This is a genomic window from Necropsobacter rosorum (genome assembly GCF_964241405.1).
Classification (GTDB): domain Bacteria; phylum Pseudomonadota; class Gammaproteobacteria; order Enterobacterales; family Pasteurellaceae; genus Necropsobacter; species Necropsobacter rosorum.
The window spans coordinates 326,489-557,174 of the sequence record NZ_CAXSXF010000001.1; the positions used below are offsets into that span (position 1 = coordinate 326,489).

The 230,686-nt window shown below is 48.9% G+C and carries 214 protein-coding genes, 1 tRNA gene and 3 pseudogenes (1 of these 218 only partly in view); 95 read left to right on the forward strand and 123 right to left on the reverse strand.

Features of this window, described 5'->3' with window-relative positions; translation table 11 throughout:
* Window positions 1-282 (reverse strand): annotated as a pseudogene (locus ACESOH_RS01530) (signal recognition particle-docking protein FtsY); the annotation flags it as partial.
* 98 nt (window positions 283-380) lie between these two features.
* Between ACESOH_RS01530 and rsmD the strand changes: the two are divergent.
* On the forward strand, window positions 381-995 hold the full coding sequence (rsmD, locus tag ACESOH_RS01535; RefSeq protein ID WP_373099234.1) for a 16S rRNA (guanine(966)-N(2))-methyltransferase RsmD: 615 nt from the start codon (window positions 381-383) through the stop codon (window positions 993-995).
* On the opposite strand, the gene dprA is transcribed toward rsmD, so the two are convergent.
* From dprA to priA, 9 genes are all read right to left on the reverse strand, one after another.
* A complete protein-coding gene (gene dprA, locus ACESOH_RS01540) occupies window positions 978-2,099 on the reverse strand; it encodes a DNA-processing protein DprA (RefSeq protein ID WP_373099856.1) in 1,122 nt (373 codons plus the stop codon). The two genes, rsmD and dprA, sit on opposite strands and share 18 nt — an antisense overlap.
* Before the next feature lie 172 nt (window positions 2,100-2,271).
* On the reverse strand, window positions 2,272-2,688 hold the full coding sequence (locus ACESOH_RS01545; RefSeq protein ID WP_032093467.1) for a DUF2251 domain-containing protein: 417 nt from the start codon (window positions 2,686-2,688) through the stop codon (window positions 2,272-2,274).
* A 95-nt stretch (window positions 2,689-2,783) separates the two neighbouring features.
* Window positions 2,784-4,085 carry a phosphopyruvate hydratase gene (gene eno, locus ACESOH_RS01550; protein WP_032093454.1) on the reverse strand — a complete coding sequence of 434 codons (1,302 nt, stop codon included), beginning with the start codon at window positions 4,083-4,085 and terminating at the stop codon, window positions 2,784-2,786.
* Between the two features lie 121 nt (window positions 4,086-4,206).
* On the reverse strand, window positions 4,207-5,835 hold the full coding sequence (pyrG, locus tag ACESOH_RS01555) for a glutamine hydrolyzing CTP synthase (protein ID WP_032093453.1): 1,629 nt from the start codon (window positions 5,833-5,835) through the stop codon (window positions 4,207-4,209).
* A 227-nt stretch (window positions 5,836-6,062) separates the two neighbouring features.
* A complete protein-coding gene (acrB, locus tag ACESOH_RS01560; RefSeq protein ID WP_032093452.1) occupies window positions 6,063-9,161 on the reverse strand; it encodes a multidrug efflux RND transporter permease subunit AcrB in 3,099 nt (1,032 codons plus the stop codon).
* Window positions 9,162-9,183: 22 nt separating this feature from the next.
* On the reverse strand, window positions 9,184-10,401 hold the full coding sequence (acrA, locus tag ACESOH_RS01565; RefSeq protein ID WP_032093451.1) for a multidrug efflux RND transporter periplasmic adaptor subunit AcrA: 1,218 nt from the start codon (window positions 10,399-10,401) through the stop codon (window positions 9,184-9,186).
* A gap of 42 nt (window positions 10,402-10,443) precedes the next feature.
* Window positions 10,444-11,010 (reverse strand): TetR/AcrR family transcriptional regulator, encoded by a 567-nt coding sequence (locus tag ACESOH_RS01570; RefSeq protein WP_373099237.1) that lies wholly within the window; start codon window positions 11,008-11,010, stop codon window positions 10,444-10,446.
* A 350-nt stretch (window positions 11,011-11,360) separates the two neighbouring features.
* Window positions 11,361-12,140, reverse strand: coding sequence for a cell division protein FtsN (gene ftsN, locus ACESOH_RS01575; RefSeq protein ID WP_373099239.1), 780 nt, complete (start codon window positions 12,138-12,140; stop codon window positions 11,361-11,363).
* Window positions 12,141-12,342: 202 nt separating this feature from the next.
* Window positions 12,343-14,550: a primosomal protein N' gene (gene priA, locus ACESOH_RS01580; RefSeq protein ID WP_373099240.1), complete on the reverse strand. Its 2,208-nt coding sequence runs from the start codon at window positions 14,548-14,550 to the stop codon at window positions 12,343-12,345.
* A gap of 182 nt (window positions 14,551-14,732) precedes the next feature.
* On the opposite strand from priA, the gene rpmE reads away from it, so the two are divergent.
* Window positions 14,733-14,945, forward strand: coding sequence for a 50S ribosomal protein L31 (rpmE, locus tag ACESOH_RS01585; protein WP_032093447.1), 213 nt, complete (start codon window positions 14,733-14,735; stop codon window positions 14,943-14,945).
* A gap of 90 nt (window positions 14,946-15,035) precedes the next feature.
* Here the strand turns inward: rpmE and ACESOH_RS01590 are convergent, their stop codons facing one another.
* Window positions 15,036-15,878, reverse strand: coding sequence for a glycosyltransferase family protein (locus tag ACESOH_RS01590; RefSeq protein ID WP_373099242.1), 843 nt, complete (start codon window positions 15,876-15,878; stop codon window positions 15,036-15,038).
* A 9-nt stretch (window positions 15,879-15,887) separates the two neighbouring features.
* Window positions 15,888-16,970: a glycosyltransferase family 9 protein gene (locus ACESOH_RS01595; RefSeq protein WP_373099243.1), complete on the reverse strand. Its 1,083-nt coding sequence runs from the start codon at window positions 16,968-16,970 to the stop codon at window positions 15,888-15,890.
* Window positions 16,971-17,086: 116 nt separating this feature from the next.
* On the opposite strand from ACESOH_RS01595, the gene ACESOH_RS01600 reads away from it, so the two are divergent.
* From ACESOH_RS01600 to ACESOH_RS01610, 3 genes are read left to right on the forward strand one after another with little or no spacing between them, the layout of a single operon-like run.
* Window positions 17,087-18,151: a glycosyltransferase family 9 protein gene (locus ACESOH_RS01600; protein WP_373099245.1), complete on the forward strand. Its 1,065-nt coding sequence runs from the start codon at window positions 17,087-17,089 to the stop codon at window positions 18,149-18,151.
* Window positions 18,148-19,014: a hypothetical protein gene (locus tag ACESOH_RS01605; protein ID WP_373099246.1), complete on the forward strand. Its 867-nt coding sequence runs from the start codon at window positions 18,148-18,150 to the stop codon at window positions 19,012-19,014. Before ACESOH_RS01600 ends, ACESOH_RS01605 begins: the two co-directional genes overlap by 4 nt.
* Before the next feature lie 36 nt (window positions 19,015-19,050).
* Complete coding sequence (locus ACESOH_RS01610; protein WP_373099247.1) at window positions 19,051-19,773, forward strand: DUF554 domain-containing protein; 723 nt, start codon at window positions 19,051-19,053, stop codon at window positions 19,771-19,773.
* A 43-nt stretch (window positions 19,774-19,816) separates the two neighbouring features.
* Here the strand turns inward: ACESOH_RS01610 and paeA are convergent, their stop codons facing one another.
* The 22 genes from paeA to rpmH form a co-directional block, all read right to left on the reverse strand.
* A complete protein-coding gene (paeA, locus tag ACESOH_RS01615) occupies window positions 19,817-21,106 on the reverse strand; it encodes a polyamine export protein PaeA (RefSeq protein ID WP_373099249.1) in 1,290 nt (429 codons plus the stop codon).
* Window positions 21,107-21,197: 91 nt separating this feature from the next.
* Window positions 21,198-21,725: a DUF1523 family protein gene (locus ACESOH_RS01620; protein WP_032093442.1), complete on the reverse strand. Its 528-nt coding sequence runs from the start codon at window positions 21,723-21,725 to the stop codon at window positions 21,198-21,200.
* Window positions 21,726-21,757: 32 nt separating this feature from the next.
* Window positions 21,758-22,537 carry a YchF/TatD family DNA exonuclease gene (locus ACESOH_RS01625; protein ID WP_373099251.1) on the reverse strand — a complete coding sequence of 260 codons (780 nt, stop codon included), beginning with the start codon at window positions 22,535-22,537 and terminating at the stop codon, window positions 21,758-21,760.
* A 56-nt stretch (window positions 22,538-22,593) separates the two neighbouring features.
* A complete protein-coding gene (locus tag ACESOH_RS01630; protein ID WP_373099857.1) occupies window positions 22,594-23,577 on the reverse strand; it encodes a DNA polymerase III subunit delta' in 984 nt (327 codons plus the stop codon).
* A gap of 4 nt (window positions 23,578-23,581) precedes the next feature.
* Window positions 23,582-24,211, reverse strand: a complete 630-nt coding sequence (tmk, locus tag ACESOH_RS01635; RefSeq protein ID WP_373099253.1) for a dTMP kinase — start codon at window positions 24,209-24,211, stop codon at window positions 23,582-23,584.
* 11 nt (window positions 24,212-24,222) lie between these two features.
* Complete coding sequence (mltG, locus tag ACESOH_RS01640) at window positions 24,223-25,263, reverse strand: endolytic transglycosylase MltG (protein ID WP_373099257.1); 1,041 nt, start codon at window positions 25,261-25,263, stop codon at window positions 24,223-24,225.
* 136 nt (window positions 25,264-25,399) lie between these two features.
* Window positions 25,400-26,632, reverse strand: a complete 1,233-nt coding sequence (gene serA, locus ACESOH_RS01645; RefSeq protein WP_032093437.1) for a phosphoglycerate dehydrogenase — start codon at window positions 26,630-26,632, stop codon at window positions 25,400-25,402.
* A gap of 21 nt (window positions 26,633-26,653) precedes the next feature.
* The gene (rpiA, locus tag ACESOH_RS01650; RefSeq protein WP_032093436.1) at window positions 26,654-27,313 is read right to left on the reverse strand and encodes a ribose-5-phosphate isomerase RpiA; all 660 of its coding nucleotides are present in this window, start codon (window positions 27,311-27,313) and stop codon (window positions 26,654-26,656) included.
* A 99-nt stretch (window positions 27,314-27,412) separates the two neighbouring features.
* The gene (gene hemW, locus ACESOH_RS01655; RefSeq protein ID WP_373099259.1) at window positions 27,413-28,561 is read right to left on the reverse strand and encodes a radical SAM family heme chaperone HemW; all 1,149 of its coding nucleotides are present in this window, start codon (window positions 28,559-28,561) and stop codon (window positions 27,413-27,415) included.
* Window positions 28,561-29,157 carry an RdgB/HAM1 family non-canonical purine NTP pyrophosphatase gene (gene rdgB, locus ACESOH_RS01660; RefSeq protein WP_373099261.1) on the reverse strand — a complete coding sequence of 199 codons (597 nt, stop codon included), beginning with the start codon at window positions 29,155-29,157 and terminating at the stop codon, window positions 28,561-28,563. The genes hemW and rdgB overlap by 1 nt, the downstream gene beginning before the upstream one ends.
* Before the next feature lie 102 nt (window positions 29,158-29,259).
* Entirely contained in the window at window positions 29,260-29,592 is a 333-nt protein-coding gene (locus tag ACESOH_RS01665; protein ID WP_032093433.1) for a ComEA family DNA-binding protein, read from the reverse strand.
* Window positions 29,593-29,791: 199 nt separating this feature from the next.
* Window positions 29,792-30,736 carry a 4-hydroxy-3-methylbut-2-enyl diphosphate reductase gene (ispH, locus tag ACESOH_RS01670; RefSeq protein ID WP_032093432.1) on the reverse strand — a complete coding sequence of 315 codons (945 nt, stop codon included), beginning with the start codon at window positions 30,734-30,736 and terminating at the stop codon, window positions 29,792-29,794.
* On the reverse strand, window positions 30,733-31,230 hold the full coding sequence (gene lspA, locus ACESOH_RS01675; RefSeq protein WP_032093431.1) for a signal peptidase II: 498 nt from the start codon (window positions 31,228-31,230) through the stop codon (window positions 30,733-30,735). The genes ispH and lspA overlap by 4 nt, the downstream gene beginning before the upstream one ends.
* A 62-nt stretch (window positions 31,231-31,292) precedes the next feature.
* Window positions 31,293-34,100, reverse strand: coding sequence for an isoleucine--tRNA ligase (gene ileS, locus ACESOH_RS01680; protein ID WP_373099262.1), 2,808 nt, complete (start codon window positions 34,098-34,100; stop codon window positions 31,293-31,295).
* Window positions 34,101-34,231: 131 nt separating this feature from the next.
* Entirely contained in the window at window positions 34,232-35,107 is an 876-nt protein-coding gene (locus ACESOH_RS01685; protein WP_032093429.1) for a DMT family transporter, read from the reverse strand.
* Window positions 35,095-36,048, reverse strand: coding sequence for a bifunctional riboflavin kinase/FAD synthetase (gene ribF, locus ACESOH_RS01690; protein WP_032093428.1), 954 nt, complete (start codon window positions 36,046-36,048; stop codon window positions 35,095-35,097). The genes ACESOH_RS01685 and ribF overlap by 13 nt, the downstream gene beginning before the upstream one ends.
* A gap of 99 nt (window positions 36,049-36,147) precedes the next feature.
* Window positions 36,148-36,708, reverse strand: a complete 561-nt coding sequence (locus tag ACESOH_RS01695; RefSeq protein WP_373099263.1) for a manganese efflux pump MntP — start codon at window positions 36,706-36,708, stop codon at window positions 36,148-36,150.
* Window positions 36,709-36,834: 126 nt separating this feature from the next.
* Complete coding sequence (mnmE, locus tag ACESOH_RS01700; RefSeq protein WP_373099264.1) at window positions 36,835-38,190, reverse strand: tRNA uridine-5-carboxymethylaminomethyl(34) synthesis GTPase MnmE; 1,356 nt, start codon at window positions 38,188-38,190, stop codon at window positions 36,835-36,837.
* A gap of 136 nt (window positions 38,191-38,326) precedes the next feature.
* Window positions 38,327-39,949, reverse strand: a complete 1,623-nt coding sequence (gene yidC / locus ACESOH_RS01705) for a membrane protein insertase YidC (protein ID WP_373099266.1) — start codon at window positions 39,947-39,949, stop codon at window positions 38,327-38,329.
* On the reverse strand, window positions 39,949-40,209 hold the full coding sequence (gene yidD / locus ACESOH_RS01710; RefSeq protein ID WP_032093424.1) for a membrane protein insertion efficiency factor YidD: 261 nt from the start codon (window positions 40,207-40,209) through the stop codon (window positions 39,949-39,951). Before yidD ends, yidC begins: the two co-directional genes overlap by 1 nt.
* A complete protein-coding gene (gene rnpA, locus ACESOH_RS01715; protein WP_032093423.1) occupies window positions 40,173-40,532 on the reverse strand; it encodes a ribonuclease P protein component in 360 nt (119 codons plus the stop codon). The genes yidD and rnpA overlap by 37 nt, the downstream gene beginning before the upstream one ends.
* Window positions 40,533-40,549: 17 nt before the next feature.
* Window positions 40,550-40,684, reverse strand: a complete 135-nt coding sequence (rpmH, locus tag ACESOH_RS01720) for a 50S ribosomal protein L34 (protein ID WP_005539760.1) — start codon at window positions 40,682-40,684, stop codon at window positions 40,550-40,552.
* Window positions 40,685-41,044: 360 nt separating this feature from the next.
* Between rpmH and dnaA the strand changes: the two genes are divergently transcribed.
* From dnaA to ACESOH_RS01775, 11 genes are all read left to right on the forward strand, one after another.
* Window positions 41,045-42,403 carry a chromosomal replication initiator protein DnaA gene (gene dnaA / locus ACESOH_RS01725; RefSeq protein WP_373099269.1) on the forward strand — a complete coding sequence of 453 codons (1,359 nt, stop codon included), beginning with the start codon at window positions 41,045-41,047 and terminating at the stop codon, window positions 42,401-42,403.
* Between the two features lie 11 nt (window positions 42,404-42,414).
* Window positions 42,415-43,515, forward strand: a complete 1,101-nt coding sequence (gene dnaN / locus ACESOH_RS01730; protein WP_373099271.1) for a DNA polymerase III subunit beta — start codon at window positions 42,415-42,417, stop codon at window positions 43,513-43,515.
* 8 nt (window positions 43,516-43,523) lie between these two features.
* Complete coding sequence (recF, locus tag ACESOH_RS01735) at window positions 43,524-44,603, forward strand: DNA replication/repair protein RecF (RefSeq protein WP_373099273.1); 1,080 nt, start codon at window positions 43,524-43,526, stop codon at window positions 44,601-44,603.
* A gap of 121 nt (window positions 44,604-44,724) precedes the next feature.
* Entirely contained in the window at window positions 44,725-45,438 is a 714-nt protein-coding gene (locus tag ACESOH_RS01740; protein WP_373099275.1) for a 7-cyano-7-deazaguanine/7-aminomethyl-7-deazaguanine transporter, read from the forward strand.
* Between the two features lie 23 nt (window positions 45,439-45,461).
* Window positions 45,462-46,769, forward strand: coding sequence for an MFS transporter (locus ACESOH_RS01745; RefSeq protein ID WP_373099859.1), 1,308 nt, complete (start codon window positions 45,462-45,464; stop codon window positions 46,767-46,769).
* Between the two features lie 330 nt (window positions 46,770-47,099).
* The gene (rbsD, locus tag ACESOH_RS01750) at window positions 47,100-47,519 is read left to right on the forward strand and encodes a D-ribose pyranase (protein WP_373099277.1); all 420 of its coding nucleotides are present in this window, start codon (window positions 47,100-47,102) and stop codon (window positions 47,517-47,519) included.
* Between the two features lie 15 nt (window positions 47,520-47,534).
* Window positions 47,535-49,031, forward strand: a complete 1,497-nt coding sequence (gene rbsA, locus ACESOH_RS01755; RefSeq protein ID WP_373099278.1) for a ribose ABC transporter ATP-binding protein RbsA — start codon at window positions 47,535-47,537, stop codon at window positions 49,029-49,031.
* A gap of 12 nt (window positions 49,032-49,043) precedes the next feature.
* On the forward strand, window positions 49,044-50,018 hold the full coding sequence (gene rbsC / locus ACESOH_RS01760; protein ID WP_373099279.1) for a ribose ABC transporter permease: 975 nt from the start codon (window positions 49,044-49,046) through the stop codon (window positions 50,016-50,018).
* Between the two features lie 29 nt (window positions 50,019-50,047).
* Window positions 50,048-50,926: a ribose ABC transporter substrate-binding protein RbsB gene (gene rbsB, locus ACESOH_RS01765; protein WP_373099861.1), complete on the forward strand. Its 879-nt coding sequence runs from the start codon at window positions 50,048-50,050 to the stop codon at window positions 50,924-50,926.
* A gap of 64 nt (window positions 50,927-50,990) precedes the next feature.
* Complete coding sequence (gene rbsK / locus ACESOH_RS01770) at window positions 50,991-51,911, forward strand: ribokinase (protein ID WP_373099281.1); 921 nt, start codon at window positions 50,991-50,993, stop codon at window positions 51,909-51,911.
* A gap of 22 nt (window positions 51,912-51,933) precedes the next feature.
* The gene (locus ACESOH_RS01775) at window positions 51,934-52,935 is read left to right on the forward strand and encodes a substrate-binding domain-containing protein (RefSeq protein ID WP_373099282.1); all 1,002 of its coding nucleotides are present in this window, start codon (window positions 51,934-51,936) and stop codon (window positions 52,933-52,935) included.
* 55 nt (window positions 52,936-52,990) lie between these two features.
* Here ACESOH_RS01775 and cpxA read toward each other — a convergent pair whose 3' ends face one another.
* From cpxA to yejK, 4 genes are all read right to left on the reverse strand, one after another.
* Window positions 52,991-54,388 (reverse strand): envelope stress sensor histidine kinase CpxA, encoded by a 1,398-nt coding sequence (cpxA, locus tag ACESOH_RS01780; protein WP_373099283.1) that lies wholly within the window; start codon window positions 54,386-54,388, stop codon window positions 52,991-52,993.
* A gap of 31 nt (window positions 54,389-54,419) precedes the next feature.
* Window positions 54,420-55,127 carry an envelope stress response regulator transcription factor CpxR gene (cpxR, locus tag ACESOH_RS01785; RefSeq protein WP_373099285.1) on the reverse strand — a complete coding sequence of 236 codons (708 nt, stop codon included), beginning with the start codon at window positions 55,125-55,127 and terminating at the stop codon, window positions 54,420-54,422.
* A gap of 71 nt (window positions 55,128-55,198) precedes the next feature.
* Window positions 55,199-55,612, reverse strand: a complete 414-nt coding sequence (bamE, locus tag ACESOH_RS01790) for an outer membrane protein assembly factor BamE (RefSeq protein WP_032093410.1) — start codon at window positions 55,610-55,612, stop codon at window positions 55,199-55,201.
* Window positions 55,613-55,678: 66 nt separating this feature from the next.
* Window positions 55,679-56,698: a nucleoid-associated protein YejK gene (yejK, locus tag ACESOH_RS01795; RefSeq protein ID WP_373099287.1), complete on the reverse strand. Its 1,020-nt coding sequence runs from the start codon at window positions 56,696-56,698 to the stop codon at window positions 55,679-55,681.
* Window positions 56,699-56,864: 166 nt separating this feature from the next.
* Between yejK and ACESOH_RS01800 the strand changes: the two genes are divergently transcribed.
* The 3 genes from ACESOH_RS01800 to ACESOH_RS01810 all read left to right on the forward strand — a co-directional run bounded on the left by ACESOH_RS01800 (window position 56,865) and on the right by ACESOH_RS01810 (window position 60,134).
* The gene (locus ACESOH_RS01800; protein ID WP_373099289.1) at window positions 56,865-57,086 is read left to right on the forward strand and encodes a YejL family protein; all 222 of its coding nucleotides are present in this window, start codon (window positions 56,865-56,867) and stop codon (window positions 57,084-57,086) included.
* A 5-nt stretch (window positions 57,087-57,091) separates the two neighbouring features.
* Complete coding sequence (locus tag ACESOH_RS01805; RefSeq protein WP_373099290.1) at window positions 57,092-58,840, forward strand: DUF3413 domain-containing protein; 1,749 nt, start codon at window positions 57,092-57,094, stop codon at window positions 58,838-58,840.
* Window positions 58,841-59,147: 307 nt separating this feature from the next.
* Entirely contained in the window at window positions 59,148-60,134 is a 987-nt protein-coding gene (locus ACESOH_RS01810) for an amidohydrolase family protein (protein WP_032093406.1), read from the forward strand.
* Between the two features lie 96 nt (window positions 60,135-60,230).
* On the opposite strand, the gene yjjG is transcribed toward ACESOH_RS01810, so the two are convergent.
* From yjjG to rph, 6 genes are all read right to left on the reverse strand, one after another.
* The gene (gene yjjG / locus ACESOH_RS01815) at window positions 60,231-60,908 is read right to left on the reverse strand and encodes a pyrimidine 5'-nucleotidase (RefSeq protein ID WP_373099292.1); all 678 of its coding nucleotides are present in this window, start codon (window positions 60,906-60,908) and stop codon (window positions 60,231-60,233) included.
* On the reverse strand, window positions 60,905-61,849 hold the full coding sequence (gene dusC, locus ACESOH_RS01820; protein ID WP_032093462.1) for a tRNA dihydrouridine(16) synthase DusC: 945 nt from the start codon (window positions 61,847-61,849) through the stop codon (window positions 60,905-60,907). The genes yjjG and dusC overlap by 4 nt, the downstream gene beginning before the upstream one ends.
* A gap of 2 nt (window positions 61,850-61,851) precedes the next feature.
* Complete coding sequence (locus ACESOH_RS01825; RefSeq protein WP_373099293.1) at window positions 61,852-62,475, reverse strand: DUF2238 domain-containing protein; 624 nt, start codon at window positions 62,473-62,475, stop codon at window positions 61,852-61,854.
* Window positions 62,475-63,350 (reverse strand): co-chaperone DjlA, encoded by an 876-nt coding sequence (gene djlA, locus ACESOH_RS01830; protein WP_032093403.1) that lies wholly within the window; start codon window positions 63,348-63,350, stop codon window positions 62,475-62,477. The genes ACESOH_RS01825 and djlA overlap by 1 nt, the downstream gene beginning before the upstream one ends.
* A gap of 118 nt (window positions 63,351-63,468) precedes the next feature.
* Window positions 63,469-64,110 (reverse strand): orotate phosphoribosyltransferase, encoded by a 642-nt coding sequence (gene pyrE, locus ACESOH_RS01835; protein ID WP_032093402.1) that lies wholly within the window; start codon window positions 64,108-64,110, stop codon window positions 63,469-63,471.
* Window positions 64,111-64,118: 8 nt separating this feature from the next.
* Entirely contained in the window at window positions 64,119-64,835 is a 717-nt protein-coding gene (gene rph / locus ACESOH_RS01840; RefSeq protein ID WP_373099863.1) for a ribonuclease PH, read from the reverse strand.
* A 253-nt stretch (window positions 64,836-65,088) separates the two neighbouring features.
* Here rph and ACESOH_RS01845 point away from each other — a divergent pair, with 253 nt between their 5' ends.
* Together ACESOH_RS01845 and ygfZ are read left to right on the forward strand one after the other, a co-directional pair.
* Window positions 65,089-65,952, forward strand: coding sequence for a YicC/YloC family endoribonuclease (locus tag ACESOH_RS01845; RefSeq protein WP_373099296.1), 864 nt, complete (start codon window positions 65,089-65,091; stop codon window positions 65,950-65,952).
* A 9-nt stretch (window positions 65,953-65,961) separates the two neighbouring features.
* Complete coding sequence (gene ygfZ, locus ACESOH_RS01850; RefSeq protein WP_373099298.1) at window positions 65,962-66,801, forward strand: CAF17-like 4Fe-4S cluster assembly/insertion protein YgfZ; 840 nt, start codon at window positions 65,962-65,964, stop codon at window positions 66,799-66,801.
* 58 nt (window positions 66,802-66,859) lie between these two features.
* Here ygfZ and murJ read toward each other — a convergent pair whose 3' ends face one another.
* Window positions 66,860-68,431, reverse strand: a complete 1,572-nt coding sequence (gene murJ / locus ACESOH_RS01855; RefSeq protein WP_373099299.1) for a murein biosynthesis integral membrane protein MurJ — start codon at window positions 68,429-68,431, stop codon at window positions 66,860-66,862.
* Window positions 68,432-68,710: 279 nt separating this feature from the next.
* Here murJ and rpsT point away from each other — a divergent pair, with 279 nt between their 5' ends.
* The 5 genes and pseudogenes from rpsT to ACESOH_RS01880 all read left to right on the forward strand — a co-directional run bounded on the left by rpsT (window position 68,711) and on the right by ACESOH_RS01880 (window position 72,322).
* The gene (gene rpsT / locus ACESOH_RS01860) at window positions 68,711-68,974 is read left to right on the forward strand and encodes a 30S ribosomal protein S20 (RefSeq protein ID WP_032093397.1); all 264 of its coding nucleotides are present in this window, start codon (window positions 68,711-68,713) and stop codon (window positions 68,972-68,974) included.
* A 220-nt stretch (window positions 68,975-69,194) separates the two neighbouring features.
* A complete protein-coding gene (gene dhaK, locus ACESOH_RS01865; RefSeq protein WP_373099301.1) occupies window positions 69,195-70,259 on the forward strand; it encodes a dihydroxyacetone kinase subunit DhaK in 1,065 nt (354 codons plus the stop codon).
* 79 nt (window positions 70,260-70,338) lie between these two features.
* Window positions 70,339-70,947: a dihydroxyacetone kinase subunit DhaL gene (gene dhaL / locus ACESOH_RS01870; RefSeq protein WP_373099303.1), complete on the forward strand. Its 609-nt coding sequence runs from the start codon at window positions 70,339-70,341 to the stop codon at window positions 70,945-70,947.
* Window positions 70,940-71,335, forward strand: a pseudogene (gene dhaM, locus ACESOH_RS01875) (dihydroxyacetone kinase phosphoryl donor subunit DhaM); the annotation flags it as partial. The gene dhaL and the pseudogene dhaM, both read left to right, overlap by 8 nt.
* A 78-nt stretch (window positions 71,336-71,413) precedes the next feature.
* Complete coding sequence (locus ACESOH_RS01880; protein ID WP_373099865.1) at window positions 71,414-72,322, forward strand: HPr family phosphocarrier protein; 909 nt, start codon at window positions 71,414-71,416, stop codon at window positions 72,320-72,322.
* A gap of 47 nt (window positions 72,323-72,369) precedes the next feature.
* On the opposite strand, the gene ACESOH_RS01885 is transcribed toward ACESOH_RS01880, so the two are convergent.
* Window positions 72,370-73,047 (reverse strand): YtjB family periplasmic protein, encoded by a 678-nt coding sequence (locus ACESOH_RS01885; protein ID WP_373099305.1) that lies wholly within the window; start codon window positions 73,045-73,047, stop codon window positions 72,370-72,372.
* A gap of 67 nt (window positions 73,048-73,114) precedes the next feature.
* Between ACESOH_RS01885 and serB the strand changes: the two genes are divergently transcribed.
* Together serB and ACESOH_RS01895 are read left to right on the forward strand one after the other, a co-directional pair.
* The gene (gene serB, locus ACESOH_RS01890) at window positions 73,115-74,068 is read left to right on the forward strand and encodes a phosphoserine phosphatase (RefSeq protein ID WP_373099307.1); all 954 of its coding nucleotides are present in this window, start codon (window positions 73,115-73,117) and stop codon (window positions 74,066-74,068) included.
* A gap of 8 nt (window positions 74,069-74,076) precedes the next feature.
* A complete protein-coding gene (locus ACESOH_RS01895) occupies window positions 74,077-74,568 on the forward strand; it encodes a YajQ family cyclic di-GMP-binding protein (protein ID WP_032093391.1) in 492 nt (163 codons plus the stop codon).
* 258 nt (window positions 74,569-74,826) lie between these two features.
* Here the strand turns inward: ACESOH_RS01895 and ACESOH_RS01900 are convergent, their stop codons facing one another.
* Window positions 74,827-75,684, reverse strand: coding sequence for an SDR family oxidoreductase (locus tag ACESOH_RS01900; RefSeq protein WP_373099309.1), 858 nt, complete (start codon window positions 75,682-75,684; stop codon window positions 74,827-74,829).
* Between the two features lie 172 nt (window positions 75,685-75,856).
* A complete protein-coding gene (locus tag ACESOH_RS01905; RefSeq protein WP_373099310.1) occupies window positions 75,857-76,747 on the reverse strand; it encodes a LysR family transcriptional regulator in 891 nt (296 codons plus the stop codon).
* Between the two features lie 140 nt (window positions 76,748-76,887).
* Here ACESOH_RS01905 and ACESOH_RS01910 point away from each other — a divergent pair, with 140 nt between their 5' ends.
* Window positions 76,888-77,547: an NAD(P)-dependent oxidoreductase gene (locus tag ACESOH_RS01910; RefSeq protein ID WP_373099312.1), complete on the forward strand. Its 660-nt coding sequence runs from the start codon at window positions 76,888-76,890 to the stop codon at window positions 77,545-77,547.
* A 211-nt stretch (window positions 77,548-77,758) separates the two neighbouring features.
* On the opposite strand, the gene ACESOH_RS01915 is transcribed toward ACESOH_RS01910, so the two are convergent.
* Window positions 77,759-78,190 carry an organic hydroperoxide resistance protein gene (locus ACESOH_RS01915; RefSeq protein ID WP_373099867.1) on the reverse strand — a complete coding sequence of 144 codons (432 nt, stop codon included), beginning with the start codon at window positions 78,188-78,190 and terminating at the stop codon, window positions 77,759-77,761.
* Between the two features lie 189 nt (window positions 78,191-78,379).
* Here ACESOH_RS01915 and ACESOH_RS01920 point away from each other — a divergent pair, with 189 nt between their 5' ends.
* Window positions 78,380-79,078, forward strand: a complete 699-nt coding sequence (locus ACESOH_RS01920) for a GNAT family N-acetyltransferase (RefSeq protein ID WP_373099314.1) — start codon at window positions 78,380-78,382, stop codon at window positions 79,076-79,078.
* Window positions 79,079-79,205: 127 nt separating this feature from the next.
* On the opposite strand, the gene ACESOH_RS01925 is transcribed toward ACESOH_RS01920, so the two are convergent.
* The 15 genes and pseudogenes from ACESOH_RS01925 to ACESOH_RS01995 form a co-directional block, all read right to left on the reverse strand.
* The gene (locus ACESOH_RS01925; protein ID WP_373099316.1) at window positions 79,206-79,742 is read right to left on the reverse strand and encodes a DUF6803 family protein; all 537 of its coding nucleotides are present in this window, start codon (window positions 79,740-79,742) and stop codon (window positions 79,206-79,208) included.
* A 508-nt stretch (window positions 79,743-80,250) separates the two neighbouring features.
* Entirely contained in the window at window positions 80,251-80,541 is a 291-nt protein-coding gene (locus ACESOH_RS01930; protein WP_373099317.1) for a hypothetical protein, read from the reverse strand.
* A gap of 185 nt (window positions 80,542-80,726) precedes the next feature.
* On the reverse strand, window positions 80,727-81,092 hold the full coding sequence (locus ACESOH_RS01935; protein ID WP_373099319.1) for a hypothetical protein: 366 nt from the start codon (window positions 81,090-81,092) through the stop codon (window positions 80,727-80,729).
* Window position 81,093: 1 nt separating this feature from the next.
* A complete protein-coding gene (locus tag ACESOH_RS01940; RefSeq protein ID WP_373099320.1) occupies window positions 81,094-81,531 on the reverse strand; it encodes a hypothetical protein in 438 nt (145 codons plus the stop codon).
* A 183-nt stretch (window positions 81,532-81,714) separates the two neighbouring features.
* Window positions 81,715-82,104 (reverse strand): hypothetical protein, encoded by a 390-nt coding sequence (locus ACESOH_RS01945; RefSeq protein ID WP_373099322.1) that lies wholly within the window; start codon window positions 82,102-82,104, stop codon window positions 81,715-81,717.
* Window positions 82,105-82,577: 473 nt separating this feature from the next.
* Window positions 82,578-82,847, reverse strand: coding sequence for a hypothetical protein (locus tag ACESOH_RS01950; protein ID WP_373099883.1), 270 nt, complete (start codon window positions 82,845-82,847; stop codon window positions 82,578-82,580).
* Window positions 82,783-83,133, reverse strand: coding sequence for a hypothetical protein (locus tag ACESOH_RS01955; protein WP_373099323.1), 351 nt, complete (start codon window positions 83,131-83,133; stop codon window positions 82,783-82,785). Before ACESOH_RS01955 ends, ACESOH_RS01950 begins: the two co-directional genes overlap by 65 nt.
* An 11-nt stretch (window positions 83,134-83,144) precedes the next feature.
* A complete protein-coding gene (locus ACESOH_RS01960; protein ID WP_373099324.1) occupies window positions 83,145-87,002 on the reverse strand; it encodes a hemagglutinin repeat-containing protein in 3,858 nt (1,285 codons plus the stop codon).
* A complete protein-coding gene (locus ACESOH_RS01965) occupies window positions 86,975-87,355 on the reverse strand; it encodes a hypothetical protein (RefSeq protein WP_373099326.1) in 381 nt (126 codons plus the stop codon). The genes ACESOH_RS01960 and ACESOH_RS01965 overlap by 28 nt, the downstream gene beginning before the upstream one ends.
* Window positions 87,352-87,543: a hypothetical protein gene (locus tag ACESOH_RS01970; protein ID WP_373099328.1), complete on the reverse strand. Its 192-nt coding sequence runs from the start codon at window positions 87,541-87,543 to the stop codon at window positions 87,352-87,354. Before ACESOH_RS01970 ends, ACESOH_RS01965 begins: the two co-directional genes overlap by 4 nt.
* Before the next feature lie 95 nt (window positions 87,544-87,638).
* Window positions 87,639-88,001, reverse strand: a complete 363-nt coding sequence (locus tag ACESOH_RS01975; RefSeq protein ID WP_373099329.1) for a hypothetical protein — start codon at window positions 87,999-88,001, stop codon at window positions 87,639-87,641.
* Window positions 88,001-95,638, reverse strand: coding sequence for a hemagglutinin repeat-containing protein (locus tag ACESOH_RS01980; RefSeq protein ID WP_373099331.1), 7,638 nt, complete (start codon window positions 95,636-95,638; stop codon window positions 88,001-88,003). Before ACESOH_RS01980 ends, ACESOH_RS01975 begins: the two co-directional genes overlap by 1 nt.
* Window positions 95,639-95,884: 246 nt before the next feature.
* Window positions 95,885-95,983 (reverse strand): annotated as a pseudogene (locus ACESOH_RS01985) (hypothetical protein); the annotation flags it as partial.
* Window positions 95,941-97,929 carry a two-partner secretion domain-containing protein gene (locus ACESOH_RS01990; RefSeq protein WP_373099333.1) on the reverse strand — a complete coding sequence of 663 codons (1,989 nt, stop codon included), beginning with the start codon at window positions 97,927-97,929 and terminating at the stop codon, window positions 95,941-95,943. The gene ACESOH_RS01990 and the pseudogene ACESOH_RS01985, both read right to left, overlap by 43 nt.
* 44 nt (window positions 97,930-97,973) lie before the next feature.
* Entirely contained in the window at window positions 97,974-99,722 is a 1,749-nt protein-coding gene (locus tag ACESOH_RS01995; protein ID WP_373099869.1) for a ShlB/FhaC/HecB family hemolysin secretion/activation protein, read from the reverse strand.
* A 717-nt stretch (window positions 99,723-100,439) separates the two neighbouring features.
* On the opposite strand from ACESOH_RS01995, the gene ACESOH_RS02000 reads away from it, so the two are divergent.
* From ACESOH_RS02000 to ACESOH_RS02085, 18 genes are all read left to right on the forward strand, one after another.
* Window positions 100,440-101,624: a phage major capsid protein gene (locus ACESOH_RS02000; protein WP_373099335.1), complete on the forward strand. Its 1,185-nt coding sequence runs from the start codon at window positions 100,440-100,442 to the stop codon at window positions 101,622-101,624.
* A 53-nt stretch (window positions 101,625-101,677) separates the two neighbouring features.
* Entirely contained in the window at window positions 101,678-102,247 is a 570-nt protein-coding gene (locus tag ACESOH_RS02005; RefSeq protein ID WP_373099337.1) for an HK97 family phage prohead protease, read from the forward strand.
* Entirely contained in the window at window positions 102,247-103,479 is a 1,233-nt protein-coding gene (locus tag ACESOH_RS02010; protein WP_373099339.1) for a phage portal protein, read from the forward strand. The genes ACESOH_RS02005 and ACESOH_RS02010 overlap by 1 nt, the downstream gene beginning before the upstream one ends.
* Window positions 103,463-103,807 (forward strand): phage head closure protein, encoded by a 345-nt coding sequence (locus ACESOH_RS02015; RefSeq protein ID WP_032093382.1) that lies wholly within the window; start codon window positions 103,463-103,465, stop codon window positions 103,805-103,807. Before ACESOH_RS02010 ends, ACESOH_RS02015 begins: the two co-directional genes overlap by 17 nt.
* Window positions 103,794-104,108 carry a head-tail connector protein gene (locus ACESOH_RS02020; protein ID WP_373099340.1) on the forward strand — a complete coding sequence of 105 codons (315 nt, stop codon included), beginning with the start codon at window positions 103,794-103,796 and terminating at the stop codon, window positions 104,106-104,108. The genes ACESOH_RS02015 and ACESOH_RS02020 overlap by 14 nt, the downstream gene beginning before the upstream one ends.
* Window positions 104,109-104,115: 7 nt before the next feature.
* The gene (locus ACESOH_RS02025; protein ID WP_032093380.1) at window positions 104,116-104,472 is read left to right on the forward strand and encodes an HNH endonuclease signature motif containing protein; all 357 of its coding nucleotides are present in this window, start codon (window positions 104,116-104,118) and stop codon (window positions 104,470-104,472) included.
* A gap of 257 nt (window positions 104,473-104,729) precedes the next feature.
* Window positions 104,730-105,104, forward strand: coding sequence for a phage terminase small subunit P27 family (locus tag ACESOH_RS02030; protein WP_077552166.1), 375 nt, complete (start codon window positions 104,730-104,732; stop codon window positions 105,102-105,104).
* A 7-nt stretch (window positions 105,105-105,111) separates the two neighbouring features.
* A complete protein-coding gene (locus ACESOH_RS02035; RefSeq protein ID WP_373099343.1) occupies window positions 105,112-106,779 on the forward strand; it encodes a terminase large subunit in 1,668 nt (555 codons plus the stop codon).
* Window positions 106,780-106,869: 90 nt separating this feature from the next.
* Window positions 106,870-107,232 carry a hypothetical protein gene (locus ACESOH_RS02040; RefSeq protein WP_032093377.1) on the forward strand — a complete coding sequence of 121 codons (363 nt, stop codon included), beginning with the start codon at window positions 106,870-106,872 and terminating at the stop codon, window positions 107,230-107,232.
* 95 nt (window positions 107,233-107,327) lie between these two features.
* On the forward strand, window positions 107,328-108,371 hold the full coding sequence (locus ACESOH_RS02045) for a hypothetical protein (protein WP_032093376.1): 1,044 nt from the start codon (window positions 107,328-107,330) through the stop codon (window positions 108,369-108,371).
* A 157-nt stretch (window positions 108,372-108,528) separates the two neighbouring features.
* Complete coding sequence (locus ACESOH_RS02050; protein WP_032093375.1) at window positions 108,529-108,732, forward strand: helix-turn-helix transcriptional regulator; 204 nt, start codon at window positions 108,529-108,531, stop codon at window positions 108,730-108,732.
* A gap of 10 nt (window positions 108,733-108,742) precedes the next feature.
* Window positions 108,743-109,498: an antA/AntB antirepressor family protein gene (locus ACESOH_RS02055; protein ID WP_032093374.1), complete on the forward strand. Its 756-nt coding sequence runs from the start codon at window positions 108,743-108,745 to the stop codon at window positions 109,496-109,498.
* 176 nt (window positions 109,499-109,674) lie between these two features.
* Window positions 109,675-110,247: an ash family protein gene (locus ACESOH_RS02060; RefSeq protein ID WP_373099345.1), complete on the forward strand. Its 573-nt coding sequence runs from the start codon at window positions 109,675-109,677 to the stop codon at window positions 110,245-110,247.
* Entirely contained in the window at window positions 110,240-110,437 is a 198-nt protein-coding gene (locus ACESOH_RS02065; protein ID WP_032092582.1) for a hypothetical protein, read from the forward strand. Before ACESOH_RS02060 ends, ACESOH_RS02065 begins: the two co-directional genes overlap by 8 nt.
* On the forward strand, window positions 110,430-110,684 hold the full coding sequence (locus ACESOH_RS02070; protein ID WP_032093373.1) for a hypothetical protein: 255 nt from the start codon (window positions 110,430-110,432) through the stop codon (window positions 110,682-110,684). The genes ACESOH_RS02065 and ACESOH_RS02070 overlap by 8 nt, the downstream gene beginning before the upstream one ends.
* Window positions 110,677-110,859, forward strand: a complete 183-nt coding sequence (locus ACESOH_RS02075; protein ID WP_373099347.1) for a hypothetical protein — start codon at window positions 110,677-110,679, stop codon at window positions 110,857-110,859. Before ACESOH_RS02070 ends, ACESOH_RS02075 begins: the two co-directional genes overlap by 8 nt.
* On the forward strand, window positions 110,852-111,289 hold the full coding sequence (locus tag ACESOH_RS02080; protein WP_373099349.1) for a hypothetical protein: 438 nt from the start codon (window positions 110,852-110,854) through the stop codon (window positions 111,287-111,289). Before ACESOH_RS02075 ends, ACESOH_RS02080 begins: the two co-directional genes overlap by 8 nt.
* A complete protein-coding gene (locus tag ACESOH_RS02085) occupies window positions 111,273-113,063 on the forward strand; it encodes a DNA primase family protein (protein ID WP_373099351.1) in 1,791 nt (596 codons plus the stop codon). The genes ACESOH_RS02080 and ACESOH_RS02085 overlap by 17 nt, the downstream gene beginning before the upstream one ends.
* A 163-nt stretch (window positions 113,064-113,226) precedes the next feature.
* Here the strand turns inward: ACESOH_RS02085 and ACESOH_RS02090 are convergent, their stop codons facing one another.
* The 5 genes from ACESOH_RS02090 to rpsU form a co-directional block, all read right to left on the reverse strand.
* Window positions 113,227-114,423 (reverse strand): tyrosine-type recombinase/integrase, encoded by a 1,197-nt coding sequence (locus ACESOH_RS02090; RefSeq protein WP_373099353.1) that lies wholly within the window; start codon window positions 114,421-114,423, stop codon window positions 113,227-113,229.
* Between the two features lie 198 nt (window positions 114,424-114,621).
* Window positions 114,622-114,698, reverse strand: a tRNA-Ile gene (locus ACESOH_RS02095).
* 114 nt (window positions 114,699-114,812) lie between these two features.
* Window positions 114,813-116,684: an RNA polymerase sigma factor RpoD gene (rpoD, locus tag ACESOH_RS02100; protein ID WP_032093369.1), complete on the reverse strand. Its 1,872-nt coding sequence runs from the start codon at window positions 116,682-116,684 to the stop codon at window positions 114,813-114,815.
* Between the two features lie 74 nt (window positions 116,685-116,758).
* Window positions 116,759-118,516 (reverse strand): DNA primase, encoded by a 1,758-nt coding sequence (dnaG, locus tag ACESOH_RS02105; RefSeq protein ID WP_373099355.1) that lies wholly within the window; start codon window positions 118,514-118,516, stop codon window positions 116,759-116,761.
* Between the two features lie 134 nt (window positions 118,517-118,650).
* Entirely contained in the window at window positions 118,651-118,866 is a 216-nt protein-coding gene (rpsU, locus tag ACESOH_RS02110) for a 30S ribosomal protein S21 (protein WP_005717672.1), read from the reverse strand.
* A gap of 220 nt (window positions 118,867-119,086) precedes the next feature.
* Between rpsU and tsaD the strand changes: the two genes are divergently transcribed.
* Window positions 119,087-120,124, forward strand: a complete 1,038-nt coding sequence (tsaD, locus tag ACESOH_RS02115; RefSeq protein ID WP_373099359.1) for a tRNA (adenosine(37)-N6)-threonylcarbamoyltransferase complex transferase subunit TsaD — start codon at window positions 119,087-119,089, stop codon at window positions 120,122-120,124.
* 25 nt (window positions 120,125-120,149) lie between these two features.
* Entirely contained in the window at window positions 120,150-120,728 is a 579-nt protein-coding gene (locus ACESOH_RS02120) for a thymidine kinase (RefSeq protein ID WP_032093366.1), read from the forward strand.
* 116 nt (window positions 120,729-120,844) lie between these two features.
* On the opposite strand, the gene ACESOH_RS02125 is transcribed toward ACESOH_RS02120, so the two are convergent.
* The 9 genes from ACESOH_RS02125 to ACESOH_RS02165 all read right to left on the reverse strand — a co-directional run bounded on the left by ACESOH_RS02125 (window position 120,845) and on the right by ACESOH_RS02165 (window position 131,809).
* A complete protein-coding gene (locus ACESOH_RS02125) occupies window positions 120,845-122,701 on the reverse strand; it encodes a DEAD/DEAH box helicase (protein ID WP_373099361.1) in 1,857 nt (618 codons plus the stop codon).
* A 197-nt stretch (window positions 122,702-122,898) separates the two neighbouring features.
* The gene (nlpI, locus tag ACESOH_RS02130) at window positions 122,899-123,801 is read right to left on the reverse strand and encodes a lipoprotein NlpI (protein ID WP_373099363.1); all 903 of its coding nucleotides are present in this window, start codon (window positions 123,799-123,801) and stop codon (window positions 122,899-122,901) included.
* A 116-nt stretch (window positions 123,802-123,917) separates the two neighbouring features.
* Window positions 123,918-126,050 (reverse strand): polyribonucleotide nucleotidyltransferase, encoded by a 2,133-nt coding sequence (pnp, locus tag ACESOH_RS02135; protein WP_373099364.1) that lies wholly within the window; start codon window positions 126,048-126,050, stop codon window positions 123,918-123,920.
* A gap of 237 nt (window positions 126,051-126,287) precedes the next feature.
* On the reverse strand, window positions 126,288-126,875 hold the full coding sequence (locus tag ACESOH_RS02140) for a cytochrome c3 family protein (protein ID WP_032093362.1): 588 nt from the start codon (window positions 126,873-126,875) through the stop codon (window positions 126,288-126,290).
* 11 nt (window positions 126,876-126,886) lie between these two features.
* Entirely contained in the window at window positions 126,887-127,312 is a 426-nt protein-coding gene (locus ACESOH_RS02145) for a nitrate reductase cytochrome c-type subunit (RefSeq protein WP_032093361.1), read from the reverse strand.
* A 1-nt stretch (window position 127,313) separates the two neighbouring features.
* Window positions 127,314-128,177 (reverse strand): quinol dehydrogenase ferredoxin subunit NapH, encoded by an 864-nt coding sequence (gene napH / locus ACESOH_RS02150; protein ID WP_373099365.1) that lies wholly within the window; start codon window positions 128,175-128,177, stop codon window positions 127,314-127,316.
* Complete coding sequence (gene napG, locus ACESOH_RS02155) at window positions 128,177-128,929, reverse strand: ferredoxin-type protein NapG (protein ID WP_032093459.1); 753 nt, start codon at window positions 128,927-128,929, stop codon at window positions 128,177-128,179. Before napG ends, napH begins: the two co-directional genes overlap by 1 nt.
* Before the next feature lie 36 nt (window positions 128,930-128,965).
* On the reverse strand, window positions 128,966-131,443 hold the full coding sequence (napA, locus tag ACESOH_RS02160) for a nitrate reductase catalytic subunit NapA (RefSeq protein WP_032093359.1): 2,478 nt from the start codon (window positions 131,441-131,443) through the stop codon (window positions 128,966-128,968).
* A gap of 75 nt (window positions 131,444-131,518) precedes the next feature.
* Window positions 131,519-131,809 carry a chaperone NapD gene (locus ACESOH_RS02165; RefSeq protein ID WP_032093358.1) on the reverse strand — a complete coding sequence of 97 codons (291 nt, stop codon included), beginning with the start codon at window positions 131,807-131,809 and terminating at the stop codon, window positions 131,519-131,521.
* 242 nt (window positions 131,810-132,051) lie between these two features.
* On the opposite strand from ACESOH_RS02165, the gene narQ reads away from it, so the two are divergent.
* The 4 genes from narQ to rpoH all read left to right on the forward strand — a co-directional run bounded on the left by narQ (window position 132,052) and on the right by rpoH (window position 136,112).
* The gene (narQ, locus tag ACESOH_RS02170) at window positions 132,052-133,764 is read left to right on the forward strand and encodes a nitrate/nitrite two-component system sensor histidine kinase NarQ (protein ID WP_373099368.1); all 1,713 of its coding nucleotides are present in this window, start codon (window positions 132,052-132,054) and stop codon (window positions 133,762-133,764) included.
* Between the two features lie 3 nt (window positions 133,765-133,767).
* Window positions 133,768-134,793, forward strand: coding sequence for a UDP-N-acetylmuramate dehydrogenase (murB, locus tag ACESOH_RS02175; protein ID WP_373099370.1), 1,026 nt, complete (start codon window positions 133,768-133,770; stop codon window positions 134,791-134,793).
* Window positions 134,774-135,121, forward strand: a complete 348-nt coding sequence (locus ACESOH_RS02180) for a DUF2322 family protein (protein WP_373099372.1) — start codon at window positions 134,774-134,776, stop codon at window positions 135,119-135,121. The genes murB and ACESOH_RS02180 overlap by 20 nt, the downstream gene beginning before the upstream one ends.
* Before the next feature lie 142 nt (window positions 135,122-135,263).
* Window positions 135,264-136,112 carry an RNA polymerase sigma factor RpoH gene (gene rpoH, locus ACESOH_RS02185; protein ID WP_032093355.1) on the forward strand — a complete coding sequence of 283 codons (849 nt, stop codon included), beginning with the start codon at window positions 135,264-135,266 and terminating at the stop codon, window positions 136,110-136,112.
* A gap of 51 nt (window positions 136,113-136,163) precedes the next feature.
* Here the strand turns inward: rpoH and araD (ACESOH_RS02190) are convergent, their stop codons facing one another.
* The 8 genes from araD (ACESOH_RS02190) to yiaK form a co-directional block, all read right to left on the reverse strand.
* Complete coding sequence (araD, locus tag ACESOH_RS02190; protein WP_373099375.1) at window positions 136,164-136,856, reverse strand: L-ribulose-5-phosphate 4-epimerase; 693 nt, start codon at window positions 136,854-136,856, stop codon at window positions 136,164-136,166.
* A complete protein-coding gene (locus tag ACESOH_RS02195) occupies window positions 136,850-137,710 on the reverse strand; it encodes an L-ribulose-5-phosphate 3-epimerase (protein WP_373099377.1) in 861 nt (286 codons plus the stop codon). The genes araD (ACESOH_RS02190) and ACESOH_RS02195 overlap by 7 nt, the downstream gene beginning before the upstream one ends.
* 24 nt (window positions 137,711-137,734) lie before the next feature.
* Window positions 137,735-139,183 (reverse strand): FGGY-family carbohydrate kinase, encoded by a 1,449-nt coding sequence (locus tag ACESOH_RS02200; protein ID WP_373099379.1) that lies wholly within the window; start codon window positions 139,181-139,183, stop codon window positions 137,735-137,737.
* Window positions 139,184-139,248: 65 nt separating this feature from the next.
* A complete protein-coding gene (locus ACESOH_RS02205; RefSeq protein WP_032094055.1) occupies window positions 139,249-140,235 on the reverse strand; it encodes a TRAP transporter substrate-binding protein in 987 nt (328 codons plus the stop codon).
* Between the two features lie 52 nt (window positions 140,236-140,287).
* The gene (locus ACESOH_RS02210) at window positions 140,288-141,568 is read right to left on the reverse strand and encodes a TRAP transporter large permease subunit (RefSeq protein ID WP_373099381.1); all 1,281 of its coding nucleotides are present in this window, start codon (window positions 141,566-141,568) and stop codon (window positions 140,288-140,290) included.
* A complete protein-coding gene (locus tag ACESOH_RS02215) occupies window positions 141,565-142,047 on the reverse strand; it encodes a TRAP transporter small permease subunit (protein ID WP_373099383.1) in 483 nt (160 codons plus the stop codon). Before ACESOH_RS02215 ends, ACESOH_RS02210 begins: the two co-directional genes overlap by 4 nt.
* Complete coding sequence (locus ACESOH_RS02220; protein ID WP_032094058.1) at window positions 142,044-142,520, reverse strand: NanQ anomerase/TabA/YiaL family protein; 477 nt, start codon at window positions 142,518-142,520, stop codon at window positions 142,044-142,046. The genes ACESOH_RS02215 and ACESOH_RS02220 overlap by 4 nt, the downstream gene beginning before the upstream one ends.
* A gap of 8 nt (window positions 142,521-142,528) precedes the next feature.
* Window positions 142,529-143,527, reverse strand: a complete 999-nt coding sequence (yiaK, locus tag ACESOH_RS02225) for a 3-dehydro-L-gulonate 2-dehydrogenase (RefSeq protein ID WP_373099385.1) — start codon at window positions 143,525-143,527, stop codon at window positions 142,529-142,531.
* Window positions 143,528-143,769: 242 nt separating this feature from the next.
* On the opposite strand from yiaK, the gene ACESOH_RS02230 reads away from it, so the two are divergent.
* Entirely contained in the window at window positions 143,770-144,573 is an 804-nt protein-coding gene (locus tag ACESOH_RS02230; RefSeq protein WP_032094060.1) for an IclR family transcriptional regulator, read from the forward strand.
* Window positions 144,574-144,634: 61 nt separating this feature from the next.
* On the opposite strand, the gene ACESOH_RS02235 is transcribed toward ACESOH_RS02230, so the two are convergent.
* Genes ACESOH_RS02235 through ACESOH_RS02245 form a run of 3 tightly spaced genes read right to left on the reverse strand, consistent with a single transcriptional unit; the run spans window position 144,635 to window position 147,666 of the window.
* Window positions 144,635-145,309 (reverse strand): 3-keto-L-gulonate-6-phosphate decarboxylase UlaD, encoded by a 675-nt coding sequence (locus tag ACESOH_RS02235; protein ID WP_032094061.1) that lies wholly within the window; start codon window positions 145,307-145,309, stop codon window positions 144,635-144,637.
* A gap of 44 nt (window positions 145,310-145,353) precedes the next feature.
* On the reverse strand, window positions 145,354-145,821 hold the full coding sequence (locus ACESOH_RS02240) for a PTS sugar transporter subunit IIA (protein ID WP_373099387.1): 468 nt from the start codon (window positions 145,819-145,821) through the stop codon (window positions 145,354-145,356).
* Window positions 145,822-145,869: 48 nt separating this feature from the next.
* Window positions 145,870-147,666, reverse strand: a complete 1,797-nt coding sequence (locus ACESOH_RS02245) for a PTS ascorbate-specific subunit IIBC (RefSeq protein WP_373099389.1) — start codon at window positions 147,664-147,666, stop codon at window positions 145,870-145,872.
* 331 nt (window positions 147,667-147,997) lie between these two features.
* Between ACESOH_RS02245 and ulaG the strand changes: the two genes are divergently transcribed.
* The 5 genes from ulaG to tkt all read left to right on the forward strand — a co-directional run bounded on the left by ulaG (window position 147,998) and on the right by tkt (window position 153,720).
* Window positions 147,998-149,089, forward strand: a complete 1,092-nt coding sequence (gene ulaG, locus ACESOH_RS02250; RefSeq protein ID WP_032094064.1) for an L-ascorbate 6-phosphate lactonase — start codon at window positions 147,998-148,000, stop codon at window positions 149,087-149,089.
* Window positions 149,090-149,200: 111 nt separating this feature from the next.
* Window positions 149,201-149,944 (forward strand): HTH-type transcriptional regulator UlaR, encoded by a 744-nt coding sequence (ulaR, locus tag ACESOH_RS02255; protein WP_032094065.1) that lies wholly within the window; start codon window positions 149,201-149,203, stop codon window positions 149,942-149,944.
* Between the two features lie 17 nt (window positions 149,945-149,961).
* On the forward strand, window positions 149,962-150,822 hold the full coding sequence (locus tag ACESOH_RS02260; protein ID WP_373099390.1) for an L-ribulose-5-phosphate 3-epimerase: 861 nt from the start codon (window positions 149,962-149,964) through the stop codon (window positions 150,820-150,822).
* Window positions 150,816-151,508, forward strand: coding sequence for an L-ribulose-5-phosphate 4-epimerase (gene araD / locus ACESOH_RS02265; protein WP_373099392.1), 693 nt, complete (start codon window positions 150,816-150,818; stop codon window positions 151,506-151,508). The genes ACESOH_RS02260 and araD (ACESOH_RS02265) overlap by 7 nt, the downstream gene beginning before the upstream one ends.
* Window positions 151,509-151,713: 205 nt before the next feature.
* On the forward strand, window positions 151,714-153,720 hold the full coding sequence (tkt, locus tag ACESOH_RS02270) for a transketolase (RefSeq protein WP_373099394.1): 2,007 nt from the start codon (window positions 151,714-151,716) through the stop codon (window positions 153,718-153,720).
* Between the two features lie 85 nt (window positions 153,721-153,805).
* Here the strand turns inward: tkt and ACESOH_RS02275 are convergent, their stop codons facing one another.
* From ACESOH_RS02275 to carA, 6 genes are all read right to left on the reverse strand, one after another.
* The gene (locus ACESOH_RS02275) at window positions 153,806-155,113 is read right to left on the reverse strand and encodes a TRAP transporter large permease (RefSeq protein WP_032093562.1); all 1,308 of its coding nucleotides are present in this window, start codon (window positions 155,111-155,113) and stop codon (window positions 153,806-153,808) included.
* Window positions 155,114-155,120: 7 nt separating this feature from the next.
* The gene (locus tag ACESOH_RS02280; RefSeq protein ID WP_051977459.1) at window positions 155,121-155,639 is read right to left on the reverse strand and encodes a TRAP transporter small permease; all 519 of its coding nucleotides are present in this window, start codon (window positions 155,637-155,639) and stop codon (window positions 155,121-155,123) included.
* A 63-nt stretch (window positions 155,640-155,702) separates the two neighbouring features.
* Complete coding sequence (locus tag ACESOH_RS02285) at window positions 155,703-156,743, reverse strand: TRAP transporter substrate-binding protein (RefSeq protein WP_373099396.1); 1,041 nt, start codon at window positions 156,741-156,743, stop codon at window positions 155,703-155,705.
* Window positions 156,730-157,566: a 5-dehydro-4-deoxy-D-glucuronate isomerase gene (gene kduI / locus ACESOH_RS02290; RefSeq protein ID WP_373099397.1), complete on the reverse strand. Its 837-nt coding sequence runs from the start codon at window positions 157,564-157,566 to the stop codon at window positions 156,730-156,732. Before kduI ends, ACESOH_RS02285 begins: the two co-directional genes overlap by 14 nt.
* 257 nt (window positions 157,567-157,823) lie before the next feature.
* Window positions 157,824-161,033, reverse strand: coding sequence for a carbamoyl-phosphate synthase large subunit (gene carB, locus ACESOH_RS02295; RefSeq protein ID WP_373099399.1), 3,210 nt, complete (start codon window positions 161,031-161,033; stop codon window positions 157,824-157,826).
* A 43-nt stretch (window positions 161,034-161,076) separates the two neighbouring features.
* Entirely contained in the window at window positions 161,077-162,204 is a 1,128-nt protein-coding gene (gene carA, locus ACESOH_RS02300) for a glutamine-hydrolyzing carbamoyl-phosphate synthase small subunit (protein ID WP_373099401.1), read from the reverse strand.
* Between the two features lie 335 nt (window positions 162,205-162,539).
* On the opposite strand from carA, the gene ACESOH_RS02305 reads away from it, so the two are divergent.
* On the forward strand, window positions 162,540-163,289 hold the full coding sequence (locus tag ACESOH_RS02305) for an MlaA family lipoprotein (protein ID WP_032093565.1): 750 nt from the start codon (window positions 162,540-162,542) through the stop codon (window positions 163,287-163,289).
* Between the two features lie 12 nt (window positions 163,290-163,301).
* A complete protein-coding gene (locus ACESOH_RS02310) occupies window positions 163,302-163,796 on the forward strand; it encodes a YfbU family protein (protein ID WP_032093557.1) in 495 nt (164 codons plus the stop codon).
* Window positions 163,797-163,960: 164 nt separating this feature from the next.
* On the opposite strand, the gene tuf is transcribed toward ACESOH_RS02310, so the two are convergent.
* The 4 genes from tuf to rpsL all read right to left on the reverse strand — a co-directional run bounded on the left by tuf (window position 163,961) and on the right by rpsL (window position 168,370).
* Window positions 163,961-165,145, reverse strand: coding sequence for an elongation factor Tu (gene tuf / locus ACESOH_RS02315; protein WP_040976866.1), 1,185 nt, complete (start codon window positions 165,143-165,145; stop codon window positions 163,961-163,963).
* A gap of 63 nt (window positions 165,146-165,208) precedes the next feature.
* Complete coding sequence (gene fusA / locus ACESOH_RS02320; protein WP_032093896.1) at window positions 165,209-167,311, reverse strand: elongation factor G; 2,103 nt, start codon at window positions 167,309-167,311, stop codon at window positions 165,209-165,211.
* 107 nt (window positions 167,312-167,418) lie between these two features.
* Window positions 167,419-167,889, reverse strand: coding sequence for a 30S ribosomal protein S7 (gene rpsG / locus ACESOH_RS02325; protein WP_032093897.1), 471 nt, complete (start codon window positions 167,887-167,889; stop codon window positions 167,419-167,421).
* A 106-nt stretch (window positions 167,890-167,995) separates the two neighbouring features.
* Entirely contained in the window at window positions 167,996-168,370 is a 375-nt protein-coding gene (gene rpsL / locus ACESOH_RS02330; RefSeq protein ID WP_013745731.1) for a 30S ribosomal protein S12, read from the reverse strand.
* A gap of 249 nt (window positions 168,371-168,619) precedes the next feature.
* Here rpsL and ACESOH_RS02335 point away from each other — a divergent pair, with 249 nt between their 5' ends.
* From ACESOH_RS02335 to ACESOH_RS02350, 4 genes are read left to right on the forward strand one after another with little or no spacing between them, the layout of a single operon-like run.
* On the forward strand, window positions 168,620-169,279 hold the full coding sequence (locus ACESOH_RS02335) for an amino acid ABC transporter permease (protein ID WP_373099407.1): 660 nt from the start codon (window positions 168,620-168,622) through the stop codon (window positions 169,277-169,279).
* Window positions 169,269-169,937 carry an amino acid ABC transporter permease gene (locus tag ACESOH_RS02340; protein WP_373099409.1) on the forward strand — a complete coding sequence of 223 codons (669 nt, stop codon included), beginning with the start codon at window positions 169,269-169,271 and terminating at the stop codon, window positions 169,935-169,937. Before ACESOH_RS02335 ends, ACESOH_RS02340 begins: the two co-directional genes overlap by 11 nt.
* A 10-nt stretch (window positions 169,938-169,947) precedes the next feature.
* Window positions 169,948-170,712 carry an amino acid ABC transporter ATP-binding protein gene (locus ACESOH_RS02345; RefSeq protein WP_373099411.1) on the forward strand — a complete coding sequence of 255 codons (765 nt, stop codon included), beginning with the start codon at window positions 169,948-169,950 and terminating at the stop codon, window positions 170,710-170,712.
* Window positions 170,696-171,553, forward strand: coding sequence for a cysteine ABC transporter substrate-binding protein (locus ACESOH_RS02350; RefSeq protein WP_373099413.1), 858 nt, complete (start codon window positions 170,696-170,698; stop codon window positions 171,551-171,553). The genes ACESOH_RS02345 and ACESOH_RS02350 overlap by 17 nt, the downstream gene beginning before the upstream one ends.
* A 102-nt stretch (window positions 171,554-171,655) precedes the next feature.
* On the opposite strand, the gene ACESOH_RS02355 is transcribed toward ACESOH_RS02350, so the two are convergent.
* The 5 genes from ACESOH_RS02355 to ACESOH_RS02375 form a co-directional block, all read right to left on the reverse strand.
* Window positions 171,656-171,937 (reverse strand): DsrH/TusB family sulfur relay protein, encoded by a 282-nt coding sequence (locus ACESOH_RS02355; protein ID WP_373099414.1) that lies wholly within the window; start codon window positions 171,935-171,937, stop codon window positions 171,656-171,658.
* Window positions 171,938-171,947: 10 nt separating this feature from the next.
* On the reverse strand, window positions 171,948-172,310 hold the full coding sequence (gene tusC / locus ACESOH_RS02360; RefSeq protein ID WP_373099416.1) for a sulfurtransferase complex subunit TusC: 363 nt from the start codon (window positions 172,308-172,310) through the stop codon (window positions 171,948-171,950).
* Window positions 172,307-172,687 carry a sulfurtransferase complex subunit TusD gene (gene tusD / locus ACESOH_RS02365; protein WP_373099417.1) on the reverse strand — a complete coding sequence of 127 codons (381 nt, stop codon included), beginning with the start codon at window positions 172,685-172,687 and terminating at the stop codon, window positions 172,307-172,309. The genes tusC and tusD overlap by 4 nt, the downstream gene beginning before the upstream one ends.
* Window positions 172,688-173,359 carry a helix-turn-helix transcriptional regulator gene (locus ACESOH_RS02370; protein WP_373099419.1) on the reverse strand — a complete coding sequence of 224 codons (672 nt, stop codon included), beginning with the start codon at window positions 173,357-173,359 and terminating at the stop codon, window positions 172,688-172,690. It abuts the gene before it with no gap.
* A 77-nt stretch (window positions 173,360-173,436) separates the two neighbouring features.
* A complete protein-coding gene (locus tag ACESOH_RS02375; RefSeq protein WP_051977477.1) occupies window positions 173,437-174,171 on the reverse strand; it encodes an FKBP-type peptidyl-prolyl cis-trans isomerase in 735 nt (244 codons plus the stop codon).
* 91 nt (window positions 174,172-174,262) lie between these two features.
* On the opposite strand from ACESOH_RS02375, the gene ACESOH_RS02380 reads away from it, so the two are divergent.
* Window positions 174,263-174,484 carry a SlyX family protein gene (locus tag ACESOH_RS02380; protein ID WP_032093906.1) on the forward strand — a complete coding sequence of 74 codons (222 nt, stop codon included), beginning with the start codon at window positions 174,263-174,265 and terminating at the stop codon, window positions 174,482-174,484.
* A 57-nt stretch (window positions 174,485-174,541) separates the two neighbouring features.
* Here ACESOH_RS02380 and ACESOH_RS02385 read toward each other — a convergent pair whose 3' ends face one another.
* Entirely contained in the window at window positions 174,542-175,267 is a 726-nt protein-coding gene (locus ACESOH_RS02385) for a redoxin family protein (protein WP_373099421.1), read from the reverse strand.
* A 121-nt stretch (window positions 175,268-175,388) separates the two neighbouring features.
* Here ACESOH_RS02385 and oxyR point away from each other — a divergent pair, with 121 nt between their 5' ends.
* Both oxyR and fabR read left to right on the forward strand, forming a co-directional pair.
* Window positions 175,389-176,285, forward strand: coding sequence for a DNA-binding transcriptional regulator OxyR (gene oxyR / locus ACESOH_RS02390; protein ID WP_032093908.1), 897 nt, complete (start codon window positions 175,389-175,391; stop codon window positions 176,283-176,285).
* Between the two features lie 12 nt (window positions 176,286-176,297).
* A complete protein-coding gene (fabR, locus tag ACESOH_RS02395; protein WP_032093909.1) occupies window positions 176,298-176,918 on the forward strand; it encodes an HTH-type transcriptional repressor FabR in 621 nt (206 codons plus the stop codon).
* 68 nt (window positions 176,919-176,986) lie between these two features.
* On the opposite strand, the gene fucO is transcribed toward fabR, so the two are convergent.
* The 3 genes from fucO to ACESOH_RS02410 all read right to left on the reverse strand — a co-directional run bounded on the left by fucO (window position 176,987) and on the right by ACESOH_RS02410 (window position 179,605).
* Window positions 176,987-178,138: a lactaldehyde reductase gene (gene fucO / locus ACESOH_RS02400; RefSeq protein ID WP_373099423.1), complete on the reverse strand. Its 1,152-nt coding sequence runs from the start codon at window positions 178,136-178,138 to the stop codon at window positions 176,987-176,989.
* Window positions 178,139-178,213: 75 nt separating this feature from the next.
* On the reverse strand, window positions 178,214-178,651 hold the full coding sequence (gene fucU / locus ACESOH_RS02405; protein ID WP_373099425.1) for an L-fucose mutarotase: 438 nt from the start codon (window positions 178,649-178,651) through the stop codon (window positions 178,214-178,216).
* 201 nt (window positions 178,652-178,852) lie between these two features.
* Complete coding sequence (locus ACESOH_RS02410; protein WP_032093912.1) at window positions 178,853-179,605, reverse strand: DeoR/GlpR family DNA-binding transcription regulator; 753 nt, start codon at window positions 179,603-179,605, stop codon at window positions 178,853-178,855.
* Between the two features lie 181 nt (window positions 179,606-179,786).
* On the opposite strand from ACESOH_RS02410, the gene rfaD reads away from it, so the two are divergent.
* From rfaD to ACESOH_RS02435, 5 genes are all read left to right on the forward strand, one after another.
* Window positions 179,787-180,713 carry an ADP-glyceromanno-heptose 6-epimerase gene (rfaD, locus tag ACESOH_RS02415; protein WP_373099427.1) on the forward strand — a complete coding sequence of 309 codons (927 nt, stop codon included), beginning with the start codon at window positions 179,787-179,789 and terminating at the stop codon, window positions 180,711-180,713.
* A gap of 70 nt (window positions 180,714-180,783) precedes the next feature.
* Window positions 180,784-181,827 (forward strand): lipopolysaccharide heptosyltransferase II, encoded by a 1,044-nt coding sequence (gene waaF / locus ACESOH_RS02420; protein ID WP_373099429.1) that lies wholly within the window; start codon window positions 180,784-180,786, stop codon window positions 181,825-181,827.
* Window positions 181,824-182,792, forward strand: coding sequence for a lipopolysaccharide heptosyltransferase RfaC (gene rfaC, locus ACESOH_RS02425; protein WP_373099431.1), 969 nt, complete (start codon window positions 181,824-181,826; stop codon window positions 182,790-182,792). The genes waaF and rfaC overlap by 4 nt, the downstream gene beginning before the upstream one ends.
* 9 nt (window positions 182,793-182,801) lie before the next feature.
* Complete coding sequence (locus ACESOH_RS02430) at window positions 182,802-183,209, forward strand: nucleotidyltransferase substrate binding protein (protein WP_373099433.1); 408 nt, start codon at window positions 182,802-182,804, stop codon at window positions 183,207-183,209.
* A complete protein-coding gene (locus ACESOH_RS02435; RefSeq protein WP_373099434.1) occupies window positions 183,202-183,525 on the forward strand; it encodes a nucleotidyltransferase family protein in 324 nt (107 codons plus the stop codon). The genes ACESOH_RS02430 and ACESOH_RS02435 overlap by 8 nt, the downstream gene beginning before the upstream one ends.
* A gap of 31 nt (window positions 183,526-183,556) precedes the next feature.
* Here ACESOH_RS02435 and ytfE read toward each other — a convergent pair whose 3' ends face one another.
* The 3 genes from ytfE to ACESOH_RS02450 form a co-directional block, all read right to left on the reverse strand.
* A complete protein-coding gene (gene ytfE, locus ACESOH_RS02440; RefSeq protein WP_373099436.1) occupies window positions 183,557-184,231 on the reverse strand; it encodes an iron-sulfur cluster repair protein YtfE in 675 nt (224 codons plus the stop codon).
* A gap of 104 nt (window positions 184,232-184,335) precedes the next feature.
* A complete protein-coding gene (gene murQ, locus ACESOH_RS02445) occupies window positions 184,336-185,250 on the reverse strand; it encodes an N-acetylmuramic acid 6-phosphate etherase (RefSeq protein ID WP_373099438.1) in 915 nt (304 codons plus the stop codon).
* A gap of 28 nt (window positions 185,251-185,278) precedes the next feature.
* A complete protein-coding gene (locus ACESOH_RS02450; protein WP_373099439.1) occupies window positions 185,279-186,394 on the reverse strand; it encodes an anhydro-N-acetylmuramic acid kinase in 1,116 nt (371 codons plus the stop codon).
* 105 nt (window positions 186,395-186,499) lie between these two features.
* Here ACESOH_RS02450 and glmU point away from each other — a divergent pair, with 105 nt between their 5' ends.
* Both glmU and ACESOH_RS02460 read left to right on the forward strand, forming a co-directional pair.
* Complete coding sequence (glmU, locus tag ACESOH_RS02455) at window positions 186,500-187,864, forward strand: bifunctional UDP-N-acetylglucosamine diphosphorylase/glucosamine-1-phosphate N-acetyltransferase GlmU (RefSeq protein WP_373099441.1); 1,365 nt, start codon at window positions 186,500-186,502, stop codon at window positions 187,862-187,864.
* Between the two features lie 134 nt (window positions 187,865-187,998).
* Window positions 187,999-188,904 (forward strand): mechanosensitive ion channel family protein, encoded by a 906-nt coding sequence (locus tag ACESOH_RS02460; protein ID WP_373099443.1) that lies wholly within the window; start codon window positions 187,999-188,001, stop codon window positions 188,902-188,904.
* A gap of 77 nt (window positions 188,905-188,981) precedes the next feature.
* Here the strand turns inward: ACESOH_RS02460 and ppx are convergent, their stop codons facing one another.
* From ppx to ACESOH_RS02485, 5 genes are all read right to left on the reverse strand, one after another.
* Window positions 188,982-190,526 carry an exopolyphosphatase gene (gene ppx / locus ACESOH_RS02465; RefSeq protein ID WP_373099445.1) on the reverse strand — a complete coding sequence of 515 codons (1,545 nt, stop codon included), beginning with the start codon at window positions 190,524-190,526 and terminating at the stop codon, window positions 188,982-188,984.
* A gap of 8 nt (window positions 190,527-190,534) precedes the next feature.
* Entirely contained in the window at window positions 190,535-194,476 is a 3,942-nt protein-coding gene (gene tamB / locus ACESOH_RS02470) for an autotransporter assembly complex protein TamB (protein ID WP_373099447.1), read from the reverse strand.
* A gap of 12 nt (window positions 194,477-194,488) precedes the next feature.
* The gene (gene tamA, locus ACESOH_RS02475; RefSeq protein ID WP_373099449.1) at window positions 194,489-196,246 is read right to left on the reverse strand and encodes an autotransporter assembly complex protein TamA; all 1,758 of its coding nucleotides are present in this window, start codon (window positions 196,244-196,246) and stop codon (window positions 194,489-194,491) included.
* A 134-nt stretch (window positions 196,247-196,380) separates the two neighbouring features.
* A complete protein-coding gene (locus tag ACESOH_RS02480) occupies window positions 196,381-197,010 on the reverse strand; it encodes a response regulator (RefSeq protein ID WP_373099450.1) in 630 nt (209 codons plus the stop codon).
* Between the two features lie 11 nt (window positions 197,011-197,021).
* On the reverse strand, window positions 197,022-199,532 hold the full coding sequence (locus ACESOH_RS02485; RefSeq protein ID WP_032093057.1) for a class I adenylate cyclase: 2,511 nt from the start codon (window positions 199,530-199,532) through the stop codon (window positions 197,022-197,024).
* Between the two features lie 216 nt (window positions 199,533-199,748).
* Between ACESOH_RS02485 and hemC the strand changes: the two genes are divergently transcribed.
* The 6 genes from hemC to ACESOH_RS02515 all read left to right on the forward strand — a co-directional run bounded on the left by hemC (window position 199,749) and on the right by ACESOH_RS02515 (window position 206,441).
* Window positions 199,749-200,681 (forward strand): hydroxymethylbilane synthase, encoded by a 933-nt coding sequence (hemC, locus tag ACESOH_RS02490; protein ID WP_373099452.1) that lies wholly within the window; start codon window positions 199,749-199,751, stop codon window positions 200,679-200,681.
* A gap of 16 nt (window positions 200,682-200,697) precedes the next feature.
* A complete protein-coding gene (locus ACESOH_RS02495; protein WP_373099454.1) occupies window positions 200,698-201,444 on the forward strand; it encodes a uroporphyrinogen-III synthase in 747 nt (248 codons plus the stop codon).
* 37 nt (window positions 201,445-201,481) lie between these two features.
* Entirely contained in the window at window positions 201,482-202,882 is a 1,401-nt protein-coding gene (locus ACESOH_RS02500; RefSeq protein ID WP_373099456.1) for a uroporphyrinogen-III C-methyltransferase, read from the forward strand.
* Window positions 202,883-202,894: 12 nt separating this feature from the next.
* On the forward strand, window positions 202,895-204,172 hold the full coding sequence (locus ACESOH_RS02505) for a heme biosynthesis HemY N-terminal domain-containing protein (protein ID WP_373099457.1): 1,278 nt from the start codon (window positions 202,895-202,897) through the stop codon (window positions 204,170-204,172).
* Window positions 204,173-204,749: 577 nt separating this feature from the next.
* Window positions 204,750-204,944 carry a hypothetical protein gene (locus ACESOH_RS02510; protein WP_373099459.1) on the forward strand — a complete coding sequence of 65 codons (195 nt, stop codon included), beginning with the start codon at window positions 204,750-204,752 and terminating at the stop codon, window positions 204,942-204,944.
* Window positions 204,945-205,097: 153 nt separating this feature from the next.
* On the forward strand, window positions 205,098-206,441 hold the full coding sequence (locus ACESOH_RS02515) for a YadA-like family protein (RefSeq protein ID WP_373099461.1): 1,344 nt from the start codon (window positions 205,098-205,100) through the stop codon (window positions 206,439-206,441).
* A 173-nt stretch (window positions 206,442-206,614) separates the two neighbouring features.
* Here ACESOH_RS02515 and nfuA read toward each other — a convergent pair whose 3' ends face one another.
* Both nfuA and ACESOH_RS02525 read right to left on the reverse strand, forming a co-directional pair.
* On the reverse strand, window positions 206,615-207,199 hold the full coding sequence (gene nfuA / locus ACESOH_RS02520) for a Fe-S biogenesis protein NfuA (RefSeq protein ID WP_032093061.1): 585 nt from the start codon (window positions 207,197-207,199) through the stop codon (window positions 206,615-206,617).
* Between the two features lie 77 nt (window positions 207,200-207,276).
* Window positions 207,277-207,963 (reverse strand): amidophosphoribosyltransferase, encoded by a 687-nt coding sequence (locus ACESOH_RS02525; RefSeq protein ID WP_373099463.1) that lies wholly within the window; start codon window positions 207,961-207,963, stop codon window positions 207,277-207,279.
* 146 nt (window positions 207,964-208,109) lie between these two features.
* On the opposite strand from ACESOH_RS02525, the gene ACESOH_RS02530 reads away from it, so the two are divergent.
* Entirely contained in the window at window positions 208,110-208,922 is an 813-nt protein-coding gene (locus ACESOH_RS02530) for a Cof-type HAD-IIB family hydrolase (RefSeq protein ID WP_373099464.1), read from the forward strand.
* 36 nt (window positions 208,923-208,958) lie between these two features.
* On the opposite strand, the gene ACESOH_RS02535 is transcribed toward ACESOH_RS02530, so the two are convergent.
* A complete protein-coding gene (locus ACESOH_RS02535; protein WP_373099873.1) occupies window positions 208,959-209,672 on the reverse strand; it encodes a tRNA1(Val) (adenine(37)-N6)-methyltransferase in 714 nt (237 codons plus the stop codon).
* A gap of 83 nt (window positions 209,673-209,755) precedes the next feature.
* On the opposite strand from ACESOH_RS02535, the gene srmB reads away from it, so the two are divergent.
* Together srmB and ACESOH_RS02545 are read left to right on the forward strand one after the other, a co-directional pair.
* Complete coding sequence (gene srmB / locus ACESOH_RS02540; RefSeq protein ID WP_373099466.1) at window positions 209,756-211,099, forward strand: ATP-dependent RNA helicase SrmB; 1,344 nt, start codon at window positions 209,756-209,758, stop codon at window positions 211,097-211,099.
* Window positions 211,100-211,450: 351 nt separating this feature from the next.
* Window positions 211,451-213,124, forward strand: a complete 1,674-nt coding sequence (locus ACESOH_RS02545) for a solute:sodium symporter family transporter (protein ID WP_373099468.1) — start codon at window positions 211,451-211,453, stop codon at window positions 213,122-213,124.
* A 76-nt stretch (window positions 213,125-213,200) separates the two neighbouring features.
* On the opposite strand, the gene ACESOH_RS02550 is transcribed toward ACESOH_RS02545, so the two are convergent.
* From ACESOH_RS02550 to ACESOH_RS02560, 3 genes are all read right to left on the reverse strand, one after another.
* Window positions 213,201-213,926: a 3'-5' exonuclease gene (locus ACESOH_RS02550; protein ID WP_373099470.1), complete on the reverse strand. Its 726-nt coding sequence runs from the start codon at window positions 213,924-213,926 to the stop codon at window positions 213,201-213,203.
* Window positions 213,923-215,806, reverse strand: a complete 1,884-nt coding sequence (locus ACESOH_RS02555) for a DUF294 nucleotidyltransferase-like domain-containing protein (RefSeq protein ID WP_373099471.1) — start codon at window positions 215,804-215,806, stop codon at window positions 213,923-213,925. Before ACESOH_RS02555 ends, ACESOH_RS02550 begins: the two co-directional genes overlap by 4 nt.
* 105 nt (window positions 215,807-215,911) lie before the next feature.
* Window positions 215,912-217,825, reverse strand: a complete 1,914-nt coding sequence (locus ACESOH_RS02560) for a bifunctional 5-dehydro-2-deoxygluconokinase/5-dehydro-2-deoxyphosphogluconate aldolase (RefSeq protein WP_373099473.1) — start codon at window positions 217,823-217,825, stop codon at window positions 215,912-215,914.
* Between the two features lie 324 nt (window positions 217,826-218,149).
* Between ACESOH_RS02560 and ACESOH_RS02565 the strand changes: the two genes are divergently transcribed.
* Window positions 218,150-218,989, forward strand: coding sequence for a MurR/RpiR family transcriptional regulator (locus ACESOH_RS02565; RefSeq protein ID WP_373099474.1), 840 nt, complete (start codon window positions 218,150-218,152; stop codon window positions 218,987-218,989).
* Window positions 218,990-219,068: 79 nt separating this feature from the next.
* On the opposite strand, the gene iolB is transcribed toward ACESOH_RS02565, so the two are convergent.
* Window positions 219,069-219,896: a 5-deoxy-glucuronate isomerase gene (gene iolB / locus ACESOH_RS02570; protein ID WP_373099476.1), complete on the reverse strand. Its 828-nt coding sequence runs from the start codon at window positions 219,894-219,896 to the stop codon at window positions 219,069-219,071.
* 186 nt (window positions 219,897-220,082) lie between these two features.
* Here iolB and ACESOH_RS02575 point away from each other — a divergent pair, with 186 nt between their 5' ends.
* The 9 genes from ACESOH_RS02575 to ACESOH_RS02615 form a co-directional block, all read left to right on the forward strand.
* Window positions 220,083-220,877, forward strand: coding sequence for an inositol monophosphatase family protein (locus tag ACESOH_RS02575; RefSeq protein WP_373099478.1), 795 nt, complete (start codon window positions 220,083-220,085; stop codon window positions 220,875-220,877).
* 14 nt (window positions 220,878-220,891) lie between these two features.
* Window positions 220,892-222,283, forward strand: a complete 1,392-nt coding sequence (locus ACESOH_RS02580; RefSeq protein WP_373099479.1) for an MFS transporter — start codon at window positions 220,892-220,894, stop codon at window positions 222,281-222,283.
* A gap of 11 nt (window positions 222,284-222,294) precedes the next feature.
* Window positions 222,295-223,140: a phosphoinositide-specific phospholipase C-related protein gene (locus tag ACESOH_RS02585; RefSeq protein ID WP_373099481.1), complete on the forward strand. Its 846-nt coding sequence runs from the start codon at window positions 222,295-222,297 to the stop codon at window positions 223,138-223,140.
* Window positions 223,141-223,320: 180 nt separating this feature from the next.
* Window positions 223,321-224,829, forward strand: coding sequence for a CoA-acylating methylmalonate-semialdehyde dehydrogenase (locus tag ACESOH_RS02590; protein WP_373099483.1), 1,509 nt, complete (start codon window positions 223,321-223,323; stop codon window positions 224,827-224,829).
* Between the two features lie 71 nt (window positions 224,830-224,900).
* A complete protein-coding gene (locus ACESOH_RS02595; RefSeq protein ID WP_373099484.1) occupies window positions 224,901-226,037 on the forward strand; it encodes a Gfo/Idh/MocA family protein in 1,137 nt (378 codons plus the stop codon).
* 295 nt (window positions 226,038-226,332) lie between these two features.
* Window positions 226,333-227,268: a sugar ABC transporter substrate-binding protein gene (locus ACESOH_RS02600; protein WP_373099486.1), complete on the forward strand. Its 936-nt coding sequence runs from the start codon at window positions 226,333-226,335 to the stop codon at window positions 227,266-227,268.
* Between the two features lie 136 nt (window positions 227,269-227,404).
* Window positions 227,405-228,922, forward strand: a complete 1,518-nt coding sequence (locus ACESOH_RS02605; protein WP_373099487.1) for a sugar ABC transporter ATP-binding protein — start codon at window positions 227,405-227,407, stop codon at window positions 228,920-228,922.
* 48 nt (window positions 228,923-228,970) lie between these two features.
* Window positions 228,971-229,927 carry an ABC transporter permease gene (locus ACESOH_RS02610; RefSeq protein WP_373099488.1) on the forward strand — a complete coding sequence of 319 codons (957 nt, stop codon included), beginning with the start codon at window positions 228,971-228,973 and terminating at the stop codon, window positions 229,925-229,927.
* 179 nt (window positions 229,928-230,106) lie between these two features.
* Window positions 230,107-230,686: the 5' portion of a helix-turn-helix transcriptional regulator gene (locus ACESOH_RS02615; RefSeq protein WP_373099490.1), read on the forward strand. It continues 203 nt past the right edge of the window; the window shows 580 of its 783 coding nt (coding positions 1-580); it begins with the start codon at window positions 230,107-230,109; its stop codon lies off the right edge, out of view.

A 230,686-nucleotide genomic window follows, 5' to 3' on the forward strand; every position in this document is an offset into this window, starting at 1 on the left:
TTCCGGCGTTATGCTAACCGTGCCATGTTGTGATTCAAGCGCTGATGAAGTCGGTTGTATAACCGATTCGGTAAATTGCGAAACTGTTTGAATTTCTACCGCACTTTGCGGGCTGATATCCGCCTCTTTGTGAGATTGCGCCTCACTTTCCGGCTTATCCGAGGCCGGTTCATTATCCTGTGCGGCGGTATTTTCCTGCGACGGCTGCGGGGAGGATTGTGGGTTCTTTTTCCCCCTGCCGAACCAAGACCAGAAACCGCCTTTTTTATTCTCTTCTGACATAAATCGCTCGCTATTTTCTGAAAAAATTACTGGTTTTGCCGATTTTGTACTACACTAAGCAAAATTTTGCCTAGTTTATCATAATTTATATTCTCTCTATGAAAAAAAATCCTCTCCGACAGGGCGCGCAGCGGCCCGATAATAAAGGTGAAGTGCGGATTATCGCCGGGCTTTGGCGCGGGCGGAAATTGCCGGTGCTGAATGCACTGGGACTGCGGCCGACCGGCGATCGGATTAAAGAAACGCTGTTTAACTGGTTGATGCCTTATATTGTCGATGCCCGTTGTCTGGATTGCTTTGCCGGCAGTGGTTCGCTCGGGTTTGAGGCACTTTCCCGCCGTGCAAAGCGGGTGACGTTTTTAGAGCGGGAGAGTGCCGTCGCCGCGCAATTGCATAACAACCTGCTCAGGCTGAAATGCCCTCCGCAGCAGGCGCAGATCATCAATCAGGACAGTCTGCAATATCTCAATCAGGCGCAAAACACACCGTACTTTGATCTGGTTTTTCTCGATCCGCCCTTTCATTTTAATCTGGCGGAAAAAGCGATAGCCCTATTGCATCAGCACAATTGGCTGTCTCCCGAGGCATTGATTTATGTGGAAACGGAAAAAGATAAACCGTTGCCTGTGCCCGCCGGCTGGCAATTATTGAAAGAAAAAAGCACAGGTCAGGTCAGCTATCGGCTGTACCGCCATTCAGGTGCGCCGGTATAGACCATTTTCCTGCATAATCAATTCCTGTAATTCCAGCTCCAGCAGCTGAATCAGCAGGTTCTGTGCGGATAATCCCGATTGCGCCGCCAGTTCATCCAGACTGAGCGGCCGATAACCGATACGGGCATAAAGTTCGGGATAGGCGGGATTTTCCGGTAATTTGCAGGAATTCGGAGGAATCTGCTCCCGTTCGGCGGGAAACCTTTCCTCTTTCGGTGCGTGATAACTGCCGTAAGACAGTGCGGGCAGATTTTCCACAATATCCCGCACGTTTTCCACCAGCATTGCCCCTTGTTTAATCAGTTTATGGCAACCCTGACTGAATTCATTCTGTACATTGCCGGGCAGGGCGAACACTTCCCGATTCTGCTCCAGCGCATACCGGGCGGTAATTAAAGAGCCGCTGCGTTCCGTCGCCTCCACCACCAGCGTCGCTAAAGACAAACCGCTGATAATGCGGTTACGGCGCGGAAAATTTTCCGCCACCGGCGGCTGATGAGGCAAAAATTCGGAAACCAGCAGGCCGCCGTTATCGGTAATCTGCCCTGCCAGCCGACGATGTTTCGCCGGATATACCTTTTCCAGCCCGCTGCCAAGCACGGCGATGGTTTGCCCGTTGAGATCCACCACCGCCTGGTGACAAAAGCCGTCGATGCCCAATGCCAGCCCGCTGGTGATCACAAAACCGGCGGAACATAATTCGACCGCAAAATGCTTGGCCCAATATTCGCCGTAATGCGAACACTGCCGGCTGCCGACCATCGCGATCTGCGGTCGCGAAAGTGCGGTCGGATTTCCGCGCAAAAACAGCAACGGCGGCGCACCGCTAATTTGCTGCAATAAATAAGGATAATCTTCATGATAAAAATCTATCAGTTGATTGCCGTTTTGGGTCGCCCAGAGTAAAGCGGGTTCAATATATTTCATTTCCGGTTTAAACCAGCGGCGAATTTGTTCCGGCTTCCAGCCCATTTGGCGAAAAGCCGTTTCGTCATAATTCAGCAGATCCGTCAACTTGACGGTATTGAGAATGTGATGAATTCTGCCGCTGCCTAATCGAGGAATCTGCAAAAGGCGGAGGAAAATTGCGCTGCGCTGCATAATGACTCGCTGCTCCTGATAAATAAAACGGCATTATTCACCGGATAAGCGCAAAGCTCGAGGATTTCGTTGATTTTAATCGCCGTTTTGCGAGACGGATCGAAAAAACGGAAAAATTATCCGACAAAAAAGCCTGCCGATGACGATCCGCAGGCTCAAAATGCGGGGAACCGCACTATTTCCCCAACAGCCACTTATCCACCAGCTCTTGGGTGGTTTCTTTGTGCGTCCACATGCTGCCCAGTTCAGGCGGCGGGAATTTGCTGTGGTTGTAACCGACAAAGCCGCTGAAATCAAACACCGCATGCGGATAACCGTTAATCAGCAAAAAGGCTTTATAGCCGTCTTCCGACCAGGCGATTTGCAGCTTGCGCGGTTCATGCAAAGAATGGGCTTCAATATCCTGAACCGAATACACGAACAGGCTGTCCACAACCGGCTGTTCGCGCTGGTGTAAATCCATGGCATAGAAATACCCCGTCTCGCCGTCATCTTCAAAAATCACCACCAGATGCTCGTGCTGTGTGGAATGCGCGCCGCAGCGGTAGGCTTCACCCAGCAGGATCTGCTCGTCAAGTACCGTATAGATCATATTTTCTCCCATCGCTTCGGTTAATAAAACAAAATCTCTGTGACAAAAAAGCCACCAAGTTCGTCTTGGTGGCTGTGATTAGCGTCAAAGCAGAATTACGCTTGACCTTTTACCGCTTTTAAGCCTAAGAACGGTGCTTTATCACCTAAGGCTTCTTCGATACGGATTAACTGGTTGTATTTCGCGATACGGTCGGAACGGCTCATCGAACCGGTTTTGATCTGACCTGCCGCAGTACCTACCGCCAAATCGGCGATAGTCGCATCTTCGGTTTCGCCGCTGCGGTGTGAAATCACAGCAGTATAACCGGCTGCTTTCGCCATGCGGATAGCCGCTAAGGTTTCGGATAACGAACCGATTTGGTTGAATTTGATTAAGATGGAATTCGCAATCCCTTTTTCGATACCTTCTTTCAGAATTTTGGTATTGGTAACGAATAAGTCGTCACCGACTAATTGAATTTTGTCGCCCAATACTTTGGTCTGATACGCAAAGCCTTCCCAGTCGGATTCGTCCTGACCGTCTTCAATGGATTTGATCGGGTATTCTTTGCATAATTCTTCCAAATAATGGGTGAATTCCTGAGAAGTGAAAGATTTACCTTCCCCTTTCATTTCATATAAGCCGTTTTCTTTGTTATAGAATTCGGAAGAGGCGCAGTCCATCGCTAAAGTGACGTCTTTACCCAACACATAACCGGCTTTTTCCACCGCTTCTTTGATACAAGCCAGTGCTGCGGCATTGGATTCAAGATTCGGCGCAAAACCGCCTTCGTCACCAACTGCGGTGCTTAAACCTTTGGATTTCAATACTTTAGCCAGATTATGGAATACTTCCGCACCGATACGCAGCGCTTCGCGTAATGTTTTCGCCCCAATCGGCTGAATCATAAATTCCTGAATATCCACGTTATTGTCGGCGTGTTCGCCACCGTTGATGATGTTCATCATCGGCAACGGCATGGAATAAAGCCCCGGTGTGCCGTTAAGATCCGCGATCCACTCATAAAGCGGTTTGCCTTGTGCGGCGGCGGCGGCTTTGGCATTGGCTAAAGAAACCGCTAAGATGGCGTTCGCACCGAATTTGGATTTGTTTTCAGTGCCGTCCAGCTCAATCATAATGCGGTCGATTTCTTCCTGATTCAACGCATCTTTACCCACTACGGCCTGAGCGATTTCATTATTCACGGCAGAAACCGCTTTTAATACACCTTTACCTAAGAAACGTGATTTATCACCGTCGCGTAATTCCAATGCTTCGCGGGAACCCGTAGATGCACCGGATGGTGCGGCCGCCATACCGACGAAACCGCCTTCCAGATGAACTTCGGCTTCAACGGTCGGATTACCGCGTGAGTCAATGATTTCACGGCCGATTACTTTAACGATTTTTGCCATTTTAATTTTCCTCTTTTAAGTTAATTCAAACGAATTCTTACAAACGGCAAATATAGTAAAGCGTTTTTCACCGTTTGTCTTGCTAAAAATCATGCTTATTTGATCAAACACAGCTTTTAGCTTATTTTTTCTGATTTTCCTTCGCCGCTTTAATAAAGCCCGCAAACAACGGATGACCGTCACGCGGCGTCGAGGTAAATTCAGGGTGGAACTGACAGGCTACGAACCACGGATGATTCGGCACTTCAATAATTTCCACCAGCTTTTTATCCGCCGACAATCCGGTCACTTTTAAGCCGGCTTTTTCGATTTGCGGCAATAGCACATTATTCACTTCATAACGGTGACGATGGCGTTCTTCAATGGTTTCCGCGCCGTACAGCTCGCGTGCCAGACTGCCCGGCAGTAAATGGCACTGCTGGGCGCCGAGACGCATCGTTCCGCCTAAGTCGGATTTATCGCTGCGCGTTTCAATGTTGCCGTCGGCATCCTGCCACTCGGTGATCAGACCGATGACCGGCTGCGGGCAGTTTTTATCAAATTCGGAAGAATTGGCCTGCTCCATACCCGCCACATGCCGGGCATATTCGATCAACGCCACCTGCATCCCCAGACAAATGCCTAAATACGGAATTTTATTTTCCCGCGCGTATTGTGCGGTTAAAATTTTGCCTTCCACCCCGCGATAGCCGAAGCCGCCCGGCACCAGAATACCGTCCAGCCCTTTCAGAATATCGGTGCCTTTGGTTTCCACATCCTGCGAATCAATATATTTAATCTGCACGCTTAAGCGGTTTTTCAGCCCGCCGTGTTTTAACGCTTCATTGACGGATTTATAGGCATCCGGCAGTTCGGTATATTTGCCCACCATGCCGATCGTCACTTCGCCGGTCGGATTGGCTTCCTGATAAAGCACCTGCTCCCATTCGGACAGATCCGCCTGCGGGCAATCCAAATGGAAACGCTGGCAAATAAAATCATCCAGCCCCTGCGATTTCAGCAGCGCCGGAATCTGATAAATGGAATTCACATCTTTCAGCGAAATCACCGCTCTTTCCGGCACATTACAGAATAACGCGATTTTCGCCCGTTCATTCGGCGGCACCATACGATCGGAGCGGCAAATCAGCACATCCGGCTGGATACCGATCGATAACAGTTCTTTGACCGAATGCTGAGTCGGTTTGGTTTTGACTTCACCGGCGGTCGGAATATAAGGCACCAAAGTCAGGTGCATGAAAATGGTACGTTCCCGCCCCACCTGTACCGCCAGCTGGCGCAGCGCTTCCAAAAACGGCAACGATTCGATATCGCCGACCGTACCGCCGACCTCGACAATCGCCACATCATGCCCGGCCGCGCCGTCAATCACCCGCGCTTTGATTTCGTTGGTAATGTGCGGAATCACCTGAATGGTGGCGCCCAGATAATCGCCGCGGCGCTCTTTGCGCAGCACCTCGGAATAAATTTTGCCGGTGGTAAAGTTATTGCGTTTGGTCATTTTGGTGCGGATAAAACGCTCATAATGGCCCAGATCCAAATCCGTTTCCGCCCCGTCTTGGGTGACGAATACTTCACCGTGCTGCGTCGGACTCATGGTACCCGGATCAACGTTAATATAAGGGTCAAGCTTCATGATAGTCACGTTAAGACCACGCGCTTCCAGAATCGCCGCTAAAGAGGCTGCGGCAATGCCTTTCCCCAGAGAAGATACTACACCGCCTGTGACAAAAATATAATTGGTAGCCATATTAAACCTATGTATTTGGAATGAAAAAGTATGCGAATAAATGCAATAAGACGGGATGGCAGTTTACAGGAAAAGCCGCTTTAACTCAATCGCTGCGCGAATAATTTGTGCCGCCCCTCCCCCGCTTCGGTTTTCGCGCAGCCCAAAAGTGCGGTGCTTTTTTGCCGAGTTTTCGGTAAAAAAGAAGGCTGTCTTCACAGCCTTCTCTCAGTCAATTATCCGATGATTTAATCGCGCGTATCGCTTTCAATCGGTTTAATACTTTCATCAAACACCGGTAACGGTTTATGTTCGCTGGCGATATAGGTATAAATCACCGGCAGAACAAACAGGGTGAACAATGTGCCGATCGCCAGCCCCGCCACAATCACGATACCGATACTGAAACGGGATACCGCACCCGCACCGGAGGCGTATAACAGCGGTACCAGACCGGCGATCATCGCCGCGGTAGTCATCAGAATCGGACGCAACCGCACTTTCGCCGCATGAGTAATCGCATCGATACGATTACTGCCGTGATTGAGCTGTTCTTCTTTCGCCACTTCACACATTAAAATACCGTGTTTGGTAATCAGCCCCACCAAGGTAATCAGCCCGACTTCCGAATAAATGTTCAGCGTCGTGCCCGCCACACCGAAGAAGCTGAAGAAATTCAGCGCCAGCAATGCGCCGCTCACCGCTAACGGTACGGAAATCATAATCACCAACGGATCGCGGATAGATTCGAACTGAATCGCCAACACCAGGAAAATAATCACGACCGCCAAGGCGAAAGTTACGGTCAGCGAGCTGCCTTCCTGCACTAACTGACGGGCTTCGCTCTTGAAGTCATAGTTATAGCCCTGCGGCAGTTCCGTCGCGGCGGTATCTTTCAGCCATTGCACCGCATCGCCGATACTGCTGGACGGTGACGGTACCGCCTGGATAATGGCGGAATTCAGCTGGTTAAAGCGCGGTAACGAACTCGGCTGCGATTCCAGCGTGACATGTAGCAGGCTGCTTAACGGTACGGACTGTCCGTTGCCGGCTTCAACAAAGTAGTTGTCCATGCTTTCCGGCGACAGACGATCTTTGCGTTTTACCTGCGAAATCACTTTATAGGCACGGCCGTCAATATCCACGCGAGTAATGGTTGCCGCAGACAAATAGCTACCCAGCGTGTTACTGATCTGGCTCATGGAAATTCCGTAAGAACCGGCTTTTTCCTTATCGACGGTAATTTTCATCTGCGCCGTGTCGAATTTCAGATCCAGCGAGGTATAAATGAATTGCCCCGAACTTTGCATCGCCTGCAAAAACTTACCGGCGACATTGGCTAAATTACTATAGTCATTAGCCGTGCTGATCACAAAACCGATCGGCGGTCCCTGTTCACCGGTATTAATTTCCGGGAACGCGAAACCACTGACCGAAATTTCCGGAATGGCTTTCGCTTGACTGTTCAGATCCGCCAGAATTTCACTTTGTTTGCGTTTCCGCTCGTTCCAGTCTTTCAACGAAATGACGTTTAAGGACTGATTGGTACTCGGCGCACCGGAAATCACCATGGAGAACTGCACTTCTTCGGTGTTATGCAGAATCTTTTCATACTCTTTCATCGCACCTTGCACATAATCGATATTCACATTGGACGGCGCGGTCCCTATGGCAATAAATGCGCCCTTATCCTCCGCCGGGGTTAATTCGCTGGACAGCGAATTAAACAGCATCGGCAAGGTAGTGAAAATAATCGCCGCGAACGCCAGCATACATCTGCGGCTTGCCATAACCAGCCCGAGGGCATAGGCGTAACCGCGGTTGAGCTTGCCGAGAGTGCGTTCGATCATTTCTTCCAGTTTAGACGGATTGGTATGCGCCTTTAACAGCTTACTGCTCATCATCGGCGACAGGGTCAACGCCACAATCCCCGAAATAAACACCGCACCTGCCAGCGTTAAGGCGAATTCTTTAAACAACGAACCGGTGATCCCGCCCATTAACGCCATCGGTGAATACACCGCCACCAGCGCGATAGTCATGGAAATAACCGGCACCGCAATTTCACGGGTACCGATAATGGCCGCCCGGAACGGCGTCTCGCCCAGTTTAATATGACGGTCCACATTTTCCAGCACCACAATCGCATCGTCCACCACCAGCCCGATGGCCAAAATCAGCGCCAGCAAGGTCATCAGATTAATGGAGAAATCGAAGGTTTGCAGCATCATAATCACCCCGATTAAGGAAATCGGAATGGTAATGATCGGAATCAGAATCGCACGGAACGAACCGATAAACAAGGTAATCACCACCAGCACGATCACCGTCGCCTCTAAAATGGTATGAATTACTTCGTTAATCGAACTGTTAATGGCGATCGTCGTATCATACAGAATATCGGTTTCCATACTGTCCGGTAAACTTTTCTTGATACTCTCGTATAACGGACGCACATTTTCCGCTACCGTCAGCGGGTTGGCGGTGGAGGTCGGATCAATGGCCAGCACCACGGAGTCGGAACCGTTCGCCACCGCGCGGCTGTCGTCATCTTCTTTATTCAGTTCCACATCGGCAATATCGCGCAAACGTACCAGCTTATCGCCGTCGGAATACACAATCAGATTCTGTAGCTGCTCAATTGTGGTGGTTGTGGTTTCGACTTTGTTTTTATATACCGTGAAATAGCCGTTATCGTTCCCCGCCGCCGTCTGAATATTGTTAGCGGATAAGGCGGAAGCCACTTCCGTCGCGGATAAGTTTTGCGACGCCATTTTCTGCGGATCCAACCAAATGCGCATAGCATACTGAGAGGCCCCGTAAATGGTCACTTTCGCCACCCCTTCAACGGTAAAGAACTGCGGTTTCACCACGCGTTCAATATAGTCGGTCACCTGACTGGCATCCAGTTTATTGGAACGGAAGCTGATGTACATAATCGCCGAACCGCCGGTTGAGGAGGTAATGGTCGGATCATCAATACCGCTCGGTAATTCCGAACGTACCGAATTGACCTTCGCCAGAATATCCGCCAAGGCGGCATTCGGATCAGTGTTCAGTTTCATTTTCACCGTAATCGAGGACGAACTCGGCCGGCTGGAAGAGGACATATAGTCAATATTGTCCGCCTGCGCAATGGCTTCTTCCAGCTTGGAGGTGACGAAAGCCTGAATCAGACTGGCGTCGGCACCGGCATAAGTCGTACTCACACTGATTACAGTGGTCGTCATTTTAGGATATTCACGCACCGTCAGCTTTGAAATCGCCTGTAAACCGAGAATAATGATCAACAGGCTGATCGAAACCGCCAAAACCGGACGACGAATAAATATATCTGTAAATTTCATTCGTTTATATTCCTAACCGTAATTAAAGATTGGTTTTTTGTGCCGGTTCGGAAGTTCCTACACCGTCTTTATCCGCAACAATCACTAAACTGCCGTTGCTGAGATTCTGCTGACCGCCGGTCACCAGTTGATCGCCGACTTTCACCTCATCCCCTGTTAACTGCGCATAAATGCCCTGACGATCTTTGGTGAAAACGGTAATCTGTTTAACACGATACACTTTGTCAATATTATCTTTATGCGGGAAATTATCATTATCCATCAGCTTGTTTCTCTCCTCTTCGGCAAGCGGCACCAACAGATAGGCGATTTCACCGTACATGTTGTAACTGACCGCCACCTGAGGCACGACAACCTGATTGTTTTCGGTCGGCAACGCGATACGCAAACGGGTAAACATACCGGATAGCAGCTTGCGCCCGTCTTCCGGCTCGAAAGTCGCCTGTAAATCAATTAAACCGGTGGACGAACTGATCGCCGGCTCAATGGCGGTGACTTTCGCGGCGAAGGTTTCACCTAAACGGGCATCGGCGGTCGCGGTGACTTTCTGTCCCACATGCAGACGCTCCAGCAGATTCTGCGCCACGGAAAAATCGATTTTCATCGAACTGGTGTCTTCCACCCGCACGATCTCGGTACCGGTGGTGACATACTGCCCGGCGTTCACCTTGACGATACCGGCAACGCCGTCAAACGGCGCGGTAATCTGACGCCGCTCAATGCTCGCCTTTAACGACGCGATACTGGCGACCAACGCATCATAACTGGCTTTGGCATCGTCCAAATCCTGCTGCGAAATGCTTTGGGTTTTAAACAATGACAGATAGCGCTGATAGGTTTGTTTGGTTGACGGTAATTTCGCCACCGACGCCTGCAAGGTCGCCTGTTCCACCGAACTGTCCAGTTCCACCAGCAATTCGCCTTTTTTCACCGCCTGACCGGATTGCACCAAGACCTTAGCGACCGCGCCGGCTTCCTGTGCGCTTAACATCGCACCCTGATTAGGACGTACCAGACCGGTGGTTTCAATCACCGGCGTCCACTGGCGGGCTTCCACCTTCATCGCCGTGACCGGATTGGCGGTTTCAGGCAACCCCGCCATATATTTGCCGACCATGATGCCTTTGATAATATTCGCACCGATCATCGCGACAAACACCAATACCAGCGCACCTAATATCACTTTCATCATAAAAGCATGAGAGCGTTTCGGTCTCGAATGTTGAGCTTGATTACTCATAAAAAAACTCCGTAAAAAAGATAGAGATAAAACAAATACAAATTATTTCTGAATCGCACGCCATGTTCTTTCGATCACGGCTTCCAGCATTTCATCAGATAATTCCTGTTTAAAAAAGATCCGATCAAAAGCTAAATTTATTGCACTGCCCAGCCCCAGCGAAAACAAAATCTGAACCGGCAAATCCGCCAAAACCACGGCTTGAATGCCTTTCTGGCAAAAACGGTTCCACAGGCTCTTGTGTTCCAGTTCGGTGCAGATTTCGTGAAAGTGCGGTAAAGACTGATACTGACTCATGTTCAGCACCGTTCTCGGATTATTTTGCAAAAACAGCCAGATATTCCACCACATTTGCCGGTATTGGGCAAAATAAGAGCGGGTTTCATCATAGTGTCGTTCCAGTTCGACGGAAAACAGCGAAAACAGCCGCCGGGCGAACTGCTCCAGCAGCTCATCCTTGCTTTTAAAATAAATATAAATGGTACCGGGAGAAATCTTGGCTTCTTTCGCAATTTTGTGCATAGACAGGTTGTGCAATCCCTTTTCGGCCATTAAACGTTCCGTCGCGGCAAAAATCTGCTCGGCCATGTCTGTTTCTAGTTGACGCATAATAATTAAAATAAGTAATGAAATTAAAGAAAAAGTCGCATACAGTAAGTCAGGCGGTTTATTAGTCAATAAGCGTCCGGACGAAGGGACTGAATGAACGTTCGTTCATTTTAATGATTTTTTTCGCTTTAGCAAGCAATAAATCAGAAACCCGCCATATTATACAGCTGCCGCACAAGGCATGTGCCGCGCCGTAACGGGCAAATCCGCAACGGCGTGTCTTTAAAACCGCAGGCAAAAAACGCGGCCAAAAACCACCGCACTTTCACGCTGATTTCCCGTCCCAAAACAACAAAAACAAAAAAGAGCTGTAAATCACAGTTCTTTGACATCAATTTTAAGTCAGCGCGCTACATCCCGATCACCACACAAGCGGCGATGGATTTCGCCTGTTCCAAGGCGCGGTTGGCGGCGGCGCGATCGCCCACCGGGCCGACCACAACGCGGTTCCAGTCCGCACTGGTATTCACCCGGGCATTAAATCCCGCCATGGCTAAACGCGCCTGCATATTCTCAGCCTGTTGCTGATTTTTAAACGCTCCGCATTGCAGCCCGAATTTTTTCTCCGCCGCGCCGCTTTGTGCCGTTGCACTTTCCGCTTTTTTAGGCGGTTCTTTCGCGGGTTCGGCCGGCTTTTTGACTTCCGTTTTTTTCACTTCAGTCACCGCTTTTGCCGCCTGAACGGGTTTTGCTTCGGCGATTTTAATTGCCTCTTTCAACCCCTCTTCCTCGGCTTTTTTACGTTCTTCCGCCTGCTGGCGGGCGCTTTCCGCCGCTTTTTGTTCCTGTTCCATCGCCAGCAGCACTTTTTTCTGTTCTTCCGTCAGACGCATATTCTTTTCCAGTGACTGCGGATTATCATCCACCGGCACGGTGCGGGTTTCCAGCGCCTTAATATAGCTCCACACTTCTTCCGGCGGCGTCGGCAGGATGCTTTTCGGCATTTTCTTGTCCGTCGATTCCGCCACCGGCGCCATATCGGCCGATTTTTCCTTTAAGATATACAGTCCGCCGGCAAAAATCACCAGCACCGCCAAAGCAATCATCACCAACAATGATTTCGTTGTTTTTTTCGTCTGTTTCTTTTTTTTCTTTGAGCCGCTGCGGGCGACATAGTCACGTTGAGCCACAATAAAACCTGTTCTGTTCCAAAGTTATACTTCAACACGGTGCGGCAGGCACGGTGTTTGCAAAATCCCGCCCATTATTTTCTCTTCCCTTCTCTCCCCAAAGGACAATAGCTAATCAGCAAGGATAAGGAAATGTCAGTAAAGGCGTGAATACATAAAAAATCACGCCAATTCTACTGAAAAACCGCGTTTTTTTCCAGCGCTAAGTTAAATCCAGCGGATCCACATCCAAAACCCACCGCACTTGCCCTGCCTGCGGCGGCTCCTGCTGCCGAAACCGGCTCAAAATTCGCTGTAGTGCCGCGCGGGAATCATGCTGCAACAACAACTGCCAGCGGTAATAACCGGCTTTTTTACTGAACGGCGCCGGCATCGGGCCTAAAATCTGCAAGCCATCAAGCTGTTCATGCTGCGCCGCTTGCCGCAACATCGCGGCAATCTGTTGCAATAGCTGTTCCGCCTCGTTGCTGTGCCTGCCGTGCGCTTTAAACAACGCCTGCGAGCTGAAAGGCGGTAAATCCATACTACGCCGGAATGTCAACGCCTGTGCGGCGAATGCGCGATAACCTTCGGTCAGCAGGCTGCGCAGCAGCGGATGCTCGGGATAATGGGTCTGCAACACCACTTCACCGCGCTTTGCCGCCCGCCCGGCACGACCCGAAACCTGTATATAAAGCTGCGCCAGACGCTCCTCCGCACGAAAATCCGGTGAAAACAGCGCACTGTCCACATTTAATAATGCAACCAAGGTCACATCAGGAAAATGATGACCTTTCGCCAGCATTTGCGTGCCAATCAGAATCCGGCTTTTACCTTGCCGAATATCCTGCAAATGGCTTTCCAGTTTGCCTTTACGCGCCGTACTGTCGCGATCGATACGGGTGATATGATAATGCGGAAAACGCTGACGCAATGTTTCTTCCAACTGCTCGGTGCCTAATCCCGTGGTCATCAAATGGGTCGAACCGCACTCGGCGCACTGCATCGGTACCGGCGCCTGCGCAGCACAATGATGACAGCGCAGCACCCGCGACTGACGGTGATAGGTATAGGGTTTGTCGCAATGCCGACATTGGGCGATCCAGCCGCATTCATGACAGAACAGTACCGGTGCAAAGCCGCGCCGGTTTAGAAACAGCAGCACCTGATTGCCCTGTTGTAAGTGTTCGTTCATTTTCGCCAGCAACGCATCGGACAGGCCGTGCTGTACCCGCTGCTGTTTCAAATCGATGACAAAATGGCGCAATGCTCCGCCGCTGCCGGCACGTTCGGATAATAAAAGATGGCGGTATTTGCCGCTTTGCACGTTATTCAGGCTTTCCAGACTCGGCGTGGCGGAACCGAGCAGCACCGGAATGTCCAGCTGTTTGGCATACACCACCGCCAGATCCCGCGCATGATAACGCCAGCCGTCCTGCTGTTTAAACGAGGGATCATGTTCCTCATCGATCACAATCAAACCTAAATCCGCAAACTGGGTGAACAAAGCGGAACGGGTGCCGATAACCACCGCACTTTGCCCGCTGCGCGCCCGCTGCCACACCTGCAAGCGCTGCGTATCATTCACATCGGAGTGCAGCACATCAATCGCCACCTGAAAGCGCGCCTTAAAACGCTGCACCGTCTGCGGAGTCAGCCCGATTTCCGGCACCAAGACCAGCACCTGCCGACCCTTTTCCAGCACCGCCTCGATAAATTGCAGATAAATTTCCGTTTTGCCGGAACCGGTAACTCCGTCCAGCAGCCAAGCGGCAAAGCCCTGCTGAAACACCAGCTGACTTAACGCCAGCGCCTGCTGTCGATTCAGCGTCAGTTTATCCTGCCGACAGACAATCGGATTCTCGCCCAACGCCTGCCGCCAGCTTACTGACTGCGGCGCCGTTTCCGCTTCCGCCACATAACCTTTTTCCCACAGGGTCGACCAAATCGCGGCACTAAAGCCGTTATTGCCTTTTTCCAACGGCGATGATGACAGCGCCGTTAATGCCTCCGCCTGTTTTTTGGCTCGCTTCAGTGCGTCATTTTCCAGCGCCTGACGCCCAAGTGCGGTCAATTTAAAGCAAACTTTGTTTTTTTCCACCGCACTTTCGCCCTGCCGCAATCTGACCGGCAAGGCCTGTAGCAGCACCTCGCCCAACGGCGCCTGATAATAACCCGCCGCCCAATCCAGCAGCCGTCGCATGTTTCGGTTAAACACCGGTTGTTCGTCCAAACAGGCAATTACCGCTTTAAGCCGCTCGGGCGGTACATCCGTGCAAGCGGGGAAATCCAGCACAATGCCCACCCGCCGTTGTCTGCCGAACGGCACCAGAACCCGCGTACCGATTTGCGGCTGCAGCATCTCTTCGCTCAGAATATAATCGAAAAAACTAAAAAGCGGCACGGCCAATGTAATGCGGACAAGTCTCATAAATAACCCGGATAATACAACTTGCCGTTATTATAACGAATTTATCCACCCCCTTGAATATTCCTTTTTTTCCGGTATAATCTGCCTCCTTACAAAAGCTGCCGTCGTACGGCGTAATATTAACCACACTCGGTGCCGAATTCAGTTTCGGAAAGCGGAGTGGCTTCAGATTGAGGTTTTCTATGAAACAAGGTATTCATCCGGAATATAAAGAAATTACTGCGACCTGTTCCTGCGGTAATGTCATCAAAACACGCTCTACAGTAGGCAAAGATTTAAATCTGGACGTTTGTGGCAAATGCCACCCGTTCTACACCGGTAAACAACGTGTCGTTGACACCGGCGGCCGTGTTGAACGTTTCAACAGCCGTTTCAAAATCCCGGGTACAAAATAAGCCGGATTATCGAAAAAACCTCGCTCAAGCGAGGTTTTATTTTAAGTGCCATTTCCGTTTTGCCGCACTGTTACGGCATCGGCATCAAGTTCAGCGTTTATTGCTTAGTTTGCTTATCGCCCGTTTTAAATATTGCTTCGTCAAACGACGCCACAAGATCCGCAACATGGATTTGTTTTCTCTGACCGAACAGACTTTATCCACATCATGAAAAGCCGCTCCCTGCTGCGCAATATAAGCCAAACGCCGTGCATGCATACCGTCGCGCGGATCCAGCGCATAATAAACCGTCGGCATGCCAGTTTCGCCGTAGGGTCGATGTGCTAATTTTTCAAAAATTAAACGATCTTCCGCATCCCCGTTTTCATTCGGCGAATCGGCCCATAGGTGCAAAATATCCGCTGCTTTCAGTTTATTGATCAGCATGCCCGAAGGACGGACGAACCCGCCCTGTTCAACAAAAACGCCTTTTCCCGGCCCGACGCTTTCCAAATAATCGGGACATAATCCGACGCCTTTATTGCCATTGGCATAAATACAGTATGAAAACGCCCAGGTTTTATGTTCTATGGCCTGAACGATCAGCCTGCAATGTTGCGGTGCCAGCCAGTCGTCGTCATCCAGATACATCACCAACGGCGAGTCGGCGGCAAAAGACAAAACGGTTCTTAACGAGCCGCCAAAGGTGCATTTATGCACACCGCCATGACGCACCGAAGTGGAATAGCCGGGATCAAACCACAGCAAAGTACAATTGTCCGGCAAAGCCTGTTCCAAGGTCTGACGGAATTCGGCAGATTTTCCGGTCAAGTCTTTATCCACCCCGACCAGAATCTGAATTCTCCCTTTAAAATCCTGCCGATAAACGGATGTGACCGCCCGCAGCAACGAGCGGCGACAAACCGTCGGCACAACAACAGCAATATCGTGCATAAGTTTCTCTTAATCGTTATTGTTATTACCTGCCGAACATACGGCGAGCTGCGCATTCAGCCATGCAGCGGCCTGCTGCGCATCAAAATTCTGCGTGGCGTCGGAATTCGCCGCCGCACCTTGCCCCACCAGCATGTTAACTTTTGTGCTATCGCGCGCATGAGGATACCATTTCGCGATATTGGTGGGAAAATTCGCATAAAATGCCAGCAACGGCTTATCAAAAGCGCACGCCACATGCACGGTGCCGCTGTCCACCGCCAGCACAATATCGGCGGAATTCACCAACGCCAGATATTGTTCCACCGTGGTTTTTCGCGCCTCACGCATTGCCGGCAAAGCGCCGAATGTTTTCAGTTCCGCCAGATACGCCGGATTCTGCGCACTATAACCCAATTGAATCTCTATTTTATCGATAAAGTGCGGTTGAATTTGCGCCAGAATTGCAGCGCACTCCTGCGCCGGCAAGCGGCGTCTGACTACACTGCCCTGCGGACACAACAGCATACGGATTTTGCCTGCCGTCCATTGTTTTTCCGCCTGCGCTTTAACCGCCTCAGCAAGCTGCAGTTGGTAAAACCATTCCGGTTGCTGCGCAATATAAGGGGCTAACGCACTGTTTTGCAAATAATCTTTAAAATGCGTTTGCGGCGGCAGCGGCATATAGAAATCATAATTATGAATATTTTCCAGCGAATAATATTTTTTTGCGGTTTTCACAAAAATCATCACCCGCTGAGGTGCAAGTATTTTATCTAAAATCAGGCCTTTAGAATTAAACCGGGTGGTGAAATCAAGATACAGATCCCATTTTTTCCGTTGTTTGACATATTCCGCCGCCTGCAGCGGAATCAGCTCGTCCACCACCCCGCTTGCGGCGAATACCGCCCGGTTACGTTCGGTCACGAACACACCGACTTTTAACTGCGGATAGGATTTTTTTAACTGACGCAAATGCAGCCCGTGTGCGACCGCATCGCCGATGGCATCACCGACCGGATTCAGCAAGACGGAATCAATCCGACTGAGGTCAGTGTTTTTTGTCGGTTGACGAGAACCGAAAATTTTAGCAATGACTCTTTTTATAAGCATATAACCTCATAATAAAAACAACCGGGCCGGCATTGCCCGGGTGGTTCAAACACATATAATTCGTTATAATAACCGGCACGCCATTTCATCTGATAAACCATGCCGAGTTTGAATTTATGAGTATAAAAAGTACCCTGAGAAAAATCCGCATTCATCTGGGTAAGTTGCTGATCGATATCCGGAAAACTCATCCTGCCAAGGCGACGAATATCAATAAAATCCTCTTTCTCCGCCAAGACGGTAAAATCGGGGATTATATTGTCAGTTCGTTTGTTTTTCGTGAATTGAAAAAACAACGTCCCGATATTTTTATCGCTGTCGTCTGCACCAAAAACAACGCCTATTTATTTACCGGCAACCCCTATATTGATCAACTTTTTTTTGTTAACAAACGCAGTATTATCGATCGCATAAAGTGCGGTCTGAATTTAAGAAAATTACACCTTGATGCGCTGGTTGATCCGACCGTCGTACTGCGCAATCGGGATCTGCTTTTTATCCGTTTAATTAACGCCCGTATCAATTTAGGCTATCTGAAATCCGACTATCGGCTTTTCAATCTGAATATTACCGATCCGAATCTGCATTTCGCCGCTATTTACCAAACGGCACTAGAACAACTCGGCTTTCATTCCATTAATACCCAATATGATCTGCCTTCAGATAGACAAGCAAATCGCGATATAGTTTCTTTTCTGCGTCATCACGGGCTGACCGAATTCCTCTGCGTCAATTTTTTCGGCCACGGTTCCGCCCGTCGTTTCAAGGCGCAAAATATTGCCGTAATATTAAAATATTTACTCGAAAATACAACACGCTCGCTGGTTTTATTAACCTATCCCGATGTAACCGAACAATTAAAACACATCATCGCCTGCGATGATCAGCTGGCACAGGCGACCGATAAGATTTTTATTTATGAAAATACCACCACGATCTTTCATAATATTGAACTGATTCGGTATGCCAGTCTGCTGATTTCACCGGATACGGCAACAGTGCATATCGCCGCAGGATTAAATAAACCGCTTATCGCCTTTTATAGCCAGGATCAGCAAAACTTCCTGCATTGGCATCCGAACAACCGCAACACCACCCACATTTTACGCTATGCCGACAATGTCAATGAGATTCGGCCCGCACAGATTTTAGCGCAATGGTTAAACGAGGAAGCCGCATGAACCTGATTTTCCTCACTTTCGGCGAACGGCTGGAAAACCATTATCAGGCGGTGTTTTCCGCCCTGACTTATCTGAAAGATCCGTTGCTTAAACGGGTGTTAATCGTTACCGATCAGCCGGCGTTTTATACCTGGCTACAGGATCGGGCGCAGGTGCTTGCGATTGATGCGCAGACTTTGCGCGACTGGCAGGGTGAGCAGCAATTTTTCTGGCGGGTAAAAATCAAAGCGCTGGAATGGGTGCAGGCACAGTATCCCGCCGATCATTTACTGTATGCGGACAGCGATACGTTTTTGGCGCGCGATCTGTCCGCCGCCCAACGTGCGCTGGCGCAAGGCAATATGTTGATGCACAAGCCGGAATGTCGGCTGGATGCCGGCTGCGATAAAACACTGCGCAAAATGCACCGCACTTTATGCGGCAAAACCGTAGCCGGAATTGCCATTCACCCTCAAACGATGATGTGGAATGCCGGTGTCATCGCGCTGCCGGCGCACCGTGCCCGCGAAGTGATCCGTTTGACTTTGCGCGCCTGCGATGAAATGTGCGCCACCGGCTGCACCCGACGTCTGCTTGAACAATTCGCCTTTTCCATTGCCCTGAACCATGCCGGCGAGTTGCAGGCTTGTGACAAGGAAATCGGGCATTATTGGGGCAATAAAGGGGAATGGAACGGTCTGATTGCCGAGTTTCTGATTAATGCACGGCTGAAAAATCTGACCGTGGCACAGTGCATTGCGTCATTACAATCCGTGGACTGGAGCGCCATTCCTTTAGCCAAAAAGCAGCGCAGTACCAATGAGAAATTAAAAAGACTGGTTGACAGTCTGTTCAAACCGAAAAATATCCGTTATTTTTCTTAATCCGCCAGACCGACTGGCACTTAACAGGAACACACGATGACCGTTATCGGACCTTATATCAACGGCGCCGCCATTGTGCTCGGCGCATTTATCGGCGCGGTATTGGGCGGACGCGTGCCCGAACAGCTGCGCCACAATCTGACCTTAATGTTCGGATTAAGCTCCATGGGCATGGGAATCACCATGATCGCCAAAGTAAACGCCATGCCGGCGATGATTATCTCTGTACTGCTCGGCACGCTTATCGGTGAGATTATTTTGCTGGAAAACGGCATTAATAAACTCGCCTCGTCGGCCAAAGGACTGATTGAAAAAATCCTGCCGCAGAAGTCGAAAGGTGCTCCGTCTCAGGAAGAATTTTTAGCCAAATTTGTGGCGATCACCATTTTGTTTTCTTTCAGCGGCACGGGGATTTTCGGTGCCATGAACGAAGGCATGAGCGGCGATGCCAGTATTCTGATCGTAAAAGCCTTGCTGGATTTTTTCACCGCGATAATCTTTGCCACCACATTGGGCATTGCCGTCGCCACGATTTTTGTGCCGCAAACCTTGTTGCAGCTTATATTGGCTTACGGCGCGGTAGTGATTATTCCGTTAGTGACGCCGGAAATGCGGGCGGATTTCGGCGCGGTAGGCGGCATGCTGATGGTTGCGGCGGGCTTGCGTATCTGCGGTATCGCCATGTTTCGCGTAGCCAATATGCTGCCGGCATTATTCCTTGCCATGCCGGTTTCCGCCTTGTGGGGCGCGTTGTTCTGAGGCGCTCAATGCAACAGGGCGGAGTATAATCCGCCCCGTTTTGTTATAAATCCACCCGCAGCGATACCAGCAGCTGATCGATTTTGAAGTTCTCGGTATCGATAATTTCGAACTTATATTTATCATACAGTACAAAATCTGTTTTTTTCGGAATTTTACGCAGCATATACATCATAAAACCGCCCACGGTTTCATAATTTTCCTCACCGGGAAAAGAGGCAATATCCAGCGCGCGCATCACATCTTCCAGCGGCGTGGCGCCGTCAATCAGCCAGGAGCTTTCGTCACGGCGCACAATCTGTTCCTCCTCGCTGGACACTAACTCCCCCATTACGATGCTCATCACATCTTTCAGGGTAACGATGCCCACCACTAACGCATATTCGTTGACGATCACCGCGAAATCCTCACCGGCCGATTTAAACAGCTCCAGCACCTCAAACAGCGACAGCGTATCCGGGATAAACAGCGATTTACGCAGCACCCGCTGATCGGTCAGCGCCACTTTTTGCTCCTGCAAATAGAGGGTCAGCAGCGAATGGGATTCCACATAACCCAGAATTTTATCCAGCCCCTGATCACAAATCAGCAGCTTGGAATGCGGGTTATCTTTGATCGTCGCCAGCACTTTATCGCGGGCAAAAGTGCGGTCTAAAAATACAATGTTTTCGCGCGTGGTCATGGTCGAAGTGACGGTACGTTCCTGCATATCGAAAATATTTTCGATCAGATAATGTTCCTGCGCTTTTAATACGCCCGCCTCCGCACCGGCATCCACCAGCGCGACAATATCCTCGGAGGTCAGATTATCTTCCCGCTCGGTGGAAATTTTAAACAGCCGAAAAACGTTGTTGGCAATCGTATCAAATAACCAGACCAGCGGTTTAAACACCAGCATACTGAATTTCATCACCCGTACCGTACGCACCGCTACGGCTTCCGGACTGGTCATCGCCAACCGTTTCGGGATTAAATCCGCCAGTAAAATAAATGCCACGGTCACCAACACGAAAGACAACCAAGAGGCCACCGATTCCACCGCCTGCAGCGCGGTATAGCGGGCTAGCACGCTTTGCAAAAACGGACTGATGGCGCTTTCGCCGATCATCCCGCCCAAAATCGCCACCATATTCAGCCCGATTTGCACCACCGTAATAAAACGTCCCGGCTGCGCCTGTAGTTGCAGCACCATTTCCGCCCGTTCATCGCCTTCATGCGCCAGACTCTGCAATTTCAGTTTGCGCGCGCCGGCAAGCGAAATTTCAGCCGAAGAAATGACCGCACTAATCGCAATTAACAGAATTAAAATTAAAATCGCTTCCAATAAACCCATAATCTCGACTCTATCCGATTAACTAAAAACGACACTGGTGCGTAAACCCGCACCAGCCAACGGTATCAGGGCCTGACGCCCTTTGATGAGGTTATTTTTCGCTGTCGAACCAGCCGCGCACGAACTGCACGGAGAAAAACAGCGTAATCAGCAGGAAGAAATAGAAAATATAGGCCAGAATCGGGTGCGAGGCGCCCTCATCCAACGTCACTTCCTTAATTGAGGTGGCATTGCGGAACTCGTCAAACATCACGATACGCCAGCCGTAATATTTCACTTGAACCAGTTTATGCTCCACCGAAAAACTTTGCGCTTTGGCCTGCAAATCCGCCGATCCGAATTTGAAATAGAACGGAAATCCCCAGCGGGTATCTTCGTTTCGATAGACCATCACTTTACTTTCATTCGGTTTTTGGGTGTAAATGTAATACACATCACGGGTCGGGCCGTCCGCCGGGTTTGATTTGGTAATCGGGCCGTCTTTGTCCACCCGTTTAACTTCCACGCCGGTCACACGGGTAATTTCATAATGCGGCATCACATAGCTTATCACCGCAAATAAAAAACCGTGAAACGCCAAAATGGCGGCAAGGAAAAAATACTTTAAAAATTTTCTCATGTTGCTTTCCTTCGTTAAGCTGCGTTGATTTATTATACATTAATTTTAAACAAACGCTCGAAATTTTGTGTGGTGATCTGCGCAAACGCCTCGGCCGACAGCCCTTTCAGGCTCGCCGTATATTCGCACACCTCGCGCACATAAGCCGGTTGGTTCTGTTTACCGCGGTAAGGCACCGGCGCCAGATACGGGCTGTCGGTCTCCACCAACAGGCGATCCGACGGCACCTTGCGCACCACGTCGCGCAACGCCTGCGCATTTTTAAAGGTGATAATGCCCGATATGGAAATATACCATCCCATATCCAGCGCCTGTTTCGCCATTTCCCAGTTTTCGGTAAAACAGTGCAGCACGCCGCCGCACTTTTGCGCCTGATGCGCCTTCAGCAGCGCTAGCGTATCGTCCCGCGCACAGCGGGTATGCACGATAAGCGGTTTATTAAGCTGATTGGCGATCTCAATCTGCTGGGCAAACACCGCTTGCTGCACGGCTTTATTTTCCGCGCTGTAATAATAATCCAGCCCGGTTTCACCAATCGCCACCACTTTATCATCCGCCGCCAGACGCAATAGGCGTTCGGGGTCAAAGGCTTCGTCTTCCAAATCCAGCGGATGCACGCCGCAAGCCAGAGAAACGTTATCAAAACCGCGCAGGCTGGGGTACATTTGCTCAAAACGGCTTAGAGTAACACCCACCGCCAGCAAATGTTTCACCTCCCGCTGTGCCGCTTTCGCCACCACATCGGCAACGTTTTTATGTAAATTTTCATAATCCAGCGCATCCAAATGGCAATGGCTATCTACGATAAACATCGGTATTCCTTATTGATTGAATTTAAATTCCGGCGCGATAAGGCGTTCATTCAGCCTCAGGCGGCAAACACGTCGGTGATCAAGCGGGTTAAGCCGTCGAGCAGAATCAGTTCCTGATTGACCGCATTAATCTGCAATAAATCCGACCGCACTTTCTGCACAATATCATTGGCTTTCACTAAGCCCGGCGCGGTTTGTTGTCGGCTGAATTGTTCGATGCCGCGCGCCAGATCCGCGTTCATCCAACCCTGATGCACACCCAGTTTCGCTTTCAGACTGTCGGCTAAAAAGGACGCCAGCCAGTCCAGCTGTAGAAAAATCCGTTCCTTGTCAAAATAAGGCAATAATTCCAGCGGCGAACGGCGGGTATAAAACAGCCAGAACTGGCGCAGAAAAACCTTGCGGGTTTCCAGTAAGCCCTGCGCCAGCACATCCCGCGCCGCTAACGGACGCCCGTAACTGATGCGAAGTGCGGTGCGAATATCCTCAATTTCCGCCGCCTGTTGTTGCTGTAGCCAAGCCTGCGCGATTTCCGCCGCCGGCACCGCAATCAGCCATGCCTGACAGCGGCTGTAAATAGTCGGCAACAATGGCGCGGACAAATCCGCCTGCAATAAAAAATAGGTATTCGGGCGCGGCTCTTCCAGCGTTTTCAGCAAAGCGTTCGCCGCCGCTTCGGTCAGCCGTTCCGCGGCGATGATATACACCACTTTATTGCCGTTTTGCTGCGCATGCTGCATGACTTTTTCATTGACTTCGCGCACCTGCTCAATGCCGATATCTTTATTGTCAATGGATTCAAGACGGTAAAAATCCGGGTGATTGCTGGCATGAAACAAACGGCAGCCGTGGCATTGTCCGCAAGCCCGTAACGCCTGCGGCGCCTGACACATCAGCCACGCGGCGATATCCGAAATCAGCTGCTCCGTCCCCAATCCCGGATCGGCGCGAAACAGCAGCGCATGGTGGCCATGCCCCTGTCGAAAGGCGTTGATAATGTCGGCATAACGCTCGCTAAGCCAAGGATAATGTGCGTCCATATTATCAATTGTTTTCCACAAACTGTCTGACCGCCGCCTGAATATCGGCGCTGACCGGCCCGATTTGCCGTCCGGCATCAATCAGCACCGCTTTCGGGTCGGCAGCCACCAGCTCCAGATAACGCGCTCTGGTACGTTGAAAAAAATCCAGCTGCTGATTTTCGATCCGATCCAGCTCGCCGCGACCTCTGGCACGCGCCAGCCCGACGGTGGGATCAATATCCAGATACAGGGTAAAATCCGGTTCAAAATCCTTTAATACAGCGTGTTTTAAGGTGTGCAGCAGCTCCTGATCAATCCGGCGGCCGCCGCCCTGATAAGCCTGTGAAGACAGATCATGGCGATCACCGATGACCCATTTGCCCTGCGCCAGCGCCGGTTTAATCACATTTTCCACCAGCTGCACCCGCGCCGCATACAACATCAGCAGTTCCGCCTTGTCAGTGATCGGCTCTTCCGTTTCATATTTGATCAGCTGACGCAGTTTCTCCGCCAGCGGCGTGCCGCCCGGTTCGCGGGTAAACACCAACTCCGTCACGCCTGCGGCATGCAGGGTTTGCACCACCGTCTGCAGTGCGGTGGTTTTGCCCGCGCCTTCCAGCCCTTCGATCACAATAAACTTGCCCGCTGTCATAAACTATCCTGTTATTTCGGTTTCTGTTGCGAACGATACCAGCGCAAATATTGCTGTACCGCCCGATTATGTTCCGCCAGCGTACGGCTGAACTGATGTCCGCCGCTGCCATCCGCCACAAAATAAAGAAAATCGTGTTTTTCCGGTTGTGCCGCCGCCATTAAGGCGCTTTCGCTCGGCATGGCAATCGGCGTCGGCGGCAAACCGTCTATCACATAAGTATTGTAAGGGGTCGGCGCCTCTAAATCCTTGCGCCGTATATTGCCGTCATACTGCTCGCCCATGCCGTAAATGACGGTCGGATCCGTCTGCAATTTCATATGCTTATTCAAACGGTTGATAAAAACGCCGGCCACTTTGCCACGCTCCGCCGCCAGCGCCGTTTCCTTTTCCACAATTGAGGCCAGAATCAGCAGCTGATAAGGATTTTCCAGCGGGAGATCGGCAGCACGCTGCGACCATGCCTGCGCCAGCACGTTGCTCATGTGTGCCGAGGCGCGCTGCAACAGCTCAAGATCCGTCGAACCCGGCGTGTAGTGATAAGTATCGGGATACAGCCAGCCCTCAATTTTGGCCGGCGCGGCAGCATCCTGCGGCAATGCCAGCAGGCTATAAATTTCCGCCTCGCTTTTGCCCTGCAGGGTTTGTGTTAAGTGCGGTGCGTTTTCCACCTTTTTACGCCAGCTTTTAAAAGTATCACCCTCAATAAACTGAACGCTGAACTGCGCTTCTTTCCCGGCGTTCAGCACCTGTAGCAGATCGCCGACGGTATGCACGCCGTTGAGGGAATAGGTTCCCGCTTTGATTTTATTCAGCTGCGGTTGTAATTTCAGCAGCCAAGGCAGCAGTCGGGCATCTTGCAGCAAGCCTTCCCGCTCCAGCAACGCCGCCAGTTTGCCGCCGGTGGTGCCGCGTTCCAGCGTCAGCAATTGATCCTGACCTTGCACGGAAACCGGTTGTTCGACAAAGTGCGAAACCTGTTGATAGCCCCAAAACACCACACCGCCGGCGATAATCAACAAGCACAAACCGACCCAAAAACACTTCTTCATACAAACAGTTAATCATTCATTAAAAAAATTAACGGCAAGTTTAACACAGGACAACCAAAAAGTGCGGTCAATTTTTTAGCGAAAAAATCGACCGCACTTTAGTCTGCAAGACGGCGGACAAAAGCCGCCGGGCGGATTAGAACAATACGCGGGCGCGGATGGTGCCGTCGATGGCGCGTAACTGTTGCAGCAATTCGCTGCTGTCTTCGGTTTCCACATCAATCACCACATAGCCGATTTTCGGATCGGTCTGCAAATATTGCGCCGCCACGTTAATATTGGCATCGACAAACAACTGGTTGATTTTATTAAGAATACCCGGACGATTTTGATGAATATGCAGCAGGCGTTTGGCGGTGCTGTGTTCCGGCAAGGACACTTCAGGGAAATTCACCGCCGATAAGGTGGAACCGTTATCGGAATATTTGACGAATTTGGTCGCCACTTCGGTACCGATATTTTCCTGTGCTTCCGCGGTGGAACCGCCGATATGCGGAGTCAACAGCACGTTATCGAATTCACGCAGCGGGGAAACGAATTCTTCGTTAATTGAGGCCGGCTCCTGCGGGAATACGTCAATCGCCGCGCCGCGGATTCGCCCGGCTTTCAGCGCCTGTGCCAGCGCATCGATATCTACCACGGTACCGCGCGCCGCATTGATAAAAATACAATCCTGTTTTAACTGCGCGATGCGTTCGGCGCTCATTAAATTTTTGGTCGAGGCATTTTCCGGCACATGCAGCGAAATCACATCACAGCCGGATAACAATTCTTCCAGCGTACTGACCTGCTGCGCGTTGCCGAGCGGCAATTTGGTTTCCAGATCATAGAAAAAGACGTTCATCCCCAACGATTCGGCCACAATACTCAATTGCGAACCGATATGCCCGTAACCGACGATGCCCAGTTTTTTACCGCGCACTTCATGCGATCCGACGGCGGATTTATTCCATACGCCGCGATGCACCTGCGCATTCGCCTGCGGAATATTGCGCATTAACAGCAAAATTTCGCCCAACACCAGCTCCGCCACCGAACGGGTATTGGAAAACGGCGCATTAAATACCGGAATACCGCGCGCTTTTGCCGCTTCCAGATCCACCTGATTGGTGCCGATACAAAAACAGCCGATAGCAATCAGCTTGCCGGCATGCTCCAGAATTTCAGCGGTCAGATGCGTGCGCGAGCGCAACCCGACGAAGTGCGCATCCTTAATCGCCTCTTTTAATTCCGCCGGCTCCAGCGCTTTTTTGTGATATTCGATATTGGTGTAACCTGCCGCGTGTAATACGTCCAACGCGTTTTGGTGTACGCCTTCCAAAAGTAAAAACTTAATTTTTGATTTATCCAGCGATACTTTGGCTGTCATGTTTGCTCTCCGTTGTTATGATTATTCAATAATTTTGCTGCCGTCGGGCGTCCCGACAATAATAATATCCGCCGCGCGCAGGGCAAAAATCCCGTTAGTGACTACGCCGGCGACATTATTTAAGGTTTTTTCCATTTCCACCGGATTCATGATTTTAAAATTATATACATCTAAAATCACATTGCCGTTATCGGTCACGACGCCCTCACGGTATTCCGGCGAACCGCCTAATGCAACCAGTTTGCGCGCCACTTGCGAGCGCGCCATAGGAATCACTTCCACCGGCAAGGCGAATGTAGAGCCTAACACATCTACCTGTTTGCTGCTATCCACGATGCAGATGAATTTTTTTGCTAATGCGGCCACAATTTTTTCACGTGTCAGCGCCGCACCGCCGCCTTTAATCATCATTTTCTGCGGATTGACCTCATCGGCGCCGTCCACATAAATGTCCAGACTGGAAACATCATTGGCGCTGAATACCTCAATGCCTTGTTTTCGCAATAATTCTTCCGAGTGTTTGGAGGCCGCCACCGCACCTTTGATTTGATTTTTCATCGTGCCGAGCGCATCGATAAAACAGTTTACCGTCGAACCGCTGCCGACGCCGACAATCGTATCCGCTTTCACATAGGCCAACGCCGCCTGCGCCGCCTGTTTTTTCATTGTTAATTGATCCATATATCATCCTTTATGCAGGCGGAACATAAGCTGCCGCCCGAAGTAAACGTTTGCCTGTAACCGCCATACTTTAATGCTATTGCAGGGGATAAACAAGCCCTATTCCGGTAAAAAGCCGGCCAACAGTTCGTTTAAAAACAACTTGCCCCGTTCCGTCACCTGCCAAGTGCGGTCGGTTTGCGTAATATATTGCTGCGCCAACGCCCAATCCGTCTGCTTGCGCACCGTTTCAATCGGCAGCCCGGTCAGCCGGATAAAATCCTGTTTCGGTACGGGTTCCAGCAGGCGAAAGCGGTTCATAAAAAATTCAAAGGGACGATCCGCCGCCTCCACCGCCTTTTCTTCATAGCGATAGTCGCCGCGCAAATAACCTTGCGGGTGTTTGGTTTTGGAAAAGCGGATGATGTTGCCGTCGGCAAAACTCAGCTTCCCGTGCGCGCCACAGCCGATCGCCAGATAATCGCCGAAACGCCAGTAATTCAGATTATGCCGGCACTGATAGCCGGGCTTGGCATAAGCGGAAGTTTCGTATTGCCGGTATCCTGCCTGCGTCAGTAAACGGTGTCCTTGCTCGAAAATCGTCCATAGCTCATCGTCATCGGGCAGCCGCGGCGGCCGGGAAGCAAACAGGGTATTCGGTTCAATCGTCAGCTGATACCAGGATAAATGCGGCGGTGCCAGCGCAATCGCCTGACGCAAATCGGCCAGCGCCTGCGCCGTATTTTGCTGCGGCAGTCCGTGCATCAGATCCAGATTGAAAGATGTTACTCCGCAAACGCGGGCAAAACCGACCGCACTTTTGGCCTCTTCGGCATTGTGAATCCGCCCCAAACTTTGCAGTTTTTCATCGTCAAAACTTTGAATGCCCATGGAAATGCGGTTGACACCGCCCTCGACATAACCGATAAAACGCTGCGCTTCCGCCGTGCCGGGATTGGCTTCCAGCGTAATTTCAATCTCGGCGTCGAAGGCAATACGCTGCCGGATGCCGTGTAATAAACAAGCGATGCCGTCGGCGGAAAACAGGCTCGGCGTGCCGCCGCCGATAAAAATGGAATGCAGCGGCCGTTGCCCGACGCTGTCACGGTAACGCGCCAGATCCTGATCCAGATCCGCCAGCAAATGGCGCAGATAATCCCGTTCGGGAATCGCGCCTTTTTGCGCATGAGAATTAAAATCGCAATAGGGGCATTTCTGTACGCACCAGGGAATATGAATATACAGACTTAACGGCGGCAAGCTCAGCATTATTTCAGGCGCTCTTTCAGTACCGCCAGCGCTCTGGCGCGGTGAGAGACGGTTTTCTTCTCCGCACTTTCCAGCTCGGCAAAGGTGGCGTTTTTAGGCGGGTAGAAAAACAGGCTGTCATAACCGAAGCCGTTCGTGCCTTTTTCCTCGAAAGTAATATGGCCGTGGCATTCGCCCTCGGCAATAATCGGCGACGGATCGCCTGCATGTTGCAACAGCACAATGCAGCTGACAAATTTTGCCTGCCGTTTGTCCGCCGCGATGTGCGCCAGATTCGCCAGCAGTTTGCGCCGGTTTTCCCGATCGGCATGTTCGCCCTCCACGCCGGCATAACGGGCGGAATATAATCCCGGCTCACCGCCCAGCGCCGACACCACCAGCCCGCTGTCGTCGGCTATCGCCGGCAGACCGGACATTTTTGCCGCGTGGCGCGCTTTTAAAATGGCGTTTTCCACGAAGGTCAGGCCGGTTTCCTGCGGGCTTTCAATGCCCAGATCCGATTGTGCGATCACCTCGAAACCGAAGTTTTCCAGCACGTCGGCCATTTCTTTCACTTTGCCTTGATTGCCGGTGGCAAGTACGATTTTTTGCGTCATGTTCGCTCCTTGAGTCATTTAAAGTGCGGTTAATTATACGCTTAAAATAACAAAAGCCGAATACCCGAAGGTTCCGGCTTTGTAAACTATTTCAGACTGCGATTACTGCAAGCTGATGCGCCCTTTATTTTTGTCTAAAGTAGCCTTACCGATGCCTTGTACCTCCAGCAATTGTTCAAGCGCGGTAAAGTTACCGTGTTTTTCGCGATACTCGACCACCGCCTGTGCTTTCTTCGCCCCGATACCGAGCAGGGATGTTTCGATCTCTTGCGCGCTCGCCGTGTTGATATTCAGCTTATCGCCGACCACAACCTCCGTGCTCTGCCGCCCGTCGGACACATCTTCTGCCGGCGATACCTGTTGCGCCGACGCCGTCCCGCTGCACAGGGCGACTAAGAAAAATATTGCGCTGAAAAGCGCGTTAACTGATTTCATATACTGTCCTTTTGTCAAGTTAAGCCGTCGTTGGGATTACGCCAACGGGCGTTACTCTGTGCCAAAGGACAACAATCTGCAATCGGCGCCGCACGGTTTTACGATCCGGATCGCAAAGCGGAGAAAAAGTGCGGTAAAAAAGCACGTTGTTTTTCCGCTCCCGATTCCGATTGACACGGCAGGCGCGCCGCATAAACCGTTAGCCGACCGCTTGCACGCGCAGTTCTTTCGGCACTTCAAATACGGTATTTTCTTCGCAGCCCTGCAACTCCTCCACCGTTTCCACGCCCAGCGCTTTCAAGCGTGCAATCACCGACTGCACCAGCACTTCGGGTGCCGAGGCGCCGGCGGTGACGCCGATAACCTCAACCTGATTGAGCCACTGCGGATCAATATCACCGGCTTCATCAATCAGCTTGGCGGTCACGCCCATCCGGGAGGCCAGTTCCGCCAGCCGGTTGGAGTTGGACGAATTTTTCGAACCGACCACAATCACCAGATCCGATTGTTTCGCCAGTTCGCGCACCGCTTGCTGCCGGTTGGTGGTGGCATAGCAAATATCGTTTTTACGCGGCCCCTGAATGGCAGGGTATTTTTGCTTCAGCGCGTCAATCACCTCGCTGGTGTCGTCAATCGACAGCGTGGTCTGGGTCATAAAGGTGATGTCTTCATCATTGCGCAGAGACAATTTAGCGATATCCTGCACGTCTTCCACCAGATAAATTCCGCCCTCGCGGTTATCGTACTGCCCCATCGTGCCTTCCACTTCCGGGTGGCCTTCGTGTCCGATCAGAATCGCTTTGGTGCCTTTGCGACTGGCGCGCGCCACCTGCATATGCACCTTGGTGACCAGCGGGCAGGTAGCGTCGAACACTTTCAGTTCGCGCCGTTTGGCTTCCTGACGTACCGCCTGCGAGACGCCGTGGGCGGAAAAAATCACAATCGCACCGTCCGGCACTTCGTCCAGTTCTTCCACAAACACCGCACCGCGCTCACGCAATCCGTTCACCACAAAACGGTTATGCACCACTTCATGCCGCACATAAATCGGGGCGCCGTGAATTTCCAGCGCCAGCTCCACGATACTGATGGCACGATCCACGCCGGCGCAGAATCCGCGCGGATTGGCTAAAATAATCTTCATGCTTGCTCGCTCTTTGCTTTATCGCCGTTTTTCAGCGCGTCCAGCGCCAGCAACGCGGCGCCGACGCAAATGGCGATGTCCGCCACATTAAAGACCGGATAATGCCAGTCCCGCCAGTAAAAATCCAGAAAATCCACCACGAAACCGTGATAAGCGCGATCCGCCATATTCGCCAGCGCACCGCCGATAATCAGCGCATAGGCACTGTTTTGTAAGCGTTGGCATGCGTCGTTTTTATACAGGAAATACACCAGCATCAGCGAAATCGCGATCGCCAGTAAAATAAAGAAGTATTGCTGCCAGCCGGAATGGGTGGCTAAAAAACTGAACGCCGCGCCGGGATTGCGCACATAAGTCAGATTAAATAGCGGCAGAACAGGCACGCTTTCGTATAACTCAAAACGGGTGACGACCAGATATTTGCTCGCCAGATCGGCAATAAAGGCGATGAGGCTCAGCCATAAAAATGAAAGTCCGGTTTTGTTGCTGGACATAAATGTTCCTACTTATGAAAAGTGCGGTCAAATTAACCGCACTTTTTTGACTTTGATACGGATTAGGCGAATCGTCTGACTTCGCCCTGTCCTTCCACATTTTCCACACAGCGCGAACACAGGGACGCCTCGTCTTTGCTGTCGGAATAATGCCAGCAGCGCGGACATTTATGCTTGGCGGAACGCACCACTTTCACCGCCAGCCCTTGCAGTTCGCCCTCTGCCACATCCGCCTGCGCCAGCGGTTTAACTTCCGCTTTCGAGGTGATCAGCACGAAGCGCAGCTCGTCTTGCAATTGCGCCAGCAACGCCGCATAGCGCTCGTCGGCGTAAATCGTCAGCTCCGCTTCCAGCGCCGCGCCGATAATTTTCTCATTACGCGCCTGTTCCAGCACGCGGTTAATTTCATCGCGCACGGTCAGAATCTGCTGCCAGTACTGATCGTCCATCGCTTCGTTTTCATCCAGCGCAAACAGGTCGTCGTAAAATTCTTCGGTAAACACGAATTCACCGCGCTCGCCCGGAATGTAGCGCCAGATTTCATCGGCGGTAAAGGACAGAATCGGCGCAATCCAGCGTACCAGCGCTTCGGCGATATGCCACAGCGCGGTCTGGCAGCTGCGACGGGCAAGGCTGTCCGCTTTGGTGGTATATTGACGGTCTTTGATAATATCCAGATAAAAAGAGCCCATTTCGATTGAGCAGAACTTCATTAATCGCTGCACGACCGCATGGAACTGATAATTATCATAGGCGTCTTTAATTTCGTTCTGCGCCCGCAATGCGCAATCCACCGCCCAGCGATCCAGCGCAATCATCTCCTGCGGTTGTACTTTATCGCGTTGCGGATCAAAGCCGTTCAGATTCGCCAGCAGGAAGCGCGCCGTATTACGGATACGACGATAGGCGTCGGCGGCGCGGTTGAGGATATTGTGAGACACGGCAATCTCACCGGTATAATCGGTGGACGCCACCCACAGGCGCAGAATATCGGCGCCGTTTTTGTTCCATACTTCGCTCGGTAAAATGGTGTTGCCGAGGGATTTGGACATTTTGCGCCCTTTTTCATCCACCGTGAAACCGTGAGTTAATACCTGATGATACGGCGCTTTGCCGTCCGTTGCGGTGGACAGCATTAAAGAAGACATAAACCAGCCGCGGTGCTGATCAGAACCTTCAAGGTACATATCCGCCGACAAACCGTGAAACTCCGGACGCTGCGCCACGACGGAGGCGTAAGTGGAGCCGGAATCGAACCATACATCCAGCGTATCCGGCACTTTATGATAGATTTTGGCATCTTCACCGAGCAGCTCGGCCGGATCCAAATCCCACCATGCCTGAATGCCTTCTTTTTCCACCCGTTTAGCCACTTCTTCCAACAGTTCCGAGGTGCGCGGATGCAACTCTTCCGTTTCGTTGTGTACGAACAGGGTCATCGGCACGCCCCAAGTACGCTGGCGTGAAATACACCAGTCCGGACGGTTCGCCACCATGGTGTCGATGCGCGCTTCGCCCCAGCTTGGGATCCAGCGCACTTGTTTGATTTCTTTTAACGCCTGCGCGCGCAGCCCTTGGGTTTCCATACCGATAAACCATTGCGGTGTCGCACGGAAAATTATCGGGGTTTTATGCCGCCAGCAATGCGGATAGCTGTGTTTAATGCGTTCCAGTTTCAGCAGCGTACCGGTTTCGCGCATTTTGGCGATCACTAAATCATTGGCTTCAAATACGCCTTTACCGGCAAAAAACGGCGTCGTGGAAATAAATTTCCCATCGTTGCCGACCAGTCCCGCCATATCCAGCTGATATTTCTGCGATACGATATAGTCGTCCAGACCGTGATCCGGCGCGGTATGCACCAAACCAGTACCGCCGTCGGTGGTCACATGATCACCGAAAATAAACGGCACATCAAACTCATAGAACGGGTGATTGAAACGCAGCAGCTCCAGCTCGGCGCCTTTCGCCGTTCCTAATACTTCAATCTGCTCGATCCCGACCGCTTTTTGCACCTCTTCCACCAGCGCTTGGGCTAAAATGACCCGTTCGTCACCGAATTGAACCAGTTGATAATCCAGTTCCGGATTAATCGCAATGGCGCGGTTGGACGGCAGCGTCCAAGGGGTGGTGGTCCAGATAACCGCGGCAATCGGCCCGTGGCCTTTGCCCTGCGCATGGAATTTTTCTTCCACCGCCGCCGGATCTGCGGCGCTAAAACGCACATAAATCGACGGCGACACTTTATCTTCATATTCCACTTCCGCTTCCGCCAGCGAAGAACCGCAATCCAGACACCAGTGCACCGGTTTGGAACCTTTATACAGGTGACCGTTGGCAATCACTTTGCCCAAGGTACGGATAATGCTGGCTTCCGTATCAAAATTCATGGTCAGATAAGGATTATCCCAATCGCCCAGCACACCCATGCGGATAAAATCGGCTTTCTGTCCTTCAACCTGTTCTTTGGCGTAAGCGCGGCAGGCTTGACGGAATTCTGCGGCGGAGACTTTTTCATTCGGTTTTCCGACAATGCCTTCCACTTTTAACTCAATCGGCAGACCGTGACAATCCCAGCCCGGCACATAAGGCGTATCGAAACCCAGTGCGGTTTTTGATTTCAGAATAATGTCTTTCAGAATTTTATTCACTGCATGACCGAGATGCAGCGTCCCGTTCGCATACGGCGGGCCGTCGTGCAGAATAAAGGTTTTCTTGCCTTTCGATGCCGCCCGGATTTGCTGATAAAGTTTTTTCTCATACCAGTTTTTCAGCATATCCGGCTCACGTTTCGCCAAATCACCACGCATCGGAAAGCCGGTTTCCGGCAGGTTCAGCGTGTTTTTATAATCTACAGTTTCATTCGACATGTGTTTATTCCAGGTTGTCAATATTAAAAAATAATCTGCTTATCAGGCGCAGACGAATTGCAGCATTATACGCATAAATGCGGCAAGATTAAAGGCTGAATTGCGCGCCGGGAAAGGAGCGGAATGCGTACCTACGCGCGTTTGCGGCGCAGTTTTTTCACCAGTAACGGCAGGCTGACGGATAAAAAAGTCGCCGCCATCACCAGCGACATTCCGATACCGCTGACTAAGGAAAAACTTTCGCCCAGCACCAGCACCGCCAACAACACGCCGAATACCGGCTCCAGCGTAATCAGAATGCCGGATATATTGGCGCTCACCTGCTGTAACCCCTTATTAAACAGCAGCATGGCAAACCAGGTACAGGCAACGGCAAGATACACCACCGCGGCAATGCCGTTAACCGTCGGCGTAATCTGCCAGTTGCGGGTGAATAATAAGGTAAACGGCAGGCATAACAGGGCACCGAGCACTAAAATGCAGTTGGTGTAAACCTGCGGATTGATTTCTTTCATCACGCTTTTGCCTAAATACAGACAAAGGGCAAAAATCACTTCCGCCAGCAGAACTAAAAAACAGCCCCAGACACTGATTTCACCGTCATCCGGGCTGCCGGAGACCACCAGCGCAATACCGATAAACGCCAGCGCACTTAATATCCAGTCGATAGGTTTGGCCTGCTGACCAAAGAACAGGCGGCCGATAAACACCACTAGCAACGGCTCCATGCCGACAATGGTGCTGGCGCTGGCGGCGGAAGTATAATACAAACCGATAAACTGCAAATTAAGCACCAGCGGCAGATTCATCATCGCCAGCAGCCACACTTTGCCGCGTAAGTGCGGTGGAATGCGGCGATAATTCCGTTTAAACAGCGGCAATAAAAGCAGGGCGGAAATCATCAGCCGGATCTGTACGGTAAGCGCCGGATCAAAGGTTTCATACGAAAATTTGCCGGCAATCAGCGAACTGGCCCAAATCGTCACCGCCGCAATCAGGTACCACATATTTCGTCCCGATGGGCAAAAAAGGCGCGCGCCACTTCGGCATCGCGCGTAATCTGCGCTTTCAGCCGTTCAAAGGAAGGGAATTTGATTTCGTTGCGTAGCTTATAGCAAAACTCAACCTGTACATTCTGACCGTACAGATCACGGTCGAAATCAAACAGATGGACTTCCAGTAACTGCTTTACCCCGTTGACGGTCGGCCGTTTGCCGATATTCGCCACGGCACAGAAAATCTCATCGTTTTTTAACCGCACTTTTACCGCATACACCCCTTTTACCGGATTGACTTGACGGTGCAGGCTGATATTGGCGGTGGGAAAACCGATGGTGCGCCCCAGTTTATGGCCGTGAATCACCCGACCGAAAATCCGATAGGGTTTGCCGAGCAGTTTTTCTGCGCCAGCCAGATCATCGTTCGCCAGCGCCTGACGGATTGCGGTACTGCTTATACGCTGATTGTCCAGACGGAAACTGCGGTTATCTTCCACCGTAAAACCGAATTGTGCGCCGGCACGCTGCAACAGCGCAAAATCGCCCGCACGCTTGGCACCAAAGCGGAAATCATCACCGATGCTGAGAAATTTCACCTGCAGGTGCGCCGCCAGCCAGTCGGCGATAAACTGCTGCGCGCTCAACGCGGCAAAAGTGCGGTCGAATTTTACGCAGAAAACATAATCCACCCCTGCCTGCGCCAGATAATACAGCTTATCGCGCAGCCGCATCAGACGCGCCGGCGCCTTCTGCGCCAGAAAATATTCGCTCGGCTGCGGTTCGAACAGCATCACCACCATCGGCAACCCCAAGGCGTCGGCTTTGGCGCGCAAATGACGCAATACCGCCTGATGTCCCAGATGAACGCCGTCGAAATTACCGATAGTCAGCGCACAGCCCTGTTGGCGTAAAAGTGCCGGAAGATTGTGAATACCGCGAATAAGGCGCATGAATTGATCCGTCTAACATTGAAATAATGGCAGATTATACGCATAAATCGGACAAGATTAAAGGCAAGTCTGCCCGCCCGATGGCGTCAGGCGGCAGAATTAAAAGACATGATGTTCAAATAAAATCCGGATTGCGATAAAAATCAGCATCGCACCGCCCAGCAACTCGGTTTTGTTTTTCAGTTTGCTGCCCAGCAAATGCCCGCCTTTTACCCCGATAATCGACAGCAGCATGGTAATCAAACCGATAATCACAATGGCACTGAAGATATCGACCGACAAAAAAGCGAAAGACACGCCGACTGCCAGCGCGTCGATGCTGGTCGCCAGTCCGAGTGCCAGCAGCGATTTGCAGCTGAAATTATCATCGCATTGTTCTTCCTGCTTGGCGCTGCAACCGTTTTTCAGCATATTGATACCGATAATCATCAGCAACGCAAAAGAAACCCAGTGATCAATATCCCGGATGGATTCGCTGAACTGAATTCCCAACACAAAGCCGAGCAACGGCATTCCCGCCTGAAACAGTCCGAAATAAATCCCGGTTTTCAGCGCGTTGCGCCATTGAAAGGAAGACGATGACAGACCTTTGCAAACCGAAACGGCGAAAGCGTCCATTGACAGCCCGAAAGCTATCACCCACAGTGCATAAAAACTCATAACAATAAAATACGGCAAAATAAAGTGTGCGGATTATAGAACAAAACCCGCGTGCTTTTTTATAGCCAGATCAAAAAAAGGGTAAAAAACGGGCGCCTGAATGCCTCTGAAAGACGCGCCCTGAAATTATTTACCGATACAAAACGAACTGAAAATATGACCCAGCAAATCGTCGGAGGTAAACTGCCCGGTGATTTCGCCAAGGTGAGTCTGCACGATACGCAGCTCTTCGGCCAACAATTCGCCGGCATGAAATTCCACCAACTGAATAAGCCCGGCGTGCAGATGTGCCGATGCCTGCTGTAAGGCCTCCAAATGACGGCGCCGAGCCAGAAAACCGCCTTCCGTGCCGGTTTGATAACCCATCGACTGCTTCAAATGCTCGCGCAGCAAATCAATGCCCTGCCGGGTTTTCGCCGACAGGCAAATCACGCTATAACCGTCCCGCTCGGAAATCCCTTCGCGCTCGCCGCTTAAATCCGCTTTATTGCGCACCACCGTCAGCGGAATATCTTTCGGTAATTTCGTCAGAAATTCCGACCGCACTTGCGCCCAATCCTGACTGTTATCGGTGCTGTCCTGCATCAGCAAAATCCGATCCGCCTGTTCGATTTCGTCCCACGCGCGGCTGATGCCTATCCGCTCCACTTCGTCGGTGGCATCACGCAAACCGGCGGTATCGATAATATGCAGCGGCATGCCGTCGATATGAATATGCTCACGCAGCACATCGCGCGTAGTGCCGGCGATGTCCGTCACAATCGCCGCGTCCCGTCCGGCCAGAGCGTTAAGCAGACTGGATTTGCCCGCATTCGGCCGTCCGGCGATCACCACTTTCATGCCTTCGCGCAAAATCGAACCTTGCCGGGCCTCCGCGCTGACGCTATCCAACTGTGCGATAATATCGCGCAGCTGCCCTTCGATTTTACCGTCCGCCAGAAAATCGATCTCCTCATCGGGAAAATCAATCGCCGCTTCCACATAAGTGCGCAGATAAATCACCGCGTCCACCAGCTGATTAATTTTACGCGAAAATTCCCCTTGCAGGGATTTCAGCGCCGAACGCGCCGCCTGCGCCGAGCTGGCGTCAATCAAATCGGCAATGGCCTCCGCCTGCGCCAGATCGAGCTTATCATTTAAAAACGCCTGTTCGGAAAACTCGCCCGGCCGCGCCAGACGCACGCCGTCGATTTGCACGATGCGTTGCAGCAGCAGATCGAGCACCACTTGTCCGCCGTGCCCCTGCAATTCCAGCACATCTTCGCCGGTAAAGGAGTGCGGCGCTTTGAAATACAGGGCGATCCCCTGATCGAGCACGCTGCCGTCGGCGTCTTTAAACGGCAAGTAATCCGCCATCCGCACTTTCGGGCATTTTCCCAGCACCTGTTGCGCCACTTCCGCCGCCAGCGGACCGGAAACGCGCAGAATACCGATTCCGCCGCGGCCGATAGGCGTGGCCTGTGCTACGATTGTGTCTTTCATAAAAACTTTCCTAAATTTAACCGCACTTTTAGCAGACCCAAAGTGCGGTGCTTATTTTCTGAGAAAATCAGAATCGGTTGCCGACTCATAAAATAAAAGGTATCCGTCGATACCTTTTTCGTTGTTTGTCTCGGACTTATTTGGCGCGCGAATGCAAGCCTTTTTTCTCCAGCCCGCGATAAATCAATTGTTGCTGCACGATGGTGATCAGGTTGGAGACCAGCCAGTATAATACCAGCCCTGCCGGGAAGAACAGGAAGAACACCATAAAAATCAGCGGCATAAATGTCATGACTTTCTGCTGCATCGGATCAGCCACCGGGGTCGGCGACATTTTCTGCAACAGGAACATGGACGCGCCCATTAAAATCGGCAGAATATAATACGGATCCTGCGCCGATAAATCCTGAATCCAGCCGAAGAACGGCGCATGGCGCAATTCCACCGCTTCCATAAAGGTCCAGTACAGGGCGATGAAAATCGGCATTTGCAGCAGAATCGGCAAACAACCGCCCAGCGGGTTCACTTTTTCTTCTTTATACAGCTTCATCATTTCCTGACTCATACGCTGGCGATCATCGCCGAAACGTTCACGCATTTCCTGCAGTTTCGGTTGCAGCATGCGCATTTTCGCCATCGAAGTATATTGCGCTTTGGTCAGCGGATATAAAATCGCTTTCACCACCAAGGTCACGCCGATAATCGCCAGCCCCCAGTTATGCACCAGACTCTGAATCAGCGTCAGCAATTTGAATAACGGTTTGGCGATAAACCATGCCCAGCCGTAATCCACGGTTAAATCCAGGTGATTGGCCACCTCCGCCATTTGATTTTGCAGTTTCGGGCCGGTCCACAGCTTGCTGGTAATGGTTTCGCTCGCACCGGCAGGCACCGTAACCACCGGACCGCGATAACCGATGGAACCGATATTATTCGCCTTGTCGGTTAAGGTATAAAGCCGGTTGTCGGCATCCTGATCCGGGATCCAGGCGGAAACGAAATAATGCTGCAAAATCGCCACCCAGCCAGCTTTGGTGTCCACGGCCAGATTGGCTTTCTGCATATCGTCGAAACTGTATTTTTTATAATTGGTTTCGGAAGAGGAATAAGCGCCTCCGGTATAAGTCGGCATCGCCATGCTGCCGGAACTTTCCACTAAGGTGTGACGCAGCTGGCCGTAAGGCTCCACTTCAATCGCATTGCCGCTTTGATTATCAATTTCATAATTGACCGCCACATCGTATTCACCGCGTTTCAGCACGAAGACTTTACGGTATGTCACGCCGTTTTTCTCAAAGGTCAGCGGTACGCGTAATTCGTCCTGCCCGTCCGCCAGACTGAACTGTTCGCCGTCCGCCTGATAATTCGCCCGTCCCGCTTTGCTGTCGATACCGTCTTTACCGATTAAACCGCTTTGCGCGATATAAATATGTTCCGGGCTATTGCGCAGCAGCACAAACGGCGTATCGGAATGTAATTCGGCATCGTATTTCAGTAATTCGGAACCGATCACATCGCCGCCCAGCGTATCCACCTGCAGGCGGAACACATCGTTTTGCAGGGTAATAATTTTACCTTTTAGCTGCGCATCGCCGGCAATCGCGGCAACCGATGAGGCGGAAGCTGCCGGCATATCGGCCGTTTTGGCTTGTTCAGTCGCAACGGGTTTCGGCGTATGGTAGTCAATCTGCCATTGCTGATAAACCAGAAAAGAAATAAAGAGTAGTGCTAGCACCAAAAGGCTACGTCTTGAATCCATTATTCGTTCTCTTTTTTGTTATTAGTTTTCGGCGGCACGGGATCGTATCCGCCGGCGTTCAAAGGATGACATTTTAATATACGTTTCACGCTAAGCCAACTACCTTTTACTGCGCCGTGCGTTTTTAACGCCTCCACGGCGTAACAGGAACAGGTCGGGGTAAAACGGCAGCGCGGGCCGATCATCGGGCTTATCACCAACTGATAAAAACGGACAATGCCGATCAGGATTTTCGAGCCAAACGAATGTGACGCTGCCATAATTTATCCAAAGTCAGAAATAACGCGCGGTTATCCAGTTTACCGATGCCCTGTTTGGCCACAATCACAAAATCGTAAGCCGGCAGCTGATGTTGCCGTATGCGGAAACTTTCGCGGCAAATCCGTTTGATCCGGTTGCGATCATGGGCGCGCTTTAAATGCTTTTTCGCCACGGCCAGACCAAGGCGGCAGCAAGACAGGTGATTCGGACGGGCAAGAATGGTAATTTCAGGGGTACTCGCACGTAGCGGTTGTTGAAAAACGTATTTGAATTGAACGGGAGTCAGCAGACGCAGCTCCCGCGGAAAGTTTAGCGTAATCACACCGATAAGATCAGTGATTATGCGGATAAACTTTTACGACCTTTAGCACGGCGACGAGCCAAAACCTGACGGCCGTTTTTAGTCGCCATACGCGCACGGAAACCGTGAGTACGGCTGCGTTTTAATACGGAAGGTTGGAATGTACGTTTCATAACTATAATCTACCTAAATCAAAATTGTCGAATCATTGCCTTTGACGTTTAGATAGCCAAAAACAGAGATACTTGAAACAAGGGTTACTAAAATAAGGAACGGAATTGTAATCTGAAATTCGGCGTTCGTCAAATCAGAATAGGCGAAATCAAAGAATAAATCTTCGTTCCCGCCGATATCAAGCATAAAAGCGCGGGGAATTATACGTTTTTTGCGGAAAATCTCAAGTGAGGTTTTTCAACTTTTTTGCGCCTCGGCTAAAGATCTTTGCCGGAGTTTATTGTAAAATTAGGCGGATTCGCACCGCACTTTTTTCGCGGACAATTCTAATATTTTGATTTATAAAAGATAATATAACAATGAAACCGAATCTATCGTCACTTTGGCAAGATTGCCTTTTACAATTACAGGAGCAAATTTCAGCAACGGATTTCAGCACCTGGCTGCGTCCGCTGCAGGCGGACATCGCGGCCGAAAATACGATGATCCTTTATGCCTCAAACGTGTTTGTAAAAAACTGGGTGGAAACGCATTATCTTGAACAGATCAGCCGACTGGCGCAGCAATTTACCCAAAACGGCAGTTTTATCGTGAAAGTGCAGGAAGGCACCAAACCTGTCGCCAAACCGCCCGTCAGACCCGCACAAGCGCCTGAAGCCGCGCCCGCGGCGGAAAATGCGGCGCAGACCGCTTATCGTTCCAATCTGAACAGCAAACATATTTTCGACAATTTCGTCGAAGGTAAATCAAACCAGCTGGCACGCGCGGTGGCGCAAAAAGTGGCGAATAATCCCGGCGAGCAAAGCGCCAATCCGCTGTTTTTATACGGCGGCACCGGTTTGGGTAAAACCCACTTGCTGCACGCGGTCGGCAACGGCATCGTAAGCGGCAATCCGAACGCGAGGGTGATTTATATTCACGCCGAACGTTTTATGCAGGAATATGTGAAAGCGCTGAAAGCGGATCGCATGGAAAACTTTAAAAAATTCTACCGCACTTTGGATGCCCTGCTGATTGACGATATTCAGTTTTTCGCCGGCAAAGACGGCACGCAGGAAGAATTTTTCCATATTTTCAATTCGTTATTCGAAAGCAGCCGGCAGATTATTCTGACCTCCGATCGTTATCCGAAAGAAATTGAAAAAATCGAAGACCGCCTCAAATCCCGTTTCGGCTGGGGGTTAAGTATCGCTATCGAACCGCCGGAGCTGGAAACCCGGGTGGCGATTCTGCTGAAAAAGGCGGAAGAAAAAGCCATGCATCTGCCGGAAGAAGTGGCGCTGTTTATCGGCCAGAAACTGCGTACCAACGTGCGCGAACTGGAAGGCGCGCTCAACCGTGTGCATGCCAATGCGGAATTCACCGGCAAGGCCATTACCATCGATTTCGTGCGCGAAACCTTAAAAGATATGCTGGCGCTGCAGGACAAACTGGTGACGGTGGAAAATATTCAGAAAGTGGTGGCGGAATATTACCGCATCAAGGTGGCGGATCTAAAATCCAAAAACCGCTCCCGCTCGGTAGCGCGTCCGCGCCAGCTGGCCATGGCATTATCAAAAGAGCTGACCAACCGCAGCCTGCCGGAAATCGGCAAAGGCTTCGGCGATCGCGATCACACCACCGTGCTGCATGCCTGTCGGACGATTGCGGCACTGCGCGAACAAGACAGCAATATTCAGGAAGATTGGTCTAATTTAATCCGCACATTATCGGCATAAGGGGCTGAACCATGCAATTTACCGTTTCAAGAGAGAATCTGTTAAAACCGTTACAGCAAGTTTGCGGCGTGCTCAGCAGCCGTCCGAATATTCCCGTATTAAGCAACGTCTTATTGCACATCGAGGGCAATCATCTCACCATTACCGGCACCGATCTGGAAGTGGAACTGTCCACCCAGACCCTGCTTTCCGAGGCCGATCAGGACGGGCGGGTCACTATACCGGCGAAAAAATTCCTCGATATCTGCCGCAGTTTTCCCGACGGTTCAGATATTGTGGTGGCCTTTGAGGAAGAACGCGCGCTGGTGCGCTGCGGACGCAGTAAATTTAACCTCGCCACCCTACCGGCGGACGAATATCCGAATCTTGCCGACTGGCAGTCGGAGGTGGATTTCAGCCTTGATCAGGGCACTTTACGCCGTTTAATCGACGCCACGCAGTTTTCGATGGCCAATCAGGACGCGCGTTATTTCCTCAACGGGATGAAATTTGAAACCGAAGGCAATCTGCTGCGTACCGTGGCGACCGACGGACACCGTCTGGCGGTGTGCACCATCGCGCTGGAACAGGATTTACAGGCCCATTCGGTCATCGTGCCGCGCAAAGGAGTGCTGGAACTGGCGCGTTTGCTGGAGGCTACGGATCAACCGGCCCGCTTACAGATCGGCACCAATAATCTGCGCATTGATTTAGGCAGCGTGATTTTCACCTCCAAACTGATTGACGGGCGTTTCCCTGATTACCGCCGGGTGTTGCCGCGCAATGCGCAGCGCATTATGGTCGGTCACTGGGAAAGTCTGAAACAGGCCTTTGCCCGCGCGGCGATTTTATCCAACGATAAAGTGCGCACCGTGCGCCTACAGCTCACCGAAAATCAGCTGAAAGTTACCGCCACCAACCCGGAACATGAAGTGGCTGAAGAAATCATCGACGTCTCCTACAACGGTGAGGAAATGGAAGTCGGCTTTAACGTCAGCTATATTCTGGATGTGCTGAACGCGCTGAAATGCAGTCAGGTGCGCATGCGTCTGACCGACGCCTCCTCCAGCTGTCTGATTGAAGATGTGGACGACGCCAGCGCGGAATATGTCATCATGCCGATGCGTTTATAATCCGATTTATGGCCATTTCCCGTCTTATTATCGAAAATTTCCGTAATCTGACCGCCGTTGATCTTGAATTTGATCACGGCTTTAATTTTTTAGCGGGCAATAACGGCAGCGGTAAAACCAGCCTGCTGGAAGCGATTTTCTATCTCGCCCATGGCCGTTCGTTTAAAAGTGCGGTGGCAAATCGGATTATTTCTTACCAGCAACCGCACTTTACCCTGCACGGGCGGATTCAGGAACGTCAGCACCAATGGTCGGTCGGCTTGCAAAAACAGCGGCAGGGCAATACGCTGATCAAAATCAACGGTGAGGATGCAAGCAAAATTTCCGATCTCGCCCACCTGCTGCCGATGCAGATTATCACCCCGGAAGGCTTAACCCTGCTCAACGGCGGCCCGGCTTACCGGCGGGCGTTTCTGGATTGGGGGCTGTTTCATCATCATCCCGCCTTTCATGCCGCATGGAGCAACTTAAACCGTTTATTAAAGCAGAGAAATGCCGCATTGCAGCAAGTGCGCGATTATCAACAGCTGAAAATCTGGGATAGTCAACTGGCCGAGCTGGCTCATCAGGTCAGCCGCTGGCGCGCCGATTATGCCGATGCGCTGCGTCCGGAAATCGAGCGCACCTGCCGTTTATTTTTACCCGAGCTGGAAATTGCCGTCAGCTTTCATCAGGGCTGGGAAAAAGAGACCGAATACGGCGAGCTGCTGGCACGCAACTTTGCCCGCGATCAGGCCATCGGCTATACGGTATCCGGCCCGCAAAAAGCCGATTTCCGTTTCCGCGCCAACGGGCTGCCGGCGGAAGATATTTTATCGCGCGGTCAGCTCAAACTGCTGATGTGTGCGCTGCGTCTGGCGCAGGGCGAACACTTAACAGCCCGCAAAGAACGTCACTGTATCTTTTTAATTGACGATTTCGCCTCCGAGCTGGATCAAACCAAACGGGAACTGCTGGCCGAACGCTTGCGCCACAACGGCTCGCAGGTGTTCGTCAGCGCCATCACACAGGAACAGTTAGCGCCAATGTTGCCGCAAAAGCACCGCACTTTTGTGCTGGAAAACGGCCGCATTCGCTTAAGCGACTGAAATAATCGCCGCAAACTTGCATTATTTTTACAATTCAGTATCATTTTCCGCCTTGCTCCGGCAATAACAGCATTTATTCTGGGTTCCCTCACCCCAACACAGACAAAAAAGGTAACAATCAATGAACAATACGCTTTCGATCTTCAATGATCAGCAGCAACGCCGCGCTTTAGCGCTGCTCAGTTTTTTCCATATTTTTATTATCGCGGCCAGTAATTATCTGGTACAGATCCCCTTTGAGATTCGTCTTCCGCTCAGCGCATTGGGTGCCGCCGAGGATTTTTCCTTTCACAGCACTTGGGGGACGCTGACCTTTCCGTTTATTTTTCTCGCCACCGATCTGACGGTGCGGATTTTCGGCGCCGAACAGGCGCGGCGGATTATTTTCGTCGTTATGCTGCCGGCATTAGGGATAAGTTATCTGATTTCAACCTTATTCTCCGATTCGCAGTATCAGGGCGTTGAAGCGCTTTATACTTTCAATGCCTTTGTGTTCCGTATCGCCTTTGCCAGCTTTGCGGCTTATGTGTGCGGCCAGCTGCTCGACGTTCTGGTTTTTAACCGCCTGCGCCAATTAAAAACCTGGTGGATAGCGCCGAGCAGCTCAATGATTTTCGGCTCCATGGCGGATACGTTTTTGTTCTTCGCCGTGGCGTTTTATGCCAGCAGCGACCCGTTTATGGCTACACACTGGGCGGAACTGGGTTTAGTCGATTACCTGTTTAAACTATTGATCGGCATCCTGTTGTTCGTGCCCGCTTACGGCGTGGCGTTAAATGTTATTTTACGCAAACTTCAGCTGTTGTCCGCCAAGCCGCAAACCGCATCAATGTGAATATTACAAAGTAAGGAAAAATGATGACTCTCAGAGAAAAAATTGATCAAAGCCCGATGAGCGCCTATCAGTGGTTTATCGTACTCATGGCGGCCATTATGAATGTGCTGGACGGCTTTGACGTGCTGGCGCTGGCCTTTACCGCCACGGCCATCCGCCAGGAATTCGGTTTATCCGGCACGGAACTCGGCTATTTACTCAGCGCAGGCTTATTCGGTATGGCGGCGGGTTCACTGTTTTTAGCTCCGCTGGCGGATAAAATCGGCCGGCGCCCGTTATTACTGCTTTCCGTTGCGCTGTCAGCCTTCGGTATGCTCGGCTCGGCGTTGGTTTCGAACTATCAGCTGCTCGGTGTCTGGCGCGTTCTCACCGGGCTCGGCGTGGGCGGCATTCTGGTCGGCACCAATGTACTTACCAGCGAATATGCCTCGCGCAAATGGCGCAGTCTGGCTATCAGTATTTATGCCGCCGGATTCGGTGTCGGCGCCGTGTTGGGCGGTATGTTCGCGGTGATGTTGCAGGCCGAATACGGCTGGCGGGCGGTATTTATAGCCGGCGCGGTATTAACCGGTCTGTGTTTTATTGTGTTACTGCTGTGGCTGCCGGAATCGATCGACTACCTGCTCAGCAAACAGCCGGCAGGTGCGATGCAGCGCTTAAACCGCATCGCCGCCAAAATGAACTTGCAGGGAGAATGGTCGCTGCCGCCGAAAACCGCAAAAAGCGAGCGTCAATTACCGATCGGCCGCTTATTCAGCGCACCGTACCGACGCCCGACGCTGCTTATCTGGGTAGCTTTTTTTGCCATTATGTTCAGCTTTTATTTTGTCAGTTCATGGACGCCGGCATTGTTAAAAGAAGCCGGCATGACAACCGAACAAAGTGTCAGCGTCGGCATGATGATAGCCTTGGGCGGCACCTGCGGCGCGCTGTTATACGGTTTACTGGCAAGCCGCTGGCCGGCGCGCAGCGTCTTGATTTTATTTACTATTGCGGCCTCCGGTACGGTGATCATTTTTATTCTGTCGGCGTCAATATTATGGCTGGCGATGATTTTCGGCATCTTAGTCGGTGCGCTGATGAACGGCTGTATCAGCGGGCTTTATACCTTAAATCCGAGCATTTACGCCGCCGATATTCGCAGCACCGGCGTGGGCTGGGCAATCGGTATCGGCCGTATCGGCGCCATTCTCGCCCCGACGGCAGCGGGTCTGTTGCTTGACAGCGGCTGGGACAAACAAAGTTTATATATCGGCGTGGCGTTCGTGTTATTATGCGCCACCGCCGCATTGTCGGCACTGCGCACGAAAAGCGTACTGACCGCACTATAAACATTAAGCAAGACATGTCTCCGGGCGGACGAACCGCGCCGCCCTTCACACCATTCCAACCATGCAAATTAGCGTTCCGCCGTATGATCCCGCCCGGCGCTGACGACACGCAGATTATGCTTTCAATCGTGATTTGATGCCGAGAGCCGAGCCCCTCACCGCATGCCATAAAGCCTTTGAGTTGCCAAAAATATTCTTTGATCCCGATCACAGATTTAACAACAGCCGTTTTCTTTTAACATTTTTTTCTTTTACACTCTGTTCAAAAATAATATCGAAACGTTTCGATGTACAAAAAACAAACGATTTTAAACCATTGAAAGGAAAAGCATGAAGAAAACCACGTTGTTAAATGCCCGCTTATCTCATGCCGTCGCCACGCTGGGACACACCGACAGCCTCACCATTTGCGATGCCGGTCTGCCGATTCCCGACGGCGTGGAACGCATTGATCTGGCACTGACCTGCGGCGTTCCGGCATTTCTGACCACCGTCAACACCGTGCTCAGCGAAATGTTTGTGGAACGCGCGCTTATCGCGGAAGAAATCAAGCAAAAAAATCCGCAAATTCACACCGCACTTTTAGCCTGCCTGCAACAGCTGGAAGCCGAGCAGGGCAACCGCATCGTGCTGGATTATGTGCCGCATCAGGTCTTCAAACAACGGACGCACGACAGCAAAGCGATTGTCCGCAGCGGCGAATGTTCGCCTTATGCCAATGTGATCCTGTATGCGGGCGTGCCTTTTTAACCGCGGAGTGCTGCCATGGAACAACAAACCTTACTGAACATCAGCGGTATCGATAAAGCCTTTCCCGGCGTGCAAGCGCTGAGCAACGCCTGCCTGTCCGTTTATGCCGGTCGGGTTATGGCGCTGATGGGCGAAAACGGCGCCGGTAAATCGACGCTGATGAAAGTGCTGACCGGGATTTACCGCAAAGATCGCGGCACGATCAACTATCTCGGCCGGGCGGTCAGTTTTAAAGGACCGAAGGAATCTCAGCAAGCGGGCATCAGCATTATTCATCAGGAGCTGAATCTGGTGGGCAATCTGACCATTGCGGAAAATATTTTTCTCGGGCGGGAATTTACTACGCCGTGGGGCGCTATCGACTGGAAAACCATGTATCGGGAAGCGGACAAACTGCTTGCCCGCCTTAACGTGCCGCACAGCAGTCACCGGCTTTGCGGCGAACTGTCGATCGGCGAGCAGCAAATGGTTGAGATCGCAAAAGCGCTGAGTTTCCAGTCGCAAGTCATTATTATGGACGAGCCGACAGATGCCCTGACCGACACGGAAACCGCGGCGCTGTTTAAGGTTATCCGCGAACTGAAAGCGGAAAAACGCGGGATTGTCTATATTTCTCACCGCATTAAAGAGATCTTTGCGATCTGCGACGATGTCACCGTGCTACGCGACGGTCAGTTTATCGGCGAAAGTGCGGTGGCGGAGTTAACCGAAGAGCGGCTGATTGAAATGATGGTGGGACGCAAACTGGAGGAACAATACCCGCATATCGAGCAGGCAAAAGGTGATTTGCGCCTGAGCGTCAATCATCTCAGCGGCAGCGGCGTGCAGGATGTCAGTTTCCGCTTATACGGCGGTGAAATTCTCGGCATTTCCGGTTTGATGGGCGCAGGGCGCACCGAATTAATGAAAGTGCTGTACGGCGCCCTGCCGAAAAGTCACGGTGAAGTGCGGTTAAATAATCGCGAGATTTCGATCCGCTGTGCGCAGGACGGCTTAAGCAACGGCATCGTTTATATTTCCGAAGATCGCAAAGGCGACGGGCTGGTGCTGGGCATGTCGGTAAAAGAGAATATGTCCCTAACCGCGTTGAACCATTTTTCCACCGCCGGCACGCTCCATCACCGCGCCGAACAACAGGCGGTGGATGATTTTATCCGCCTGTTCAATATCAAAACGCCGGGGCGCGATCAACTCATCGGGCTGCTGTCCGGCGGCAATCAGCAAAAGGTTGCCATTGCCAAAGGGCTGATGACCAGACCGCAGGTGCTGATTTTAGACGAACCGACCCGCGGGGTGGATGTCGGCGCGAAAAAAGAAATCTATCAGCTGATCAATCAATTCAAACAACAGGGTTTAAGCATTATTTTAGTGTCGTCCGATATGCCCGAGGTGCTGGGCATGAGCGATCGCATTCTGGTTATGCACGAAGGACGAATCAGCGCGGAATTCAGCCGCAGCGAGGCGACACAGGAAAAACTGCTGACCGCGGCAATGGGTAAAGCGGCGGCGTAATAAGGGGATTTTATGACTTCGACATCACAAAAACATCGTTTTCAGTTAGCCACATTTTTACTCGAACAACGCTCGATCATCGCATTATTGCTGTTGATTCTGATTGTTTCGCTGATTAATCCGGATTTTTTCAGCCTTGACAATCTGTTAAATATTCTGCGCCAGACCTCGGTGAACGCCATTATTGCCGTCGGCATGACCTTTGTGATTCTGATCGCCGGTATCGATTTGTCGGTCGGTTCGATTCTCGCCTTAACCGGCGCCGTCGCCGCTTCCATGGTGAGCGCAGAATTATCGCTGTGGCTGGTGATTCCGACGGTGCTGCTGTTCGGCACCCTGCTCGGCGCAACCAGCGGGATTATCGTCGCCAAAGGTAAGGTGCAGGCCTTTATCGCCACATTGGTTACCATGACTCTATTACGCGGCGTCACCATGGTTTATACCGACGGCCGCCCTATCAGCACCGGTTTTTCCGAAGCGGCGGACGGCTTTGCCTATCTGGGCACCGGTTATTTAGCCGGCATTCCGTTGCCGATTTGGCTGATGGCGCTGGTGTTTGCCGCCGCATGGTACATTCTGAAACACATGAAAATCGGGCGCTATATTTATGCGCTGGGCGGCAACGAAGCCGCCACCCAGTTATCCGGCATTAATGTCAACCGGGTGAAAGTGTTCGTGTTTGCCGTCAGCGGTCTGCTGTCCGCGCTGGCGGGCTTAATCGTCACCGCCCGTCTGTCCTCGGCACAGCCTACCGCCGGGGTATCTTACGAACTGGACGCCATTGCCGCGGTAGTGGTCGGCGGTACCAGTCTGATGGGTGGTAAAGGCCGGGTAATGGGCACGTTAATCGGTGCGCTGATTATCGGCTTTTTAAATAACGCATTAAATTTATTAGATATTTCATCTTATTATCAGATGATTGCCAAAGCCTTGGTTATTCTCGCCGCGGTACTGGCGGATAACTATCTGGGCAGCCGAAAAGTATAACCTTCCATTTATTTAAAGGAGATTAGATGATGAAAAAATTAACCAAACTGACCTCAGCCATGCTGTTAAGCCTTGCTGTCAGCGGTGCGGCGCTGGCGCAGGATACCCTCGCCCTGACGGTTTCCACGCTGGATAATCCGTTTTTCGTCTCCCTGCGGGACGGCGCGCAGAAAAAAGCGGACGAGCTGGGCTACAAACTAGTGGTGCTGGATTCACAAAACGATCCGGCCAAAGAGCTGTCCAATGTGGAAGATCTCACCGTTCGCGGCGCCAAAGTGTTATTAATCAACCCGACGGACAGCGAAGCGGTGAGTAATGCGGTGGCCATCGCAAACCGCAATAAGATCCCGGTTATCACGCTGGATCGCGGTGCGGCAAAAGGTGAAGTGGTCAGCCATATCGCCTCGGATAATGTGGCCGGCGGCAAAATGGCGGGCGATTTCATCGCGCAAAAACTGGGCGACGGGGCGAAAGTGATTCAGCTGGAAGGGCTGGCCGGAACTTCCGCCGCGCGGGAACGGGGCGAAGGTTTTAAACAGGCCATCGACGCCCATCATTTCAGCGTGCTTGCCAGCCAACCGGCGGATTTCGACCGCACTAAAGGACTGAACGTAATGGAAAATCTGCTCGCCAGTAAAGGGGCGGTGCAGGCGGTATTCGCCCAAAACGATGAAATGGCGCTGGGTGCGCTGCGGGCGATCGGTGCGGCCAATAAAAACGTGCTGGTGGTCGGTTTCGACGGTACCGACGACGGCATTAAAGCGGTTAAAAGCGGTAAACTGGCCGCCACCATCGCACAACAGCCGGAACTGATCGGCAGTCTGGGGGTAGAAACCGCGGACAAACTGTTGAAAGGCGAGAAAGTGGAGGCTAAAATTCCCGTTGCGTTAAAAGTGGTTACGGAATAACGCTGACAGACGGGCGAAACATCACGCCTTCGCCCGTTACATCGAACAGATTTTCGGAGTTCTTATGGCTAAAACACTTACCGTGCTCGGCAGCATCAACGCCGATCACGTCATTTCCGTACCGCACTTTGCCCGACCGGGCGAAACCTTAAGCGGTCGCAACTACCACATCGCTTACGGCGGCAAGGGCGCCAATCAGGCGGTCGCGGCGGCGCGTTGCGGCGCGCAAGTGAATTTTATCGGTTGTATCGGCGACGACGATATCGGTCGCGCAATGAAAAAGGCCTTTGCGCAGGACGGCATCAATACCCGCCCGATTGTGGAAATTGCCGGCGAAACCACCGGCGTCGCCCTGATTCAGGTGGCCGACAGCGGCGAAAACAGTATCGTGATTTCCGCCGGCGCCAACGCCCGGCTGGATGAAGCGGCGGTCGAGACCTTCGCAGCGGAGATTATGCGCGCCGATTATCTGCTGATGCAGCTGGAAACACCGTTAAGTGCGGTGCAAAAAGCCGCAGAATTGGCCTATGCCAATCAGACCAAAGTGATTTTAAATCCGGCACCGGCACAACCGCTGCCCGACTGCCTGTTAAGCCGGCTAAGCATGATCACCCCGAACGAAACGGAAGCCGAAATCCTGACCGGCATAACAGTGACCGATGAACAAAGTGCGGTCAAAGCGGCACAGGTTTTGCATGCCAAGGGCATTGAAACCGTCCTGATTACGCTGGGCGCCAAAGGGGTCTATTTCAGCCGGCGGGGCGAGGGCGAAATTATTGCCGGCTTTCAAGTCGACGCCGTTGATACCACCGCCGCAGGCGATACCTTTAACGGCGCGCTGGTCTGTGCGCTGCTGGAAGATAAACCGATGGCGGAGGCAATCCGTTTCGCCCATGCGGCGGCGGCAATCAGCGTGACGCGTCAGGGCGCCCAGCCGTCCATTCCGCAGCGGGCGGAAACGCTGGCCTTTTTAGCCCGCCAATAAATTACCGCAGGAGGCGGAAACCATGACTACAATGAAAGACATCGCACGGATCGCACAGGTTTCCACCTCCACCGTTTCCCATGTGATCAATAATTCCCGCTTCGTCAGCGATGAGATCCGCAATAAAGTCATGCAGGTGGTGGCGCAGCTGGATTACACGCCTTCGGCGCTGGCACGTAGCCTGAAAGTCAAACAAACCAACACTATCGGAATGCTGGTCACCACCAGCGATAACCCGTTTTTCGCCGAAGTGGTCGCCCATGTGGAACGGTACTGCAACCGGCACGATTATAATCTGATTTTATGCAATACCGACGACGATGAAAGCCGGCTGGAAAAAAACCTGCAGACGCTGATGCAAAAGCAGGTGGACGGTTTACTGCTGATGTGTACGGAAAGCCGTTTTCGCGCCAAGCCGCTCAATCTGTCGGTACCCAGCGTTATTATGGACTGGTGGCCGAGCGAGCTGAACGCGGATAAAATTCACGAAGATTCGGCACTCGGCGGCTATCTGGCGACAAAATGCCTGATTGAACACGGCCATCGGCATATCGCGATAATTACCGGCAGCCTGAAAAAACTGCTGGCGCGCAATCGCCTCGCCGGCTATAAAAAAGCACTGGCGGAATACGATATCCCGCTGCGGCGGGAATGGGTGATCGAAAGTCATTTTAATTTCGACGGCGGGCTTGCCGGCATGGAAACTCTGCTGAATCTGCCGCAGCGCCCCGGTGCGGTATTCGCCTGTAGCGATACTATCGCCCTCGGCGCTTATCAAACCCTTTGGCGCCATGGGCTTTCCGTGCCGCACGACATGTCTGTTATCGGTTACGATAATATCAATCTGGCGCAATACCTTTCGCCGCCGCTCAGCACCATTCATCAGCCGAAAGACCGGCTGGCGCAGTCGGCGGTGGATACGCTGCTGCAACGCATTAAAAACCCGACGGAAAACTACCGCACTTTAACCCTGCAACCGACGCTGATTGAGCGCCGCTCGGTGGCCGATATGACGCGGAGATGATAACGACAAAAGCGCGCCGTTTTGTTTTTTTGGCTAAAGTAAAGTGCGGTGCGTTTTATTTATGAATCCATAACGGCAGCTGAATCAGAACGCGCAACCCGCCCAAATGGCTTTGCATCGCCCGTACGCTGCCCTGATGTTCTTTGATAACATTCGCCACAATCGCCAGACCGAGCCCCGCCCCGCCGGTTTCCCGCGTTCTGGCTTCATCAATCCGGTAAAACGGTTTAAAAATATTTTCATATTCTTTTGCCGGGATGCCGTCGCCGTCATCATCAATGGCAATAAACAGAGCATTATTCTTCAGAAAAATCGTCGTTTCAATCCGCGATTTGGTATATTTCATCGCGTTGCGGATAATATTTTCCACCGCACTGCATAACAGACCTTTATTACCGTTGATAAAAAACTGCTTCGGTGTGTAAATCAGCTGACGCACTTTAAAATTCAGTTTACGTTGTTCCGCCTCAAAAGCGCCGTCGTTCACAATATCCGACCACAGTTCGACAATCGGGAAAATATTTCGCAACAAATGGCTGTTGAGCTGCTGGCGGGATAACAGCAGCAAATCGTTAATCATCGCATCCAGCTGCTGCGCTTCCTTTTCAATACGGGCGACTTCCGTGCCTTCGCCGATACGCCGCCGCAATAACGCCAGCGCCAGCTGCAAACGGGTCAGCGGTGTTCTCAGTTCATGGGAAATGGACGACAGCAGCGACTGCTGACTAGATAATAAATCCTCCAGCGCCGCCGTCATATGATTAAAACTCTGGCCGACCTGACGCAGTTCCACCGTGCCGTAAATCTCCAGATTTTTATCGGTTTTAAAATTACCCATCGCAACGGCGTTTGAGGCGCGCTGTAAATTGCGCAGCGGACGGCCGATACTGTGCGACAGCCACCACAATAACGGCGTTGATACGCCCAGAATGACCAAAATCAAAATCAGCGGATGATCAAAGGCAAAAGAGACGAATTCTTTCTGCGCCTCCACTTTGCGTAAAAAATACAGCGTATAAGACACCTCTTCGCCCGAGGTATTGACATACACCACAAAAGGGCCGGCGATTTGCAAGTCATAAAAACTTTTCTTTAACGGCTGCAGCGGATTTTTGGCATGATAAATAAATTGCTGTATCGGTGCGGTTTCTTCTTTGCGGGCGCCGATAATTTCCCCTTCCGGGTTGACTAAAACCGGGTGTACACCGTCGAATTTGTCCGTAGGAAAAACCGGCGCACCGGATAAAATATGCGAAAGATGATTATTGCGGATAACGGAAGAGATTTCGCGGTGATAGGCGGAGACTTCATTATTATTCAACTCGGAATAAAGACGTGCGTCAAAATGCGGCAGGAAAAATGCCAGCCCGAATAAAATTAAAAAAGACAGCCAAAAAAAGGCGAAAATACGCAAAGAGAGCGTATTAAAAAACGCAATCGAACTTAATTTCATAAATCAAAGATATCATTTGCATGTCAAATTATTATTTTTCCGCGACCAGTAAATAACCTCTGCCGCGCAGGGTTTTAAACCAAGAGGTGTCATCGTTTCTCGGCGGTAACTTTTTGCGCAGATTGGACATATGCATATCAATCGCGCGATCAAAAGGGGTCAGCGGTTTTCCAAGCACTTCCATACTGAGATATTCGCGCGACACTATCTGCCCCGGATTGGAAATCAGAATCTGCAATAAGGCGAATTCCGTGCCCGTCAGTTCCAGATCCTGACCGTTAAACAGCGCCTGCTGACGACCCGGATATAAAGTCAGATCACAGAATTCGAAAGAACCGTTTTCTTCCGCCGCTTTATGAGACTCCCCGGCCGCCGGCGGGGTAACAGTGCGGCGCAAAATCGCCTTAATCCGAGCCACCAGTTCTCTGTCGTTAAACGGTTTCGGCAGGTAATCATCGGCACCGAGTTCCAGCCCCAGCACGCGATCGATTTCCTCACCGCGGGCGGTCAGCATCATCACCGGCACGGTAAATTTGCGCCGGATCTGTTTCAAGGTTTCAATGCCGTTCAATACCGGCATCATGACATCCAGCAGCACCAGATCATAACCGGCATCCAGTTTATCCAATGCCTGCTGCCCGTTATTCGCCACCTCAACCTCAAATCCTTCCAGACTGAGCAATTCTGCCAGTAATTCGACAAGCTCGACATCATCGTCAACTAATAAAAGCTTGGTCATAATCGGATATCCTTATAGTCATTACGCCGTCTCGGAAAAACAGCCGTTGACGCTGCCTTTCGCCAATCGCCCTATTTCCAGAACTGCCACCAGCTTTTGGTTTGTGTGTCCGTACCGGTAATAATCGCATTGTTGATTTCCGGCTTAGCCTCATCCGGCAACGGTTTATCCAGATCCACGCCGGTAACAATGCCGTTGCGATCAAAATTAACGATAAAAGTATGCTGATCCGGCGTTTCGTAGGCTTTTTGCAGCAGGAAAACATAATACCAAGTATTATTGCTATAAGGGTCGATTAATACCGGCGTACCGAGCAGATACTGCACCTGCTGGGCGTTCATTCCCGGTTTAACCTGCGCCACCGTCGCGGCCTCCAAATAATTGCCCTGCGGCACATCAATACGATAAACGATTTTATTCATGGCGGAACACGCGGTTAGGCTTAAGGCTAACACGACCGCAGGAATAACGGATTTTAATTGCATATTTTTACCTTTTTTATAGTCTGCAAACAATGGTTGATAATACCGAAAGTTAACCGGATTGCCAAATTAATTCTGCGCTTTTAGCCGGCGCTGCAGCTGATCACGCAGATTAGGCGGTAACCCTTTGATTGTTAAGGTATCGGCCGCTTCATCCCAGATGATCCGCTGATCGATTAATTCCGCATCAAAACTGATCGTCACCCCCTTGCCGGAGCCGCAAAATTTGGTCAGGCTTTTCAGTGCCGAGCGCAGCGGCGGAATGCTGTCCGCCAGCCCGTAATCCTGTTCGGCGGCAAAATCGGCGAAAGGGCGGTCTTTTAGAGTCGGAATGCTGGCGGAAAGTTCCGTTAATTCGATTTCCTCACCGCCGCTCAGCTGCCCTTTGCAATAGTCGAACACCTGTTTTTTCACCGCCTGCGACTGCACCGGATCCAATTCGCCCTGCCGGCAGTAATCGCTCACCGCCTGTAGTAAACACTGATTCTGTACCTGCGGATTCAGCCCTTCCTCCGCGCCGAGGAAATCCATAAAAAAATCGCCGATTTTACGCCCTACCCTGCCTTTAATAAAGGTCAGATAACGGTTGGAATCCGCGTCGGTCTGCAAATCGGTCAAATTAATCCGTCCGGCAATATCAAACTGCGTGATGTCAAGGTATTGGGTACGGTGAATCTCCAGCTGCTCATCCACCAGCATACTGGCGCGGCTGTCCAGCAGCGCGATAAACAGGTAATCGGTGGCTAAAAAACTGTAACGGCACAAAATCAGCGTACCGCTATCGGCAAAGGCATATTTGCCCAATTCCGCCGCCAGTAAAGTCGCGGCCTGCTGGCTGAAAGATAAAAAATCCGTCTCGCCTTCCAGCAGCCGGTTAAGCTGCCGGGCAAAATTCGATGCGGCCTGAAAAACGCCGTAGCCTTTCGCTTTATTCTGATAGCCTTGGTGCAGCTGCAGCATCATTTGTTCCGCCTCCGCCGTCACCGGCAGCAACGCCTCCCGCAACTGCAGGCTCAAGGCGGCATTTTCCTCCGCCGGTTCCGGCTTAACTAATTGATGCAATACAATTTGGTTCACACTGATAGTCATTTTTTAACTCGCTGTTTATCACGATAAATTTGCGCGATATTATAACCGCACTTTAGTGAAAAATATGCTAGCATATACGAAATTATTCTTGAGGGTAAAAAAATCGATTATCATTCGGATAATTCACCACCGGTTTTCCCCTCCGCCGCTACGTTCAGGGTTCAGCATGGCAAAACAATCAAAATATCAGGACAAACAGGTCGATGCGATTTTACAGGATATGATCGGCGTACTCGAAAAACATCAGGCGCCGGTCGAGCTGTCGCTGGTGGTGCTCGGCAACATGGTTACCCATTTACTGCGCAGCAGCGTCGGCACCCGACAACGCAGCGCACTGGCGCAAGCCTTTTCAGAAGCGTTGCTGAACTCAGTCAAAAGCGATAAATAAACACTATGTTATGGATTAAAAACGGCAAACAATATCGCGAAGAAACCTCCCGCAAGATTTCCTGGGGACATTGGTTTGTGTTTTTTAATAGCTTATGGGCCATTATTATCGGCTCCCGCTATGCGTTTATCATTGACTGGCCGGATACCCTGTTCGGCAAACTCTATTTTTTTATCAGCCTGCTCGGCCATTTCAGTTTTATTGTGTTCGCCGTGTATCTGCTGGTGGTATTTCCGCTCAGTTTTATCATCAAAAATCACCGCACTTTCCGCGGGCTGACTGTGATTCTGGCCACGATCGGCATGGCGTTGCTGCTGGTCGATACGGAAGTGTTCTCGCGCTTTAATCTGCACCTTTCCTCCGTGGTGTGGAATCTGCTGGTGAATCCGGAAAACGGCGAGCTGTCGCGCAACTGGCAGATTTTCTTCGCCCCGATGCCAATCATTTTACTGGCGCAAATGCTGTTTTCACGCTGGTCGTGGGAAAAACTGCGCAGTCTGGAACGGCAGAAATGGCTGAAAGGCGTCGGCCTCTTTTTTCTCTGCGCGTTTACCGCCAACCATGTAATTTACGCGTGGGCGGACGCCTCGATTTACCGCCCGATCACCATGCAGAAATCCAATTTTCCACTGTCCTACCCGATGACGGCGCGCTCTTTTCTGGAAAAACACGGTCTGCTGGATAAAGCGCAGTACAGTCAGACACTGGAACAGGAAGGCCGCCCGGAAGCGCCGAAAATCAATTATCCGCAGCAGGCATTGAGATACGCCGAGCATGGGGAAAAAACCAATATTCTGTTAATTACCGTCTCCGGTCTGCGCTATGATGCGCTGAAGGCCGAAACGATGCCGGCACTGCACGCTTTTGCCGAACAGGCCACGCAATATACCAATCACTACAGCACCGGCAATACCAACAATAACGGGCTGACCGGTTTATTCTACGGTCTGAACGCCAATTATACCGACAGCCTGCTCAGCAATAGGACCGAATCCGTGCTGATCGACACATTACGCCGGAAAAACAGCGGTTACAGTCTGGGATTATTCTCCGCCGACGGATTTAAAGCCAGTTTATTCCGTCAGGCGCTGTTTGCCGACAACCGCTTGACGAAGAAAAAAACCGATAACCGCACCGCCGCCGAGCAGTTTATACAATGGCACGCACAGATAACGCAGCGCAATACGCCGTTCTTTGCTTATTTGAGTCTGGCGCTGCCGCAGGGGCTGACACAGGCGGATTATACGCAACAGCTGAGCCGGCTGGATACGCTGCTCGACAGCGTACTGAACACGGTTGACCCGGACACGCTGGTGATGCTGACCGCGGAGCACGGCTACCACTTCAATGGGCTGGATGAAAAACAGCAAATGCATTATTTCGCCCGCGATGAAATTCAGGTGCCGATGATTGTGCGCTGGAAAGCGCTGGCCGCTGGAAAAATCAACCGCCTGACCACGCATACCGATGTGCTGCCGGCGCTGATGAAACATCTGTTCAATACCGAAAATCCGGTTTCCGATTACGCACAGGGAAAAGACTTATTCGACCCGTCGGCAAGCCGCGACTGGGTGCAGGCGGGCAATTACCGCTGGACCGTCGTGATCATGCCGGACGGCACGCAATACCATATCGATCGGCGCGGAAACTATCAAAAATACGACCGCACTTATCAGCCGGCCTCGTCGGAATCGCCGCCGCTGGGACTGTTTTTGGACGTGTTTACCCGGGAAGGGGAGTTTTTTGAAAAATAACCTCGATTCACCCGGCCACCAATAGTTAGAACCGATTATATTTTTAATATCGAACCCCTTATACTATCGCCCGAGTATCCGGGGTTCGGCCGTCAGGTTCGCGCCCTTATATCAGGACTGGATATAATGTTATTAATTAAAAATCCGAGAATTTTTCATAACATTGCAATCAACTTACTCGGTGCGCGCCAAAGCGCATCGAACGCAATTCTCTTTTCACTTAATAACCAATCCCCTTGCATGCGGGATTTTTTTATATCTTCAGCCGCTGTCCGCCTGTTATCGCTTATATCGTCACGGAGTAATTATGAAAAACCACGTTCGTAGCTTTAAAACCTACATCAGAGATGAAATCATCAAAAAGGGCGGCTGGGTAAACGCCCATGCGCATGCTGACCGCGCATTTACTATGACTCCGGAAAAAATCGGCATTTATCACAGCAGCAATCTGCAACAAAAGTGGGATCTGGTGGACGAGGTCAAACGCACCTCATCGGTGGACGATTATTACGCCCGGTTCTGTCAGGCCATCGAGCTGATGATTGCGCAGGGTGTCACCGCATTCGGAACCTTTGTGGATATCGATCCCATCTGCGAAGACCGCGCCATTATCGCCGCACACAAAGCGCGCGAGGTGTATAAGCACGATATTACGCTGAAATTCGCCAATCAGACGCTCAAAGGCGTCATCGAACCCACCGCCAGAAAATGGTTTGACATCGGTTCGGAAATGGTGGATATGATAGGCGGCCTGCCTTATCGCGACGAACTGGATTACGGACGCGGTCTGGAAGCCATGGATATTTTGCTGGATAAAGCCAACTCCCTCGGCATTATGTGCCATGTGCATGTGGATCAGTTCAACACGCCGCGCGAAAAAGAAACCGAACAATTGTGCGATAAAACCATCGAGCACGGCATGCAGGGGCGGGTGGTCGCCATTCACGGCATTTCCATCGGCGCCCATTCCAAAGAATACCGCTATAAACTGTACGAAAAAATGCGTCAGGCGCAAATGATGATTATCGCCTGCCCGATGGCGTGGATTGACAGCAACCGCAAAGAAGATCTGATGCCGTTTCACAACGCCCTGACGCCGGCGGACGAAATGATCCCGGAAGGCATTACGGTCGCTATCGGTACCGACAATATCTGCGATTACATGGTACCGCTGTGCGAAGGCGATATGTGGCAGGAATTAAGCCTGCTTGCCGCCGGCTGCCGTTTTCCCGATCTCGACGCCATGATCAATATCGCCAGCATCAACGGACGCAAAGTATTGGGTATCGATTAAACAAAAGTGCGGTCGGATTTTTTATCTTTTCGGCCGCGTACCGAAAACACCATAAAATCACACCGCACTTTTCCCCGCTTTTTCGCGCGATATTGTTTAGCGCGAGTCTTTCACCACCTCCGCCAGCTCGGCGAAGCGATTTACCGTATAAGCGGGCTGAATTGCCGTCTCGTTGGTGCGCCGGTGCGCCAGCCAGCATGTGTCCAGCCCGGCATTAATGCCGCCCTGAATATCCGATTGCAGCGTATCGCCCACCATCAGCACTTTACTTTTATCTTTCACTTGCGCACGCTGTAGGCTATGGGCGAAAATGCGGGCGTCGGGCTTGGCAATGCCGACCTCTTCCGACACCGTAATAAATTCAAAGTAATCCTGCAAACCGGTATTCTGCAACCGCAGCTGCTGCATCAGAGTAAAGCCGTTGGTAATAATCGCCAGCTTCGCCCCTGCGGCCAAATATTGCAGCGTTTCGGTAACGCCCTCCAACGGACGGCAAATTTCCGCCATCGCCAGCAAATAATGCCGGTTTAACTCCGCCGCACTTTTGCCCAGCCGCTTGCCCCAGCGTTCAAAGCGCGTGGTTTGTAACTGTTGCGCGCTGATTTCGGCATTTTGATATTGTACCCACAGCGGTTTGTTAAGCTGCTGAAATTCGTCGAAATCCGCCGCCTGAAAATCCACCCCGTAAGCGGCGAACATGCGCTTTAGCCCGGCAAAACCATCGAAGGAAAACAGGGTTTCATCCGCATCAAAAAAAATCCATTGATATTTCATTCCGTTACCGCCTGATATAATCTTGCGCGCAAATCCGCCGCATCCTGACAGGTTTTAATCCGCGCAAACAGCGCGTGCGCCGGCGCATAATCTTGTTGCAGATATTGCAGCCACTGTTTAATCCGCGCCACATGATAAAATCCGCTGTCATAGGGGTTTTGCATCTCCGCATAGCGGCATAACAGCGGCATGACGCCGGTTTGCCAGTCCAATTTCGCATGATTGAACTTCACCACCCGACTCAGATTCGGAATATGCAACGCGCCGCGCCCGATCATAAGCGCGCGGCAGCCGGTGACGGCAAGACAAGCCTGTCCGTCCTGCCAGTGCCGGATTTCACCGTTGGCAATCACCGGAATGGATAATTTAGCCCGCACTTCGCCGATTTTTGCCCAATTGATGCGATCGGCGCGATAACCGTCGGCTTTGGTGCGGCCATGCACCGTAATTTCCGTCGCCCCGCCCTGCTGCACCGCATCGGCAATTTCCAACGCGGCGCTGTCATTATCCCAGCCGAGGCGCACCTTGACGCTGACCGGCTGCTCAGCCGGCAATGCCTGACGAATGGCGCGGGTCGCCTGATAAATCAACTCCGGCTGTTTTAATAACGCCGCCCCGCCGTGGCTGCCATTGACCGTTTTCGACGGACAACCGCAATTCAGATCCACGCCGTAAGAACCCAGTTCAACCGCACGCCGGGCGTTTTCCGCCAGCCAGGGCGGCGATTGTCCGAGCAACTGCACGCGCAACGGCGTGCCGGACGGAGTTTTGCCGCCGTCGGCCAGCTCCGGACATAAGCGATAAAACACTTTTTCAGGCAGTAATTGGTCCACCACGCGTACAAATTCGGAAATGCACAGATCATAATCATTGACCTCCGTCAGCAGCTGACGTACCAAAGGATCCAAAACGCCCTGCATCGGCGCTAACATCACGCGCATCATCAGGCCTGCCGCTCACGATCAGGGCGGATCCCATAAAACAGCAGCAATGCGGTGATGGCGCCCAGCGTATCGGCCAGCATATCTTTTTGTGCATCCCACCCATCGCCCTGCGAACCGAGGAACGCGATCCCGTTATCGCCGCCCGCCAGCACCGCATATTGCCATTCGATCAACTCGTAGGCCGCGGCGACGGACATAATCAGAAACAGAGAAAACAGCCCGGCGATCACCGGCCCGCACAGCTTGCGGCGCAACAGAAATTCCGCCGCCGGATAGCTGTAAAACCCGATAGCGTAATGGGCGACGCGGTCAAAATGATTGCGCCCCTCCTCCAGCCACGGCGCCAGCAAATCGCTTGCCCAACGGAAAGGGACATGTTCAAAGGTATAATGCGCCCCGACGGTGTGCATAATCAGCCACACCGACATCAACAAATAGGCGGTACGGCTGAACTGAAAATAGCGATAAGTCAACACTAACGTGCCGAAAACCGCTATAATCGGCAGAATTTCCGCATACCAGACCGCGCGGGAAAAAGGTGCAATCCCAGACCAGATAATCAACGCACCGATAAAACACGCCAGCGCAAGCACACCTGCGTCGGCTTTGGCTTGTTTCCGCATTATTTCCAGCCTTTGGCTTTGCAGATTAAATCATAAGCCGCCTGAATCTGCTGGGCTTTTTCCTTCGCCATTTCCAGCATTTCTTTCGGCAGGCCTTTGGCGACCAGTTTATCCGGGTGATTTTCGTTCATTAAGCGGCGATAAGCGCGTTTTACGGTATTGCGATCATCACTTGCCGACACGCCCAGCACTTTATAGGCGTCATCCAGCGTCGGCCCCGACGTCTGTGCTTGATAACCGCCCTGCTGCCGATAGCCGCCCTGACGGTAACCGCCCTGTTGCCGATAGTCGCCCTGCTGTTGGTAAAATCCGCCGTTGCGGCTGAAATGGCGCGCCGCCATCTCCGCCATTAACAGCTGCTCGAACTGAAAGCGTGACAATCCCAGTTCTTCCGCCACCACAAACAAAATCTCTTTTTCATTCTCATGCAGATGATCGTCGGCAAACGCCGCTTTCACCTGAACGGATAAAAACATTCTGAGCAAATCGGCGCGCTGTCCGCAGCCCAAGCGGAATTCGCGGATCACCTGACGAATCGGGAAGCCGGCCTCTTTTCCGCGGTTAAACGCCTCCTGCGCCAGCTTACGCCCGGCGTCATCCAGATTCATCTGCTGCATCAGGCTGCTGGCCAGTGCAATGTCGTCTTCCGTCACCCGCCCTTTGGCTTTGGTCAAATGCCCCAGCACGGCAAACGTGGTCTGCATAAACAAAGACTGGCGCGTCAGTTTAGTGTTGAAAAAACTGGAATTCACGCTGCCGAGTTCATACAGTTTTTTATCCGCGATATGCCCCAGAATCACGCCGGCAATGGCGCCGAATAACCCGCCGAAGCGCCAGCCGATAATAAAGCCCAGTAATTTCCCGATAAAATTCATTATTTACTCCGATACAGATAAAGTGCGGTCGGTTTTCCACCGGTTTCAGCCCATCCGCCGGTTTAACCGCTGCGAGCGAAATCTGGTGAAAAAACACCGCACTTTTATGTCAGTGCCATTACACGCCGTAACGCTCACGATAAGCGCGCAGCGCCGGCAAATGCTGACGGTATTGTTCATCCCGCTGAATAAAGGTCATTAAATCGTCCACATCGATAATGGACAACACCTGACAGGCATAATCACGTTCGACTTCCTGAATGGCGGAAAGTTCGCCTTTGCCCCGCTCCTGCCGGTTTAACGCGATCACCACCGCGCTGAGACGGGCATTATTCGCCGCAATTAAATCCATCGCCTCCCGAATGGCGGTGCCGGCGGTGATCACATCGTCCACCAGCAGCACCCGTCCCTGTAACGGACTGCCGATTAAATTGCCGCCCTCGCCGTGATCTTTGGCTTCTTTGCGGTTAAAACACACCGGTTTATCCACACCGTATTGATCAAACAGTGCCACCGACACCGTGGTGCCGATCGGAATCCCTTTATAGGCGGGGCCGAAAATGACATCGTAATCCAGCTTTGCCGCCTCAATCGCCGCGGCATAAAACCGCCCCAGACAAGCCAGATCCGCACCGCTATTAAATAATCCGGCATTAAAAAAATACGGACTGACGCGCCCGGATTTCAGGGTGAATTCGCCGAATTTCAGCACATGGCGACTTAAGGCGAATTTGATGAATTCATGTTTATAATCCTGCATAAGTTTCCTTACTCCGCCAATGCGCGACGCTGCGCCTGAAAAATGGCATCACAGCCCTGTTTCGCCAATGCCAGCAAGGTGAGCAGTTCCTCATGGCTGAACGGCTCGCCTTCCGCCGTGCCCTGCACCTCGATGAGCCGGCTGTCGTCGGTCATCACCACATTCATATCCGTTTCCGCCGCGCTGTCTTCCACATATTCCAGATCGCATACCGCATCGCCGTTGACAATCCCGACGGAAACCGCCGCCACCAGTCCTTTCAGCGGGTTGGTTTTCAGCGTGCCGTTCGCCAGCAGCGCGTTCACCGCATCCACTAACGCCACACAGGCACCGGTAATGGATGCCGTGCGGGTGCCGCCATCGGCCTGAATCACATCGCAGTCCAGCGTAATCGAACGCTCGCCCAGTGCGGTTAAATCCACCATCGCTCTTAACGAACGGGCGATTAAGCGCTGAATTTCCATGGTGCGCCCGCCCTGTTTGCCCTTCGCCGCTTCGCGCGGCATACGGCTGTGGGTGGAACGCGGCAGCATGCCGTATTCCGCCGTCACCCAGCCCTGATTCTGTCCTTTCAGAAAACGCGGTACCGTCTCTTCCACCGTGGCGGTGCAAATCACTTTGGTGTCACCGAATTCCACCAACACCGATCCTTCGGCGTGTTTGGTATAGTGACGGGTGATTGTAATCGGGCGGGGTTGATTAAAAGCTCGTTGGTTCGGACGCATTAAAAATTCCTTCATTTCAGGTGATAAAAGTGCGCTCATTTTAACACGCAAACTGACATATGCGAAATTTAAAGGTAAAATAACCGCACTTACGGCGATGTTGTCGATAATGCCGTCCGGGCAGCCCCGGCTTTATGATAATCACCTGAAAAATTTATGCTTTTTCACATTATCCCAGCCAACAGAACACGCCGTTTAGCGGCGCCATCCCGACAACCGAATCGCCGCCAAACCGCAAACTAAGGACAAGCTTATGATTTACAGTATGACCGCTTTCGCCCGTCGCGAAATCAAACGGGACTGGGGCGACGCCGTATGGGAAATCCGTTCGGTGAATCAACGTTATTTGGAAAATTTCTTCCGTCTGCCGGAACAGTTCCGCGCGCTGGAAAACAACCTGCGGGAAACGCTGCGCCGCAATCTGACCCGCGGCAAAGTTGAATGCAGTCTGCGCATTGAACACAAAAAACAAACGGCGACCGCACTCAACCTGAATAACGATCTCGCCCGGCAGGTTATTCAGTCCCTGCAATGGATTAAACAGCAGGCGGGCGAAGGCGAAATCAGCCTGACCGATATTCTGCGTTATCCGGGCGTGGTGGAAGCGCCGGAGCAGGATCTGGACGCTATCAGCCGCGATCTGCTGGCGGCGTTTGATGAGCTGCTGACAGACTTTATCGCCATGCGCGCGCGTGAAGGCGAGAAACTGAAAAGCCTCATCGAGCAACGCCTCGACGGCATTTCGGCGGAAGCCGATAAAGTGCGCGCGCAAATGCCGCTGATTATGCAATGGCAGCGCGATCGCTTACAACAACGTTTCGATGAGCTGCAACTGCAACCGGACACACAACGGCTGGAGCAGGAAATGGTACTGCTGGCACAGCGCATCGATGTGGCGGAAGAATTGGATCGCCTGCAGCTGCATGTGAAGGAAACCCGCGCCATTCTGCACAAAGGCGGCGCGGTAGGGCGCAAACTGGATTTTATGATGCAGGAGTTAAACCGTGAAAGCAATACGCTGGCGTCAAAATCCATCAATGCCGACATCACCAACTCGGCGGTGGAACTGAAAGTGCTGATCGAACAAATGCGCGAACAAATTCAGAATCTGGAATAAGGAATCATTATGCGGATTAATCTTGCACAGTACGGCGTAATCTCCGCGCAGGGCGCCGAGGCGGAAAAATTCCTGCAAGGCCAGCTGACCTGCGATGTGACCCAACTGGCGGACGGACAATCTACGCTGGCGGCACATTGTGATCCGAAAGGCAAAATCAACTCGCTGTTTCGCCTGATTCGTCGCGACCGGCAGCAATTTTATCTGTTAGTCAGACAAAATTTACTGGCCGACACCCTTGCGCAATTAAAAAAATACGCGGTGTTCTCCGATATCAGCTTCACCCTGCCGGACTGGCCGATTATCGGCATTGCCGGTGAAAACGCCCCGCAAACGGCGGCTCACCTCACCCTGACATTACCGACGCAGCCGACACGTTATATTCTGCTTAATCCCGCCGAGCCGGATTGTCAATGCGACACGCCGGCGGCTTATTGGGATATACAGGACATCCGCGCGGGCATTCCGCTGTTAAGCCCGCAAAGCCGGCTTGAATTTATTCCGCAGGCGCTGAATCTGCCGCAGCTGGAACAGGCGGTTTCCTTTACCAAAGGTTGCTATATCGGTCAGGAAACCATCGCCCGCGCTAAATATCGCGGCATCAATAAACGGGCGATGTTCACCTTCCGCGCCGCCACCGCCGTGACGCCGGATATCGGTGCGGAAATCGAAATGCGGCTGGAAAGCGGTTGGCGCAAAACCGGCTTTATCTTAAGTGCGGTCAATTTTGACGGCGTTTTATGGTTGCAGGTCGTGCTAAATAACCAACTGCCGGCGGAAGCCGAATTCAGACTGCCGCACAGCGAAACGGAACTGGAAGCTTATCCGTTGCCTTATATGCCGCAATAAGCCTGAATTGAAGTGACGATAAAACGATAAGCGATGCGATCCGGCGGGATCGCATGTTTTATGCGGCGGTTAAGGCTTTTTTGTCGATCCCGAGCAGCCACAGCATGATGCCGTAAACCGCCGCCGCACAACCAATCAACCAGCCCAGCCAATGCACGCGCTGTAAAAACGACATCGCCTGCCAGCCGTCCAGCGCCGGGCTGTAATACCACACGACCGCGCCCATCACCGCCGCAGCCAGCAAAACTTTCACTAAAAACACCGCACTTTGTCGGCTGAAACGGTAAATATCCGCCTGCGCCAGCCCGCGGTACAACAAATAGGCGTTTAAGCTCGCCGACAGCGCTGACGCCATCGCCAGACCCACATAGCTGAAAGGAATCGCCAGCAGATTAAACCCCATGTTGCTGACCATGGCGATAATACCGATTTTCACCGGCGTTTTGGTATCCTGCCGGGCGTAATAGCCGTTGGCCAGAATTTTAATCAGCATAAAACTCAGCAGCCCGGCATTAAACGCCCATAAGGAATATGACGCCGCCTGCACATCGTGCAGCAAAAACTGACCGCGCATAAACAGCACCAGCAGCATCGGTTGGGCCAGCACCGCAATGCCGATCATCGCCGGCACGCCGAGCAGCAGAATCATGCGCACGCCCCAATCCATAGTTTGGCGAAAATCCGCCACGCTGCGCTGTTCGTCATCACTGCGATTAACATGATGTCGCGCCAGCGTCGGTAAAATAACGGTGGAAATGGCGATCCCGAACAGACCGAGCGGAAACTCAAGCAGACGATCGGAATAATACAGCCAGCTGATCGAACCGGTCATCAGAAAGCTGGCGATAAAGGTATCCAGCAACAAATTAATCTGGCTGACCGACACCCCGAACAGGGCGGGAATCATCAACGTGCGGATTTTCTTAACGCCGGCATCGTTCCACGCCCATTTCGGCCTCACCAGCAGCCCGGCCCGTTTCAGAAAAGGGATCTGAAATAAAAACTGCAACAGCCCGCCGATAAAAATCCCGATGGCTAAGGCTAAATCCGGACTGCTGACATGCGGGGCAAGAAAAAGTGCGGTGCAAATCATCGCAATATTCAGCAGCACCGGCGAAAAGGACATCACGCCGAACCGGCCGAGCGTATTCAAAATGGCGCCGGATAAAGCGACGAACGTGATAAACCATAAATAAGGAAAGGTAATTTTCAGCAGCAGGGACGCCTGCTCGAATTTCACTCCGTTCGGCCCGTCGTGCAGCCAGTCCAGAAACCAGCCGGTGCCGAACAGCGCCGCCACCAACGGCGAAAAGACCATCGCCAGCGCAGTGACTATCGTGACTAAACCGCCGAGCGTGCCGGAAACCTTCGCGATAAATGCGCGGGTTTTATCCACATCGCCGGTTTTCTGATATTCCGCCAGCACCGGCACGAACGCCTGTGAAAAAGCGCCTTCGGCAAACAGCCGGCGCAGAAAATTCGGGATTCGGTTGGCAAATAAAAAGACATCCGCCGCCACGCCGGCCCCGATAAGCTGCGCGGTAATCACATCGCGCACCAGACCCAGCACCCGCGACAATAATGTCATCGCACTGACCAGCATGCCGGATCGTAATAATCGTTTACTCAAAATAATTCACTCTTGGGCTGAAATTTTGGCTTAATTGTATAGAAATTTTATTTTTACGCTATATTCCGGGGCAAAAAACTGTTAAAATCTCGCCCACATCGTTCAGGTGGGCTAACAGAAAGCGCATTTTCCGATAACGATGCTGACTTTCGGTTGTGTCTCACCGAATCCTCAAACTAAATTTTGCCAATTGTTTATTGACAATTGTATAGAAAAAAGGCATATTTTACGCCTTTATTTTTATTCCATAAACTAACAGAAATTTTCAGGAGTTTGACCTTGGCTAATATCAAGTCAGCTAAAAAACGTGCGGTTCAGTCAGAAAAACGCCGTCAACACAATGCAAGTCAGCGCTCAATGATGCGTACTTACATTAAAAAAGTTTACGCCGCAATCGCAGCAGGCGAAAAAGCAACCGCAGAAACCGCATTCGTTGCAATGCAGAAAGTTGTGGATCGTATGGCGTCTAAAGGTTTAATTCACGCTAACAAAGCGGCTAACCACAAATCCAAATTATCTGCACAGATCAAAAAATTAGCGTAATCGTTTTTTAAATCCGATTTAACAGAAAACCGCCTGCAATAAAGGGCGGTTTTTTATTTTCCCTTTGCCTCCTTTTCGTGATTGTTTTCAATCAAATTTATGTTCCTTTTCGCTTAAATATCAAATCCGTGAGCAAGATCCCAGAATAAAACACGGTTTTTTGTTATTGTTTGCGCGTTTTCTTAGTATTTACGGATCACTTATCACACAAGGAGTGGCGATGAAAAAATTAATCAATCAAGCGGAACAGGTACTTGAAGAACAATTGCAGGGGCTGGCGTTGGCGCATCCTGAACTGAACATAAACCAAGATCCGGTCTATGTTATCCGACAGACCGCGCCGACAGCCGATAAAGTGGCGCTGATTTCCGGCGGCGGCAGCGGACACGAGCCGATGCACGCCGGTTTCGTCGGCGAAGGCATGCTGGACGGCGCCTGTCCCGGCGCGATCTTTACCTCACCGACACCAGATCAGATGTATGCCTGCGGACTGGCGGCGGACAGCGGCGCGGGCGTGCTGATGATCATCAAAAACTACACCGGCGATGTGCTGAATTTCGAAACCGCGGTGGAACTGCTGCACGCGGAAGGCAAACAGGTGGCGGCAGTGCTGGTGGATGACGATGTGGCGGTCAAAGACAGCCTTTATACCGCCGGCCGGCGCGGTGTCGCCAATACGGTGCTGATCGAAAAAATACTCGGCGCTGCGGCAACACGCGGGCAGGATTTGGATCAGCTGGTGCGTCTGGGGCATAAGCTGAACAATCACGGTCATTCCATCGGCATTGCGCTGGGCGCCTGTACGGTTCCCGCCGCGGGCAAACCGTCCTTTACGCTGGCGGAAAACGAAATGGAATTCGGTGTCGGTATTCACGGCGAACCCGGCATTGCCCGCCGCCCGTTCAACGGTCTGAATGAGACGGTGGATAGCATGTTCGCCACGCTGATCGAAAACGGCGATTATCAGCGCCCCATCCGGGTTTGGGATCGCACACAGGGCGACTGGCAGGAGCACATTCAGCATAAACAGGCGCTGCAAAAGGGCGATCGGGTCATCGCACTGGTCAACAATCTGGGCAGCGTACCGCTTTCCGAACTGTACGGCGTATTTGCCCGGCTGCACAAAAACTGTTGCGATTTCGGTCTGCGGATCGAACGGGCGCTGGTGGGATCATACTGCACCTCGCTGGATATGCAGGGCGTATCCATTACCCTGCTGAAAGTCGATGATGAGGATTTGGCGCTGTTTGACGCTCCGGTCAGTACGCCGGCATGGCGCGGATAAGCCATGGCACGCAAGTATACGCCTCAAAGTGCGGTGTGATTTTCTTACGTTTTTCTGTTTAAAAATCAAGGTGATAACCATGGAGATAACAAAATCTCAGATTATGCAATGGATTGCCGCCTGCGCGGCGAAATTTAAACAACACCAGCAATGGCTGACCGAGCTGGACACCGCCATCGGCGACGGCGATCACGGATTAAATATGCAGCGCGGTTTTACCAAGGTGATGGAAAAGCTGCCGGAGGCGGCGGATAAAGATATCGGCACGATCATGAAAACCACCGGCATGACATTGCTTTCCAGCGTCGGCGGAGCAAGCGGCCCGCTGTTCGGCGCGCTGTTTATGAAAATGGCGCAATCAACCGCCGGGAAGCAATCCCTGACCTTCACGGAGTTCAGCCAAGCGTTACAGGACGGTGTGAACGGCATTGTGGCGCGCGGCAAAGCGGCAATCGGAGATAAAACCATGTGCGATGTCTGGCTGCCTGTCGCCGCCCAGCTGAGCGCTGATCAGGATCTCGCGCAGGCGGTTGCCGTGGCGCAACGCCAGCTTGAAAGCACCATTGCCTTACAGGCGAAAAAAGGCCGCGCCAGCTATCTGGGCGAACGCAGTATCGGCCATCAGGATCCCGGCGCAACCTCCGCCGCCCTGATAATTGAAGCATTGCACGAGGTTATCCATGGTTAATCTGGTGCTGGTTTCCCATTCCTATACCTTGGCGTGCGGCATTGCGCAGCTGGCGGAACAAATGAATCACGGCTGCCGCATTGCGCTGGCGGCGGGCATGGCGGAGCCGGAAAATGCCATCGGCACCGACGCGGTACGCATTATGCACGCCATTGAGCAGGTATATAGCCCCGACGGCGTGCTGATTCTGATGGATTTAGGCAGCGCCCTTCTCAGTGCGGAAACCGCGCTGGAACTTATCGATCCCGCCATGGCGGACAATGTCAGACTATGTGCCGCGCCATTGGTGGAAGGCACGTTGGCGGCGGTGGTGTCCGCCTCGGCCGGCGCCGATCTGAACCGCGTGATGCAAGAGGCGGAAAACGCCCTGCACGGCAAACAATCCCAGCTCGGCGGCGAACAGCAAGCCGTTCAGTCTCAAACGCCGGATTTGCCTCCTTGCGACGCGCCGCAGATAGACATCGTCGTGCGCAACCGGCACGGCATTCACGCCCGTCCGGCGGCGAAAATCATCGAAACCCTATCGCCTTTTCATGCCCGGGTCTGGATTCGACATGACGGTCAGTTCGCCGATGCGAAAAGTTATAATCAGTTGATTCAGCTGCAAATCCGACAGGGCCAGCCGGTCAGTTTCTATGCCGAAGGCGAGGAGGCGACGCAAGCGCTTGCCGCGCTGCAAACGCTGGCGGAGCAAGACTTCGGTGATGCGCCTGACGCCACGACGCCTCCCCAAACCCGCTTGCAAGGCATTGCCGTCGCCGCAGAAAGTGTGGGAAGTGCGGTCTGTTTTCAGCAAGTTTTGCCTGCCGAACAAGGTGACATGCGCCATAGTGTAGAACAGGCGCTGGCCGCCACGCGCGAACAGCTTGCCGCGCTGACGGCATTGCCTGCATTGCCGCCGACTTTCCGTCCACTATTTTCGGCGCATCAGCTGTTGCTGGAAGAAGTGAGCGAAACTCTGCTCGCCTTGCCGGCACAGCAGGAGCTTGATGCCGCCTGTCGGGCGGTGTTTGATCAGGTTGCCGCACAGTATCATCAGGTTGACGATCCTTATTTACGCGCCAGAGAACTGGATATTCGTGATCTGCGCGATCGCTTTTCCGCCAATCTGCGGGGGATCGCACCGCCGTTGCCGGTTGTGCACGAAGATGACATTTTATGCGCGGACGAGCTTTATCCTTCCGCACTGGCACAGCTCTGCGCCGTTCCGTTCGGCGGCATTTGCCTGGCGCAAGGCTCGGCCTGCTCCCATACCACGTTGCTTGCCAACGCGCTGCACATTCCGATTGCACTGGGTTTCGGTGAAAAATTGCGCGACATTCAGCCGGGGCAATCGCTGAAGGTCAACTGGCAGAAAGGCTATATTGAGATTTAAGATCGGCAAAAAATCGCGCGATCACAAGCCGCGCGATTATCGCCGGCCTATTTGACAAACCGTTTACGGCGGCGATGATAATTCAGCGTAGTATGAATTTTCTGCCGGCCGATTGCCGGCTTAACCTCCTGTGCCCGACGGTGCGCGCGCCGGTAATGGCTTAAAAAATAATGCACTGAGCTGGCGGCCAAAATTCCCGCCAGAAACACGATAATAAGTTCGCCGTACAGCTGATGAAAAATCTGATTGATTTTATTTTGGGTCGTCTGCCCGTATTTCATATCGAACGTAATCCGCAAAAAACCCTCAATGCCGTTCGGCGAATAAATCGGCTCCACGATTTGCTGCGTGTTGATCGCTTTCGCTTCCGTTTCGCCCAGACCAAGCTGACTGCGCAAACCCGACGCATTACTGCTTTGTGCCAGCAATTTTCCGTCGCTGGCGTAAATCGAGGCGTCCAGTACAAAGGCTTCTTTAGTAAAATTATCCAGATTTTCCGTCAGCCGCTCGGGCTTCGCATTATTGACCAGCAGCATGGAAAACAGGTTCGCCTGCTGACGCACCAGCAAATGCGACAGATTCGCCACCTGGTTGATACTGGCTAACTGCGAACCGATTTTAAACTGATTGACACCGAATAAAATCACCGCCATCGCCGCCGCACAGAATGCGATAATCGTAATAATCATACCGGTTTTCACCACTTTTTCTTTGATGATATGCAAGTTATCTTCCCCAAGGATCAGTAAATACGCTAGAATACGGCAACGCTGCTAATTTACAGGATTTTTTATGCAAACACAAAATCTCGCCGCGATCAGGCAAAATTATCCCCGCTTTCCGACCGCACTTTTACACGACGCGCCCGCCTCAGCGGGGAATCACCGATTTATCCTTTACGGCACCGACCTCAATTTGGACAAATTACAACAATTTCAGGCAAAGTGCGGTGAAAATTTTCACTGTTTGGATTGCTGGAACGTACTCCGCAATACCGTCGTGTTACTACAGGGCGAATGGCAGGCGGCATGGATGGACTACGCCCATCAGCTGACGCTGGATCTTGCCCGTCTGAATTTTAACGCCCGTTTACACCGGCCCGGCTTATTGGTTATGGATATGGATTCCACCGCCATCCGCATCGAATGTATCGATGAAATCGCCAAACTGGCCGGCACCGGCGAGCTGGTGGCGGATATTACCGAGCGAGCCATGCGCGGTGAGCTGGATTTCGAACAAAGTCTGCGCCGCCGCGTATCCACCCTGCAAGGTGCGCCGGAAAACATTTTACAACGGGTGCGGCAAAACCTGCCGCTGATGCCCGGCTTACGGGAAACCGTGGCACAGCTACAGCAGCATCACTGGAAAGTCGCTATCGCCTCCGGCGGATTCACCTATTTTGCCGATCATTTAAAAGCCTTACTCAAGCTGGATTACGCCGTTTCCAATCAATTTGAAATTATCGACGGTATCCTGACCGGCGAGGTGCAAGGCGATGTGGTCGATGCGCAATATAAAGCGCGGACACTGGCGCAACTGGCGCAACAATGGCAAATTGCGCCGGAAAATACGGTCGCCATCGGTGACGGCGCCAATGATCTGGCGATGATGGCGCAGGCGGATCTGGGGGTGGCGTTCCACGCCAAACCGAAAGTACAACAACAGGCGCAAATTGTGGTAAACTTCGCCGATCTCAGCGCACTTTTATGTATTTTGAGTGCGAACGACAGAATAACGCAAAAATAGGAGGATTTATGCCGTCTTTTGATATTGTTTCCGAAATTACGCTGCACGAAGTGCGCAATGCCGTTGAAAACGCGAACCGCGATCTCGCCAACCGCTGGGATTTTCGCAATGTTGCCTCATCCATTGAGCTGAATGAAAAAAACGAAACCATCAGCGTTGCCAGCGAATCGGATTTTCAGGTGGAACAGCTGATTGACATTTTGCGCAATGCCTGCATTAAACGCGGTATTGATTCCGCCTCGCTGGATATTGCGGCGGAATACGAGCACAGCGGTAAAACCTACAGCAAAACCGTCAAGCTGAAACAAGGCATTGAGAGCGACATGGCGAAAAAAATCACCAAACTTATCAAAGAGGCGAAGCTCAAAGTGCAAACCCAGATCCAAGGCGATCAAATCCGGGTGACGGGTAAATCCCGCGACGATTTACAATCGGTGATTCAACTGGTTAAAAACGCCGAGCTGGGGCAGCCGTTTCAGTTTAACAATTTCAGAGATTAACGCACGACAACGCGACAGGCGCGGATGCGACTTCGCCCGCATTAAGGGTTTAGATTCTAAGCAGGCAAGCACAGCAATCGCCCGCCCACCGCCGGTTTAACGAAAAATCGCCCGGCTTTTCGGCTCAGCAGCGTAAACCTCGCGCGGCGGACGGTATAAAGTGCGGTCGGATTTACGCCAGTTTTTATTTTCCGCCGCCATAGTCCGGCTCATCAGAGCGAAAAGCCGGCCTCGTTACCATAATGTACCGCCGCCGGCTTATCCGTACATTTCACGCACAACCTGTTCAAACGAACGGGGCGACCGTCCCAGCAGGGTCGGCAAGTCTTCGGACACCGCCGCCAGTTCTCCCAATGCAATGGCCGTATAAGTGGACACCCAGGCTTCGATTTGCCAGTCCGGTGTGTCGGGATAATGGGCTTTACGGCTGGCAAAGGCCTGTTCTACGGTTTGCGGCCGGTAATAATGCGGCTTTCCGGTTATGTGAGTTAAAATATCAGCGATTTGCGTCAACGTCAGTGCCTGACCGCCGGTCAGCGTGTAGGTGCGGTTTTGGTGTTGCGTGCCGTGCCGAACGATATCCAGCAGCACATTTGCCACCGCCTCGGCCACATCCTGCTGAGCTACGCATGCCACCTGTCCATTTGCCGCCGGCCCTGCGATCACGCCCTGCTCATCGGCGATGCCGGCCATCATTTCACTGTAGAAATTATCACGCATAAACGTATATTGCATTGCCGTGCGCTTAATCGCCTGCTCGGTCACAAAATGCGTGCGTGCCAGCGTAAAAGTGCTGTCTGCCGCCGCATTGGCAAAGGACAAATACACGATATGGCGAACACCCGCTTGCTCAGCCGCCCGAACCAGCGTCACATGTTCCTGCTCCCGATCAGGGCTTTCCGCCGCCGAAACCATAAACAACACATCAATATCATGCAACGCCTGTTGAGCCAGCGCCGCGTCAGCATAGCTGAATAATCTGGCCTGTGCATTGGGCAATGCCGGCATTTTTGCCGGGTTGCGCAGCGGCAGAATCAAAGGCAATCCCTGCTCGCTCAGCAGTCGGGCAACACGCCCGCCGATACGTCCGCTTGACCCCGTAATAGCAATGTTCATTGTCGCGTTCCTCCGGTGAATGACGTTCAAACGTCTGTTTTAACTTTCCGTCATCATACACGATCACAGCCGAGCGATCACCCTCCGCGCCTATCGACGTTATCGCCGGATAAAAAGCCGAAAGTCGGTGAAAACGGGAACAGACATACCTACCGTCTGAAAATACACAAAATCACCAATCCGCGCCCGCAAATCGCTCCAGCAAAAACGAAATCAACTTTTTCACGGCGAGCGGTTGCTTATGGCGGCTGGCGTACATTAAAAAAATCTGAAATTCAGGTAGCTGCCAATCGGTCAGCACCGCTTGGAGTTGCCCGCGCGTTACATAATCTCCAATCATATAGCGCGGCAACATTGCAATGCCGTTGTGGTTAAGCACGCTGTCGAGCAGGGCATTCGCGTCGTTGGTGGTAAATTGACTGGTAAGTTCCAACACGATTTCCGTTTCATGTCGGCGAAAATGCCACGTTCGGCGATTGACGTGAGAATGAGCGAGATAGCGATGCCGTCGCAAATCGTCAGGATGCGCCGGCACGCCGAAGGTAGCCAAATAATCGGGGGTGGCGACAAGCAGCGAATGGCAATCGGCAAGTTTGCGGGCAATCAAATTCGGATCGGGCTGGTTGGTAATACGCACGGCTAGATCGAAACGTTCGGCGATCAAATCGCTGATTCTGTCGCTTAAATCCAGCTGAATATGCAAATGGGGATAGTCGGCGAGAAAATCGTTAATCGCAGGCACAAGCTGCAAACTACCGAAAGAGGAATTGCCGGCAAGGCGAATCGTGCCGCGCAAATCACCTTGACGCGCCGCCATTTCCTGCTCCATTTCCGCAATGCTTTCAGCGATGTTGCGACAAAACACCACCGCTTGCTCGCCCGCTTCGGTCAGCGACACCTTACGCGTAGAACGCTGAAACAAACGGCTGTTCAACCATTCTTCCATTAACGAGACATAACGGCTAATCATCGGTTTGGAAATATCCAACGCCTCCGCCGTAGCAGTGAAGCTGCCCGTTTCCGCAACCTGCAAAAAAACCTTGATCGCAGTAAGTTTATCCATGTTCACTCCCTTATTATTTCTAAATACGAAACAATTATATTCTAAAATCACGCTTTTTCCCTTTTTTTATTTCCGTATAATGCCTACATCGACAGCAATAATGCTGAAACATTCATCAACTTAACGGAAGGAATGACAACATGAAAAATATCGCAGTAATTGGTGCAACAGGTTATGTGGGGAGTGCCGTGGTGGCGGAATTGGCAAGTCGCGGACATAAGGTTACCGCTTTCGCCCGCCATAGCGACAAAGTAGCGAAATTAGATAATGTCAAGGCGGTGACGGCCGATGTGGAGGCGGTGGATTTTGCCGCAAAACTGCAAGGGTTTGATGCGGTGGTGAGTGCGTTCAATGCCGGCTGGACAAACCCGAATATCGGAGCGGATTTTACCCGCGGTTCCAATGCCATTATCGCGGCGGCAAAAGCGGCAAATGTAGCATATTTGTTAATCGTCGGCGGTGCGGGTAGCCTTTATGTGGCACCAAATCTGCAATTGATCGACACGCCGGATTTCCCGCAAGCAATTTTTGACGGGGCGAACGCCGCACGCAATTTACTCAATGATCTGCGTGATCGTCGTGATGTCAATTGGGCGTTTATCAGCCCGCCGGCGTTGCTTGGCGCAACCGGCGGCTACAGCGAAGAGCGCAGCGGCGAATATCGTTTAGGCGGCGAAGAATTGCTGATAGCAGGCAATGCGCCGGCAGGTATCAGCGTGGCGGATTTGGCGATTGCAATAGCCGACGATGCGGAGCAAAAAGCACATTTATTCCGACGCTTTACCGTGGCGGCGAAATAAGAGGATGTAAAGGTCGCCAGCTCCCGTCAGCGTCGGTGTATTAATTAACTCGCGTCCTTGTAGATACTGTATCTCAACGTCACAGGCAAACTGCTTGTTACATTAAGCCGAAATGATGTGTCGTTGGGAAACAGTATCTGCCTTAAAACAGCTCAAAAAACACCCGCACTTTTAATAGCAGCGGTGATTTAACGACGTACCAAAAACGTTTTTATAGATCAAAAGTCTGAATCAGGTTTACATGCAAACGTACCGCCACGTTGCCGCGCACCGCATTGGAATACGGGCAAACCTGATGGCTGCGTTCAATTAGCTGGCGGGCTTGTGCTTCGGTTAAGCCTGCAACCGTGATACTGATATCCAGATCCAGACTGAATGTGCCGTCCGCTTTTTGCCCGATGCCCACCGCCACGCTGGTGGAAGACTGAGTGGGTTGCAGCCCCAGTTGACCGGCGACCAGGTTCATTGCGCTGTCAAAGCAGGCGGCATAGCCCATTGCAAACAGCTGCTCTGGATTCGTGCCCTGTTTGCCGCTGTCATTTTGGAAAGACACCAAGTCAAAGCCGATTGAGCCGTCGTCCACGCGGGTATGTCCGTCCCGTCCGCCGGTTGCCGTCGCTGAAGTTTTATAGAAAATTTTCATCATATCGTCCTTTTCGTTATCGTTGAAAGTAAGGTGATTATATTGTATAACTCACCACAAGATTATATTATTCGTCCGGATTTCTTGCCTATTTCTACAAATTATAATGTTGTCAGCACAAACCGCCTCATTATCCCGGCTTGCTTATCCGCCATGTAACACGCTACCGCGCCAAAAAGAGGAAAAGCCATGCACAACCCATTCAATCAACCCGTCGGCGAACCGGTCACCGGCTTTTCTGCCGGGCAAATGCCCGCCGTTCAATGCCTGCAAGGCAAGTTCTGCCGACTGGAAAAACTCGACGCCCAACGACATGCTGATGACTTATGGCTTGTTTACGGCGAAAACAGCGCGCCGCAAAACTGGACTTATCTGCCCGCCGGTTACGGGCCTTTTACAAACGAAGCCGATTTTCACCGCACTTTGCAAACCCGGGCCGCCTCTGCCGATCCTTATGTGTTTGCGATTATTGATCTTGCCGAACAACAAGCCGTCGGGACGTTCAGCCTGATGCGGATTAATTGCGCTCACCGCGTCATTGAAGTCGGCGCAGTGATCTATTCGGATCAGCTTAAACGCACGAAAACCGCAACCGAAGCGCAGTATCTTCTGGCTTGCTATGTCTTTGACGTTCTGCAATATCGCCGTTATGAATGGAAATGCGACGCGCTCAACGCCCCGAGCCGGCGTGCCGCAACACGTCTGGGCTTCACCTTTGAAGGCATTTTCCGACAGGCGCAGGTTTATCGCGGGCGCAACCGGGATACCGCCTGGTATTCGCTGTTAGATCGTGAATGGCCGGCACAAAAATGCCGGTTTGAACGCTGGCTGGCGGACGATAATTTCGACCGCCAGGGACGGCAGAAAAAACGCCTGCAAGATTGTTAAGCGGCAATCCGGCGGTCTGAATATCAAAAATCGCGAAAAAATACACCGCACTTTCGGCGCCGAATCAGCCGCATAGCGCCAACGCCTGAGGCTGCCTCGGTGGCAAGATAATAACTGGCGCGGGATCTTAATGTGTCATCATATGATGATGTTGCATCGGCATTTGCGACTGCTCTCCCGCCTCCGGCATCGGATGCTGCATCGATGTTTGCGGCTGCCAACCGCTCAAGGTCGGATCCGCCATGCCGAAAATCATGGTTAAATGGCTGATAATCAAAAAGCTAATTAATAAAAAGAAGCGGCGTAAAATCCGTTGACCGCCTTGCACGGCATTCCCCCAAACGCCGAGTTCCATCAGCGCCAATGCAAGAATAAACGGCGCCGCCCCGACAAAGGCAACGAGCGCGGCGGTATCGATCCAACCGCGATACTCGATTGCGGGTAAAATACCTAGCAGAAAATACACCACGATTGCGGTGTAATACACTCCTGCCACAATGCTCAATATCCGGTTCCATCGCTTGGACTTGTCGGCCCGCTCGCCGTAATACACCGCAAAAAATTCGGTTGCCACCAAACATTCCGCCACCAGCATAGGGATGACCATAAACATGATCAAATTCCACGGTGAATTTGCCGCCAGCAAATCCATATAATTAGTCATTATCATTTTCCTCTCCCAAGATAAAAATAAATCAGGTGAGAAAGTCTAAAGGTTGACCCGGGGTTAAAGTCAAAGCCTTTATGAGCGCTTTCCTGCAAACGGGGGGATTTTTAAACACAGAATACAAAAACTCGGCAAAATCCGACCGCACTTTTGTATGGTTGGGGTGGGATGTCAACACCCAAAAACCGCTTTGGGTTCTCCTATTGATCTAGTCAATTCTGAAACTACAGCAACCTGTTTATGTTTTTGTTGGAAATAACTTTGTGGATGTTTTTACAGATTTTGCAGTGTCTTGCAGGCTTTCGATATTCAGATTTTCTGCTGAAACCCCAATCCGTTTCCTTTCACTTGCGAGCTAATAATATTGGCGTCACTACCACTTTTGATAACTGTTTTGCTATTTTGGTAATTTTTCAGGGGAATTTTGTACATTAGTTACATTGTTTTGTATCTGATGGAGAATTTTTTAATCCACAATCTTGTATTCTTACGTACCCTTTATTTTTCATACATTGTCTGAATTTTTTTGCATAGTTTCATCTATAGGTCCATTTTTATCTTTAGTCATTGCACTCCTTAAACGTTCATCTCCATATTTCCTTCCACAACTTACGACATCTTTCCAGCGTTGTTCAGAATGCGTTGCGCCGGTACTATGCTCTTTTTGATAATGTGCTATTGGAGAAAAAGATTCACTTTTATCAAAACAATTAACCATTTGTTGTGTATAAATACATCCATTAGAATAAAAACAACTGCTGAGAAAAAATAAAGAAATTAAACTTAATATTTTCATTTTATTGTCCTCCTAATTTAAATAATACTTCCATAAATCCTGAAGAAATTACATTACTAACTGCAAATGGAGTTAAAAGTAATGATGCAAAGGTTCCAACCTTGTGCCTAACATTATTCAATCATTGAGCTTATTTCTGTCATCAAAAAGCACAAGCGAATACAACTGTACCACCTTTAAGAATATTAGAGATTACATTTTCCTTTATCCCATTTAGGATTTTGATACCCACATTCTGCAGGCCAAAATTTCTTATATCCTTTAACTTCCATACAGCGCTGAAATTTTTCATAATTCTTTCTGTGAAGTTTTTCTAAATCTGAATCCCCATATACAGCACCACAATTAACTGCGTCTTTCCATCTTTGTTGTGAATCTGTTTTTCCAATAGAGCTCTGCTTTTGATAATGGGCTATAGCAGGAAATTCTTCTCCTTTGTTCTTATAGCAATTGGATGAAACAGTTTGAATTATTGGTCTAATACAATTATCTTCAAAAGAATACAAACATCCATTTAAAAATAATATTCCTAGTAATAATAATTTTCTCATATTAATTTTCTCCCAGTTTGAATAATACTTCCATAAAATCAGAGGAAATCAAATCACTCATAGCTAAAGGTGCAGTAATAGGAATAGCCACCGCAGTAGTTGTATCTGCAAGAATTTGCTGAACGCTATCTTTTCTAGATGTATTACCTGACTTGTCATACCATCCCCATATTTGCCCACCTAGCATATCGTGAGAACCTGCAAAGGATTCGACTAAAAGATCTGAAAAACTACCTATGTTATAAGGTAATAATGCTTTGCCACTTGAATACCATCCTCCAATAATGGATTGAAAACCTCCAGTTGGTCCATATAAATCTTTTGCTTTGTCATTTAGTGAAGGATTTATAGCATCTGATAATGTTGGTAATTTATTGTTTCCTTTATAAACTATACTTCCATCATCATTTTTACTACATCTATCAGCACCACAAATCACATCTAAAATAATTAATCTCCTATTTTAACTTGGTGTTACTCCTAAAACAGCCGCCTCAGAAGCACGATCAATCCAAAATGTTTGCCGCTCGATTAAATCTCTATTTCCATTTCCTTGTGCATCATAAAAGAATGCCCTCCAAATAAATCACGTTGTCCCGCATAGGTTTCTGCTAATTTATTTTTACTCATTGCAGATGCCTTTATCTGTTTTAGAATTTTTCCTACCACATTCAGCATTCGAAAAGTAAATATACCCTTTATTTTTCATGCAATTTCTAAAATCTTCTGCCACTTGTAAAATAATTTTACCATTTTTATCTCTTAATCCTTTGATCTCATAATCTATTGACTCATCTTTGCTAAAAAAGCCTCCACAACTTTCAATATCTTTTCTGCGCTGAACCGCATTTGTTTTCCCTAAACTATACGGTTTCTGATAACGTGCTATAGATGGATAGACTTCACCAAAACATTGAGTTGAAGTTAATCCATAAATACAGTCATCTTTCGATGAATAAATAAAACACCCACTTAGTAGAAAGATGAAAGAACCTATTACTAATATTTTCATTTTTACCTTACCCTAAATAAAAGAAATCTAATTTCTAATAATATTTTTATTACTATTCTCACAATAATACATAACATGTATCCTTCCATTATATTTCATACATATTTCTCTACCATTTGCTTCTTTAAACATTTCATTCATTTCATCCCAAGCTTTATCTGCTGGAGAGTAAATAAAACAGCCATTCAATAGAAACATGAAAAAAAACATTACTGATATTCTCATTTTTATCTCACCCCAAATAAAAGGAACCTAATTTCTAATGGTAAAGCATGAGGAACTGTAGTTGGTGTCACACCTAAAACAGCTGCTTCAGAATAACGATTAATCCCCCCCCCAAAAAAAGATTATCTTTGCTATATTTTGTCATTAGCTCTGCTGGAGTTAAAAGAATATATCCTTTATCTCTCATACACTCGATATTTGTAAAATTTTCCTTTAACTTTATAGTTCGTTGGGAGATATTCCATATCTCAATCTTCATATTTACCGCCGCAAGCAACAATATCTTTCCATCGTTGTGCTGAATTAGTTTTACCTAAAGAAAATTCCTTTTGATACATAGCTATGTAAGGATAGTTCTTGCTCTGATATCCTTTACAATGAGTTGCGGCGGTAGTTTCAATTATTGGGCGAAAACATTCACCTTCCGAATCGTAAATACAGCTAGCTAATAAATTACCCCCAAGGTTTAGCATCAGGTTTGCTATGCTTTGCTCGCCATTTAATACATTCAGGCTCATTCCATACATCTCTTTCTTCACATACTGGGCCTTGTTCTAAATACCAACCTTTTTTCTCTAAACATAAGTTAACTTTAAGATCAACGCTTTCCCCTCTGACAGGATCCATTCCACAAGCTCGCATATCGTTTTCTCTTCGATCTAAAATTGGCATATTAGCATTCTGATTAGCCACATGTGCGTGATCAAATCTCCACCGATAATATACTTTGGGCGGCTTAAATCCCCCCATTGAGCAAGATGCCAGAAAACTTATTCCTAATATTATTACAACGATTTTTTTCATAACTTCTCCAACTATTTATTTAACTCTTTATTTTGATTTAAATCATAAATCGTTTGTTCTTTATTCATAATTAAACCTGTTCTATCCTTACGATAACCATCTGTTACACATTGCTTTTGTCCTAATCCATAACAATTATGTGTAGAAGAATTATCTCCAAACATATCAAGAATTCTTCTGATAAAACCTCGATTTTGCGTATTATCATTCATTGTTGCAGGATTTCCTCCTAACAGGACAGGAAGACTACCGACGGGATCTTGTTTATGGTTTTCAATTCGAATTGAGCCTTCCGAACTTTCACGTTTTGTACCCGTTTGCAATCCGCTTAATACCTCGTCCGCATGAGTGACGTTTGCTGCGGGTCCCACCATTTTTATAGTTGTTCCTGATAATAATTTAGCCTCTCGGTTTTCTTCAGTATTTAGTGCATTTAAGGCATTGGTAACCGTGAGCGTTCCTCGACTGTGTGCCCCCTCAAAAAGACTATCTTTTCCATATTTTTCCATTAAAGATTTTGCCTGCAAACTGGAGTTATCCATGCCGAATAAATTTCCAAAAGAGGTTTCAATCATTTTTTCATAACCAGCCACCAACAGTTCCGATAAAAAGTTATTCGCTTTCGGGTGATGAACAAAATAAACATCTTGATAAATAGGCGTATCAATTTTTCCAGAAGGCCCTTCTTTTGCGACATAATTTTGCCAAGCAAATTTTGCTGCAGCATTTTCATCATTAAAAATACCGTTAAATGTAACGACATATTTGGTTTCCAATTTACCTGTCAACGGATCTTTATAAGTCACTGGTTTGAGATACTCTCGTTCTTGATCGGAAACTTCTCTTAATTGATAAATATTCCGACCTTTTTCTAATTGACTTAATTTATAATTTTCTATTTCTTTTGAATACTCAAGTTGTGTTATGTCTCCTTTTTCTAATTTTTCATTCGCAAATTGAACAGCTTCATCATCAAGCTCTTTTTCAAGATTCTTGTCTTTTATTGGATTGCCATTTTTATCGACTTCCGCAGTCAACATTCGATGTTCCGCAATAAACATCGTGCGATATGCTTCATCTGTTACACCGGCAAGGTTCTTATAAAAGTCTTTTTGAATCGCCGTATCATTTTCGACTTCTTGTTGAAGAGCTTGATAATTTTGCCGCTCTAAACTACTAGCCTGCGTTATATTGCCTTTTTTGATGCGATTAAGATTTTCTCGTCCTTCAGGGTTACCAATATTAAAACGCCCTTCGCTAATAATTGAAGATGTTGTGCTAGAAGCCTGTTGAGACTTCTCAGTATTGCCTAACATATTCACCAAACCAATTTTTGCAGCTGCATACAGATCTGCACTGTGCACATCTTTTTCACCTAAACCAAACTTAACTGGGCTAGTATTAGCCTGATTAGGATTGGCTTTTTCAAAAGTCTCCCCATTTTTCGCTCTATCCACACGATAAACCTGATCTTTTGCTTTATCTTCCTCTGAACGTTGATCTTTGCCAACAGATAGCCCACCCACAAAGTTACTAGAGCTTGCTTTGGCGTCGGCATAGTTTGTAATATCCGTAAAGCTAAAATCTTGCGCTGATAAGTAATTTTTATCAGCAGCAGCCTGAGAAAGAATTGCACCTCCTGTCAGTTGAACACGTTTTGACACATTAACATCATATCCCGCATCACCCGCGTAAACCCCAGCTTGGGTTTTTACACTCGCATAGTCCGAATTGACTTTCGATTTGTTATAGTTGCCGCCGACTGATACGCCATAACCCACGGTAACTTGTCCCGAAGCGCTTTCCTGTTTGCCTTCATATTTTGCTGTATCTTGTAGGCTTTCGATATTCAGATTTTCCGCTGTCAGTTCGACGCGCTTGCCTTTCACCTGGGAACCAATGATATTGGCATCATTACCGCTCTCAATCGTAGTCCGGCTATTCTTATCGCCCACTTGGCTTGCCACCCATGCCTGACTTTCGCCATTGCCATAGCCTTTCACAACATTGCCGCCGGCGGTAATCCCCGCAGCAATGCCGTTACCGAACTGAATCGCCACGCCCACATTAAACCCACCGGATTTATTTTTACTGCGTTCTAGATGGTTTTCGTCTGCGGCGAGAATATTCACATCCCCTTCCGCCTTCAGATGCGTCCCGCCTTGCCCCGATACATCCGCCCCTTCAATCGTGAGATGCGACTGTTCGCCCTTGCCCTGTGCGGTAATAGTCACTTTATCGCCGGCATTCACTTGGCTTTTCTCCGCGGTATTCCCCTCGCTATGTTGGGTTTGTTCCGTCTTTTGTTGTCCGTAGGTAATACTAACGCCTACCGCACCACCCGTTACTGAACCGTTCGAAACTGCCTGGGCGACACCTTGTAATTGCTCCGCGGCTCGCAACGCCTCAAAACCGGCATTCGCCGCTGCCATTGCATTAACACGGTTATTCTTACTGCTGCCTACCGCTTTTACAGATTTTGCCGTTGAATCCATCGCTTGAATTGCAGAGACCACCGCACCGGTCAGCGCTATCGTCACGCCTTTCTGTTCCACCGTGTATTTATCGTTGCTTTCATAATCCGAACGAGCTGCGGTGATGTTCGCCGATTGGGCAACAATATCGACGCTTCCCTCCCGGGAAGTTACCATGCTGCCCGTTTGTTGATAGTGATTGCCCGCCCGAATAACGGTATTGCCCGTTAAGCTTCCCACCTGACTGCTCGCAGCACTTTGCTGTGTGCGGTCCTGTTCTGTGGTTTCTTTTCTTGAACCGAAAGTAAAACCAATACCGCCCGAGCCCATTAAACCCGACTTACGGCGAATCACCTCATTCGCCTGGTAGTGGGTATTGACGTCCGAAAGAATAGAAACCTTCTCTTTTGCAGCAAGGGATAAATCCCGCTCCGCCACTACATTCGACCCTTTCGCCGTCACGTTGCCTTGTCGTGAAAAAAGCACCACGGATTGACCGTCCACATTACTCGCCACCGCGTCGGTCGTATGGTATTCACGGCGGGATACCGTGGTGGTTTTGCTTAATAAGCCCTTTGATGCCGATTTTATCGAGGTGGCTAAGCGTTCTTCCGCACGACCGGCTTCAATCGTGATATCGCCGGCGTTCGACCCCACCAAAACCTTGCCCTTTTCACTGCTTACGTCGGTTTGACGAAGGGTAACATTATTGTTTGCAATCAGTGCTACGCCCGCTTTACCCGACAATAAACCGCCTCCTTCCGCCTTTTGGTCTAAACGGTAGTAGTTATCCGCATCGCCGTTGTAGTGTTCTCTGTTTTGGGTAGTTAAGGTGGTAATTTGCAACGCCTCTCCCGCCGTTGCACGCAACGAACCCTGACTTTCAATCCGTGCCGCCTTCACGGTCAAGTTACTATCGCTGTGTAACGCCAGCCGTCCACTCTCGCCCGTGACTTTTACCGTGCTGATTTGATCCAATACGGTACGCGCAAAATTGCCGTCGGCACTTTGTGCGGAAGAAAGCGTACTTGCAATCGCCAGATTTTTACCCGCCGAAAGCGAGAGCGATTTCACCGCCTCAATCCGTCCGCCAAGGTTAACCAGGTTTTGAGCTGCGGATAAGTCGACATGATCACCTAATACCGCACCGTGATTTTCCAGTTGATTACTATTAAGGCGGGTTAAATCTCGCCCCGCTATCACGCCGCCGTTATTTAACTCGCCCGCATCAGCAAAAATTTGGTTCGCAGAAATCACTGCGCCACGGGATGTGACATCTGTATCACGCGCCACCAGATAAACCTGTGGCACAAGTGCGGTCACTTTTTTACCGTTTTTTAAGTTTTTTGTTGATAAAACATCCCATATTAACGATATTTCTGATTTATTTTGCAAGTATCCATATTACTCTCGGCAATACACCAATAATATGGTGCGGTAAAGCGATAGCCTAAATCGAAATAACATCGACTAATTAATGGTTTAGCATTTTCTAAATACTGAGAATATTCTTGATATTCTAGGGGAAAATTATCGATCATATTGCTCCAACCTTCAGATTCTTGTTTGTTTTTTAAATACAAAAAGTGTCTACCCAGTTTCTCATAAATCTTATTCTGACAATATTGCATATCAGTATATGTTATTTTATTGCCTGATTTAAGCCAATAATAACTAGATGGAGGAGAACCATTAGCTAAATAACAACCAGATATTAGAAATGATAAAAAAAAATACTTTAATCTCATTTTTTATCTCCTATATCAACAATTCCTTTATTAAAAAGGATCGTTTTAGTTTTTATTTCTTGGTTATTCCATGTTTTCCGTTGAAGATTAATAGTTTTCTGGGCAGCTTCATTACTTTCTGCTAGAAAATTAATAACATCTTCATCCCTATAATAAGCCTTAGTATGATCCCTGTTATCATCCCCCATAACGGAATGTCTAACGGAATGCCTAAAACCTGCGGCACAAGTGCGGTCACTTTTTTGCTGTTTTTTTAAGTTTTTTGTTGATAAAACATCCTATATTAACGATATTTCTGATTTATTTTACAAGTATCCATATTACTCTCAGCGATACACCAATAGTATGGTGCTGTAAAACGATAACCTAAATCAAAATAACATTGACTAATCATGGGTTTCGCTCTACGAAGATAAAGAGAATACTCTGAATACTCAGTAGGGGATAATTCATCATTCCAAAATAGATCATCTAAGTAATTAAACCTATTATTAAATGAACCATAAACTTTATCATGACAAAATTTTTGTTCATTGCTAGTTATTATTTTGCCTTGTTTCTCCCAATAATTTGTAGGCAATGGCGAGCCATTAGCTAAATAACATCCAACTAATAACAATGGATATAACAAAATGAATTTTTTCATCACTTATCTCCTTTATCAAAGCTAATAACTTTTGTTTTAGGTCCAATTTGCCCCCAAGTTTTCTGTTGATAATTTTTTATTTCATCTGTAATAGTTTGTTCACTATTAGTTAGGAATTTAATTACCGAACCGTCACGATAATAAGCCTTAGTATGATCCCCTGTTATCATCCCCCATAACGGAATGCCTATAGAGTGTTCCCCTGTTGTATCGGTGTTACCAATACCAAAACTTAATGAGCCAGGTAGCCATGGTAAGCCAAACCCAGTTGCAACGCTATCTCTTGGTGATACAGCATATTCAACCTGACCATCTTTAAATAGCCCTGCCGCCTTCTCTACATAGCCTTGATCTAATGCACCAAAAGTTAATTTACCTAAAATTGTTTCATTCGTAATAGGATAGGATGTTCCTGCTATATAACTTTTTAAGGTTGTTTTATCTAAGTTCATTCCTTGATATTTTGCCCAGTTCATGGCATTTTTGGTACTTGAGGCACCTAGACTATGAGCAACGTGATCTAAAGACACTTCGGTATGTGGATTTTGGGCATTATAGCTATTTAATTTATTCCAAATCATTGCCTGCTCTCGGCTAGCATTTGATGCGCCAAAGACAGTGGGTAAATCAATACCCGCTCGTAAACGTTCAAAGATTGTAAATGTCATTTCCTCTGCCAAACCAGCATAAGGTTTACGAACAACAACACTTGCATTATTTAAAATATCTTTACCTGAATATTGAATTGCACCATTAATTCTATCCATATCATTTTGGTTCAAAATGCCATGGGCATACATATGTGACAGTATTTCGGCTTCCTCTGGTTTTAAATCTCGATTTTTAAGTTCATCAAGATTTAATTCAAAGGCTTTAACACAATTTTGTGAAGAAATCTGACAATGCTCTAATTTATATTTCACTAATAAATTCTTCTCATTTTTTTCCACATCATAATGTAGTTTATCTCCAATTTGATTGAGGTTTTCCATAAACTCTTTTGCTGTTGATAAATCTGACTCAAGCTCTGATTTCATTTCCTCAACGTTCATTTTGGCAACTGTTTTATTAATATTTTCGTTACTTAATGCGACAATCTTAGCTTGGTTTTCAGCCATATCACCTTGAGTAATTTGAATATTTTTTGTATTAATGTAACTTGTTGTCACCCCAGTCTCACCACCATCACGACTTACAGATCCCAACACTGCGGTTGATAATGCTTTGGCAACACCCCAGTTGCCTTGGCTAAATACACCGGCAAGCCCATTTAGTTTTACATCTATATCAGACGTTTTATCTTTATCAGATTGATTCAAATCATGTTGCGATAATTCACTTCCACCCATACCTTTGATGGTATCTATAATGGTTTTATCTTTAGCAGTTTCTTTTATGTTATCTCCGCTATTTTCGTTGTTAGTTGACTCTTGTTTGCCTGAGTCAGTTCCTAACGGGATACGGAAATTACCCTCAAGAAAAAAACCACCATTTAATGAATAACCTTTGGCATCATAATTTGATGAATTTTTTAGTTCCGTATAATCAATGGTTCCTGTCGAAAATAGATTTTTGTTTCTATTTTCTGCTTCATCAGATGATTGAACTGTTCCGCCAATTAAACTGGTATGATTTGCTACATTAACTTGATAACCACCATCGCCAGCATAAATACCTGCTTGCTCAACAACGCTCTTATAATGAACATTCATTTTCGATGCACTATAACTTGCAGCTGCCGAAGCTCCCGCCCCAACAGTGACAGAGCCTGATATGCTTTTTTGTTTGCTTTTATAATCAAGCGATTCTTGCAAACTTTCTATATCAAGATTGTTTGCCGTAAGTGTCACACCTTTACCTGCCACTTGCGCACCTTTTAACGTAACATCATTGCCTGAATAAATATTCGTTTGGCTATTTTGACTTCCTATGTGGGAATAGGTATAAGTAGTTTCATCGCCGTTACCATAACCTTTTCCATAATTACCACCAACAGTAAAACCAATACCATCAGTTCCGATCGCAACGCCAGCATTGAATCCACTGGATTTATTATTACTACGCTCTTGATGATATTGTTTCGCCGCCTCAATATTAATGTCACCGTCAGCATTAAGATTTGTGCCTAGATTTCCAGCAATATTTGATCCCATAACATTAATAACTGAATTATCATCATTACCTCTAGCTGAAATGTTTACTTTACCGCTGGCATTAATTTCACTACTTATTGCATTTGAACCTTCAATATGGCTTGTTGAAATATTTTTCTGTTGACCGTAAGTAAGAGAAATCCCTACGCCTGATTTTGCGATTTCTCCTTGAGACAGTTTCCCTAAAGAACCCCAAGCGACTTGCCCTGCTTCTATCGCTCTGAATGAATTCCAAAACGCATTTGCACCTGCCAGTGCATTGATACGATTATTTTTACTTTCCCCCATTTGATGTAGTAAGTTTATAGCTGTTTCAGTAGCGTTCATTGCAGATAACACTGGAGAGGTCAATGATACTGTTAAGCCTTTTTGCTCATAAGTGTATTTGTAATTACTTTCATAATCCGAACGAGCTGCGGTGATGTTCGCCGATTGGGCAACAATATCGACGCTTCCCTCCCGGGAAGTTACCATGCTGCCCGTTTGTTGATAGTGATTGCCCGCCCGAATAACGGTATTGCCCGTTAAGCTTCCCACCTGACTGCTCGCAGCGCTTTGCTGTGTGCGGTCCTGTTCTGTGGTTTCTTTTCTTGAACCGAAAGTAAAACCAATACCGCCCGAGCCCATTAAACCCGACTTACGGCGAATCACCTCATTCGCCTGGTAGTGGGTATTGACGTCCGAAAGAATAGAAACCTTCTCTTTTGCAGCAAGGGATAAATCCCGCTCCGCCACTACATTCGACCCTTTCGCCGTCACGTTGCCTTGTCGTGAAAAAAGCACCACGGATTGACCGTCCACATTACTCGCCACCGCGTCGGTCGTATGGTATTCACGGCGGGATACCGTGGTGGTTTTGCTTAATAAGCCCTTTGATGTCGATTTTATCGAGGTGGCTAAGCGTTCTTCCGCACGACCGGCTTCAATCGTGATATCGCCGGCGTTCGACCCCACCAAAACCTTGCCCTTTTCACTGCTTACGTCGGTTTGACGAAGGGTAACATTATTGTTTGCAATCAGTGCTACGCCCGCTTTACCCGACAATAAACCGCCTCCTTCCGCCTTTTGGTCTAAACGGTAGTAGTTATCCGCATCGCCGTTGTAGTGTTCTCTGTTTTGGGTAGTTAAGGTGGTAATTTGCAACGCCTCTCCCGCCGTTGCACGCAACGAACCCTGACTTTCAATCCGTGCCGCCTTCACGGTCAGGTTACTATCGCTGTGTAACGCCAGCCGTCCACCCTCGCCCGTGACTTTTACCGTGCTGATTTGATCCAATACGGTACGCGCAAAATTGCCGTCGGCACTTTGTGCGGAAGAAAGCGTACTTGCAATCGCCAGATTTTTACCCGCCGAAAGCGAGAGCGATTTCACCGCCTCAATCCGTCCGCCAAGGTTAACTAGGTTTTGAGCTGCGGACAAGTCGACATGATCACCTAATACCGCACCGCGATTTTCCAGTTGATTACTATTAAGACGGGTTAAATCTCGCCCCGCTATCACGCCGCCGTTATTTAACTCGCCCGCATCAGCAAAAATTTGATTCGCAGAAATCACTGCACCACAGGATGTGACATCTGTATCACGCGCCACCAGATAAACCTGCGGCACAAGTGCGGTCACTTTTTTGCCGTTTTTTAAAGTGATTTCTTTGTTGACGAACCACACCATATCTGTCGTTAATTCCGACATTTGTTTTGCCGTTAACCCCACTCCCACAGTAAGATTAAATCGTCGGGCGTATTTTACCCCGCTGTTCATTAACGCTTTATATTGTTCTAAATCGTTGTTGTAACCCTCAATATAACGCCGACCGGTGAGTTGATTGACTTGCTCATTGATTAAACGCTGTTCGTAGAAACCGTCACCCAAGCGTTTATGCATGTTATCGTGGTCATAACGTAATGCGTTAAACAGATAATCGCTGCCGAGCCATTGTTTATTGTCGGTAAATTTAGGATCGGTTTCAACCAGATAACCGTTCGGCGCCTCCGGGTTGATTTTATACAGGCTGGCTTCAGGCAAACGTATATCGGCAAGATGCGTTTTTACTATCGGCATGTTCATTTCGGCTAAATTCTGCGAACCGGTTTTGTTCGTTACGGTATGTAGCTTGGCGATGACTTGGCCGGCATTCACAACTTCATCACTGTTGATTTCCGGCGTTAGTGTAATTTCTGCGTGTTGTTTACCGTCAGCCAGTCGCGTTTGAAGCACGGTGATATTGTCCAACCGTTCTGCATTCGGTGCGCTTATCGAAATCGTCTCTAATCGAATATCCTTAACCTTAGGTTTATTGTCCAGCGAAGCCGTTGATGAAATCGGTACGCCAATAATATTAGATACCGCATTAAACGATGAAGTTAAGGTATAGGTCGGCTTAACATAGTCCGATATTTTTGCATGTTCATGTCCGTTATGGCCGTGTTTTTTGTAATGTTTCAGGAATAACGCTTCGCCTTCTTCATCAATCTTAATTACTTTTTCAATATCTTCATTTTTCAGCGTAATTCCGTCCGCACTTAAGGATTGACTCTCATCATTACGCGCAAAGGTACGTTCACCAAGGAATAATTTCCCGCCGATAGACATTTGGCTATATTTATTATGCAGCTCATCCCCGTTAAGAGATAAATTACCGCCTATATTTAAATACGCTTTATCTTGTTTTTCGATATAAGGCGTATAAGTCGTACGTTTATATCGCCAGACATAAAATTGTTTTTCCGAAATAGTCGGTTTACTTTGATCATAAAACGTAAACCATGCCGTTCTACCCGACCAACCGTAGTAACCATCCACACCGACTCTATAACGTTCGGTCGGTTTCGATTCTAACGCAATCTCTTCCACATCTTCGGTTGCCGAGTTAATCCCCAGTTGAAGATACATATCATGGTTGAGTAATTTTGAGGTGGTAATACGACCATCACCTAATCCTTCTATCGTCGCACTACCGTTATCAACAAGGGCGGCTTTACCCGTTGCCTGATGATTTGCGTCCAAATGACCGCCGATAAACAGTTTATCCAGACTCAAAATGAGAGCATGATTACGATTCACTAACGTACCCACACCAAAATCAAGTCGGTTTCTTGCTGCAATTGTGCCGGCTTTTGTTTCTCCATCAACCGTTTCCGCCAAATTTTCAACCGTCTTCGCACTGAATGCCAACCGATCACCATAAATGCGTCCCGTACCGGGATTGGTCACCTTGGCACTCTTGATTAAGGTTTTGCTACCGTCAATCAAACCTCGGTTGGTTAAATGGTTTGCATTTAACCCGGTTTCATTTGCGGAAAGCGTCGCATTAACGTTGTTCACAATGTTATTTGCCGAAATCGTCATTTTATTCGCAACGGTTTGGCCAACATTGTTGGTGAAATTCCCCGCCGTATTAAAGGTAAGATTGCTTGCTTCAAACGCATTATTTAAGGTGAAGCTATCTGTTAAGGTTACGTTTAAATCCCCCGCCGTTTTAATATCGCCTTCCGATTCCAACCCTTTTGCATTTAAAGCAATTGCTTGATTACCTTGAATCAACCCTTTCTCATTATTCACCGTTAAATTACCGTTATGCGACACATTCACCATATTTACGGCTAATAACTCGCCTTGCCGGTTATCTAAACGATTATTCGCGGTAATCGAGACATTATTCGCACTATAAATGCCGCCCTGCCGATTATCCAGGACAGAGGTTAGAACAGTAACGTTATTGCCTTGAATACCTTGTGCCGGCTTTTCACTTTTCGCTTTTGTATCTTGATTATCAAGTTGTCGAACATGTAAAGTCAAAGACCCTGCGGAAATCAGCGAGCCTTTTTCGGACACGGCGCGGTTATTAATACTGTGCGCGGTCACACAGCCTGTATTTTTCGCACTAATTTTGCCCGCCTGGTTATATAATTTTTGCGTAGAAAGAGTAAGAGAGCCGCCGGATTGCATTATCCCTTGGCGATTGTCGGTGTCGGCTTGAACACCAATATTCAGCGAATTTTCAGCATAGAATTTACCCTGTTGATTAAGCAGGATATCCACGCCCTGTAAAATCACACTCCCCAGCCCCGCAATACCCTGGTCTTTACCTTGAGTATTACGGTTATCAATCATATTGTTATGAGTATCAATAAACAGTGCGCTATCCGCACGAATCAACCCTTGCCGGTTATGTATTTCGCCCGATTCAATCACAGTCCGATTATTAGCAAAAATTGTGCCGTCCTGGTTATCCAGTTTGTGTTGTGCCGTATTAATTGCCAATTGATTTGATGAAATGAGACGACCTTGTTGATTCGCCAAACCTTTTGTATTGAGCATGAGTTTATCTACCGCACTGATATTGCCTTGTCGGTTATTCAGCACAGTTTGCGCGGTAATGCTTAAATTGGCGGCGGTCGAAGCGATTGTTCCCGCCCGGTTATTAATCTTATCCGAATTCAGCATCCCATCTTTCACCATCAGGATTTCCCCCGATTGATTTTGCATATCGGTCGAATTAAGTGTTGCCTGATTAAATGCAGTAATACGACCTGCCTGGTTATTAATCCGTTTAGCATTTAAGTTTAAATCGGTAACGATAATTCCCTGCGCTTTATCCACAAGAGTATTGCGGTTATCTACGTTTTGTAACGCGGTAATCTTTGCCGTATGCGCACGAATAATCCCCCGCTGATTATCCAGCGTATTCGCCGCTAAGTGCAAAGTGCCGTTTTGTGCAGCGATGATACCGCCGGCATTATTCAATTCCGATTGGTGCGCATTAATCAAAAGGGTTTTATTCAGGCTTGCCAATGTACCGTTTTGATTTTGAATACCGTGCTGAACATCGATATCAGCCGTTTGGCGTGCAATCAATTTACTTTCTTTATTGTCCAGAGTTTGAGCGGTGAGGTTGACGAAAGAGCCACTGATTTCACTCCCTTGATTTGATCGGATCGTTTGAGCGACTAAATTAACTATATTCGCCGTAATAAGCCCAGCGCTTTGTAAAAGCATATGCGCATTTAAATCAAGCCGCGCTTGTGCACGAATTTTCCCGTTATGATTAGTGAGCGAGGTAGCGTTTATCGTGCTGCGATCATGCGAAAAAATATTCCCTTGGCTGTTATTTAATACGCCGGTGGTGAGCATTAATGTGTCGCGGGCAATAATTCCCTTATTCTGAGCGTCAGAGAACGTATCTTGATTGTCAACGGTTTGATGATGACTATTGAGAGCAACATTACTTGCCGCAATGAATCCCTGCCGGTTATCTATCGCCCCGCTTTCAAGCATGATATTTTGCGCGGCAACAATATTTCCTTTTTCATTCACTAAAACGTGATTATGCGTATTGATCGTGAAAGAACCTTGTTGACTGCCAAGCATACCATGCGCATTATTCAGGGTATTACCTGTCTCAACTTCACCATTAAATTTCGCAATAATACGGCCGTCTTGATTATTTAATCCGCCCGATGCCGTGATCTTCAGGTTATCCGCCATAATTAAACTTTGAGCGGTTGAGTTCAGTATTTTGACAGTTAAATTTAGCTTCTGAGCCTCAATTGATCCATTGTGCTGATTTAAATTACCCGCAAGCGTAATATCAGCTTGGTTAGCCGAATTGAGTTTACCTTTATCATTAGTCAGATTTTTAGCGTTTAAAGTTAAATCGTGTTGAGTATAAATCAGCCCTTGTCGGTTATTAATATCGGCAATTTTTAACTTTTGTTTACCACCGCTGACAATACGTCCTTGCCGATTAAATAAATTTGCAGACTGAATATCCAGTCTGCCTACTGCGACTATCCCTTTATCCTGATATTCGTTAACGTTTGTTGATTGGATAAGTCTTGTTCTTGCGTATTAATCATCACATCCCGGCCGGACCGAATCAAACCGCCATCGTTGATAAGTTCGCCTGAGTTTATTGCAAGTGTTTGAGCCGAAATCAATGTGCCGTTTGTCGAATCCACTTTCCCGTTGTTCGCATTCACAGTGAGTTTCCCATTGGCAATCAACCGTCCTTGTCGGTTATCCATTCCTTGCCCATTAACGGTTAAATCCCCTTGAGTTTTAAAAGTACCGCCGTTATTTTGTAACTTACTCGCCACATCCAGTTTTAACTCATCGCTACCTGTTTGCTCCCAAACGGCATTTTGGGTATTCAGAGCATACTGTTTGGTTGTCAGTTTTTCTGCTTTCAAGTAACTGTTTTGGGTTTCAAGTGCGGTCGGTGTAACTAAAATAAGTTCCTTATTCGCAATGACAGTTGCGTTATTCGCTCGGGTTTTACCTTGAAAAGCCGTGATATTTATTGAATAGGAGGATGTATGACTATTATCTAAATCCGTTTCGGCCGAACTGACTTTAACTTTACCTGATGCAATATTTTTACCTTGTAAAGTCGTTTTACCCGTTGAACCGACCGTAACGCTTTTACCCTGTGCGGATACATTTTCCAGTGAACGTACTTCGCCCTGAACAGTGTCTTTAATCTCAATACCCGCTGCAATGAGTGATGAAGTTGATGCGGTAATTGTTGACGCTTGATAGCGAATATTACCCTTAGCGACAGTTTCGCCCTTTTGGGTAATGGCCTGACTTGCAGTTTTATCAACATTCCCCATACGAGCGACGATAGCGCCGTCCTGCCGAATGTCCGAAGCGGTTTTAAGAGTGATATCGCCCTGACGATTTTCAATCTTACCGTGGTTTTCAATACCTTTTGTGGCGGTGAGTTGAAGCGCGTTATTCGCATTCAATGTGCCGCTATTGACAATACGCCCCCGGCTGTCGATTTGCAGGGTATCCGCACTTGCCCCTAAATGCCCTGCGTTGCGTACCCCGACACCCTGTTCCGTACCGATGAGGTGAATTTTGCCCGAATACATACCGCCCAACTCACCCACATCTACTGCAAATTGTGGTCGGCTTTCTGTGGCGAGAGGTTGGTCGGTATGAATAATTTGCAAATCCTGCGGGTTATCCGACCGTTTGACGGTGTTTTTTCCCGTCACGACCTTGGTTTCTTTATTCGACCAAATGCCTGCATTGATTTTCGTCTCTCGAGCAATAATGTCCGTATAATCAACACGACTATTGTCCAAACCTTTACCTGAAATGCTGACCTTGCCTTTTTCCACAACGAAACTGTCAAGATTGCCGTTTTTAATCTGAGGTTTACCCGTTGTCAGAGTGGCTCTATCCGAATTTATCACACCGCAACCCTCGCAGTGAATGCCTGACGGGTTGGCAATAATCACATCCGCTTTTTTACCGGCAACCTCAACATATCCTTTTAATACCGACGGATCGGAAGAATTGATCTCATTTAAAATCACTTTGGCTTCGCCACGCGCAAGATAAGGATTACCTGTCACTAAACTGGCCTGTTGAGTTTGGATGTCAGTACGGCTGTTGTTTAAAATAGCGCCTTTAGTATCAACGTCGAATTGAGTATATTTATTGTGAGAAAGGCCTTTATCATTCGGCGTTTGAATATTAACCTGAGGCACTCCTTTTGCCGTTTGTAATACAATAGGTTGTTGATTGTTCGGGGCGGATTTGTCCGCTTGAATAATCAATGTTTCAGCAAGAACAGCATCAGAAAACGTCACAAAGCCTAACGCACAAAATAGGCTGAAGATAAGCGGTCGGATGCGAGCGAAAAGTTGCGGCAAGGTAAACGGTGATTTTTCTGTTGATTTACTTTCTGATTTGGCCAGCTCAGAAACAACCGTTAAACGTTGTAACGTTTTACTGAAGATAACGCGGAAACATTGTTTATTCATATTTTAATCTCGTTGTATTTATTCACGGGGAAACTCGCCCCGTATTAGAAATGGTAACTTAAGTCAAAGCCGGCTACGGCATTGGACGTTTTAAAACCATCCGGTTTACGGATGGGCTTACCGACAAAGACATCGTAAGACAGACTTTTTACATTACCGCGTAAACCTAATGCCGAACCTACTAAATGATGCCCAAGCTGATGTCGGGCGGCTCCTCCCATTACTCTGCCACCATCCAGCGCGACATAGAGTTGATGCCCTAAGTTGTTCACATTCCAGGCCAATTCATTACGCCATAACCAACCGCGCTCGCCTAAAAGCGTCAGTTCCCCATCAAATCCGCGCACCGTATAACGCCCGCCTATACTAAATCGGTCCTGAGGAATGAGTGGGGTTTTATTCCATTGACCACTCCAGGCAGAACTAAATTGCCACGGTTGTTTGCCCAGCATAAAAGGTTGAGTAAAATCTATTGCTGCGGTGATAATTCGCGGACGTGATGTACCTTCATTCCAAAGTTCTTCAGGCGCTGACAATGTGCCTCTTACGCCGGTTCCCCGTTTATAACCTGCCGACAATTCAAGCGTCGCATTGCCAATGTATTCTTTATGAGAAAAACCGACCTCCCAACCTGCCATGCGGCGTTTTTGTATATCAACTTCCGTACCATTGACATAGTTCTGGGATTGACGAGACCAAAAACCGCCGGATATAGAGGTTTTACGCTTACCATCCCGATAAAGTAAATAAGACAGTGTCGCCCTGGTGGTATTGCTTTTACCGGCATAGCGGTAGTGATTATCAAAATCCGTAAAGACTTCCTGATGATAACGGTGATAAGTCTGGGAAGCCGATAACGTCCAATAGCCAAAAGGAATCGAGTAATAGAAAGTCAAATTTTTACCGGCTCGTTTGCCTTTATCGTCATTATGTGTTTTCAGACTATGCGTAAAAGAGGTATAAAAAAGGTCGTTCGCCGAAAACATATTATCAAAAGAGAATATACCGCTGACCTGATATTTCCCTGTTGAAGTCGAACCGGCATCGTCTAAGCCTAAATTCAAACGAAAAGGAATGCCTTGTGCATAGTTGATTTTTAAATCACTTTCACCTATCGACGCTGAATCGGTCTCACTCGGTAAAATCTCAATACTGGCTTCTGCCGTCGGTACTCGTTTTAGGTTTTCAAGAGTATGTTCAATATCACGTACATTTAACAGATCCCCTTTTGCGAAAGTAAAACCGGTCAGCGCATGAAGTCGGGTAAAGCGCGGCACTATACCGCTATCGACCACAATAGTGTTACGGATTTTGCCTAAAATCACAGTTAAATTCAGCTTTCCACCGCGTAAATCTTGCTCTTCAATCACAACCCGTGTCGTTACATAACCTTTCTCAATAATATTGTTTTGCACTTGTTTCATCAAAATACCTAAACCTTCACCACCAAAGCAATGCGGCAAAGTTAATTTTAAATCACGAACGGCTTTATTGAGGGCCCACTGGAATTGGCTTTGGGGAGAATGTGAAGCGTAGTCGCTCAGTGAGATGTGATGAATGGGATAACAGGGAGATTCGCTATTGGAAAGTGATAATGGTTGATAAGAAGTCTCTAATCGCACATCAGCTTGCTGTTGAAGTTGTTTTTGCTGAGCCTGCTGATATTGTCGTTGGCGTTGCTGCTCAATTGCATCAAGTCGGTTTAATTCTGATAATTCCGGAGGTTGATTAGCAGAAACGGCAACTGAAATAGCAGTAAACGGTATGCTAAGAAATTTTCGTCGAAATCGCATCATGTTTTATTTAGTTTATTTGATTGATAGACCGGATTCTACATGATTATCAAAATCTTATCAAATTAGAACAGATAAATAAGCGCATGTTTTTATTATAATTATCTTGCTTAATCAGGTATATTACGGCAATGTTATTAAAAACTGTGACTAAACGCGAATATTTGTGAGGATACGATAGATTAAAATACCAAACGTTTTGTTATCTTGGTTTTTTGGTGCTTTTGATGAATGGAAAATCGTTGAAAGAGGTGCTTTGGTGCCCCAACAGGACTTGAATAATTGCAGAATAACAATATTTATCAGTATGTTATAAATAGTGGAAATTGTCGTGGTTACTATCGTGGTTACAATAAATAATAACCAATGCTAGCTATGCTTTAATCTGATTAATGTTAAAAATTATATAAAAAGGTGTTCACCCGTTCACTATCTATTATATTTCTTTATTTATTATATACTTATTTAGTGAATATAGGTATTCACTACTGTTCACTAGTCTTCACTCTTTTAAAAGAGATAAATCATCCTATCTAAATTATATTCCCGATCTGTCTTTGTATAAAAAACAAGCAATCGAATTTTACTTACTTACCGTAACTTAACATAGCTAATCGATTGATTTTTAAGCTATTTACTTCCTATTTTTTGTCTATATATTGTTCTATGGGCTTCTTATAAGCCGTCTTAATTAAGATAAATTTCAAAGGACTAATCATGTTTAAAAAATTGTTAGAACTACGCCAACAAAAGGCGGAAAAAGTCGCTGAAATGCGTGCGTTATTAGATAACGCTGAAAAAGAAGGTAAAGAATTAACTGAAGAAGAAAAAGGGAAATTCGATACATTAAAAGAGTTGGTTAAACAGATGACTGAAGAAATCGAACGCTATGAAACTGTAGCCGATGAAGAACGCAGTCAAGTAGGGAAACCAGCAGAAACCCGTAGCAAACAATTCTCTAATGATGAATTGCGTCACTACATTAAAACGGGTGAGCTACGTTCTAACCTTTCCACTACAACGGGCGAAGATGGAGGCTATTCTGTTATTCCACAATTAGACAAAGACGTAATGAAACGCTTAACGGATGATAGCGTTATGCGTCAAATTTGTAATGTGGTGCGCTTGCCGGTTGGTGCGAAAGAATACAAAAAATTAGTTTCTGCCGGTGGTGCAGCCGTTGAGCATGGTGAGGAAGGTCAAGCGCGTAATGGTACAGCAACGCCAAAACTCCATGAAGTCACTATCGCCTTAAATCCTATCTATGCCTATCCGAAAACCACCCAAGAAATTTTGGATTTCTCAAGCATTGATGTTTTAGGCTGGTTGACTGATGAAATTTCCGAAAGTTTCACCGAAACCGAAGAAACCGATTTAACCGGCGGTGACGGCAGCAAGAAATCAAAGGGCTTCTTATCCTATGAACGTTCCGCCGAAGCGGACAAAGCGCGCGCCTTTGGCAAGTTACAAAAATTAGACGTAGCAAGCGCAGATAAAATCACTGCCGATACCTTGATCGATTTGTTCTACACCTTACATAGCAAATACCGTAAAAATGCCGTTTGGGTGATGTCTTCCACCATTGCGGCGGCATTACAAAAACTCAAAAACAAAAACGGCGACTTTATTTGGCGTGACGGTTTAACCGTAGATGCACCTTCTACCCTTTTAGGTCGTCCCGTTCATTTCCTTGAAACAATGCCGGCAAATGGCGCAAATAAAGCGGTATTAGCTTTTGGTGATTTCAAGCGTGGTTACTTTATTGTCGATCATGAAACAGGCGTGCGTACTCGACCGGATAATATTACCGAACCGGGTTTCTATAAAGTCCACACAGATAAATATTTAGGTGGTGGCGTGGTAGATAGTAACGCAATCAAATTTATTGAAGTTGCGGCTTAATTGCCAAATTCCAACGGGGGCAATTAAGCCCCTTTTTTGTTAAAAGGGAATGTATGAATAAAGAATTTGAAATCCGCTCATCGGAAATCACGGCAGACAGTGAAAATAAAAAACTGATTGGCTATGTGGTGAAGTGGAATAGTCCTTCCGAAGTGCTTTATTGTGATTTTGTCGAGCAGTTCGGCGCGAACGCCTTTAGTGAGAGTTTAAGCAGTGGTACCGATGTTAGAGCCTTGTTTGAACATGACCACACAAAACTATTAGGACGCACCACCGCCGGCACTCTAAAACTTGAAGAAGACGCAATCGGCTTACGTTTTGAATTAATGTCGCCAGATACCACCTTGGGGCGTGATTTATTGGTAAGTGTAGAACGCGGTGATATTCGTGGGATGTCTTTCGGTTTCTGGGCGAAAGAAGAAACGTGGAACTTTGATGTAGAGCCTTGTCAACGCACGGTAGCCAAAGCAGAACTATTTGAAATCACGGTAACCAGCATTCCGGCATATCCTGAAAGTAGTGTAGAGATTGCGAAACGCTCGATGAATGAGGCAAAGGCAAAAACACGATCAAAACCGACCGCACTTTTTAAACAATGGCTTGATGTGGTGGAGTGTGAATAATGTGGAATCCATTCAAACGAAAAGAACAACGAAGTGCGCTCATTGCTATTGATGAACTGCCTTCTTACTTAGGCGTATCTAATACCGGTGCGGGGGAATTTGTCAGCCCTCATACGGCGGAAAGTTTGCCGGCGGTAATGAATGCCGTCACCGTAATTGCGGAAGCGGTGGCAAGTATGCCCTGCTATCTGTATCAGCTTAAAGAGGACGGGCGCGAGCGCGTTTATCATCACCCGGTAGATTATCTACTGAATGAAATGCCAAACCGCAGCCAAACGCCGTATCAGTTCAAATATACTATGATGCGTCATTGCCTGTTAAACGGTAACGCCTACGCGGTGATTGAATGGAATAATAAAGGCGAACCGGTCAGCCTTACCCCATATCAACCAAGTGCGGTCAATATTTATCGCAAAGTGGGCGGCGAGTATATCTATCAGATCACCGACTTAGACGGCAACAGCAAGAACTACCTTCAAGATGAAATCCTACATTTACGCCATTCTTCCCTTGATGGCTTTATGGGGCGTTCGCCAATTGCGATTTGTCGTGAAACGGTAGGTTTAGGCATTGCGCAACAAAAACATGGTTCCGCCATCATGAAAAACGGTTTAATGGCAAGCGGGTTAATCACCACTTCCGAATGGTTGGACGAAGCCAAAGCACAAAAGGCAGTAAAAGCCCTTGAGCGTTACAAAGGGGCAAAGAATGCGGGGAAAACGCCAATTCTTGAAGGTTCAATGGAATATAAACAACTTGGTATGACAAACCAAGACGCGGAGTGGTTAGCCAGTCGCACTTTCACAATTTCCGATATTGCCCGAATCTATAACATTAGCCCGATCTTCTTACAGGATTATTCCAATAGCAGTTATTCAAACTTCAGCGAAGCCAGCCGCGCATTCTTATCACAGACGCTGCGCCCGTGGCTTACCAATTTTGAACAGCAGCTTAAAGATGCCTTGATGATTGATTTAGGCAGCAACAGTAAGAAGCGTTACCTCATCGAATTTGATACAAGCGACTTACTGCGCACCAGTCAAAGCGAACGCTTCAAAAGTTACGATGTGGCGATTAAAGCGGGCGTAATGTGTCCTAATGAAGTTCGCCGCCGTGAAGGTTTACCGGCTTATGATGGTGGAGAGGAATTCAGCCAAGCATGGAAACAAACTGTAGAAGTGAAGCGCGATGATGAACAGGAAACGGGGGTAAGCGATGGCAATCATGATTAAAGCCGGGAAGTATAACAAAGTGATCAGCTTACAAAAACAGGTGAACGAACAGAACGACTACGGTGGCATTGTGAGCAAATGGAAAACCGTTGCCAATATCCGCGCGGCGGTTGAGCCGTTACAAGGTAGAGAGTTCTTTTCCGGTGCCGTGCCGTTAAATGAAAACATTGTGCGCGTTCGCATACGTTACGGCGTTAATGTTGATAACACCATGCGGGTGAAATATGGAAAACGTTCTTTTGAGATAACGAACATTATTGATAGTAAAGAAGCACACAGAGAAGTTCAGCTTATTTGTAAGGAGCTAACCGGCAATGGCGGAAATTAATTTAACGATTGATGAAATCAAAGCGCACTTAAATCTAGATCATGATTTAGACGATGATTTACTGGAAGCTTATAAATCCGCCACTTTGGAAGTCGCCCAAAATCATATTGGGAAAACCTTTGGAGAGGAACAAACGGATAAAACGGTTCCTTTTACCTCGGCGATTAAGATTGGTTGTTTAATGTATATCGCCTATCTCTACACCAACCGCGAAGCCGTAACGGATTTAGCCAACCTAAAACCCGCGCCGATGGCGATTTCCGCATTGTGGGAAGTGTATCGGGAACCCTGCGCTTATTAGGTGATGTATGCCCTACCAACCATTAAGACGTTGTACCTATCCCGGTTGTCGTAATCGTGTTAAGTCCGGACGATGTGAGGCGCATAAGTCAAAGGACGAACGCCCAAACAGTAGCGCACGCGGTTACGACCATAAATGGAGCAAATACCGCGCCCAATACTTAAGGCATCATCCCCTTTGCGTGATGTGCTTAGAGCAAGGCAAATATACACCGGCGACAGTGATAGACCATATTAAGCCGGTAGAGAACGGGCAAGCCGATCCGTTGTTCTGGGTGGCAAGCAATCATCAGCCCTTATGCCGTGATTGCCATAGCTATAAAACAAGAGTGATCGATCAACGCGGATTTGGCGCAAAAAAGTAAATAAATATCAACAGGATATAAACGATTACTAAAAACTTAGTAAGCGATTTTTCTCAATGTTGAGTAAAACTTACCGGGTGGGGGGAGTTTCGAAAAGAAAAGGACAAGCCCACGGAACCGCCCGCCTAATCAAATTTTTACGCAAGGCAATTTTTTTGAAAATAAGGAAATCGGTCTCCTCAAATTTGAGGAGAGCAACGCGACCAAATTTGGGCTCGTTAAACCAATCCAAAAATGGATTCGTTAAAGGAAAAAGAATGACAACAAAAAAGAAAACCACACACAACCCGCCGAGCTTTTTAGATCCGGTGGCTAAGAATGCATGGAAAGCACGAATCAACCAACTTTTAGAACGTGGCGATATACAAGAAGCCGATTTAATTCACCTTGAACTTTATTGTGTGAATTATTCCCTTTTCCGCAGTGCGGTAGCTGATATTGCCAAAAACGGCTTTTCGATTGTAAACAGTCAAGGCACACAATCACGCAATCCGGCACTTTCAGCAAAAGCCGATGCCGAAAAAGTGATGATTAAAATGTCTTCCTTGTTAGGTTTTGACCCGGTTAGCCGCCGTAAAAATCCGGTAGAAACAGAAACGGCAGATGCCTTAGATGAAATTCTCACAATGTAGGTGAAAAATGGAAATCTGGCACGACTACGCAAAGAAAATTCAATCAGATGAAATAGTGGCTTGCCGAAAGATAAAACAAGCCGTAGCGCGTTATTTTGAGGATTTAGCAAACCCCTGTTATTTCTTTGATAAAAGTGCGGTTGAAAAATTCCTCGCTTTCTCAAAATTATGCCCGCACGTCAAAGGACACTTGCGGGGGCAGCCTATTGAGCTTTCAGACTGGCAGCAGTTTCTTTTTGCTAATATTTTAGGTTTTAAACATAAATCTACGGGATTAAGAAAATACCGTTCCGCTTATATCCAAGTGGCGCGGAAAAATGCGAAATCCACCGTTGCCGCCGTGCTGGCAAATTGGTTCTTGATTATGGAATCTGGCCAACAAGATATTTATACTGCAGCAGTTAGCCGTGACCAAGCCCGCATTGTGTTTGATGATGCCCGGCAGATGTGCCTACTCTCCCCGCTATTGAAAAAACGGCTCAATATTCAGCAGCATAAACTTATCAACCCGAAATCAAACAGCTTAATGCGTCCGCTGGCGGCAAAATCCTCCACCATTGAAGGTACAAACCCAAGTTTAGCCATTGTGGACGAATATCACTTACACACGGATAACAGCGTTTACAGTGCGTTAGAATTAGGACAAGGCGCACGCTCGGAAGGATTATTATTTGCCATCACTACGGCGGGCAGTAACGTGATTTCCGCTTGTAAGCAGCATTATGATTATTGCGCGCAGATCCTTGAAGGAAACGAACAAAACGATAGCTTATTTGTACTGATTTTTGAATTGGACGAAGAAAGCGAAATTGATAATTCGGCGAACTGGATCAAAGCGAATCCGAATATCGGGAAATCCATTCCCTACCTTGATTTTGAAAATACCATTAAGAAAGCCCGTGGTATTCCTTCCGAATGGGTGGAAATGCTTACCAAGCGTTTTAACGTCTGGTGCCAAGGAACAACACCATGGCTAGGCGAAGGCAATTGGGCGCAATGCGCACGAAATTACACCGAAAGCGACTTACTTCATCAGGATTGTTATCTAGGCTTGGATTTATCCAGCACTAACGACTTAACCAGCCTTTGTTACACCTTCCCGCAAGGGAAAAAAGTGCGGTTGATTACCCGGCATTATATTCCCGAATTTCAGCTTCATAACGTAGCGAATAAGAACCGCGCGATTTATCGAAATTGGGTGCGCCAAGGGTGGTTAATTGCCACAGAGGGCGACTGTATCGATTATGACAAAATCCGCGATGATATTCTTAAAGACGTGGAAAGCTTCAATATCAAAATGATCGGCTTTGATGTCTGGAACGCCACGCATTTAAGAACCCAATTACAGGCGGCGGGCTTGGATGTAGAACCTTTCCCGCAAACTTATCAACGCTTTAGCCCGGTGGCAAAAAGTGCGGAAGTGTTGATTAATCGCCAAGTGATAGAACACAACGGTGATCCAGTGCTTGCTTGGGCGTTATCCAATGTCGTAATGGAAACCGATGCCAACGCCAATATTAAGCCAAACAAGAAAAAGGCAGCAAATAAAATCGATCCGGCAGTGGCTTTCTTGATGTCATTCGGTACCTATCAACTTGAATATGGCGATTTGATTTTTGAGTTATCAGAAGAACATAAACAGGCATTAGAACTATTTAATGGTATTGATTTATAAGATGTAAAATATTTTCGTTGTGCCATTGAATCTTTCTTCTCCCATTGCTATGTTATCTGGCATGATTACGATAAAAAGCAGGGGTTAATTATGGAATTGGCATTCCGTTTAATACAGTGGATAACCGCCTTTATTTTAGTTGTTTTAGCAATAGTTATTCTTGAAGATCGGTGGATAGTTGTAGTTTCAGGTTTATTCGGCGGATTTTCGTTTTTTATCGGTTGGCTTATTTATGATGAATATAAGTGTCGAAAAGAAAATAAACGGCTGGCCACCGAATGGAAAAAAAGAAAGAATAGCTGGGTAGAATATGAAATAAATCGCCCGATTACCCAAAAAACCTTACAGAAAAAACAGAGACCTATTATTACCGGTACAGTGAGCCGAGTAAATGCTAGAACTGGCAAAGAAACTGTTTTGGCGAATGTCAAGGTTGATCTTAAAGACGAATAACCTAATAAAACGCACCTAGGCTGATCCCCGAAAGCAAGACACCTTATCTTGTTGGTGCGTTCCTATCATAAGGGAAAATGCGAAAGGGGCATTTTATGAAAATATCACTACCAAAAAAGAAATCATATTCTTTAGATGAACTACCAGAATATTTAGCAAAAACATATCAATTAGATTTATCACACGATGATCTTATTGTGTACGCAAGAGAAAATAAATTAAAAACTTGTATCAGACTAGAAGGAAACGCTAAAGGTTTATATTCTGTGGGTAGAATAAAATTAGATGAACAAAACTTAATCCCTGTTTGTTATCCGCCTACTGCTGTATTTTTCAATTCAACAATTAAAAAATCATTTCTTCCACACGACTTACATTTAGAAGATGAATATGCCTGTTTCGGGGCTAGAGTACCTTTAATTAATGCTATCTATAAAGAAATTCAAGATGACAATTTAGACTTCTATTCAGCAACAAGGAAAGCAAAAACTAATATTAATGAATTTATTGAAAAGTCAGACTATGCCCCTGAATATGAGTATCAATTGTCATTAATACCCCAAAAATTTTCTTTTTCATTCTCAGCAGATTTCTATTTGCCTAGAGATATTTATAATACAAGCACTCGTTTATTGGATTCTCACATAATTTCAATAGATTTCACAGATGATTATTTATATCTATTGGGGAATACAAATAAGGAAAATATATTTATTAATTTAGCTATAAACACAAGAATAGCACAGCCTATTGGCGTTCATTTTAAAGATATTGAAATTTTACATCGTGATTTAATGGAATTCTTAGGAATTAGTGAAGATCCAGAAAATAACATAGATGAACTACACAAAGAAATTGATAATTTAAAAGTTGAATTAGCAGAAAAAAATAACCAAATAACCGAATTACAAGCCGCACTTAACGATAAGAACATACCTATCTTATTAGGAGAATGTAGAAAAGATGACCCTCTCAAAATTGCTATTGAAGTGCGCAATAAGTACTGGGCTGACTATCCCGAAAATGTGAAATCTAACAAACAAATTCAGAGTTATATCATGCGAGACTATGATGTCACTAAAACAACCGCCGCCGAAATAGAAAAAATAGCTTGCCCTATCGACAGAAAGAAAAATTAAATTTTTCTATAACTAATTGATTTTATTATATCCCGTCTATATAGGCGGGATATTTTTTTATAGCCCTCTATATCTACTCCCTATATCTCAAATGATTTAATACCTCCCGTAGCGCTACACAACCTAACAAATGTTTAACTAACGGAAGGTATTTTTTATGAACAGACCTCAAACCCAATCTAAAAAATTAATCAGCAAAGCAGATGTATTACATTTGGTTTCTTTTGGTGGCACTAAATTAAACGAATTAGTTAAAGCCAAACAATTCCCACAGCCGATCCGCTTTTCTCAAAACTTTATCCGTTGGGATTTAGATGAAGTGAATACGTGGATTGAAGAACAAAAAGCCGCACGAGTTTAAGGAGGGGATTATGAACACTAAACAAGCCAAAACCGAAATTACCGCCCTACTTAGTCACCCTTTGAATTTATTTGAGGGCGTAGAGGGGATTAATGCCCGAGATGTGCATAGACTTTTGAAAGTCGGTCGTGATTATTCAACTTGGATTAAAGCTCGAATTAAGCAAGCCGGTTTTATCGAAAATCAAGATTTTGCCATTGTAGAAAATTTGAGCTCCCCCGTTTTGGCGAGCTCAAAAAATAAACACTCATCAATGGCACGACCTCAAAAACTCATTGACTATATCATCACCCTAGACACCGCCAAGCACCTTTGCTTGATGGAGAAAAATGAAATCGGGCGGGCTATCCGACAGCACTTTATTGAGGCAGAGAAACAGCTCAAACAGGTTGCGCCAAAGGTTTATCGGAACACTTTAGCCAAAACCCTTGAACGATTGGAAAGTATCGACAGAAACCGAGAAATGACAGATGCAATCAAAGCACGGTTGCAACGAAACGGCACACCGCCGAAACCCTATCATTACAGCCAAGAACAAGAGATGTTAGACAGCTTAGTGCTTGGGGTAAACGTTCGCAAATGGAAAGCCCTCAAAGGGATTAAAGGCAACGTGCGGGATTATTTCAATGTGGCGCAACTTCGCTTATTGAAAACACTACAAACTACCAACGCCGCACTTATTGAGCTTGATACCGGCTATAAAGAACGCAAGGCGCAGTTGCAGAAATTAAGCCAGCGTTATTTAAGCGAGCAGTTAGCAGCATAGAGAAAAGAAAAACGCCGCAAGGCTCACCCAAGCGGCGTAATTCCTACCTTAAGACTCACTCAAAAGGTAGAAAGTCTAAATTACATGAAGTCAGAAACCACGAAAAGAGCGATTACGAACCCAAGACAAGCTACATCGTCGTTTCCTGATTCAAATTCATAAAGAGGAAATCAAAAATGAATTTAAATCATTTATATTATAAACAATATGAAAATATTTCACAATATGACACTTTACAAAGTGCGGTCAATTTTGGCATTATTTCCCCGCAGTCGCAAAAAACGATTGCCGAGCCTCGAAACTCGAAGAATAAAACATTGGCGCATAGCACGCCTTACGCGTGTTTTTTTATGCGTGATTTACACACACCTAAAGAACGCCTAGCGCGTCTATCTATGGTAGCGTGTAGCGGGAAAGGTTTCGCCCTTTGCTGTGTTCCAATGTTCGCAGTTTTCGAGCCCGTTACACGTTACCGCCCAAGCCTCGAAACTTTAGCGGTAACTTCTAAAAATTCAACATTGGAGTTATCAGCAATGATCTATCTATTTTTAGGCATACGCCGCCAAGACTTAGCCAATACCGGCTTAACCTTCAACACGTTTCCATGCGCACGCATTGCGATTCAAGCCGACAACGAACAAGCCGCCCGCGCCAGACTGGCGAAAAACTGGCTTTTACTGCAGGCATGGCAGTTTAAAAACCGTTCTGAAATTCACCGCACTTTTATCAAGGGGGTGATTTATGCGTAATTTCTTCTTTGCTCAAGCTGAGCTACTTTTCCAAATGGAAGAATTAATCCGCCAGCTGGAGCAAGGCGGGGTAGAAGTTGACGAATCACGTCTTGCCGACCTGCTCAGCATTAACGAAACACTGTTCAACCGTGCAACGGAGTTACATTACAAGACTGCTATTTTGGTTAAGGGGGTGGCGCATGCGTAATCAAATTCCTACACACCGCGCACTGCCTATAGTGGAGGCCGGCAAGGTTGAACGCTCAATTTCTTATGCGAAAGCCATTTTAACGCTAATCCAGCATGACAACATAGAAGATGATGAAACAGATGATTTTATGACGTCTTCACGCATTATTCGCACCGCATTAAGCGCAGTCAGCCACTTTCTTGATCAGGCTGAAGAATCATCAAGTAAAGGGTTTTATTTAGTGCATGGAGGCAAAGATGACTAATTCGCCTTACAAAATCACGGTTTACGATAAGCAAGGCCGCTTTGATTTTGTCGGCCACTATCCGACATTTAAGCAAGCGTGCGAAGTCTCTGACTATTTGAAAGCAACGAATCTTTATTCAGAAATCAGAATTAGCAGCCCTGACGGATTAGGCGAGGAGGTGGAAAATGATTAAGCCGATGGACTATTCCAAACTAAACCCAATTGAATTAAAGGCAATATCTATTGCTTATCAGAATATGGAAAGAGAACAAGAGATACCGTTTGATCCGTCTTATCCTTATTTTTGCGCGGCATTAGAAGAGCTTGGTGCAACGCTAGAAACCTTTCCGTTAGTGAGCTTAGGTGGATTAAAAATCTTACACGATGAGTTATTGACCATTAATAAGCATTTATTGGAAATGAGCCCGAAACCACCATCACTCAACCCAGAAGAAATTGCAGGAAAGCTGACTAACGATGAAGTGATAGACGGGCTATTAAAAATTGGAATCATTACGTCTTTGGTTAATACATTCAGTTACATCCAGAAATTAATATCGATGCGAATTGCTATGCTGGAAAAAGGCGTACTAATGGAGGCTGCAAATGAGCAGATTAATTAATGCACCGCATTTACTAGATCAGGTTAAAGAACCTTATTCCGATTTAATCATTCTTGCCGGGCATAAAGCTTGGCAAGCATGGAATAATGGAAAAGGGGAAGAATGGCTATTATTATGCAGTTTAATTGAGGGGTTAGAACCCGATCAAAAGCCTGTGATTATTGGGAAGAAGCAGCTTAAAGATATCTCTTCTATTCGTATCGCAGAAGAAGATCAACAACTCATCAAATTCTTTCAGTATGGTGAATTAACTCAAGAAGAAAAGACGGCAATTTGCCTGAATCTTGCGAAAAATACTGAAGCAATAGAAGTAAAACTCTTTGATGCTGCCGCGCAACAGATTGAAGATTTAAGCGGCTATATTCAACGTTTACGCACAGATAAAAGTGCGGTCGATTTGGCGGATAAAATTGTGCCGGCGCCGAAACTGAAGGAAAAAGACGGCACAAATATAAAAGCCCGCGCTTTTGTGAAATGGCTGAATCTTGATATTACGCTGCACAGTTTGGATAAGGAGCTTTATTACTATACCGGCGTAAACTGGGAGATGATCCCCCGTTCAGAATTAGAGGTTAAAGCCGTTCAATTCTACGATGAACAGGAATTTACTTATAGTGCTCGCTCTATTGATTCAATGATTGATACGGCGAAGATTCAGGCGCCCAAAATGGGAGAGCAAGCCAAAGAGTTATTAGCCTTTAAAAACGGCGTGCTAAACCGCACAACGCTGGAATTCAGTCCACATTGTCGGGAGAACTGGCTAAGTTCATTTATCCCGCACGACTACACGAATCAGGCGGAAAATACACCGCACTTTGATCGTTGGCTGAATTTTGTTGCCGATGGCAAGGCAGATAAACAGCAAGCAATCTTAGCCGCACTTTACGCGATTTTAACGAATCGCCATAACTGGCAATTATTCTTTGAAATAACCGGCGATGGTGGCAGCGGAAAATCGGTATTTGCGCAGATTGCTACACTTTTAGCCGGCGAACAAAACACTGAAAGCGGTCGGCTGGTAGATCTCGATGAACCGCGCGGTCGTGAAAATTTTATCGGGAAAACCCTGATTATTTGCCCGGAACAATCCCGTTACGGCGGTGACGGTGGCGGATTAAAGAGCATTACCGGCGGCGATCCGGTGAATGTTGACCCGAAACACAAAACCAAATTTAAAGCCGTTATTCCGGCAATAGTGCTTATCGTGAATAACGAACCGACCCGATTCACCGAAAGAAGCGGTGGTATCGAGCGGCGCAGAGTGATTTTTCACTTTGATAAAGTGGTACCGGCCAAAGAACGTGATCCGTTGCTTATTGATAAAATTCAGAGCGAAATGGCGGGGATTATTTACAAGCTGATTCATGCCTTTGAACAACCTGAAAACGCCAAAAGGGCATTAAGGGCGCAGCAGAATAGCGACGAAGCATTAGAAATCAAGATGCAATCGGATCATTTAACAGTATTTTGTGGTCATTTCCTAACTACGCAAGAAAAGAACGGATTAGGGATTGGTAATGCCAAAACAGGGCTGCCACGAACGCACCTTTATCCCGCCTATCTAGTTTTTATTGAAGCAAATAATATTCAAAACGGCTTAAGTCTGAATAATTTTGCCGAAGCGTTAAAACAAGGTCTAGCGCAGCATAAAAATAAATTTCCTTACGCCCGCAAACGTATCACCGCCGGTATTGACAAAGGGAGGTATATTACCAATGTACACTTTAAAGATTTTGATGAATTCTATAATGAATATTTAAAACCAAATAGATAGAGAAAGGCGCGGTATAAAACCCGCGCTTTTTTATCTAAAAAGGTGAATGACTGGGTGAATAACCGCTTTTCACTCTTCACCTTATAACTATTTGATAAATAACAAAAAAGAAATTAGTGAACGGGTGAAGGCACTTTTTAAATATTTTACACACACATCACTTTTAACGTTCGCATTGTTCCACATAATCGCCCCAAAGTTGCATCACCGGCTTACGTTGTTCAAGAAAATCAGCTCTATCATAAATCTTGCCGGTTTGTGTTCCTGTCTTATGAGAGATACACATTTCAGCTACTTCATAATCAATACGCTGATCGGCTAAATAGGTTCGCCCGATAGTTCTTAATCCATGTGCGGTTTGTTTATCCTTATAGCCTAAATCAACTAACATTTTATTAATGGTTTGGCTACTCATTGGTTGATTTGGTTTCATCCAGCTTTGAAAAACATATTCGCTTTTTACAGACATATTTTTAATTTTGTTTAAAATTGTTATAGCTTGGGAAGATAGGGGAATGACAAACGGATTTCTTTTCTTCATTCTTTTAGCTGGGATAGTCCATAACGCTTTTTCTAAATCAATTTCAGACCATGTGGCGTTACTTGCTTCAGACGGGCGCACCATAGTTAATAGTTGGAATTTGAACAATAGCTTTGTTTGAATAGCAACGCTGGAATACATAACGGTTTTTATTAACTCTGGTAGTTCTTTTGGCGTTATTGCCGGGTTGTTGGTGGACTTTCCAAAACTGAATACTTCATTAATCTGTGAACAAGGATTAAAGGCAATCAAGCCATAATTCACAGCGAAGTTAAGCACTTCATTCAGCAGCCGAATAGTGCGCCTTAATGTATCTCCCTTACCTTGGTTATGGAGTGGTTCCAGTGCTTCAATAACCGTCTTTGGCACGACTTCATTTATTGATATACCACCAATAAAGGGAAATAGATACATTTCCATCCGCCGCCAATTCTTTTCTAATGTTTTAGCTTCTACTTCCTGCGCTTTCTTGAACTTCCAGCGATTAGCAATGGTAAGCAAGCTATTTTCTATATGCGCAATAGCGGCTTTCTGTTTTTGTTTTTTGTGTTCCTGCGGATCAATATCTTGAGCCAATAAAGAGCGATATTCTTCACGAATAGAACGGGCTTGAGCTAAAGACAAAGCGGGGTAAGTTCCTAACGCGATTTTAGTGCGCTTTTTAGTAAGCGGGCGGATATAGTTAAAGCGCCACGATTTAACGCCGCTGGTTAAGACTAATAGAAATAAGCCATTACCATCAGTCAATGTGTAAGGCTCATTTTTTGGTTTAGCTTTTTCTACTTCTGTATTGGTTAGGGGTTTAGTTATTCTGGGCATATTTTGTAACCATTAGGCTGATTTTAGTAACCACGGGAAAAGAATAATAGCACGTGGTTACAATCATGGTTACTAAAAAACGTGATTAGGGTCGAATCCTTACGAGGGGTTACGATAGGTTAAAATACTAAAAAGCCTTATTGTTACAGGGTTTGTTTGGTGCTTTTGATGAGTGGCGAAAGGTTACGATAAGTTTTTTGGTGCCCCCAACAGGACTTGAACCTGTGACCAATCGATTATGAGTCGACTGCTCTGACCGACTGAGCTATGGGGGCGGGACGAGTGTGGGAATTATATGTAAATACGGGGTTAAAGTCTAGAATCAGGCAATTGTCCGCGTGAAATTTAATCAGCAAAAAGCCTGATCAAAATCAGGCTTTCGGTTGTGATTATTCATCCAGGAAACTTCTTAAGGTTTCCGAACGGCTCGGGTGACGCAGCTTACGCAGCGCTTTCGCTTCGATCTGGCGAATACGCTCACGGGTAACATCAAACTGTTTGCCCACCTCTTCCAAGGTGTGATCGGTGTTCATATCAATCCCGAAACGCATACGCAGCACTTTTGCCTCGCGCGGTGTCAGCCCTTCCAGCACTTCGTGCGTGGCGGCTTTCAGGCTTTGCGCGGTGGCGGAATCCAACGGTAATTCTAAGGTGCTGTCTTCAATGAAATCACCTAAATGAGAATCATCGTCATCCCCAATCGGCGTTTCCATAGAGATCGGCTCTTTGGCGATTTTCAGCACTTTGCGGATTTTGTCTTCCGGCATTCCCATGCGTTCCGCCAGCTCTTCCGGCGACGCTTCACGTCCCATTTCCTGCAACATCTGACGGGAAATACGGTTCAGTTTATTGATTGTCTCAATCATATGCACCGGAATACGGATGGTTCGCGCCTGATCGGCAATGGAGCGGGTAATCGCCTGACGAATCCACCATGTCGCATAAGTGGAGAATTTATAACCGCGACGATATTCAAACTTATCCACCGCCTTCATCAGCCCGATATTGCCTTCCTGAATCAGATCTAAAAACTGCAATCCGCGGTTGGTATATTTTTTCGCAATGGAAATCACCAGACGCAGGTTAGCTTCCACCATTTCTTTTTTCGCACGGCGGGCTTTTAATTCGCCTTGTGCGACCCGTTCACAGATCTCACGGATCTGCTGCACGGTTAAACCGGTATCCTGTTCGATCCGAATCAGTTCGTCAATCGCCTGACGGATTGGCGCTTCATATTGCGCCAGTTTTTCCGACCAGGATTTGCCTGCCGTTAATGCTTTTACCAGCCAAGTATCCGTGGTTTCATGTCCGATGAAATCTTTCTGAAAAGTACTTTTCGGCACTTTCGCATTATCCACCACCATTTTCTGAATGCTGCGTTCCTGCTGGCGTACGCGCTTCATCATACCGCGCATGGAAATCACCAGCGTATCGAACTGTTTAGGCACTAAACGGAACTGGGTAAACACATCCGCCAGAATCTGAATCTGATCCTTGGCCGCCTTGCGGGTACGGCCGTGCTTATCAATTGCGTCCAACGTTTTTTGATATTGCTGTCTGAGTTCGGCGAATTTCTCACGGGCAACTTCCGGATCGATCGAATTATCCGAATCGCTGTCATCGGTTGAGGAATCCTCTTCGTTTTCCTCGTCCTCTTCGTCGTCAAGTTCCTCGTCGGAAATCTCCGCATCTTCATCCTCCTCATCATCGGACAATGATTCGTCAAGTTCCTCCACTTCCGACCCTTCCGCCGCATTCGGATCGACAAAGCCGGTAATTAAATCTGCTAGACGCATACCGCCGTCTTCAACCAGCGCATATTGATCCAGTAAATAAGTAATGGATTCCGGGTAAGCGGCGACCGCACTTTGTACTTCGTTAATCCCTTCCTCAATACGTTTGGCGATGTCAATTTCGCCCTCACGCGTCAGCAGTTCCACGCTGCCCATCTCACGCATATACATACGCACAGGATCGGTCGTCCGTCCTAATTCGGCTTCTACGCTTGATAACACCTGAGTGGCTTCTTCAACGGCGTCTTCATCGGTAATATTTTCATTCAGTAACAAATCGTCGGCATCCGGCGCAGTTTCCAGCACCTGAATGCCCATATCATTAATCATCTGAATAATATCTTCGATCTGATCCGCATCAACAAGCTCTTCAGGAAGATGATCGTTAACTTCCGCATAGGTCAAATAACCTTGTTCTTTGCCTTGCGCAATTAACAATTTCAACTGAGATTGTGGATTTTGCTCCATATTATATATCCGCCTCGATTCGTCATTATGGAAGATAAAATACGCCTGATTTTATCATTCTTATAGGTGATTCACTATTTATTTTGTTGCTTTTTGATCAATAATTGCGCCAGTTCCTGCTTTTCGTCCGCACTCAGCCCGCCGGCGCGTTCTTTGGCGATAAGCCTGTCGATATTTTTATCCACCAGCTGAAGATAAAAATATTTCAGGGTTTCGCGAAAGGTTTCTTCAACCTTCTCGTCTTCAATCAGATGGTTCCAGACCGCCAGAATTTCAAGGGGACGGCTATATTCCGTATCGCGCCAGTATTCCAGAATCTGCCCGGTGGTAATGCCCACCCGCTCGCGGCAAAGTGCGGTCAGTTTTTCGAATAAATCGAAACCGGGTTCATCCAGACTTTTTAACGCGCTCAAATCCGGTACCAACCGAATCAGCTCCGGATTTTGCAGCATTAATGCAATCAATATGCGCATCGGCGTACGTTTCACCGTCGGTGCGTGATTGCCGGCTTTCGCAGCGCTATCCGACTGTGCCGGGATCAGGCGCGCTAACTGCGACTGATCGAAAATCCCCAGTTTCTGTGCCAGCAGATTGCGCAACGATAAACGCAGCATTTCGCCCGGAATACGTTTAATCAGCGGTGCGGCCAGTGCGGCTAATTTGCCTTTTCCCTCGGTGGAGGAAAAATCCACCTGCGCGCTGAGGGTGGAAAACAGAAAATCGCTCAGCGACTGCGCTTTTTTAATGTAATCTTCAAACCCGTCTTTACCGTATTGACGGATAAAGGTATCCGGATCTTCCCCGTCGGGCAGGAAAATAAATTTCAGCTGCCGCCCGTCTTCCAGATACGGCAGCGCATTTTCCAGCGCCCGCCAGGCGGCATCCCGCCCTGCGCGATCGGCATCATAACAGCAGACAATTTGTTCCGTGGCACGAAACGCCAGCTGAATCTGTTCCGGCGTCGTCGCCGTACCGAGAGAGGCCACCGCATAATTGACGCCGAACTGCGCCAGCGCCACCACATCCATATAACCTTCCACCACCAACAGCATGGGCGGGTTGTCATCGGCCTGCAACGCCTCAAATAAGCCGTATAATTCGTTACCCTTATGGTAAGTCGGGCTTTCCGGCGAATTCAGATATTTCGGTTTTTCATCGCTGATCACGCGTCCGCCGAACGCAATGGTACGCCCGCGCCGATCGCGGATCGGAAACATAATCCGGTTGCGAAAACGATCATAAGGCTCACGCCCGTCGCGACGCGCCAGCATGCCGAGATCAAACAGCTTCTGCCGCTCTTCCCGATTCCGCCCGAACTGCTGCAGTAAGCCGCCGAACTGATTGGGCGAAAACCCGATCCCGAAACGTTCGATCACCTCCGTCGACAGCCCGCGCTGCTGCAAATAACTCTGCGCCGGAATATGCAACGGCAGCTGTTGCCGGTAAAAATGCGCAATGTCCTGCATAAGTTCATACAGATTACGTTTCGTTTGGTAATTCGTCTGCGCTTTGCCGTCAGCGTGCGGGGATTTCTCACGCGGCACTTCAAGCCCGTGCAGCGCCGCCAGCTCTTCCACCGCCTCGGTAAACTCCAGCTTATCGTATTCCATTAAAAAAGAAATGGCGTTGCCGTGCGCATGACAACCGAAACAATGATAAAACTGCTTTTTCTGACTGACCGTAAACGACGGGGTTTTCTCATGATGAAAAGGGCAGCAGGCCTGATAATCGCGCCCGGCTTTTTTCAGTTTTACTCTCGAATTGATCAGCTCGACAATATCGGTTCTTGCCAGAATATCATCAATAAATGAACGTGGAATCAAACCTGCCATCGAGTTTACCTCTATGCTTCGCGCCTATCCGTTAATTGAGAATATATGAAAGATGATAAGAAAACAAAACCGTGATTCCTGAAAGGTTTCACGGTCCGCTTAACTCGAGTTTTTATAAAATAGCTAATGATATATTAGTATAAACGTGTGTTACGTGCGTTTTCACGAGCTACGCGTTTAGCGTGACGTTTGGCACGGGTCGCGTTCTCACGTTTGCGAATAGTCGTCGGTTTTTCGTAAAATTCACGGCTGCGAACTTCCGCCAAAATACCGGCTTTTTCACAAGAGCGTTTGAAACGACGTAATGCAACGTCAAAGGATTCGTTTTCACGTACTTTAATTACAGGCATAAGCCATCACCTCAATATGGATTAATATTTTGCAAAATTTAGTGACCGTTTCGATAAACGGCTTATTCAAACTAATAAGGGTCGCAATTTTAATCTAAATCCATGCTAAAAGTAAAGGAAAGAATGATCTTTTGCGGCAAAATCCCGCGCCGAACTGGAGAAAACGGCGTAAACGGAGTAAAATCATCAGCCATTGCACAAACCGAGAAAGAGAGAACAGATGCGAGTTTTAGGCATTGAAACGTCCTGCGACGAAACCGGCGTCGCCATCTACGATGAAACCCGCGGGTTAATCGCCAATCAGTTATACACCCAAATCGCACTGCATGCCGATTACGGCGGCGTGGTGCCCGAACTGGCCTCGCGCGATCATATCCGCAAAACCGCGCCGCTGATTCAGGCCGCACTGCGCCAGGCGCATTTAACCGCCGCCGAAATCGACGGTATTGCCTATACCTGCGGGCCGGGATTGGTCGGCGCGCTGCTGGTGGGGTCGACGATCGCACGCGCACTGGCTTATGCCTGGGGCGTGCCGGCGGTCGGCGTTCATCACATGGAAGGACATCTGCTCGCGCCGATGCTGGAAGAAAACGCACCGCACTTTCCGTTTATCGCCCTGCTGGTTTCCGGCGGACATACGCAGCTGGTGCGGGTTGACGGCATCGGGCAATATCAGATTCTGGGAGAAAGCATTGACGATGCGGCCGGCGAAGCCTTTGATAAAACGGCAAAACTGCTCGGGCTTGACTATCCGGGCGGCGCGGCGCTTTCCCGTCTGGCGGAAAAAGGAGTACCGGCACGGTTCAGTTTTCCACGCCCGATGACAGACCGGCCGGGGCTGGATTTCAGTTTTTCCGGCTTAAAAACCTTTGCCGCCAATACCATTAATCAGGCGCTGAAAGACGAAGGCACACTGCGTGCGCAAACCAAAGCGGATATCGCTTATGCGTTTCAGCAGGCCGTGGTGGAAACGCTGGCGATTAAATGCCGCCGCGCGTTGCAACAAACCGGTTTAAAACGGCTGGTGATTGCAGGCGGCGTCAGCGCCAATCAGCAATTGCGCCGGGCGCTTGGCGAGCTGATGCAACAACTCGGCGGCGAGGTGTTTTATCCGCAGCCGCAATTTTGTACCGATAACGGCGCGATGATCGCCTATGCCGGATTTCTGCGTTTACAACAGGGCGAATCTTCTCCGCTGGAAATTGAGGTCAAACCGCGCTGGCCGATGACCGAACTGAACGCAATAAAACAGGCTTAAATATAACCGCACTTTAACCACGATTATGGCAAAACTTTATTTTTATTATTCCACCATGAACGCCGGGAAATCCACCACCCTGCTGCAATCCGCCTATAACTACCGCGAACGCAATATGAACACGCTGGTTTATACCGCCGCTATCGATGATCGTTTCGGCGTGGGCAAAGTCACTTCCCGCATCGGCATCAGTCAGGATGCCAAATTGTTCGGCAAAGACACCGATTTATTCAGCGAAATCGCCTTACAGCTGGCACAGCAAAAGCTGCACTGCATTCTGGTTGATGAAGCGCAGTTTCTGACCAAACGGCAGGTTTATCAACTCAGCGATGTGGTGGATAAACTGAATATTCCCGTGCTGTGTTACGGTCTGCGTACCGATTTTCAGGCGGAACTGTTTGAAGGCAGCCAATATCTGCTGGCGTGGGCCGATCAGCTGGAAGAGTTGAAAACCATTTGCTATTGCGGACGCAAAGCCAATTTCGTGCTGCGTTTAAATGATCAGGGGGATGTGGTAACAGACGGCGAGCAGATCCAGATCGGCGGCAATAATCATTATGTGTCCGTTTGTCGCCGGCATTATAAAGAGAAAATCGAAAACTAAAAAAACCACCTTCACGGAAGGTGGTGTTTCATCGCCAATAAGCCGGCAACGCAAAGGGGCTGTCGCCCCGATACCCGCCGGCCGACAGATAAGTCTGCCGCGATCACATTGATCGATTATCTGTTGCGTTCACGCCGTTCTCTGCGCGGGCGCTCATTAAAAGTGCGGTGGTTTTTTTCTTTAAATCGGCGGTCGCCGCGAGAAAAACCGTCGTCATGGCTAAAACCGCGCGCAAACCCTTGTTCCCCGTTTTTGCCGTTACGCCCGTTTCCCCGGCGCCGTTCGCCGAATTCCGGCTGCTCGCCGCCTTTTACCGCACCCAGAAAAGACATGCGCATTTGCTTATTCATCACCCGGGTTTTGTCGAACATTTGCAGCATTTCTTTCGGCATGCCCTGCGGCAGTTCTACGGTGGAATAATCGTCATACAGTTTGATATGACCGATATAACGGCTGTTAATATCGCCTTCATTGGCAATGGCGCCCACAATGTGCCGCACTTCCACACCGTCGCCGCGTCCCACTTCAATACGGTACAAATCCATCGGCTGCGGACTGCCGTAACCTCTGCGCTCAGCGGAACGGGAGTTTTCACGGCGATCGCGGCGCTCACCGCGTTCTGCGCGATCACGACGGGAACGTTTTTCCAGCACCGGATCCGGCGGTAAAATCAGTTTCTGTCTGCCCTGCAACAGCATTAACATTGCGGCGGCAATATCTTCCTGATCCTGATCGGCGGTAAACAGGTCTTCCAGCAGGCTGCGGTATTGCGGCAAATCATGATGCTCAAGTTGCTTGGTGATCTGCGCGACGAATTTTTTACGCCGGCAAACCTGCAATGCGCTGTGATCCGGCACTTCGACTTCGTCGATGGCTTTTTTGGTCAGGCGTTCAATATTTTTCAGTAAGCGGTTTTCACGCGGTTCGACAAATAACAACGCACGTCCCGCACGACCGGCACGGCCGGTACGCCCGATCCGGTGAACATAACTTTCCGCATCCAGCGGAATATCATAATTGACCACCAGACTGATGCGTTCCACATCCAGCCCGCGCGCCGCCACATCGGTGGCGACCAGAATATCCAGACTGCCGTGACGCAGGCGATCGAGCGTTTGTTCGCGCAATTGCTGGGTCATATCGCCGTTCAGCGCCGCCGCACGGAAGCCATGTTTTTCCAATAATTCGGTAATATCCAGCGTGCCGGTTTTGGTGCGGGTAAAGATGATCGCGGCGTCGAAATCTTCCACTTCCAGAAAACGCAGCAATGCCTCGTTTTTACGAAAACCGTGCACATACCAACAGCTTTGTGTGATATCCGGCGCAGTATTCTGAGTGGATTGAATCCGCACTTCCTGCGGCTCGTGCATAAACCGTTTGGTAATGCGGCGAATCGGTTCCGGCATGGTGGCGGAAAACAAGGCGGTCTGATGATGTTCCGGCAATTCCGCCATTACGGTTTCCACATCGTCGATAAAGCCCATGCGCAGCATTTCATCGGCTTCATCCAATACGATAAACTGTAATTCCGACAAATTCAGCGTGCCGCGGCGAATATGGTCAAGAATACGGCCCGGCGTACCGACCACAATCTGCGCGCCCTGTTTCAGCGCCCGCAGCTGAATATCATAACGCTGTCCGCCGTAAAGGGTAACGATCCGCATGCCTTCGCCGTGCTTAACAAAATGTTCGCAGGCATCGGCAACCTGAATCGCCAGTTCACGGGTCGGCGCCATCACCAGCATTTGCGGGTGTTTTTTGTCACTGTCGATCTGCGCCAGCAGAGGCAACGAAAAGGCGGCGGTTTTTCCGCTACCGGTCTGCGCCATGCCCAATACGTCACGTCCTGCCAGTAAGTGCGGAATACAAGCCTGCTGAATCGGCGAAGGGGTGGTGAAGCCTAAATCGGCAACGGCGTTAAGAATAAATTCAGGCAAGCCTAAATCGTTGAAAGTCATGTTAGTTTCAGTCATTAAAAAAGTTCTCGAATAAAAAAGGAAAGCACGACGGCTTTCGGTTCGACAAAGCATAGGTGTCGCCGGGAGAATACACGGATTCGGATCAAGATGCGAAAGCCATCAACTCATTCAGCTGCTCTGTATATTACATTGTTGTTCGGTAATACGTTTCACAACATGCACGATTGCGGGCAAGCCGAAGCGCCCCGCTTTTATTGCGCCTGAGCGCGTTTTAATTTCGCCAGCTCAAGCAGTGCAAAACGATACTCAACAAAGTTATACACCTGATTCGCCACGGCCAGTTTAAACAGCGTTTCCGCCTCTTCTGTTCGGCCTTGATTGAGTTTTTGTTTTGCCAGATAGAAATAGGTTTCGGTCAGAATCTCCGCATATTGCGGCGAGGCGGGATCAGCAAAATGCTGCGCTTTGTCCTGCAAATCCTCAACCGATAATTTACCTAAATAATATTGAACGATGTATGTGCCCCAGTATTGTTCCGATAAAGCGGCGGAACGGGCGGCCAGATTTTTCTGTGCATCGTCCGGTCTGAATTTCAGCTCGTTAAGATATAACCACAGCACGCGATACGGATCGGCTTTATCCGCCAGATAAAACTGCGTGAAATCCTGCTGCGCGAGGTTATAACGGCCGACATAATAAAAATTCAAACCGCGGTTTAAAAAGGTATATTCATAACCGGGATCAAGTTCCAGCACGGCATTGAAGGCTTCCAGCGCGCTGTCATAATCTTCATCCAGTAACAGATAAAGTCCCAGATAATTATATACCGCCGCCATTTTCGGTTGCAGCGCCAGCGCCTGCGTAAAATCATAACGCGCCAGCGCCCAGAGCCCGAGGCTGTCGTATAACACGCCCCGTTCAAAGTGCAGCGCCGCACGTTCTTCATTGCTCATGCGCCCCACAAGCAATACCTGACTGATCCGCACAATCATCACTTCCTGTTCGAAATGGATATTCGGATTCTGTTCCGCTAAAACGATCTTATTCTTTGAGACAAACGTTTGATTCGAACTCACGCAACCGGCGAGTAATAAAACAAAGCAGAAATTCGGTATGTACCATACGAATTTTAACAACCGAGGAAGTTGTGTCATGTCAAATAAGCCTTAAAGCACGGATATTGCTTGTTATTCCCCCGGATACCGGGGGATCAATAATATATCGTCACGGCAGGAACAGCGGACTGCCCAGCCATGACGATAAGACCTTGTTATGCCTGCTCGCTGTCAACAGTGTCCGCCGCTGCGGCCGCCTCTTCCCGTTTCGGCGCAAGATCTTTCATCGTCAGACGGATACGACCCTGACGATCGATTTCGACCACTTTAACCGTCACTTCCTGACCGACGGCAAGGTAATCGCTCACTTTTTCCACGCGTTCTTCCGCAATCTGCGAAATGTGCACCAGACCTTCTTTGTTACCGACAATCGAGACAAACGCCCCGAAATCCGCCAGACGGGTCACTTTACCTTTGTAAGTCTGACCGGCTTCCACTTCTGCGGTAATGTCTTCGATCCGCGCCATTACGTCTTTCACGGCGTTATTGTCCACCGCGGCGATTTTTACCGTACCGTCGTCGTCGATATCAATGGAAGTGCCGGTTTCTTCGGTCAGCGCTCGGATAACCGCGCCGCCTTTTCCGATCACATCTTTGATTTTCTTCGGATCAATCTTCATGGTGTGAATACGCGGCGCAAAATCGGAAATATCCGCACGCGGTGCGGCAATCGCCTGTTCCATCACGCCGAGGATATGCATTCTCGCCCCTTTCGCCTGATTTAAAGCGATTTGCATGATTTCCGGCGTAATGCCCTCGATTTTAATGTCCATTTGCAGCGCGGTGACACCTTCACGGGTTCCGGCAACTTTAAAGTCCATATCGCCCAAGTGATCTTCATCACCCAGAATATCGGACAAGACCACGAAATTATCCGCTTCTTTCACCAATCCCATGGCAATACCGGCAACCGCGGATTTAATCGGTACGCCGGCATCCATTAAGGCTAAGGATGCGCCGCACACGGAGGCCATGGAAGAAGAACCGTTGGATTCGGTAATTTCAGACACCACACGCACCACATACGGGAATTCCGCCAGCGTCGGCATGACTGCCGCTACGCCGCGTTTAGCCAGACGGCCGTGACCGATTTCACGCCGTTTCGGCGAACCGATCATACCGGTTTCCCCCACCGAATACGGCGGGAAATTATAATGGAACAAGAAATGATCGGAACGTTCGCCGGTCAGCTCGTCGATGATTTGAGCATCGCGTTCGGTACCTAATGTGGCAACCGCTAGGGCCTGTGTTTCACCGCGGGTGAAAATCGCCGAACCGTGAGTGCGCGGCAATACGCCGGTGCAAATATCCAGCGCGCGCACGGTATCGACCGAACGGCCGTCAATACGCGGCTCGCCGTTCAGAATACGGCTGCGCACAATTTGGCTTTCAAGTGCGGTGATAATATCGATAATTTTGCCTTCGCTGATGGTGTCATCCTGCGCGGTTAATTGCGCAATCACGTCAGCTTTAATGGCATCGATTTGGGCATAGCGCGCCTGTTTTTCGGTGATCCGGTAAGCATCGCCCAAACGGCTTTCCGCCAAGGCTTTTACCTGTTCGATCAAGGCATTGTCAGGCTGCGCCGGCGCCCAGTCCCAACGCGGTTTGCCCGCTTGCTGGGCGAATTCTTTGATCGCTTCCACCACCACTTGCTGCTGCTGGTGACCGAACACTACTGCCGCCAGCATTTGTTCTTCACTCAGAATGTCCGCTTCGGATTCCACCATCAATACCGCTTTGTCCGTTCCCGCCACCACTAAATCCAAACGGCTTTGTTTCTGCTCGTTCATGGTCGGGTTCAGCACGAATTGATCGTTAATAAAACCGACGCGCGCCGCGCCAATCGGGCCGTTAAACGGCACGCCGGATAATGACAGCGCCGCCGAAGCACCGATCATCGCCACCAAATCCGGGCTGATTTGCGGATTGACGGAAACCACGGTGGCCACAATCTGAATTTCGTTAAAGAAACCTTCCGGGAATAACGGGCGAATCGGACGGTCGATTAAGCGCGCAATTAAGGTTTCGCCTTCGGACGGACGGCCTTCACGTTTGAAGAAACCGCCGGGAATACGGCCCGCGGCGTAAGTACGTTCCTGATAATTGACGGTCAACGGAAAGAAATCCTGTCCTTCTTTGACTTCTTTTTTCGCCACCACGCTGACAAATACCGTGGTATCGTCCATGCTCGCCATTACCGCGGCCGTTGCCTGACGGGCGATCGCACCAGTTTCCAGAGTAACGGTATGCTGACCGTATTTAAACTGTTTTACAATTGGATTCACAATTTTTTCCTTATTATGTAATCGGTTATATTTTAACTAAAAAATAGGGCGGGATTTCCCCACCGCGCTGCTGCTTTATTTTCCCAATTGCGACTAGCAAAAACAATCTTAAAACCGACCGCACTTTTTCCAAGCGCAAAATCATTTTTGATAGCCGCACGCCAACAGGAAAATTAAAGCCCCGTTATTATACAGGGCTTTTGCATTGATTGATACTATTTTAAACCGCAGTTGCGATTAGTCATCGGTAAAACCCGATTTTACGCCGCTCATATCCGGCAATTGGTGCGCAATCCCTTTATGGCAGTCAATACAGGTTTTTCCTTCCTGAATCGCCAGTGAGTGCATGCGTTCCGCCACGGTTTTCTGCTGACTGAAGTCCATCGCATCGAAATTATGGCAATTGCGGCATTCCTGCGAATTATTGGCTTTCATTCTCGCCCATTCGCGCTGCGCCATTTCCAGCCGGTGCGCTTCAAATTTCTCTTTAGTGTCCACATGTCCCATGATATAGGAATACACTTCGCCCGCCGCTTTGATTTTACGCGTCCATTTCGGAATGAATTCATGCGGCAAATGGCAATTCGAACAAGTGGCTTTCACCCCGCTGCGGTTCATATAATGCACCGAATGACGATATTCCGGCACCACATCGTTCATATGGCAGCTGGAGCAGAACTCTTCCGTATTGGTATATTCCAGCGCGGTGTTGAACCCGCCCCAGAACACAATCCCGGCGATAAACGATAAAGTGATGAGCACGCCCACCGCAATCCGGCTCGGCGTGCGGAACCAATGCCAGAATCGTTTGATTAATTTCAGCATAGCTCCCCCGATTATTTACCGTAGCCTTTCAGCGGTTTAAATTCATTCGGTACAATCGGTTCCACATCCGATTGCGACGTATGGCACTGCAAACAGAAATAACGGCGCGGCGAGGTGGACGAACCGACGATATTGCCGTCGCGATCCATAAAATGGGTCGGGCTGATGCGGGTCGCACCGGTTACCCGCGAGGCTTCCACACTGTGGCAATTCAGACATTGGTTGGTGTTTTTGGTAATCTGATAGTTTTTCACCGCATGGGGTATCATCGGCGGTTGATTCACATAACTTAAGGCATACAGGCCACTTTCTTTCGGTTCATTATGAAATGCCGGTGCAACATATTCCGACGATCCCTGCAGATAATTATCCACGTTATCGGCGCCCGCCGTCCCCGCGAAAAGTGCGGTCAAAATAAATAGCGTTTTTTTAATCATTTTATTCCCCCGAATGATTAAATCTGGTAGTAAAGGTAAATACGTTTTCAGCGCAAACATCAATGCAGCGTCCGCAACTGATACAATCTTTTGAAAGCACAAGCAGACTTTCGTTATTCTTACCGTGCAACGGTGAACGCAGCACCTGCGCTTCCGGACACACGTTATAGCAGTCCATACAGTTATCGCACCGGCTGCGATCGACGACTTTAACCCGCGCGATCCCCTTCGCGCCGATGAATCCGTAAGCCGCACCGAGCGGACATAAATGCCCGCACCAGCCGTGCTCCGCAATCAATAAATCAAACAAAAACACCACGGCGACCAGCCACAGCGTCGCGCCCAAACCGTAAATCAGCCCGCGCCCGAATGCCGCCACCGGGTTGATCCACTCCCATAACAGCATGCCGCTGAACGCACTGCCGGCAAGGATAATCAACAGCAGACCATAACGCAACCCGCGCGGCATTTTCAGGCTCTGACGAAATCCCAGCTTGCGCCGTAACCAGGCGGCGGCATCGGTCACCACATTTAACGGACAAACCCAGCCACAAAAAACCCGGCTGCCGAGTAAGGCATACAGCACGATCACAATCAGCGCGCCCAGTAATGTGGTGAGATTCGGCCAATGGCCGGTCGCCAGACTTTCCGCCGTAATCAGCGGATCGCTCATCGGGATAACCTCAAGCAACAGGCTGCCGCTGTAATTCCCTTTGAGAATCCACACGCCCAGCCACGGGCCGCTTAAAAACATTGCCAGCACGGCAAACTGACTGAGCCGGCGCCAGAACAGGAAGCGGTTCGCATGCCACCAACCGAGTTTTTGCCGCGCCTCCCGGCCGGCGTGTTGCGGTGAATTGGCCATCAGTACCCCTCCGGTCTGCGTATCGGTAATGTAATGATGTCATCCGGTGCCAGCGAATGCCCGGCTTTCTCTTTTTCTTCCCAGCCCAAGCGGTAATGTTCGCCCAGCATGCCTTTTGCCAGCGTCATCGGCAGCACTTTAATCGCCGCCTCCTCCAGCACACAGCTTTCTTCGCATTTGCCGCAGCCGGTACAGGCATCGGAATGCACGGTCGGAATAAACACGGCATGTTTGCCGGTGCGTTCATTACGGTGCATCTCCAGCGTGATGGCTTTATCAATCAGCGGACATACGCGATAACACACATCGCAGCGCAGCCCCTGCCAGTTCAGACAAGTTTCGTGATCGAGCAAAACCGCCAGCCCCATGCGCGCGTCGTTGATATCATCCTGCGTCGAATCCAGCGCGCCGCTCGGACAGGCTTTGGCGCAGGGAATATCTTCGCACATCTCACAGGGTTTATCGCGTGCGATAAAATACGGCGTACCGGCTTCCAGCGGCGCTAACAGCGAGGCCAGATGCAGCATGTCATAAGGACAGGCCTGCACGCACTGCCCGCAGCGAATACACGCCGCGGCGAATTTCGCCTCATCTTCAAGGGCGAAAGGCGGACGCAGCGCTACGCCCTGACGGGCGAGACTTTGCTTCTGCTGCAAGCCGAGCAGGATGCCGATCCCCGCCAGACCTGCGGCGGTTCGGCCGGCCTGTTTAAAGAATTTGCGGCGTTCCGGTGTGACCATCGGTGTTTTCATCATTTCCCCACCGCACTGAAAAGTGCGGTCGTTTTGTTAAGCTTTTTCCACTTTCACCGCACATTTTTTGAAATCGGTTTCCTTTGAAATCGGATCCGTTGCATCCAACGTCAGTTTATTCGTCAGCTGTGCGGCATCAAAGAAGGTGGTAAACACCAACCCTTCCGGACATTTATTGCGTCCGCGGGTATCCAGATACGAAATCATCTCGCCGCGACGGGACGAAATTTTGATTTTATCACCGTGGCGCAGGCCGCGTTTTTTCGCATCATTCGGGTGCATCCACACCAGATTGTTCGGGAAAGAACGGTGCAATTCCGGCACGCGGCGGGTCATACTGCCGGTATGCCAGTGTTCCAGCACACGGCCGGTACAGAACCATAAATCGTATTCGTCGTCCGGCGCTTCCGCAGGCGGCTCATAAGGCACGGCGAGAATAATCGCTTTTTTATCCGGATAGCCGTAAAACGCCACTTCTTCGCCGGCTTTAACATAGGGGTCGAACCCTTCACGATAACGCCATAAGGTTTCTTTGCCGTCCACCACCGGCCAGCGCAGCCCGCGCGCTTTGTGATAGCTGTCGAAGGCCGCCAGATCGTGCCCGTGTCCGCGCCCGAAGCTGGCATATTCTTCAAACAGACCTTTATGCAGATAAAAACCGAAGTGGTAGGATTCGTCGTTCAGCCGGCCTTTCAGCTCGTCGGTGGAATATTTGTCCACCTGTCCGTTGCGGTACAGCACTTCATATAAGGTTTTGCCTTTATATTCCGGATTAGCGGCTAAAATTTCCGCCGGCCAGACTTCATCGGTGGTAAAATATTTGGAAAATTCCACCAGCTGCCACACATCGGATTTCGCCTCGCCCGGCGCTTTTACCTGTTGACGCCAGAACTGAGTGCGGCGTTCCGCATTGCCGTAAGCGCCCTCTTTTTCCACCCACATCGCCGTCGGCAGCATTAAATCGGCAGCCAGCGCGGAAACGGTCGGATAAGGGTCAGACACCACAATAAAGTTGTCCGGATTGCGCCAGCCGGGGAAGGTTTCTTCATTAATATTCGGCCCGCCCTGCATATTGTTGGTACACATTTGCCACAGCACCCGCATTTTGCCGTCTTTCAGCGCGCGGCTCTGCGCCACCGCGTGAAAACCGAGCACATCGGAAATCAGGCCGGCCGGCAGTTTCCAGATTTTTTCCGCTTTGGCGCGGTGTTCCGGATTAGTTACCACCAGATCCGCCGGCAGACGGTGAATAAAGGTACCGACTTCGCGTGCCGTACCACAGGCCGACGGCTGACCGGTCAGGGAAAACGGCCCGCAGCCCGGAATGGAAATTTTTCCGGTCAGCAAATGAATATTGTAAATCAAATGGTTCGCCCACACGCCGCGGGTGTGCTGATTGAAGCCCATGGTCCAGAACGACACCACTTTTTTCTTCGGATCCGCATACAGTTTCGCCAGATTTTCCAGCACATCTTTCGGCACGCCCGACATTTCATGCGCTTTATCCAGCGTATATTCCGCCACCAGCGCTTTCAGCTCGTCAAAATTACTGTCGTACATTTTGCCGCTGTTCGGATGTTTCGCCGCTTTCTGCAACGGATGATCATCACGCAAGCCGTAACCGATATCGGTTTCGCCGCGTTTAAATTTGGTGTGTTTGTTGACGAAATCCCAGTTTACCGCGTCGTTTTGGATCAGATAATTGATGATGTAATTTAAGATCACCAAATCCGTGTGCGGTTTGAAAATCAGGCTATAATCCGCCAGTTCGAAGCTGCGGTGTTCAAAGGTGGAAAGCACCGCCACTTTAATATCCGGGTTCGATAAACGGCGATCGGAAATACGCGACCACAGAATCGGGTGCATTTCCGCCATATTGGAACCCCACAACACGAAGGCTTCGGCTTCTTCGATATCGTTATAACAGCCCATCGGTTCGTCCATACCGAACGTACGCATAAATGCCACCGCGGCGGACGCCATACAGTGCCGGGCGTTCGGATCGATATTATTGGAGCGGAAACCGGCTTTCCATAGTTTGGATTTGGCATAGCCTTCAAAAATCGTCGTCTGACCGGAGCTGAACATGCCCACGCCGTTCGGCCCCAGCGCTTTCATGGCGTCTTTGAATTTTTCCGCCATGGTAGTAAACGCCACTTCCCAGCTTACCGGGGTAAAATCGCCGTTTTTATCGTATTTACCGTCTTTCATGCGCAGCATCGGCTGGGTTAAGCGGTCTTTACCGTACATGATTTTCGGCAGGAAATACCCTTTGATACAGTTTAAGCCGCGGTTGACCTCAGCATCAGGATCGCCTTGCGACGCCACTACCCGCCCGTTTTGCGTACCGACCAGCACGCCGCAACCGGTACCGCAGAAACGGCAGACCGCTTTGTCCCACTTAATCTCCGTATCCGCCGCCTGCACGTTTTTCACCGGAATCATCAGTCCGGCCACTGTTGCCGCAGCCACTGCCGCATTGGCTTTCATAAAGTCTCGACGACTTAAATCCATAGTGTCCCCCCACTATTGTTTATTCGTATCTGTTTGAGTAATCTGTGTTCCGACAGGCATGCACAAATGGCGCAATCATGCTGATGCGGTGTGTTCATCCTGCTGGTGATAAACCAGCGACACCGTGATCACCCCGTCGATATTGCGTGCATTTTCCATGTTGTCCAGCAAAATACGCTGGTCATGAGATTGCATCACCGCCACGATTTTGCCTTTTTCCGCATCTAACGCCGGAATTTCCGTATGGGTAATCGCTAAAAGTGCGGTCTTAATCTGTTCGATTTTTTGCGGATTACATTGCACCACAAGCCCGCATACATGCCAGCTTTCCGCCTCGTTCATTGCAATATTGCTTTGTTGCGACATTCTCCGTTCCTGTAAGTTATGCGCCTTAATCACCGCTTTGCTAAAAGGGATGTCAGTCCGGCGTCATCTTTTTTCAGATTTATCATTGTCCTGAACCATATTGCGTTTTTTAATCACCCGAATTAAGTATTTACCACAAAAAATAAGGCTTTGTTGTTATAGATCAAATTTCACAAGCATAAAACGCTCGATAATTTTTTGCTAGAATAGCTTCGTTCCCCGTTTATTGTCAGGATGCTGCCGTGCCCTATAAAAAACATTCCGTCTCAACCAAAATCGCCAACTATCTGGTGCTGATCATTATCTTCGTCGCCGCCATCAGCGCCCTCAGCCTCGGGATTATGCTAAGCAACAAATCCGATGCAGAGTTAATCAACGTGTCCGGTTCGCTGCGTATGCAAAGTTATCGTCTGCTGTATGAAATCGAACACGCGCCGACCAAGGTCGAACATAATCTGCGGCTGTATCGCCTGAGCCTGCACTCTTCCGCTCTGACCACTATTAACCGTCAGTTTTTTGTGCCGCCCGAAGTGAAACTGGCCTATAAAAATCTGATTAAGCGCTGGGAACAAATGGAAAACTATGCCCGTCAGCAAAATTATCAGGCTTACCGGCAGGAAGTGGAAAATTATGTGGATCAGGTGGATCAGTTTGTCGCCACGCTACAGCATTTTGCCGAAAAGAAACTGCTTATCGCGGAACTCTGTATTTTATCCGCCATGCTGTTGATTGTCGGCATGGTGTCTTATGTGATCTGGTTTACCAAAAAACGGGTCGTCAATCCGCTGGAAAAACTGGCGCTTGCCAGCTCGCAGGTGCAAATCGGGCAGTTTAACCACACCCCGCTGGATATTCATAAAAACGACGAAATCGGCCGTCTGGCGGCGGTATTCACCCAAATGGCAAGCGATTTACAAAAGCTGTACGCCCGCCTTGAGGATAAAGTCAACGAAAAAACCCAGAAACTCAGTCAGGTGAACCGTTCGCTGACGATGCTGTATCAATGTTCCCAGCTGGTCACCACCAATACGATTAATCCCGACATTTTGCGTCAGGTCTTAAAGCAAATCATGCGCAACGAACATCTGCGCTATATCGAGCTGCTGGTGTACGGCGCCGAGCACTGGAATATCAGTCTGGGCGAAAAAACCAATCAGCCTTGTCAGGAAACGGCGCTTGATATTGAAGGGGATAAATTCGGCGTATTTTACTGGCAGGCGGGGCTGCCCTGCCCGGATTTACGTTCGCTGCGCAATGTGGCGCAAATGTTAAGCCGCTCGCTGTATTTTCATCAAATGCAGCGTCAGCAACAGCAATTTTTACTGATGGAAGAACGTTCCATTATCGCGCGCGAACTGCATGATTCGCTGGCGCAAGTGCTGTCTTATTTACAGATTCAGCTGACCTTGCTGAAACACAATTTAAAGCAGAAAGGCGCCGATGCCGACGCAAAAAGCCTCGCCATTATCAAAGATTTCGAGCGGGCATTAAACGACGGATACATTCAGTTGCGCGAATTACTCGCCACATTCCGCTTGACGATTCAGGAGGCCGATTTACAATTGGCGCTGGAACAGGTGATCGATTCGCTGCGTAATCAGACGACCATGCGGTTAAGCGTACATTGCTCGCTGCCGGCACAAACCTTTAATGCTCAGCAGCTGGTGCATGTTTTACAGATTGTGCGTGAAGCGGCGCTGAACGCGATAAAACATTCGCAGGGTACGAAAATCGACGTTATCGCGCGCACCGGCGCACAAGGCGGATACGAACTGCTGGTGCGGGACGACGGCATCGGCATACCGACGCTGGAAGAACCGATGGGACATTACGGATTAAATATCATGCAGGAGCGCAGCTTACAGCTTAACGCCTCGCTTGACATCCGCAACCGCCCGGGCGGCGGCACGGAAGTCAAAATCACCCTCCCCGATACGCTACAAAAACAAGGATAAACCATGGAAAATTTAGCGCCCCTGCATACTTTCGGTATTGCGGCAAAGGCAAAAAAAGTTGAAAAAATCACCGCACTTGAACAGTTGATGCCAATATGGCGGCAATGTCGGCAAGCCGATATTCCGGTATTATTTTTAGGTCAGGGCAGCAACGTATTGTTCATTGAGGATTTTAACGGCACCGTGTTGCTTAATCGGCTGAAAGGCATCGAACACCGGCAGGACGACGATTTTCATTATTTACATGTGGCCGGCGGTGAAAACTGGCATGAATTAGTGTGCTGGACGCTGGATCACCATATCGGCGGGCTGGAAAATATGGCGTTAATTCCCGGTTGTGCCGGTTCGGCGCCGATTCAGAATATCGGCGCATACGGCGTCGAATTTAAAGACGTCTGCGATTATGTGGAGGTGCTGGATCTTAATAATGGCGAACAATTCCGCCTGAATAACGCCCAATGCGGTTTCGGCTATCGCGAAAGCGTATTCAAACATCAATACCGGGACGGCTATCTCATTACCGCGGTAGGCCTGAAATTACGCAAACACTGGCGCCCGGTTTTAAAATACGGCAGTCTGGCAAATTTTGATGCCGATAAGGTCAGCCCGCAACAGATTTTTGCCGAAGTGTGCGCGGTGCGCAACAGCAAACTGCCCGCACCGGAGCAATTCGGCAATGCCGGCAGCTTTTTTAAAAATCCGCTGGTCTCGGCGGCGGATTTCAACCTATTACAGCAGGAATACCCGACGATACCAAATTTCCCACAGGCGGACGGCACGGTAAAACTGGCCGCCGGCTGGCTGATTGATCAGTGCGGTCTGAAAGGCTATCAAATCGGCGGCGCGGCGGTGCATCAGCAGCAAGCGCTGGTATTGATTAACCGGCATAACGCCAGCGCCTCGGATGTGATCGAACTGGCGCATCACATCCGTCAGTGCGTGGCCATTAAGTTCAATGTTTATCTGCAACCGGAAGTCCGTTTTATCGGCGCCGCAGGCGAGGTGGACAGTGAAAAAACAATTATGTAACACCACAACCGAGACGGATTTCAACAGCATTTTAGCGCGCCTGCCGTCCATCGAATCGTTACGCGGCTTAAATATTATCGACGGCGAGCGTATCGTCCATCATATTCCTGCCGCGCCCGGCAAATTCGGTTCGTTGCGGGTATATCATGCGCTGGCGCTGCAATTTAATGCAAAATTAGACCGCACTTGCGCGCAACAAGGTCTGGCACTGTTTGCCGAACACACCCTTGATGCGCGCCGAAACCCGGGCAAGCATCCGAATATTGATTTTCTGTTCAACGTCATCGCACAGGATTTATGTTACCGATTGGAAGCACAGTATAAATAATTGGCCGTTACGAACTTTCGCCGTGAAGTGCGGTCTAATTTCAACAGAAATCGAGAAGATTAATTGTCAAAATCAATTGATCTTATTTTCAGTTATGTTATAACTACACCCCATCAGGGGTCGTAAGTAAAGAAGGAATAAAATGAACAAAGAAACACAAACCATGATGTTGGTTCCTCAGGGCAGCCTGGAAGGTTATATCCGCGCCGCCAACGAATACCCGATGCTCAGCGCGGAGGAAGAAAAGGAATTGGCGGAACGTTTGTACTACAAAGAAGATCTTGAGGCAGCCAAAAAACTGATTCTGTCGCATCTTCGCTTTGTCATCCACGTTGCGCGTGGCTATTCCGGCTACGGCTTACCGCAGGCGGATTTAATTCAGGAAGGCAATATCGGCTTAATGAAAGCGGTGAAACGGTTTAATCCGGAAGTGGGCGTGCGGCTGGTATCCTTTGCCGTACACTGGATCAAAGCGGAAATTCACGAATATGTCTTGCGCAACTGGCGCATTGTGAAAGTCGCCACCACCAAAGCGCAGCGCAAACTGTTCTTCAATCTGCGTAAAACCAAACAGCGCCTGGGTTGGTTCAATGAGAACGAAGTGGACATGGTCGCCAACGAATTGGGCGTGTCAAAAGAAGATGTGGTCGAAATGGAAAGCCGTATGACCGGTGCCGACGTCGGTTTTGACCTGCCGAATGACGACAGCAGCGAAGACACTTACGCGCCGGCGTTATATCTGGAAGATAAAAATTCCGATTTTGCGGCGGAACTCGAAAACGAAAATTATGAAACTCAGGCGGCGGATCAGGTTTCGGCGGCGCTGGAAAGCCTGGATGAACGCAGTCAGGATATTATCAAAGCGCGCTGGCTGGACGACAACAAAGCCACTTTGCAGGATCTTGCCGCTAAATACAATATCTCTGCCGAGCGGGTTCGCCAGCTGGAAAGCAATGCGCTGAAAAAACTGAAAAGTGCGGTGAATTTTTAATCGGTTTAGCTAAAAAACCTGCCTGACGGCAGGTTTTTTTATGGCGCGGATTTACTGCCCGTAATAAGCCTGTTTGCCGTGTTTGCGCAGGTAATGCTTATCCAGCAGCGCCTGTTGCATCGGCGGCAGGTTCGGGCGCAGTTGGCGGGTAAACAGGTTCATGTAGGCGATTTCTTCCAGCACCACGGCATTGTGCACCGCGTTATCGCCGTCTTTGCCCCACACGAACGGGCCGTGCGAATGCACCAGCACCGCCGGCACCTCTTTCGGCTCGATACCGCGCCGGCGGAAGGTTTCGATAATCACGTTGCCGGTTTCCAGCTCATAGTCGCGTTGAATTTCTTCCTCCGTCATCTTGCGCGTACAAGGAATTTCGCCGTAAAAATAATCCGCATGGGTGGTGCCCGCCGCAATCAACGGCTCGCCCGCCTGCGCCCAGATGGTGGCATGGCGCGAATGGGTATGCACGATACCGCCGATATCGTTAAACTGGCGATAAAGGGCTAAATGGGTGGCCGTATCCGACGACGGTTTTTTCTCGCCCCATACTTTATTGCCCTGTAAATCCACAATCACGATATCTTCTGCACGCATGCTTTCATAATCTACCCCCGACGGCTTTATCGCCACTAAACCGGATGCCCGGTCGATTTCACTCACATTGCCCCAGGTAAACGTGACTAAATGATGTTTCGGTAACGCCAGATTGGCGTGTAATACCCGTTCTCGTAAGGCCTCTAACATATAAATCCCCCTTCTTGCATTTTCTGTTCAATCCAGCGCCGGGCGTTGATTATCTCCACCAACGGCTCCGATGCCTTTTCCGTCCACATTTCAATTAAAAAGGCGCCGCGGTAGTTTAACTGCGACAGCACCTTAAAACAGCCGGCGAAATCCACACAACCCGCACCGAACGGTACGTCGCGGAATTGTCCGGCGCAGCTTTGCGTCACTTTATAGGTGTCTTTTAAATGAATCGCCGAGATTTTCTCGATTCCCAATTTCAGCTCTTGCGCCACATTCTCATTCCAGGCCGATAAATTACCCACATCCGGATACACCGTAAACCACGGTGAGGCGATAAGTGTATCCCACTGTTTCCAGCGTGAAATCGAACTCATAAACTGAGTATCCATAATTTCCACCGCTAAGGTGACTTGATTGCTGGCGGCAAGCGCCACCGCCCATTCCAAGCCTTGCTGAAAGCGGGCGATAGTGCCTTCGTCCTGCGGTTCATAATACACATCATAACCGGCTAGCTGAATGGTGCGGATACCTAAATCCACCGCCAGCCTAATGGCTTTTTGCATTATCTCGCGCGCGGCTTCCCGCGTGGCGGCATCATGGCTGCCGAAGGGAAAACGGCGATGACCGGACAGGCACATGGACGGCACCGTGATACCCGATGTCAGCACCGCCTGCACGAATTCCAGCCGCTGCGCCCGGCTCCAGTCCAGCCGCGCCAGACGTTCATCGGTTTCATCCACCGACATTTCCACGAAATCAAAGCCGCAGGCTTTGGCTATCGCCAACCGCTCTCCCCAGCTGATGTCCTTCGGCAGCGCTTTTTCGTAAATCCCCAATTTATGTGTTCTCACGGCGTTCTCCTGTGTGCTGATAGATTAATGTAAGGTTTTTAATGCCTCAACCAGTCGGACATACTGAGCATATTTTTGCTGATATGCCGGATAATTGTCGGCGTTCGGCTGAATTTTCCGCATGTTACCGGTCAATTTAACCGAATTTTCACCCGCACTTTGCATCGCCATCAGGGCGGCGCCTAAGCAGCCGGTTTCTTCCGCCGGCGGAATTTCCAGTGTCATGCCGGTGAGATCCGCCAGCATTTGCAGCCATACGGCCGATTTCGTCGGCCCGCCGGTGATTCTGAGTGTGTTGACAGCGGGAAAGCGCTCCAACATTCGGGTTAAATGATACATGACGCTGAATAATACGCCTTCATACACCGCCTGCATGAGATGCATCTGCGTATGATAGGATTGGATGCCGTAAAAGCCCGCCTGCATGCCCAGTCCGGCGTTGGAACCATACAGGAACGGAACGAACAGCACCGAGCTTGCAGCCGGCGGCAACTGCGCAATGCCCTGATTGATTTGCTGATAATCCAGATTCCATTGTTTGATGAACCATTCCAGATTACCGGCCGAGGTGGGGCTGGCTTCATGAACCAGAAATTTGTCCGCCTGCGCATAACGGCCGTAAACAAAAGGAATGCTTTGCGTCTGATCAATATGATCGGTAAGGCCGCTGACCACCGACCAAGTGCCTAACACCACATTCAGCTTTTTCTCATCATCCAGTCCGGCGCAAAGTGCGGTGGAAATTACATCAAATAATCCGCCCACCACCGGCGTACCCACTGCCAGCCCGCAGGCTTGCGCCGCCTGTGGGGTTATATATCCGGCAATCTGATCCGGTTTAATCAGCGGCGGAAGTTTTTCGATTATCCCCGTTAAATCCAGCAGCTCCGCCAGCGCCGGATCATAGTCTCCCTGCTGCATATTGTAGAGATTGGATTCGGAAATATTGGTTTCTTCACAATGCAATTGGCCGGTCAGGCAAAAACGCAAATAATCATGGGACATCAGCACATAAGCGATATTTGCATAGCGTTGCGGCTCATGTTGTTTAATCCATTGCAAAATCGACACCGGATGGCCGGTCCATAACGTCTGCCGGGTGAGCGGATATAATTTTTCCGGTATGCCGCGTTGCTGCCATTGTCTGACAATCTCCAGAGAACGCTGATCGGAAGACAAAATTGCGCGCCCTAAGGGCCGTTTGTGCTGATCCAGCAGGAATGCGCCTTTGCCTTGGGCGGAAATGCCGACGCCTTTGATCTTATCCGGCGTCAGCGCACTTTCCGTGATCGCACGTTTCACTACCGAGGCGCAAACCGACCACAGCTGCGCCATATCCCGTTCGGCGTAACCGGCTTTTTCGCTGATGACCGCCAGACTTTCCCGTACGGAAATCCGCATGGTGCCCTGTTGATCAAAAAGTGCGGCCTTAATAAAGGTGCCGCCGCAATCAATACCTAAATAATAATCCATATTGTCTCCGACTGATAATCATGCCGGATTACCCCCGCATAGGCATAATCCGGGCCGCGCTGAGATTATTCGGCTAATGCGTCAATCTGTTTAACCAGTCCGTCACCGTTTTTCTCAATAAACGATTTACGCACATCCGCTTCAATAAGATCTTTGAACGGTTTGGTATCCACTTGTTCCACCACTTCGACGCCCGCTTTTTGCAGTTTGCCGATAATCTCTTTTTCGTTATCCAAATTCAGCTGACGTTGATATTTGCCCGCTTCCTGTGCGGCTTCAACAATCGCGTTTTGCAGCGCCGGGCTTAAAGCGTCGAACTTGGCTTTATTCATCACCACAATTAACGGCGTATAGCCGTGGTTGGTCAGCGATAAGTATTTCTGCACTTCATACAGTTTTGCCGACCAGAGAATACCGATAGGATGTTCCTGTGCATCAACCGCTTTGGTTTCCAGCGCGGTATAAAGTTCCGACAGCGGCATCGGCACCGGATTGGCGCCCAGTAATGTAAAGGCTTGAATATACATCGGATTCTGGTTGGTTCTGACTTTTAAGCCTTTAATATCGGCCGGCGCGTTGACCGGGTGTTTGGAATTGGTGAAAGAACGGAAGCCGACTTCCCAGAACGCCAGTCCTTTTAATCCCTGCGCTTCCAGATCTTTCAGCAGTGACTGACCGATTTCGCCGTCCAGCACCGCATAGGCATGTTCGCGGTTTTTGAAAATAAACGGAATATCGATCACGTTTAATTTCGGTTCCAGTCCTGAAAAATTCGGTGAACCGGACATTTCGATATCAATGGTGCCGCCGCGTACGGCGCTGATCATGGTTTGCGAATTACCCAGCGTGCTGTCCGGGAACAGGCTTAATTTTAATTCGCCGTCGGTCTTTTCCTTTAATAAATCGTTGAATTTTTTCGCCGCGATATGTTGCGTATCGCTGCGCGGCGCTTCGTAACCGAAACGCAATGTGGTTTGTGCGCCGGCACTACCGCTGAAAACTGCAACACTTGCCACTATCATCGCCAGAGTTTTGAGATTAAAAAGTTTCATAGAGGTCTCCTAATTGGGTCGGTATATTGTTGTATGGGATTGTTCTCATACGTTAAGGTTGCATCCACGAAAGTGGGGTTAAAATTAATGACGGAATGAAGATGAAAGCAAACAGTAATGCGATCATCATCAGCATATACGGCAGAATGCCTCTCACCGCCTGATCAAACGGTAATTTGGATACCCCGGTGATGACGTTCAATACGTTGCCCACCGGCGGGGTAATTAACCCGATGGAGGTGTTCAGGATAAACAGTACCCCGAAATACACCGGATCAATGCCGGCTTCTTCCACCAATGGCATCAGTACCGGCGTCAGAATCAACACGGTCGGGGTTAAATCCATCACCATACCGATAATAAATACCGCAAACATAATGACAATCAGCAACAAAGTCGGCGAATCAATTAACGGTTCCAGCAATTCGGTCATGGTTTGCGGCAGTTCGGCGATCGTAATCAACCAGCCGGTGACATTCGCCGCCGCCACCAGCAGCATGACTACCGCCGTGGTTTTTCCCGCATTCAGCAGCACTTTATACAGATCTTTAACTTTTAATTTGCGATACACGAACAGTGAAATAATCAGTGCGTAAAATGCCGCAACGGCCCCGGCTTCGGTCGGGGTGAACATGCCGGTGCGAAAACCGCCGATAATGATCACCGGCAACAGCAGCGCCCAGATACTGTTTTTGAACGAAATGCACAATTCCGCTTTGGTTGCTTTCGAAAATGTCATTAAATTCAGGTGTTTGGCCTGCCACCACCAGAGTAACGCCAGACAAACCCCCATTAAAATGCCCGGAAAGATCCCGGCCAGAAAGAGCTTGGTAATTGACACGCCGCTTGCCACGCCGAACACGATAAACGGAATTGACGGCGGAATAATCGGTGCGATGATGCCGGCCGTACCGATCAAACCCGCGGAGCTGTTTAACGGATAGCCGGTGGTTTTCATCATCGGTAATAACATTGCGGCGACGGCGGCCGTATCGGCAACCGCGGAACCGGAAAGGCTGGCCATAATCATGGCGGCCAGAATCGCAACAAAGCCTAAGCCGCCCCGTTTATGCCCGACCAGTTTCATCGGCAAATCGATAATGCGTTTGGATAATCCGCCTTCATTCATGATCTCACCGGCGAGAATAAAAAACGGGATCGCCATTAACGAAAAACTGTCCGCACCGCTGACAATATGCTGCGCCAGAATCTGCGAATCGAATAAATCCAGATGCACCATTAATGCAATGCCGCAGACTAACAGTGAAAACGCAACGGGAATGCCTAAAATGATTGCGCCTAATAATACGGAAAGGAAGATGATAACCGTCATTGTTTCGCTCCTTTAATAAACTCGCCGACAGAGGTGACGATTCGGAGAAGAAGTAAAATGCCGATGCCGAGACCGGCGATCACGCTGGCAAGATAGGTCAGCCCCTGCGGTAAACCGGAAATGGGCGCTAAATTGTTAAGATTAAGATTGAATTGAATCCAGCTGCCGTCAACGATGAGATAACAGCAAAACAGCATCGCCGCATCCGTAAATAAGCGCAGGATTTTCTGTGTTGGCGGCGAGAGCTTGTCGGTCAGAATGGTGACGTTGACATGTTGGTTGTCGTTAAAAGCCAGAATCGCCGCCAGAAAAACCAACCAGACGAACATATAACGGGAAACTTCTTCCGTAACATTAATACTGCTGTTAAAGCCATAGCGCAGCACCACATTTAAAAACACCAGCGTGGACATAATCGCCAGAATGGCGACCACCAGCACTTCCAGCGCTTTGCCGATAAAAACCGCAAGAGATTTCATAATCCACCTCGAATTTCACTGATTGCAATTTTTACGACCACCTTCCGAATTTTACCGCGTTCTCCCTCTATACAGGCCGGGCGGTGCACATCTTCCGGAAAAAACACGGCGAAGCTGCCCGGCTGCATAACCAGCTCGCTTTCGGCTTGCGCATCTTTATAGAAAAGAATGTCGCGCTCGGCATCGTACGGCGTCGCAATTTCATTGGTACCCAAATCGGGGGCGACCCCGATTCGTTCTTTACCGGCATGCAAATATTGCACATCTAAAAAAGTGCGGTGGATTTCCGGCAGATTTTCCGCTTTCGGTTTGGTTTCCAGATCCAACACCTGCACATACATCGCATCTTGTTTAAGCACATAGCGTCCGGGGGCTAATTTATCGAAATCCGTCTTACTCAGATATTCCAGCGCAATTTGAATCGCGTTGGGATAATCATGCGGATTCATGGTTGTGATGTGTCCGAAAAACATAAGATTACCTATAAGGATTTGAGTTTAGCCCACACGGTATCGTCCACCGGAATACCGTTCGCTTGGTTATCGGCGAGAATAGTGGTGAATTCATGTCCCGGCAAACGCACTTCAACGTTCGGATCCGCTCTTTCCGCCGTTTTAACATAATCCATAATACGCTGTAGTTTTTCTGCTTTGGTTTTGCCGTCGATCAGGCGATCCACTTCAATCGCGATAAACACCTGCGAGACGCAATATTCATCGTCTTTTTCTTCGGTGACTTCGGCGGTGGATAACCCGTTGGACAGTAAGGTGGCGATCATATCCAAGACGATAGAAAGCCCGGAACCTTTCCAGAATCCCATCGGTAATAAACGGCGATTGCGCTCTACGGTGGCGGGATCTTTGGTCAGATTGCCGTCATCATCAAAGCCCGCATCGACGAAGGTTTGCCGGCCGGCTAAGCGATTGACTTCCAGCATCCCGTAAGAATACATGGAGCAAGACATATCGACCATGGTAATCGGGTTGCTCGGCACGGCGATAATTAACGGGTTGGTGCCGATGCGGCATTCTTTTGCGCCCCAAGGCGGCATAACAGCCAGCGCGTTGGTCCAGCAAATACCGATATAGCCTTTTTCCGCCGCCTGCCAGCCGTAACCGCCGCCGCGCATCCAGTGATTGGCATTTTTCAGCGCCACCACACCGATCCCGAACTGATCGGCGATTGCCATCGCTCTGTCCATCATTTTGCGGGCGGTCAGATTACCGATAGCCTGATGGGCGTCCCATTGTTCAATGGCGCCTAATGAAAGTACTTTGCTCGGTTCGGCGTCCGGAATCACATCGCCTTTTTCCAGCTGCTGAATAAAACGCGGAAAACGGTTTACTCCGTGCGAATACGCGCCGGCTTGTGTGGTATCGGCAAACAGGCCGGCGCAGTCTTCGGCGATATCTTCACGCACATGACGTGCAAGCAGAACACGTTTAAATTCGGCTTTTAATTCATCGTAAGAAACTTTCATAGACACCTCTTTGGTTTTAAATTTCATATAGTGGAATTACATTTTATAATTTAAGACTTTGACTACTTATTGTCAATGAAACGGAATAATATTAATTATAATAAAATCAATTGGTTGTGTATTAATTTCAAGATCTGTGATCTTGATCGCATTTTAGGCACATTAGATTTCAATATGTAAAATGATATTTTGATATTATAATGACGGCATGAATGGAAAATTCGCTTTAAGAGAGGTTTACGATGGCGGATGAAAAACAGGGCGGCAACCAGAGTTTAATTCGCGGGTTACGCATTCTTGATATTTTAAGCAACTTTCCCAACGGTTGCCCGCTGGCGAAGCTGGCCGAAATGGCGGAACTGAATAAAAGTACCGTACACCGCTTATTGCAGGGATTGCAAAGCGAAGATTATGTGCAGACGGCCGGTTCGGTCGGCAGTTACCGTTTAACCACCAAATGTCTGAGTCTCGGTCAGAAGGTGCTTTCGTCCTTAAATATTATTCATATCGCCGCACCGCATTTGGAAAAACTGAATCTAGTTCTCGGGGAGACCGTGAATTTCTCCAAACGGGAGGGCGAACGGGCGATTATGATTTATAAACTGGAACCGACGGTAGGCATGCTCAGAACACGGGCATATATCGGACAGCATCTTCAATTATACTGTTCCGCAATGGGGAAAATTTACCTTGCCTACGACAAAGACAGCGGCTATCTGGAGCGGTATTGGGCCTCTCACCAGGATGTTATCCGTAAACTTACCCATAATACGGTGACGGAACTGGAAGAAATGCGCAACGAATTAGCCGATATCCGCAAAAAACAGTTTGCGATGGATAAAGAAGAAAACGAATTGGGTGTGGTATGTCTTGCCTGTCCGATATTCGATTTTTTCGGTAATGTGGATTATTCGGTGTCGGTTTCAATGTCGATTTATAAATTGCAACAGTTAGGCATCCAGTTCTTTTTTCAGGAAATCGCACAAACCGCTCGTGATATTTCCCTCGAGCTGGGGTATTCTGCCGACGCGCCCCGCATTAAATGAATGGTGCAAAAAATAATAGCCTCTGCACTCAGAGGCTATATTAATTCTACGCGGCAAATGCTTACCAGTATTTATCAATTTCCGCGCGAATGGCCTGTGCGGTCTCTGTACCTTTGGCACCCACTAAGGCGCGGCCGGCGATAAAGGCTTTGGCGTTTCTGATTGCTTTAAATAAGTGAATATCCTGCGGCACGATACCGCCGGTAATGGAAAGCTCAAGACCTAAATCGGAAAGCTGTTTCATTAATTCCACATCCTGCGGCGTCCAGCCGTTACCGGCCAGTTCCGCATCACGGGAACGGTGATAAATCGCCTGTTTTACCCCTAAAGCCACCCAGTCTTTTGCGTCGTCAAGGGTCCAGTTACCGTAAATTTCGATCTGAATTTCTTTCGGTACGGTTAATTCCGGATGAGCGGCGTTAAATTCATCCGCCACTTTTTTACAGGCCGCTTTGGTGGCCGGATGGGCGGCGGCGGATACTGTCAGCCAATCGGCACCGGCCTCAAACGCCATTTTAGCCAGAATCGCACCGCCGTCCGTGGTTTTTAAATCGCACACGATAATGTGATTCGGGTGCAGTGCGCGCAGCGTGGAAACGGCTTTCATGCCTTCCGCACAGGCGAGAATCGTCCCCACTTCAATAACTTCAACCTGACTTTCCGCCTGTTTGGCGTCGGCGACCGCTTTTTCGAGCGTTAGGGAATCGAGGGCAATTTGCAGTAATGGTTTAGTCATAATTAAGTCTCTCCTGAATGTAAATTATCCGATATGATTAAGCCTTAGCCTTCAAGTGCGGTGTCAATAACCGCTAAAATTTCAGCCGGGCTGTTGCAACGCAGAAATTTATCGATATTCACGCCGGTTTCGCTGTCCGGATCATCCAGCACCTGAGTAATTTCCATCAGCCCTTCCATATGTTTATCGCTGTCGCTGCCCGCCAAGGCAATCATCATCCGCACCGGTTCGCTTTCTCCGTCGAAATAAATCGGCGTATCAAATGTGACTAACGAAAAGGCGGTTTTCAGCACGCCGTCTTCCGGTCGGGCATGCGGCATCGCCAAACCGGGCGCCAGAATAATATAAGGGCCGATATTGGTGATGCCTTCAATAATACGGTCATAGTAACGCGGTTCCACCGCACCGGACGCAATCAGCATATCTATGGCAATTTTAATCGCCTCCTGCCAGCTGACCGCGGATTGATGCAATTTAATCGCATTGTTATCGATAAGAGATTGTTTTAACATTTTTTCTCCTTAATGAGTTACACCGCTAATAAGGTAAGGCCGGGTTTATCAGGCGCGTGCGTGATGTTTATTGATCAACGCCTGTAGTTCATCGCCGAATGAATTCGGATTCAGCATGTTCTGTACGCCGAGCACCGAGACATTATCATTGACCACGATTTCATCCTGTAAATGTCTGGAGCACACAATAATATCCACGCTGTCCAGTTTGCTCTTATAATCGGTTACCGCACATGAATCCATCACATTCGCAATACCTTTTTTATCCAGATACCCTTTGATCTTCATTTTCATCATCATCGAGGAACCCTGTCCGGAACCGCATACCGCCAAAATGCGTATGGCTTTATCGGAAGATGCCGCCGGCGTATTCTGGCATGCGGTCTGTTCGTTTACCGCCGGTTCCGGTTCATCATCCAGATTATAGCCGTCCATTTGTTCCAGCGTTTTGCCGGCAAGCGCGGCAGTCGCTTCATCGGCGCGCAGGCGACGGGAGGCGAAGAACATATACACCATGGATAATGCCAGAATCACGAAGAAGAAGCCAGGAATACTGACAATACCCTGCAACACCGGCGGGAAGAATAACGCCCAGTCGGCCATTCCCATCCAGCCGTTAAATTCAGTACCTTGCGTCGCCAGCAAATGAATAACCCAGGCGGAACCCAATACTTCGATTATCCCCATGACGAAACAGATTTTCAATACCGCTTTCCAACCACCGAACTGGTTTGCAAAGACACCGATCGTGGCATTGGAGAAGAACATCGGAATAAAGCCCGGAATGATTAACACCGGCGCGCCGACGGCAAGTAAAATCCCGACCGCAACAAACTGACCGATCGCCCCCCACATGAACCCGAATACCATGGCATTCGGTGAGAACGCATAAATGGCGGCACAGTCGATAGCCAGCACCGAATTAGGGATTACACGTTCGGAAATTCCTTTAAACGCTTCCGACAATTCGGCCACGAACATCCGCACCCCGGTCACAATCACCTGAATCGCCACCGCGAATTTCAGCCCGGTTTCAAGAATATACATAAACCAGTGAGTTTTTCCCGCCATGATTTGCAAATTGTTCAGGCCGAAAGAAAGCAGAATAATGCCGAAGAATACGGTCATCACTAATGCGGTGGCGGAGATACTGTCGTGGAATATATGCAGCCATTTCGGCAGTTTCATTTTATCGACGGTATCGTTTTTATCCCCCAGTTTCGGCGCCAGTTTGGTCGCTACCCAAGAGGCGATCTGCTGCTGGTGCCCGATAGAGAAGCCCGCACCGCCGGTCACCGCCTGAGTCGGTTTATACATAATATTCGACGAAATTCCCCAATACAACGCCATCAGTACCGCGGTATAAATCACCGTTTCCCACATCGAGGCGCCGATAATCATATAAAAGACGGCAACCAGCCCCGCCTGTTGAAACATAATGTGGCCGGTAAGCATAATGGTGCGGATACCGGTAATGCGGCGGAACACAACCAGTAAAATATTTAATGCCAGCGCCAGCAGTACGGCATAACCGACCCAACCGTAATTTTCGCCCATGGTTTCAATGGTGGACTGCATGCTGGTATAAGGGTCGATCACGGCACCGGTTAATCCGTGGAATTCGGACAGTTTTTCAATAATAGGTTTAAAACTCGATGTCAGTACGCCGGAGCCGACCTGCACCATCATAAAGCCCACAATAGTTTTAATGGTGCCTTTAATGATTGTGGTGGTATCTTTTTTGAGCAGAATATAACCAAAGCAGGCTACAATCCCCAATAAAAAAGGCGCTTTAGACAGAACCTGAGCATTAAAACCCAGAAACAGGTTATAGAGCGTTTCCATAATCAACCTCTTCGAATCGTTTATATAAAGTTTTTACGATGATTTTTATCAGCAACGAATTGCTTACCGCTTCCAAACGACATTCAAGCAGGGCTAATCATAGCATTTCGCATATGATTGAAAAGATTATTTTTGACAATATGTGATTATTATCACACTTTTTAGTGTTCAATATATTATTAATATTTTGTTAACTATTTCTCTATTTTAATATTAAACAATGAGTTAATTCTGATTTCAGGATTTTTATACTAAAGCGGTTTACAAATCTTATTTGATTGTTTATGATTTATTATGATTATTTCGTCAGTTGGGTATATGAGGAGATCCTATGAGCAAAGTTAATGAAATCACCAGAGAAAGCTGGATTCTTTCCACTTTTCCGGAGTGGGGCACTTGGTTAAATGAAGAAATCGAGCAGGAACAGGTGCCGGAAAACAATGTCGCTATGTGGTGGTTAGGCTGTGTCGGGCTGTGGGTAAAAACACCGGGCGATGCGAACCTGTGCATTGACTTATGGTGCGGACGCGGCAAAGCGACCAAAAAAGTCAAAGATATGGTACGCGGTCACCAAATGGCGAATATGGCCGGCGTACGCAAATTACAACCGAACCTGCGCAACTCCGTTGCCGTATTGGATCCGTTTGCCATTAATCATGTGGATGCCATCGTCGCAACGCATTATCATAACGACCACATCGACGTGAACGTTGCCGCGGCGGTCATTCAGAACCCTGCTTTAGATCACGTCAAATTCATCGGGCCGCAATATTGCGTGGACATGTGGACAAAATGGGGCGTACCGGCGGAACGCTGCGTCGTGGTCAAACCGGGCGATACGGTGAAAATTAAAGATCTGGAACTGGTTGCCTTGGATTCTTTCGACCGCACTTGTCTGGTGACATTACCGGCGCGCGGCGCGGAAGAAAACGGCGGCGAACTGCACGGCCTCTGCCCTAGCGATGAAGAAATGGGCTTAAAAGCGGTCAATTACCTGATCAAAACCCCGGGCGGGAATATTTATCATTCCGGCGATTCCCATTATTCCATTTACTACGCCAAACACGGCAAAGATTACGACATTGACGTGGCATTAGGCAGCTACGGGGAAAACCCGGTGGGCATAGCGGATAAAATGACCTCCGTTGACATTTTGCGCATGGCGGAATGCTTACGCGCCAAAGTGGTGATTCCGGTTCATCACGACATCTGGACTAACTTCACCGCCAGCACCAATGAAATTCTTGAGCTTTATCGTATGCGCAAAGATCGGCTGCAATATCAGTTCCACCCGTTCATCTGGGAAGTGGGTGGCAAATACGTTTATCCGCGCGATAAAAATTTAGTCGAATATCATCATCCGAGAGGCTTTGACGATTGCTTTGAACAGGAACCGAACGTGCCGTTCAAATCCATTCTGTAATTAATCCGACCGCACTTTTTAAAAGTGCGGTATGTTTTTTGTTCGTTTATATTGAATTGAGCAAACGGATATTGTAAGGTGCGTGCTGGATTGCCTGAGGAGAACGACACGGTGAATGAACAAATAAGACATAAAAAATTGCTTGCCCTGCTGGCGCAGAAAAACATGCTGTCGGTGCCGGAAATCATTGAATATCTGAATGTTTCTCCGGCAACCGCAAGACGGGATATCACCAAACTGGATCAGCAGGGACGGCTGATAAAAATCCGCAACGGTGTCGAGGCGATCACCTCGTCGCAGCCTGCCGCGCCGCTTAAACCGATTCATCACTTCAGCGAAAAACAACGCATTGCACAGGCGGCCTCCGCATTATGCAAAGACGGCGACAGCGTTATTCTGACCTGCGGTTCCACCATGATGATGCTGGGCGAAGTGTTATGCAACCGTCGCCTGCAAATCATCACCAATTTCCTGCCGCTGGCCAATTATCTGATCGAGCATGATCACGAGCAAGTGGTCATTATGGGCGGACAATACAACAAAAGTCAGGCGATTATGCTGTCGTTAAACGCCACCAACGAAACCTTCGCCGCAAACATCGTTTTTACCAGCGGCAAAGGATTAACCACCGCCGGGCTGTATAAAACCGATATGCTGATTGCCAATTCCGAACAACGTATTTTATCCGACACCACCAAACTTGTCGTCTTACTGGACAGTTCCAAACTGGGCAAAGCCGTCGGCATGCTGTTTACCGAACTGAAAAATATCGACATGTTAATCACCGGCAAAGAGGCCGATCCCGCGATTATCAACACCCTGCGGGAAAAAGGTCTGGCCGTCATTACCGCTTAAGCACACAGGAGAACGCCGTGAGAACACATAAACTGGGGATTTACGAAAAAGCGCTGCCGAAGGACATCAGCTGGGGCGAGCGGTTGGCGATAGCCAAAGCCTGCGGCTTTGATTTCGTGGAAATGTCGGTGGATGAAACCGATGAACGTCTGGCGCGGCTGGACTGGAGCCGGGCGCAGCGGCTGGAATTCGTGCAGGCGGTGCTGACATCGGGTATCACGGTGCCGTCCATGTGCCTGTCCGGTCATCGCCGTTTTCCCTTCGGCAGCCATGATGCCGCCACGCGGGAAGCCGCGCGCGAGATAATGCAAAAAGCCATTAGGCTGGCGGTGGATTTAGGTATCCGCACCATTCAGCTGGCGGGTTATGATGTGTATTATGAACCACAGGACGAAGGCACTATCGCCCGCTTTCGGCAAGGCTTGGAATGGGCGGTAGCGCTTGCCGCCAGCAATCAAGTGACCTTAGCAGTGGAAATTATGGATACCCAGTTTATGAGCTCGATTTCACGTTGGAAACAGTGGGATACACTTATCGCCTCACCGTGGTTTACGGTCTATCCGGATGTGGGCAATTTATCGGCCTGGAATGAGAATGTGGCGCAAGAGCTGAAATTGGGAATCGAGAAAATCTCGGCGATTCATTTAAAAGACACCTATAAAGTGACGCAAAGCTGCGCCGGACAATTCCGCGACGTACCTTTCGGTGCGGGTTGTGTGGATTTCGCCGGCTGTTTTAAGGTGCTGTCGCAGTTAAACTACCGCGGCGCCTTTTTAATTGAAATGTGGACGGAAAAGGCATCGGAGCCGTTGGTGGAGATAATCAACGCCCGGCGCTGGATTGAACAGAAAATGCAAGAAGGGGGATTTATATGTTAGAGGCCTTACGAGAACGGGTATTACACGCCAATCTGGCGTTACCGAAACATCATTTAGTCACGTTTACCTGGGGCAATGTGAGTGAAATCGACCGGGCATCCGGCTTAGTGGCGATAAAACCGTCGGGGGTGGATTATGAAAGCATGCGTGCAGAAGATATCGTGATTGTGGATTTACAGGGCAATAAAGTATGGGGCGAGAAAAAGCCGTCGTCGGATACGGCCACCCATTTAGCCCTTTATCGCCAGTTTAACGATATCGGCGGTATCGTGCATACCCATTCGCGCCATGCCACCATCTGGGCGCAGGCGGGCGAGCCGTTGATTGCGGCGGGCACCACCCATGCGGATTATTTTTACGGCGAAATTCCCTGCACGCGCCAAATGACGGAGGAAGAAATTCATCGCGACTATGAGCTGGAAACCGGCAACGTGATTATCGAAACCTTCCGCCGGCGCGGTATCGAGCCGAAAGAGGTGCCGGCGGTGCTGGTGCATTCGCACGGCCCGTTCGTATGGGGCAAAGACGGCGATAACGCGGTGCACAATGCCGTGGTGCTGGAAGAAATCGCCTACATGAACCTGTTTACCCGCCAACTGCGCCCGAACCTGCCGCCGATGCAACAGGCGCTGCTGGATAAGCACTACCTGCGCAAACACGGCAAACAGGCTTATTACGGGCAGTAAAGGCCACTCACCAAGCCTGACGGACGGTGCGCTGTCAGGCTTTCGCTTAAGCCGGCATTCCACCCGGCCCGACAGGAATAATGACTTTCGCGCATTCAATCCGCCGATTAAATTAATTCCTCTTTTCGAACGAAAATAAGGTAAAATATGACCGCACTTTTATCGTTATTTTACACATTTATTATTAGTATCATAGGAGAATAACATGACAGCACGAAAACAACTAGCCAACGCCATTCGCTTTCTCAGCATGGATGCAGTGCAAAAAGCCAAATCCGGCCATCCCGGCGCACCGATGGGCATGGCGGATATCGCCGAAGTCCTGTGGCGCGATTTCTTAAAACACAATCCGACCAATCCGCAATGGCCCGACCGCGACCGCTTCGTGCTGTCCAACGGCCACGGCTCCATGTTAATTTACAGCCTGCTGCATTTAACCGGCTATGATCTTTCCATCGACGAGTTAAAACACTTCCGTCAGCTGCATTCCAAAACCCCGGGCCACCCCGAATACGGTTACACCCCGGGCGTGGAAACCACTACCGGCCCATTAGGTCAGGGCATTACCAACGCAGTGGGCATGGCCATTGCGGAAAAAACCTTAGCCGCACAGTTTAACCGTCCCGGTCATGATATCGTTGACCATTACACCTATGCCTTTTTAGGCGACGGCTGTTTAATGGAAGGCATTTCCCATGAGGCCTGTTCGCTGGCCGGTACTCTTGGGTTAGGCAAGCTGATCGCCTTTTATGATGACAACAATATTTCTATCGACGGGCATGTGGACGGCTGGTTTACCGACAATACCAAAGCACGTTTTGAAGCCTACGGCTGGCAGGTGATTGGGCCGATTGACGGGCACCACAGCGAACAGATTATTGAGGCGGTGAAACAGGCGCAGGCGGAACACGACAAACCGAGCCTGATTATCTGTAAAACCGTTATCGGTTACGGTTCCCCGAACAAAGCCAACTCCCATGACAGCCACGGTGCGCCGTTGGGGGATGAGGAAATCGCCTTAACCCGTCAAGCCCTGCACTGGGATTATGCGCCGTTTGAGATTCCGGCTGAAATTTACGCGCAGTGGGATGCCAAAGCGAAAGGTCAGGCCGCCGAACAGGCGTGGAATGACAAATTCGCCGCCTATGCCAATGCGCACCCGACACTGGCGGCAGAATTTAAGCGCCGGATTCAGGGCAAACTACCGGCCGACTGGGCGCAGAACAGTCAGGACTTTATCGACAACCTGCAAGCCAATCCGGCCAATATTGCCAGCCGCAAAGCCTCACAAAACGCCATTGAAGCCTACGCTCATAACCTGCCGGAATTTTTAGGCGGCTCGGCGGATTTGGCCGGCTCCAACCTGACCTTATGGTCCGGCGCCAAACCTATCCGCGCCAAACAAAACGTGGACGGCAACTACATCAATTACGGCGTGCGCGAATTCGGCATGTCCGCCATCATGAACGGTATCGCCTTACACGGCGGCTTTATTCCGTACGGCGCCACCTTCTTAATGTTTTATGAATACGCCCATAACGCGGTGCGCATGGCGGCATTAATGAAACAACGCGTACTGTTCGTCTATACCCACGATTCCATCGGCTTAGGCGAAGACGGCCCGACTCATCAACCGGTGGAGCAAACCGCCGCCTTGCGTTTAATTCCGAATCTACAGACCTGGCGTCCTTGCGACCAGGTGGAATCCGCGGTGGCGTGGAAAGCGGCGATCGAGCGTCAGGACGGGCCGAGCGCGTTAATCTTCTCCCGTCAGAATCTGACCCAACAGGCCCGCAGCGCCGAACAGCTGGCCGATATCGCCCGCGGCGGGTATATTCTGCGGGAATGCTGTGAAAAAGGCGGATGCCCTGACTTAATCCTGATTGCCACCGGCTCCGAAGTGGCGCTGGCTATGCAGGCGGCCGACCGGCTGGCGGCGGAAGGCATTCGCGCCCGCGTGGTGTCCATGCCGTCCACCAATGTATTTGACAGTCAGGATGCCGCTTACCGCGAACAAGTACTGCCGACCGCCGTAACCAAACGACTGGCGATTGAAGCCGGCATCAGCGATTTCTGGTATAAATATGTCGGCCTTGACGGACGCATCGTCGGCATGCACGGCTTCGGCGAATCCGCCCCGGCCGACCAGTTATTCGAACTGTTCGGCTTCACGGTGGACAACATCGTCGCCAAAGCGAAAGAAATGTTATAAATTTCCACCGCACTTTTAGTCTGAGTTTGACTAAAATACGGCAACAAAAATCCCCGTGCAGAACGGGGATTTTTTATATATACAATTATTCCACCAGTCCCATCATTTCCGGTAAAATCATGGAAATCGCAGGAATATAAGTCACCAGCATTAATACGATAAAAATCGCAAAGAAATACGGTACCAGCGTTCGTATAACATCTTCAATACTAATATTAGTTACCTTGCAACCGGTAAATAAAATCGGCCCGACCGGCGGCGTAATGGTTCCCAACGATAAATTAAACACTAATACAATACCGAATTGAACCGGACTCATACCTAAGTTGATACAAATAGGCAGAAATATCGGTGTAAAAATCAAAACCGCCGGAGTTGGATCCATAAATGTACCGACAATTAACAGGATAATATTAATAATCAATAAAATAAGAATGGGATTGTTTGTCAACGATAATAGACCGTCGGCAATTGCATTCGGAATCTGTGTGAATGCCATTACCCATGACATAATCGATGATGTCGCCAACATAAAGATGACGATAGCCGACATCTTTGCCGTATCTAAAAAAATTTTCGGTAATTGTTTTAAATCTAACGTGCGGTAACATAAGCTTAATATCAAGGAGTAAACCACCGCGATGGCCGATGATTCCGTTGCCGTGAAGATCCCGGCCAGAATCCCACCGATAACAACCACGACCAACGATAAGCTTGGCAGTGCCGCCAATGTTACTTTCAGACATTCGTTACAGGTCATACGATGCTTAATAACATAACCCCTTTTCTTTGCCATCCAGCCAGCAACAATCATCACTGAAATACCCCATAAAATACCGGGGATATAACCGGCCATAAATAGCGCAGAAACAGAAACACTACCGGCAATTGTCGCATATACAATTATTGTATTACTTGGCGGAATCAGCATACCGGTCGGAGCAGAGGCAATATTAATCGCCGTACTGTATTTAGGATCATACCCCTCCTTTTTCTGAATCGGCGCCATAATACCGCCGACTGCCGCCGCTGAGGCGACACCGGAACCACTTATTGAACCAAACAGCATATTCGAAACAATATTAGTTTGCGCCAATGAACCGGGGAAGAACCCACTGATAATTTTTGAAAAATTCACCAGTCGAATTGCAATGCCACCGCTATTCATAATATTACCGGCCAAAATAAAAAACGGAATCGCTAATAAAGCAAACGAATCCAGGCCGACAAAAATACGTTGTGCCGATGTAACGATACTCCCCTGATAAGGCAAAATAGAAAGCATTGCTGCAAAGGAGGAAACGCCGATACTGATGCTAATCGGTGTGCCGATTAATAAGAAAAACAGCGTTCCGAGAAACATAATCAAAGCGGCGATTGTTGCTGTATCCATCGTAACCTCACTTATTTAACGCTTTGAGCTTTCTGTATAATTTTATTTCGTTATAGAAGAAATAAAAGACAATAATTGCGCCGCTAATCGGAATTGCCGAATAAATCACTCCCATCGGCATTTGCAATGCGGAATCCATTTGCCACATTTGCCGCAAAGACGCACTGTAGCCACCTAGAATCAATACGCATAATGCAAAAATAACAATGATCAGTTCGGAAAACATATCAAATGAAATCTGGATGTTAAGAGGAAACTTCTGCTTCACATATTCAATTGACATATGTCCTCTAAGACCAAAAACATAAGCACCGCTGAATAAGATCAGCCAAATGAACAGATAACGAGATAAAACTTCGCTCATACCGCTGGCAGCGTTGAATACATAACGGGCTATTACCTGATAGGTCACCAATAACACCATCATCGCAACAATTAAAATGCACAATGATGCCATCAGACTATCAATAGCCCTTTTTATTTTTTCAAGCGCGGAAAAAAATGGCGTTGACGGACATTCAGACATAATAATTCCTTAAACTAGCATGAACCGGACGCTCACCAATCGCCCGGCTCCGTTAATCATGATTTATTCGAGCGCCATTATTTGTTCGAATAATGCTTTTTGTTCCGGTGTTTTCAACAATTCTTGCTGAACATTTTTACAACTTTCTCTGAATGGTGTCGTGTCGATTTCAATAAAAGTCGCACCTTTATCTTTAGCTAATTGTTCGGAAGATTGAATTTGTTGGTTCCAAAGAGTAAATTCGGTTTTTACGCTTTCTTTCGCCAACTTGCGTAAAAGTGCCTGTTCTTCTGGTGACATACCGGATAGAAAGGTATTGCTGATCACCAACAAATCCGCCACACGCAAATGCTGAGTTCTGGTGAAATAAGGAGCGACCTCATAATGTTTTAAATCCGTATAAGTAATTTCATTATTTTCCGCACCGTCCAAAACACCTTGCTGAATTGCCGTATAAACTTCTCCCTGATTCATCGGCACACCGACACCGCCCATACAGCTTAATGTTTTCATCATTGCATCGGATTGTAATACTCTGATTTTCTTACCTTTTAAATCAGCCTGTGCAGTAATCGGCTTTCCTTTCACATACAGACTGCGCGCACCGGCCGTATAGGCGGCTAACACATCGAATCCGAATGTAGAGGTTGATGCAAACAGCGGATCTAAAATATCAGAAGTATAAAGATGCTCCTGATGTTCAGTGCTTTTATACAAATAAGGCAATGCCAAGACTAAAAAAGTGCGGTCATAATTTTCAACTAAAGGATTCGCTACCACCGCCATTTGAATTGCACCGTTTTGTACCAGCTCCAAACTGGCTCGTTGGTTACCGAGCAACTCGTTCGGATAAATTGTCAGCTTATATTTTCCTTGGGTGGCATCAGAAAACTTATGACTTAGTTCCTCCAGCGCTTGATACTGCGGATGTTGTTTCGACTGATTGAACGCGACTTTTAATTCCGTCGCCGCCTGTGTATAAGTACTGATAAAAAATGCACCCAATACAGTCAAAAGTGCGGTTGATTTTTTGAATGATTTCACAAAAAACATAAGGTTCTCCTTTATATGATTCACGAAACGGTTACATTTAACGAATGACATCCATAGCAACAAAATCCATATCATCAAAAGTCTGATTTTCGCCGATCATTCCCCAAACAAAACTGTAATTTTCGGTACCGCACCCGGAATGAATCGACCAGCTCGGCGAAATAATCAATTGTTTGTCACGCATCACAATATGGCGGGTTTCGGTCGGTTCCCCCAAAAAGTGGAATACGACTTGTGACGGTTTAATATTAAAATACAGATAGGCTTCCATGCGTCGCGTATGAGTATGTGCCGGCATAGTATTCCAAACACTTCCTTCGGCAAGATGGGTGACTCCCATACACAACTGACAAGTTTCCACCACATTAGGATGCAAATATTGGTAAATAGTACGGGCATTTGCATTTTGCTGACAGCCCAATTCCACTTTACATGCCGCCTCACGCGGGATTAATTTATTCGGATAACTGTGATGCGCCGGTGCGCTTAAACAATAAAGATAGGTTTCTTTTCCGGCTTCTAAAGGAATGAATTCAATATCTTCCGTGCCTTTACCTAAATAAAGCGCATCCAAATAATTCAGCATAAACGACTGTTTTTTACATTTCACCTCAACAGCAGCCCCTAAATTCAGAATACCTAACTCTCTACGAGCCAAAAAATAATCCGTGCCGAAAGCTTTTTTATCGATAAAAGTATCTAATTTTAATGGCTCCCGAGGGCAGGCACCGATTGCAACTAAGCGATCAATATGACTATATACAATAGAAACCATTCCCTGCTGAAATAGATCTTTTTTCAAAAATGCTTCCCGCAAACGTGCCGTATCATAAAATTTCACATCTTTCGGATTCATATTTTGATAAATTTCCATAAAGCAACTCCCCTTAAATAAGTACCTATTTTCTGTCATTCTAAAAGCAAATTGAGGGGACTCAAGAGATAATTTTCAAAAATGAGACATTGATCTATTTTTTATGAAAAATAGTTTCATTTATCTCAAAGAAGATATTTTAGTTATTTTTAATAAATCGAAGGAATTGGTAAAAATCAAAAAATTACGGTCATTATTTCACAACAAAAATCGTAAAATAATGACCGCACTTGCTAGTTAACATCAATTGCCGGAAATTATCCGCTCAATCCTGCATGCAACGCCTGCACGGAATACACTTCGCAGCCGTCAATGCTTTTCACGCCTTCGACCAACGCTTCCGCTGCGGCTAATGTGGTTTGCATAAATACTTTCTGCTGCAATGCGCTGCGGCGGATGGAATGGCTGTCGGCGACGCTTTCCGGCAGGCTGCCGACGGTGTTGATCACCATGGCGATTTCGCCGTTTTTAATCGCATCCACGATATGCGGGCGCCCTTCCCGCACTTTGTTCACGATTTGTGCAAACACACCGTGTTCGCGCAGGAAGTTCGCGGTTCCCATGGTAGCGCACAGGCCGTAACCTTGCTGCTGTAAACGTTGAGCGATAGGCAATAGGCGGGTTTTGTCGCCGTCGTCAACGGACAGAAATACCTTGCCGGTTTTCGGGATCCGTTCATTGGCGCCGATTTGCGCCTTCAGGAAGGCTTCGGAGAAGGTTTTGCCGACGCCCATCACTTCGCCGGTAGAACGCATTTCCGGCCCCAAAATGGTATCCACGCCCGGGAATTTAATGAATGGGAACACTGCTTCTTTCACCGCATAAAAGTGCGGTACGATTTCGCCCTGAATTCCCTGTTGGGCTAGGCTGATGCCCGCCATGACGCGCGCGGCGATTTTCGCCAGCGGGCGGCCGGTCGCTTTACTGACGAACGGCACGGTACGGCTGGCGCGCGGGTTGACTTCCAGCACATAAATGACATTTTCCTGCACCGCGAACTGTACGTTCATCAGCCCCACCACATTTAACGCTTGCGCCATCGCCGCAGTTTGACGGCGGATTTCATCCTGAATCGTCCGGCTTAAGGAATACGGCGGCAGCGAACAGGCGGAATCGCCGCTGTGAATCCCTGCTTGCTCAATGTGCTGCATAATGCCGCCGATAATCACCTGCTCGCCATCGCAGATACAATCCACATCCACTTCAATGGCGTTATTCAGGAAATGATCCAGCAGGATCGGGCTGTCTTCGGAGACCTGCACCGCTTCACGCATATATTGATTCAGCTCGTCCACGTTATACACGATTTGCATTGCGCGGCCGCCCAAAACATAAGACGGGCGCACCACCAGCGGATAGCCCACTTCCTGCGCCAGACTCACCGCCTCGACGGCATTATGCGCGGTGCGGTTATTCGGCTGTTTGAGCGCCAAATCCCGCAGAATTTGCTGGAACCGTTCGCGATCTTCCGCCGCATCAATACTGTCGGCGCTGGTACCGATAATATTTACCCCGTTTTCATGCAGCGCATTGGCCAGTTTCAACGGTGTCTGACCGCCGTACTGTACAATCACGCCCCACGGCCGTTCCACATGAATCACTTCCAGCACATCTTCCAGAGTCAGCGGTTCGAAATAGAGGCGATCAGAGGTATCGAAATCGGTGGAAACCGTTTCCGGATTACAGTTCACCATAATGGTTTCGAACCCGCTTTCGCGCAGCGCCAGCGCAGCATGCACGCAGCAATAGTCAAACTCAATGCCCTGTCCGATACGGTTCGGGCCGCCGCCTAGGATCATAATTTTTTTCTTGTCGGACGGCCGGCTTTCACATTCTTCTTCATAGCAGGAATAGAGATACGCGGTATCGGAATTAAACTCGCCGGCACAGGTGTCCACCCGTTTATAAACCGGATGCAGATTTAACAAATGTCGTTTATTTCTGACCGCACTTTCGCCCGCTTGCGTCAGCTGACCGATGCGCTTATCGGAAAAACCTTTACGTTTCAGGCGGCGCAGTTCGGCATAATCCAATTCGTCCAAGCTGCGTTTTTCCAGCGCCAGTTCTTCCTGCACCAAATCCTGAATCTGAACCAAAAACCACGGATCGATTTTAGAATAATGATGCACTTCCTCCAGACTGAAACCGGCGCCGAACGCATCCGCCACATATAAAATCCGGTTCGGCCCCGGATTGCCGAGCTCCGTGCGGATTTTTTCCGCCTCTTCCGACAGCAGATTGAAACCGCAAATGCCGGTTTCCAGCCCGCGCAGGGCTTTTTGTAAACTCTCCTGAAAGGTGCGACCCATCGCCATCACTTCCCCGACGGATTTCATCTGGGTAGTCAGGCGATCATCCGCCTGTGGAAATTTTTCAAAGGCGAAGCGCGGCACTTTGGTCACCACATAATCAATCGACGGTTCGAAAGAGGCCGGAATCAGCCCGCCGGTGATGTCATTGCGCAGCTCGTTTAAGGTATAACCCACCGCCAGTTTCGCCGCCACTTTGGCGATCGGAAAGCCGGTGGCTTTGGAGGCCAGCGCGGAAGAGCGGCTTACGCGCGGATTCATTTCGATCACAATCATCTCGCCGTTCGCCGGATTGACCGCAAACTGCACGTTGGAGCCGCCGGTATCCACGCCGATTTCGCGCAGCACCGCCAACGACGCATTACGCATAATCTGATATTCTTTGTCGGTCAGGGTTTGTGCCGGCGCGACGGTAATGGAATCGCCGGTGTGCACGCCCATCGGATCGAAGTTTTCAATCGAGCAGACGATAATGCAGTTATCCGCTTTGTCGCGCACCACTTCCATTTCGTATTCTTTCCAGCCCAGCACCGATTGTTCGATCAGCAGTTCATGGGTCGGCGAAGCATCAAAGCCGCGCTCGCAAATGGCATAAAATTCATCTTTATTATATGCGATACCGCCACCGGAACCGCCCATGGTGAACGACGGACGAATTAAGGTCGGAAAGCCCACTTCCGCCTGCGCCGCCCAAGCTTCTTCAAAGCTATGGCAGACAAAGGATTTCGGCGTATTCAAACCGATTTTCGCCATAGCGTCTTTGAAACGTCCGCGATCTTCCGCTTTGTCGATGGCATCTTCCGTGGCGCCGATAAGTTCCACGCCGTATTTTTTCAGCACGCCCTGTTTGGATAAATCCAGCGCGCAGTTCAGCGCCGTTTGCCCGCCCATGGTCGGTAAAATCGCATCCGGACGTTCTTTTTCAATGATTTTTTCCACCGTTTGCCACGCAATCGGCTCGATGTAGGTGACATCCGCCATATTCGGGTCGGTCATAATGGTGGCCGGATTGGAATTGACCAGCACCACTTTGTAGCCTTCCTCACGCAACGCTTTACACGCCTGCGCCCCGGAATAATCGAATTCGCACGCCTGACCGATGACGATCGGGCCCGCGCCGATAATAAGAATTGTGTTTATGTCGTTACGTTTTGGCATTTTTGTTTTCTCACTGTAAAACGATTAAAAAATTAACCGCACTTTAGGCTTTCGCCGCTCTCATCGCGGCAATAAATCTGTCAAACAGATACGCCACATCATGCGGGCCGGGGCTGGCTTCGGGGTGTCCTTGGAAGCTGAATGCCGATTGATCGGTCAATTCAATGCCTTGCACCGAGTTGTCGAATAAAGAGCGGTGAGTTATGCGCACGTTTTGCGGCAGGCTGTGTTCATCCACTTCGAAACCGTGATTCTGGCTGGTGATAAAGACTTTTTGCGACGCTAAATCCTGCACCGGATGATTGGCGCCGTGATGACCGAAAGCCATTTTTTTGGTTTTACCGCCCACCGCCAGCCCAAGCAGCTGATGGCCTAAACAAATACCGAAAATCGGCTTCTTGCTCGCCAATAATTGCCGAACCGCGCTGACCGCATAATCACAGGGTTCGGGATCGCCCGGGCCGTTAGACAGGAAAATGCCGTCCGGATTTAACGCCAGCACTTCCTGTGCGTCGGTTTTGGCCGGCACCACGGTAATATTGCAGCCGCGCTGCGCCAGCATTCTTAAAATATTGTGTTTGACCCCGAAATCATAGGCGACAATATGAAATTCCGGATGCTGTATTTCCGCATAGCCCTCGCCTAATCGCCATTCCCCCTGCGTCCATTGATAGCGTTGTTTGCAGGTCACGGCCTGCGCCAGATCTTTGCCCGCCATGGAACCGAAACTTAGCGCCAGTTCAAGGGCTTTTTTCTCATCGACGTTACCCGCCATGATACAGCCCGCCTGGGTGCCTTTATCGCGCAGAATGCGGGTTAAACGTCGGGTGTCAATTCCGGCGATAGCCACCACATTATTGGCTTTCAGGTATTCGCTTAAACTCTGATTGGCGCGGAAGTTGCTGTGCAATAACGGTAAATCGCGGATAATCAGACCGGCGGCATACACGCCGTCGCTTTCCCAATCTTCGCTATTGGCGCCGGTATTGCCGATATGGGGATAAGTTAAGGTAACGATTTGTTGAAAATAAGAAGGGTCGGTAAGAATTTCCTGATAGCCGGTCATTGCGGTATTGAAAACCACTTCGCCGACGGTGTGTCCTGCAGCGCCGATAGCATCACCGTGAAAGATACTGCCGTCAGCCAAGACTAAAATTGCGGATTCAGACATAAATTGCTCCTGTTTGTCATCTGTTTCGGTCGAACACTTACGAATGCTCATTAACCACAATTTAATCAAAAAACGAACCGCACTTTTTGTGCTTTCGGAGGTTTAAAAACTAAACTGTGTCTGATGATATAGCCGGTGTGAGCTAAACCTGCTAATTCTAAAGGACAATGCCCGGCTATTCAAGTAAAATCGCAAACGTTTAAATGATTATTTATGCAGATATTTTGCATAAATAATGACAAATTACAAGGTATTTGTAAATTCGCGTGAATTATTTTGTAGTTAGCGTCTAAGTTGTTTACAATGAAGCATCGTTTCAATCCGAGAAAATGCAGATGAAAAAAACAAAGTCCATGACCACCGTTTTATTATGCGCCGCGCTCACCGTCGGCTGCGCATCCATTGATCCCAAAACGGGCGAGCGTAATGATCCGCTGGAAGGTTTTAACCGCACGATGTGGGATTTTAACTATAAAGTCGTCGATCCTTATGTGCTGAAACCGGTTGCCAGCGGCTGGAAAAATTATGTGCCTTCCCCTGTGCGCACGGGGCTGACCAACGTCGCCAATAATCTTGACGAGCCGATCAGTTTCGTCAGTCGCCTGCTGGAAGGTGAAGGCAAAAAAGCGATGGTACACTTTAACCGTTTCTGGATTAACACGGTATTCGGCCTCGGCGGGTTGATCGACTGGGCAAGTTACAGTGAACCGCTGAAAATTGAAAACGAACGGGATTTTGCCGATACTATGGGCAGCTACGGTATTGAGCCGGGCGCTTATGTGATGCTGCCGGCATACGGCCCGACAACGCCGCGTCAAGCCACGGGTACCGCCGCGGATATCGGCGCCATGTATCCGTTCTGGCATTGGGTCGGCGGGCCTTGGGCGTTGGTGAAATCCGGCATTCAGGCCATTGATACCCGCGCCAAGGCGCTGGATAAACAGGCTTTGCTTGATCAGGCGCAGGATCCTTATGTGACCTTCCGCGAGGCATATTATCAGAATCTGGAATACCGCGTCAGCGACGGCAAAGTGAAAGCCGCGCAGGAAACCCTTTCACAAGAAGAACTTAACGAAGTGGATTAACAGGAACTTACTATGCAAATGACATCAACTCAACGTTTGATTTTAGCCAATCAATATAAACTCATGGGGCTGTTAGACCCGGACAATCGGAAAACCTATCAGCGTCTGGAAGCCATTGTAAAAGGCGGTTTCGGTCTGGAACTGAAAGAGCTGGACAGTGAGTTCGCCGATATGTCGGAACAAGAGTGCCGCACCGTGCTGGCAACGCTGGAAATGTATCACGCACTACAGGTTTCTTATAATAATTTAGCGGATAAATCCACCGTTACGCCGCACCGTCTGCAATTTGCCGGTTATTGTGCACAGCGCGAAAAGAAATATTTGAATTACCTGCGTTTTATTACCGGCACCGAGGGCAAATATCAGGAATTTATGCATTGTGAACACGGCTGTGATTCACAAACCCCGATGTGGGAAAAATACACTAAAATGCTTGAAGTCTGGCGCGCCTGTCCGCATGAATATCACCTCAGCATGGCGGAGATTCAGAAAATCCTGAACGCCTAACAATTCGTTTATGATTTACACCGCACTTTTGAGCCAATACCAAAGTGCGGTGATTTTTTATTCTGTTTTCTTGACGCGAAATCTGTTTCACCTGTCATTCGTCATTTCGCGGCAAACAAAAAGGGTATCTTTCGATACCCTCTTGATTTCGTCCGTTTGCTTGATTATTTAATAATCTTCGCCACTACGCCCGCACCTACTGTACGGCCGCCTTCACGAATCGCGAAACGTAAACCTTGGTCCATCGCAATCGGGTGAATCAGGCTGACTGTCATTTTGATGTTATCGCCCGGCATTACCATTTCCACGCCTTCCGGTAATTCGATGGTTCCGGTTACGTCTGTGGTACGGAAATAGAACTGCGGACGGTAGCCTTTGAAGAACGGAGTATGACGGCCGCCTTCTTCTTTGGACAATACATACACTTCAGATTCGAAATCAGTGTGCGGAGTGATTGAACCCGGTTTCGCCAATACCTGACCACGTTCGATTTCTTCACGTTTGGTACCGCGCAGTAACGCACCGATGTTTTCACCTGCACGACCTTCGTCTAACAGTTTACGGAACATTTCAACACCGGTTACGGTGGTTTTCGCTGTCGGTTTGATACCTACGATTTCCACTTCATCACCGGTACGGATAATACCGCGTTCTACACGACCGGTTACCACGGTACCACGACCGGAAATAGAGAACACGTCTTCGATTGGTAATAAGAACGGTTGGTCGATAGCACGTTCCGGTTCAGGAATATAAGTGTCCAAGTGGTTTGCAAGTTCAAGAATTTTTTCTTCCCATGCCGCATCGCCTTCCAGCGCTTTTAATGCCGAACCGCGTACGATTGGCGTATCATCGCCCGGGAAGTCATACTGGGACAGAAGTTCACGCACTTCCATTTCCACTAATTCTAATAATTCTTCATCATCCACCATATCGCATTTGTTTAAGAATACGATGATGTAAGGTACGCCTACCTGACGACCTAATAAGATGTGCTCACGGGTCTGTGGCATCGGGCCGTCTGTCGCCGCGACCACTAAGATAGCACCGTCCATCTGTGCCGCACCGGTAATCATGTTTTTCACATAGTCCGCGTGTCCCGGGCAGTCAACGTGTGCGTAGTGACGAGTCGGCGTGTCGTATTCAACGTGTGAAGTGTTGATGGTGATACCGCGCGCTTTTTCTTCCGGCGCGTTATCAATCTGGTCGAATGCGCGTGCCGCACCGCCGTAATGTTTGGATAATACCGTTGTAATCGCTGCGGTTAAAGTTGTTTTACCATGGTCAACGTGGCCGATTGTACCCACGTTAACGTGCGGTTTTGTACGTTCAAATTTTTCTTTAGACATTGCTAATGTTTCCTTAATTGAAATTCCGCAGCGCTTAACGCGCCACGGAGTTTTGATAAACGATTATTTTCTACGCGCTTCGATGATAGCATCTGCCACGTTTTTCGGTGCTTCGGCATATTTCAATGGTTCCATTGAATATGAGGCACGACCCTGAGTTTGCGAACGCAGATCGGTTGCATAACCGAACATTTCCGACAACGGAACTTCAGCGTTGATTTTGGTCACAAACTCATTGCTTTCCTGACCGTTAACCATCGCGCGACGACGGCTTAAGTCACCGATCACGTCACCAACGTATTCCGGCGGAGTTTCCACTTCCACTTTCATGATAGGCTCCAGCAATACCGGATTGGCTTTATTAAATGCCGCTTTAAATGCAATAGAGGCAGCAAGTTTAAACGCCAATTCGGAAGAGTCCACATCATGGTATGAACCGAAGTGTAAACGAACACCGATATCCACTACCGGATAACCCGCCAACGGACCGGATTTAAGCTGTTCCTGAATACCTTTGTCAACGGCAGGGATGTATTCGCCCGGAATGACACCGCCTTTGATTTCGTTAACAAATTCGTATCCCGGACCTTCCGGATCCAGCGGATATAAGTCGATCACCACATGACCGTACTGACCGCGACCACCGGATTGTTTCGCATGTTTACCTTCCACATCGTTCACACGGGTACGAATCGTTTCACGATAAGATACCTGCGGTTTACCGATATTCGCTTCGACTTTAAATTCGCGTTTCATACGGTCAACGATAATGTCCAGATGCAACTCACCCATACCGGAGATAATGGTTTCGCCGGATTCTTCATCCGTGTGAACACGGAATGAAGGGTCTTCCTGCGCCAGACGACCTAACGCCAGACCCATTTTTTCTTGGTCGGCTTTAGTTTTCGGTTCTACCGCAACGGAAATAACCGGTTCCGGGAATTCCATCCGTTCAAGAATGATCGGCGCGTCCATCGCACATAACGTATCACCGGTACCAACATCTTTCAAGCCGATCGCCGCGGCGATATCACCGGCGCGAACTTCTTTGATTTCTTCACGTTTGTTGGCGTGCATCTGTACGATACGGCCGAAACGTTCGCGTTTATCTTTCACTGAGTTCAGCACGGTCGCACCGGACTCAACCACGCCGGAATACACACGGAAGAAGGTCAAGTTACCCACAAACGGGTCTGTGGCGATTTTAAACGCCAATGCGGCAAACGGTTCGTCATCGCTGGCGTGACGTTCACCTTCGGTTTCATCCGGGTTAATCCCTTTGATTGATTCGATATCGGTCGGTGCCGGCAGATAATCGATCACGGCATCCAGCATTGCCTGTACACCTTTGTTTTTAAAGGCGGAACCACAGGTCACCAGAATAATTTCCGTCGCCAATACGCGCTGACGTAAACCGACTTTGATTTCTTCTTCGGTTAATTCTTCACCGCCAAGGTATTTTTCCATTAACTCTTCGGAAGATTCCGCCGCCGCTTCAACAAGGTTCTGACGCCATTCTTCACAAGCTTCAAGCATATCCGCCGGAATATCATCATAGGTAAACGTCATACCCTGATCGGCTTCATTCCAGTTGATCGCTTTCATTTTGATCAGGTCAACCACACCTTTGAAGTTTTCTTCCGCACCGATCGGCAGCTGTAAAGGTACCGCATTACCGCCTAAACGGGTTTTAATCTGTTCAACGACACGCAGGAAGTTTGCACCGGTACGGTCCATTTTGTTGACGAACGCGATACGCGGCACTTTATATTTGTTGGCCTGACGCCATACGGTTTCGGATTGCGGTTGCACACCGCCCACTGCACAATACACCATCACCGCACCGTCAAGTACACGCATGGAACGTTCTACTTCGATAGTAAAGTCAACGTGTCCCGGGGTGTCGATAACGTTAATACGGTGTTGCGGATATTGTTGTGACATACCCGACCAGAACGCGGTTGTTGCCGCAGACGTAATGGTAATACCGCGTTCTTGTTCTTGTTCCATCCAGTCCATTGTCGCTGCACCATCGTGAACTTCACCGATTTTGTGACTTACGCCGGTATAGAAAAGGATACGCTCAGTAGTGGTTGTTTTACCCGCATCGATATGCGCACTGATACCGATGTTACGGTAAAGTGAAATAGGGGTTGTACGAGCCATTAATATTTCCTTTTTTGGAATTCAGTAAATATAAAATTTTAAATATGGATAAGGCTTCATCCCATTGAATGATGCGATGAAGCCTGAAAAGCCGGTCTGCTAACCGATTACCAACGGTAATGTGCGAAGGCTTTGTTAGCTTCAGCCATACGGTGAACGTCTTCACGTTTTTTCACCGCCGCACCTTTATTCTCAGACGCGTCGGACAATTCGTTGGCTAAGCGCAGCGCCATGGATTTATCACCGCGTTTGCGTGCCGCTTCAACAATCCAGCGCATACCTAATGCATTACGACGAGCCGGACGGACTTCAACCGGTACCTGATAGGTAGAACCACCTACGCGGCGGGATTTCACCTCAACCGTAGGACGCACGTTTTCCAGTGCGATTTCAAATGCTTCCAGCGCTTCTTTGCCGGTACGTTGAGATAAGGTTTCCAGCGCACCGTAAACGATAGATTCCGCGATAGATTTTTTACCGTCTATCATTAATACATTAATAAATTTCGCAAGCAATTCTGAACCGAACTTCGGATCTGGAAGAATTTTGCGAGGTTCAATACTACGACGACGTGGCATTGTAATTTCTCCGTTTTTTAATCTTCAGGATTATCCAAAACTCTGACTGGAGTTTATGGTTAATTAATAATTTAATTGACGTTTGGCCTTACTTAACGGAGAACCATTAAGCTTTCGGACGTTTAACGCCGTATTTAGAACGACCTTGTTTACGATCTTTAACGCCTGCGCAGTCTAATGCACCGCGTACGGTGTGATAACGCACACCCGGCAAGTCTTTAACACGACCGCCACGGATAAGCACAACGCTGTGCTCCTGAAGGTTATGACCTTCACCGCCGATATAAGAGGTTACTTCGTAACCGTTGGTTAAACGAATACGGCATACTTTACGTAATGCAGAGTTCGGTTTTTTAGGTGTAGTAGTGTATACACGAGTACACACGCCACGTTTCTGCGGGCAAGCCTCTAATGCAGGAACGTTGCTTTTTACAACCTTTTTAACACGCGGTTTGCGTACTAGCTGGTTGATTGTTGCCATTAAAAAAGCTCCAGTTTATTCATAGTTATTCATAAAAGAATGTACATTTTCTCATCTATCCGTGGATAGATAGACGCAGAATTTTAATCTTGAAAAGCGCTGATGTCAAGAATTACCCAAAACGCCGGGAAAAATGACCGCACTTTGATTTTTATAACCAAAAGGTCTAAACAATGCGTTTTCATTCCTTTTGCCGCAATCGTTTGCGTCTTATAATTGCCGTTATGTCATCACTAAAAGAGAAATACAATGAACTGGCAATATGTGTGGAGTGCGCTGCCCAGATTTTTCGATGCCGCGCTGATCACCTTGCAGCTGTCGTTTTGGGGAATTTTGCTTTCCGTCATCATCGGTATTTTGTGCGCCGTTATCACCGTTTATAACGTACGCGGCCTGAATGTTGCGGTGAAAGCCTACATTGAATTATCACGCAACACCCCGTTATTAATTCAGGTTTTTTTCCTCTATTTCGGCCTGTCTAAAATCGGCATTCGGCTGGACGGCTTTACCTGCGCGGTCATCGGCCTGGCATTTCTCGGCGGCAGCTACATGGCCGAAGCGGTGCGCGGCGGGTTGCAGGCCGTATCCAAAGGGCAGACGGAATCCGCCCTGAGTATCGGTTTGACGCCATTGCAGGCATTTCGTTATGTGATTTTTCCGCAGGCTTTCGCCATCGCCACACCGGCAATCGGCGCCAATTGTCTGTTTTTAATTAAAGAAACCTCGGTGGTCAGCGCGATTGCCATTGCCGAACTGATGTTTATGGCGAAAGAAATTATCGGCATGGATTACAAAACCAACGAAGCGTTATTTTTACTGGTGCTGTTCTATCTGATTATTTTACTGCCGGTATCGGTTTTTATCGGCTATCTGGAACGCCGGATGCGGAGAGCGAAATATGGGGCTTAGTATTCTATTCGACGGCAATAACCCGGAACGGCTGCTGGGCGGTTTATGGGTCACCGCTAAAATCGCGTTTGTGTCCGTCTTCTTCGCCTGTCTCTTCGGCGTGATCTTCGGGATGCTGATGACCGTCAAAAACCGTCCGCTGAAAGCGCTGTGCCGCGGCTATCTGGAATTTGTGCGGATTATGCCGTTGCTGGTGTTGCTGTTCATCACCTATTTCGGCGTGGCGAAATGGTTTAATACCCATCTGGACGGCGTTACCGTCTGCATACTGGTGTTTATTTTCTGGGGCACGGCGGAAATGGGCGATTTGGTGCGCGGCGCGCTGACTTCCATCGAAAAACATCAGGTGGAATCCGCTTACGCGCTGGGATTAACACCGTTACAGACGTTTATCTACATTTTATTGCCGCAAAGTTTAAAACGCGTAACACCGAGCGCGATCAATTTATTCACCCGCATGGTGAAAACCAGTTCGCTGGCCATGCTGATCGGCGTGCTGGAAGTGATTAAAGTGGGACAACAGATTATCGAAACCTCGTTGTTTACCGAACCGTCGGCGGCATTATGGATTTACGGCGTGATTTTCGCTTTGTATTTCCTTATTTGTTATCCGCTGTCCTTATTCTCACACTATCTGGAAAACCGTTGGGAAAAATAAAGGTTAAAACATGGCATTATTAGACATTCAGGATCTGGTCAAAAATTACGGAGAGATCACCGCACTGAACGGCATTAATCTGTCGGTACAAAAAGGCGAAGTGGTGGTCATTCTCGGCCCGTCGGGCTGCGGAAAAAGCACATTGTTGCGCTGTATCAACGGGTTGGAACCGATCCGCAGCGGCCGCTTAATGCTGCAAGGCAGCGGCCAGCTGGGCAAAGATATCTCCTGGGTCAACGCCAGACAACATATCGGCATGGTGTTCCAGAGTTATGAACTGTTCGCCCATTTGTCGGTTATCGACAATATCCTGCTCGGCCCGCTGAAAGTGCAGCGCCGCCGGCGCGCGGAAGCGGAAGCGCAGGCGGACGAACTGTTACGGCGCGTCGGGCTGTTCGAGCGCAAAAACGCCTACCCGCGCGAATTATCCGGCGGGCAGAAACAGCGCATCGCCATTGTGCGCGCCCTGTGCATGAACCCGGATATTATGTTATTCGACGAAGTAACCGCCGCGCTGGATCCCGAAATGGTGCGCGAGGTGCTGGATGTGATTTTAGGGCTTGCCAAAGACGGCATGACCATGCTTATCGTCACCCACGAAATGTCCTTTGCCCGTCAGGTGGCGGACAGAATCGTCTTTATGGATGCCGGCCGCATCATTGAACAGGAATCCCCCGAGCTGTTTTTTACCAATCCGACCACGGATCGGGCAAAAACATTTCTCAATATTTTAAATTACGAACCGAGAGGTACCAACTATGCACAAAACATCTAAAAAACTCACCGCACTTTTTGCCGCCGCGCTGCTGGCTGCGGGCCTGACCGCCTGCGGCGACAACGGCAAAGAAAACGCTCAAAATAATCCGTCGGTCTCCACCGTCGAGCAGTTAAAACAGGCCGGCAAAGTGCGCATCGGCGTGTTCAGCGACAAACCGCCGTTCGGCTATGTGGACAGCGCGGGCAAAAGTCAGGGCTTTGATGTGGAAATTGCGAAAGCCATCGGTAAAGATCTGCTGGGCGACGAAAACAAGGTGGACTATGTGCTGGTGGAAGCGGCGAACCGGGTTGAATATTTACAGGCCAATAAAGTGGATATTCTCCTCGCCAACTTTACCGTTACCCCGGCCCGTCAGGAAGTGGTGGATTTCGCCAAACCTTACATGCAGGTGGCTTTGGGCGTAGTATCCAAAGACGGAGCGGAAATCACCGATATCGCCCAGCTGGAAGGCAAAACTTTACTGGTCAACAAAGGCACCACTGCCGATGCCTATTTCAGCAAACATTATCCGAATATCAACCTGTTGAAATTCGAACAGAATACCGAAACGTTCGAAGCCCTGCGTGACGGTCGCGGCGCGGCGCTGGCGCACGACAATACCTTGCTGTTCGCCTGGGCAAAAGAAAATCCGGGCTTTAGCGTGGGCATTAAAAACCTCGGCGATCAGGATTTTATTGCCCCTGCGGTGAAAAAAGGCGACACCGCTTTGCTGGAATGGTTAAATCAGGAAATCGAAAAACTGGGTAAAGAGGGCGTATTAAAACAGGCTTACGACAAAACCCTGCTGCCGGTTTACGGCGACAGCATCAGCGAAAAAGACGTACTGGTCGAATACTGATTCCGCGCCCGGATAACGGCAATGCTGTTGCCGGACGGCAAAAACTTGCAAAAAAACGACCGCACTTTTGGGCGGTCGTCGTATTGTTCCGATGCGGCGCGTTTATAACGCAACCTGCGGGAAATAGCGCTCGCTCAATGTCACCAGAAAATCCATAGAAACCGACCGCACTTGCGGCGGCATCAACGGGCGGATGCCGCGGGCGGCGATATCGTTTTCCAAGGCATAGCAAGCCGCCGCCGAACGGGCGAATAAATCGGGATATTTGACGCCCAGCAACACGCCGTCCTGCCACAACAATACGGCATCCTGCGCCGTGGTTTGCGCCAGCCAGCGCTGCAAATGCGCCGGATTGTAATCCGCCTGAGAAAAGGTATAAAGCATTATCTGCCCTCTAAAAGGTTAACACTTTCTGTGCCTGCCGCAACATATCGAGCAATACGGTGCGGTCGGTTTCGGCACAGGAAATAATCCGTGGTTGTTGTTGCAGATTAAATTGTCGTAAGGATTGCCGACAGACATAACGCCGTTCAATGTCATACAGCGCCAATAATTTAAATCCGCGGATAAAATCTTTTTGTAAGATGGATTCCGGTTGCTGATCCGCTAAAAGATGAAATACGCCGTCATCCATAAAAAACACCGCAATCTCATCTTCGTGGCAAAATGCCGTCGCCGCTAACAAGGCATCCAATCCTTCGCGGCCGGCGGCCGTACCGTGCGGCGGATGACGAAACACCACAGCCAGTTTAATCATAACGTGATCACCCTATCGGCTTGCAGCACCGCTTGCATAAATTCGCCCAAACCGGCCAGCACGAACCCTTCGGCCAAATTATGCTGTTGCGCCAAACGGGCCGTCGCGCCGTCCACCACACCGCGCCGCTGCGCCGCCGCAATGCACAGATGCAGAGGAATACCGTATTCGCGTCGCAATGTTTGCCAGGCCGAGAGCAGATCAAATTCATCATTGGCAGGATACACGAATGCGTTACCGTTAGTTACGCCGGCCTGAAAAAAGAAAATCTGATCGATTTGATGACCTTTATCTAGCAGCGCCTGCGCGAACTGATAGGCTAAAAACGCGCCCTGCGCGCCATAAACCGGTTGTTTTACCGCAAGAACATAACGCATTTATTTGCTTTCTTCCTGATCCTGTTTGATTTGGCGGATATACAGATACACCGTATGGCGCGATATCGCCAGACGTTCCGCCACCAGATTGATGGCGTCTTTAATGTCAAAAATGCCTTTTTCATAAAGGGAAAGCACAATCTGACGGTTTTTGTTGTTATTGGAAACCTGTCGATCCGCCGTCACCTCTTCAATGGTTTTTTCAATGGTCTGCGCCACCAGTTCTTCCACCGAACTGGCAAAATTGACTTCCGATGCCGAATTCGGTTCCGTGATCGGCATCAGCGCCTGTAAAAAGCGGGAAACCGGCACATCCAGATTAATATTGATGCACAGCAAACCGATAATGCGTTTGTTTTTATTTCGAATGGCAATGGTCACCGATTTCATCAGCCCGCTGCCTTTGGCGCGGGTAAAATAAGGTTTGGAGACATTCTCCGTTTGCATACTGCGCAGAGATTTCAGGGCAAAATCGGTAATCGGCGAGCCGACTTTGCGGTTGGTATTATGCCCGTTGGCAATATACATCGCCGAATGTTCGAGATCTTCCAGAGAATGCAATACGATTTCGCAATGATCGCCGATTAACGCGCTTACCCCTTCCACCACGGCGATATACGAATTCAGAATAGTGCGATCTTCATCGGTGAAAGGCCGTCTGTCCGTTAACATAATATGACTCTCAAATTTTATCGGCAGAAGACCGCACTTTAAAAACGTTGCTATAAAGTGCGGTCAGTTTTTTATGATTATTTTGCTTTTTTATCCGTTGCTTTATCTGCGTTTTTATCCGCCGTGACATCCAGCACTTCCACTTCAAAATATAAGGTGGAATTCGGCGGAATCGGGCCGGCGCCCTGTTCACCGTAAGCCAGTTCGGCCGGGATCACCAATTCGATTTTACCGCCTTTTTTCACCAGTTGCAGACCTTCCGTCCAGCCTTTGATGACCTGATTCAGTTTAAATTCGGCCGGCTGTCCGCGTTCTACCGAGCTGTCGAATACGGTGCCGTTCGCCAGTTTACCGGTATAATGCACTTTAACCAGATCCGTGTCTTTAATCGCCTCGCCGCTGCCGGCTTTGTCAATGCGGTATAAAAGGCCGGAAGCGGTTTTCTTCACGCCGTCTTTTTGCATAAATTCGGCGGCGAATTTTTCATTTTCCGCTTTCACTTTTGCCTGACGGGCTTCATACACTTTGTCACCGATCGCCTGCAATTGCTTTTGAATTTCTTCCTCGGATAAGGCGCCTTTGCCGTCCAGCGCATCTTTAATGCCGTCTAAAATACGCGCATTATCGTAATTGATGATATCTTTCTGATCGTCGATCAACCCTTTGAGGAATTGCTGTCCTGTTGCATAGCCCACTACATATGAGGCCTCGTCATTGAACTTTTTATCCGTTGCCTGATCCGCAGAAACCGTGCCGCTAAACAGCGCGCCGATAACGACAGCGATTGCTGATAATTTTTGAATTTTTAACATCGTTGTTGATCCTTTATAATAAAAGTTGAAATCATCGCGAATAGGTTAAATCGTCTTTAACAAATTCACAACCTTTATTTGAGGATTATTTATGCAAATTCAACCGAATCCGGCGTTACAAATCGCTGAGCTTGAAATGAAAATCGCGTTTCAGGAAAAACTGCTGGAAGACTTGAATCAGGCGCTGGTCGCCCAACAGTTCGCCATTGACAAAATGCAGCTGCAATTGCGCTATCTGGCAAACAAACTGAAAGATATGCAGCCGTCAAACATCGCCAGTCAGTCGGAAGAAACACCGCCGCCGCATTATTAACGGGTGAATACAAAAAAGGGATGCGCGCGGCATCCCAACATTTATGAACAAATTTGATTACGCGAAATAGTTTTCCAAATCGTCGCTGCCGCCGATATGTTTCCCGCCGATAAACACTTGCGGCACGGTGACGCGGCCGGTAATCGCCCGCACCGATGTAATCGTCGCATCCTTACCCAATATGATTTCTTCATAAGGCAGGCCTTTTTCTTGCAGCAAGGCTTTCGCTTTGGCGCAGAACGGACAGCCCGGTTTGGTGAAAAGAGATACGGACGGTTTCGGCGTCCAGTCCGGTTTAATGTATTTAATCATGGTATCCGCATCGGAAACTTTGAACGGATCGCCCGGTTCCTGCGGCTCAATGAACATTTTTTCGATCACCCCGTTTTTCACCAACATGGAATAACGCCATGAACGTTTACCGAAACCGAGATCATCTTTATCCACCAGCATACCCATGCCTGCGGTAAACTCGCCGTTGCCGTCCGGAATCACCGTAATGTTGGACGCATCTTCATCCGCACGCCAAGCGTTCATCACGAAGGTATCGTTGACCGATACGCAAATAATATCGTCCACCCCCAGCGCTTTGAATTCTGAGGCCAGCTCGTTATAACGCGGTAAATGAGTGGATGAACAGGTCGGGGTAAACGCACCCGGCAAGGAAAATAACACGACGGTTTTGTTATCGAATAATTCTGCGGTCGTAACATCAACCCATTTGTCGCCCTGACGGGTATGGAATGTGACCTGAGGAACTTTTTTTCCTTCCATTGCTGCCATAATTTTTCTCCTATTTTTGAATGGATTATTTACTACGCTGTAAATTATAGTAGAATCTGTGATATAGTTACAAACGATTAATACCTATCCTTTTAATTGATTCTTTCTATAAGGTGAATATATGAATATCCGCGATTTAGAATATCTGGTTGCTTTGGCCGAACACAAGCATTTTCGCCGCGCCGCCGATTCCTGCCATGTAAGCCAGCCGACCTTAAGCGGACAAATCCGTAAACTGGAAGACGAACTCGGCATTATTTTACTGGAAAGAACCAGCCGCAAGGTACTGTTTACCCAATCCGGTTTATTATTAGTCAATCAGGCGAAGACCGTATTGCGCGAAGTCAAATTATTAAAAGAAATGGCCAGTAATCAGGGCAAAGAAATGACCGGCCCCCTGCATATCGGCGTAATCCCGACCATCGGCCCGTATTTACTGCCTTACATCGTGCCGACGCTAAAACAGGCGTTTCCCGATCTGGAACTGTTTTTATACGAAGCGCAAACCCAGCAACTGCTGGAACAGCTGGAAACCGGCAGACTGGATTGCGCGATTTTAGCCTCGGTGGCGGAAACGGAAGCCTTTATCGAAGTGCCGCTGTTTAACGAAAGAATGCTGCTGGCCATTTCCGACCAGCATCCGTGGGCAAACAAAACCTCGATCAAAATGGATAATCTCAAAGGCTGCGAAATGCTGATGCTGGATGACGGACATTGTTTACGCGGTCAGGCGCTCGGCTATTGTTTTACCGCCGGGGCGAAAGAAAATCAGCATTTTCAGGCCACCAGTCTGGAAACCCTGCGCAACATGGTTTCCGCCAATGCCGGCATGACCTTAATGCCGGAGCTGGCGGTATTAAGCGAAGGCAACCGCACCGGCGTAAAATATATTCCCTGCACCGCGCCGGAACCGGCCCGCACCGTGGCATTGATTTACCGCCCGGGTTCGCCGCTGCGCAACCGTTATGAGCGCATCGCCGATACGGTTTCCAGCGCAGTCAAACCGATTCTGGCTTAAGAGGAACGTCACATGGCCGGAATTCGTGCAGTGCAGAAAGAAAAAACCCGCCGGGCGTTGGTGGATGCCGCGTTTAATCAACTCAGCGCGGAAAAAAGTTTTTCCAGTTTAAGCCTGCGTGAAGTCGCCCGCGAAGCCGGCATCGCGCCGACCTCCTTTTACCGGCATTTCCGCGATATGGATGAACTGGGGCTGGAAATGGTGGACGAAGCGGGGCTAATGCTGCGCCAGCTGATGCGTCAGGCGCGCAAACGAATCGCCAACGGCGGCAGCGTGATCGCCATTTCCCTCGATACTTTTTTTGAATTTATCAATAACAGTCCCAATGTATTTCGCCTGCTGCTGCGCGAAAGCTCGGGCACCTCGCAGGCGTTTCGTACCGCCGCGGCGCGCGAAATCAAACATTTTATTGACGAACTGACCGAATACATCGCGCACCGTAATAATTATCCGCAGCCTATCGCTTATGTGCTGGCGGAAGGTATCGTCACGCTGGTGTTCACGGCCGGCGCCAATGCACTGGATATGCATAAAAAAGAGCGGGATCAACTCAAAGAACGGGTGGTATTGCAATTACGCATGCTGGCGAAAGGCGCCGATTATACGGCGCACAAAGAAAAAGGCAAAATCTGACCGCACTTATAAGCGGCGCATATTGCGGGTTCAGTAAACCGAACCCGCCGGTTCTTGCCGCAACGGAATCAGAATGCGGCTTTATAGACCGCCAGAATCTCTTCGGCACAGCAATCGCGCGGATTCCCGCCGGTGCACACATCATTAAAGGCATCCACCGACAGCGCCGGCAAATCTTCCTGTTTCACCCCGATTGCCGACAGTTTTTCCGGAATTCCCACCTCTTTCGCCAACCGTCTGACCGCCTCCACCGCGGCGTTGCGATATTCCTCCGGCGTCATATCATCCACGCCGGACACGCCCATCACGCGCGCGATTTCACGGTATTTTTCACCGCTGTAATCTTTATTAAACTCCATCACATAAGGCAACAATACCGCATTCGCAATACCGTGCGGCGTATCATAATACGCCGACAGCGGATGCGCCATACTGTGCACCACGCCTAAACCCACATTGGAAAAGCCCATGCCCGCCATATATTGTCCCAGCGCTATATCCTCACGCCCTTGCGGATCGTTTTCCACCGCCGCACGCAACGAACGGGAAATCAATTCTATCGCCTTCAAATGCAGCGTGTCGGTTAATTCCCAAGCGCCTTTCGTAATATATCCTTCAATCGCATGAGTCAGCGCATCCATCCCCGTTGCCGCCGTCAGTCCCCGCGGCATGCTGGACATCATATCCGGATCCACAATCGCCACCAGCGGAATATCATGCACATCAACGCACACGAATTTGCGCTTTTTCGCTTCATCGGTAATCACATAGTTAATCGTTACTTCCGCCGCGGTTCCCGCCGTCGTCGCCACCGCAATAATCGGCACGCATTTGTTTTTTGTCGGCGCCACACCTTCCAGCGACAGCACATCACCGAACTCCGGATTATTAATAATAATGCCGATGGCTTTCGCGCTGTCAATCGGTGAGCCGCCGCCGATAGCAATCAGATAATCGGCACCGGTGTCTTTAAAACGCGCCACGCCCCGCTTGATCACTGCCACGCTCGGATTTGCCTTCACCTCATCGAATATATCGTAAGCCAACCCCGCGGCATCTAATAGTGCGGTCACTTTTTCCATTACATTGAATTTCACTAAATCCTTATCGGTGACCACCAAAGCTTTGCGAAATCCGCGCGCTTTCGCCTCGGTCACTACATTTTCCACCGCACCTTTGCCGTGATAGCTGGTTTCATTCAGAATCATTCTGTTTGCCATTGTATTCTTCCTCATCAATGTTAATCCCGCCCGGCAGCCGTCTCCGGGCAAACAATCTTATTCACGCTTTTTGCTTTAGGCTTCAACCGGCGTCACGCCTTTTTTAATGATAATATTGCCGTATTTTGCCGTTTCGCCGGTGATCACAACGGCATACGCCGCTTTCGCCCGTTCATAAAACGTGAAACGTTCGAGTCTTTCCAAATTCGGCGTATTTCCGACCGCACTTTTAATCGCCGCCAAATAGCGCTGCTCCACAGTCGGATCCAACTGATCGCCGGCGACCGGCTGCATCATAATCAACGGCGCGGCGACATAGCTGTCGAATTCAAATAACGGCGCAATGCCTTTTAATAACGTATCAACAGGAATACCGTCGGCGCGAATCACCTTATGGTGCAATTGATGGGCGGGAAAATGCGCATCGGATAATACCAGTTCATCGCCATGCCCCATTTCAGCCAGCACTTTTAATAACGCCGGCGAAATCGCCGGATGAATGCCTTTTAACATAAAACCTCCTTATTCCGTTTGCCTGATAATCAACTCACTCACTTAACATTATTTTTTCACAAAGCGGTTGAAAAAATAGTCTTTTTTCTTATTACGCGGCATTTCGTGAGAGAGATCACAAGAAAGGTGAAAATTACAGCCAAAAAAATGCCCGTTTTGTGCAGAAATACCACAAAACAGGCAAGTTAAACGTGCTACCGATTATTTTATAGAAATAAGTACATCGTGATTTTTACAATAATTCTGCAGCTCCTCCGTCGTCTCACGTTCCGTAAACAAAATATCAATCTGCGATAAATCGGCCAGCTTAATTAAATGTTTACGTTCAAATTTGGAACTATCCACCAATAAAAATTTTTGCCCCGACGCATCCATCATTTTACGTTTTACCGACGCGTTCAGCTCGTTGGATTCCCAAATGGCACCGCTGCTGTCGATACCCGTACAGGAAAACAGACAAAGATCAATATGCAGCCGCTGCAACAACTGCTCGGACAGCGGGCCGTAAAACGCATCGTATTTACTGGAATACACCCCGCCGGTGGCAATGGTCGTCACATTCGGCTTATTGACCAGCGCGGAGATATTATGCATGGAATTAGTGACAATCGTGCAGGGAATATCCGGAATAAGCTGGGTAAAATGCCAACTGGTGGAACTGGCGTCCAGCCCGATAACCGCGCCCTCAAACACATATTCCACCGCACGCTCGGCAATCGCGCGCTTAGCATCATAATTGGCACGCTGGCGCACCTGAAAGGAACTCCCGATATCCTTCGACTGACAACTGACCGCACCGCCGTGCACCCGGTAAACCAATCCTCTTTCTTCCAACCCGTTCAAATCCCGGCGAATAGTTTCCACCGACACCTCAAACCGCCGCGCCAGTTCATCCACTTTCACTTTCCCCGACGTGTTCACCACATGTAAAATCAAATCCGCTCTGGTTTGCATCCTCTCTCCGAAACGGTCAAAACAGTCATGTTTGGATTATATGCTTTATTCTGATTCAAATCAAAATGATAACGTTCTGCTGGTTACCCTGAAAGATTTCCCGGCGGATTTTTTTATTACCTTTCCCGCTCAAAATCCTTTAAAATAGCCGGACTATCGACACTCAACAGAGGGCAATATTATGATTATCGTAACAGGCGGTGCCGGCTTTATCGGCAGTAATATCGTGAAAGCGTTAAATGATCTCGGACGGCGGGATATTTTAGTGGTGGATAATTTAAAGGAAGGGACGAAATTTATTAATCTGGTGGATCTGGATATTGCGGATTATTGCGATAAAGAGGATTTTATCGCCTCGGTGATTGCCGGTGATGAGCTGGGCGAGATCGATGCGGTATTCCATCAGGGTGCCTGTTCCGCCACCACCGAATGGGACGGTAAATACATGATGCAGAACAATTACGAATATTCCAAAGAACTGCTGCATTATTGTCTGGAACGTGAAATTCCGTTTTTCTATGCCTCAAGCGCTGCGACTTACGGCGACAAAACCGAATTCATTGAGGAGCGCCCGTTTGAAGGCCCGTTAAACGTGTACGGTTATTCCAAATTCCTGTTTGATGAATATGTGCGCGGAATTTTGCCGCAGGCCAAATCGCCGGTGTGCGGGTTTAAATATTTCAACGTATATGGCCCGCGTGAGCAGCACAAAGGCAGCATGGCCAGCGTGGCGTTTCACCTGAACAATCAGATTCGGCAGGGCGAAAATCCGAAACTGTTTGCCGGCAGCGAACATTTCCTGCGCGATTTCGTGTATGTCAGCGACGTGGCGCAAGTGAATATCTGGTGCTGGCAGCACGGTATTTCCGGCATCTACAACTGCGGCACCGGTAAAGCGGAAAGTTTTGAGGCGGTGGCGGAAGCGGTATTGCACTTCCACGGCAAAGGCCGGATTGAAACGATTCCGTTCCCGGATCATTTAAAAGCCCGTTACCAAACGTTCACCCAGGCCAATCTGTCCAAACTGCGCGCCGCCGGTTATGACGCGCCGTTTAAAAGCGTGGCGGAAGGCGTGGCCGAATATATGGCATGGCTGAACCGGAAATAAACGTTCTGCCGGGCGCTGCCAATGCCTGCATTGAGATAAGATGTCCGCCGACACTCGGAAACAGACCATTATGAATATATTAATCATCGGCCCGTCCTGGGTCGGCGATATGATGATGTCGCACAGTTTATATCAAACCTTAACGGCCCGTTATCCGGCCTGCGCCATTGATGTGCTGGCGCCGGATTGGTGCAAACCGCTGCTGGCGCGCATGCCGGAGGTGCGCAATGCGCTGAGCATGCCCGTCGGGCACGGCACGTTCGGTTTAGCGCAGCGCTATCGCATCGGTAAAGCGCTGTGTAATCAATACGATATGGCAATCGTTCTGCCGAATTCGCTGAAATCCGCATTGATTCCGTTATTTGCTAAAATCGCCGTGCGGCGCGGTTGGAAAGGGGAAAGCCGCTATGGCCTGTTAAACGATCTGCGCGCGAATAAAAATGATTATCCGCTGATGGTACAGCGTTATGCAGCACTGGGTTATGAAAAAAATGCCGTTCCCGCCGCCGCGGCGCTTTCCCTGCCTTTACCGTATTTAACGGTAACGCAAAGTGCGGTAGAAAAAACAAAAGCATTTTTCTCCGCTCAACTGGCGCAGGCGGAAAATCGCCCGGCCATCGGGTTCTGTCCGGGGGCGGAATTCGGCCCGGCGAAGCGCTGGCCGCATTATCATTATGCCGCTTTGGCAAAACAGCTGATCGCGCGCGGATATGCCGTGCATTTATTCGGTTCGGCCAAAGACAATGCAACCGGCGAACAGATTCGTTCCGCGCTGCCGCCGGCGCAGCAGCGCTATTGCCTTAATCTGGCCGGGCAAACCGACCTTAACCAAGCGGTGGATTTAATCAGTGACTGTCGGGCTATCATCAGCAACGACAGCGGTTTAATGCACGTTGCCGCCGCGTTAAAACGTCCGTTAATCGCCCTTTACGGCCCGACCAGCCCGCAATATACTCCGCCGCTGTCGGATCAGGCGGTGATCATCCGTTTAATTGACGGCGGGTTGATTAAAATCCGCAAAGGCGCGGACAGCGCGGAAGGTTATCATCAAAGCCTGATTGATATTACGCCGGCAATGGTCATAGAAAAACTGAACGCGTTGCTCGCCCCATGAAAGTACTGATTGTCAAAACTTCCTCCATGGGGGATATATTGCACACCCTGCCGGCGCTGACCGATGCCCGTCATGCGCTGCCCGACATTCGCTTTGATTGGGTGGCGGAAGAGCATTTCGCCGAAATTCCGCGCTGGCATGATGCGGTGGATCAGGTGATCCCCGTGGCGATTCGCCGCTGGCGAAAACAGCCGTTTTGCCGCACCACCCGAAATCAATGGAAAACGTACCGCACTTTATTACGGCAAACGCCTTATGATGCGGTTATCGACGCGCAAGGGCTGATAAAAAGCGCGTTGCTGGCGACCCGTTTAGCGCGCGGCACAAAATACGGCTATGATCGCCGCTGCGCGCGCGAACCGCTGGCCGCGTTGTTTTATGATCACAGGTTTTATATTGATTACCGGCAGCATGCCGTGGAACGAATCCGCCGTTTATTTGCTCAAAGTCTGGGCTATCCGCTGCCGTCCGAACGCGGCGATTACGGGATCGCCCGCCGTTTTCAGCCCGCCGATACCAATGCTTCGCCCTATATTATGTTTATCCACGCCACTACCCGCGCCGACAAACATTGGACGGAGGAAGCATGGCGAAAAACCGCGCAAAAACTGACCGCACTTGGTATGCAGGTACGCCTGCCGTGGGGTAATCCACAGGAAAAACAACGGGCGCAGCGTATCGCCGAGGGGATCGAAAACGCCTTCGTGCTGCCCAAGCTGACGCTGACCGAACTGGCGGCGCAAATCGCCGGTGCGACAGCAGTCATTTCCGTCGATACCGGGCTGGCGCACCTCAGCGCCGCACTGGATAAACCCAATATCACCCTGTACGGCCCGACGGATCCGAAACTTATCGGCACCTACGGCAAAAATCAGTTTTATCTGCAGCGGGAAAAAACCGACTTGATTAGCGCGCAGGATGTGGTTAATTTATTGCAAGACAGCATAACATCAGAGCAGTATTAAGGAGTAAACATGACAACCTTAGATCTCACCCCGTTAACCAATGCGGTCAAGCGGTTGCAGGAAGGTTTAGCCCGTTATCAACAGGACATCAATGATTCTCAAATACGCGACGGTTTAATTCAACGCTTTGAATTTACCTATGAAATCAGCCATAAAATGCTAAAACGCTATTTGGAATTAACCTCGGCAAGCCCGACACAATATAGTCATCTTTCCTTTCAGGATCTGATTCGCTCAGCGAATGAAAACGGCTTATTACTGGGCGAATGGGCGGATTGGAGAAATTACCGCGATATGCGCAGCCGCACCAGCCATACCTATGACGAAACGATCGCGCTTAATGTGATTGACGGGATTCCGAAATTCTTACGAGAAGCCGAATTTCTTGAACGACAATTAAGGACACGCAATGCTTGATCTCTCCATGCTGGATATCAAACCCGAACAGTTGCAAATCGTACGCGCCATTTTGCAAAAAAATATCCCGCACTACGAAGTCTGGGCTTTCGGCAGTCGGGTGAAAGGCAAGGCCAAACCTTATTCCGATTTGGATCTGGCGGTGATCGCCCCGGCTCCGCTTTCCTTATCCGAACACGCCAATCTGAGCGAGGATTTTTCCGAATCGGATTTGCCGTGGCGGGTGGATATTGTGGATTGGGCGACCACCGGCGAGAGTTTCCGCCGCATCATCCAGCAGCGTTATATCGTGCTGCAAGCCCCCGCCGTACGTTAAACTTGCGCGATTTGCACCGCACTTTTGCCGGTTACGGCTGATCGCCCTGCAATGCGCGCGGGAAGAGAACGTTGTTTTCCAGATGAACGTGTTCCATCAGCTCGGCGGCAAATTCATTTAACCCGCTGTAAAGCGCCCGCCAGGTATTACAAGCCTCTGCCGGTGCGGTGAAATTAGCGGTCAGTTTCTTGATATCTTCCAGATCATTGCCCGCTTCGTCATGTTCGGCCTCCATCACCGCAATCGGTGCCGCCGCCATCGGCCCTCTGCCGGCTTTGATTAACGGAAACAGAATCTGCTCTTCTTTGCTCATGTGATTGACGAGATCGTCATAAATTTTACGCACAATCACCGCCAGCCCTTTCGGACAGTCGGGCTTATCGGCATGCACGCTTTCCACTTTTTCCGCCATGTCGATTAACCCCGGCAGTTGGGCTCGGTGTTTATCGTGGAAATTCGGAATGATGAAATCGATAATTTCGCCCAACGGTGCGGCGCGCCAGTCTTTACCGCTCTGCGCCGGCTGTTGTGCCAACACTTCCAGCGAGGCTTCCAGCACCGTAACGTCCAGCTCTTTTTCAGCGGCCGCTTCGGCTAAAGTTTGCTTGCCGCCGCAGCAGAAATCCAGCCCCAGTTTTAAAAACAGCTCGGTGGAACGCGGCAATTGTGCGGCGATGTCGCCCAAAGAAAGATCGCGATATGACATACATGACTCCTGTAAATAAAAGCATTATAGTTGAGTAAATTACTCGGATCGGAAATTATATGCCCGTCAAACAGACCGCACCATACTTAAAAAGAAGTAATCCGCTACCTATGCAGCGCCTGACGTAACCCGCCCTGATGGTTCGCCAACAGTGCCGCCGCACTTTCCCGATCCAAACCGCTCAGAATCATCATAATCGCCAGTTTGGCGTGATTATCCGCCACGTGCAGGGCATGTTCCGCGGTTTCCTGCGAACATTCCGTCGCCTGCATCACAATCCGCAGCGCACGGGCTTTCAGTTTTTCATTGCTGGCCTGCACGTCCACCATCAGATTTTGATAACATTTGCCGAGCAGCACCATACTGGCGGTGGTCAGCATATTCAGCACCAGTTTCTGCGCCGTTCCGGATTTCATCCGGCTTGAACCGGTCAACACTTCGGGACCGACCACGGTTTCAATGGCGATATCGGCGATTTTTGCCATGGCGGAGTCGGGATTGCTGGCGATGGAAACGGTGAGCGCACCGCACGCGGTGGCATAATTCAGCGCGCTGATAACATAAGGCGTGCGTCCGCTGGCGGCAATGCCGACCAGCACATCCGCCGCGCCAAAAGCAATCCGCCGTAAATCATGCACCGCCGCCTGCTGATCATCCTCCGCGCCCTCGACCGGATAGCGCAGCGCGCGTTCGCCGCCGGCAATAATGCCCTTGACCATCTCCCCCGACACGCCGAACGTCGGCGGGCATTCCGAGGCATCCAGCACGCCCAAGCGTCCGCTGGTGCCGGCGCCGATATAAACCAGACGGCCGCCGCGGCGAAAGGCGGCGACAATCTTCTCCACCGCCAGTGCGATTTGCGGCAGCGCCCGCTCAACGGCGACCGGCACTTGCTTGTCTTCCTGATTAATCAGCGTCACCAGCGCCAGCGGCGATAAGGTATCCAGCGCCATAGAATGCGGATTGCGCCGCTCGGTGATCATCTGCTCAAGCGCGGCTAAAAGAGGCTGTTTTGTCATAATTATCTTCCGTTCAGGTTAAACATTCTCAGGACGGCGAAAAAAACGCGCCCAAACCGACCGCACTTTGCGCGCCGGTGACACTCGGCAGATTGCCGGCTAATCCGTTGCGATAGCGATACGCCAGCCACGCGAACGCCGCGGCTTCCACATAATCGACATCCAGACCGTACTCCGTGGTGGTCGCCACCGTCCAATCGGGCAGCGCTTGTTTAAACCGCGCCATCAATAACGGATTTTTCGCCCCGCCGCCGCAAACCAGCAACCGGCAAGGCAGCGCAGTTTGCCGGCGGATTGCCGATAACGATTGCAGCGTGCTTTGCAACGTAAATTCCAGCAACGTGGCCTGCACATCACAAGGCGAAAGTGCGGTGTGTTTTTGCCGTTTTTCGGCCAGCCACGCCGCATTAAACCATTCGCGGCCGGTGCTTTTCGGCGGTGGCAGCGCGAAATAGGGGTCGTCCAGTAAATCCTGCAACAGCGCGGCGCTTACCTGCCCGCTTTGCGCCCAGCGGCCGTTTTCATCATAGGGTTTGCCCAAATGGCGCTCAATCCAATCGTCCATCAGTGCGTTGCCCGGCCCGGTGTCATAGCCGATCACCGGCTGGCCGGGAATTAATACCGAAATATTACTGATCCCGCCGATATTCAGCACCACCGTTACCCGCTCCGACGTGCCGAACAGGCCCTGATGAAATGCCGGCACCAACGGGGCGCCCTGCCCGCCGTAAGCCATATCTTTGCGCCGGAAATCCCCGATAACCGCAATGCCGGTTTTGGCCGCCAGCAAATTCATATCGCCAAGCTGCATGGTAAACGGGTACGGCCCCTGCGGGGCGTGCCAGACGGTCTGCCCGTGGCAGCCTATCGCCTGAATATCCCGCGTCGATAACCGTTGGCGGCGCAGAAAATCGTTGACGCACTCGGCATAAAGCAATGCCAACCGATGATCGAGTTCGCCAAGGTGTTGCAATGAAGTTTGTCCCGTACGCAAAAGTGCGGTCAGTTTTGCGCGAATTTCCTGCGGCATCGGGGTAAACGCCGCAGCAATCAGCCTTGAGCCGCCGGCGCTGAAATCCATCAGCGCCAGATCGACGCCGTCCAGACTGGTGCCGGACATTATGCCGAGATAATAATTATTCATACCGGTTCATCCTGCTGCTCATCATGAAACTGTTGATCGTTTTATTTAATCCGCTTTCTATTATAGAATAACGCTGATTTTTTACAGCATATAAAGAGAATTTCTATGAAAAAACTGAGCGTCGTTATTCTGGCTGCGGGCAAAGGCACCCGCATGTATTCCGATTTACCGAAGGTTCTGCACAAAATCGCCGGCAAACCGATGGTCAAACATGTGATTGATACGGTCAAAAAACTGCATGCGGACAAAATTCATCTGATTTACGGTCACGGCGGTGACATCATGCGGGCATATTTGCAGGACGAACCGGTAAACTGGGTGCTACAGGCCGAGCAGCTGGGTACCGGACACGCCATGCAGCAGGCCGCGCCGTTTTTTGCCGATGACGAAAATATCCTGATGTTATACGGTGACGGCCCGCTGATCACGCCGGAAACGCTGCAAAACCTCATCGCCGCCAAACCGGAAGGCGGCATTGCGTTGCTGACGGTTAATCTGCAGGATCCGACCGGCTACGGGCGTATTATCCGGCGCGACGGCAACGTGGTGGCCATTGTCGAACAAAAAGACGCCGACGCGGAACAGCGCAAAATTACCGAAGTGAATACCGGCGTGATGGTTTCCGACGGGGCGAGTTTCAAAAAATGGCTGGCGCGCCTGCATAACAATAACGCGCAGGGCGAATACTACATGACCGATGTGATCGGGCTGGCGAATCAGGACGGCTGTCAAGTAGCGGCGGTGCAGGCGACGGATATCATGGAAGTGGAAGGCGCCAATAACCGCCTGCAGCTGGCGGCGCTGGAGCGCTATTATCAGCGTAAACAGGCGGAAAAACTATTGCTCGCCGGGGTCATGCTGGCAGATCCGGCGCGTTTTGATTTACGCGGTGAGCTGATTCACGGTAAAGATGTGGAAATCGATGTGAATGTGATTATCGAGGGCAAAGTCACGCTCGGCGATCGCGTGCGGATCGGAGCGGGCTGCGTGCTGAAAAACTGCGACATCGGCGACGATGTGGAAATCAAACCGTATTCCGTGTTCGAAGATGCCGTGGTCGGCCGACAGGCGCAAATCGGCCCGTTTTCGCGTTTGCGTCCGGGTGCCGAACTGGCGGCGCAAACCCATGTGGGCAATTTTGTGGAAATTAAAAAATCCCGCGTTGGTGAAGGCTCTAAAGTGAATCATTTAACCTATGTGGGCGATGCGGAAATCGGGCGCGATTGCAATATCGGCGCCGGGGTGATTACCTGTAACTACGACGGTGCGAATAAATTCAAAACCCTGATCGGCGACAATGTGTTCGTCGGTTCCGACGTGCAACTGGTGGCACCGGTCAGCGTGGCGGACGGCGCCACTATCGGCGCAGGTTCCACCATCACCCGTGATGTCGCCAAAGACGAACTGGTAATGAGCCGTGTGCCGCAGCGCCACATTCAGGGCTGGCAACGTCCGAGTAAGAAAAAATAATCCCTTGCCGACCGCCGCACCCTAAAGTGCGGTGCGTTTTGGCCACGTTTTGCGCAACCTGCGTAAATTTTGGCGATTACGGCGCCATAGGTGCTGAAATCACTTTTTATCATTGACGTTTATAAGGAAAATTTATGACTGCTGAAGCAAATAACACGCCGGAGATTGATATTCAGGCGCAAACCGCCGAGCTTATCGACAAAGTACAAACGCTGGATATGAATGCGTTGCTACACGATTACCTCATTCCCTACGGTACCAAACTGCTGCTGGCGCTGCTGATTTACCTCGTGGGTAAATTTCTCGCCCGCTTGTTAAGCCGTCTGCTGGGCAAAGCGGCGTTCCATTCCACCAAAGACGAAATGCTGCAAGGATTCGTGCGCTCAATCAGCTATTTTCTCTTCCTGCTGATTGTGGTTATCGCCGCGTTATCGCAACTGGGCATCAACACCACCTCACTGGTCGCGTTAATCGGTGCGGCAGGTTTGGCCATCGGTCTGGCATTACAAAATTCATTGCAGAATTTTGCCGCCGGGGTGATGATTTTAATTTTTAAACCGTTCCGCAAAGGTGATTTTATCGAAACCGGCGGCATCTCCGGTTCGGTGGAACAAATCGGCTTGCTGGTGCTGGAACTGCGCACCGGCGATAACAAAACCGTGCTGGTGCCGAACGGCAAAGTGTTCGGCGACAGTATTACCAATTATTCCAGCAATCCGACCCGCCGTATTGATTTTGTCTTCGACATCGCCTATGAAGCGGATATTGAGCAGGCAAAAGCGCTCGTGGCCGATTGTCTGCACGCCGATGAGCGCATTCTGCAAACGCCGCAACCGACGATTGCCGTCGGTGCGCTTACCGCCAACAGCGTACAGCTGATCGTGCGTCCGTGGGTCAACACCGCAGATTACTGGGGCGTCCACTTTAATATTACGGAAAAAGTGAAACTGGCTTTTGACACCGCCGGCATTACGATCCCATACAACCAGCTGGATATTCATCTCACCGACAACCGCTCGCTTGTAGTGCATAAAAAATAGGTATATCGCGCACGAAAGTGCGGTCATTTTTTTACAAGAAAAAGCAAGCAATCCCCCGCCCTAAAGCGGGGATTGCTTTAAAAGTCCAGCCCTAATCCCAACTCCTGCAGCAATCCCTGTTCGATAAGCAGTTCGTTTTTTATCAACGGATTGCGTGCCAGATAGCCGGGCGAGAACGTCAGTTTCCAGCGGGTTAAAGTGCGGTCGGTTTTCAGTTTGATTTGTTCGGTGGTTTCCGTCGCCTGACGGGATTTATTCAAAATCACGGCCAAACGCAGCAGGCGAACCAGCGCCAGCACGTCTTGCTCGGCATAACGGGCGAATTTTGCCAGATCCGTCGCTTTGAACGCATTGATCTGATAGCGCACCAGCGTCGCCAGTAAACGCTGCTGTTCTTTATCAAAGCCCGGCAGTTCCACATTCTGTAAAATATAAGCGGAATGTTTTTGTACGCCTTTGTGGTTGATCACAATACCGACTTCATGCAAACGCGCCGCCCAAAGCAGAATATCTTTCATTTCGGCGGCGCATTGGGTTTGCTGCCATGCCTTGTAGCGCTCGCATAACAACTGCGCCGTTGCAGACACCCGCGCCGATTGCGCCTGATCCAGATTAAATTGTTCCGCCAGACCTGAGGCGGTACGCTGGCGGATATCGCTGACCTGAAAATTCTTTTCCAGACTATACATCACCCCTTCGCGCAGTGCGCCGTCGGAATAGCGCATTGTCTGAATCGCGAAGGTTTCAAATACCGCCGTTAAAATCGCCAGTCCGGGCACAAACACATCGGCCCGATCGTCGTTTAAGCCGGGCAGGCGCAGACCGTCGAAATGCGAAGCCTGCAACACTTTTTCCGTCAGCTGCGCCAGACGCTGTGCGGTGATCACGCCGTTCGGATCATAATTCGCCATAATGACCTGATAAACCGTTTTGATGGTTCCCGATGATCCCAGCACCGATTGCCAGCCCAGATGACGGTATTCAAAGGCCAAATCTTCAATTTTATTCAGCGCACTTTGTTTGGCCCGCTGAAAATTGTCCGCCGAAATTTCGCCGTTCGGAAAAAACTTCTTGGCAAAACTGACACAGCCCATATGCCGGCTTTCGGCGATTAACGGGGTGAAATTGTCGCCGATGATCATTTCGGTGGAACCGCCGCCGATATCCACCACGAATTTACGCCCGGTTTCCGGCTGAGTATGCGACACGCCGGCATAAATCGTTTTCGCTTCGGTCTGTCCGGTAATAATGTTGATAGGATAAGGAAACACCTGTCGCGCCTGCGATAAAAACTCCGCTTTATTGACCGCACTGCGCAAGGTGTAAGTGCCCACCACATTGACGTTTTCCGGCTTAAATCCCTGTAGCCGCTCGGCAAACAGCGCCAGACAATTCACACCGCGGCTGATCGCCGCCTGACTTAATACATTGTGTTCATCCAGCCCTTCCGCCAGCTGCACTTTCTGTTTTAAGCGCGACAGCACCTGAATCGAGCCGTTGATAATCCGCGCCACAATCATATGAAAACTGTTGGAGCCCAAATCAATCGCTGCGATTTCACGCACTTCACCGCGGTGATGGGCAAACGCGGTGGCTTTCGCAATTAAATTTTCGTTATTCATAAGATTGCCTAAAATTCAAACTGGTAAAGGAGATCCACGGCCTGATTCACACCGGAAACCGATTGTAAATACAGCTGTGACATAAGTTTATAACGTACCGTAAATTCCGCCAGTCCGTCAAATACCCCGACCCCATATTTCACTTGCAGACGCGGAGTAATGTTGCCGCTAACCACCACTTTCGAGCTGTCACCTACGCCCTGCGTGCCTAAATTGAGATCCTGAATGCCGAACGCCTCGCCGATGCCGCCCACCAGTTTACCGCTTTTCGCCAGCCCCATACCCAGCAGCGCCACGCCGATAGAACCGCCGGAACCGCTTTCGCCGCTGTTTTCCAGCGAACGCCCGGTTAACAGATAAGACAACGCCTGATCCTGCGACATACTCGGTTCGGAAAAGACCGTGACGGTCGGCGCATCCGCAATGCCGATCACCTTCACCCCGGCAATCACGTTGCTGTTTTCCATCGCCGTCGGATTACGAATCGCTTCAATATTCAACATCGGCTGCGACGGCATACCGGAGAAGCTGATCTGTCCCTTACGGATGATCAGATCCTGTCCGAACGAGGCATAACGGCCGTTTTTCAGGTTAATTTGCCCGAATAATCCCAGCTTGCCCTTATCCTGCTGTACCGACAGCAAACCGTTTAAATCGGTATTCAGCCCGTAAGCGTTTAAATTCACATCATCGCCGATCTGAATTTTCAAATCGGAACGAATCAGCATTCCGCTGCGGGTTTCCGCGTTCAGCTGTCTGGCGGTGAGTTTATCCTTGGTTTTATCCGGGCCGTCGAGGATCACCTCGTCTTCGCTGACTGATACCGCGCTGTCCGGCAGGCTTTCAATCGCAATTCGCGCCCACGGCACATCCACCAGACCGGACAGTTCCAGCAATTTCGGCGTGGCTTTCATTTCCACATCCGGACTAACCACCAGCTTCGCCATCGACGGAATATTGACCTTAAACCGATCCGCTTTAGCCTGTACGCGGGTTTCCCATTGCGCCAAATCTTTCCAGCTGGCTTCGCCGTGAATATCCAGCCGGCTGTCCGGCGTCTGCAGGCGGCCTTGCAGGGTGGAGCTTCTGCCGTGAAATGCAATATCGATGCCGCTGTCTTTAATATCAAACGGCAGCGACTTCATCACCGCAGTTAACCCTTTGACATTAAAGGTGCCGTTGATCAGCGGCGCGTTCAGATCACCGCCGAATGTCAGGGCGGCGACAATTTCCCCGCCGAGGCTTTCTCCGCCGGATAACAACTGGTTAGCCAGATTCAGATTAAGCTGCCGGATATTCAACGAACCGCCGAGGCTGCGGCTGCCGGTTAAATCCTGCAATTTCAGATCAGTGCTGATACTGCCCTGATTTTGAATACTGATGTCGGATTTCACCCCCAGATTATTATTCTGCAACTCCGCATTGACCGTTAATTTCGGCACCGCCAGCCGGAAAGTGCGGTAATTGATTTTATGCGCCAGCGATAAATCGTTACCGTCCAGCTGAAGATTGAGCTGCATCGGTTTATCCGTAAACCAAGCGACCTTACCGCTGCTGTGCAGTTGTCCTTTCAGCAGCTCCTGTTCAATCAGTCGGTTCACCAGATCTAAATTCAGCTTTTTCAGTTCAAAGGCGATGTCACCCTTTGCCCCCGCATTAAAGGCCTGCGGGAAACAAAACAGAATATCCGGATTCGTCCAGCAATGTGCGGACACATTCACCTGCATCGCCCGGTTGTCATAATTCAAATTAACGTTGTGATCGGTTTTCCAGCCGCCCACCGGGGAATGAATGTCAATATTGCTCAGCACGCCTTTCCACACCTGCGAAGTGCGGTCGAAACTGCCGCTTAAATGTAAATTTGCCGCCGCCGGTTCGCCTTGCGACTGTAATTGCAGGCTGTGATTTTTTTCATCGCCGCCGGCAGTAAGCTGCGCGCTGCTGATATGGATGTCATTGTAACTAAAACCGTTCAGCGCCAATGTCATGTTGCCCTGAATCATTTTTTCCGCGCTGAGCTTGCCTTGCAGGGTGAGGTTATTCAGATTCATATCCTGAAAACGGATATGATTGCCGACCAAATCCATATTCACATTCGGCTCGCGAATATCGCCCGTCAGCGTTGCCATGCCTTTCAGTGAGGCCGCCAAACCGGGCAGCAAACCGCGTAAATCAGGAGCATTAACGGTCAGGGCTAAATCCGACTGCCGGCTTAACTGGCCTTGCAACGTGATGTTATTGTCACCGTAATTCAGCAGCAAATCCGGAACATCCAGCAGTTTGTCCTGACTGGCGCTCAGTCGCCCCTTCAAGCTCAGCGCACGCTGTGACAGCGAACCGTGCAGATTCAACTCCGGCAGCTCAACCGACCACAGCTCGCCGCTGACCTGTCCGTTGCTTTGGATATTGCCGGAAACAACCGCCGGCATAGTGCGCCAGTATTCCCCCACATTCATATTGGAGAAAGCCAGCTCTGTTTGCCATTGTACCCCTTGCCGCCAATCCGCCTTGCCTTGCAGGCTGGTGCTGCCGTTCAGCGCATTTAGCTGCAATTTTTCAATCTGCAAATGAGATAATCCCCCGTTCAGCGCACCGTCGATCTGTGTTTTCGGCGCGCCCATACCGGCGATGCCGGCGGTTAAATCCGCCTGATAGCTGAGCAGATCGCCGTTGACAGTCAGCGCGAAATCATTGATTTTCAACGGATCCGGCGCTTTTTTATCAAACGGATACTGCAACTTCTGGCTGCTCAGATTGAGTGTAAACGGGGTTTTCGGTTCGTTAAGCGCTACTTTCGCGCTAAACAGCGCCGAGGCGGCACCTTGAGTTTGCACGGAAAGTGCGGTCTGTTTTTTCAGATTTCCGCTCAATTCAAGCCGGATATGACTGTCCGGCAATAGCAGCTGATGGTTCTGCATCTCAGCGTGAATATCCGTTTGAATCAGAAAATCCAGCGGAAAATCACCGTCTAATCGCATATTTCCCTGCCCTTGCAGAGTGCCCAGTGAGCTTTCTATCCGCAATGTCTGCAATGCAACCGCATAGCCCGTGGCATCGGCCTGCAACTGAAGCAGCGGCACGCTGACTTGCTGCACCGCATCGCCGATTTCATGCCGGTAGGACCAGTTTTTGCCCTGAATATCCTGAATGTGCATATCAAAAGGTAATTCGACCGTCACCAGCTCCGCCAGCAACGGCGGCGTCAGGCGCTGTTCCAGTTCATCCCAGTTAAGCGCGTGATGTTCGGTTTGAGCCTCCGGCGCGCTCTGCGCCACGGTTTTCGTCACTGCAGTTTCAACGATTTCGGCTTTGCTGACCTTGGTTTCCACCGATAAATCATCAATGCGGGTCGGCAGTAACGTGAAACCGCTGTCATTATTTAATTCCAGCGCGGTATGAAACTGTTCCAGCGCGATCTGCGTGTTGTCCACATTCACGCTCAGATTGGTCACATCAACCCGGCGCACCGACACGGCGACCGGCAGCGTAATACGCTGCATCGGCGTATTATCCTGCACCTTTTCTTCTGCCGGCGGCAGAGCGGCGGTATCCACCTGAATCTGGCCGCCGCTGACGCTTAACTCCTCCACACAAATCCGCGCTTGCAGCAAACAGCCCAGATCCAGCTGTAGGCGCGCCCGCTCAATCAGACTGTTAACGCCCTGCGACTGAAAACGGAGATTTTTCAGCACCAACCCGTCCTGCAAGCCGCCTTCAATCTCTTCAATGGCAAGGCTATCCATGAATTTATCGACCATCCGGAGCGCATTTCGCTGGCCGGCATCGGTCGCTAACGCGACGAGTAAGCCAAAAACACTACAAAAAACTACCGCACTTCCGATACACAGTATTCGCTTGCAGCGCTTTCTTTTGCCTGTTTTTGCTGCGCTCTCCGCCATTTCGTCGCTTTTTTGCGCGCGCTTGTCCTGTTCTTCGATTTGTTCTGTCATGCCGCAACCCGTTTATAATTCCGAACCTAATCCGATATAAAACTGAATATTTTTGCTGTCATCTTTATCGCGCACCGGAGTGGCGATATCCAGCTTAATCGCCCCGACCGGCGATGCCCAACGCACGCCGAAGCCGGCGCCGTAACGCAGCTCGCCGGCACTGAACGCGTTGGCGGCCAATCCGGTATCGGCAAAGGTGGCTAGCCACCAGCCGTCATACACCTGATATTGGTATTCCAGCGAGCCGGTGGCCAACCGTGAAGCGCCGACGAGTTTCCCCGCCGCATCTTTCGGTGAGATTTTTTTATAGCCGTAACCGCGCACACTGCGATCGCCGCCGGCAAAAAAACGCAGTGCGGGCGGAATTTTATTAATATTCGCCGTATGCAGCCAGCCGACTTCGGCGCGGGCCACAATGCGGTGATTGTCCGCATATGTGCGGATCCACGCCGTCGATGCCTGAATTTTCAGGAAGTTGACATCCGACAGCCATATTTTTTGTCCGATATCGACCGTAATCCGCTGCGAATCGCCCCAAGTGGGAAACAACCCGCCCTGCAACCGGGTACGCGAGGCCGATGCGGTGGGATACAGTAAAAATGTGGTATCCGATACGCTGGCCTGGGTAAAGGAATCATAACGCATGCGCAGCCCCAGAGAATGCTGCCAGCCGGTCGGGCGGTTCCAGTAACGCAGGGCGGCGAAGGTGGCCGCCGTGGTATCGGTATCATTATCGTTTTCCCGTTCAAAACCGGTCGAAAATTCATAATAATATTTCAGCGGATTTTTCAGCAGCGGCATTTTATAAGTGGCTTCCAGCGTCTGCTTGGGGGCGGATAAATACAGATTAGTATGAAAACTATGTCCGCGGTCGTTGATCCAAGGTTTGGTCCAGCCGAACTGAAAGCGCGGCCCCACATCGGAAGAATAGCCGATCCCCACGTCCATCGCATTTTTCTTGCGCGGATACAGCAGCACATCCACATCGACCACTTTTTTCGTTTCGTCCAGCGTCGGCTGCAGCAAGACGGAGCTGAACCAGTTAGAGGACGTATAATCGTTGGTCAGTGCGGATAATTCGTTGATGGAATACGGATCGCCCGGTTTAATCTGCATAATATTGCGCAGATAATCCTCACGGATCTGCGAACGGGCAAAGGTAAAGCGGCCGAAACGATAACGTTCGCCGCTGTTGAATACGATTTTCCACCATGCCTGATCGGTGGACGGTTTGACTTCCAGACGCGCCTGTTCAAATTCGGCGTCAAAATAGCCGCGTCCCTGCGCAAGGGATTGCAGGCTGCTTTTATAACCGTCATAAACCGAGTGATACAGCATATCGCCTTTTTTCGGTAGTTTTTTATCCAGCGCACGAAAGGCGTCATCCTCTGCCGCCTGTCCGAGCAGCGTAATCTCGGTGGCCTCAATTAACACCGGTTTGCCGGCGTTGACATCCGCCACCAGCAGCGGGCGTTTGCCGCCCGATTTTGCCGGCTGCAACGAGAAATCAATCTGCACATTATAATAACCGTACACCCGCAGGGCTTTGTTGATCGCCTCCCGCACCAATTGCTGATAACGTTCGGAACCGTCGGCTTCTTCTTTATCAATCATGGCGGTATAAATATCGACGTTTTCGATCGCCTTAACCCCTTTTACCCCGATGACCTTCAGGTCAACCGTCTGTTCGGCAAACGCGGACAAACCGAGCGCACAACAGGCGCATAGCACGGCAAAACGGGCCGTTAAAAACTTTTTATCGTGATTCATAAATTCCCCAAGCACAAGTTGCCCCTAGTTTACTTTTAAGATCAAGGGTTAGCAATGCAAAGTGCGGTCGGTTTTACGATAATTTACATAAAAAAACAGCCGGTAAATCACCGGCTGTGGCATCAGGATCACATTCAGGCGCCATGGTGTTTAAAATACACGACGGTGGCGGCGACACGCGAATGCACGTTCAGTTTACGCAACAGGTTGCGGATATGCACTTTTACGGTCTCTTCCGAGATAAACAACTGCCCGGCAATCCGTTTATTGGACAGTCCCGTGGCAATCAGCCGCAGCACGTCCATTTCCCGGTCGGTCAGCAAATGAATCGGATCCTGCTGCGGACGCTGCTCCAGCAATAAATCCTTAATCGAATCGCTTAAGATCACCTCGCCCTGCGCAATCCGTTTAATCTGCGCCAGCAGCGTATCCGGCTCGGTATCTTTCAGCAGATAGCCGTCCGCGCCGGCGTCAATCAGCTTGAAAATATCGTTTTTATCGTCGGACACGGTCAAAATCACGATCCGCGCGTCAATATTTTCATCCCGCAGCGCCTTAAGCGTATCCAGCCCGGACAGCCCTTTCATATTCAAATCCAGAATAATCAAATCCGGCGCATTGCGTAACGTCAGATTGATTCCTTCCGCCCCGTTGCCAGCATCGCCGACCACTTCAAAAATATCATCCAGCTCAAGCAATTGCTTAATGCCGCGACGCATTAACGGATGATCATCGATGATGACAACTTTCATTTTATCAGACATATATCCCCCGATTATGACAATACCCGGCGGCTGTGAAACGGCAGAATCTTCACACCGTCGTCGCCGGATAATAATTGATAAAACTGTGGATAATTAAAGTTACGTTGGACGATTTTATACGGATTATCGCCGCCGTCAAATCCTGCCGATTGGTAAATGTGATTAATCTCATGAATTTTGCGTTCTTTGGATCCCTCGCAATGGCGGTAGATCTCAATCCGGTTGGCTTCATCCAGAATATACACATTGAACGATTTATTCGGATTGTCTTCAAAGAAGAACTGCAAAAAGCCTTCGCTGGCAAAGGCGTCGATTTCGTAAGGATAGCGTTTTTTATTGGCCAGCACCTCGGCTTCTTTTTCTTCAATGGTGCCTTGCAGGGCGGTATTAAAATCCTGATTGCAAATTTGTGTGTTTGCACCCTGTATTTCCTGCAGGCTGATGCCGCGTTCCTCAAAGAAAAACTGCCAGTTTTTACCGGCCACGCGCAATAAATTGTTCTGCGGTACATCGCTGGTACCGATTTGAATACTGATACATTTATTGATTAACGCGGTGACGATATTACGCAGCGTGTTCTGGTAATAACGGCTGTAACAGAAAACATGCACCGATTGCGGTGAAGCGGCGCCGCGATAGATTTTATTCGACAGCACCTTTAACGCCAACAAAATGGCGTTCGGCCCTTCAAAATGCAGGGTACGGATTTCGTTCCAGACATTGCGGTAAGTCAGATCAATACTGCCGACCAGACTTTCTTCCGCCGGCCCGAAACTGAACAGATCGCTCGGTACGATGGTGGATTTCGCCTGTTGCAGGTGAACGGTCGGATCCGACACCAGATTAATCGCCACCACCAGATTACGGATTTCACAATTGCGGTTTAATTCGCCGTTGCTGACCGACGGCACGCTGACCGGCAGCGATAAACGCAGGTCGGTGACAAAGCGGCGCAATGTCTCTTTACTCAGATTCGGGCTGGAAATATGCAGCCCGGTATTGGAGGTCAGCAGGCGGTTAAAATACGCCCACGCCACCAGTTTATTCAGACTTTCGCCGTATTCGACATAACGCTGCTGTTCAAATCCTTTAATATCGGGGGTTTGATTTACCATATACCAGCCGTCTTTAAAGAATTTATTGTTTTTAACCTCAATGAACGTGAGGTTTTTCTCCGATAAGTCGGCGGAAATCATGGAATTCAGTAAGGTGATTTTGCCCGGCAGCTCTTCAAAGGCGGTGTATAATTTACGCGTCAGAATGCTGATATCCTGCGGCATAATTGCGGAATTGACTTTATGTTTGCGCGCAAACTGTACCAAATGACGATAACTGTGCATTAAAAATTTAATCAGATTATTATAGCTTTCGCGCGCCCGTTTAATTTTCCAGCAGGCATGGCAATTCAGCTCCGCCACCACATCATCCGACCATCCCCATTTTTTCACCAGCCGGTTCAGTTGCACAAAGCGCCAGTTGCTTTCGCGCGGGCTTTGTCCGTATTCGTTGGATTTAATATAGAAACAGCGGCGCAGAAAATCTAGCCGTTTAAATTCGTTTAAACTGTTCAGGTATGCGCTCGCCCGTTCCAGCATCGTCAGATAAGGGTCGAAATGATGATTGCGTTCGCCGCGCAGTAACTGATGTTTAAATTCCTGCGCGATCAGATAGGTGTTCGGATATTCCCACGAATAAGTTTCCAGCAGCAGGATTTTCAGGACGGACTTATAAGGCGCGTCAATCCCTTTATACAACTGCCACAGCGTAGCGCCGAAATATTCATTGGCGGAAAAGGCGCCCAGCCCGCCGAAATCGACCCAATCGTCCATATTGATGAGCTTTTCCCGCGCCAGACGTTCCACTTCCGCTTCGTAATCCTGTTCCTGCTCCACCGCCAAATGCAGCCACAGCAGCGGCTTGCCCGCCAGACGGATGACCGAGCGGTAAAATTCGTCCAGCAACAGCATATATTGCGCCGAACCGCAGTTATCCGCGGTCAGCGGCTCCACATAACGGAAACTGCGGAAACGCTGTTGATCCATAAAATACAGATTCATTTCGACCCCAAGCCCCAACGCCCAGCGGCGCAACAAATCGGCTTTTTTCAGCAACAGATTTTTTGCCTCCGGGCTCAGATCTTCGCGGTGGCATATCCAGATGTCCAGATCCGAGCTTGGCGTCTGGCTGACGGAGGCGATGCTGCCCATCACATACACGCCCAGCATCGGCGCTAAAGTGCGGTCGGAAATCGCCTTAATTCCGGCTTCCAGCGCCGCGGCCTCATGCTCAGGCAAATGCAAAAACAGATAATGATGTTGATAGGCGGATAATTTGAAATCAGCAATCCCTGCCGGCGCATTTTCGACATAGCCCGGTAAATTGGGATGATTAATATTTAACAGCAAGGTAATGACTTGAAACACTTGTCGGAACTGTTCCGAGGCTCCCGCTAAGGCACGTTCGGAACGCAATTTATCCAAGTATTCCACTTGTTTTCTTGCACGCTTAAAATCGTAATTCAAACAATATCCTAGAAAATGGGGAAGGTTCTACAATCACTGAAAAAATAATATTTATTGTGACGGAAAATCACCGTCCGGCAAAACGGAATTCGTTTATTGTCGGCTCTCTACTCTATCACTTGGTTCTGACGAAAGCAAAAAATTTAAATCAAAACTGACATTTTTCAGCAACAATGATAGGATAAGCCTAACATTGATAACCGGATCCGAGTTTGTATGACGCTGAAAAACACGCTGAAAATTGCGACCCGACAAAGCCCGCTCGCCTTGTGGCAGGCAAATTATATTAAAGATCGCCTGCTGGATTTATACCCCGCGCTACAGGTGGAACTGCTTCCGCTGGTGACTAAAGGCGATGTGATTTTAGATACCCCGCTGGCGAAAATCGGCGGCAAAGGGTTGTTTGTAAAAGAACTGGAACACGCCCTGCTCAACGGTAGCGCGGATATCGCCGTACATTCAATGAAAGATGTGCCGATGCAGTTTCCCGCCGGTTTAGGTTTAAGCGTTATCTGCAAACGTGAAGACCCGCGCGATGCGTTCGTCTCCAACATTTACCGCAGTCTGGCGGAATTGCCCGCCAGCGCCGTTGTCGGCACCTCCAGTCTGCGCCGCCAATGCCAGCTAAAACAGCATCGCCCCGATTTAGTGATCCGCTCGCTGCGCGGCAACGTCGGTACCCGTCTAAGTAAACTGGATAACGGCGAATACGACGCGATTATTCTCGCCGCGGCCGGTTTAATCCGGCTGGGATTGTCCGAGCGTATCGCCTCGTTGATCGAGCCGGAAATTTCCCTGCCCGCCGCCGGCCAAGGCGCCGTCGGTATCGAATGCCGCACCGCAGACAGCCGGGTGCGGCAATTACTGGCGCCCCTTGCCGATCAGGAAACCACTTATTGCGTCAGCGCCGAACGCGCCATGAATAATCGTTTGCAGGGCGGCTGCCAGGTGCCGATTGGCGGCTATGCCGTTGTGCATGAGGGCGAACTCTGTCTGCGCGCGTTAGTCGGCGATGTGAACGGCACGCAGATTCTCCGGGCGGAAGGAAAAAGTGCGGTCGAAAATGCCGAACAATTGGGCATTGAAATCGCTGAACGATTATTACATCAGGGGGCGGATCGGATTTTACGCTCAATTTATCAAGACTGAGGCAGAGGAAAAACTCATGGCAGTGCTTATTACCCGTCCCGACCAACGGGGCGAACAATTGGCCGACATGCTGAATAAAGCCGGTATCGCAGCGATTCACTTACCGCTGTTTACTATTGAACCCGGTGCCGAGCTGAACGATTTGCCGAATAAAATCAATCAATTAAAAAGCGGCGACTATGTTTTTGCCGTATCCCGGCATGCGGTGGATTATGCCGCCGCCACTTTAAAACACACCGGCTTTCATTGGCGCAGCGATTTACATTACTTTACTGTCGGTCAGCGAACTGCCGCATACTTTGCCGGTCAAAGCGAACAGTGCGTGGCTTATCCCCTCGTTCAGGAAAGCAGCGAGGGCTTGCTGGCGCTGCCGGCAATGAGCGATCTGAGCGGAAAATCCATCCTGATTTTACGCGGTAACGGCGGCCGGGAATTTTTCGCCGAGCAGGCCGGCATACGCGGTGCCGAAGTCAGCGGCGTGGCATGTTATCAACGCATGCCGATCGCTTATCATCATGCGGAGCAAACCAGTTTGTGCAAACGCGCCGGCGTCAATACGATTGTCGCCACCAGTATGGATATTTTAACCGCACTGATGGATTTTGTGCCTGAAAACGAACATAATTGGCTGACCGGCTGCCGGCTGATTACGGTCAGCCGCAGAATCGCGCAGTTTGCCGAGCAAGCCGGTTGGAAAAATGTCATCATATCGCCGCGGGCGGATAACCAGACGTTATTACACACTTTATTGCAATCAAATTAATTGCATTTCATTTTCAATAATCATTAAGGAATAGGACATGGCTGAAAAGAACGCAACCACTTCTGAAAACAATGAAGTCACGAAATCGCAAGCCGCCGAGACGAATAACGGAAAACATGCGCAAACGGAGAAAGGAAACCGGGAATCCGACACGGCGATGAAACAAACCCCGAAAACCGAGAACAAAGCCAAAAGCGACAAGGCGCCGGCTGATAACGCGCCGCACCGTCCTCATGACACCGTGGTAGTGAAAAAAGGCGGTAGCGGCTTAGCGCTGCTGGCCATTCTCATTGCGTTAGGGCTGGGCGGCGCCGGATATTATTTCGGTCAGCAACAGGTCGCCGAATTTCAGCAAAAACTGACCGCACTTGAGAACGCAGTACATACCAACGCCGCCGCGCACTCACCGGCCTCACAGGATGCCGGCGAGCTTGAGCAACAACGCGCGCAGCTGGCCAAACTGACCGATTCCGCCCAGTCTGCCGACGGCAAACTTGCCCAGCTGGAAAAAGAGCTGTCCATCAAAACTCAGGCCATTGACGCACTACAAACCCAAATCAATCGGCTGAATTCGGAAACCAAAGCGGAACAGCCGAATGACTGGCTGTTATCGGAAGCGGATTTTCTGCTCAACAACGCCTTAAGAAAACTGGTGCTGGATAACGATGTAGATACGACGGTTTCCTTACTGAAAGTCGCCGACGAAACCTTAGAGAAAGTCTCCGATCCTCATGTGATGACCGTACGCGCCGCAATTAACAGCGATCTGAAACAATTATTGTCGCTGAACAACGTGGATCAGAACACCATTATGCAGCGCTTGTCCCAGCTGGCCAACAGCGTCGATGAACTGACCGTGCTGAACGTTAATTTTGACGATCCGAACGGCAGCGATCAACTGAGCGATTCATGGGCCGATTGGAAAGAAAATGCCGAAAAAAGTGCGGCCTCTTTTCTGAATCATTTTATCCGCATTACGCCGAGAAATACCGATGCCAAAGCGCTGCTTGCGCCGAATCAGGACATTTATCTGCGCGAAAATATCCGCCTGCGGCTGCAACTTGCCATTATGGCGGTGCCGCGTCAGCAAAACGGCTTGTACAAACAATCGCTGGAAACCGTGGCCTCTTGGGTCAGAAGTTATTTTGACACCAATACCGAGATCGCTCAGAATTTCTTAAAAGAAATCGACGAACTGGCGGAACAATCCATTTATGTGGACGTACCAAATCAGCTGAACAGTCTGAACGTACTGGACAAATTGCTGAATAAACAGCCGCAGGAAATCCAGAAAATTGAAATCTCGGCCGACAAAGCGCTGACCGAGCAGAATGCCGACGCGGCGAAAGACGAAAAAGCGGAAAATGCCGAAGCGCAGGATGAAACACACCGCGTACCGGCAGCGCCGGCCGCCCCCGAAGAACAAACACAACAGTAGAGGAAATAGACCATGTTCAGAACACTATTTTTAATGCTGGTGTTGCTTGCCGGCTTAATCGCAGGCCCTTATTTATCGGGCAAACAGGGTTACGTTCTTATTGAAACGACATCTTATAATATCGAAATGTCCATCACCACGCTGGTAGTCTTTTTTGTGCTGGCCATGGCGATCATCTATGGTATTGAATGGATTGTCACCCGTTTTTTCCGCTTAAGCAGCGACACTTACGGCTGGTTCTCGCGCCGGAAACGGGTGAAAGCGCAAAAACAGACCCTTGAAGGTTTGATGCGGATGAACGAAGGCGATTATTCCAAAGCGGAAAAACTGATCGGCAAAAACGCCAAACATTCCGATGAGCCGGTGCTGAACTTTATTAAAGCCGCCGAAGCCGCCCAGCAGCGCGGTGACGAATTCAGCGCTAACGGCTATCTGATTCAGGCCACGGAGCTTGCCGGCACAGACAATCTACTGGTCGAAATTGCCCGTACCCGTATTTTATTGCAGCAGAATAAACTGCCCGCCGCCCGCAGTTCCATAGACAGCCTGCTGGTTATGACCCAGCGCAACAAAGAAGTGCTGAAACTGGCGGTGGAGATCTATCAAAAATCCAATGCGTTTCAGGCGCTGGCTAACATTCTGGATCAAGTTGAAAACGCAGCGCTTTATACCGCCGCCGATTTTACCGCATTACAGCATCAGGTCGAAGACGGTCTAATGGATGAAAAAATGAACGAAGAAGGGGTCGACGGCCTGCTGGCATGGTGGGAAGCGCAACCGCGCAAACGCCGCAATGATCTGTATGTGAAAGTCGGTTTAGTCCGCCGCCTGATCGACTGCAACGACCACGAAAGCGCTTATGAGCTGGCGATCGAGGCATTCAAAAAATCGGAAGCCGTGCCGGCGCTGAACCAAGAACTTTGCCGGCAAATTGCCCGCCTACAGCCGACGGATAACAGCAAATTGCTTAAACTGGTGGCAAAACGTGCGCGTCAGGCCAACGACAGCCAATGCTGCTGTCTTAACCGCACACTCGGGTATTTGCACGTTCGCAACGGCGATTTTGCCAACGCCGCCGACGCATTCAAGCAAGTGCTTGCCTGTGCAGATCACCTCGAACCGAATGACATCACAATGGCAGCTTATGTCTTCGAGCAACACGGCGATGCCGATCTGGCGCGCAAAATACGCGAAGACAGCCTGAAATCGGCCATGGATCTCAAAATCGCGCCGGCCGACGACAATCTGAAAACGGAACAAAAACCGACCGCACTTTTAGCCCAAAAATAACCGGTTTTTGGCCTATCAATAATCTCCACTATCTGCGCCTTGGTCTGACTAAACACAGCCCAAGGCGCAGAACCTTATGCCGTGTACTTCCCCGCCCAATGAGTTTGTTAAACATGCTCATATCAATAAACACAACCGCTAAACCGCCCGCCGAGTATGTTGACTGACAATTAAAAATACCGAAGCGGCATAATCACTCCGCCTCGTTTTGCCAGTATAACGATGCTATCAAAACAAAATAATGGCTAAAACAGATAGCTGAAACGCTAAAGCATAAAGCACACCGAATCAAAACAGAATATATAACTAGGCAAATTATAAAAATTAGATAATACATCTAATATAACTCAATAACACAGGATAAAAGAACAAAATATAGTCAAAATCTTATTTTATATAAAAAAATAAAACAGATCAGACCACTATTAACTCATTGATTTTATTTAACATACCTATTCTAAAACACTTGTCTCACACAACAGATATTGAAACTTATTTTCCGAAATGTAAAATGCGCGCACTGCATATATCATATATGCATAAAAACAATAAAACTTATAACTTTTAGGAGACAAATATGAAAAAATTAACCACAAATAAAACACTGGCACTTGCCTTATTAATTGGTTTGACATCAAGCTATGCGGTAGCGGATGTGACTGATGATCTGGATGAGATTGAACAACTTGAACAAAAAGTTCAACAAAATACAAAATCGATTGATAAAAATCAAAAAGACATTACAGCAAATAAAAAAGCCATTTCGAAGTAAGAAAGCGATATCAAAGCTTTAGAAAAAAAGACTACAACATATGAAAATCAAGTCCTTTCTTTTGGTCAGAGACTAGGTAGTCTAGAGTTAAAAGCACAAACAAATGAAGAAAATATTGATAAAGTTCAAGAAACAGCAGATGTAGCAAAAGATATGGCTCAAAAAAATGCTCAGCAACTTACTGATATGGCTAATAAAAATAAACAATATGAAAAATCGTTGACTCTGGCTCACCAAGCATTAGACCAAAATCGCGATCAAATTGATTCACTGAAAAAAAGCCGTGCACAACATGATAAAGATATCATTAAAAATAAAGAATCCATTGAGAAACTACAAAAATCACTTGAAAATAACGGCAGTACAAATAAGAACTTACAAGATGCCATAACAGAACACCAAAAGCAGCTTGAGGCACATCAAGGGGATATTGGAGCATTAAATGGCATAACTCAAAGTAATCAGATTAATATTGGAACAAACAAATCGCATATTGAAGAAAATAAAAAAGATATCGCAGCAAATAAAACCGCTATTGACAAAAATAAAGCCGGCATCGCAGCAAACAAAACCGCTATTGACAAAAATAAAGCTGACATCGCAGCAAATAAAACCGATATTGACAAAAATAAAGCTGACATCGCAGCAAACAAAGCCGCTATTGCACAGAATAAATCTGACATTGCGACAAACAAAACCGCTATAGCGCAGAATAAATCTGACATTGCGACAAACAAAACCGCTATTGCACAGAATAAAACTGACATTAAGGCAAATAAAACCGCTATAGCACAGAATAAAACTGACATTGCGGCAAACAAAACCGCTATTGCACAGAATAAAACTGACATTGCGACAAACAAAACCGCTATTGCACAGAATAAAACTGACATTGCGACAAACAAAACCGCTATAGCACAGAATAAAACTGACATTGCGACAAACAAAACCGCTATTGCGCAGAATAAATCTGACATCGCGACAAACAAAACCGCTATTGCGCAAAATAAAACTGACATCGCAACAAATAAAACCGGTATTGCGCAGAATAAATCTGATATTGCAGCAAATAAAGCGACGCTCAAAAAGCACGAAACCGCAATTGTGAACAATCATAACAATATCGCGGAAAACCGCCAAAATATTGCGACCAATAAAATGCGTATTGATGAATTGTATAAATTCAACAACAACTTAAAAACCAGCGTAACGCAAAATACCGCGCGCATCGGCAATCTGGAAGGTCGGGTTGATCGGCTGGAGAAGAAAATGCAGCGTTCTTTTGCCGCACAATCCGCATTAACCGGTTTATTCCAGCCGTATAACGTCGGTAAATTTAATCTGAGCGCGGCAGTCGGCGGTTATAATTCGGAAACAGCGTTCGCCATTGGTACGGGTTACCGCTTTAACCAGAATGTCGCCGCCAAAGCGGGAATTGCAATGACCCCGAGCAGCAGTAGCATCAGCTATAATGCCGGCGTCAACTTTGAATGGTAATTTGCCAATAAAACGCGGTGTGTACCGATTATCAGATCGGTCAAACACCGCATATTAAAACGTCTCCTGCTAATCTCAATATCAACATCCTATGTTAAAAAAGCCCTGAACGGGCTTTTTTTATTAGGCGGTAACGGCATTTTGCCGGAAAATATCGGCCGGCGGTTTAATATTTAATAATAGGAATGTTCGCCGCGTTGATGTTCGGTAACGTCTTTGGCGCCCTTTAATTCACCCGGGAACAGGCTGATTAACTGTTTTTCAACCCCGTCTTTGAGTGTGACATCCACCATTGAACAGCCGTTGCAGCCGCCGCCGAACTGTAAAATGGCATTGCCGTCGTCGGTAATTTCAATCAAGGTAATATGCCCGCCGTGCCCGGCCAGCTGCGGGTTGATTTGGGTCTGAATCACATATTCCACCCGCTCAATTAACGGCGCATCGTCCGCCACTTTACGCATTTTGGCATTCGGCGCTTTCAGAGTTAACTGCGAACCGAGTTCTTCCGTCACATAATCGATTTCGGCATCTTCCAGAAACGGCAAACTGATTTCATCCACAAAGGCGGAAAACGTTTCGTATTTCATTTCGGTATCGCTGGCTTCCACCGAGTTCGGCGGGCAGTAAGACACGCCGCATTCCGCGCCCGGCGTACCCGGATTTACCACAAAAATACGGATATTAGTGCCTTCTTCCTGTTGATCAAGCAATTTGCGAAAATGCGCTTGCGCCGCGTCGGAGATAATAATCTGTTGCATAAATCGTTCCTATCAATACTTGAGCTATATTGTCGGGAATGATACTCCCTGACGAACTTTTTTTCCACCTTTTCTTTTCAGGCTCTGGCCAATCCCCAAACCTGAATATGTTGGACACCGGCGTAACGCAAGGCTTTGGCGATTTCATTTAAAGTCGAACCGGTGGTGATCACATCATCCACCAGCGCAACGGATTGATAACCTGCGGTGATGATTTTATCGCTTACCTGAAACGCCTGTTGCAGATTGTTGCGCCGCGCCTTCGCCGTCAGTCCCCGTTGGGTCGGCGTATGTTTAACACGGCGGAGCAAATCGTTGCGTGCGGCAATGTTCAGCCATTTGGCCAACTGTACAGCCAATAAATCCGCCTGATTATAACCCCGCAGCCACTGGCGCCAATGATGCAGCGGCACCGGCAAAATCACCTCCGGCAGCGAAAGCCCGTGATAGCGCCGCGCATCATACAACGCGAGCAGCAACAAGCGGGCTAAAGTGCGATCCAGCCAGAACTGGCGGTTAAATTTAAAGCGATGAATCAGCGTCGATAACGGTTCGGCATACCGCCCCGCAATCACCATGCGATCCCAGGCTGGTTCGTCACGCAGACAATGTCCGCAGCGCAGCGGATAATTGCCCACCGCCGCACCGCAACCGCCGCAATAGGAAACACGGCGAATCAATCGGTTACACCGGCTGCACAGTCCGTGCGTCGCCACCGCCAGCCTGCGCTGACAGTGCACGCAACACAATCCGAATAAATTCATGGCAATTTTCCACCGCACTTTTTAGTTCTTCACCGTACAGCGTAAAGCAAATTGCTTTTTTCACTATTTTTGACATTTAGTTTCGCGATCCGGATCGCAATAATGCTAAAATCAGCGCCGAAAATTCGTAATCATAAAGGTGTTACATGACGATTCCCAATTACCGCGACCAAATCAAACTGGTTTTTTTTGATATCGACGAAACCCTGTTCGTCAAAAACAAAAATCATCTTCCCGCCAGTGTCCTGCCCGCAATTCAAAAACTGCACGCCAACGGCATTCTGGTCGGCATTGCCACCGGGCGGGCGCGCTGTAGTTTTCCGGACAAACTGAACCGAGTTATCGAAGCGCAAGGGGTCGAATTATTCGTTACCATGAACGGGCAGGCGGTCACTTATCAAAATCAGGTTATCGAACGACATCCCATTGCAACGGACAAAATCCAGACTTTAGTGGATTTCTTTGATGCGCATCGGATCGATTATGCCTTTGTCAGCAATGAGCAAATCTGCGTGTCCGCCATTACGCCGGTATTGCGCGCCGCGTTGGATGCGGTGACGCTGGATTACCGTGTGGACAAAGCCTATTTTAAACGACACGATGTCTATCAAATACTGCCGTTTTACGACCAAAGCAAGGATCAATTGATCGCCGATGCGCAGATTTTAAACGGTTTGAAAACCGTGCGCTGGCATGAGCATTCGGTGGATATTTTTGACCAACACGGCTCGAAAGCGCGAGGCATTGCCGCGGCGGTGCGTCATTTGGGATTGAGCATGCACAATGTGATGGCGTTCGGCGACGGATTAAATGATCTGGAAATGCTTGGCGCGGTGGGGGTGGGCGTCGCGATGGGCAACGCCCATGAGGCACTTAAACGCATCGCCACACATATTACCGATCATATCGAGCAGGACGGTGTGTACCGTTTTCTGCAACAGGCGGGATTAATTGATTAACGCCGGCAGATTGCGCGCTTTCGCCGCTTAAAGGTGCTAATATTTCAAATAAAAATCCTTAATCAGCGCGATAAATTCCGCCCGATAGCGGTGATGTTCATCATAAACGGTTAACCGGCTTTGTCGCATCGATCGCGCCTGTTTGGCGAATGTCAGCAGCAAACGCTGCGGCGGTTTGCCCGCTTTGGTCACTACCTCACAACGGTGAACGCAATAAAGTGCGGTGCGTTTGCGCAGCGTTTCGCCGGCGTCAAAGGGCAAAATAAAATGAATGGTACCCGTCTCGCTCAAACAATCCGCCGCCAGATTCAGCCAATCCTCATGACCTTGTTCAAGCAGATAACGCGCCCGGCTGCGCGACTCGGAGCGGCAGTCGGAACCCGCGTTGAAATAAGGCGGATTAGCCGTAATCCGATCAAATTTTTCACCGCACTTAGCGGCAAATTCGGCAATATCCTGATGATATAAGGTAATGTTATCCGCCCAAGGCGAGCGGCGCACATTTTCTTCCGCCTGCAAAAAGGCATCGCGGTCGATTTCCACCGCGCTGATACGGCCATGCCCGGCGGTTCGCTGTGCCAGCATCAGTGCGATTAATCCCGTGCCGGTACCCAGATCCAACAGTGTTTTCGCCCCCGTAACATCCGCCCAGGCGCCGAGCAATACCCCGTCGGTGCCCACTTTCATCGCACAGCGATCATGATTAATATGAAACTGTTTAAAGGTAAAACCGTTATTGACCGCCGCCATAAACTTCCCCAAAATAGACCGCACATCCGGCGGTAAAGTGCGGTATAATCTGCCGCAATTTTAGCGTAATAGTACCAAGAAATATGACAACAGCACAATTTGAAGATTTTGATCTCGCCCCCGAATTATTAAAAGCCGTGCGCCAAAAAGGTTACACCCGGCCGACCGCCATTCAGGCACAAACCATTCCGGCGGCGATGGAAGAACGCGACGTACTGGGCTCTGCGCCTACCGGCACCGGCAAAACGGCCGCATTTTTGCTGCCCGCCCTACAGCATCTACTGGATTACCCGCGCCGCAAACCCGGTGCGCCGCGAGTTCTGATTCTGACGCCGACCCGCGAACTGGCAATGCAGGTTGCTGCGCAGGCCGAGGCGCTGGCCGGCTTTACCCATTTCAGCATCGCCACCGTCACCGGCGGCGTGGCCTATCATAATCACGGTGAAATTTTTAATAAAAATCAGGATATTGTGGTCGCCACACCGGGGCGCTTGCTGCAATACATTAAAGAAGAGAATTTCGATTGCCGCGCGGTGGAAATCTTAATTTTCGATGAGGCGGATCGCATGCTGCAAATGGGATTCGGTCAGGATGCGGAAAACATCGCCGCCGAAACCCGCTGGCGCAAGCAGACGCTACTTTTTTCCGCCACGCTGGAAGGCGACGTATTAACGGATTTCGCCGCCCGTTTACTCAACGATCCGGTACTGATTGATGCCGAACCGAGCCGGCGTGAACGCAAAAAAATTCAGCAATGGTATTATCATGCCGACAGCAACGAACACAAAATTAAGCTGCTCGCCCGTTTTATCGAGCAGGAACAGGTCAGCCGCGGCATTGTTTTCGTCCGCCGCCGCGAAGATGTGCGCGAACTGTCGGAAATTCTGCGTAAACGCGGTATCCGCAGCACCTATCTGGAAGGCGAAATGGCGCAAACCCAGCGCAACAACGCCATTGATAAACTGAAAACCGACCTTGTCACGGTGCTTGTCGCCACCGATGTCGCCGCACGCGGTATTGATATCGACGATATCAGCCACGTTATGAACTTTGATTTACCCTACAGCGCCGATACCTACCTGCACCGCATCGGCCGCACCGCCCGCGCCGGCAAAAAAGGCACCGCCGTCTCTTTTGTGGAAGCCCATGATTATAAACTGTTGGGCAAAATCAAACGTTACACCCAAGAATTGCTGAAACCGCGCATCATCGACGGACTGGCCCCGCGTACCAAAGCCCCGAAAGACGGCGAAATCAAAACCGTCAGCAAAAAACAAAAGGCCCGGCTTAAAGAAAAACAGGCGGAAAAGAAAAAAACGGAACAAAAGAAAAAAGTCAAACTACGGCATAAAGCCAGTAAAAATATCGGTAAGCGGCGTAAGCCGAGCCTGAGCGAACACCAGCTAATAGGTCAACCCGACGAATAAGTCAGGTTTCTGAGGACGGAAACACCTGTGCGGTGATATTCGACAACTGTGTCTTTATAATATGATCGAGCACAGGGTTTTCGTCTTTTTAACCGGTTATAAAATAGAAAAAACATTTCATTTTGAAAACTTCCAAAAAATAAAATCCTACTAATACCCGTGTAATGTGCTGTTCACTAACTGTCCAATCAAAATAATTTCCCCGCAAAAGTTTGATCTCTGTAACAAAACGAAATAAAACAATTTGAATTAGAATTTTTTGAAATATATATTCTAAATATAAACCTGATTATGGTTTTGCCGACGTTGTATTTAACAACGAATGAATATCAGTTCATATAAGGAATTTCTATGCTTGCTTTTATCTCATTTGTAGGATTTACCGCACTGGTTGCGATTCTCGCGTGGTGGTACACCCGACGCGACGATTTAACGAACTCCGAAGGTTATTATTTAGCCGGGCGCTCGTTAACCGCTGTATTCATTGCCGGTTCAATGATGCTGACCAATTTGTCCACCGAACATTTGGTCGGTCTGAACGGTCTGGCTTATCGTCAGGGCTTTATTGTAATGGCATGGGAAGTTATCGCCGCCATTACCATTGCCATTTTTGCTATGTATTTCCTACCGAAATATCTAAAACTCGGCATCGCCACTATCCCGGAATTTCTGGAAAAACGCTTTGATAAGGGAACCTTATTAATTACTTCGCTGTTATTTCTCGGCTGCTATGTGATTTCCTTATTGCCTATCGTGCTTTATACCGGTGCGCTGGCGCTGGAAAGTCTTTTTCAGGTGTCAAACGTTTTCGGCGTAGATAAAACCACCGCACTTTGGATTATGGTATGGGGAGTGGGTATCCTGGGCTCAATTTATGCGATTTTCGGCGGGCTGAAGGCCGTTGCGGTCTCCGATACCATTAACGGTGTAGGGCTACTGGTCGGCGGTATTCTGGTTACTGTGCTGGGTCTGGCTTATGTCGGTGACGGTAACGCCTGGGTCGGTTTAAAAGAAGTCTATCACGCCAATCCGGATCATTTTAATTCCATCGGTGATGAAAACTCTGTCGTACCGTTCTCCACGCTGTTTACCGGTATGATCATTTCTAATTTGTTCTTCTGGTGTACCAACCAATCGATTATTCAACGCGCATTAGGCGCTAAAAATCTGAAAGAAGGGCAAAAAGGCGTATTATTGTGCGCATTTCTGAAATTATTAGGCCCGCTGCTGATTATTCTGCCGGGGATTATCGCTTTCCATATTTTTCAGGGCAAACTGGATATCCCGGATCAGGCTTACCCGGATTTGGTACATCTGGTGTTACCTGATGCGTTAGTCGGTTTTTTTGCCGCTGTCGTCGTCGGCGCCGTACTCTCTACGTTTAACAGCGCGCTAAATTCTTCGGTCACGCTGTTTTCCCGCAATGTGTATAAAGTACAGATTAACCCTAATGCCAGTGATATCCGTCTGGTTAATGTCGGTAAAGTCGTCGGTATTATTCTGGCTGTCGTGTCCATGATTGTTGCACCGTTGGTTGCCAATGCGCCGGACGGGTTGTATTTCTTAATTCAGGAGTTGCAGGGAATTTTCAATGCGCCGATTCTAAGCGTCGTCGTAGTTGGTCTGCTGACCAAACGCGTTCCGCCTATTGCCGCCAAATTCGGCTTAATTTTCGGCATGGTGGCTTATATCGTATGTTCGTTTATCATTAAAGTGGACATTCATTTCTTCCATTTAATTGCGATACTATTCGTTATTAATGTGGTGGTTATGCTGATTATCGGCCGCCTCAAACCGATGGAAACGCCGTACCGGGAAGAATACACCAAACAGGTGGATATTCAGCCTTGGGCTTATGCCAAAGCGGTATCGTTGGTTGTCACGTTCCTGTCCGTTTCAATGTATATTTTTATGGCGCATCATGTCCCGTCCATCATATGGATCGGCTACTACTGCTTCGGTGCGGCAACCGTGCTTTATTTCCTGTATGTGTTCGTGCAGCAAAAAAACCGCCGGCTCCAATAAAACCAACACGCGGTAAGGCAATCTGTCTTACCGCGCGCATAGATTTATTCCATGCCGAATCCGATATAATGATTAGCTAGCAGGATCGGCGATACACTTCACCCAATGATTTATGCTGTTTGCCAAACAGTTTTTCCAACTGCGCCAGAAATAATTCGCCGGCGGCCACCGCATCAATCAACGCATTATGGCTGATATATTCCGGCAAATTATAACTTTGCCGCAACGCAGAAAGCTGATAATTGGTTTGTGCAGGATAACGCAATGAACGCTCTATTTTCAGCGTATCCAGCCATAATAACGGAAAACACCGCACGCCGTACCGGCTGGCCAGATAATGCTGCACAAAACGTCTTTCAATTGCACAACCATGGGCAATAATAATTCTGCCCTGCATACGTCGCAGCAGCTCATGCATCACCTCATCCAGACTTTCAACCCCGTACAGCATCTGCGGCACAATATGATTGACAATCGCCGTATCTTCTTTCACTTGCGCTTGAGCGACAAACTGGTGCCAAGCACGGGAAAGATCCAGCGTCAGATTATCAATAGGCACCGCCGCAACACTCAGAATATTGTCCATCATGGAATTCAGTCCGGTGGTTTCAAAATCAATCACCAGATAAGAAAGTGCGGTCAAATCCGCGTCAGTTTCCGGATAGGGTTGTCGGAACAATTCAATCCACTGAGCGGGATAATGGGCGTTCGGCAGCCCGGCAAAAAAAGACTGACGTTGTTTTTCCAACCGGTTTAACGGGTGAAAACGCCGGCAGAAGCGGCTGATTAGTCCGCCGTTCATCGAATGATTCCCCGTTGAGAAAAACGGATGTCCGCCGCCTCCTGAAACTGAGCGATTAAACGGAAGGCGTCTTTCAGATGATTACGTTCAAACGCATTTAATTCACGCGGATCAATATGATTATGCACCGCCTGTCGATTTTGTAACGCATGCCACTGATATTTAAAACGCATATTACAGACGCAACCATAAGCACCGAGCGCATTATCCATGGTCTGCTGATTAATTAATCCCCGTTGCTGACAATGAATGAAGCGCTGCTCGGTACTCATCGTCTCGCTGATTCCCGCCGCCAGCGCATAAATCCGCCCTAAATCCACCAATAAACTAATCGCCCGTTTTTTCAGATTCAGCTTATTCTTATGCTTGCCTTCTTTGGTCAGCACAAAATTTCTGAAAATACTGAGCGGCGGTCGAACGCGAATACTGTTTGCCACCAAGTAAGCCAGAAACCGTTTGTTCTCAGCGACTAAACCGGTAAAGTGCTGTTGCAGTTCATTTACCAGCGCGACATCGCCATAAATACCGCGCATATCCATCAGTACCGACGCATTCAACAGACTTTCAGATTCCGGGTTAAGCACCCACTGCGAAAAACAGCTTTTCCATTGCGCGAGTGACTGACACCAACGCGGATTTGACGCCATATAACCGCCCGAACAATGCGCATAACCGCACTGATTTAATCCGTCATTAACAAAGCGGGCGAGCCGGGCAAAATAATGCCGTTCATCGGCATTTAATTCCCGCGCCACGATTAACGCATTATCCTGATCAGACAGAAGATGCATTTCATAACGCGCCTGTGAACCGGCGACAACCCAGGCATATGCGCAGGGCGCCGGCCCCAAACAATGTTCCGCCATCATCAGCAGCTTGCGGTTAAAGGCATCGGCAATTAATGTCATCACTTGCATAATATCGTTATCGCGCGTACCGCTTTCCATCAGCGCACCGAACAAGTCTTTCTGCTGCGCGGCAATATCTGTCAGCAACGATAATTTGTTAGCCTGAAAAATATGATTAATCATAAAAACCGATTGAATGCTGTTATATTTCACCAAATCCGTTGCCGTTAAAATGCTGCGGATTTGGCCGTCAACCATGACCGGCAGGCTGCGGATATTATGCTGCATCATCATGGACACCGCATTCAGCACCAATTCGTTACCGTTAATCAACGGCGGATCCGGGGTCATAATCTGCGTTACCGGCGTATTCACATCAAGCCCGCGGGCGACCACTTTTTTCGTCATATCGCGGTCGGTAATAATACCGACCAGCTGCTTCCCGTGCATAATTAACGCTGAAGAACGGCGTTGTTCGCACATCTTCTGCGCAGCTTGCCGTATCGTGGCATGATATTCGATCTGTGCGATTTTCGGATTTGCCACATCGGCAACCCGTTTGATAAAAATATCGTTCTGGTTTTTCAGCAACTTGTTCTGTGCAATATGATGCAAACGCGTTCCCGGATCGGTGGAAAAATAAGCGGCGTATTCGGGATATTCCGTCAATATGTCATTCAATAAACGAAAAGAGACCTGATAAATCAAACTGTTTTCCAAGGCATACGCTTTATATCGGTCTTGTTCTCGGCTGTCGAAAATACCGAAACCGAAACTGTCGCCACTTTCCAGTTTTGCCCGCAGCTGTCCCGACAGCCGGCCGGATTGATGAATCTGTTCCACGGCACCGGTACGCACAATATATAAATATTCATTTTCCGACCGCACTTCACCGACGATAATATCGCCTTTAGGGATATAACGAATGGTGATATTTTTTGCGATCCGTTTAATCAATGCCGGCGGAAGATGATTAAACGGCGGGACCTGAGCAATAAATAATTCAATGTTGGGAATGAGAGAGTCATCCATTTCTTACACCTGAACATTCGATAGAATAAGGGTTAAGTATAACCGATAGCAAAAAGCCACCAAAGCGGTCACTCAGGTGGCTTTCGCAACATGCGGTTACGTTAATTAATTCTTCCGATTTTTCCATAACCGGATCAACCGCGCATAGCGTGCCGATACGGCGGCAATCAGCTGTTGATCATCCAGCTTACCCGCTAACCAGTCAAAGGAAGGCTGGCCGAAAATCGTGCGGCCGACAGCAAACCCTTTCACCAACGGCGCATCGGCAGACGCTTTAAACACCGCCTCAAACTGCGCTTCCGGTGCATCCAGTCCCAGAATCAGAATACCGCGACAATGTTTATCATTGGCTTCGATCACCGCACTGATATCACGCCAGGTCCCGGCACTGACGCCCGGCAATTTCCACCAGTCCGGCTTAATGCCGATAGCATAAAAATGCGTCAGCATCGTCGTATAATAATGCTCGTGCTGCGTCATATCCGACGGCAAAATAATTTCCACCAGCAGTTCATGCCCGGTACGACAGCAGGTTTCATACACTTCTTTTAATTTGGCGTCCTGTTCCGCTTTCAGCGCAGCACTATCCTCCGGATGATAAAACACCAGGCATTTCACCACATGTTCCGCCGGCCAACTGATAAGCTGACTGCCAAGATCGCCATGTTCCAAACGTAACGGACGGGAAGACGGCAATTCAATCGGACGACCGATCCACCATTTTTTACCGGTAATTTCATTCAATGCCGCCTGACCGAAAGTCGTATCCGCCAGAATACCGGCATGGCCATGATAAATGCCCTCGTTTTTCGCCGTTTGCTCTGCCGCCTGTAACAATAATGTCTTCAGTTTTGGGATTCGTTTCAAATCCGCACCGCACTTTTCAGCCATATCCACCAATTGTTTACGGTGGTCAAAGGCGAAAATACATAAGTCATCCCATTGCGTTTTACGGGTCGTCACACGGTGTAAATGATTCAGCTTGTCATCTAAGTCCGGACGCGGTACGGATTCCGCACGCGACAAATAATCGTCCAGTTCTTCTTTGGTCGGCATTGCCGGCGCACAACCATGACGGGAAACGACCAGCGCCCCGCAGGCATTGGCATAACGGCAGCATTGTTCCCAGCTTTCACCGTTGATATAACCGCGCAGCAGCCCGGACATGAACGCATCGCCGGCACCCAGCACATTCAGCACCTCAACCCGGACACCGTAAACGTTAATACCGCCGTCAATATCGTCCGGAATATCGCCTTCAAACACCGAACAGCCCAAAGCTCCGCGCTTGCATACCAAGGTTGCGGCGCTGACCTTACGCACATTTTTAAGCGCGGTTAAAGTATCGGTCGAACCGCCGGCGATGTGGAATTCCTCTTCCGTGCCGACCAGTACATCGAAATGATGCAGCACTTCCTGTAAAGAGGCCGTGACTGCGGCGGAATCAATAAACCGCGTTTCGCCGTCGCCTAATGAGGTCAGCCCCCACAACACCGGACGATAATCAATATCCAACAAACGTTTGGTACCGTTGCGCCCCGCATATTCCAGTGCGGTTAAAACCGCACGACGGGTTTTCGGATGCGATAAATGGGTACCCGTAATTGATAATGCCTTTGCCGACGCAATATATTCTTCACTGAAGTCTTCCGCCGTAATGGCCATATCCGCGCAGTTATCACGATAAAATATCAGCGGAAAAGTTTCCTGATCTTTAATGCCTAAAATAACCAAGGCAGTAAGACGTTCTTTATCTGTAATCAAATGACTGGTATCGACACCGACGCGCTGCAATTCCTCACGCAAAAAACGCCCCATATGTTCGTCACCCACCCGCGCCAGCATAGACGATTTCACGCCCTGAACAGCCGTACCGTAGGCTACATTGCCGGAAGAGCCGCCGAGATATTTGGCGAAAGAACTGACATCCTCCAGACGGGAACCGATTTGTTGCGCATATAAATCCACTGCCACCCGTCCAAGACAAATTAAATCAAGTGTTTTTTCAATAGTTTCCATTCTGAGTTTCCTTAGTGACGAACCATCACATCAACGAACATGATAAATTATCACAAATTGAAACATATATTTCAAAAATGTCAATTATCAAAATTTATATTTAAGACATAGATCACAAACCTCGAGTTACTTCCCCATGTCAATCGGCTGAACACGTTCAACTCAAGCCGTATATAAATGAAATTTATTTTTCATAACACGCTCAACCAAAGAGAAGAAAGAAGAAAATTGTTTATTTTTTATAAAATCACTACCAAAACGACCTTTTTTCCAGCATAATTTAAACGACGAAAAGCTATTAAATGCGATTAAATAAGGTAAAAAATGCAAGAAAATTCACAATTAGTTAATTTGCAAAACGAAATTCGTTCCCGCTATGACGGCTTGAGCAAACGTTTAAAACAGGTCGCGCAATATATACTGGATAATAATAACAGTGTGGTATTCGATACCGTCGCCACCATTTCCGAACGCGCAGGTGTGCCGCCTTCAACATTAATCCGTTTCGCTAACGCATTCGGTTTCAGCGGATTTAATGAAATGAAACAAATATTCCGCGAAAATCTTATGGAAGAAACGGTAAGCTATACAGAAAGACTGCAGGTATTCCGTCAGCTTGAACCGGAGCAAGGCGGGCAGGAAAGCCCAAGTGATATTCTGAATATTTTTGCCCAGGCCAATGGTCACGCGTTGCAACAGCTCGCCAATCAAACCTCACCGGAACAATTGCAAAGTGCGGTGGAAATTTTAAACGATGCGCAGAATATCTTTATTATCGGTTTAAAACGCTCTTTCAGCGTAGCCTGTTATCTTGATTACGCCTTGCATCATCTCGATTGCCGCTCTTTTGTGATTAACGGTCTGGGGGGCATGTTTGATGAGCAGCTCAATCAAGTGAAAGACGGGGATGTGGTGGTTGCCATCAGTTTCTCGCCTTATGCGAAAGAAACGCTTGAAATTATGCACACCAGCTCGCAAAAAGGCATTAAACAGATTGCCATTACCGACAGCCAGATTAGTCCGCTTATTACCTTCAGCGATGTGTCTTTCGTGATCAAAGAAGCACAGGCTCACGGCTTCCGTTCGCAATGCGCCGCCATGACATTAGTGCAAACGCTCGCCATCGCACTGGCGCTGAAAAAAGAGCAACAGAACAACGGATAATCCGAATTATATATAACGTCAATATACTGAAAGTGCGGTGAATTTCACCGCACTTTTTTGGTCTTTAATCTTTTTCCAATCAGAATTTATCCGCATACTGCCGGGTGTTAATCCATTGATGATCCTCTTCCCAGGTAAAGCGCCATTTACGCACCGGTCCGGCCATCACATTAAGATAATAATTATCATAGCCGGCAATGGTGGCCACCGGATGATACCCTTTCGGCACCTGAACCACATCGCCGTCATAAACCGGCATACATTCGTCCAGCGAGCGATCATCGGTATAAACACGCTGTAAACAGAACCCCTGCGGCGGATCAAAACGATGATAGTAGGTTTCCTCCAGATAAGTTTCCGTTTCGCTGTTTTTCTGATCGTGCTTATGGCTGGGATAAGAACTGGTATTGCCCTCGTCGGTAAAAACCTCTACCACCAATAACGCATCTGCCGTTTCGGTTTCCGGCAGAATATTATGTACCAGCCGTTTATTATGTCCAACCCCCCGTTGCTCTACTCCCACCTGCTCCGGCGTAATCAAGCGTACCGGCAGATTACCGTTGCTCGGTGCGCGGCATACCGCCAGTTCCAGATAAGTTTCAGCGTTAATTTTCGCAAGCTGATGATGAGGCACATAAACGGAATAAGGCGGAATGCGTTCGAACGGCGTCGTCCGGTTACCAATATGCTCAAATGTGTTTGTGCCCACCGTAATTGTCGCCTTGCCCGCAATTAATACGAAACATGTTTCCGTCTGTTCTGTAGCGAAATCCAGCGTCTGCCCAGCCTGCAGATGAAACATTTCAAAACCGACATATTCCCATCCCGCACTTTCCGGCGTGATTTTCTGCACTTGTCCGTTCGGTGCCGGATGATGCTTTGCTGATTTAGACAATAAGTAACTCACACTAACCTCCTTTGGTTGATATTTCTCGTTAAAATCATACCGCACTTCTTAAATTTAGCTATAACAAATTGTTTAAAATCGAACCTATATCACAAAATAATTAATTCATTAACATTATAATTCGATATAAAATTTTCATTTTCAGTTGCCCATAAAAATCAAAATCTTTTATTAAGGAGATATGCGATGGATGTCGATATTCAACAGCGTTATTTATTTGCCCGTCAACTGGTACAAAAAGTAGGCGGTATCGCACTGGATTTCTATTTAAACCGACATAAATTGGAAATCGAATGTAAAAAAGGCGAATCGCAGGATTTGGTCAGTATTGCCGATAAAAGCGTGGAAAATGAAATTAAATCGGCACTGAAGCAACATTTCCCGCAAGACGGCTTTTTAGGCGAGGAATCCGGCGCCGACAGTTTGGAACGGGAATTTTGCTGGGTAGTGGATCCGATTGACGGTACCAGCTCGTTTTTGTACGGCTTACATGCTTGGTGTATTTCGATCGCAGTGTTGCGCAATAAAGAAGTGATTGCCGGCGTCGTGTTCGATCCGTTACATAACGAGCTTTTTCATGCCGCATTGGGTTGCGGCGCTTTTCTCAACGAGCAGCCGATTCAAACCTCAGGCGCTATTTCTGTAAAAGAAGGATTGACCGGAGTCGGTATGTCACACCGTATTCAACCCGATACGTTTATTCCGCTGTTACAACGGCTTTTATCGGATGGTGGTATGTTTATCCGTAACGGCTCTGGTGCGTTAATGCTGTCTTATGTCGCCGCAGGGCGCTTGATCGGCTACTTTGAACCGCATATTAATGCGTGGGATACATTAGCGGGAATTATGTTAATTAAGGAGGCAGGAGGCGTTACTAATAATTTTTTAGCAAATGACGGATTATTAAAAGGTAATTATATTTTAGCCGGTTGTACGGCAGAAGTTTTTAAACAGCTGAGTAGTATTAGAAATTCTTTTTAACTAAGGAGTTTTATATGAAAAAATTTTTACAACAATATGGATTTACACCAGCTTCATTTTTTCAACTTATTCTTATTACAGTAAATGCACAGTTAATTTATGCATTTTGGGATATTCGTAATAGTGTTCCCGGAGGGTTTCCAGCCGCTTTGGGAGTGACGGATCAACAAGCCGGCTATCTTTATTCTATGCAAGGGCTCGTAATTATTTTAGGAACCGTTGCTTTGGGATGGGTTGGAGATCGTTTTTCAATTCGTTCTATTATGTTGTTAGCAACAATCGGCGTTGGTGGAATATCTCTGTTTCTCACGCTTTCATCTCCGGGGCTTAGTATGCCGGTATTATTAGTCTGTTTCTTTTCTATGCTCTTTTTCAGTGAGGTATTATTTAAGCCGGCTAATTTTAAAGCATTAAGAATTTCAACGACGGCAAAACATCAGGGGATGGTGTTTGGTTTATTTGAGTTCGGACGTGGTCTGTTAGCCTTTCTCATTTCATTGTTATGGACAGTAATGTTGTATTACAAGGCTGGTCCAAAAACCATGATGATGACCAGCTGTATCATCGTGATTATTACCGGTATTGCAGTTTTCTTCATTGTTCCTAAGGATCAAAAAGTCGGTGATGAAGATACGCAAGTACATACTACAAAAGAGGCAATTAAAGGTGTTGCTCATGTTGCTAGATTACCGGTGGTTTGGCTTGCGGGGATTAATGTTTTTTGTATTTATGGTGCGTTTGTTGCCGCCGGTACATACTTTGCCCGTTTTTTGCAAGGCGGATACGGAACCAGTGCCGTTGCTGCGGCAGTTTTTGCTACAGTAGTTATCGCATTACGTATGTTGCCTTTAGTCTCTTCGTTCTTAGTGGAAAAAGTTTTTGAATCCAGTGCTCATTTTATGCGTACTATGCAAATTATCTTAGTCGTTATTCTCACTATAATCGGAGGAATTTTCTTCACTAATCACCCTGACGTTTCTTTATATACTGATGGTTATCTCCCTGATCAAGCTCCTACAGATCTAATTTCTCCCGGAATGTTTTGGACATTGGTTGCGTTAATGTTGTTAGCGTCAGCATGTATTTTTATGATTAGGGGTGTATATTATGCGCCGATAGGTGAATTAGGCGTGACTAAAAAACATTCTTCTGCCGCTATGTCTTTCGCAATCACTATTGGTTATATTCCGGCATTGTTGGCACCGATTGTTTTAGGAGGGTTAGTTAAATCACCGGATAAAGACGCTACAGGTCAAATAATCAGATCTTATCTCACAGATACACAAATACTGGGAACTGCATTTTTAGGATTAGCGGTTTTAGCTTTAGTTTCAGTGTTTATGTCCCATACTTTAATTAAACTTAAACAACGTCAACAAGTGAAAAATAATGGTACGCGGGCATAGGTGTTAATTGTATGAATAATCAAAATATAGTGGGCAATCAATGGATTGCCCAATGCAATCCGGAAGCCAGTATTACTACACTGCTTATTCCGGGAACACATGATACCATGACTTCGGATTGTAATGATCGATATTATCGCACACAAGCATTGTCTTTAGTTGAACAATTACAAATCGGAGTACGTTTTTTGGATATCCGTTTACGTAAAGAAATGGTTGCGGCTCATCGGGAATGGATCAGTGATATTCAAGCCGAACAAATTTTTGAAACGTGTGGAGAATTTTTATATCGTAATCCGACTGAATTCATTTTAATGCGAATTCAAAATGCGAATGAAAATAAAGATGATTTTGCAGAATATGGAGAAGCATTAATAAGTAAAGTATTAAAATATAAAAATGTTTTTTATCAATGGAATGAGGTTGAAACAGACGAACAAGGTAATCCTTATTGGCCTACTATCAGGCAGGCTGCCGGAAGAGTTATGCCGTTAGAATGCTCACCTCCTCACATGCAGTTAAACAAATATAATCAAAAAATATGGGCTGTAAATTGGCATAGTAATCAGAATATTCTGTTACAAGATTTGTGGGATGGTCCCAGTTTAGATGATAAGTGCTATGCCATAAATAAATTAATTAATGATAGTGAACAAATAAAAAACAATGTACTTATTTTAAATCATATTAGTGCGACTAACGGTGAGTTAGGATTTCCTGATATCTACGCTCAATACTTAAACGGATATACTAATCAGATTTGGAAACAGACGAAAAAAAGTAGTATCAAAGGAGTGCAAATTTATGATTTTATTGATTCAACGACATGCCAAAATATACTGAAATTGAATTTTTAAGTGTAGAAATAATTTTTTGCCCTTTTGAAATCAAACCCAGATCACAAAAATGAAATAAATATTTCATTTTTTAAATAAATGAATTGAAATACACAAGGGATTGTTTTAGCCTATTGAGGACGAGTTGAATACCATACGGTTTTAAAACTATTAATTTTGAACAGACAGAAGGAGAACAGAATGGAAACCGTTTTAAACTTTATCAATGGAAAACAAGTTGAAAGCCAAGGCGAAAAAGTTTGGCCTATTTTTAATCCGGCAACCGGCGAGCAAATCCGTCAGGTCAGAATGAGTACCGCAGATGAAGTGCTGGAAGCCACGGATATTGCTCATAAGGCATTTCCTGCCTGGGCGGCGACGTCTCCTTTACGCCGCGCCCGTATCTTATTTAAATTCAAAGAACTATTACAACGGGATTGGGATGATTTGGCTGCTATCATCACCCAGGAACACGGTAAAACCTTTTCCGATGCCAAAGGCGAGCTGACCCGCGGTCTGGAAGTGGTGGAATTTGCCTGCGGTATTCCGCACTTATTAAAAGGTGAGTTTTCCGAGCAGGCCGGCCGGGGCATTGATATTCATTCGACCATGCAACCGCTGGGCGTATGCGTCGGTATCACCCCGTTCAACTTCCCGGCGATGGTACCGATGTGGATGTTTCCTATTGCGCTGGCCTGCGGAAACACTTTTATTCTGAAACCGGCTAAAGCCGATCCCTCCTTGTCCGTACGATTAGCGGAATTGTTAAAAGAGGCGGGATTGCCTGACGGTGTGTTTAACGTGGTGCATGGCGATCGCCATGATAATGAAATTTTATTGCGCGATCCGCGCGTAAAAGCGGTAAGTTTTGTCGGGTCATCCGTCGCAGCGGAATACGTCCATAAAGTCGGTAGTGAATTCGGTAAACGGGTTCAGGCATTAGGTGCGGCGAAAAATCATGGTTTGGTTATGCCGGATGCCGATATTGACGCCACGGCAAACGCATTGCTGGGCGCCGCCTTCGGTGCTGCCGGCGAACGCTGTATGGCATTACCTATTGCGGTAACTATCGACGATGAAACAGCGGATAAACTGGTTGCCGCATTAAAACCAAAAGTAGAAGCCTTACGTTTCGGACCGGGAATGCCGAAAGACGGTGAAAAAGAAATGGATTTCGGGCCATTAATCAGCCGGCAGCATTTAAATAACGTCACTAACTATGTTAATAAAGGGGTTGAAGAAGGTGCCACTTTAGTGGTTGACGGCCGAGATAAAAAACCTGCGGGTTATGAAGACGGTTTTTATATCGGGCCTTGCCTGTTCGATCATGTCACGCCGGATATGGTGATTTATAAAGAAGAGATTTTCGGACCGGTGCTGGGTATTGTCCGTGCTGAAAACTTTAAACAGGCCATGAAACTGATCAATGAACATCCGTTCGGTAACGGCAGCGCCATTTTCACGAATAACGGCGCGGCGGCGCGTGAGTTCGCTTATCAAGTACAAGCCGGCATGGTGGGAATCAATGTGCCGATTCCGGTACCGATGGCATTCCATTGTTTCGGTGGCTGGAAAGAATCCGCCTACGGCGCATTAAATGTTTATGGCCCGGACGGCGTACGCTTCTACACCAAAATGAAAACGGTAACAACCCGCTGGCCGGATGTTGATATGAATACGCAGGCGGCATTCAGTATGCCTACATTATAACAATACGGTCAATGCGAAAAGAGAGCTTCCGGCTCTCTTTTCTATGCCCAAAACCGCTGGAGGAATTGATCATGAAAAAAATCAGAATCGGCTTAATCGGTACCGGTTATATCGGTCGTTGTCATGCTATCGCTTATGCTCAGGCGCCGACCGTATTTCCGTTGGATGCCGAATTAAAACTGGAATACCTGGCTGAAATCACGCCGGAACTTGCCGCACAAAAAGCCAAAGAATTCGGTTTTCGCCGCTCTACCGGCAATTGGCAGGATGTCGTTAACGATCCCGATGTTGATGTCATCGATATCTGTACGCCGAATTTTCTACACAAAGATATCGCGCTTGCGGCCATCGCCGCCGGAAAACATGTGTATGCCGAAAAGCCGCTGGCATTAACCGCCGCCGATGCAAAAATTATGTATGATGCCGCCCAGAAAGCCGGCGTAAAAACACTGGTCGGTTTTAACTATATCAAAAACCCGACCACTCAACTGGCGCGTGAAATCATCGAGCGTGGCGAAATCGGCAAAATCATCCATTTTTACGGCACCCATAACGAAGATTATCTCGCGGATGAAAACGCACCGCTTGACTGGCATTGTCTTAAAGCCAAAGCCGGGCTCGGCGCGCTGGGTGATTTAGCGGCACATATCGTACAAATGTCACAGTATTTGGTCGGCAGCGAGATAGAAAGCGTCATTGGTGATATGGAAACTGTCATCAAAACCCGTCCGGATCCGCGCAATCCGGCAACACGTTTGCCGGTGGAAAATGAAGACCAGGCCAGCGCACTTCTCCGTTTTGCCAACGGTTGCATGGGGACAATCGAAACCTCACGCATCGCCTGCGGACGTAAAATGGGATTGAGCTACGTGATTACCGGAACAAAAGGTACCCTCAGTTACACTCAGGAAAGAATGGCGGAGCTGAAGCTCTATTTACATGACGATGACCCGGCAAGACAAGGATTTAAAACGATTCTGACCGGCCCGCTGCACCCGGATTATAAACATTTCTGTGTCAGTGCCGGCCATGGTATCGGCTTTAATGATCAAAAAACGGTAGAAATTCGCGATTTAATCAACGGTCTGGCCAATGATCAAGCCATTTATCCCGATTTTGCCGAAGGCTTTAAGGTATCAAGGGTGCTGGATGCAATTGCGCTGTCATCCGTACAAAAAAGCTGGCTCAAGGTAAACGAGATCCTTTGATTTCGCTCCGTACAACCAAACGTCAATACTTCCCCGTATTGACGTTTTTTCTTATTAAATGATTAATTTATTCCAAACAAAAACATATCGGAAAATAGTTTTCAAAAAATAAGATCTGTTTCACAATTTCTTAACTTGAAGATTGCGGGCTGATCGGCTTAATGCTATACATATTCTCAGACATTTTGTTCTAAATTGTCTTATTTTGGAATTTATATTCACAACAAACCTCCCTGTGCAATATAGCGGTATCTCAGGATGTTATGTTTCAACTTATTCAAACAGGAGCAGCATTATGAAAAAAGCACTATTAGCTATGTTATGTGGTGGTCTCTTCTTAACATCTCAGCTTGTAACAGCAAAAAATATCGTTATCGGTGCGCCGATGTACACCTTTGCCGATAAATGGCAAACCTATTTGCAGGATTCCATTCGGGATTTTGATGCCAAACACGACGATGTCGAAATTAAATTATCCGATGCCAATGGTGATCCCGCCCGCTTATTAAACGACGTGGAAACCTTTATCGATCAAAAAGTGGATGCCTTATTAGTGGTGCCGACGGATCCGAACATCATTAAAGTTATCGGACGCAAAGCGCAAAAAGCCGGCATACCGCTGGTTATCGTCAACCGTAAACCGCATGACAGCGACATGCAGTATGTCACCAGTTATGTCGGTTCCGATGAAACCGAAGGAGGTCGGATCCAGGCCGATTATATTGTCAACGCGCTGGACGGAAAACTGTCACAGGCGATTATTCTTATGGGCGTGCTGGGTTTGGATGCAACGACAAAACGCACACAGGGCAATAAGGAAATTTTTGCTCAGCATAGCAATATCAAAGTGTTGACCGAACAGGAAGGCAAATGGGATCGGGCAAAAGGTTTGGAAATCGCCGAAAATCTGTTAGCCGCTCATAAGGGCATTAATGTGGTTGTCAGCAATAATGACGAAATGGCCATCGGCGCCATTCTGGCCAGCCGCAAACTCGGCATCAAGGACGAGGATATTCTGATTATCGGGCTGGATGCCACACCGGATGCCTTGGAATATCTGGGTAAAGGTCTGGACGCCACCGTGTTCCAATCCGCACAGGGACAGGGCGCAACCGGTGCCGAAATGGCCTATCTGGCGGCGAAAGGTGAAAAAGTACCGGCCATCAGATGGATACCGTTCGAACTGGTTACACCGGATAAAAAAGCGGAATATCAGGCAAAATACCAATAATGTCATCTCATTCTCCGGGCGCTGCCTATCTCTGGCAGCGCCTGATAAAAATTAGCCAAAAAACAACCGCACTTTAAAACCCATACCGAACATAAATGCTCAGCATTTCCCTCGGTATGAAATGAAGGAGTTACAGATGAATGATTCGAATCGTTCCCCTTACATTTTAGAAATGCGCAATGTGTCTAAAACCTTTCCGGGTGTCAAAGCGTTAAACGGCATTAATCTCAAAGTGAAGCGCGGCAGTATTCACGCCCTAATGGGTGAAAACGGCGCCGGTAAATCGACGTTGATGAAAATTCTGTATGGGATTTACACGCCTGACGCCGGAGGCGAACTGATTTTAGACGGGAAACCGTTCAGCCCCAATCGTCCCATCGACGCGATTCGCAGCGGGCTGACTATGGTGCCGCAGGAGATTTCACCAGCCGCCAATCTGACTATCGCCGATAATTTTTATTTAGGCCGTGAACTGACTTCAGGTCGATTTTTTTTAAACCAAAAAGCAATGGATAGTCACGCCGCCGCCATTTTGCAGGATCTCGGCGTGCCGATGGACGTCACCGTCAAAATGGCCGATGTTTCCGTTGCGAAAGCGCAGCTGGTCGCCATTGCCACCGCCGTATCCAACGATGCTAAAGTGATCATTATGGACGAACCGACAACCGCCCTGACCGAGAGCGAAGTCGAGCAGTTATATAAAATCATCGACACCGTAAAACAACGCGGTATTGCGATTATCTTTATTTCTCATAAATTAGATGAAGTGTTCAAAGTTTCCGACGAAATCACGGTGATCCGTGACGGTCAGTATGTCGGTACCAAACCGACTGCAACGGTCAGTAAAGATGAATTGATTACCATGATGGTCGGCCGCGATATGTCGGAAATGTTCCAGCGCGAACGCTTTCCGCAGTCTGATGAAGTCGTCGTCGAAGTGAAACATTTTACCCGTGCGGGCAAATATCAGGATATTAATTTCGAAGTTTATAAGGGAGAGATTTTCGGTATCGCCGGACTTGTGGGCGCGGGACGTTCGGAAATTGTAGAGGGTTTGTTCGGTTATAAACCGGCTGACAGCGGTGAAATTTATATTCACGGTCAAAAAGCGGTAATCAACAATCCGTTGGACGCGATGAAGTATAAAATCGGTTTTGTCACAGAAGATCGCAAGCTGACCGGATTATTCCTAAATCTGAATATTACCGACAATATGATTATGCCGAAAATGTCGCCTTATCTGGAAAATTTTCTGGTTTCCGTTACACGCGCAACCAAAACGGCCGATGAACAGAAAAACAAATTAAAAATCAAAGCGCCCAATGTTGAGGTGATCACCAATAACTTATCCGGCGGTAACCAGCAGAAAGTATTGCTCGCCCGCTGGTTACTGCTTGAACCGGATATTCTGATTCTGGACGAACCGACGAAAGGCATTGATGTCGGTGCCAAAGCCGAGCTGTATAAATTAATGGTGGAACTCTCCAAACAAGGCAAAACCATTATTATGATCACCTCCGATATGCTGGAACTGCTGTCTATGAGCGATCGGGTTATGGTGATGCATGAAGGCGCCCAGGTAGGCATTATTCCGCATCAGCAATTGACTCAGGAACGGGTGCTGGAATTAGCGTCGGGGCTGTCGCCGCAATAATCCGCCAAACACAAAACCGCTCTCAGCATAACAAATGGGGTATGTATTATGTCAAACGATACACTGAAAAAAATAATTAATGCCTATGGAATGATTTTTATTCTGATAGGTTTATTTCTGGTTTTATCCGTTTCTATCGACGGTTTCTTTTCCGCCCGTACGGTATGGAGCATTATTGAACAAGTCTCGATGTTCGGCATTATTGCCATCGGCGTCACCTTTGCGATCATTACCACCGGTATTGATTTGTCCTCCGGCTCAATGGTGGCGTTCACCGCCGTCGTTTCCGCCTCCATCGTCACCGGCGGCGATACCGTCAGTGCGGCCATTCTCGCTTTTGCGATTTCGTTGGCGCTGGGCGCGCTGATGGGCGCGATTAACGGCGGTTTAACCGCATTAGGTAACATTCCGCCTTTCATCGCCACCCTCGGGATGATGATCATCGCCCGTGGTGCGGCACAGCTTTATTCGGACGGACGTCCGATCGACGCCTCTTCGGAAGCCTTTACCTGGATTGCGGATGTCAATCTTTTCGGTTTGCCCGGTCTGGTTATTCTGTATATTTTAATCGTCATCGGATCGCATATTTTGCTCAGCCGTTCCACCTTCGGACGCCATGTTTATGCCGTCGGCGGTAACTTAAACGCGGCTAAAATCTGCGGTATCAATACCACGAAAACCCTTATCTGGGTTTACACGCTGGCCGGCGCGCTGTCCGGTTTGGCAGGCGCATTACTGGCGGCACGAACTTATGCGGGCAATCCGTCCTACGGTCTGGCGTGGGAATTGGATGCCATTGCCGCCGCGGTTATCGGCGGGGTATCGCTAAGCGGCGGTTTCGGTACCATCCCGATGTGCGTGATCGGCGCCTTAATTATCGGTACCACCAATAAAGGGCTGAATATGCTGGGGGTTGATCCGTACTGGCAGCAAATCGTCAAAGGTTTGATTATTGTCATCGCCGTCTTGCTCGACACCTTAAAACGGCGCAAAAAAGGCAGTTAATCCTTGGAATGCAAACGGTATTACATGTAATGTTGAGACTGCCTCACATTCATGCGGTGTAATACCGTTTATGCGGGAATTTCAGCAACATGCTCCAATATTTCCTGAATGACAACAAACATTCAATGTTTGAAAACAACCGTTTGCCGCAATTATTATACTTGTGCAACACGGAAACCATGCAGCGGAATTTTCCGCGCGTGCTGCACAAGCATGACGACCGGCTGGAAATCGTATTTATTGTCAAAGGCAACGGCAACCACCTTATCGGCGATGTCGCTTATCATACCAAAGCCGGTGATATTCTGATTTTCAACCGCGGCGTTCTCCACGACGAAATGGCGGCATTGCATTCCGATATGGCGGTATATTGCTGCGGTATCAAAGAATTACATCTCAAAGGGGCGGGAAAAAACCGCCTGTTCGATATCAGCGCTCCCGCCGTGATTGCCAGCGGTGACAAACGGCATATTATCGAACAGTTGCTAACCATCATGTTCAGCCAGATTAAACAACACGGCAATCAGGCAAGCGAAAGCTGCCGCTATGTCCTTGCCGCGTTACTGAGCATCATCGTGCAATTACCACGAGAAAATATCATATCGCTGCCCTTCAGAAAATTAACCTTAATTGACCAAGTCAAACATTATCTGGATGCGAATTACACGGAGCCGCTCAGCTTACCAACGATCGCCTCGCGCTTTAATGTCAGCCCGTTTTATCTCGCCCATCAGTTTAAACGGCAAACCGGATTCTCAC

What these genes read in the sequence shown, in the direction of transcription:
- cpxA (WP_373099283.1), bottom strand. Translation starts at nt 54,388, where the DNA reads ATGAAATTAAGTTCGATTGCGTTTTTTAATACGCTCTCTTTGCGTATT.
- ACESOH_RS02565 (WP_373099474.1), top strand. Translation starts at nt 218,150, where the DNA reads ATGCAAGAAAATTCACAATTAGTTAATTTGCAAAACGAAATTCGTTCC.
- ACESOH_RS02000 (WP_373099335.1), top strand. Translation starts at nt 100,440, where the DNA reads ATGTTTAAAAAATTGTTAGAACTACGCCAACAAAAGGCGGAAAAAGTC.
- ACESOH_RS01800 (WP_373099289.1), top strand. Translation starts at nt 56,865, where the DNA reads ATGGCAAAACAATCAAAATATCAGGACAAACAGGTCGATGCGATTTTA.
- ppx (WP_373099445.1), bottom strand. Translation starts at nt 190,526, where the DNA reads ATGAATAACGAAAATTTAATTGCGAAAGCCACCGCGTTTGCCCATCAC.
- ACESOH_RS01995 (WP_373099869.1), bottom strand. Translation starts at nt 99,722, where the DNA reads ATGCGATTTCGACGAAAATTTCTTAGCATACCGTTTACTGCTATTTCA.
- ACESOH_RS01915 (WP_373099867.1), bottom strand. Translation starts at nt 78,190, where the DNA reads ATGAAAATTTTCTATAAAACTTCAGCGACGGCAACCGGCGGACGGGAC.
- ACESOH_RS02430 (WP_373099433.1), top strand. Translation starts at nt 182,802, where the DNA reads ATGACAACCTTAGATCTCACCCCGTTAACCAATGCGGTCAAGCGGTTG.
- ACESOH_RS01570 (WP_373099237.1), bottom strand. Translation starts at nt 11,010, where the DNA reads ATGCGTCAACTAGAAACAGACATGGCCGAGCAGATTTTTGCCGCGACG.
- ACESOH_RS02015 (WP_032093382.1), top strand. Translation starts at nt 103,463, where the DNA reads ATGGCAATCATGATTAAAGCCGGGAAGTATAACAAAGTGATCAGCTTA.
- paeA (WP_373099249.1), bottom strand. Translation starts at nt 21,106, where the DNA reads ATGGGTTTATTGGAAGCGATTTTAATTTTAATTCTGTTAATTGCGATT.
- ACESOH_RS02410 (WP_032093912.1), bottom strand. Translation starts at nt 179,605, where the DNA reads ATGCAAACCAGAGCGGATTTGATTTTACATGTGGTGAACACGTCGGGG.
- fucU (WP_373099425.1), bottom strand. Translation starts at nt 178,651, where the DNA reads ATGTTAAAAGGCATTCATCCGGCGATTTCGCCGGCGTTATTAAAAGTG.
- rpmH (WP_005539760.1), bottom strand. Translation starts at nt 40,684, where the DNA reads ATGAAACGTACATTCCAACCTTCCGTATTAAAACGCAGCCGTACTCAC.
- ACESOH_RS02595 (WP_373099484.1), top strand. Translation starts at nt 224,901, where the DNA reads ATGAAAAAAATCAGAATCGGCTTAATCGGTACCGGTTATATCGGTCGT.
- bamE (WP_032093410.1), bottom strand. Translation starts at nt 55,612, where the DNA reads ATGCAATTAAAATCCGTTATTCCTGCGGTCGTGTTAGCCTTAAGCCTA.
- ACESOH_RS01925 (WP_373099316.1), bottom strand. Translation starts at nt 79,742, where the DNA reads ATGACTAATTATATGGATTTGCTGGCGGCAAATTCACCGTGGAATTTG.
- acrA (WP_032093451.1), bottom strand. Translation starts at nt 10,401, where the DNA reads ATGAGTAATCAAGCTCAACATTCGAGACCGAAACGCTCTCATGCTTTT.
- ACESOH_RS02010 (WP_373099339.1), top strand. Translation starts at nt 102,247, where the DNA reads ATGTGGAATCCATTCAAACGAAAAGAACAACGAAGTGCGCTCATTGCT.
- ileS (WP_373099262.1), bottom strand. Translation starts at nt 34,100, where the DNA reads ATGTCGAATGAAACTGTAGATTATAAAAACACGCTGAACCTGCCGGAA.
- ACESOH_RS02560 (WP_373099473.1), bottom strand. Translation starts at nt 217,825, where the DNA reads ATGGAAACTATTGAAAAAACACTTGATTTAATTTGTCTTGGACGGGTG.
- ACESOH_RS01905 (WP_373099310.1), bottom strand. Translation starts at nt 76,747, where the DNA reads ATGGATAAACTTACTGCGATCAAGGTTTTTTTGCAGGTTGCGGAAACG.
- ACESOH_RS01630 (WP_373099857.1), bottom strand. Translation starts at nt 23,577, where the DNA reads ATGGACGCACATTATCCTTGGCTTAGCGAGCGTTATGCCGACATTATC.
- ACESOH_RS02275 (WP_032093562.1), bottom strand. Translation starts at nt 155,113, where the DNA reads ATGGATACAGCAACAATCGCCGCTTTGATTATGTTTCTCGGAACGCTG.
- ACESOH_RS02575 (WP_373099478.1), top strand. Translation starts at nt 220,083, where the DNA reads ATGGATGTCGATATTCAACAGCGTTATTTATTTGCCCGTCAACTGGTA.
- ACESOH_RS02060 (WP_373099345.1), top strand. Translation starts at nt 109,675, where the DNA reads ATGAATTTAAATCATTTATATTATAAACAATATGAAAATATTTCACAA.
- glmU (WP_373099441.1), top strand. Translation starts at nt 186,500, where the DNA reads ATGAAAAAACTGAGCGTCGTTATTCTGGCTGCGGGCAAAGGCACCCGC.
- rfaC (WP_373099431.1), top strand. Translation starts at nt 181,824, where the DNA reads ATGAAAGTACTGATTGTCAAAACTTCCTCCATGGGGGATATATTGCAC.
- mltG (WP_373099257.1), bottom strand. Translation starts at nt 25,263, where the DNA reads ATGAAGAAGTGTTTTTGGGTCGGTTTGTGCTTGTTGATTATCGCCGGC.
- rbsA (WP_373099278.1), top strand. Translation starts at nt 47,535, where the DNA reads ATGGAACAACAAACCTTACTGAACATCAGCGGTATCGATAAAGCCTTT.
- dnaG (WP_373099355.1), bottom strand. Translation starts at nt 118,516, where the DNA reads ATGGCAGGTTTGATTCCACGTTCATTTATTGATGATATTCTGGCAAGA.
- oxyR (WP_032093908.1), top strand. Translation starts at nt 175,389, where the DNA reads ATGAATATCCGCGATTTAGAATATCTGGTTGCTTTGGCCGAACACAAG.
- ACESOH_RS01590 (WP_373099242.1), bottom strand. Translation starts at nt 15,878, where the DNA reads ATGCACGATATTGCTGTTGTTGTGCCGACGGTTTGTCGCCGCTCGTTG.
- fabR (WP_032093909.1), top strand. Translation starts at nt 176,298, where the DNA reads ATGGCCGGAATTCGTGCAGTGCAGAAAGAAAAAACCCGCCGGGCGTTG.
- ACESOH_RS01665 (WP_032093433.1), bottom strand. Translation starts at nt 29,592, where the DNA reads ATGAAATCAGTTAACGCGCTTTTCAGCGCAATATTTTTCTTAGTCGCC.
- rbsB (WP_373099861.1), top strand. Translation starts at nt 50,048, where the DNA reads ATGAAAAAATTAACCAAACTGACCTCAGCCATGCTGTTAAGCCTTGCT.
- araD (WP_373099375.1), bottom strand. Translation starts at nt 136,856, where the DNA reads ATGTTAGAGGCCTTACGAGAACGGGTATTACACGCCAATCTGGCGTTA.
- ACESOH_RS02590 (WP_373099483.1), top strand. Translation starts at nt 223,321, where the DNA reads ATGGAAACCGTTTTAAACTTTATCAATGGAAAACAAGTTGAAAGCCAA.
- ACESOH_RS02235 (WP_032094061.1), bottom strand. Translation starts at nt 145,309, where the DNA reads ATGACTAAACCATTACTGCAAATTGCCCTCGATTCCCTAACGCTCGAA.
- ACESOH_RS02085 (WP_373099351.1), top strand. Translation starts at nt 111,273, where the DNA reads ATGAGCAGATTAATTAATGCACCGCATTTACTAGATCAGGTTAAAGAA.
- ACESOH_RS02505 (WP_373099457.1), top strand. Translation starts at nt 202,895, where the DNA reads ATGTTCAGAACACTATTTTTAATGCTGGTGTTGCTTGCCGGCTTAATC.
- priA (WP_373099240.1), bottom strand. Translation starts at nt 14,550, where the DNA reads ATGAGACTTGTCCGCATTACATTGGCCGTGCCGCTTTTTAGTTTTTTC.
- ACESOH_RS02075 (WP_373099347.1), top strand. Translation starts at nt 110,677, where the DNA reads ATGACTAATTCGCCTTACAAAATCACGGTTTACGATAAGCAAGGCCGC.
- tusC (WP_373099416.1), bottom strand. Translation starts at nt 172,310, where the DNA reads ATGATTAAACTGGCTGTGGTGTTTCGTCATCCGCCGCACGGTACGGCC.
- ACESOH_RS02305 (WP_032093565.1), top strand. Translation starts at nt 162,540, where the DNA reads ATGAAAAAAACAAAGTCCATGACCACCGTTTTATTATGCGCCGCGCTC.
- murB (WP_373099370.1), top strand. Translation starts at nt 133,768, where the DNA reads ATGGAAAATTTAGCGCCCCTGCATACTTTCGGTATTGCGGCAAAGGCA.
- ACESOH_RS01610 (WP_373099247.1), top strand. Translation starts at nt 19,051, where the DNA reads ATGACCGTTATCGGACCTTATATCAACGGCGCCGCCATTGTGCTCGGC.
- ACESOH_RS01930 (WP_373099317.1), bottom strand. Translation starts at nt 80,541, where the DNA reads ATGAAAATATTAAGTTTAATTTCTTTATTTTTTCTCAGCAGTTGTTTT.
- hemW (WP_373099259.1), bottom strand. Translation starts at nt 28,561, where the DNA reads ATGCTGAGCTTGCCGCCGTTAAGTCTGTATATTCATATTCCCTGGTGC.
- dhaL (WP_373099303.1), top strand. Translation starts at nt 70,339, where the DNA reads ATGGAGATAACAAAATCTCAGATTATGCAATGGATTGCCGCCTGCGCG.
- ACESOH_RS02500 (WP_373099456.1), top strand. Translation starts at nt 201,482, where the DNA reads ATGGCTGAAAAGAACGCAACCACTTCTGAAAACAATGAAGTCACGAAA.
- ygfZ (WP_373099298.1), top strand. Translation starts at nt 65,962, where the DNA reads ATGCGGATTAATCTTGCACAGTACGGCGTAATCTCCGCGCAGGGCGCC.
- ACESOH_RS02350 (WP_373099413.1), top strand. Translation starts at nt 170,696, where the DNA reads ATGCACAAAACATCTAAAAAACTCACCGCACTTTTTGCCGCCGCGCTG.
- ACESOH_RS01845 (WP_373099296.1), top strand. Translation starts at nt 65,089, where the DNA reads ATGATTTACAGTATGACCGCTTTCGCCCGTCGCGAAATCAAACGGGAC.
- ACESOH_RS02385 (WP_373099421.1), bottom strand. Translation starts at nt 175,267, where the DNA reads ATGGCAGCAATGGAAGGAAAAAAAGTTCCTCAGGTCACATTCCATACC.
- ACESOH_RS02005 (WP_373099337.1), top strand. Translation starts at nt 101,678, where the DNA reads ATGAATAAAGAATTTGAAATCCGCTCATCGGAAATCACGGCAGACAGT.
- ACESOH_RS01980 (WP_373099331.1), bottom strand. Translation starts at nt 95,638, where the DNA reads ATGGCGGATAACCTGAAGATCACGGCATCGGGCGGATTAAATAATCAA.
- ACESOH_RS02460 (WP_373099443.1), top strand. Translation starts at nt 187,999, where the DNA reads ATGACTGCTGAAGCAAATAACACGCCGGAGATTGATATTCAGGCGCAA.
- ACESOH_RS02600 (WP_373099486.1), top strand. Translation starts at nt 226,333, where the DNA reads ATGAAAAAAGCACTATTAGCTATGTTATGTGGTGGTCTCTTCTTAACA.
- ACESOH_RS02585 (WP_373099481.1), top strand. Translation starts at nt 222,295, where the DNA reads ATGAATAATCAAAATATAGTGGGCAATCAATGGATTGCCCAATGCAAT.
- ispH (WP_032093432.1), bottom strand. Translation starts at nt 30,736, where the DNA reads ATGAAGATTATTTTAGCCAATCCGCGCGGATTCTGCGCCGGCGTGGAT.
- fucO (WP_373099423.1), bottom strand. Translation starts at nt 178,138, where the DNA reads ATGGCAAACAGAATGATTCTGAATGAAACCAGCTATCACGGCAAAGGT.
- murQ (WP_373099438.1), bottom strand. Translation starts at nt 185,250, where the DNA reads ATGACAAAACAGCCTCTTTTAGCCGCGCTTGAGCAGATGATCACCGAG.
- ACESOH_RS02200 (WP_373099379.1), bottom strand. Translation starts at nt 139,183, where the DNA reads ATGGATTATTATTTAGGTATTGATTGCGGCGGCACCTTTATTAAGGCC.
- carB (WP_373099399.1), bottom strand. Translation starts at nt 161,033, where the DNA reads ATGCCAAAACGTAACGACATAAACACAATTCTTATTATCGGCGCGGGC.
- rpoD (WP_032093369.1), bottom strand. Translation starts at nt 116,684, where the DNA reads ATGGAGCAAAATCCACAATCTCAGTTGAAATTGTTAATTGCGCAAGGC.
- ACESOH_RS02340 (WP_373099409.1), top strand. Translation starts at nt 169,269, where the DNA reads ATGGGGCTTAGTATTCTATTCGACGGCAATAACCCGGAACGGCTGCTG.
- ACESOH_RS02510 (WP_373099459.1), top strand. Translation starts at nt 204,750, where the DNA reads ATGAAAAAATTAACCACAAATAAAACACTGGCACTTGCCTTATTAATT.
- dusC (WP_032093462.1), bottom strand. Translation starts at nt 61,849, where the DNA reads ATGCGCGTGATGTTAGCGCCGATGCAGGGCGTTTTGGATCCTTTGGTA.
- pyrG (WP_032093453.1), bottom strand. Translation starts at nt 5,835, where the DNA reads ATGGCTACCAATTATATTTTTGTCACAGGCGGTGTAGTATCTTCTCTG.
- ACESOH_RS02280 (WP_051977459.1), bottom strand. Translation starts at nt 155,639, where the DNA reads ATGTCTGAATGTCCGTCAACGCCATTTTTTTCCGCGCTTGAAAAAATA.
- rbsK (WP_373099281.1), top strand. Translation starts at nt 50,991, where the DNA reads ATGGCTAAAACACTTACCGTGCTCGGCAGCATCAACGCCGATCACGTC.
- ACESOH_RS02125 (WP_373099361.1), bottom strand. Translation starts at nt 122,701, where the DNA reads ATGACTGAAACTAACATGACTTTCAACGATTTAGGCTTGCCTGAATTT.
- ACESOH_RS01775 (WP_373099282.1), top strand. Translation starts at nt 51,934, where the DNA reads ATGACTACAATGAAAGACATCGCACGGATCGCACAGGTTTCCACCTCC.
- nlpI (WP_373099363.1), bottom strand. Translation starts at nt 123,801, where the DNA reads ATGACACAACTTCCTCGGTTGTTAAAATTCGTATGGTACATACCGAAT.
- ACESOH_RS02145 (WP_032093361.1), bottom strand. Translation starts at nt 127,312, where the DNA reads ATGATTAAAAAAACGCTATTTATTTTGACCGCACTTTTCGCGGGGACG.
- tamA (WP_373099449.1), bottom strand. Translation starts at nt 196,246, where the DNA reads ATGAATCACGATAAAAAGTTTTTAACGGCCCGTTTTGCCGTGCTATGC.
- tusD (WP_373099417.1), bottom strand. Translation starts at nt 172,687, where the DNA reads ATGCGTTATGTTCTTGCGGTAAAACAACCGGTTTATGGCGCGCAGGGC.
- rpmE (WP_032093447.1), top strand. Translation starts at nt 14,733, where the DNA reads ATGAAACAAGGTATTCATCCGGAATATAAAGAAATTACTGCGACCTGT.
- ACESOH_RS02555 (WP_373099471.1), bottom strand. Translation starts at nt 215,806, where the DNA reads ATGGATGACTCTCTCATTCCCAACATTGAATTATTTATTGCTCAGGTC.
- recF (WP_373099273.1), top strand. Translation starts at nt 43,524, where the DNA reads ATGGCCATTTCCCGTCTTATTATCGAAAATTTCCGTAATCTGACCGCC.
- tsaD (WP_373099359.1), top strand. Translation starts at nt 119,087, where the DNA reads ATGCGAGTTTTAGGCATTGAAACGTCCTGCGACGAAACCGGCGTCGCC.
- ACESOH_RS01900 (WP_373099309.1), bottom strand. Translation starts at nt 75,684, where the DNA reads ATGAACATTGCTATTACGGGGTCAAGCGGACGTATCGGCGGGCGTGTT.
- rbsC (WP_373099279.1), top strand. Translation starts at nt 49,044, where the DNA reads ATGACTTCGACATCACAAAAACATCGTTTTCAGTTAGCCACATTTTTA.
- acrB (WP_032093452.1), bottom strand. Translation starts at nt 9,161, where the DNA reads ATGAAATTTACAGATATATTTATTCGTCGTCCGGTTTTGGCGGTTTCG.
- rph (WP_373099863.1), bottom strand. Translation starts at nt 64,835, where the DNA reads ATGCGTCCGAACCAACGAGCTTTTAATCAACCCCGCCCGATTACAATC.
- yjjG (WP_373099292.1), bottom strand. Translation starts at nt 60,908, where the DNA reads ATGAAATATCAATGGATTTTTTTTGATGCGGATGAAACCCTGTTTTCC.
- yiaK (WP_373099385.1), bottom strand. Translation starts at nt 143,527, where the DNA reads ATGAAAGTTTCTTACGATGAATTAAAAGCCGAATTTAAACGTGTTCTG.
- ACESOH_RS02355 (WP_373099414.1), bottom strand. Translation starts at nt 171,937, where the DNA reads ATGCTTTATACCTTTTCTCAGGCGGATTACAATCCGGCGCATTTGCAG.
- napA (WP_032093359.1), bottom strand. Translation starts at nt 131,443, where the DNA reads ATGGATTTAAGTCGTCGAGACTTTATGAAAGCCAATGCGGCAGTGGCT.
- ACESOH_RS01695 (WP_373099263.1), bottom strand. Translation starts at nt 36,708, where the DNA reads ATGAGTTTTTATGCACTGTGGGTGATAGCTTTCGGGCTGTCAATGGAC.
- rpsG (WP_032093897.1), bottom strand. Translation starts at nt 167,889, where the DNA reads ATGCCACGTCGTCGTAGTATTGAACCTCGCAAAATTCTTCCAGATCCG.
- napG (WP_032093459.1), bottom strand. Translation starts at nt 128,929, where the DNA reads ATGAAAACACCGATGGTCACACCGGAACGCCGCAAATTCTTTAAACAG.
- ACESOH_RS02380 (WP_032093906.1), top strand. Translation starts at nt 174,263, where the DNA reads ATGCAAATTCAACCGAATCCGGCGTTACAAATCGCTGAGCTTGAAATG.
- carA (WP_373099401.1), bottom strand. Translation starts at nt 162,204, where the DNA reads ATGTCTGAATCCGCAATTTTAGTCTTGGCTGACGGCAGTATCTTTCAC.
- rfaD (WP_373099427.1), top strand. Translation starts at nt 179,787, where the DNA reads ATGATTATCGTAACAGGCGGTGCCGGCTTTATCGGCAGTAATATCGTG.
- tamB (WP_373099447.1), bottom strand. Translation starts at nt 194,476, where the DNA reads ATGACAGAACAAATCGAAGAACAGGACAAGCGCGCGCAAAAAAGCGAC.
- ACESOH_RS01595 (WP_373099243.1), bottom strand. Translation starts at nt 16,970, where the DNA reads ATGCTTATAAAAAGAGTCATTGCTAAAATTTTCGGTTCTCGTCAACCG.
- ACESOH_RS02210 (WP_373099381.1), bottom strand. Translation starts at nt 141,568, where the DNA reads ATGACGGTTATCATCTTCCTTTCCGTATTATTAGGCGCAATCATTTTA.
- ACESOH_RS01620 (WP_032093442.1), bottom strand. Translation starts at nt 21,725, where the DNA reads ATGAGAAAATTTTTAAAGTATTTTTTCCTTGCCGCCATTTTGGCGTTT.
- ACESOH_RS02230 (WP_032094060.1), top strand. Translation starts at nt 143,770, where the DNA reads ATGGCGGATGAAAAACAGGGCGGCAACCAGAGTTTAATTCGCGGGTTA.
- ACESOH_RS02025 (WP_032093380.1), top strand. Translation starts at nt 104,116, where the DNA reads ATGCCCTACCAACCATTAAGACGTTGTACCTATCCCGGTTGTCGTAAT.
- yidC (WP_373099266.1), bottom strand. Translation starts at nt 39,949, where the DNA reads ATGGATTCAAGACGTAGCCTTTTGGTGCTAGCACTACTCTTTATTTCT.
- rsmD (WP_373099234.1), top strand. Translation starts at nt 381, where the DNA reads ATGAAAAAAAATCCTCTCCGACAGGGCGCGCAGCGGCCCGATAATAAA.
- ACESOH_RS02450 (WP_373099439.1), bottom strand. Translation starts at nt 186,394, where the DNA reads ATGAATAATTATTATCTCGGCATAATGTCCGGCACCAGTCTGGACGGC.
- ACESOH_RS02335 (WP_373099407.1), top strand. Translation starts at nt 168,620, where the DNA reads ATGAACTGGCAATATGTGTGGAGTGCGCTGCCCAGATTTTTCGATGCC.
- ACESOH_RS02165 (WP_032093358.1), bottom strand. Translation starts at nt 131,809, where the DNA reads ATGTCGCAACAAAGCAATATTGCAATGAACGAGGCGGAAAGCTGGCAT.
- ACESOH_RS02240 (WP_373099387.1), bottom strand. Translation starts at nt 145,821, where the DNA reads ATGTTAAAACAATCTCTTATCGATAACAATGCGATTAAATTGCATCAA.
- dnaA (WP_373099269.1), top strand. Translation starts at nt 41,045, where the DNA reads ATGAAACCGAATCTATCGTCACTTTGGCAAGATTGCCTTTTACAATTA.
- srmB (WP_373099466.1), top strand. Translation starts at nt 209,756, where the DNA reads ATGACAACAGCACAATTTGAAGATTTTGATCTCGCCCCCGAATTATTA.
- ACESOH_RS02375 (WP_051977477.1), bottom strand. Translation starts at nt 174,171, where the DNA reads ATGTTAAAAATTCAAAAATTATCAGCAATCGCTGTCGTTATCGGCGCG.
- ACESOH_RS01600 (WP_373099245.1), top strand. Translation starts at nt 17,087, where the DNA reads ATGAGTATAAAAAGTACCCTGAGAAAAATCCGCATTCATCTGGGTAAG.
- ACESOH_RS01975 (WP_373099329.1), bottom strand. Translation starts at nt 88,001, where the DNA reads ATGAAAAAATTCATTTTGTTATATCCATTGTTATTAGTTGGATGTTAT.
- tkt (WP_373099394.1), top strand. Translation starts at nt 151,714, where the DNA reads ATGACAGCACGAAAACAACTAGCCAACGCCATTCGCTTTCTCAGCATG.
- rdgB (WP_373099261.1), bottom strand. Translation starts at nt 29,157, where the DNA reads ATGACGCAAAAAATCGTACTTGCCACCGGCAATCAAGGCAAAGTGAAA.
- tuf (WP_040976866.1), bottom strand. Translation starts at nt 165,145, where the DNA reads ATGTCTAAAGAAAAATTTGAACGTACAAAACCGCACGTTAACGTGGGT.
- ACESOH_RS02310 (WP_032093557.1), top strand. Translation starts at nt 163,302, where the DNA reads ATGCAAATGACATCAACTCAACGTTTGATTTTAGCCAATCAATATAAA.
- pyrE (WP_032093402.1), bottom strand. Translation starts at nt 64,110, where the DNA reads ATGCAGGATTATAAACATGAATTCATCAAATTCGCCTTAAGTCGCCAT.
- ACESOH_RS01825 (WP_373099293.1), bottom strand. Translation starts at nt 62,475, where the DNA reads ATGCGGAAACAAGCCAAAGCCGACGCAGGTGTGCTTGCGCTGGCGTGT.
- kduI (WP_373099397.1), bottom strand. Translation starts at nt 157,566, where the DNA reads ATGGAAATTTATCAAAATATGAATCCGAAAGATGTGAAATTTTATGAT.
- nfuA (WP_032093061.1), bottom strand. Translation starts at nt 207,199, where the DNA reads ATGCAACAGATTATTATCTCCGACGCGGCGCAAGCGCATTTTCGCAAA.
- eno (WP_032093454.1), bottom strand. Translation starts at nt 4,085, where the DNA reads ATGGCAAAAATCGTTAAAGTAATCGGCCGTGAAATCATTGACTCACGC.
- ACESOH_RS02120 (WP_032093366.1), top strand. Translation starts at nt 120,150, where the DNA reads ATGGCAAAACTTTATTTTTATTATTCCACCATGAACGCCGGGAAATCC.
- rpsU (WP_005717672.1), bottom strand. Translation starts at nt 118,866, where the DNA reads ATGCCTGTAATTAAAGTACGTGAAAACGAATCCTTTGACGTTGCATTA.
- lspA (WP_032093431.1), bottom strand. Translation starts at nt 31,230, where the DNA reads ATGTCCAGCAACAAAACCGGACTTTCATTTTTATGGCTGAGCCTCATC.
- ytfE (WP_373099436.1), bottom strand. Translation starts at nt 184,231, where the DNA reads ATGTCATATCGCGATCTTTCTTTGGGCGACATCGCCGCACAATTGCCG.
- ACESOH_RS02545 (WP_373099468.1), top strand. Translation starts at nt 211,451, where the DNA reads ATGCTTGCTTTTATCTCATTTGTAGGATTTACCGCACTGGTTGCGATT.
- waaF (WP_373099429.1), top strand. Translation starts at nt 180,784, where the DNA reads ATGAATATATTAATCATCGGCCCGTCCTGGGTCGGCGATATGATGATG.
- ACESOH_RS01605 (WP_373099246.1), top strand. Translation starts at nt 18,148, where the DNA reads ATGAACCTGATTTTCCTCACTTTCGGCGAACGGCTGGAAAACCATTAT.
- ACESOH_RS01895 (WP_032093391.1), top strand. Translation starts at nt 74,077, where the DNA reads ATGCCGTCTTTTGATATTGTTTCCGAAATTACGCTGCACGAAGTGCGC.
- ACESOH_RS02245 (WP_373099389.1), bottom strand. Translation starts at nt 147,666, where the DNA reads ATGGAAACGCTCTATAACCTGTTTCTGGGTTTTAATGCTCAGGTTCTG.
- ACESOH_RS01740 (WP_373099275.1), top strand. Translation starts at nt 44,725, where the DNA reads ATGAACAATACGCTTTCGATCTTCAATGATCAGCAGCAACGCCGCGCT.
- ACESOH_RS02090 (WP_373099353.1), bottom strand. Translation starts at nt 114,423, where the DNA reads ATGCCCAGAATAACTAAACCCCTAACCAATACAGAAGTAGAAAAAGCT.
- ACESOH_RS01990 (WP_373099333.1), bottom strand. Translation starts at nt 97,929, where the DNA reads ATGAATAAACAATGTTTCCGCGTTATCTTCAGTAAAACGTTACAACGT.
- ACESOH_RS01950 (WP_373099883.1), bottom strand. Translation starts at nt 82,847, where the DNA reads ATGAGCCTGAATGTATTAAATGGCGAGCAAAGCATAGCAAACCTGATG.
- rpoH (WP_032093355.1), top strand. Translation starts at nt 135,264, where the DNA reads ATGAACAAAGAAACACAAACCATGATGTTGGTTCCTCAGGGCAGCCTG.
- ACESOH_RS01810 (WP_032093406.1), top strand. Translation starts at nt 59,148, where the DNA reads ATGAAAAACCACGTTCGTAGCTTTAAAACCTACATCAGAGATGAAATC.
- ACESOH_RS02055 (WP_032093374.1), top strand. Translation starts at nt 108,743, where the DNA reads ATGAACACTAAACAAGCCAAAACCGAAATTACCGCCCTACTTAGTCAC.
- fusA (WP_032093896.1), bottom strand. Translation starts at nt 167,311, where the DNA reads ATGGCTCGTACAACCCCTATTTCACTTTACCGTAACATCGGTATCAGT.
- rpiA (WP_032093436.1), bottom strand. Translation starts at nt 27,313, where the DNA reads ATGGATCAATTAACAATGAAAAAACAGGCGGCGCAGGCGGCGTTGGCC.
- dnaN (WP_373099271.1), top strand. Translation starts at nt 42,415, where the DNA reads ATGCAATTTACCGTTTCAAGAGAGAATCTGTTAAAACCGTTACAGCAA.
- ACESOH_RS02345 (WP_373099411.1), top strand. Translation starts at nt 169,948, where the DNA reads ATGGCATTATTAGACATTCAGGATCTGGTCAAAAATTACGGAGAGATC.
- ACESOH_RS02530 (WP_373099464.1), top strand. Translation starts at nt 208,110, where the DNA reads ATGACGATTCCCAATTACCGCGACCAAATCAAACTGGTTTTTTTTGAT.
- ACESOH_RS02580 (WP_373099479.1), top strand. Translation starts at nt 220,892, where the DNA reads ATGAAAAAATTTTTACAACAATATGGATTTACACCAGCTTCATTTTTT.
- cpxR (WP_373099285.1), bottom strand. Translation starts at nt 55,127, where the DNA reads ATGACCAAGCTTTTATTAGTTGACGATGATGTCGAGCTTGTCGAATTA.
- ACESOH_RS01970 (WP_373099328.1), bottom strand. Translation starts at nt 87,543, where the DNA reads ATGGGGGATGATAACAGGGATCATACTAAGGCTTATTATAGGGATGAA.
- ACESOH_RS02065 (WP_032092582.1), top strand. Translation starts at nt 110,240, where the DNA reads ATGCGTAATTTCTTCTTTGCTCAAGCTGAGCTACTTTTCCAAATGGAA.
- ACESOH_RS02370 (WP_373099419.1), bottom strand. Translation starts at nt 173,359, where the DNA reads ATGTTAACGGACAGACGGCCTTTCACCGATGAAGATCGCACTATTCTG.
- ACESOH_RS02495 (WP_373099454.1), top strand. Translation starts at nt 200,698, where the DNA reads ATGGCAGTGCTTATTACCCGTCCCGACCAACGGGGCGAACAATTGGCC.
- ACESOH_RS01545 (WP_032093467.1), bottom strand. Translation starts at nt 2,688, where the DNA reads ATGATCTATACGGTACTTGACGAGCAGATCCTGCTGGGTGAAGCCTAC.
- rbsD (WP_373099277.1), top strand. Translation starts at nt 47,100, where the DNA reads ATGAAGAAAACCACGTTGTTAAATGCCCGCTTATCTCATGCCGTCGCC.
- ACESOH_RS01945 (WP_373099322.1), bottom strand. Translation starts at nt 82,104, where the DNA reads ATGAAAATATTAGTAATAGGTTCTTTCATCTTTCTACTAAGTGGGTGT.
- ACESOH_RS02045 (WP_032093376.1), top strand. Translation starts at nt 107,328, where the DNA reads ATGAAAATATCACTACCAAAAAAGAAATCATATTCTTTAGATGAACTA.
- ACESOH_RS01685 (WP_032093429.1), bottom strand. Translation starts at nt 35,107, where the DNA reads ATGTGGTACCTGATTGCGGCGGTGACGATTTGGGCCAGTTCGCTGATT.
- ACESOH_RS02140 (WP_032093362.1), bottom strand. Translation starts at nt 126,875, where the DNA reads ATGCTGAAATTAATCAAACGATTCTGGCATTGGTTCCGCACGCCGAGC.
- ulaG (WP_032094064.1), top strand. Translation starts at nt 147,998, where the DNA reads ATGAGCAAAGTTAATGAAATCACCAGAGAAAGCTGGATTCTTTCCACT.
- serB (WP_373099307.1), top strand. Translation starts at nt 73,115, where the DNA reads ATGCAAACACAAAATCTCGCCGCGATCAGGCAAAATTATCCCCGCTTT.
- ACESOH_RS02605 (WP_373099487.1), top strand. Translation starts at nt 227,405, where the DNA reads ATGAATGATTCGAATCGTTCCCCTTACATTTTAGAAATGCGCAATGTG.
- ACESOH_RS02040 (WP_032093377.1), top strand. Translation starts at nt 106,870, where the DNA reads ATGGAATTGGCATTCCGTTTAATACAGTGGATAACCGCCTTTATTTTA.
- ACESOH_RS02070 (WP_032093373.1), top strand. Translation starts at nt 110,430, where the DNA reads ATGCGTAATCAAATTCCTACACACCGCGCACTGCCTATAGTGGAGGCC.
- mnmE (WP_373099264.1), bottom strand. Translation starts at nt 38,190, where the DNA reads ATGAAAGACACAATCGTAGCACAGGCCACGCCTATCGGCCGCGGCGGA.
- ACESOH_RS02050 (WP_032093375.1), top strand. Translation starts at nt 108,529, where the DNA reads ATGAACAGACCTCAAACCCAATCTAAAAAATTAATCAGCAAAGCAGAT.
- araD (WP_373099392.1), top strand. Translation starts at nt 150,816, where the DNA reads ATGTTAGAGGCCTTACGAGAACGGGTATTACACGCCAATCTGGCGTTA.
- ACESOH_RS01965 (WP_373099326.1), bottom strand. Translation starts at nt 87,355, where the DNA reads ATGAGATTAAAGTATTTTTTTTTATCATTTCTAATATCTGGTTGTTAT.
- ACESOH_RS02215 (WP_373099383.1), bottom strand. Translation starts at nt 142,047, where the DNA reads ATGAAATCTCTTGCGGTTTTTATCGGCAAAGCGCTGGAAGTGCTGGTG.
- ACESOH_RS01805 (WP_373099290.1), top strand. Translation starts at nt 57,092, where the DNA reads ATGTTATGGATTAAAAACGGCAAACAATATCGCGAAGAAACCTCCCGC.
- ACESOH_RS02020 (WP_373099340.1), top strand. Translation starts at nt 103,794, where the DNA reads ATGGCGGAAATTAATTTAACGATTGATGAAATCAAAGCGCACTTAAAT.
- rpsL (WP_013745731.1), bottom strand. Translation starts at nt 168,370, where the DNA reads ATGGCAACAATCAACCAGCTAGTACGCAAACCGCGTGTTAAAAAGGTT.
- ACESOH_RS01910 (WP_373099312.1), top strand. Translation starts at nt 76,888, where the DNA reads ATGAAAAATATCGCAGTAATTGGTGCAACAGGTTATGTGGGGAGTGCC.
- ACESOH_RS01625 (WP_373099251.1), bottom strand. Translation starts at nt 22,537, where the DNA reads ATGTTTATCGTAGATAGCCATTGCCATTTGGATGCGCTGGATTATGAA.
- ACESOH_RS02525 (WP_373099463.1), bottom strand. Translation starts at nt 207,963, where the DNA reads ATGAATTTATTCGGATTGTGTTGCGTGCACTGTCAGCGCAGGCTGGCG.
- ACESOH_RS02285 (WP_373099396.1), bottom strand. Translation starts at nt 156,743, where the DNA reads ATGTCATTCGTTAAATGTAACCGTTTCGTGAATCATATAAAGGAGAAC.
- ACESOH_RS02030 (WP_077552166.1), top strand. Translation starts at nt 104,730, where the DNA reads ATGACAACAAAAAAGAAAACCACACACAACCCGCCGAGCTTTTTAGAT.
- ACESOH_RS02035 (WP_373099343.1), top strand. Translation starts at nt 105,112, where the DNA reads ATGGAAATCTGGCACGACTACGCAAAGAAAATTCAATCAGATGAAATA.
- ACESOH_RS01920 (WP_373099314.1), top strand. Translation starts at nt 78,380, where the DNA reads ATGCACAACCCATTCAATCAACCCGTCGGCGAACCGGTCACCGGCTTT.
- tmk (WP_373099253.1), bottom strand. Translation starts at nt 24,211, where the DNA reads ATGACAGCGGGCAAGTTTATTGTGATCGAAGGGCTGGAAGGCGCGGGC.
- ACESOH_RS02480 (WP_373099450.1), bottom strand. Translation starts at nt 197,010, where the DNA reads ATGTCTGATAAAATGAAAGTTGTCATCATCGATGATCATCCGTTAATG.
- ACESOH_RS02435 (WP_373099434.1), top strand. Translation starts at nt 183,202, where the DNA reads ATGCTTGATCTCTCCATGCTGGATATCAAACCCGAACAGTTGCAAATC.
- ACESOH_RS01745 (WP_373099859.1), top strand. Translation starts at nt 45,462, where the DNA reads ATGACTCTCAGAGAAAAAATTGATCAAAGCCCGATGAGCGCCTATCAG.
- ACESOH_RS02610 (WP_373099488.1), top strand. Translation starts at nt 228,971, where the DNA reads ATGTCAAACGATACACTGAAAAAAATAATTAATGCCTATGGAATGATT.
- ACESOH_RS02220 (WP_032094058.1), bottom strand. Translation starts at nt 142,520, where the DNA reads ATGTTTTTCGGACACATCACAACCATGAATCCGCATGATTATCCCAAC.
- dhaK (WP_373099301.1), top strand. Translation starts at nt 69,195, where the DNA reads ATGAAAAAATTAATCAATCAAGCGGAACAGGTACTTGAAGAACAATTG.
- ribF (WP_032093428.1), bottom strand. Translation starts at nt 36,048, where the DNA reads ATGCGCCTTATTCGCGGTATTCACAATCTTCCGGCACTTTTACGCCAA.
- yejK (WP_373099287.1), bottom strand. Translation starts at nt 56,698, where the DNA reads ATGACTATCAGTGTGAACCAAATTGTATTGCATCAATTAGTTAAGCCG.
- ACESOH_RS02550 (WP_373099470.1), bottom strand. Translation starts at nt 213,926, where the DNA reads ATGAACGGCGGACTAATCAGCCGCTTCTGCCGGCGTTTTCACCCGTTA.
- ACESOH_RS02080 (WP_373099349.1), top strand. Translation starts at nt 110,852, where the DNA reads ATGATTAAGCCGATGGACTATTCCAAACTAAACCCAATTGAATTAAAG.
- ACESOH_RS02535 (WP_373099873.1), bottom strand. Translation starts at nt 209,672, where the DNA reads ATGGCGGCGGTCAATAACGGTTTTACCTTTAAACAGTTTCATATTAAT.
- ACESOH_RS02515 (WP_373099461.1), top strand. Translation starts at nt 205,098, where the DNA reads ATGGCTCAAAAAAATGCTCAGCAACTTACTGATATGGCTAATAAAAAT.
- napH (WP_373099365.1), bottom strand. Translation starts at nt 128,177, where the DNA reads ATGGCCAATTCACCGCAACACGCCGGCCGGGAGGCGCGGCAAAAACTC.
- serA (WP_032093437.1), bottom strand. Translation starts at nt 26,632, where the DNA reads ATGACAGCCAAAGTATCGCTGGATAAATCAAAAATTAAGTTTTTACTT.
- djlA (WP_032093403.1), bottom strand. Translation starts at nt 63,350, where the DNA reads ATGAATTTTATCGGGAAATTACTGGGCTTTATTATCGGCTGGCGCTTC.
- ACESOH_RS01955 (WP_373099323.1), bottom strand. Translation starts at nt 83,133, where the DNA reads ATGAAAAAAATCGTTGTAATAATATTAGGAATAAGTTTTCTGGCATCT.
- ACESOH_RS02205 (WP_032094055.1), bottom strand. Translation starts at nt 140,235, where the DNA reads ATGAAACTTTTTAATCTCAAAACTCTGGCGATGATAGTGGCAAGTGTT.
- yidD (WP_032093424.1), bottom strand. Translation starts at nt 40,209, where the DNA reads ATGGCAGCGTCACATTCGTTTGGCTCGAAAATCCTGATCGGCATTGTC.
- ACESOH_RS01935 (WP_373099319.1), bottom strand. Translation starts at nt 81,092, where the DNA reads ATGAGAAAATTATTATTACTAGGAATATTATTTTTAAATGGATGTTTG.
- hemC (WP_373099452.1), top strand. Translation starts at nt 199,749, where the DNA reads ATGACGCTGAAAAACACGCTGAAAATTGCGACCCGACAAAGCCCGCTC.